This window comes from Burkholderia sp. MBR-1 (genome assembly GCF_013822785.1).
In the GTDB taxonomy this organism is placed as follows: Bacteria; Pseudomonadota; Gammaproteobacteria; order Burkholderiales; family Burkholderiaceae; genus Burkholderia; species Burkholderia vietnamiensis.
The window spans coordinates 1,894,562-2,122,553 of sequence record NZ_CP053610.1 but is presented as its reverse complement, the minus strand read 5'-3'; the positions used below and the strand labels follow the sequence as shown (position 1 = coordinate 2,122,553).

Annotated in this window: 205 protein-coding genes and 4 pseudogenes (1 of these 209 only partly in view); 102 read left to right on the top strand and 107 right to left on the bottom strand. The window is 67.6% G+C overall.

The window, feature by feature from the left end; genetic code table 11:
- On the bottom strand, nt 1–1,057 hold the 5' portion of the coding sequence (locus MBR110_RS24100; protein ID WP_041494256.1) for a DUF3422 family protein. It extends 263 nt beyond the left edge of the window; only the first 1,057 of its 1,320 coding nucleotides appear in the window; it begins with the start codon at nt 1,055–1,057; its stop codon lies off the left edge, out of view.
- A 158-nt stretch (nt 1,058–1,215) separates the two neighbouring features.
- Between MBR110_RS24100 and MBR110_RS24095 the strand changes: the two genes are divergently transcribed.
- Nucleotides 1,216–2,091, top strand: a complete 876-nt coding sequence (locus tag MBR110_RS24095; protein WP_011881275.1) for a LysR family transcriptional regulator — start codon at nt 1,216–1,218, stop codon at nt 2,089–2,091.
- A gap of 30 nt (nt 2,092–2,121) precedes the next feature.
- Here MBR110_RS24095 and MBR110_RS24090 read toward each other — a convergent pair whose 3' ends face one another.
- From MBR110_RS24090 to MBR110_RS24075, 4 genes are all read right to left on the bottom strand, one after another.
- A complete protein-coding gene (locus tag MBR110_RS24090; RefSeq protein ID WP_181709376.1) occupies nt 2,122–2,688 on the bottom strand; it encodes a hypothetical protein in 567 nt (188 codons plus the stop codon).
- Between the two features lie 132 nt (nt 2,689–2,820).
- Nucleotides 2,821–3,174 carry a hypothetical protein gene (locus MBR110_RS24085; RefSeq protein WP_155632553.1) on the bottom strand — a complete coding sequence of 118 codons (354 nt, stop codon included), beginning with the start codon at nt 3,172–3,174 and terminating at the stop codon, nt 2,821–2,823.
- Between the two features lie 437 nt (nt 3,175–3,611).
- Nucleotides 3,612–5,333, bottom strand: a complete 1,722-nt coding sequence (gene poxB / locus MBR110_RS24080) for a ubiquinone-dependent pyruvate dehydrogenase (protein WP_059462838.1) — start codon at nt 5,331–5,333, stop codon at nt 3,612–3,614.
- 366 nt (nt 5,334–5,699) lie between these two features.
- A complete protein-coding gene (locus MBR110_RS24075) occupies nt 5,700–6,200 on the bottom strand; it encodes an Lrp/AsnC family transcriptional regulator (protein WP_011881271.1) in 501 nt (166 codons plus the stop codon).
- Nucleotides 6,201–6,388: 188 nt separating this feature from the next.
- Here MBR110_RS24075 and MBR110_RS24070 point away from each other — a divergent pair, with 188 nt between their 5' ends.
- The gene (locus MBR110_RS24070; RefSeq protein WP_011881270.1) at nt 6,389–7,405 is read left to right on the top strand and encodes a 1-aminocyclopropane-1-carboxylate deaminase; all 1,017 of its coding nucleotides are present in this window, start codon (nt 6,389–6,391) and stop codon (nt 7,403–7,405) included.
- A 54-nt stretch (nt 7,406–7,459) separates the two neighbouring features.
- On the opposite strand, the gene MBR110_RS24065 is transcribed toward MBR110_RS24070, so the two are convergent.
- The 4 genes from MBR110_RS24065 to MBR110_RS24050 all read right to left on the bottom strand — a co-directional run bounded on the left by MBR110_RS24065 (nt 7,460) and on the right by MBR110_RS24050 (nt 15,289).
- Nucleotides 7,460–10,816, bottom strand: coding sequence for an ATP-binding protein (locus MBR110_RS24065; protein WP_014724360.1), 3,357 nt, complete (start codon nt 10,814–10,816; stop codon nt 7,460–7,462).
- Nucleotides 10,817–10,909: 93 nt separating this feature from the next.
- Entirely contained in the window at nt 10,910–11,584 is a 675-nt protein-coding gene (locus tag MBR110_RS24060) for a response regulator (RefSeq protein WP_059460421.1), read from the bottom strand.
- A gap of 334 nt (nt 11,585–11,918) precedes the next feature.
- Entirely contained in the window at nt 11,919–12,107 is a 189-nt protein-coding gene (locus MBR110_RS24055; RefSeq protein ID WP_085954502.1) for a hypothetical protein, read from the bottom strand.
- 116 nt (nt 12,108–12,223) lie between these two features.
- Nucleotides 12,224–15,289 carry an ATP-binding protein gene (locus MBR110_RS24050; protein ID WP_034193695.1) on the bottom strand — a complete coding sequence of 1,022 codons (3,066 nt, stop codon included), beginning with the start codon at nt 15,287–15,289 and terminating at the stop codon, nt 12,224–12,226.
- Nucleotides 15,290–15,927: 638 nt separating this feature from the next.
- Here MBR110_RS24050 and MBR110_RS24045 point away from each other — a divergent pair.
- The 3 genes from MBR110_RS24045 to atsR are packed head-to-tail and all read left to right on the top strand — an operon-like array spanning nt 15,928 to nt 19,176.
- Nucleotides 15,928–16,803 carry a response regulator gene (locus MBR110_RS24045; RefSeq protein ID WP_181709375.1) on the top strand — a complete coding sequence of 292 codons (876 nt, stop codon included), beginning with the start codon at nt 15,928–15,930 and terminating at the stop codon, nt 16,801–16,803.
- 48 nt (nt 16,804–16,851) lie between these two features.
- The gene (locus MBR110_RS24040) at nt 16,852–17,352 is read left to right on the top strand and encodes a molybdopterin-dependent oxidoreductase (RefSeq protein ID WP_045578308.1); all 501 of its coding nucleotides are present in this window, start codon (nt 16,852–16,854) and stop codon (nt 17,350–17,352) included.
- 9 nt (nt 17,353–17,361) lie between these two features.
- Nucleotides 17,362–19,176 (top strand): hybrid sensor histidine kinase/response regulator AtsR, encoded by a 1,815-nt coding sequence (gene atsR, locus MBR110_RS24035; RefSeq protein WP_011881264.1) that lies wholly within the window; start codon nt 17,362–17,364, stop codon nt 19,174–19,176.
- Between the two features lie 17 nt (nt 19,177–19,193).
- Here atsR and MBR110_RS24030 read toward each other — a convergent pair whose 3' ends face one another.
- Nucleotides 19,194–19,613: a secondary thiamine-phosphate synthase enzyme YjbQ gene (locus tag MBR110_RS24030; protein ID WP_011881263.1), complete on the bottom strand. Its 420-nt coding sequence runs from the start codon at nt 19,611–19,613 to the stop codon at nt 19,194–19,196.
- 10 nt (nt 19,614–19,623) lie between these two features.
- The gene (locus tag MBR110_RS24025; RefSeq protein WP_011881262.1) at nt 19,624–19,950 is read right to left on the bottom strand and encodes a thioredoxin family protein; all 327 of its coding nucleotides are present in this window, start codon (nt 19,948–19,950) and stop codon (nt 19,624–19,626) included.
- A 253-nt stretch (nt 19,951–20,203) separates the two neighbouring features.
- Here MBR110_RS24025 and MBR110_RS24020 point away from each other — a divergent pair, with 253 nt between their 5' ends.
- Entirely contained in the window at nt 20,204–20,536 is a 333-nt protein-coding gene (locus tag MBR110_RS24020) for a DUF2322 family protein (RefSeq protein ID WP_011881261.1), read from the top strand.
- Nucleotides 20,537–20,651: 115 nt separating this feature from the next.
- Here the strand turns inward: MBR110_RS24020 and MBR110_RS24015 are convergent, their stop codons facing one another.
- The gene (locus MBR110_RS24015) at nt 20,652–21,221 is read right to left on the bottom strand and encodes a hypothetical protein (protein WP_034193697.1); all 570 of its coding nucleotides are present in this window, start codon (nt 21,219–21,221) and stop codon (nt 20,652–20,654) included.
- 180 nt (nt 21,222–21,401) lie between these two features.
- Nucleotides 21,402–21,860 carry an Lrp/AsnC family transcriptional regulator gene (locus MBR110_RS24010; RefSeq protein WP_009691375.1) on the bottom strand — a complete coding sequence of 153 codons (459 nt, stop codon included), beginning with the start codon at nt 21,858–21,860 and terminating at the stop codon, nt 21,402–21,404.
- A gap of 126 nt (nt 21,861–21,986) precedes the next feature.
- Here MBR110_RS24010 and MBR110_RS24005 point away from each other — a divergent pair, with 126 nt between their 5' ends.
- Nucleotides 21,987–22,724 (top strand): AzlC family ABC transporter permease, encoded by a 738-nt coding sequence (locus MBR110_RS24005; protein WP_011881258.1) that lies wholly within the window; start codon nt 21,987–21,989, stop codon nt 22,722–22,724.
- Nucleotides 22,714–23,016, top strand: coding sequence for an AzlD family protein (locus MBR110_RS24000; RefSeq protein WP_034193698.1), 303 nt, complete (start codon nt 22,714–22,716; stop codon nt 23,014–23,016). The genes MBR110_RS24005 and MBR110_RS24000 overlap by 11 nt, the downstream gene beginning before the upstream one ends.
- A gap of 151 nt (nt 23,017–23,167) precedes the next feature.
- Here MBR110_RS24000 and MBR110_RS23995 read toward each other — a convergent pair whose 3' ends face one another.
- The 4 genes from MBR110_RS23995 to MBR110_RS23980 form a co-directional block, all read right to left on the bottom strand.
- On the bottom strand, nt 23,168–23,995 hold the full coding sequence (locus tag MBR110_RS23995) for an SDR family NAD(P)-dependent oxidoreductase (RefSeq protein ID WP_046426026.1): 828 nt from the start codon (nt 23,993–23,995) through the stop codon (nt 23,168–23,170).
- 69 nt (nt 23,996–24,064) lie between these two features.
- Nucleotides 24,065–24,532: a cupin domain-containing protein gene (locus MBR110_RS23990; RefSeq protein WP_011881255.1), complete on the bottom strand. Its 468-nt coding sequence runs from the start codon at nt 24,530–24,532 to the stop codon at nt 24,065–24,067.
- Between the two features lie 131 nt (nt 24,533–24,663).
- A complete protein-coding gene (locus MBR110_RS23985; RefSeq protein ID WP_059991180.1) occupies nt 24,664–26,016 on the bottom strand; it encodes a pyridoxal phosphate-dependent decarboxylase family protein in 1,353 nt (450 codons plus the stop codon).
- A 19-nt stretch (nt 26,017–26,035) separates the two neighbouring features.
- Entirely contained in the window at nt 26,036–26,335 is a 300-nt protein-coding gene (locus MBR110_RS23980) for an ArsR/SmtB family transcription factor (RefSeq protein ID WP_011881253.1), read from the bottom strand.
- A gap of 255 nt (nt 26,336–26,590) precedes the next feature.
- On the opposite strand from MBR110_RS23980, the gene MBR110_RS23975 reads away from it, so the two are divergent.
- Entirely contained in the window at nt 26,591–27,604 is a 1,014-nt protein-coding gene (locus MBR110_RS23975; protein ID WP_011881252.1) for a hypothetical protein, read from the top strand.
- Nucleotides 27,605–27,836: 232 nt separating this feature from the next.
- The gene (locus MBR110_RS23970; RefSeq protein WP_059561764.1) at nt 27,837–28,646 is read left to right on the top strand and encodes a TlpA family protein disulfide reductase; all 810 of its coding nucleotides are present in this window, start codon (nt 27,837–27,839) and stop codon (nt 28,644–28,646) included.
- Nucleotides 28,647–28,671: 25 nt separating this feature from the next.
- Here the strand turns inward: MBR110_RS23970 and MBR110_RS23965 are convergent, their stop codons facing one another.
- Nucleotides 28,672–29,076, bottom strand: coding sequence for a hypothetical protein (locus tag MBR110_RS23965; RefSeq protein WP_011881250.1), 405 nt, complete (start codon nt 29,074–29,076; stop codon nt 28,672–28,674).
- 294 nt (nt 29,077–29,370) lie between these two features.
- On the opposite strand from MBR110_RS23965, the gene MBR110_RS23960 reads away from it, so the two are divergent.
- A complete protein-coding gene (locus MBR110_RS23960; protein WP_059460417.1) occupies nt 29,371–30,246 on the top strand; it encodes a mechanosensitive ion channel family protein in 876 nt (291 codons plus the stop codon).
- A 171-nt stretch (nt 30,247–30,417) separates the two neighbouring features.
- Here the strand turns inward: MBR110_RS23960 and MBR110_RS23955 are convergent, their stop codons facing one another.
- Nucleotides 30,418–31,455 carry a histone deacetylase family protein gene (locus MBR110_RS23955; RefSeq protein WP_181709374.1) on the bottom strand — a complete coding sequence of 346 codons (1,038 nt, stop codon included), beginning with the start codon at nt 31,453–31,455 and terminating at the stop codon, nt 30,418–30,420.
- A 124-nt stretch (nt 31,456–31,579) separates the two neighbouring features.
- Between MBR110_RS23955 and MBR110_RS23950 the strand changes: the two genes are divergently transcribed.
- The 4 genes from MBR110_RS23950 (at nt 31,580) to dbpA (ending at nt 34,450) form a co-directional block, all read left to right on the top strand.
- Nucleotides 31,580–32,068, top strand: coding sequence for an Lrp/AsnC family transcriptional regulator (locus MBR110_RS23950; protein WP_011881247.1), 489 nt, complete (start codon nt 31,580–31,582; stop codon nt 32,066–32,068).
- A gap of 60 nt (nt 32,069–32,128) precedes the next feature.
- Nucleotides 32,129–32,449, top strand: a complete 321-nt coding sequence (locus MBR110_RS23945) for a hypothetical protein (RefSeq protein WP_060122911.1) — start codon at nt 32,129–32,131, stop codon at nt 32,447–32,449.
- Between the two features lie 409 nt (nt 32,450–32,858).
- On the top strand, nt 32,859–33,056 hold the full coding sequence (locus tag MBR110_RS23940; RefSeq protein ID WP_011881245.1) for a hypothetical protein: 198 nt from the start codon (nt 32,859–32,861) through the stop codon (nt 33,054–33,056).
- Nucleotides 33,053–34,450 carry an ATP-dependent RNA helicase DbpA gene (gene dbpA / locus MBR110_RS23935; RefSeq protein WP_014724345.1) on the top strand — a complete coding sequence of 466 codons (1,398 nt, stop codon included), beginning with the start codon at nt 33,053–33,055 and terminating at the stop codon, nt 34,448–34,450. The genes MBR110_RS23940 and dbpA overlap by 4 nt, the downstream gene beginning before the upstream one ends.
- Before the next feature lie 39 nt (nt 34,451–34,489).
- Here the strand turns inward: dbpA and MBR110_RS23930 are convergent, their stop codons facing one another.
- The gene (locus MBR110_RS23930; RefSeq protein WP_034193706.1) at nt 34,490–35,314 is read right to left on the bottom strand and encodes a phosphate/phosphite/phosphonate ABC transporter substrate-binding protein; all 825 of its coding nucleotides are present in this window, start codon (nt 35,312–35,314) and stop codon (nt 34,490–34,492) included.
- Nucleotides 35,315–35,619: 305 nt separating this feature from the next.
- Between MBR110_RS23930 and MBR110_RS23925 the strand changes: the two genes are divergently transcribed.
- Nucleotides 35,620–36,645, top strand: coding sequence for a fatty acid desaturase (locus tag MBR110_RS23925; protein WP_175898763.1), 1,026 nt, complete (start codon nt 35,620–35,622; stop codon nt 36,643–36,645).
- Here MBR110_RS23925 and MBR110_RS23920 read toward each other — a convergent pair.
- Nucleotides 36,635–36,856 (bottom strand): hypothetical protein, encoded by a 222-nt coding sequence (locus MBR110_RS23920; protein WP_059888851.1) that lies wholly within the window; start codon nt 36,854–36,856, stop codon nt 36,635–36,637. The genes MBR110_RS23925 and MBR110_RS23920 overlap by 11 nt on opposite strands.
- Nucleotides 36,857–36,903: 47 nt before the next feature.
- Between MBR110_RS23920 and MBR110_RS23915 the strand changes: the two genes are divergently transcribed.
- Nucleotides 36,904–38,106, top strand: coding sequence for a benzoate/H(+) symporter BenE family transporter (locus MBR110_RS23915; RefSeq protein ID WP_034193707.1), 1,203 nt, complete (start codon nt 36,904–36,906; stop codon nt 38,104–38,106).
- 32 nt (nt 38,107–38,138) lie between these two features.
- Here the strand turns inward: MBR110_RS23915 and MBR110_RS23910 are convergent, their stop codons facing one another.
- The gene (locus tag MBR110_RS23910; protein ID WP_059668484.1) at nt 38,139–39,026 is read right to left on the bottom strand and encodes an NmrA family NAD(P)-binding protein; all 888 of its coding nucleotides are present in this window, start codon (nt 39,024–39,026) and stop codon (nt 38,139–38,141) included.
- Nucleotides 39,027–39,245: 219 nt separating this feature from the next.
- The gene (locus MBR110_RS23905) at nt 39,246–40,121 is read right to left on the bottom strand and encodes an AraC family transcriptional regulator (RefSeq protein WP_059622455.1); all 876 of its coding nucleotides are present in this window, start codon (nt 40,119–40,121) and stop codon (nt 39,246–39,248) included.
- A 192-nt stretch (nt 40,122–40,313) separates the two neighbouring features.
- Between MBR110_RS23905 and MBR110_RS23900 the strand changes: the two genes are divergently transcribed.
- Complete coding sequence (locus tag MBR110_RS23900; protein WP_172820416.1) at nt 40,314–40,511, top strand: hypothetical protein; 198 nt, start codon at nt 40,314–40,316, stop codon at nt 40,509–40,511.
- A 49-nt stretch (nt 40,512–40,560) separates the two neighbouring features.
- Here MBR110_RS23900 and MBR110_RS23895 read toward each other — a convergent pair whose 3' ends face one another.
- Nucleotides 40,561–41,523: a LysR family transcriptional regulator gene (locus MBR110_RS23895; protein WP_011881237.1), complete on the bottom strand. Its 963-nt coding sequence runs from the start codon at nt 41,521–41,523 to the stop codon at nt 40,561–40,563.
- A gap of 100 nt (nt 41,524–41,623) precedes the next feature.
- Between MBR110_RS23895 and MBR110_RS23890 the strand changes: the two genes are divergently transcribed.
- The 16 genes and pseudogenes from MBR110_RS23890 to MBR110_RS23820 all read left to right on the top strand — a co-directional run bounded on the left by MBR110_RS23890 (nt 41,624) and on the right by MBR110_RS23820 (nt 60,479).
- A complete protein-coding gene (locus MBR110_RS23890; RefSeq protein WP_034193711.1) occupies nt 41,624–42,982 on the top strand; it encodes an NAD(P)/FAD-dependent oxidoreductase in 1,359 nt (452 codons plus the stop codon).
- 317 nt (nt 42,983–43,299) lie between these two features.
- On the top strand, nt 43,300–43,734 hold the full coding sequence (locus tag MBR110_RS23885; RefSeq protein WP_011881235.1) for a hypothetical protein: 435 nt from the start codon (nt 43,300–43,302) through the stop codon (nt 43,732–43,734).
- A 275-nt stretch (nt 43,735–44,009) separates the two neighbouring features.
- Nucleotides 44,010–44,182: pseudogene (locus MBR110_RS32265) on the top strand (histidine-type phosphatase); the annotation flags it as partial.
- 97 nt (nt 44,183–44,279) lie between these two features.
- Nucleotides 44,280–44,570, top strand: a complete 291-nt coding sequence (locus tag MBR110_RS23880) for a hypothetical protein (RefSeq protein ID WP_011881233.1) — start codon at nt 44,280–44,282, stop codon at nt 44,568–44,570.
- 445 nt (nt 44,571–45,015) lie between these two features.
- Entirely contained in the window at nt 45,016–46,662 is a 1,647-nt protein-coding gene (locus tag MBR110_RS23875; RefSeq protein ID WP_080957691.1) for an EAL domain-containing protein, read from the top strand.
- 265 nt (nt 46,663–46,927) lie between these two features.
- Nucleotides 46,928–48,520, top strand: a complete 1,593-nt coding sequence (locus MBR110_RS23870) for a PAS domain-containing hybrid sensor histidine kinase/response regulator (protein WP_181709373.1) — start codon at nt 46,928–46,930, stop codon at nt 48,518–48,520.
- Nucleotides 48,521–48,658: 138 nt separating this feature from the next.
- A complete protein-coding gene (locus MBR110_RS23865) occupies nt 48,659–51,025 on the top strand; it encodes a DNA polymerase II (protein ID WP_181709372.1) in 2,367 nt (788 codons plus the stop codon).
- Between the two features lie 478 nt (nt 51,026–51,503).
- Nucleotides 51,504–53,570 carry an FUSC family protein gene (locus MBR110_RS23860; protein WP_181709371.1) on the top strand — a complete coding sequence of 689 codons (2,067 nt, stop codon included), beginning with the start codon at nt 51,504–51,506 and terminating at the stop codon, nt 53,568–53,570.
- Nucleotides 53,567–53,791: a DUF1656 domain-containing protein gene (locus MBR110_RS23855; RefSeq protein ID WP_011881228.1), complete on the top strand. Its 225-nt coding sequence runs from the start codon at nt 53,567–53,569 to the stop codon at nt 53,789–53,791. Before MBR110_RS23860 ends, MBR110_RS23855 begins: the two co-directional genes overlap by 4 nt.
- 2 nt (nt 53,792–53,793) lie before the next feature.
- The gene (locus tag MBR110_RS23850) at nt 53,794–54,693 is read left to right on the top strand and encodes an efflux RND transporter periplasmic adaptor subunit (RefSeq protein ID WP_011881227.1); all 900 of its coding nucleotides are present in this window, start codon (nt 53,794–53,796) and stop codon (nt 54,691–54,693) included.
- Nucleotides 54,687–56,099: an efflux transporter outer membrane subunit gene (locus MBR110_RS23845; protein ID WP_181709370.1), complete on the top strand. Its 1,413-nt coding sequence runs from the start codon at nt 54,687–54,689 to the stop codon at nt 56,097–56,099. The genes MBR110_RS23850 and MBR110_RS23845 overlap by 7 nt, the downstream gene beginning before the upstream one ends.
- The gene (cynR, locus tag MBR110_RS23840; RefSeq protein ID WP_045578322.1) at nt 56,096–57,133 is read left to right on the top strand and encodes a transcriptional regulator CynR; all 1,038 of its coding nucleotides are present in this window, start codon (nt 56,096–56,098) and stop codon (nt 57,131–57,133) included. The genes MBR110_RS23845 and cynR overlap by 4 nt, the downstream gene beginning before the upstream one ends.
- A gap of 387 nt (nt 57,134–57,520) precedes the next feature.
- The gene (locus MBR110_RS32260; RefSeq protein WP_258569982.1) at nt 57,521–57,835 is read left to right on the top strand and encodes a hypothetical protein; all 315 of its coding nucleotides are present in this window, start codon (nt 57,521–57,523) and stop codon (nt 57,833–57,835) included.
- Between the two features lie 37 nt (nt 57,836–57,872).
- On the top strand, nt 57,873–58,835 hold the full coding sequence (locus tag MBR110_RS23830) for a LysR family transcriptional regulator (RefSeq protein ID WP_258569981.1): 963 nt from the start codon (nt 57,873–57,875) through the stop codon (nt 58,833–58,835).
- Between the two features lie 90 nt (nt 58,836–58,925).
- The gene (locus MBR110_RS23825; protein ID WP_034193719.1) at nt 58,926–59,240 is read left to right on the top strand and encodes a DUF4148 domain-containing protein; all 315 of its coding nucleotides are present in this window, start codon (nt 58,926–58,928) and stop codon (nt 59,238–59,240) included.
- Nucleotides 59,241–59,375: 135 nt separating this feature from the next.
- On the top strand, nt 59,376–60,479 hold the full coding sequence (locus tag MBR110_RS23820; RefSeq protein WP_176314974.1) for a J domain-containing protein: 1,104 nt from the start codon (nt 59,376–59,378) through the stop codon (nt 60,477–60,479).
- Between the two features lie 41 nt (nt 60,480–60,520).
- Here the strand turns inward: MBR110_RS23820 and MBR110_RS23815 are convergent, their stop codons facing one another.
- The 5 genes from MBR110_RS23815 to MBR110_RS23795 form a co-directional block, all read right to left on the bottom strand.
- A complete protein-coding gene (locus tag MBR110_RS23815; protein ID WP_011881221.1) occupies nt 60,521–61,426 on the bottom strand; it encodes a LysR family transcriptional regulator in 906 nt (301 codons plus the stop codon).
- Between the two features lie 100 nt (nt 61,427–61,526).
- On the bottom strand, nt 61,527–62,771 hold the full coding sequence (locus MBR110_RS23810) for an acyl-CoA dehydrogenase family protein (RefSeq protein WP_014724323.1): 1,245 nt from the start codon (nt 62,769–62,771) through the stop codon (nt 61,527–61,529).
- 72 nt (nt 62,772–62,843) lie between these two features.
- Nucleotides 62,844–63,608: an SDR family oxidoreductase gene (locus MBR110_RS23805; RefSeq protein WP_011881219.1), complete on the bottom strand. Its 765-nt coding sequence runs from the start codon at nt 63,606–63,608 to the stop codon at nt 62,844–62,846.
- Between the two features lie 58 nt (nt 63,609–63,666).
- Nucleotides 63,667–64,698 (bottom strand): phosphotransferase, encoded by a 1,032-nt coding sequence (locus MBR110_RS23800; RefSeq protein ID WP_014724321.1) that lies wholly within the window; start codon nt 64,696–64,698, stop codon nt 63,667–63,669.
- Between the two features lie 20 nt (nt 64,699–64,718).
- Nucleotides 64,719–65,393 carry a histidine phosphatase family protein gene (locus MBR110_RS23795; protein WP_059460405.1) on the bottom strand — a complete coding sequence of 225 codons (675 nt, stop codon included), beginning with the start codon at nt 65,391–65,393 and terminating at the stop codon, nt 64,719–64,721.
- A 200-nt stretch (nt 65,394–65,593) separates the two neighbouring features.
- Here MBR110_RS23795 and MBR110_RS23790 point away from each other — a divergent pair, with 200 nt between their 5' ends.
- Nucleotides 65,594–65,749 carry a DUF3309 family protein gene (locus MBR110_RS23790; protein WP_011881216.1) on the top strand — a complete coding sequence of 52 codons (156 nt, stop codon included), beginning with the start codon at nt 65,594–65,596 and terminating at the stop codon, nt 65,747–65,749.
- Nucleotides 65,750–65,877: 128 nt separating this feature from the next.
- On the opposite strand, the gene MBR110_RS23785 is transcribed toward MBR110_RS23790, so the two are convergent.
- The 5 genes from MBR110_RS23785 to MBR110_RS23765 form a co-directional block, all read right to left on the bottom strand.
- Entirely contained in the window at nt 65,878–67,812 is a 1,935-nt protein-coding gene (locus tag MBR110_RS23785) for an SMP-30/gluconolactonase/LRE family protein (protein ID WP_059460404.1), read from the bottom strand.
- Between the two features lie 341 nt (nt 67,813–68,153).
- Nucleotides 68,154–69,359: an MFS transporter gene (locus MBR110_RS23780; RefSeq protein WP_059460403.1), complete on the bottom strand. Its 1,206-nt coding sequence runs from the start codon at nt 69,357–69,359 to the stop codon at nt 68,154–68,156.
- 7 nt (nt 69,360–69,366) lie between these two features.
- A complete protein-coding gene (locus MBR110_RS23775) occupies nt 69,367–69,552 on the bottom strand; it encodes a DUF1289 domain-containing protein (protein ID WP_011881213.1) in 186 nt (61 codons plus the stop codon).
- Between the two features lie 2 nt (nt 69,553–69,554).
- Entirely contained in the window at nt 69,555–70,853 is a 1,299-nt protein-coding gene (gene dmeF, locus MBR110_RS23770; RefSeq protein ID WP_011881212.1) for a CDF family Co(II)/Ni(II) efflux transporter DmeF, read from the bottom strand.
- An 11-nt stretch (nt 70,854–70,864) separates the two neighbouring features.
- Complete coding sequence (locus MBR110_RS23765) at nt 70,865–71,137, bottom strand: metal/formaldehyde-sensitive transcriptional repressor (protein ID WP_011881211.1); 273 nt, start codon at nt 71,135–71,137, stop codon at nt 70,865–70,867.
- Nucleotides 71,138–71,309: 172 nt separating this feature from the next.
- Between MBR110_RS23765 and MBR110_RS23760 the strand changes: the two genes are divergently transcribed.
- Complete coding sequence (locus MBR110_RS23760; RefSeq protein ID WP_059567989.1) at nt 71,310–72,287, top strand: chromate resistance protein ChrB domain-containing protein; 978 nt, start codon at nt 71,310–71,312, stop codon at nt 72,285–72,287.
- Nucleotides 72,284–73,462, top strand: coding sequence for a chromate transporter (locus MBR110_RS23755; protein WP_069263345.1), 1,179 nt, complete (start codon nt 72,284–72,286; stop codon nt 73,460–73,462). The genes MBR110_RS23760 and MBR110_RS23755 overlap by 4 nt, the downstream gene beginning before the upstream one ends.
- A gap of 122 nt (nt 73,463–73,584) precedes the next feature.
- Here MBR110_RS23755 and MBR110_RS23750 read toward each other — a convergent pair whose 3' ends face one another.
- The 3 genes from MBR110_RS23750 to MBR110_RS23740 form a co-directional block, all read right to left on the bottom strand.
- Nucleotides 73,585–73,905, bottom strand: a complete 321-nt coding sequence (locus tag MBR110_RS23750) for a DUF4148 domain-containing protein (RefSeq protein WP_175999849.1) — start codon at nt 73,903–73,905, stop codon at nt 73,585–73,587.
- A gap of 213 nt (nt 73,906–74,118) precedes the next feature.
- Nucleotides 74,119–74,577 carry an MEKHLA domain-containing protein gene (locus MBR110_RS23745; RefSeq protein WP_014724313.1) on the bottom strand — a complete coding sequence of 153 codons (459 nt, stop codon included), beginning with the start codon at nt 74,575–74,577 and terminating at the stop codon, nt 74,119–74,121.
- 218 nt (nt 74,578–74,795) lie between these two features.
- Nucleotides 74,796–75,218, bottom strand: a complete 423-nt coding sequence (locus MBR110_RS23740; protein WP_181709519.1) for a hypothetical protein — start codon at nt 75,216–75,218, stop codon at nt 74,796–74,798.
- Between the two features lie 371 nt (nt 75,219–75,589).
- Here MBR110_RS23740 and MBR110_RS23735 point away from each other — a divergent pair, with 371 nt between their 5' ends.
- The 4 genes from MBR110_RS23735 to MBR110_RS23720 all read left to right on the top strand — a co-directional run bounded on the left by MBR110_RS23735 (nt 75,590) and on the right by MBR110_RS23720 (nt 81,724).
- Complete coding sequence (locus tag MBR110_RS23735) at nt 75,590–77,524, top strand: glycosyl transferase family protein (protein ID WP_011881205.1); 1,935 nt, start codon at nt 75,590–75,592, stop codon at nt 77,522–77,524.
- A 1-nt stretch (nt 77,525) separates the two neighbouring features.
- Complete coding sequence (locus tag MBR110_RS23730; RefSeq protein ID WP_059736067.1) at nt 77,526–79,628, top strand: NfrA family protein; 2,103 nt, start codon at nt 77,526–77,528, stop codon at nt 79,626–79,628.
- Between the two features lie 50 nt (nt 79,629–79,678).
- Nucleotides 79,679–80,899, top strand: a complete 1,221-nt coding sequence (gene wecB / locus MBR110_RS23725; RefSeq protein ID WP_181709369.1) for a non-hydrolyzing UDP-N-acetylglucosamine 2-epimerase — start codon at nt 79,679–79,681, stop codon at nt 80,897–80,899.
- A 207-nt stretch (nt 80,900–81,106) separates the two neighbouring features.
- Nucleotides 81,107–81,724 carry a glycine zipper 2TM domain-containing protein gene (locus MBR110_RS23720; RefSeq protein ID WP_011881202.1) on the top strand — a complete coding sequence of 206 codons (618 nt, stop codon included), beginning with the start codon at nt 81,107–81,109 and terminating at the stop codon, nt 81,722–81,724.
- Nucleotides 81,725–81,875: 151 nt separating this feature from the next.
- Here the strand turns inward: MBR110_RS23720 and MBR110_RS23715 are convergent, their stop codons facing one another.
- Entirely contained in the window at nt 81,876–82,790 is a 915-nt protein-coding gene (locus MBR110_RS23715; protein WP_034193729.1) for a LysR family transcriptional regulator, read from the bottom strand.
- A 254-nt stretch (nt 82,791–83,044) separates the two neighbouring features.
- Between MBR110_RS23715 and MBR110_RS23710 the strand changes: the two genes are divergently transcribed.
- The 7 genes from MBR110_RS23710 to MBR110_RS23680 all read left to right on the top strand — a co-directional run bounded on the left by MBR110_RS23710 (nt 83,045) and on the right by MBR110_RS23680 (nt 89,883).
- Nucleotides 83,045–83,827: a 5-oxoprolinase subunit PxpA gene (locus tag MBR110_RS23710; protein WP_059622432.1), complete on the top strand. Its 783-nt coding sequence runs from the start codon at nt 83,045–83,047 to the stop codon at nt 83,825–83,827.
- 16 nt (nt 83,828–83,843) lie between these two features.
- On the top strand, nt 83,844–84,086 hold the full coding sequence (locus MBR110_RS23705) for an acetyl-CoA carboxylase (protein WP_034193784.1): 243 nt from the start codon (nt 83,844–83,846) through the stop codon (nt 84,084–84,086).
- Between the two features lie 4 nt (nt 84,087–84,090).
- Nucleotides 84,091–85,554, top strand: coding sequence for an acetyl-CoA carboxylase biotin carboxylase subunit (locus MBR110_RS23700; protein WP_181709368.1), 1,464 nt, complete (start codon nt 84,091–84,093; stop codon nt 85,552–85,554).
- On the top strand, nt 85,551–86,426 hold the full coding sequence (locus tag MBR110_RS23695; RefSeq protein WP_059668473.1) for a 5-oxoprolinase subunit B family protein: 876 nt from the start codon (nt 85,551–85,553) through the stop codon (nt 86,424–86,426). The genes MBR110_RS23700 and MBR110_RS23695 overlap by 4 nt, the downstream gene beginning before the upstream one ends.
- Nucleotides 86,416–87,411: a biotin-dependent carboxyltransferase family protein gene (locus MBR110_RS23690; RefSeq protein WP_059462810.1), complete on the top strand. Its 996-nt coding sequence runs from the start codon at nt 86,416–86,418 to the stop codon at nt 87,409–87,411. Before MBR110_RS23695 ends, MBR110_RS23690 begins: the two co-directional genes overlap by 11 nt.
- A 194-nt stretch (nt 87,412–87,605) precedes the next feature.
- Nucleotides 87,606–88,961 carry a purine-cytosine permease family protein gene (locus tag MBR110_RS23685; protein ID WP_176314980.1) on the top strand — a complete coding sequence of 452 codons (1,356 nt, stop codon included), beginning with the start codon at nt 87,606–87,608 and terminating at the stop codon, nt 88,959–88,961.
- Nucleotides 88,962–89,376: 415 nt separating this feature from the next.
- Nucleotides 89,377–89,883 (top strand): GNAT family N-acetyltransferase, encoded by a 507-nt coding sequence (locus MBR110_RS23680; RefSeq protein ID WP_181709367.1) that lies wholly within the window; start codon nt 89,377–89,379, stop codon nt 89,881–89,883.
- 65 nt (nt 89,884–89,948) lie between these two features.
- Here the strand turns inward: MBR110_RS23680 and MBR110_RS23675 are convergent, their stop codons facing one another.
- A complete protein-coding gene (locus tag MBR110_RS23675; protein ID WP_059561692.1) occupies nt 89,949–91,943 on the bottom strand; it encodes a glycoside hydrolase family 28 protein in 1,995 nt (664 codons plus the stop codon).
- A gap of 515 nt (nt 91,944–92,458) precedes the next feature.
- Here MBR110_RS23675 and MBR110_RS23670 point away from each other — a divergent pair.
- Nucleotides 92,459–93,817: an aspartate aminotransferase family protein gene (locus tag MBR110_RS23670; protein ID WP_059991225.1), complete on the top strand. Its 1,359-nt coding sequence runs from the start codon at nt 92,459–92,461 to the stop codon at nt 93,815–93,817.
- Nucleotides 93,818–94,051: 234 nt separating this feature from the next.
- Here MBR110_RS23670 and MBR110_RS23665 read toward each other — a convergent pair whose 3' ends face one another.
- The 5 genes from MBR110_RS23665 to MBR110_RS23645 all read right to left on the bottom strand — a co-directional run bounded on the left by MBR110_RS23665 (nt 94,052) and on the right by MBR110_RS23645 (nt 100,006).
- The gene (locus MBR110_RS23665) at nt 94,052–94,669 is read right to left on the bottom strand and encodes a 3'-5' exonuclease (protein ID WP_011881191.1); all 618 of its coding nucleotides are present in this window, start codon (nt 94,667–94,669) and stop codon (nt 94,052–94,054) included.
- Between the two features lie 213 nt (nt 94,670–94,882).
- Nucleotides 94,883–96,607, bottom strand: coding sequence for a tannase/feruloyl esterase family alpha/beta hydrolase (locus tag MBR110_RS23660; protein WP_181709366.1), 1,725 nt, complete (start codon nt 96,605–96,607; stop codon nt 94,883–94,885).
- A gap of 28 nt (nt 96,608–96,635) precedes the next feature.
- Complete coding sequence (locus MBR110_RS23655) at nt 96,636–97,775, bottom strand: porin (protein ID WP_011881189.1); 1,140 nt, start codon at nt 97,773–97,775, stop codon at nt 96,636–96,638.
- 67 nt (nt 97,776–97,842) lie between these two features.
- Nucleotides 97,843–99,048 carry a 3-(3-hydroxy-phenyl)propionate transporter MhpT gene (gene mhpT, locus MBR110_RS23650; RefSeq protein WP_011881188.1) on the bottom strand — a complete coding sequence of 402 codons (1,206 nt, stop codon included), beginning with the start codon at nt 99,046–99,048 and terminating at the stop codon, nt 97,843–97,845.
- Nucleotides 99,049–99,511: 463 nt separating this feature from the next.
- Nucleotides 99,512–100,006 (bottom strand): MarR family winged helix-turn-helix transcriptional regulator, encoded by a 495-nt coding sequence (locus tag MBR110_RS23645; RefSeq protein ID WP_011881187.1) that lies wholly within the window; start codon nt 100,004–100,006, stop codon nt 99,512–99,514.
- Between the two features lie 71 nt (nt 100,007–100,077).
- On the opposite strand from MBR110_RS23645, the pseudogene MBR110_RS32250 reads away from it, so the two are divergent.
- Nucleotides 100,078–100,233: pseudogene (locus MBR110_RS32250) on the top strand (RNA polymerase subunit sigma-24); the annotation flags it as partial.
- 283 nt (nt 100,234–100,516) lie between these two features.
- On the opposite strand, the gene MBR110_RS23640 reads toward MBR110_RS32250, so the two are convergent.
- From MBR110_RS23640 to MBR110_RS23625, 4 genes are all read right to left on the bottom strand, one after another.
- Complete coding sequence (locus MBR110_RS23640) at nt 100,517–102,277, bottom strand: acyl-CoA dehydrogenase family protein (protein ID WP_060044740.1); 1,761 nt, start codon at nt 102,275–102,277, stop codon at nt 100,517–100,519.
- Nucleotides 102,278–102,287: 10 nt separating this feature from the next.
- A complete protein-coding gene (locus MBR110_RS23635) occupies nt 102,288–104,192 on the bottom strand; it encodes a feruloyl-CoA synthase (RefSeq protein ID WP_011881185.1) in 1,905 nt (634 codons plus the stop codon).
- A gap of 99 nt (nt 104,193–104,291) precedes the next feature.
- On the bottom strand, nt 104,292–105,743 hold the full coding sequence (locus tag MBR110_RS23630; RefSeq protein WP_060044738.1) for an aldehyde dehydrogenase: 1,452 nt from the start codon (nt 105,741–105,743) through the stop codon (nt 104,292–104,294).
- Nucleotides 105,744–105,776: 33 nt separating this feature from the next.
- Nucleotides 105,777–106,604, bottom strand: a complete 828-nt coding sequence (locus tag MBR110_RS23625) for a p-hydroxycinnamoyl CoA hydratase/lyase (RefSeq protein WP_014724288.1) — start codon at nt 106,602–106,604, stop codon at nt 105,777–105,779.
- A 169-nt stretch (nt 106,605–106,773) separates the two neighbouring features.
- Between MBR110_RS23625 and MBR110_RS23620 the strand changes: the two genes are divergently transcribed.
- On the top strand, nt 106,774–107,667 hold the full coding sequence (locus MBR110_RS23620; RefSeq protein ID WP_011881182.1) for a 4-hydroxyphenyl-beta-ketoacyl-CoA hydrolase: 894 nt from the start codon (nt 106,774–106,776) through the stop codon (nt 107,665–107,667).
- Between the two features lie 25 nt (nt 107,668–107,692).
- Here the strand turns inward: MBR110_RS23620 and MBR110_RS23615 are convergent, their stop codons facing one another.
- From MBR110_RS23615 to MBR110_RS23580, 8 genes are all read right to left on the bottom strand, one after another.
- Complete coding sequence (locus MBR110_RS23615; RefSeq protein ID WP_046428258.1) at nt 107,693–108,595, bottom strand: SMP-30/gluconolactonase/LRE family protein; 903 nt, start codon at nt 108,593–108,595, stop codon at nt 107,693–107,695.
- Between the two features lie 51 nt (nt 108,596–108,646).
- A complete protein-coding gene (gene araH, locus MBR110_RS23610) occupies nt 108,647–109,672 on the bottom strand; it encodes an L-arabinose ABC transporter permease AraH (protein ID WP_046428256.1) in 1,026 nt (341 codons plus the stop codon).
- A 93-nt stretch (nt 109,673–109,765) separates the two neighbouring features.
- Nucleotides 109,766–111,328, bottom strand: a complete 1,563-nt coding sequence (gene araG / locus MBR110_RS23605; RefSeq protein WP_059568012.1) for an L-arabinose ABC transporter ATP-binding protein AraG — start codon at nt 111,326–111,328, stop codon at nt 109,766–109,768.
- 20 nt (nt 111,329–111,348) lie between these two features.
- Nucleotides 111,349–112,353, bottom strand: a complete 1,005-nt coding sequence (locus MBR110_RS23600) for an arabinose ABC transporter substrate-binding protein (RefSeq protein WP_046428253.1) — start codon at nt 112,351–112,353, stop codon at nt 111,349–111,351.
- A gap of 80 nt (nt 112,354–112,433) precedes the next feature.
- On the bottom strand, nt 112,434–113,363 hold the full coding sequence (locus MBR110_RS23595; RefSeq protein ID WP_011881177.1) for a Gfo/Idh/MocA family protein: 930 nt from the start codon (nt 113,361–113,363) through the stop codon (nt 112,434–112,436).
- 24 nt (nt 113,364–113,387) lie between these two features.
- A complete protein-coding gene (locus tag MBR110_RS23590) occupies nt 113,388–114,317 on the bottom strand; it encodes a dihydrodipicolinate synthase family protein (RefSeq protein WP_059567976.1) in 930 nt (309 codons plus the stop codon).
- A 50-nt stretch (nt 114,318–114,367) separates the two neighbouring features.
- On the bottom strand, nt 114,368–115,726 hold the full coding sequence (locus MBR110_RS23585) for an MFS transporter (RefSeq protein ID WP_014724282.1): 1,359 nt from the start codon (nt 115,724–115,726) through the stop codon (nt 114,368–114,370).
- Between the two features lie 204 nt (nt 115,727–115,930).
- Entirely contained in the window at nt 115,931–117,682 is a 1,752-nt protein-coding gene (locus MBR110_RS23580; RefSeq protein WP_045578345.1) for an IlvD/Edd family dehydratase, read from the bottom strand.
- A 114-nt stretch (nt 117,683–117,796) separates the two neighbouring features.
- On the opposite strand from MBR110_RS23580, the gene MBR110_RS23575 reads away from it, so the two are divergent.
- Nucleotides 117,797–118,747, top strand: coding sequence for a LysR family transcriptional regulator (locus MBR110_RS23575; RefSeq protein ID WP_014724281.1), 951 nt, complete (start codon nt 117,797–117,799; stop codon nt 118,745–118,747).
- Between the two features lie 92 nt (nt 118,748–118,839).
- On the opposite strand, the gene MBR110_RS23570 is transcribed toward MBR110_RS23575, so the two are convergent.
- The 3 genes from MBR110_RS23570 to MBR110_RS23560 are packed head-to-tail and all read right to left on the bottom strand — an operon-like array spanning nt 118,840 to nt 120,879.
- A complete protein-coding gene (locus MBR110_RS23570) occupies nt 118,840–119,316 on the bottom strand; it encodes an OsmC family protein (protein ID WP_034193745.1) in 477 nt (158 codons plus the stop codon).
- Complete coding sequence (locus tag MBR110_RS23565; protein WP_181709518.1) at nt 119,217–119,822, bottom strand: hypothetical protein; 606 nt, start codon at nt 119,820–119,822, stop codon at nt 119,217–119,219. The genes MBR110_RS23570 and MBR110_RS23565 overlap by 100 nt, the downstream gene beginning before the upstream one ends.
- A 22-nt stretch (nt 119,823–119,844) precedes the next feature.
- On the bottom strand, nt 119,845–120,879 hold the full coding sequence (locus tag MBR110_RS23560; RefSeq protein WP_014724278.1) for a LacI family DNA-binding transcriptional regulator: 1,035 nt from the start codon (nt 120,877–120,879) through the stop codon (nt 119,845–119,847).
- A 190-nt stretch (nt 120,880–121,069) separates the two neighbouring features.
- Here MBR110_RS23560 and MBR110_RS23555 point away from each other — a divergent pair, with 190 nt between their 5' ends.
- The 5 genes from MBR110_RS23555 to MBR110_RS23535 are packed head-to-tail and all read left to right on the top strand — an operon-like array spanning nt 121,070 to nt 127,412.
- Nucleotides 121,070–122,218: an ABC transporter ATP-binding protein gene (locus MBR110_RS23555; RefSeq protein ID WP_011881170.1), complete on the top strand. Its 1,149-nt coding sequence runs from the start codon at nt 121,070–121,072 to the stop codon at nt 122,216–122,218.
- Between the two features lie 9 nt (nt 122,219–122,227).
- Nucleotides 122,228–124,207, top strand: a complete 1,980-nt coding sequence (locus MBR110_RS23550) for a beta-galactosidase (protein WP_059622418.1) — start codon at nt 122,228–122,230, stop codon at nt 124,205–124,207.
- 58 nt (nt 124,208–124,265) lie between these two features.
- Nucleotides 124,266–125,525 carry an ABC transporter substrate-binding protein gene (locus MBR110_RS23545; RefSeq protein WP_014724276.1) on the top strand — a complete coding sequence of 420 codons (1,260 nt, stop codon included), beginning with the start codon at nt 124,266–124,268 and terminating at the stop codon, nt 125,523–125,525.
- 58 nt (nt 125,526–125,583) lie between these two features.
- Entirely contained in the window at nt 125,584–126,540 is a 957-nt protein-coding gene (locus MBR110_RS23540) for a carbohydrate ABC transporter permease (RefSeq protein ID WP_059622416.1), read from the top strand.
- 20 nt (nt 126,541–126,560) lie between these two features.
- Nucleotides 126,561–127,412, top strand: coding sequence for a carbohydrate ABC transporter permease (locus MBR110_RS23535; RefSeq protein ID WP_011881166.1), 852 nt, complete (start codon nt 126,561–126,563; stop codon nt 127,410–127,412).
- 259 nt (nt 127,413–127,671) lie between these two features.
- On the opposite strand, the gene MBR110_RS23530 is transcribed toward MBR110_RS23535, so the two are convergent.
- From MBR110_RS23530 to MBR110_RS23515, 4 genes are all read right to left on the bottom strand, one after another.
- Entirely contained in the window at nt 127,672–128,352 is a 681-nt protein-coding gene (locus tag MBR110_RS23530; protein WP_011881164.1) for a hypothetical protein, read from the bottom strand.
- Between the two features lie 402 nt (nt 128,353–128,754).
- Nucleotides 128,755–128,943: a hypothetical protein gene (locus MBR110_RS23525; RefSeq protein ID WP_014724274.1), complete on the bottom strand. Its 189-nt coding sequence runs from the start codon at nt 128,941–128,943 to the stop codon at nt 128,755–128,757.
- A gap of 177 nt (nt 128,944–129,120) precedes the next feature.
- Nucleotides 129,121–130,590 (bottom strand): DEAD/DEAH box helicase, encoded by a 1,470-nt coding sequence (locus MBR110_RS23520; RefSeq protein WP_181709365.1) that lies wholly within the window; start codon nt 130,588–130,590, stop codon nt 129,121–129,123.
- Nucleotides 130,591–130,659: 69 nt separating this feature from the next.
- Nucleotides 130,660–132,141 (bottom strand): nitronate monooxygenase, encoded by a 1,482-nt coding sequence (locus MBR110_RS23515; RefSeq protein ID WP_176300491.1) that lies wholly within the window; start codon nt 132,139–132,141, stop codon nt 130,660–130,662.
- A 391-nt stretch (nt 132,142–132,532) separates the two neighbouring features.
- Here MBR110_RS23515 and MBR110_RS32625 point away from each other — a divergent pair, with 391 nt between their 5' ends.
- From MBR110_RS32625 to MBR110_RS23490, 5 genes are all read left to right on the top strand, one after another.
- Nucleotides 132,533–132,955, top strand: coding sequence for a heme-binding protein (locus MBR110_RS32625; protein WP_181709364.1), 423 nt, complete (start codon nt 132,533–132,535; stop codon nt 132,953–132,955).
- Nucleotides 132,952–135,126 carry a malate synthase G gene (locus tag MBR110_RS23505; RefSeq protein WP_011881159.1) on the top strand — a complete coding sequence of 725 codons (2,175 nt, stop codon included), beginning with the start codon at nt 132,952–132,954 and terminating at the stop codon, nt 135,124–135,126. Before MBR110_RS32625 ends, MBR110_RS23505 begins: the two co-directional genes overlap by 4 nt.
- Before the next feature lie 444 nt (nt 135,127–135,570).
- Complete coding sequence (locus MBR110_RS23500) at nt 135,571–137,133, top strand: sensor domain-containing diguanylate cyclase (protein WP_181709363.1); 1,563 nt, start codon at nt 135,571–135,573, stop codon at nt 137,131–137,133.
- A 116-nt stretch (nt 137,134–137,249) separates the two neighbouring features.
- The gene (locus tag MBR110_RS23495; RefSeq protein ID WP_060122661.1) at nt 137,250–138,632 is read left to right on the top strand and encodes a cache domain-containing protein; all 1,383 of its coding nucleotides are present in this window, start codon (nt 137,250–137,252) and stop codon (nt 138,630–138,632) included.
- Nucleotides 138,633–138,664: 32 nt separating this feature from the next.
- On the top strand, nt 138,665–139,309 hold the full coding sequence (locus MBR110_RS23490; protein ID WP_011881156.1) for a response regulator: 645 nt from the start codon (nt 138,665–138,667) through the stop codon (nt 139,307–139,309).
- 247 nt (nt 139,310–139,556) lie between these two features.
- On the opposite strand, the gene MBR110_RS23485 is transcribed toward MBR110_RS23490, so the two are convergent.
- The gene (locus tag MBR110_RS23485) at nt 139,557–140,153 is read right to left on the bottom strand and encodes an MlaC/ttg2D family ABC transporter substrate-binding protein (RefSeq protein ID WP_011881155.1); all 597 of its coding nucleotides are present in this window, start codon (nt 140,151–140,153) and stop codon (nt 139,557–139,559) included.
- 328 nt (nt 140,154–140,481) lie between these two features.
- On the opposite strand from MBR110_RS23485, the gene MBR110_RS23480 reads away from it, so the two are divergent.
- Together MBR110_RS23480 and MBR110_RS23475 are read left to right on the top strand one after the other, a co-directional pair.
- Entirely contained in the window at nt 140,482–143,115 is a 2,634-nt protein-coding gene (locus tag MBR110_RS23480; protein WP_059461545.1) for an MMPL family transporter, read from the top strand.
- On the top strand, nt 143,108–144,175 hold the full coding sequence (locus MBR110_RS23475; protein WP_041494040.1) for an MlaA family lipoprotein: 1,068 nt from the start codon (nt 143,108–143,110) through the stop codon (nt 144,173–144,175). The genes MBR110_RS23480 and MBR110_RS23475 overlap by 8 nt, the downstream gene beginning before the upstream one ends.
- A gap of 234 nt (nt 144,176–144,409) precedes the next feature.
- On the opposite strand, the gene MBR110_RS23470 is transcribed toward MBR110_RS23475, so the two are convergent.
- The 6 genes from MBR110_RS23470 to MBR110_RS23445 form a co-directional block, all read right to left on the bottom strand.
- Entirely contained in the window at nt 144,410–145,573 is a 1,164-nt protein-coding gene (locus MBR110_RS23470) for a GGDEF domain-containing protein (protein WP_045578355.1), read from the bottom strand.
- Nucleotides 145,574–145,760: 187 nt separating this feature from the next.
- Nucleotides 145,761–146,468, bottom strand: a complete 708-nt coding sequence (locus MBR110_RS23465; protein ID WP_011881151.1) for a phosphorylase — start codon at nt 146,466–146,468, stop codon at nt 145,761–145,763.
- A gap of 3 nt (nt 146,469–146,471) precedes the next feature.
- The gene (shc, locus tag MBR110_RS23460; RefSeq protein ID WP_014724264.1) at nt 146,472–148,445 is read right to left on the bottom strand and encodes a squalene--hopene cyclase; all 1,974 of its coding nucleotides are present in this window, start codon (nt 148,443–148,445) and stop codon (nt 146,472–146,474) included.
- Nucleotides 148,446–148,460: 15 nt separating this feature from the next.
- Nucleotides 148,461–149,717, bottom strand: a complete 1,257-nt coding sequence (gene hpnE, locus MBR110_RS23455; protein ID WP_181709362.1) for a hydroxysqualene dehydroxylase HpnE — start codon at nt 149,715–149,717, stop codon at nt 148,461–148,463.
- A 4-nt stretch (nt 149,718–149,721) separates the two neighbouring features.
- Nucleotides 149,722–150,570 carry a presqualene diphosphate synthase HpnD gene (gene hpnD / locus MBR110_RS23450; protein WP_014724262.1) on the bottom strand — a complete coding sequence of 283 codons (849 nt, stop codon included), beginning with the start codon at nt 150,568–150,570 and terminating at the stop codon, nt 149,722–149,724.
- A 251-nt stretch (nt 150,571–150,821) separates the two neighbouring features.
- Complete coding sequence (locus MBR110_RS23445) at nt 150,822–151,154, bottom strand: hypothetical protein (RefSeq protein WP_046425783.1); 333 nt, start codon at nt 151,152–151,154, stop codon at nt 150,822–150,824.
- A 211-nt stretch (nt 151,155–151,365) separates the two neighbouring features.
- On the opposite strand from MBR110_RS23445, the gene MBR110_RS23440 reads away from it, so the two are divergent.
- On the top strand, nt 151,366–152,250 hold the full coding sequence (locus MBR110_RS23440) for an alpha/beta fold hydrolase (RefSeq protein WP_034193763.1): 885 nt from the start codon (nt 151,366–151,368) through the stop codon (nt 152,248–152,250).
- Between the two features lie 47 nt (nt 152,251–152,297).
- On the opposite strand, the gene MBR110_RS23435 is transcribed toward MBR110_RS23440, so the two are convergent.
- The 3 genes from MBR110_RS23435 to MBR110_RS23425 are packed head-to-tail and all read right to left on the bottom strand — an operon-like array spanning nt 152,298 to nt 154,223.
- Entirely contained in the window at nt 152,298–153,239 is a 942-nt protein-coding gene (locus MBR110_RS23435) for a GGDEF domain-containing protein (RefSeq protein ID WP_011881145.1), read from the bottom strand.
- On the bottom strand, nt 153,236–153,862 hold the full coding sequence (locus MBR110_RS23430) for a chemotaxis protein CheC (RefSeq protein ID WP_011881144.1): 627 nt from the start codon (nt 153,860–153,862) through the stop codon (nt 153,236–153,238). The genes MBR110_RS23435 and MBR110_RS23430 overlap by 4 nt, the downstream gene beginning before the upstream one ends.
- Nucleotides 153,855–154,223: a response regulator gene (locus MBR110_RS23425; protein WP_011881143.1), complete on the bottom strand. Its 369-nt coding sequence runs from the start codon at nt 154,221–154,223 to the stop codon at nt 153,855–153,857. The genes MBR110_RS23430 and MBR110_RS23425 overlap by 8 nt, the downstream gene beginning before the upstream one ends.
- A gap of 468 nt (nt 154,224–154,691) precedes the next feature.
- Here MBR110_RS23425 and MBR110_RS23420 point away from each other — a divergent pair, with 468 nt between their 5' ends.
- Nucleotides 154,692–156,938, top strand: a complete 2,247-nt coding sequence (locus tag MBR110_RS23420; RefSeq protein WP_011881142.1) for a hybrid sensor histidine kinase/response regulator — start codon at nt 154,692–154,694, stop codon at nt 156,936–156,938.
- A 56-nt stretch (nt 156,939–156,994) separates the two neighbouring features.
- Here MBR110_RS23420 and MBR110_RS23415 read toward each other — a convergent pair whose 3' ends face one another.
- Nucleotides 156,995–157,549: an NADPH-dependent FMN reductase gene (locus MBR110_RS23415; protein ID WP_011881141.1), complete on the bottom strand. Its 555-nt coding sequence runs from the start codon at nt 157,547–157,549 to the stop codon at nt 156,995–156,997.
- Between the two features lie 362 nt (nt 157,550–157,911).
- On the opposite strand from MBR110_RS23415, the gene MBR110_RS23410 reads away from it, so the two are divergent.
- Together MBR110_RS23410 and MBR110_RS23405 are read left to right on the top strand one after the other, a co-directional pair.
- Nucleotides 157,912–158,508, top strand: a complete 597-nt coding sequence (locus tag MBR110_RS23410; protein ID WP_011881140.1) for an RNA polymerase factor sigma-70 — start codon at nt 157,912–157,914, stop codon at nt 158,506–158,508.
- On the top strand, nt 158,489–158,698 hold the full coding sequence (locus tag MBR110_RS23405) for a zf-HC2 domain-containing protein (protein WP_011881139.1): 210 nt from the start codon (nt 158,489–158,491) through the stop codon (nt 158,696–158,698). Before MBR110_RS23410 ends, MBR110_RS23405 begins: the two co-directional genes overlap by 20 nt.
- A 184-nt stretch (nt 158,699–158,882) precedes the next feature.
- Here MBR110_RS23405 and arsC read toward each other — a convergent pair whose 3' ends face one another.
- Entirely contained in the window at nt 158,883–159,239 is a 357-nt protein-coding gene (gene arsC / locus MBR110_RS23400) for an arsenate reductase (glutaredoxin) (RefSeq protein WP_014724258.1), read from the bottom strand.
- Nucleotides 159,240–160,301: 1,062 nt separating this feature from the next.
- Between arsC and parA the strand changes: the two genes are divergently transcribed.
- Both parA and MBR110_RS23390 read left to right on the top strand, forming a co-directional pair.
- Entirely contained in the window at nt 160,302–160,964 is a 663-nt protein-coding gene (gene parA, locus MBR110_RS23395; protein WP_011881137.1) for a ParA family partition ATPase, read from the top strand.
- A gap of 23 nt (nt 160,965–160,987) precedes the next feature.
- A complete protein-coding gene (locus tag MBR110_RS23390) occupies nt 160,988–162,049 on the top strand; it encodes a ParB/RepB/Spo0J family partition protein (protein ID WP_034193767.1) in 1,062 nt (353 codons plus the stop codon).
- A gap of 95 nt (nt 162,050–162,144) precedes the next feature.
- Here the strand turns inward: MBR110_RS23390 and MBR110_RS23385 are convergent, their stop codons facing one another.
- Nucleotides 162,145–163,509: a replication initiation protein gene (locus tag MBR110_RS23385; protein ID WP_011881135.1), complete on the bottom strand. Its 1,365-nt coding sequence runs from the start codon at nt 163,507–163,509 to the stop codon at nt 162,145–162,147.
- Between the two features lie 1,800 nt (nt 163,510–165,309).
- Between MBR110_RS23385 and MBR110_RS23380 the strand changes: the two genes are divergently transcribed.
- Nucleotides 165,310–166,491 (top strand): DNA-binding protein, encoded by a 1,182-nt coding sequence (locus MBR110_RS23380; RefSeq protein WP_045578359.1) that lies wholly within the window; start codon nt 165,310–165,312, stop codon nt 166,489–166,491.
- A gap of 140 nt (nt 166,492–166,631) precedes the next feature.
- Here the strand turns inward: MBR110_RS23380 and MBR110_RS23375 are convergent, their stop codons facing one another.
- From MBR110_RS23375 to MBR110_RS23365, 3 genes are all read right to left on the bottom strand, one after another.
- Nucleotides 166,632–167,645: a tyrosine-type recombinase/integrase gene (locus MBR110_RS23375; RefSeq protein WP_041494038.1), complete on the bottom strand. Its 1,014-nt coding sequence runs from the start codon at nt 167,643–167,645 to the stop codon at nt 166,632–166,634.
- A gap of 100 nt (nt 167,646–167,745) precedes the next feature.
- Nucleotides 167,746–168,123: a DUF2471 family protein gene (locus MBR110_RS23370; RefSeq protein WP_011881132.1), complete on the bottom strand. Its 378-nt coding sequence runs from the start codon at nt 168,121–168,123 to the stop codon at nt 167,746–167,748.
- Between the two features lie 127 nt (nt 168,124–168,250).
- Nucleotides 168,251–168,862, bottom strand: coding sequence for a helix-turn-helix domain-containing protein (locus tag MBR110_RS23365; protein WP_011881131.1), 612 nt, complete (start codon nt 168,860–168,862; stop codon nt 168,251–168,253).
- Between the two features lie 160 nt (nt 168,863–169,022).
- Between MBR110_RS23365 and MBR110_RS23360 the strand changes: the two genes are divergently transcribed.
- From MBR110_RS23360 to MBR110_RS23345, 4 genes are all read left to right on the top strand, one after another.
- The gene (locus MBR110_RS23360) at nt 169,023–170,222 is read left to right on the top strand and encodes a glycine C-acetyltransferase (protein WP_011881130.1); all 1,200 of its coding nucleotides are present in this window, start codon (nt 169,023–169,025) and stop codon (nt 170,220–170,222) included.
- Between the two features lie 13 nt (nt 170,223–170,235).
- On the top strand, nt 170,236–171,264 hold the full coding sequence (gene tdh, locus MBR110_RS23355; RefSeq protein ID WP_011881129.1) for an L-threonine 3-dehydrogenase: 1,029 nt from the start codon (nt 170,236–170,238) through the stop codon (nt 171,262–171,264).
- A gap of 718 nt (nt 171,265–171,982) precedes the next feature.
- Nucleotides 171,983–172,597 (top strand): TetR/AcrR family transcriptional regulator, encoded by a 615-nt coding sequence (locus MBR110_RS23350; protein ID WP_059462441.1) that lies wholly within the window; start codon nt 171,983–171,985, stop codon nt 172,595–172,597.
- Nucleotides 172,598–172,656: 59 nt separating this feature from the next.
- Nucleotides 172,657–173,136 carry a nuclear transport factor 2 family protein gene (locus MBR110_RS23345; RefSeq protein ID WP_011881127.1) on the top strand — a complete coding sequence of 160 codons (480 nt, stop codon included), beginning with the start codon at nt 172,657–172,659 and terminating at the stop codon, nt 173,134–173,136.
- Between the two features lie 292 nt (nt 173,137–173,428).
- Here the strand turns inward: MBR110_RS23345 and MBR110_RS23340 are convergent, their stop codons facing one another.
- Entirely contained in the window at nt 173,429–174,514 is a 1,086-nt protein-coding gene (locus MBR110_RS23340) for a tartrate dehydrogenase (protein WP_011881126.1), read from the bottom strand.
- Nucleotides 174,515–174,632: 118 nt separating this feature from the next.
- On the opposite strand from MBR110_RS23340, the gene MBR110_RS23335 reads away from it, so the two are divergent.
- On the top strand, nt 174,633–175,556 hold the full coding sequence (locus tag MBR110_RS23335) for a LysR substrate-binding domain-containing protein (RefSeq protein WP_011881125.1): 924 nt from the start codon (nt 174,633–174,635) through the stop codon (nt 175,554–175,556).
- 223 nt (nt 175,557–175,779) lie between these two features.
- Here MBR110_RS23335 and argC read toward each other — a convergent pair whose 3' ends face one another.
- Nucleotides 175,780–176,727 carry an N-acetyl-gamma-glutamyl-phosphate reductase gene (gene argC / locus MBR110_RS23330; protein WP_059736094.1) on the bottom strand — a complete coding sequence of 316 codons (948 nt, stop codon included), beginning with the start codon at nt 176,725–176,727 and terminating at the stop codon, nt 175,780–175,782.
- Nucleotides 176,728–176,845: 118 nt separating this feature from the next.
- On the opposite strand from argC, the gene MBR110_RS23325 reads away from it, so the two are divergent.
- Nucleotides 176,846–177,730, top strand: a complete 885-nt coding sequence (locus tag MBR110_RS23325; RefSeq protein WP_011881123.1) for a LysR family transcriptional regulator — start codon at nt 176,846–176,848, stop codon at nt 177,728–177,730.
- A gap of 64 nt (nt 177,731–177,794) precedes the next feature.
- Here MBR110_RS23325 and MBR110_RS23320 read toward each other — a convergent pair whose 3' ends face one another.
- The 4 genes from MBR110_RS23320 to MBR110_RS23305 all read right to left on the bottom strand — a co-directional run bounded on the left by MBR110_RS23320 (nt 177,795) and on the right by MBR110_RS23305 (nt 181,244).
- The gene (locus MBR110_RS23320; protein ID WP_011881122.1) at nt 177,795–178,259 is read right to left on the bottom strand and encodes a hypothetical protein; all 465 of its coding nucleotides are present in this window, start codon (nt 178,257–178,259) and stop codon (nt 177,795–177,797) included.
- 57 nt (nt 178,260–178,316) lie between these two features.
- Nucleotides 178,317–179,534, bottom strand: a complete 1,218-nt coding sequence (locus MBR110_RS23315) for a DUF3734 domain-containing protein (protein ID WP_014724249.1) — start codon at nt 179,532–179,534, stop codon at nt 178,317–178,319.
- A gap of 130 nt (nt 179,535–179,664) precedes the next feature.
- Nucleotides 179,665–180,450, bottom strand: a complete 786-nt coding sequence (locus MBR110_RS23310) for a 3-hydroxybutyrate dehydrogenase (RefSeq protein WP_011881120.1) — start codon at nt 180,448–180,450, stop codon at nt 179,665–179,667.
- Nucleotides 180,451–180,503: 53 nt separating this feature from the next.
- Nucleotides 180,504–181,244, bottom strand: a complete 741-nt coding sequence (locus MBR110_RS23305; protein WP_011881119.1) for an acetoacetate decarboxylase — start codon at nt 181,242–181,244, stop codon at nt 180,504–180,506.
- Nucleotides 181,245–181,681: 437 nt separating this feature from the next.
- On the opposite strand from MBR110_RS23305, the gene MBR110_RS23300 reads away from it, so the two are divergent.
- Entirely contained in the window at nt 181,682–182,263 is a 582-nt protein-coding gene (locus MBR110_RS23300) for an undecaprenyl-diphosphatase (protein WP_014724246.1), read from the top strand.
- Between the two features lie 37 nt (nt 182,264–182,300).
- On the opposite strand, the gene MBR110_RS23295 is transcribed toward MBR110_RS23300, so the two are convergent.
- From MBR110_RS23295 to MBR110_RS23285, 3 genes are all read right to left on the bottom strand, one after another.
- On the bottom strand, nt 182,301–182,525 hold the full coding sequence (locus tag MBR110_RS23295; RefSeq protein WP_014724245.1) for a hypothetical protein: 225 nt from the start codon (nt 182,523–182,525) through the stop codon (nt 182,301–182,303).
- 117 nt (nt 182,526–182,642) lie between these two features.
- Entirely contained in the window at nt 182,643–183,467 is an 825-nt protein-coding gene (locus tag MBR110_RS23290; RefSeq protein WP_181709361.1) for a siderophore-interacting protein, read from the bottom strand.
- Between the two features lie 37 nt (nt 183,468–183,504).
- On the bottom strand, nt 183,505–184,215 hold the full coding sequence (locus MBR110_RS23285) for a PadR family transcriptional regulator (protein WP_041494036.1): 711 nt from the start codon (nt 184,213–184,215) through the stop codon (nt 183,505–183,507).
- A gap of 659 nt (nt 184,216–184,874) precedes the next feature.
- Here MBR110_RS23285 and MBR110_RS23280 point away from each other — a divergent pair.
- The 9 genes from MBR110_RS23280 (at nt 184,875) to MBR110_RS23240 (ending at nt 195,499) form a co-directional block, all read left to right on the top strand.
- Complete coding sequence (locus MBR110_RS23280) at nt 184,875–185,387, top strand: fimbrial protein (protein WP_011881114.1); 513 nt, start codon at nt 184,875–184,877, stop codon at nt 185,385–185,387.
- Nucleotides 185,388–185,451: 64 nt separating this feature from the next.
- A complete protein-coding gene (locus MBR110_RS23275; RefSeq protein ID WP_181709360.1) occupies nt 185,452–187,929 on the top strand; it encodes a fimbria/pilus outer membrane usher protein in 2,478 nt (825 codons plus the stop codon).
- Nucleotides 187,930–188,667: a fimbrial biogenesis chaperone gene (locus MBR110_RS23270; protein ID WP_181709359.1), complete on the top strand. Its 738-nt coding sequence runs from the start codon at nt 187,930–187,932 to the stop codon at nt 188,665–188,667.
- Nucleotides 188,664–189,701, top strand: a complete 1,038-nt coding sequence (locus MBR110_RS23265; RefSeq protein ID WP_011881111.1) for a fimbrial protein — start codon at nt 188,664–188,666, stop codon at nt 189,699–189,701. Before MBR110_RS23270 ends, MBR110_RS23265 begins: the two co-directional genes overlap by 4 nt.
- Nucleotides 189,702–190,115: 414 nt before the next feature.
- A complete protein-coding gene (locus tag MBR110_RS23260) occupies nt 190,116–191,267 on the top strand; it encodes a TDT family transporter (RefSeq protein WP_059603237.1) in 1,152 nt (383 codons plus the stop codon).
- Between the two features lie 104 nt (nt 191,268–191,371).
- Entirely contained in the window at nt 191,372–192,358 is a 987-nt protein-coding gene (locus MBR110_RS23255) for a malate dehydrogenase (RefSeq protein WP_059603234.1), read from the top strand.
- Nucleotides 192,359–192,448: 90 nt separating this feature from the next.
- A complete protein-coding gene (locus MBR110_RS23250; protein ID WP_059989955.1) occupies nt 192,449–193,225 on the top strand; it encodes a substrate-binding domain-containing protein in 777 nt (258 codons plus the stop codon).
- 770 nt (nt 193,226–193,995) lie between these two features.
- On the top strand, nt 193,996–194,946 hold the full coding sequence (locus MBR110_RS23245) for a helix-turn-helix domain-containing protein (protein WP_059989951.1): 951 nt from the start codon (nt 193,996–193,998) through the stop codon (nt 194,944–194,946).
- A 121-nt stretch (nt 194,947–195,067) separates the two neighbouring features.
- Nucleotides 195,068–195,499 carry a DUF3331 domain-containing protein gene (locus tag MBR110_RS23240; RefSeq protein WP_059889689.1) on the top strand — a complete coding sequence of 144 codons (432 nt, stop codon included), beginning with the start codon at nt 195,068–195,070 and terminating at the stop codon, nt 195,497–195,499.
- Nucleotides 195,500–195,618: 119 nt separating this feature from the next.
- Here the strand turns inward: MBR110_RS23240 and MBR110_RS23235 are convergent, their stop codons facing one another.
- The 8 genes from MBR110_RS23235 to MBR110_RS23200 all read right to left on the bottom strand — a co-directional run bounded on the left by MBR110_RS23235 (nt 195,619) and on the right by MBR110_RS23200 (nt 204,573).
- Nucleotides 195,619–196,527: a LysR family transcriptional regulator gene (locus MBR110_RS23235; RefSeq protein WP_011881104.1), complete on the bottom strand. Its 909-nt coding sequence runs from the start codon at nt 196,525–196,527 to the stop codon at nt 195,619–195,621.
- 96 nt (nt 196,528–196,623) lie between these two features.
- On the bottom strand, nt 196,624–196,968 hold the full coding sequence (locus MBR110_RS23230; RefSeq protein WP_011881103.1) for a DUF4148 domain-containing protein: 345 nt from the start codon (nt 196,966–196,968) through the stop codon (nt 196,624–196,626).
- 105 nt (nt 196,969–197,073) lie between these two features.
- Nucleotides 197,074–198,063 carry a cytochrome d ubiquinol oxidase subunit II gene (locus tag MBR110_RS23225; RefSeq protein ID WP_034193452.1) on the bottom strand — a complete coding sequence of 330 codons (990 nt, stop codon included), beginning with the start codon at nt 198,061–198,063 and terminating at the stop codon, nt 197,074–197,076.
- Between the two features lie 54 nt (nt 198,064–198,117).
- Nucleotides 198,118–199,512 carry a cytochrome ubiquinol oxidase subunit I gene (locus MBR110_RS23220; protein WP_045578366.1) on the bottom strand — a complete coding sequence of 465 codons (1,395 nt, stop codon included), beginning with the start codon at nt 199,510–199,512 and terminating at the stop codon, nt 198,118–198,120.
- Nucleotides 199,502–201,850 carry an FdhF/YdeP family oxidoreductase gene (locus tag MBR110_RS23215; RefSeq protein ID WP_069246398.1) on the bottom strand — a complete coding sequence of 783 codons (2,349 nt, stop codon included), beginning with the start codon at nt 201,848–201,850 and terminating at the stop codon, nt 199,502–199,504. The genes MBR110_RS23220 and MBR110_RS23215 overlap by 11 nt, the downstream gene beginning before the upstream one ends.
- Before the next feature lie 136 nt (nt 201,851–201,986).
- Nucleotides 201,987–202,331: a hypothetical protein gene (locus MBR110_RS23210; RefSeq protein ID WP_181709358.1), complete on the bottom strand. Its 345-nt coding sequence runs from the start codon at nt 202,329–202,331 to the stop codon at nt 201,987–201,989.
- 387 nt (nt 202,332–202,718) lie between these two features.
- The gene (locus tag MBR110_RS23205) at nt 202,719–203,663 is read right to left on the bottom strand and encodes an aldo/keto reductase (RefSeq protein WP_059734648.1); all 945 of its coding nucleotides are present in this window, start codon (nt 203,661–203,663) and stop codon (nt 202,719–202,721) included.
- A gap of 292 nt (nt 203,664–203,955) precedes the next feature.
- The gene (locus tag MBR110_RS23200) at nt 203,956–204,573 is read right to left on the bottom strand and encodes a LysE/ArgO family amino acid transporter (protein ID WP_060092059.1); all 618 of its coding nucleotides are present in this window, start codon (nt 204,571–204,573) and stop codon (nt 203,956–203,958) included.
- Between the two features lie 104 nt (nt 204,574–204,677).
- On the opposite strand from MBR110_RS23200, the gene MBR110_RS23195 reads away from it, so the two are divergent.
- The gene (locus tag MBR110_RS23195) at nt 204,678–205,571 is read left to right on the top strand and encodes a LysR family transcriptional regulator ArgP (RefSeq protein WP_176300503.1); all 894 of its coding nucleotides are present in this window, start codon (nt 204,678–204,680) and stop codon (nt 205,569–205,571) included.
- Nucleotides 205,572–205,621: 50 nt separating this feature from the next.
- Here the strand turns inward: MBR110_RS23195 and fnr are convergent, their stop codons facing one another.
- Together fnr and MBR110_RS23185 are read right to left on the bottom strand one after the other, a co-directional pair.
- Nucleotides 205,622–206,368 (bottom strand): fumarate/nitrate reduction transcriptional regulator Fnr, encoded by a 747-nt coding sequence (gene fnr / locus MBR110_RS23190; protein WP_011881094.1) that lies wholly within the window; start codon nt 206,366–206,368, stop codon nt 205,622–205,624.
- Nucleotides 206,369–206,494: 126 nt separating this feature from the next.
- Complete coding sequence (locus MBR110_RS23185; protein ID WP_181709357.1) at nt 206,495–206,962, bottom strand: universal stress protein; 468 nt, start codon at nt 206,960–206,962, stop codon at nt 206,495–206,497.
- A gap of 683 nt (nt 206,963–207,645) precedes the next feature.
- On the opposite strand from MBR110_RS23185, the gene MBR110_RS23180 reads away from it, so the two are divergent.
- Nucleotides 207,646–207,879: a hypothetical protein gene (locus MBR110_RS23180; RefSeq protein ID WP_011659947.1), complete on the top strand. Its 234-nt coding sequence runs from the start codon at nt 207,646–207,648 to the stop codon at nt 207,877–207,879.
- Nucleotides 207,880–208,014: 135 nt separating this feature from the next.
- Nucleotides 208,015–208,935: a serine O-acetyltransferase EpsC gene (gene epsC, locus MBR110_RS23175; protein WP_034193451.1), complete on the top strand. Its 921-nt coding sequence runs from the start codon at nt 208,015–208,017 to the stop codon at nt 208,933–208,935.
- 178 nt (nt 208,936–209,113) lie between these two features.
- Here epsC and MBR110_RS23170 read toward each other — a convergent pair whose 3' ends face one another.
- The 3 genes from MBR110_RS23170 to MBR110_RS23160 all read right to left on the bottom strand — a co-directional run bounded on the left by MBR110_RS23170 (nt 209,114) and on the right by MBR110_RS23160 (nt 211,584).
- Nucleotides 209,114–209,917 (bottom strand): SDR family oxidoreductase, encoded by an 804-nt coding sequence (locus MBR110_RS23170; RefSeq protein ID WP_011881090.1) that lies wholly within the window; start codon nt 209,915–209,917, stop codon nt 209,114–209,116.
- Nucleotides 209,917–210,546, bottom strand: a complete 630-nt coding sequence (gene folE, locus MBR110_RS23165) for a GTP cyclohydrolase I FolE (protein WP_011881089.1) — start codon at nt 210,544–210,546, stop codon at nt 209,917–209,919. Before folE ends, MBR110_RS23170 begins: the two co-directional genes overlap by 1 nt.
- 111 nt (nt 210,547–210,657) lie before the next feature.
- Nucleotides 210,658–211,584, bottom strand: coding sequence for a LysR family transcriptional regulator (locus MBR110_RS23160; RefSeq protein ID WP_041494033.1), 927 nt, complete (start codon nt 211,582–211,584; stop codon nt 210,658–210,660).
- A gap of 116 nt (nt 211,585–211,700) precedes the next feature.
- Between MBR110_RS23160 and pobA the strand changes: the two genes are divergently transcribed.
- From pobA to MBR110_RS23125, 7 genes are all read left to right on the top strand, one after another.
- Nucleotides 211,701–212,933 carry a 4-hydroxybenzoate 3-monooxygenase gene (gene pobA / locus MBR110_RS23155; protein ID WP_014724220.1) on the top strand — a complete coding sequence of 411 codons (1,233 nt, stop codon included), beginning with the start codon at nt 211,701–211,703 and terminating at the stop codon, nt 212,931–212,933.
- A gap of 142 nt (nt 212,934–213,075) precedes the next feature.
- A complete protein-coding gene (locus tag MBR110_RS23150; protein WP_011881086.1) occupies nt 213,076–213,789 on the top strand; it encodes a 3-oxoacid CoA-transferase subunit A in 714 nt (237 codons plus the stop codon).
- Nucleotides 213,790–213,857: 68 nt separating this feature from the next.
- Entirely contained in the window at nt 213,858–214,514 is a 657-nt protein-coding gene (locus MBR110_RS23145) for a CoA transferase subunit B (protein WP_059549795.1), read from the top strand.
- 88 nt (nt 214,515–214,602) lie between these two features.
- Complete coding sequence (locus MBR110_RS23140) at nt 214,603–215,961, top strand: 3-carboxy-cis,cis-muconate cycloisomerase (RefSeq protein ID WP_011881084.1); 1,359 nt, start codon at nt 214,603–214,605, stop codon at nt 215,959–215,961.
- A gap of 16 nt (nt 215,962–215,977) precedes the next feature.
- Nucleotides 215,978–216,763, top strand: coding sequence for a 3-oxoadipate enol-lactonase (gene pcaD, locus MBR110_RS23135; protein ID WP_181709356.1), 786 nt, complete (start codon nt 215,978–215,980; stop codon nt 216,761–216,763).
- Between the two features lie 10 nt (nt 216,764–216,773).
- Entirely contained in the window at nt 216,774–217,160 is a 387-nt protein-coding gene (gene pcaC / locus MBR110_RS23130; RefSeq protein WP_011881082.1) for a 4-carboxymuconolactone decarboxylase, read from the top strand.
- Between the two features lie 237 nt (nt 217,161–217,397).
- Complete coding sequence (locus tag MBR110_RS23125) at nt 217,398–218,756, top strand: MFS transporter (RefSeq protein ID WP_011881081.1); 1,359 nt, start codon at nt 217,398–217,400, stop codon at nt 218,754–218,756.
- A 121-nt stretch (nt 218,757–218,877) separates the two neighbouring features.
- Here the strand turns inward: MBR110_RS23125 and MBR110_RS23120 are convergent, their stop codons facing one another.
- Together MBR110_RS23120 and MBR110_RS23115 are read right to left on the bottom strand one after the other, a co-directional pair.
- Entirely contained in the window at nt 218,878–219,126 is a 249-nt protein-coding gene (locus MBR110_RS23120) for a hypothetical protein (RefSeq protein WP_011881080.1), read from the bottom strand.
- Nucleotides 219,127–219,236: 110 nt separating this feature from the next.
- Nucleotides 219,237–219,854 (bottom strand): LysE family translocator, encoded by a 618-nt coding sequence (locus tag MBR110_RS23115; RefSeq protein ID WP_011881079.1) that lies wholly within the window; start codon nt 219,852–219,854, stop codon nt 219,237–219,239.
- 770 nt (nt 219,855–220,624) lie between these two features.
- On the opposite strand from MBR110_RS23115, the pseudogene MBR110_RS23110 reads away from it, so the two are divergent.
- Nucleotides 220,625–221,146, top strand: a pseudogene (locus MBR110_RS23110) (amidohydrolase family protein); the annotation flags it as partial.
- A gap of 21 nt (nt 221,147–221,167) precedes the next feature.
- Here the strand turns inward: MBR110_RS23110 and MBR110_RS23105 are convergent.
- The 4 genes and pseudogenes from MBR110_RS23105 to MBR110_RS23090 all read right to left on the bottom strand — a co-directional run bounded on the left by MBR110_RS23105 (nt 221,168) and on the right by MBR110_RS23090 (nt 224,191).
- Nucleotides 221,168–222,031, bottom strand: coding sequence for a LysR substrate-binding domain-containing protein (locus MBR110_RS23105; protein ID WP_011881077.1), 864 nt, complete (start codon nt 222,029–222,031; stop codon nt 221,168–221,170).
- A 283-nt stretch (nt 222,032–222,314) separates the two neighbouring features.
- Entirely contained in the window at nt 222,315–223,052 is a 738-nt protein-coding gene (gene hutC / locus MBR110_RS23100) for a histidine utilization repressor (RefSeq protein ID WP_059603195.1), read from the bottom strand.
- A gap of 31 nt (nt 223,053–223,083) precedes the next feature.
- Nucleotides 223,084–223,419, bottom strand: a pseudogene (locus MBR110_RS23095) (cupin domain-containing protein); the annotation flags it as partial.
- Between the two features lie 7 nt (nt 223,420–223,426).
- Entirely contained in the window at nt 223,427–224,191 is a 765-nt protein-coding gene (locus tag MBR110_RS23090; protein WP_181709355.1) for an SDR family oxidoreductase, read from the bottom strand.
- A 723-nt stretch (nt 224,192–224,914) separates the two neighbouring features.
- Between MBR110_RS23090 and MBR110_RS23085 the strand changes: the two genes are divergently transcribed.
- The 4 genes from MBR110_RS23085 to MBR110_RS23070 all read left to right on the top strand — a co-directional run bounded on the left by MBR110_RS23085 (nt 224,915) and on the right by MBR110_RS23070 (nt 227,781).
- Nucleotides 224,915–225,625: a YceH family protein gene (locus MBR110_RS23085; protein WP_059460630.1), complete on the top strand. Its 711-nt coding sequence runs from the start codon at nt 224,915–224,917 to the stop codon at nt 225,623–225,625.
- A gap of 154 nt (nt 225,626–225,779) precedes the next feature.
- On the top strand, nt 225,780–226,910 hold the full coding sequence (locus tag MBR110_RS23080) for a 3-deoxy-7-phosphoheptulonate synthase (protein WP_011881071.1): 1,131 nt from the start codon (nt 225,780–225,782) through the stop codon (nt 226,908–226,910).
- On the top strand, nt 226,907–227,356 hold the full coding sequence (locus tag MBR110_RS32540; RefSeq protein WP_081058946.1) for a hypothetical protein: 450 nt from the start codon (nt 226,907–226,909) through the stop codon (nt 227,354–227,356). Before MBR110_RS23080 ends, MBR110_RS32540 begins: the two co-directional genes overlap by 4 nt.
- Nucleotides 227,353–227,781 carry a PRC-barrel domain-containing protein gene (locus MBR110_RS23070; protein WP_011881069.1) on the top strand — a complete coding sequence of 143 codons (429 nt, stop codon included), beginning with the start codon at nt 227,353–227,355 and terminating at the stop codon, nt 227,779–227,781. Before MBR110_RS32540 ends, MBR110_RS23070 begins: the two co-directional genes overlap by 4 nt.
- The last annotated feature ends 211 nt before the right edge of the window (nt 227,782–227,992 follow it).

Here is a 227,992-nt window from a genome sequence, read left to right as displayed (position 1 = left end):
GGTTGCGCGCGGTGCGCTCCATGCCGACGAGCAGGCGCGTGACGTCCTGTTCCTGCGCCAAGTTCACGCGCGTGCGCAGCAGGTCGACCGCGCGCGCGATGCGCGCCGCGATCTGCTCGTGACGCGCCCACACGCTGCGGCAGGTTTCCATCGCCGGCGCGAAGCGCCGTTCCATGAATTCGGCGATCGTCGGCATCCCTTCGATGCGCTCCTCGCGCAACTCGTGAATGCGCGCCAGCACGAGCTTCTCGTACGCGCGCGACGCGCTGAAGCGCGCGCCCGATCCGGACAGCGCCTCGACCCGCACCGCGAGATGCGTGAGCTTCACGAGCAGCGCGGCGTCGTCGCCGTCGGCGCCACCGGCGTCCATGCGCTGCATCAGCGCATGCAGCGCCGTATGGATGTCATCGAGCTCGCGGCTCATGCGCCGCGCGACCGGCAGCGCGAGCAGCGCCATCATCCGGTACGTCTCGATTTCGTAGAGGCGCTGCAGCAGACGGCCGCCCTGCTCCTCGCGGAAATCCTCGTCGATCACGAGCAGGCGCATGAAGCCGTCGTCGCGCACGTGCCAGTCGCAGAACACCTTGCCGCCGCCGAGCACGCTGCTGCCGACCAGCGCCGGCCCGTCGATCCAGCGGCGCAGCTCGCCGCGCACGAGCCGCGCGGCATCGCCCGACAGCAGCTCCATGCGCACCGCGACGAAGCGGATGCCCGCGAGCCGCGCGAACCATGCAGGCGGAACGCCTTCGATGGCGAGATCGTCGAAATAGCCGGTGTCGCGGCGTGGCGCGACGAACGTGAAGGTCGAGAATTCGGTGTGACGCTCCCACTTCACGTACCAGCCGCACGGCGACTGCACCGCATGGTGGGTCGCACCTTCGTGCGGCGCGTCGAGGCCGGTATCGCGGCACAGCGCGTGCAGCAGCGTTTCGTGGATGTCGGGCTGGCCGTCCGCGTAGATCGCGTAGTGCGTGAGCGACACGGCTTCGGCGATCCGCAGGAACGGCCGCGCATGCAATTCAGCGGCCAGTGCGGCGCGCAACGGATGATCCATCATCGATACACCACTCTGTTCGGTTCGACGCGGCGTGCCGGCAGGCCCGCGATCGCCGCGCCGCATCGGGCGATACGGCCGGCGTGTTTTCACTATGGCAGACACGCTGCGACAATAAAAACGCATAATGCTGATCGTTACGTTCAGCTTTCCTGATACCGATGAAGATGCTCGATCACGAGGTTCTGGCCACGGTCGTCGCCGTTGCGGAAACCGGCAACATGACCCGCGCCGCCGAAGCGGTGAACCGCTCGCAATCGGCCGTGAGCATGCAGATCAAGAGCCTCGAGGAAGCGATCGGCCGGCCGCTGTTCGTGCGCAAGCCGCGCAGCATCGTGCTGACGCGCGAGGGCGAGGTGCTGCTGGGATTCGCGAGGCGCATGCTGGCGTTGCGCGACGAAGCGTGGGCGGCCGTGGTGCGGCCGGAGGTGACGGGCAAGGTCGTGATCGGCGTGCCGGACGACTATGCGTCGTCGCTGCTGCCGTCGGTGCTGAAGAAGTTTTCGGCGACCTATCCGAAGGTCGAGATCCAGGTGATCGGGCTGCCGAGCAGCGCGCTTGCGCCGCTGCTGAAAGACGGCACCGTCGATCTGGTGTGCGGCACGCGCATCAAGGGGCTGTCGGGCGACTTCATCCGCCACGAGCCGATGGCGTGGGCCGCGATGACGAACGGGCCGCGCGTGTGGGAGGAGCGGCCGTTGCCGATCGCGGTGTTCATGCCGGGCAGCGTGGCGCGCGAGAACGCGATCCGCAGCCTCGAACGCGCGAAGCTGCCGTTTCGCACGTCGTACGAAAGCCCGAGCCTGCTCGGGCTGCTCAGTATGGTGGAAGCCGGCCTCGCGGTCGCGCCGCTCGCGCGCTGCGCGATCCCCGCGCAGTTGTCGATGCTCGGCCGCTCGCACGGGCTGCCTGACCTGCCGCCGCTCGAGCTGATACTCGCGCGCAGCACGAAGTCGAAACGGCCGCCGTGCGACTTTCTCGCCGAACAACTGATGGAAGACCTGCAGCGGCAAACCGGCCAGGCCGGCGACGCCTGAACGTCGGTCAGGCGCGCGCCGCGCCGGTCGTCACGACTCGCGCGGGCACGGCTGGCCGGCCACGGCGTGCGCCGCGTTGACGATGCCGGCCACCGCGTCGACGAGCGCTTCCAGCGTGTCGCCGTGCACGTGCCGCGCGGCCGGTGGAACGTATTCGTGGCGTCGGCCGCCCCACTGGGAGCCCGCCGTCACCGACAGCGTCGCGCCGAACCGGTTGCCGTGCCGCCGGCCGAAGATGCCGACGCGCTCGTCACCCAGATACGCCTGCTCCGGAAGAGACAGGCGGATTTCGGCCGCAACCTGCTCGGGATCGTCGGCGCGCGTCTGCGCATCGACCGTCGGCGCGAACACCTTCGCGATCCGGAAGGTCACGTGCGAATCCCACGCGGCCAGCGGGCCGCCGGCCGCGTCGACGCGCTCGAGGTCGACCGACCATTGATGACGATCCGGCAACCGGATCGCCTGACGCAGCAGCACGTCTGCCGCGCGCACCGTCATCAGCAACTGCCGGGCCAGCTGTGTGCCCGACGGCAGCGTCACCGCGCGCACGCGACGGCTTGCCGAGCGCGCGGTGTGCACTTCTTCTGTGAGGTACATGCATCCTCCGTGTCCAGGGCCAGCGCCGCGTACGACGCGACGCACAATCGTCCACCTCGGCCGGCCGTGCAAGGGCACGGCGATCGGCAAAAAGGTGGCGGATCCAACCAGCAATCGGCGTTCCCGGGGCGGCTAGGCTTGTTCCGTGCGGTCCGGGGGGCCCACGCGGTCCACGGGTCGGACGAGCGGACCGATGATCGCGTCGGTCTGCTGCGCCATCAGCATGTGCAGCGTGAAGTCCAGATCTTCCGGCGCGATCTCGAGCTGCACGCGGATCGCGTCGCGCCCGGCGGTCGCGCCGACGACATACGCGCCGAGCGGCGAATGCAGCCGCGCCGCATCGGCGCTCAGCGTGATCGGCAACTGCGCAGGCGCGCGGCGACGTGAACGCCACGGCACTGCAGCAAGCAGTGGATGGCGAACGAAGCTAAACACCGGCGGAGGTGGGACGGGAAGAATGGGGGTCATGGCGCGGGTCGAAGGCATCTCCGTCGATTGAATACGTCTGGAGCTTATAGGCCCGCGCATAAACACCGTGCAAAAAAACGGCACTGCGGTGCAAAAAACGGTACGCCGATGTCGATGGGCGGCGGGCGTCGACGCGCAATCAGTGCGCCGGCCGTAGCGCTTCAACGGAACGCCGACTCACCGGCCGTCAAAATCGCGCCCGAACGCACAGACGAACCGACCGTGCCAGCGCGGCTTGCTCGGCTCGGCTCGGCTCGGCTCGCTTAGCTGGCTTGGCTTGGCTTGGCTTGGCTTGGCTTGGCTTGGCTTGGCTTGGCTTGGCTGGGCTGAGCCGGGCTGGGCCGGGCTGGGCCGGGCTGGGCCGGGCTGACCTGGGCGTGGCGCGCAGCGTCGGCCGCCCGCCGGGCGCGCATCCGTCGCATCTATCGCGCCCCGCCGCGCCCCCGCCCGACCCCTCAGCGCAAATTGGTCCGCGCGAGTTCCACGATCTCGTCGCCGCGACCGCTCAGGATCGCGCGCAGCATGAACAGGCTGAAGCCCTTTGCATGCGCGAGTTCGATCTTCGGCGGCATCGCGAGCTCGTACTTCGACGTGACGACGTCGACGAGCGCCGGCCCGTCGTGCTCGAACGCGCTGCGCAGCGCTTGAGCGACGTTCTCCGAATGCTCGACGCGCACGCTGAAGATGCCCGCGCCTTTCGCGATCGCCGCGAAATCGGTCGCGCTCAGATCGACGTTGGTGTCGAGATAGCCGGCGGCCTTCAACTCCATCGACACGAAGCCGAGCAGGCTGTTGTTGTACACGACGACCTTGATCGGCAGATTGAGCTGGCGCGCGGTCAGCAGATCGCCGAGCAGCATCGACAGCCCGCCATCGCCGGACAGCGACACCACCTGCCGCCCCGGGTGCGCGCCCTGTGCGCCGAGCGCCTGCGGCATCGCGTTGGCCATCGAGCCGTGATTGAACGACCCGTGCAGCTGCCGCTTGCCGTTCATCGTCAGGTAGCGCGCGGCCCATAGCGTCGGCGTGCCGACGTCGGCCGTGAAGATCGCGTCCTCCGCAGCGATTTCGTCGACGAGCTTCGTCAGATACTGCGGATGGATCGCGCGGCCCGGCGGCTCCGGCACGGCGAGATCGTCGAGGCTCTTGCGGGCGGCCGCGTAGTGCTTCAGCGCGTTCTCCAGGAAGTGCCGCTGCGTCTTGCGCGTGAGGCGCGGCAGCAACGCCGCGATCGTCTCCTTCACGGTGCCGACGAGCCCGAGCGCGAGCGGGGCGCGGTGGCCGAGCTGCGAGCCCTTCCAGTCGATCTGCGCAATCTTCGCGTGGGCCGGATAGAACGGCCGATACGGAAAGTCGGTGCCGAGCATCAGCAGCGTGTCGCACGACTCCATCGCGTGATAGCCGGAGCTGAAGCCGATCAGCCCCGTCATCCCGACGTCGAACGGGTTGTCCCATTCGACGAACTGCTTGCCGCGCAGCGCATGCACGACCGGCGCGCCGAGCATGTCGGCGAGCGCGACCACCTCGTCGTGCGCGCCCTGCGTGCCGCTGCCGCAGAGCAGCGTCACCGCGTCCGATTCGTTGAGCAGCGCCGCGAGCCGGTCGAGATCGGCGTCCGCGGGGAGGATCGACGGCGGCGCCGATACGCTCCACGATGGCGGCTCCTGCGGGCCGTCGCCGAGCGCAATGTCGCCCGGCAGCACGATCACCGCGACGCCGCGCTCCTCGATCGCGGTGCGCATCGCGCGCGCGAGCACGCGCGGAAACTGCGACGCGTTGGTTACGAGTTCCGCGAAATGGCTGCACTCGCGGAACAACTCCTGCGGGTGCGTCTCCTGGAAGTAGCCGAGGCCGATCTCGGTCGACGGAATGTGCGCCGCGATCGCGAGCACCGGCTGGTGGTTGCGATGGCAATCGTACAGGCCGTTGATCAGGTGCAGGTTGCCCGGCCCGCAGCTGCCGGCGCACACGGCGAGACGTCCGCTCGACGCGGCGTCCGCGCCGGCCGCGAATGCCGCGCTTTCCTCGTGCCGCGTGTGCATCCAGCGGATCGAGCCCATCTGGGCGAGGCTGAACGACAGCCCGTTCAGGCTGTCGCCCGTCACGCCCCAGATGCGCTCGACGCCCGCTGCCGCCAGCGTCTTCGCCAGGTATTCCGCCATTGTTTGTCCAGCCATGGTGCCCTCGCTCGTTGATGGTCGTCGCACGAATGAATGATCCGGCTCGCGGCGGCACCGGCCGCCGCCGGGTCGAGCATACGCGAACGCCCAATTACGCGTCGTGACGGTGCGTGCGGGCCGCCGGCATGCGGCGGCGGCGTGATGACGGGCCATGCGGCGCTGTCGCGGCGGCCGGGCGCGGACGGCGTTAGCGTTGCGCGGCGGAAGCCACGCCGCGCTATATCGGCAACGCGTGCGTCGACAGGATTTCCTTGAGCACGATGGACGAGCGGTCCTGGCGCACGATGGTCGTTCCGTCGCTGTCGCTGTCGCGGCGGGCGGATGCGGGCGGCATTCGCACCGCGCGGCGAACGTCACGCGCCGCTATATCGGCAGCGCGTGCGTCGACAGAATTTCCTTGAGCACCATGAACGAGCGCACCTGGCGCACGCCGGGCAGATACAGCAGTTGCTCCGCATGCAGCCGATTGAAGCTCTCGTTGTCGCGCGTGCGGACCAGCATGAAGTAGTCGAATTCGCCCGTCACCACGTGACATTCGACGCATCCCGACACCTTCTGCGCAGCCTTCTCGAACGCGGCGAACGCTTCGGGCGTCGAGCGGTCGAGCACGAAACCGATCACGACCAGCATCCCGGCGCCGAGCGGCTTCGGGTCGAGCAACGCAACGATGCCGCGGATCAACCCCATCTCCTTGAGCCGCTCCACGCGCCGCAGGCACGCCGGCGCGCTCAGCTTCACGCGCGCGGCGAGGCGCACGTTCGAGATCGACGCGTCCTGCTGCAGTTGCTTGAGGATCGCGCGGTCGATGCGATCGAGCGCCGGCGCGGCATCGACGGGCGACGCGCGACCACGAGTTAATTTCATTGCGCCTCCTGGCGTTTTTACGAATCAGAATTGCTCCACGCATTGCAGTTTGAACGATAACGTAGGCCAACGCCCATTTACTTCGCAAGCTCATTTCTCGCGCTCTTGCCTATCATTTTTCGATCAGCGCGCGGCACGACACGCATCACGCCTCCGCGCTTCCGCCCACCGTCCTTCGGAGCCCGTCGATGAACCTGCAACGTTTTCCCCGCTACCCGCTCACGTTCGGCCCGACGCCGATCCAGCCGCTCAAGCGCCTGAGCGCGCACCTCGGCGGCAAGGTCGAGCTGTATGCAAAGCGCGAGGACTGCAACAGCGGTCTCGCGTTCGGCGGCAACAAGACGCGCAAGCTCGAATACCTGATCCCCGATGCACTCGCGCAAGGCGCCGACACGCTCGTGTCGATCGGCGGCGTGCAGTCGAATCAAACGCGCCAGGTCGCGGCCGTCGCCGCGCATCTCGGGATGAAGTGCGTGCTCGTGCAGGAGCACTGGGTCAACTACGACGATCCGGTCTACGATCGCGTCGGCAACATCCAGTTGTCGCGCATGATGGGCGCCGACGTGCGGCTCGTCGCCGACGGCTTCGACATCGGCATTCGCCGCAGCTGGGAAGATGCGATGGAAAGCGTCCGGCAGGCCGGCGGCAAGCCCTATCCGATTCCGGCCGGCTGCTCCGAGCATCCGCTCGGCGGGCTCGGCTTCGTCGGCTTCGCAGAGGAGGTGCGCGAACAGGAGGCGCAGCTCGGCTTCCGGTTCGATTACGTCGTGGTGTGCTCGGTGACCGGCAGCACGCAGGCGGGGATGGTGGTCGGCTTCGCGGCCGACGGACGCGCGGATCGCGTGATCGGCATCGACGCATCGGCAACGCCCGAGCGCACGCGCGAGCAGATCACCCGCATCGCGCGGCATACGGCCGAACTGGTCGAACTCGGCCGGCCGATCGCAGACGCGGACGTCGTGCTCGACACGCGCTACGCGGGCCCCGAGTACGGGTTGCCGAACGACGGCACGCTGGAGGCGATCCGGCTGTGCGCGCGTCTGGAAGGCGTGTTGACGGACCCCGTCTACGAAGGCAAATCGATGCACGGGATGATCGACATGGTGCGTCGCGGAGAATTCGAGCCGGGATCGAAGGTGCTGTATGCGCATCTCGGCGGAGTGCCCGCGCTGAGCGCCTACGCGGAGATCTTTCGCGACGGCTGAGCGGTGCGAGGCGCGTCGTGTCGCGAGCCGCCGACACGTCGCGCCCCGCTTGCTTCACGCGGGCTCGCTCCCTGCTCCCGAGCCGGCTGCACGCAGACGTTCGGCCGACCGCTCGATGGCCGCGCGGCACGCCGGCCATGCCGCCCGCAGCGCGGCGGTTCGGCCCTGCGAGAAGATCCGCTCGGCATGCGCGCAAGCGGCGCCAGCGACGATATCGCCGGCCAGCGCGAAACCGCCGCGCATCGAATGCAGCTCCACGCGGATGCGCTCGACGTCTCCGCGCGGCAGCGCGTCGTCGATCAATGCCAGAGACAGCAGCGTCGCGGTCCGCAAATTCTCGCGGATCTCGTCGGTCATCGGCGGTATCGGCCGGTCGCCCGAATCGGCAGAATCGCCCGTAGACGACCGGGCCGCCGCAGCGCGCCTCGCGTGCCGCGTCAGCACCGCGTCGAGCGCATCGATCGACAGCGGCTTGAGCACCACTTCCACCGCACCGGCCTGCGCGCAGCGGCGACGGTCTTCGTCCGTGGCATGCGCGGTCATCGCGATCACCGGCACCTTTGCACCCTGTTCGCGCAGGCAATTCGCGAGCGCGAAGCCGTCGAGTTCGGGCATGCCAAGATCGGTCAGCACCACGTCGAACGGCTGCGCGAAAAACGCGCGCATCGCTTCGATGCCGTTCGATACCAGCGTCGCATCGCAGTGCAGCGCGTCGAGTTGGTCGCGCAGCAAGGCGCGGCTCGCCGGATGATCTTCCGCGACGAGCACGCGCAGCGGCGTTTCGCCGTCGGCGCTGCTCTCTGGTGCCGGGGGCTGCGCGGGTGAGAGCGCCGACGTGGGGGTATGGGTTTCTGTCGGTTTGGGAGTCGCCGCGGGGCGGCTCGTTGCATTCATACGTATGGCAGCGGCCCTCGTTGCGGCCGCCATTGCGTCGGGTCCGGTTCTGTTGGCTTCTGTTCCGCTGGCTCCGGGTGCCTCGGTCCCGGTTGCCTTGGCGTCAGCCGCCTCAGCTTCCGTTCCCGTGGCCCCAGTTCCATCGGCTCCAGTTCCGTCGACCCGAGCCGCGTCGGCTCCCGTTACCTCAGCCTCAGTTACCTCAGCCTCGCCCCTCTTCGCGCCGCCCGCCCTCGCATCGACCGCTGCGCGCCCCCGCAACGGCGCATCGGCCAGCGGCAGCGATGCCGTAAACACGGCGCCCGCCCCCGGCCGGCTTTCGACCGTCACGTCGCCGCCCATCAGCCGTGCGAGACGCCGGCACAGCGGCAACCCGAGCCCCGTGCCGCCGAAGCGCCGGTAAATCGACGCATCGGTCTGCACATAGACGTCGAACAACGTCGGCATGCTGTCCGGCTCGATGCCGATGCCCGTATCGCGCACCACGATTTCCACACCGCGCCGCGGCACGGCTGCCGGCTGCGCTTCGACAGTCACGCTGCCATGCTCGGTGAACTTGATCGCGTTGCTGACGAGATTCGAAACGATTTGCCGCACGCGGGCCGGATCGCCGACGTACCCGTCGCCGAGCCCGGCCGCGATCACGCATTCGAGCCGCAGATGCTTCGCGTCCGCGAGCGCACGAAAAATCGCCGCAACTTCGTGCAGCACCGCGCGCAAATCGAACGGAACGGCTTCGAGTGCCATCTGGTTCGACTCCGCCTTCGACAGGTCGAGTACGTCGTTGATGGTGTGCAGCAACGCATCCGACGACGACATCACCGTCTGCAACCGTCGCCGTTCCGCCAACGGCAATTGCGCGCGCGCCATCAATTCGAGATTGCCGACGATCGCGTTCAGCGGCGTGCGGATCTCGTGGCTCATCGTCGCGAGGAACGTCGATTTCGCCTTGTTCGCATCCTCGGCCGCGGTGCGCGCCTCCTTCAGCTTGTCTTCGGTCAGCTTGCGCGCGGTGACGTCGGTCAGCGTGCACAGCAGCACGTCGACGCCGTGGAACATCGTCCGTACGACCTGCAATGCCAGATAAACCTTGCCGTGGTCCGCTTGCTCGACCGCCAGTTCGTGCTGCATCACGTCGAGCCTGCCGTCGCTGGCCGCCGCGCGCTCAAGGTACGCCTGCCAGATGCGCTTGCCGAGCCGCTGGCCGCCCGCGCCGCCGTCGTACGCGCGCACCGCGTCGTTGTGCACCATCGTCTCGCCGTCCGCCGCCGACAGCAGCAACAAACCCGCGGGCGCATGACGGGCCAGCGTGCGGTTGAACGCCTCGCTCTCGATCAGGCGGATCGCACGCCGATGCGCGGGGCGCAGCGCGCGACGATCGAACAGCACGATCGCCGACCACAGCAGCACGATCCCGAGCAGCGCCGCGCCGAACGTGATGCCCAAGCCGACACGCATCTCCCGCACCATGCTGCGCCACGAGAAGCTCGTCATCATCACGAGGCCTGTGCCCGGCAGGCGATCGTAGACGACGAAGCGCGCGCCGACGCGCCGCACCGCGACGTGATCGCCGAGCGGCGCGCGCGCGTCGTGCAACGCGCGCTCGATCATCGACCGGTCGCGCTCGCGTCCGAACACGATGTCATGGCGCGCGTCGACGATCGCAACGTCTTCGTCGTCGGAACGCGGCGCCATCACGTCGTCGACACGATGCAAGCCGTTGATCACCAGCCAGCCGAACGGCCGGCCGGCCGCATCGTCGAGCCGGCGCGCGAAGCGCATGACGACCCGGCCCGACAGCGGATCGAGGCGTCGATCGAACACGAACGGACGGCTCTGCATCAGCGTCTTCTGCCGTGCGATGCCGGTCGGCATCAGCCCGTCGATCAGCGTGTGCAGGTCGGTGCCGGGCTCGAGCGTGTGCGCGCGCGGCACGAGTTCGGTGCCGAGCACGGCCAGAAACGGCGCATCGAGCCCGATCAGATAGCCACCGAGCGGTTCGCCGCCGGACACGAGCGCCGGCGGCAGCACGTGCCCGGATCGATCGTCCTGCCGCACCAGCCCGAACAGCGCGCCGAGATAGCGCGCATACGATGGTGCGGGACGATCCGGCGTGAGCCGCGCGAGCGCGAGCAGCGTCTCGCTGCCGTCGCCGTTGCTCGCACCCAGCACGCCGCCGGCAGCAGAGAATTGCGCGAGCGCATCGGCAGACGGCCGCGCGCCCTGATTCCACAGCTGCTCGATCCTGCCGCCATAGGTCGCGAGCACCATGTCGGCCATCTCCAGCGTGCGGGAGAATTGCGCCTTGCGATAAAGGAACGTCAAACGGGCCTGCGCGCGATAGTCCTGCACGTCGAGCCGCGTGACGAGCAGCGCGCACATCAGGATGAACAGCGTCACCGCGAAGCCGCCGCCGTACAGCAGCAACTGCTGGTAGCGACGCGCGCGGCCGGGCTCGAACGGCTTGCGCCCCGCATTCGCGACCTGACTCGCGATGCGCTTCAGCTCGGCTGGCATGGGCGCTCCTTTACGCTGAACCGGAAGCCGAAGCCGAAACCACCGGCCGGGATGCGCCGCCGAATCGGCATCGTCGCAGCACGCATGCGGCGACTACGCATCGCTTACGGGTGCATCCGCACCGCCCGCATCCGGAAGCTCGCGTTCGCTCGCATAGCGAATCAGGTCCGCGTCGCGCACGATGCCGAGCTTCTTCATCGCGCTCGACTTCTGCGAGCTGATCGTCTGCTTGCTGCGATGCAGCTGGACGGCAATCTCACCCACCGTCAGCCCGGCCCCGTACAACCGCACGACCTCGATCTCGCGCGCCGTCAGCGTCCGCGCGCCGGTCGGCGCTTCGGTGCAGGTCAGCAATTGCTTGACGACGGGAGACACATAGTTCGCGCCGACGTAAGCCGCATGCACCGCGCCCACCAGATGCGAAATCGCGTCGGACTTGCTGAGGATGCAGCCGACGCCCTGCCGTTGAATCGCATGCAGCACGCTCGGGTTGTCGATCATCGTGATCGTCACGAGATGCAGCGCCGGATAGCGCCGTTGCAGAAACGACAGCAACACGAGCCCATCGCCGTACTTGCCGCCCGGCATCACATAGTCGACGACCAGCACGTCGGCCTGCTGCGCGTCGAGCATTTCCACCAGATCGGTCGAATTCGAGACAGTGCCGAGCAACCGGATCGTGCTGCTCCCAGTGAGCGCCTGGGACATCCCGAGTGCTGACGCCGGATGATCGTCCGCCACCAACACTCGCACAAAAAATTCATCCATCTGCGTTCTTCTCCCGATACAGGCGCTCGACCTGCGATGTCGCACAATGCGTCGCAATTCGAATCGATTCCGCAACACGGTTCGTGTTACGGCCTTCGGCGAACCGAGCGGCGCGCGGTCCAATTCTAAAATAACGGGTGCGCCGCGCTTTGCGCCAACCGCACCTCGCGGCCTGCCGCAGCGAGGATCGCCACACGAACCCGTCGCGAGGCGAGATGACCGCGCAGGGCGTTGCGCCACGATCCGCCGCCGCTCGACGCTCGCGCAAAACCGATCGGCGGCGCCGACGACGCCGTCGATCCAACGTGCTGCGCGACACGATCGCCAGCAGTCGCTAATGTCCGGACACCGGCTCGTCCGGCTGCCCCGCTCGTTCGCCCGCGGCGTGCTGCCACTCGGCAATGACGCGCCGCCGCTGCGCCGGCGACATCATCATGAATTCGTTCAGCCTGGTCAGGAAATCCCGACGGGACTTCTCCGGCAACGTCGCGAACGCAAGCAGCAGCCCGAACACCTTTCCCATATAGCGCACGGCCGTACCCTTCCTTCAGTCGAAATCACACCGCACCCGCACGACGCGGCGTGTCTGCCTTCGATGATCGACGCCGACGGTCTGTGCCGCCGTGACGCGTCGGTTTCTTATCTTCCCGACATATCCGCGGTTGCCCGCGCCTTACCAACCACACAACGCTCGTTCATTGCGCCCACCAGCACACCGATCCCGCGCCGGCGTGCGATCCGCGTCAGACTGCGGCGCAGATCGGCGAGCATCACCGGCTTCGTCAATACGCAGTCCACCTTCACCGCGGCATAAAGCCTGGCGTCGTCGGGGCCCAGATGGGACGCGACGACGATCACGTCGCACGGCAGCGCGCGCGCATGGACGGCTTCCACCAGCTCCCGAGCGAGCATGTCGGGAAGCTCCGCGGCGATCAGCAGCACGTCCCAGTCGCCGCGCGCGAGCATGTCGAGCGCGGCCGCGCCGGACGACACGCAGTCGAACGGACTGCCGAGCACAGCCAGCTGCTCGAGGAAAATCGAGCCGTTGATCGCGGCATCGTCGGCGACCAGCACGCGCGGCAACGACTCCGCTGGCGCCGTCGCAGCCGCGTGCGGATCGGCAATCGGCGCATGCGGCGACTCGCCGCCGGCCCTCAGCGTGCGCTCAAGCGCCATGCGCAGCCCGTTCACCGAGTAGCTCGATACGCGAATCGTGCGACCAGCGACATCCGGTTGCAGCGGGCCATCGGGCGTTGCCAGCACGATCGGCGTGTCGTGCCCGGCCCGGTCCAGTTCGTCGCGCCGCCATCGGTCGGCATCGCCGACGAGCACCAGCGCACGAGCGCGCGCGACGAGCTCGGCCGCGATCCCGACCGGGCTCGCGTGTACCGCGACATCGAAACCCCATGCGCGCAGATGCGCGGACGCGAACTTGCGCCAGGCCTCGTCCTGCGACACGACGAGCACCACGTGGCCGCGGCTCGCGTCGAGCGGGCGTGTCGGCGCGATGTCGGCCTGCAGCGGCAGATGAACGCTGAAGACGCTGCCCACCTGCGGCGTGCTGTCGACCGACAACGTGCCGCCCATCGCCGTCACCAGCCGATCGCACAGCGCCAGCCCGAGCCCCGTGCCGCCGTAGCGGCGCGTGATCGATGCGTCGACCTGCGAGAACGGCTTGAACAAACGCGCGCGTTGCGTGGGCTCGATGCCGATGCCGGTGTCCTCGACGCTCAGTTCGACCTCGGGCACGCCGCGCGCATCGGGCCACACTGCGACGCGCGCGGCGATATGGCCTTCGCTCGTGAACTTGATCGCATTGCTCAGCAGGTTGCCGAGCACTTGGGCGAGCCGCGTCGGGTCGCCGCGCATGCGCTGCTCGACGCTCGCGTCGATCTCGACGAACAGCGGCAGCCCTTTCGCCTTCGCGATCGGCGCGAACGCGGCGAGCTGCTGCTCGATCACCGCGATCAATTCGAACTCGATCGACTCGACCGACATCGCGCCGGCCTCGATCTTCGAAAAATCGAGGATGTCGCTGACGATCGCGAGCAGCCCCTCGGCCGACGCGCGCAGCGTGCGCACGCGGCTCTGCTGCGACGCGTCGAGCGCGGTGCGCTCGAGCAGCTCCAGGTTGCCGAGGATCACGTTCAGCGGCGTGCGGATCTCGTGGCTCGTCGCCGCGAGGAACGACGACTTCGCCGCGTTCGCAGAATCCGCCGCGCGCACCGCTTCCTCCAGTTGCTGCACGAGCCGGCGCTGGGCGGTCGTGTCGGTGAATACGGCAATCAGCACGTCCTCGCCCTGATAGCGCGCCGCGTGCGCGATGATTTCCAGATGCAGCGGCGCATCGCCGTGAGCGTCGACCGCGAGCTCCGTCACCAGCGTGCGGCCGCGCCCGCCGTCGGCGACGAACGCGTCGTATCGCTCGAGCACGCGGGCCGACAGCGCGTGGTGATCGCCGCCGTGCGGCAGCAGCATCTGCACGAGCGCGTCGCTCGCGAGCATCACGCGCCGGTCGGACAACGACACGAGGCCGATGCCGACCGGCGCCATCGCGATCACGCTGCGGCACAGCGCTTCGCTGTCGAATACGCGCGCGGAGCGCGCGTAAACCGGCGCGAGCACGCGCCGGTGAAAGCGTACGAGCAGCAGCCACATCACGGCGATCGTCACGAGCGTCGCCGCGGCGAGCACCGCGGCCTGCACGCCGACGCCCAGGACGACGTCGCCCCACGACAGCACGTACGCGACGGTCCAGCCGGTCGTCGCGAGCCGGCTGCGAAATACGATCGAGCCGCTGCGAAACAGCGGCTCGCCGAGCGACTCGTCGCCGCGGGCGACGTCGAGCGCGAGCAGGCGCGCGTTCAGCGCGCCGGTGTGCTCGACGGCCGGGTCGATCGCGATGAGCCGGTTGTCCGCCGACGCCACGAAGAACCGGCCGGCCAGGCCGCGATCCGGCAGCCACGACAGCAGGTACTCCGGTGCGTATTCGGTGACGAGCACCGCGAACGCGCCGCCGCCCGCGCGGGCCTGGGCGGCGATGCGGATGCGCGAGCGGCCCGTCACGGGGTCGACATAAGGCGGCAGCCAGCGCACGCTCGGCCGGCCATCGCTCTGCGCGGGCATCGGCCCGTCGAAATCGACGTGCAGCGCCGCGAGCAATTGCGCGCGCGTGCGCGCGGTCGCGAGCGCCGGGTGGTCGCGCGCCGGGCGCGGCACGATGCCGAATACGCCGGTACGCGTACTGTAGTGATAGCCCTCGACCGTGCATGCGCGATTGTCCGCACTCGTCGCGCACAGGTGCGGCAGCATGAACGACAGCGCCAGATAGCGCGCGACCTCGTCACGCTGCGCGGTCTGGCCGGGCACGCCGACCACGAGCGATTGATACGGTGTGACCGCGAGTTCCTGGCCGTGTGTGAAAAAAGTGTCGACGACATCGGCAGGCGCCGGCGCCGTCTCGCTCCAGATCAGCTGCGCATTCATCACGTCGTTGACGAATGCGGTTTCGGCGACCTGCAGCTCCTCGGCGGTCTCGTCGACGCCGTTCAGGAAATTGCGCCGCTCGGCGTCCAGATAGCCGTACACGATCGACGAGATGCCGAGCCCGCAGGCGATCAGGATCAGGATCGTGACGACGATGCCGCCGCCGAACATCGAAATGCTCTGATAGCGGCGAATGAACTGGAGCGTGCTGTTTTGCATGGCGCGACGTGACGACGCCCGGGCGGCGGACTCGCGGCGCAACGGCGGCCGCGCCCGGCATGTCGACGGATAGATTCGGATGACGAATGCCGATCATGCCAAATGACGACGCGGAAATCCGTCGCGGATTATCCTTTTAGTACACGTACGACTCGTTCGAACGTTCGTTTTGAACTTGAACGATATTTCGTCGTCAAGTCGCCGGTGGGGCGGATCGGACGGGACCGATCGCGTGGTCGAATCGCGCGCGCACGCGCGTCGCTGCGCGTCACCGTGAACGTCGGCGAAGAATGCGCACTGCGAAGCGCACGCCGGCGCACGAGGCCTGTGGCGCGCGCGCAGCGGGTGTGCGCGCGGCGGGGCGAATACAATTCACCCACGCCGACACGCAGTCCCAGCTTTTCTCAGGCTCTCTCAGGCTCTCTTCGGATTGTTTTGTCACCTGCGCAACGCCGGCTTCGCCGTGTCGATTGGTCGACATTCGGACTCCAAACCTGACGCAACAAACAATAGTGACGCGGTGGGCAATAATAATCGAGATAAATGGCATGTCAAGGCGTATCTCGAATTAAAAGTTTGCATATCACGTCACTTTTGAATATGCTCTCGGTCGCTCAACCGCAGGAGACCCCTTCGAGATGTCCAATAGCGAGCAGGTCAACGTCGATCTCATCACCGCAACCAAGGTGCGCGATCTGCTGACGCGCAACGGTGTTCCGCCGCGCAGCCACAACACGACGATCGCCAACGTGCTGGGCCTCAGCTTCTCGGTCGTCACGCGCAAGATGAAAGGGCTGATCCCGTGGAACCTGTCGCAGCTGCAGGACATCGCGACGCACTTCGGCGTGCCGCCCGCGATCCTGCTCGACGACAAGGGCACGCAGCCGGCCGCCGCCGAGATGGTCGATGCGACGCTCGTGATCGCGTCGCGCCGCTTTCGCTGCCGCGCCGCGATCTCTGCGAAGGCGAGCAGCCAGATCGACACCGATTTCGTCGCGCTGCAATGGCAGGGCGAATGGATCGTCACCGAACGCGAGCACGCGCGCGAAGGCCGCACCTATCCGGTCGACGTCATCGAGCTGCGCTCGAGCCAGCCGAACGTCTATGCGGCGCGCATCGCCGTGGTCGACGATTCGGTGGACGTGGCCGAGACGGTGTGCGAGTACTTCCTCGAAAAGGGCGTCAACGCGATTCCGTACCACGACGGCGCATCGTTTCGCAAAGCGCTGGAAGTCGAGGATTTCGACGCGTACATCCTCGACTGGATGCTCGGCGACCAGACCGCCGCCGAGCTCGTGCGCGGCATTCGCTCGAGCGAGAACGGCGACGCGCCGATCTTCCTGCTGACGGGCAAGATCTCCACCGGCGAAGCGAGCGAGGACGAGATCGCGCACATCGTGTCGCACTACAACGCGCGCTGCGAGGAGAAGCCGGTGCGCCTGCCGATCCTGTTCGCCGAAGTGGCGCGCGAACTGAAGATCACGCTGGCGGCCGCCGCCGCGCCCGCGAACTGACATCCGGCGCAAGCCGGCCCTCACGCGAACCCGCCCCAAGGAACAGCCATGCGAATTTCGACCCTCTGGATGAAGACCCTGCTCACGGCCGGCCTGCTCGGCATGTCCGTCGCGTGCTGGGCCGCGTCGTTTACGTTCACCGTCGACGGCGACATCGGCCGCAGCAACCAGCCCGGCAAGACCACCTACGTGTTCTCCGAGCAGGCGCTGATGGCGCTGCCGCAGTACACGATCGTCACGTCGACGAGCTGGACGCCGAAGGCGTCGTTCACCGGCCCGCGCCTGTCCGACGTGCTGAAGACGGTCGATGCGCACGGCACGCAGATCGAGTTCCGCTGCATCGACGAATACACGTTCACGATTCCCGTGTCGGACGCCGACAAGTACGGCGTGATCCTCGCGCGCACGATGAACGGCAAGGTGCTCGGCAACGACAACTACGGCCCGTTGTGGATCATGTACCCGCGCGACGACTATCCGGACGAGCTCAAGACGCCGCTCGGCGAAGCGAAGTTCGCATGGCAGATCATCGGCCTGACCGTGAAGTAAGCGCACGACATGATGCGCGGGCAATGGAAGAACCGTAAGCTCATCCTGGTCCTCGGATCGCTGTGGCTGCTGGGCTTCGCGGCGTGGGCGTTCCTGTTGTGGGACCTGCTCGCGACGTCGGTCAACGAGGGCGTGCTCGAAGGCCCGCGTGAAGGCGTGTTCTGGACGGCCGCGCAATACCGCAACGCGTATACGCGCTTCGAGCGTCAGCTGATTCTCTACGCGACGCACGAGGACGACGACTTCGATCGCGTGCAGATGCAGCTCGACAGCCTGTCGGTATCGTTCGGCTTCCTGCAGCGGCCGTCCGAAGTGTCCGAATACTGGCTGCGCATTCCGCGCGCGCGCGACGAGATCGCCGAGCTCGGCGCCTTCATGGCGCGCCTCAAGCACGACGTGCCGCTGCTGCGCACGGCGCCCCACGACGACGCACGCCGCATGATCGACGACGTCAATACGTACTGGCCGAAGGTCAATGGCCTCGCGAACTACTTCCGCGCGATCGAGATGGCGCAGCGCGACTTCACGTTCCATCAGCTCAAGGAACGGCAGCGCGCGATTCTCGCGCTCGGCATCATCCTCGGCGTGATCCTGTGCGCGCTGTTCCTGCTGCTGTTCTACACGATGCGCACGCGCGACAACCTGCTCGCGCGGCAGCGCGCGGCGCTCGATGCCGAACGCAAGGCGTCCGAGCGTGCGTTCGAGATGATCGAGGCGAAGAACGCGTTCCTCGGGATGGTCAGCCACGAACTGCGCACGCCGCTGCAGGCGATCTGCGGGTCGATCGAGATCCTGCTCGCGCGGCCGCAGTCCGACGCCAACCTGAAGACGATCCGGCGGCTGCAGAACTCCGCGTCGTCGCTCGAGGCGCTCGTCAAGGACCTGACCGACTACATCAAGCTGCGCTCGACCAAGCGCCTCGCCGAAGCCGAAACCGTCGGCATCGCGTCGTTGCTCGCCGAGGTGCTCGATCCGTTGCGCGCGAAGATCGCGGCGAAGCGGATCGCCGTCACGCAGCGCGTCGAGCCGCACGATCTGGCGATCCGCTCGGATCGGAAGCTGTTGCGGCAGGTGCTGTCGAACCTGATCGAGAACTCGGTGAAGTACACCGTCGGCGGATCGGTCGACGTGTCGGTCACGCTGGTCGACGCGCCGGCCGGGCGGCAATTGAAGCTGGTGGTGCGCGACACCGGCGCGGGCATCGCGCGGCAGCATCTGCCGAAGATCTTCGAGCCGTTCTACCGCGCGAACGACGCGGTCGGCCTGCACGTCGACGGCATCGGGATGGGGCTCGCCGTCGTGCGCGAAATCGTGACGACGCTGCGCGGCCATGTGGACGTGCGCAGCGTCGTCGGCGAAGGCAGCGAGTTCGTCGTGACGCTGCCGGCCGAGACGCCCGACGCCGGCGACGCGGCCGGCGACATGCCCGCGTGGCCCGCCGCCGCCGCGCATCGCAACCGCCGCGCGCTGGTGGTCGACGACAACGACAATGCGCGCGAAACACTCGGCGCGATGCTGTCGGCGCTCGGCATCGACGCCGATCTGTGCGGCACCGGCCACGAAGGCGTCGCGCGCTTCGGCGACGCGCATTACGACCTGGTCGTGCTCGACCTCGAGTTGCCGGACCTGAGCGGCTTCGAAGTCGCGCAGCGCATCCGCGCGGTCGCCCAGCCGGACGACGACGGCAGGCTCGTGTCGATCGTCGGCGTCAGCGCGTACGAGGCGGCGGCGCTGCGCGAGAACCCGCAGGCATTCGATGCGTTTCTGCCGAAGCCCGTGCATCTGCACGAACTCGGCGCGCTCGTCGACACGCTGTCCGGCTGACGGCGGTACGCCCGCGCTTACTCGCCGATCAGATGCAACACGATATCGCGCCGGTGCGCCGCACGGCGATGCTCGAACAGGTAGATGCCCTGCCACGTGCCGAGCACCATGCGGCCATGTTCGACCGGGATCGACAGCTGCACCTGCGTGAGTGCGGTGCGCAGATGCGCGGGCATGTCGTCGGATCCTTCGGTGTCGTGCTCGTAACGCGTGTCGTCCTCGGGCGCGAGCGTCGCGAAGTAGCGTTCGAGATCGCGCTGCACCGACGGATCGGCATTCTCCTGGATCAGCAGCGATGCCGACGTGTGGCGGCAGAACACGGTGAGCAGGCCGGTGCGGATCGCTTGCTGGTCGACGAACGCACGCACCTGCGGCGTGAATTCGACGAGGCCGCGGCCGCGCGCTTCGACGGCGATGTGCATGATGGTCTGTTGCATGTCGACGGCCTCAGGCGAGTGCGGCGAAGCCGTCGGCTTCGATCTGCGTGGCGTCGGCCGGACGCACGACACGCGCGACTTCGACGCCGTCGCGCAGGAACACCAGCGTCGGCCACAGCTTCACGCCGAACGAACGGCCGAGCGGGCGGCCGGGGCCGTCCTCGATCTTGAGATGCCGCACGGCAGGATGCGCGGCGAACGACGCGGCGATCGCGGGCTGCGCGGCCGCGCAGATGCCGCACCAGTTCGCGCCGAATTCGATGACGGTGGCACCGGTCAGTGCGTCGACTTCCGCGCGCGTCGGCGCGTTGGCGGTGTAGCGTTGCTCGGTTTCCATCGAGGCCCTCGTGTGCATTGGCGGAACGGGGCCGCCGCGTGCCGGCGTGCGCGGCACGAGCGGCCGGTGATTTCTTACTGTAGCGGAAAAGCGCGCGGGATGCCGGCGGCGGGCGGGCCGGCGCGCCGGTCGATCCGGATGAGGCGAGACGGGCGATCCGCTGCCGCTACCGCTGACGCGCCCCGTTCTGCGGGATAGCGATCGGATAAGATACGGCCCGATTGGCCCATGACCGAACCGACGGAGTGTTTCAGTGATTCAACCGACCGCAGTATTCAAGGACAACCTCGCGCAACTGCCGGCCATCGACGGCATCGCACGCATCGACCTCGTCGGCGCGAACGGCGAGGTAGTCGCCAGCATCGAGAACCAGCCGGGCAAGCAAGGCTCGCTCGCCGTGTACAACTATCTGCAGCAGGCGTTCGGCACGCTCGACGCGAAAGCGGCCGAACACGGCCTCGCAGTGTTCGGCGAGCATACGGCCGATGCACGCAACCGCCCGGGCGCCCACCCGAACGTCGATCGTCTGCTGGCGATCGTCGCGGGCGGCGAAGCGCTGCGCATCGACGTGATCGCGCAGCACTGAGCGCGCAACGACGTAACGGCGGGTGCGCGAAGCCGGCTTCGGGCACCCGCCGTTACGCAGCCGCACGCCGCCACGCGCGGCGGCATGCGGCAACGGGCGAACCCGCGCGCGATCCTCAGCGATTCGCGCCGAGCGCCACGCGCAGCCGCTCCATCAGCGCCGTGTAGTGACGCAGCACGTCGGCCTTGTCGGTCACGTTCGCGGTCGCGAAGCGCTCGACCCATGCCGGTTTCCATTCGTACGTGCCATGCACGCTGCGGTCGCCATCGGGCGCGTGGATCAGCGAACGAATCCGCGCGTCGCGGCCGGGCCCCGTGTGCATTTCGAACAGCGCGTGGATGAACGTGTGATACGCGTCGTAGACGTCGTCGTCGAACAGATAGCGATAGATGTGGAACGTGCGGTCCAGTTCGCGCTTCGCGCGGATCACGTCGTCCGGCGAGATGTCCTTCCAGTAGCCGATCCACGTGTAGAAGCACAGCAGCGCATTGAGCTGCGGCGCGACCGTGTCGTACAGCGCGAGCCGTTTCTCGATCAGCCGCTGGTTGGTCCACTGCACGAGCTCGAGCCGCTTCAGCCGGCGCGCGACGAGCCAGCCGAGGCACGCGACCGACAGCGGCGTCAGCACGCCGAGCACGAGCTTGACGATTTCCAGCGAATTCCACGGATCGTTGAGTGGCTGCATGACGGCTCGACCAGAAGAACGCACCGCGCGGCGATCGTGCGCGATGACGGTTAGTTGCCGGTGCAGCCGACGCGCGCATCGGCCGCGACGCGGCGAAACGAAACTGCATCGACAGTGTAGCGGGCGATCGTCACCGGCCGATGACGAAACGGCGATGCGGCGCGGCGCGCCCGCCGTGCGCTACGTCGGCAGCGCCGACGTGAGCTTCACCTTCTGCATCGGGATGTCGGTCTTCACGCTGAGGACGCCGGGGATGCGCGTCAGGTACTCCATCTGGAAGCGCCGGTAATCGTCGATGTCCGCCGCCACGACGCGCAGCAGAAAATCGCAGTCGCCGGCCATCAGATGACATTCGACGACCTCCGGCATCTGCTGGACGGCGTCGGCGAAGCGATTCACGGACTCCGCGTCCTGCCCCTTGAGCCACACGCGCGTGAAGATCGTCAGCCCCTTGCCGACCTTCGCCGGGTTCAGCACCGCCACGTACTTCTCGATCACGCCGGCTTCCTCGAGCAAGCGCACGCGCCGCAGGCACGGCGACGGCGACAGCCCGACCTCGTGCGCGAGTTCCACGTTCTGCATGCGGCCGTCGCGCTGCAGAGCGCTGAGGATCCGTCGATCGATCGCATCGAGCTTCATTGGCATCCGATTCCAAAAAAATATCAAAACACGCGTTAAGTGCCAAATTTTCGGAAATATCTAGCTACAACGCAACCCGATTCGAGTCAAAAAAGCAGACAATCCCACTCCCCCGAAGGAGGAGTAATGAGCAGTAGCATTTCCACGTCGTCCGGGCTTCGCGACAAGCCCGCCTATGTCGCCGAGATGGGTCGCGGGCTGCGCGCGGCGCTGCCCGTCATGCTGGGTTTCGTGCCGTTCGCGCTGCTGCTCGGCGCGCAGGCGGCGCAAAAAGGGCTGAGCCCGTTCGAGGTGCCGATGATGACGGGCCTGAACTTCGGCGGCGGCTCCGAATTCGCGGCGATCCATCTGTGGACTTCGCCGCCGCACATCGCGCTGATCGTCGCGATGTCGTTCCTCGTCAATTCGCGCCACATCCTGATGGGTGCGGCGTTGGCACCGTACATCCGGCGTCTGCCGCGGCGCCGCGCGTTCGCCGCGCTGTTCTTCATGTGCGACGAGAGCTGGGCGATGTCGCTCGCCGATGCGCGCGCCCGATCGGCCTCGCACATCAGCGTGCCGTACTACGCGGGCATCTGCGCGGGGCTGTACCTGACGTGGATCTCGATGACGACGTTCGGCGCGGCGGTCGGCCCGACGATCGGCAACGTCGAGCAGTACGGCTTCGACATGGCGTTCACTGCCGTGTTTCTGGTGCTGCTGCGCGGCATGTGGAAGGGCGTGCGTGCGAGCCGCCCGTGGTTAGTGAGCCTCGTCGTCGCGGCCGCCACGCACATCGCGGTGCCGGGCGCGTGGTACGTCGCGGCCGGCGCGTGCGCGGGGCTGCTCGCCGCGCTGCTGTGGGAGCCGCACGATGCTGCCTGACGTCGCGACGGTCGCGACCATCGTGCTGATGGCGTCGACGACCTATCTGTCGCGCGTACTCGGCTATGTGCTGCTGCGCAACCGCACGCTGAGCCCGCGCATGGCGTCGGTGATGGAGAACGTACCCGGTTGCGTGCTGATTTCGGTGATCGCACCGGCGTTCGTGTCGACGCGGCCTGCCGATCTGGTCGCGCTCGCGGTCACGCTGGCCGCGGCGACGCGCCTGTCGATCCTGCCGACCGTCATCGTCGGGGTCGTGTCGGCGGGAGTGCTGCGGCAGTTGCTGGGGTAACGCGGTGCGGGCTGCGGGCTCTGGTCGCTGCTACTCGGCTGCCCCGTTGCTTGTCGAAGCAAACCGAATGGTTGCGATCAGTACGCGCTCAAGGCGACGTCGCCGCGGCCACCGACACCGGTATCAAACGGCCTCGCCGCTCTCGCCCCCATCACGTCAGATTCAATCCCCCGTCGAGCATCACGATCTCGCCCGTCATGTAATCGGACGCGACGAGCATCGCGACGGTCTGCGCGATGTCATCCGGCGACGCGGCGCGACGCATCGGCGCGTGCTCGCGCCAGAGCCGCTGCGCATCGGTCCAGTCGGCCGTGAGCGGTGTGTCGACGAGCCCGGGCGCCACCGCGTTGACGCGGATCGCCGGCGCGAGCGTGCGCGCGAGCAATCGCGTCGTGTGATTGAGCGCGGCCTTCGCGGCCGCATACGGAATCGACGCGCCCTTCGGCCGTACCCCGGCATGCGAGCTGACGTTGACGACGCAACCGGCGCGTCCGCGCGACGCTGCGTCGAGCAGCGCGGGCTGGGCGAGCGCCACGAGCCGGAACGGCGCGATCACGTTGATCTCGTGCATCTCGCGCCACACGTCGGGCGTCGCGGCCGCGAGATCGTCATGTGCGATCACGCGGCTCACGCCAGCGTTGTTCACCAGCACGTCGAGCCGGCCGTGCACCGCGAGCGCATCGCGTATCAGCCGCACGCGCTCGGCATCGTCGGCGAGATCGGCCTGCACGTACGTGCCGCCGAGCTCCCGCGCCATCGCGCGCCCGGCGTCGACCGAACTGCGCGAATGCAGGATCACCGCATGGCCATCCGCCGCGAGGCGGCGCGCGATCGCCGCACCGATGCCCGACGTCGATCCGGTGACGAGCGCGACCGGCCGATGCACGCGCAGCGCGCGCGGCTCGACCGCGGTTTCGATTTCGGGTTCGGTTTCGGTTTCGGAAAGCCGGTCGTTCAACGGCGGAAGCGGCGCGTCCATGGGATGCGATCCTGTCAGTGGCGTTCCCGCATCATAAGCGCGACGGCGGCCGCTGCGGGCACGCGCGGCTTATGGCTGGCCGGGCAGGTCGACGAAATCCTCGAGCGCGCCCGCGACGTGAAGCCGCTTGCCGATTCTCGGATACTCGCACACGTCGTGTTCCAGGCGCTGCCCCATGATCAGCAGTTCGAGCGGCGCGGCGCCGGTGTTCTGCAACGTGTGCGCTTCGCCGCCGCGCGCAAAGCCGAGAAAATCGCCCGGCCCGATTTCGTACGCACGCTCGCCGATCGTGGCCGTGCCCGTGCCCGACAGCACGTACACGCATTCTTCCTCGTACAGATGACGGTGATATTCGGCCGATTCGCGACCGGGCGTCAGCGTCAGCAGGTGCGCGCCGATCTGCGTGAGGCCGGTCGGGTCGCCGAGCTGGCGTTTCAGGCGGACCGCATTGGGGTTCAGCGGATGCACTTCGCGCGCCGGTTCCATCTTCGCGATATCGGCGGCTTTCAACAGTGCCCTGGCAGGCGTCGGGGACATGGCAACCTCGTCGGCAGCAATGCAGCGGTTGAACGGGCTCGCCGAAGCGGCACGGCAAGCATGCGACGGTATTGTCGGACATTTTCGCGCACGCGCGCAGCGGTGCGCGCGGCCGCCCGCGCGGCGGTCGCTCAACGCACGTGCACGCCGCGCAACTGCGTCAGCAATGCGACGAGACGATCGACGTGTTCGTCCTGCGTGCGCCATGACGACACGCTGATGCGCAATGCGGGCCTGCCCTGCCACACGGTCTGTCCGAACCATACGGCGCCCGAATCCTGCGCGGCTCCGATGATGGCGATCGTTTCGTCGTCCGTGCCGGCTCGCACGAGCACCTGATTCAGCACCACGCGGTTCAGCACGTCGTAGCCGGCCGCGCGCAAGCCGTGGGCGATGCGCGCTGCCTGCGCGCAATGCCGCTCGATCATCGTCGCGACGCCCGCGCGGCCGAGCGCGCGCAGCGCTGCCCACACCGGAATGCCGCGCGCGCGCCGCGAGAACTCGAGGTTCAGGTTCTTCTGCGCGTCGTGCGCGCCGCTCAGGTAAACGGCGTCGCTGTTCATTGCGGTTGCGAGCGCCGCCGCGTCGCGGCAGATCACCATCGCGCCGTCGTACGGCGTGTTCAGCCATTTGTGGCCATCGGTCGTCCAGCTGTCGGCGCCGTCGACGCCGTCGGTCAGCGCGCGCTTGGACGACGCCCGCGCCCACAGCCCGAACGCGCCGTCCACATGGACCCACGCACCGGCGGCCCTGGCGCGCGGAATCAGCGCCGCGAACGGATCGAACTCGCCCGTGTTGACCTCGCCCGCCTGCACGCAGAGTATCGTCATGTCGTCGAGCGGCGGCAGCTGCGCGGGATCCATGCGGCCATGCGCGTCGACGGGCGCGACGATCAGGCGCTTCATCCCGAAGCCGAGCACGCGCAGCGCCTTCTTCACCGTGATGTGCGCGAGCTCGGACAGCACCACCTTGACCTCGGGCGCGCCGTTCAGCCCGTCCTCGTCGACGTCCCAGCCGTTGCGCGCGAGCAGCGCGCGCCGCGCGGCCACCAGCGCGACGAGCGTGCATGCCGTCGCGCTCGTGCCGAATCCCACTGCGCTGCCTTCGGGCAGCCCGAGGACGTCGACGATCCAGCGCGCAGCCTGCCGCTCGATCGTCGCGGCCACCGGCGAGTTCACGAACGACGACGCGCACTGATCCCATGCGAGCATCAGCCGTTCGGCCGCCGCCGCGGCCGGCAGCGTCGCGCCGATCACGAAGCCGAAGTAGTTCGGGCCGTTCGACGCAACGGTCGCGGGCGTGCCGCGCTCGTCCAGCAGCCGCAGCACGTCGTCGGCCGCACGACCCGTATCCGGCAGCGGCTCGTCGAACGCGGCGAGGCCGGCGAGCGCCGCCGCGTCGGGGTACGCGCGCCGTTCGGCGGTCGCGGCGAGATACGCGTGCGCACGCCGGTCGGCGTCGGCAAGCAGCGCGAGTTCATCCATGTCGTGGCCTCGATGAAGGTCAGAGTTGCAGCAGATCGCGGCCCAGCCGATGCAGCGCATCGTCGATCCGCTTGTAGTACGTGAACTTGCCGACGCGCGTCGCGCGCACCAGCCCCGCATCCGCGAGGATGCGCATGTGGCGCGTGGTCGTCGCCGGCGCGATGCCGAGCTTGTCGGTGATGTACGTGCAGCACACGCCGAGCTCGTCGAAGTCGCCGTGCGGCTGCGGCGGAAAATGCTTGCGCGGCTGCTTGAGCCAGCGCATCACGGCCAGCCGGCTTTCGTTGGCCAGTGCGCTGATGCGGATGACGTCGTCCATGGGGTCGGCCTCGGTTAACGTTTCGCATATTAGCTAAATGACGAAACGTCTGCAACGGCGCGTCGCGTGATCGGGCTGCGGCAGGCGCAGGTGCGCTGTACCACGTTGCGGGCGATGCGGGACGGTGCGCGAAACCAACGGCACGTCCGCGCCGCTTTCCGTTTCCCGCGCTGACGTTCTACAGTTACGGGACTGACCTGCACCGTTGCCCATCGCCCGCGTGGCGCGATACGCACCCCATTCCGAGGGACATCCATGCCGAGCATCATCGCCGGTTCCGCCGCCCTGCCGCCGAGCACCGTCGCCGCCGAAACGCGCATGGTGCACGACGTCGCCACGCTGCGGCCGTCCGACTACCGGTCGGCCGACGGCACGGCGTGGGTCATCGCGACCATCACGCCGGCCGCCGACAGCGGCGCGCCGGTGACCGGCCCCACCTACTTCGACACCGCGACCCGCCAAACCGTCGCGGTACCCGATGCGCGCAGGCGCTATGCGAACCGCGGCACCTGGCAGGTCGTCGCGACGTCGAGCCCCGCGGTGCCGGCCACCGGCCGCTACGACTGGCTCACGCTCGCGTGGCTGCCGATCAACCGGCGGCCGCTGCCGCAAACGCCCGAGCATCTGTATTCCCCGTTCATCCACGGCGGCACGATCGTCTATCGATGGAATCCGGCCGCGCAAGGCGGCGAGCAGTTCGGCAACGTGCGGATGATCTTTCCAGCGTGGCAGCAGCCAGTGGCAGACGTGCTGCGCAGCGCACCCGACGACGCCGCGCAGTTGACAGCGAGCGCCGCTGCACCGGCGCTCGAGCGCGTGGTGCACGACGACAATCCGATGCTCGCCGTCGTCGACTTCGGCACCGCGCTGCAAGAAGAACCGGCCGAGCGGATCGCCGCGCGTCTGCCGGCATTGTTGCGGGCGCGCGATTTGCACGAAGTGTCGGCGCTCGTGTTCCTGTGCATCGCCGAAGCGCGCGAAGCCGAGCGGCCGCGCCTCGTCGAAGCGATCAACGGGGCGATTTTCTCGATCGACGACGGCCCACGTCTGCTCGCGATCGCCTACGGCGCGTTCGCGGCCGGTCGCGCGAAGCAGCGTCCGTTCAGCGATGCCGCGCAGACCGCGCGCATCGGCGACGTGTTCGCCGCGTTGAAGCAGCGCACCACGGCACTCGGCGTGCCCGTCGGTCACGGCACGCCATGGGATGAGTTCTTCACGGCGTACCGGCTCGGCGGCACGTCGGCCGGCGTGGGCCGCGACATCCGGTAGTCAGGGCTGCGGCGCGATCGCCGCGCGTATCGTCGGGCGCGCCGCCGCACAGCGGCGAACGCGACGTCGTCCTGAACGATCGCATCCGCCATTCGAGCGGCCGCCGCAACGCGGCGCAGGCCGCTCGATCACGACGGGAACCGCAAGCGCCGCGCCGGGTCGAAACGCCGCATCACGCGTCGACCGCGTCGCGTTCACCGGTCGATCCCTCGTTCCCCGAAACTTTGCCTTCATGTTGAGCCTTGGTCCCTTCTCGATCCGCGTCGTCGCGGTAGCCGCCGCGGCATTGCTGGCGTGGCTCGTTGCCCGCCTGATCCAGCGCCGCCCGCGTGACGGCCAGCACAAGAGCGCGTCGAGCCTGATCCTCGACGTGCTGCTGCTGGGGCTCGTCGCCGCCCGTATCGGCTATGTCGCGCAATGGTGGCGCGAATACGCGGCGACGCCGCGCTCGATCGTCGCGCTGGGCGACGGTGGCTTCGACTGGCGGATCGGCCTCGCAACCGCGCTGGTGTTCGCGGTGTGGCGGCTGCGCCGCCTTCCGGCGCTGCGCCGGCCCGTCGCCGCCGGCATCGTCGCCGGGCTGGCCGCATGGGGCATTGCGCTGGGCACGCTCGCGACGCTGCAGCGCAATGCGCCGACGTTCGCCGCAATGCAGTTGCAGGCGCTCGATGGAGCGCCCGTGTTGCCGCAACGCTTTGCCGGCAAGCCGCTCGTCGTGAATCTATGGGCGACGTGGTGCGCGCCCTGCCGGCGCGAAATGCCGATTCTCGAACAGGTGCAGCGCGATCGGCCGGACATCACGGTGTTGATGCTCAATCAGGGAGAAAGCGCATCGGCGGTACGCGCGTTCCTCGCGCAGCAGGGGCTGCGCTTCGACACCGTGCTGCTCGATCCGACGCTGCGCGCGATGCATGCGTACGGATCGCGCGGCCTGCCCACGACGCTGTTCTTCAACGCGAAGGGCGAACTCGTCGAATCGCACATGGGTGAAATCACGGCCGCACGGCTGAAGGACGCCGCGGCGCAGCGCTTCGGCCAGTGATGCGCCCGGCGCCCGGCGGCGACCGTCACGGCCGCGACATCACCATCACGCGCCCCGACACGCGCTGAAGCTTGAGCCAGCCGGTGTCGGCGGTAAAGCGGAGCTGCTGCAACGGGAAGTCGAACGACGCCTTCTGCGCCGCGCTGACCACCGCATCGGCGATCCACCGAATCAGTTCCTTGCCTTCGTCGGTGGTCTGGTGGCCGTTCTGCACGCCGTAGAAATAGCGATTGCCCGCGTTGACTTCGTTCTGCAGTTGCATCCAGTGGCCGGCCAGGCCGGGCAGCGTTCTGAACAGGTCGGCGACGCGTTGCGTCGTCAGGCCGCGCGCCCACAACGCACCGTTCGTCGCCGGGCGCGCCAGGTTGTGTCGGTCTGCTTCCTGGGCCTGCTCCTTGATGTCGCCTCGCAGTGAGTCGGGTTTCGTCATCGCATTTTCCTCGTGAAGGCCCGTCGCGGGCCGGTTGATTGAAAAGCCGCTGAAACGCGCGCGCGCGCTGCCCGCACGATACCGCCAATCCGGAAAATGTTCGCCTGTCAGGTGTATCAGGCCGCGCACGCGCGCGCACGATCGGCGCGACACTGCATGCGTCCCGCCCGGTTGCGTTCGCGCCGCGCACGGGAAGGTTGTACAGTCGAGGGCTGCCGACGTGCGAGCGCAGCGCCGTCCGACGACGAGCCGTGCATCACGTCGCGCCTTTTGTCATCGAACCGGAATCCCGTCATGTTTCTCGATCATCTTCATCCGGAACGCTGGACGTTCCTGTGGAACGCGTTGTCGACGCTTTCGATCAGGCTTTGCGCCGGCCTCGCGTTGCTCGTCGTCGGCTGGTGGCTGTCGAAGCGCATCGGCAACTGGCTGAACCGTCTGCTCGCGAACAAGGAGCGCGTGGACGTCACGCTGCGCCCGATCCTCTGCGACGTCGCCGTGTGGGGCATCCGCATCGTCGCGATCGTCGGCGCGCTGTCGCAGCTCGGCATCGAAACCGCGAGCATCGTCGCGGTGCTCGGCGCGGCCGGCCTCGCGATCGGCCTCGCGCTGCAAGGCACGATGCAGAACATCGCGGCCGGCATCATGCTGTTGCTGCTGCGGCCGTTCAAGGTCGGCGACTACATCGACGGCGGCACCGGCGTCGCGGGCACCGTGGACGAGGTCGGCCTGTTCATGACACGGCTGACCAAACCCGACGGCATCTGCGAATACGTGCCGAACAGCGCGCTGTGGGGCAGCTCGATCCGCAACTACACGCGCAATCCGACGCGCCGTCTCGATCTCGAAGTGGAGGTGTCGGTGCACGACGACATCGATCGTGCACTCGGCGCGCTGCGCGCGCTGGCCGAAGCCGACCCCGACGTGCTGAGCGATCCTGCGCCCGACGTGATGGTGATGCGCTTCGACGACAGCACCGCGATCGCGAACGTGCGCGTGTGGACCCACACCGACAAGTTCTGGGCGACCCGCTGGCGTCTCGCGCGCCAGGTGCGCAAGACGCTCGACGATGCGGACTGCGCACTGCCGATCCGCACCCGCGAGCTGCATATCGTGCACGACGCCGAGCAGCAACGACGCGCCGATCCGCATCGCGTGCAGGTGTCGTGAGGCGGCGCGGCGCATGACCGCGCGTATCGCGCGAGGACACGCCGCGCGATACGCTCCGGCATGCGCGGCGTCGCGTACGTCACGTAGTCCGTACCTCGATCGGTTGCCCGCACGGCCGCGCGGCTGATCGCCGAGGCGGCGGTGTAGCGGTTCAGCAACGCAGCGCAACCTCTACGCCCGCCCTTCGAAACCAAGCAACACGTTCACCGCATTCACGCCGATTTCGTCGACCATATACCCGCCTTCCATCACGAACAGCGTCGGCACGCGCAGCCGCGCGAGCGCCTCGCCGATGCGCAGGTAGTCGGGCGAGCGCAGCTTGAAGTGGCTGATCGGGTCGTGCTCGAACGTGTCGACGCCGAGCGATACGACCAGCAGATCGGGCGCATGCGCGGCGACCGCTGCCGCCGCGTGCTCGAGCGCACGCGCATATGCGTCCCACTGCGTGCCCTTCGGCAACGGCAGATTCAGGTTGAAGCCGTCGCCCGCGCCGCTGCCGCGCTCGTGCGCGTAGCCGGAGAAGTACGGATAGCACACGGCCGGCTCGCCGTGGATCGACGCGAACAGCACGTCCGCGCGATCGTAGAAGATGTCCTGCGTGCCGTTGCCGTGGTGGAAATCGACGTCGACTATCGCAACGCGCGCAGCGCCGCTCGCGATGCCGCGCTGCGCGGCGATCGCCGCGTTGTTCAGATAGCAGTAACCGCCCATGTATTCGCGACCCGCATGATGACCGGGCGGCCGGCACAGCGCGAACGCCGCACGCGCGCAGCCGTTCGACAGCAGGTCCGCTGCGGTGAGCGCGGAATTCGCGCTCGCGCGCACGGCGTCCCACGTGCCGGCATTGATCGGCGCACCGGCGTCCATCGCGAAGAAGCCGAGCTTGCCGTCGATGAAATCGGGCAGCGCCGCCGCCGACGGCATCGCGCGCACCGGCCACACCAGCGGCAGCGCCTGGCAGCTGCGGCCGCTCGCGGCCCACTCGTCCCACGCACCGGCAAGAAACTCGACGTAACGCGCGCTGTGCGCGCCGGCGTAGCAGGCGGGGTCGAACGCGCGCGGCACGAGCACGCCGCCGAGGCCCGCCGCGCGCACCTGCGCGAGCACCGTCTCGGCGCGCAGCGGGTTTTCGAACGAATCGGTGATCGCGCCGTCTTTCAGTTCGACGCCGCGATGCAGATGGTGATCGCTGCTGTAGATCGTGAGCATGGTTGGCCGTTCCAGTGAAACGCGTGACTGAGGCGACAGTCTATCGACGCCCGATGGCGATTGTTTTGCTTTCGACTTCGCCGTTTCCTACAATTTCGAAAAAACCGCCTACGGAGATCACTCAATGAGCAAAAATCGCGCTCCGCTCGAACTGGACGGCGTCGACCGCGCGATGCTGCGCATGCTGCAGGACGACGGCGCGCTATCGAATGCGACGCTCGGCGAGCGCCTGTCGTTGAGCGTCACGCCGTGCTGGCGGCGGCGCAAGCGGCTCGAGGACGAACGGGTGATCACCGGCTATCAGGCCAATCTCGACCGCCGCGCGCTCGGAATGAACGTGTTCGCGTTCGTGCACGTCACGTTCAACATGCATTCGGACCAGGACGCCGATCATTTCGAGGACGTGATGCGCGGTCACGACGAAGTGACGTCGTGCCACAAGATCACCGGCGCGGCCGACTACATTCTTCAGGTGGTCGCGTCCGATCTCGACGCGTATGCCACGTTCGTCGAACGCGTGCTGAGGAAGCAGGCAGGCGTGTCGTCGATTCAGTCGAGCCTCGCGCTGCGCGAGGTGAAGTTCTCGTCGCGCGTGCCGGTGCCCGATGCGTAAGTGTCCGTTCCCGCCCGCGCCGGCATCCGCGTCGATCGTCATCCCATGGAGCACCCCGTCATGAAACCCGTCATGCCTTCCGTCTCGCTCGCCGCCGCATTCGCGCTCGCGCTCGCATTGACCGCCTGCACCACCGAACCGCCGTCGCCGCTTCCACCGGACGTCGCCGGACGGTCCGCGCCGAGCACGCAGACCGCCCAGGCCACGCCGCCCGCGCTCGGCGGCGATCGCGACGCGCACGGCTGCATCGGCTCGGCCGGCTACGCGTGGTGCGCGCACACGCAGCAATGCGAGCGTCCGTGGGAGCTCGCGCACGCGCACGGCTTCGCGAACAGCCCCCAGGCGTACGAGCAGTTCTGCGGGAACGGCATCGCGAAGTGACCTGAGGCAGGCGCGAACGCCGGCCCGCGATGCCGCGCCGCGGCTCGACGATCGGCGGGCGCGCTTCGCGCCGTGCCGCGAGCGCACAGGTCGGGCCGCACGCGTTCGCTTTCCGTCGTTGCGGCCGCGTCCGGGCCGCCGCAACCGGCCGGCCGCGGCATTCGCGCCGCTGCGCGTTGCCGCCGCATCGGCCCGCTCGCCGCGCGCCCGCCCGAATGCCCGACTGCCGGTGCGCCGCATCCGCTAGAATTGCGGGCACGCGCGACGCCGTCGCCGCCCGCTCCACCCATCCGCATCGCCGCGGTCCTCGCGACCGCCGGTGCGGCCCGCGCCCGAGCCGCGCGAGCGCCGCACGCCGTTGCCGCGCCCGCCGGGCGCGCCACCAACCGAATTCAGCTGGAGAAAAACCGTGTTTACCTGCCGAAACCAGAGCTGCGGCACGCAGTGGGAGACGTCCGACGTCGTGATCAAGGACGAAGGCCAGGGGCTGCTGTTCCGCTGCCCGCTATGCGGCGCACGCAACTATCTCGAGCGCTTCGAAGCCGAAGACGGCACGGTCGTCTACGAGCAGATGGCCGGCCGCCCCTACCTCGGAGATGTCGAATGACGCAGCCCGCCGCCACGCCGTTCAGCGCGCTGCCGCTGACGCCCGCGACGCTCGCGAACCTCACTCAGCTCGGCTACGTCGACATGACGCCGATCCAGGCCGCGAGCCTGCCGATCGCGCTGGCCGGGCACGACCTGATCGCGCAGGCGAAGACGGGCAGCGGCAAGACCGCCGCATTCTCGCTCGCGCTGCTGTCGCGCCTCGACGCGCGTCGCTTCGACGTGCAGGCGATGATCCTGTGCCCGACGCGCGAGCTCGCCGACCAGGTCGCGCAGGAAGTGCGCCGCCTCGCGCGCGCCGAGGAGAACGTCAAGGTGCTGACGCTGTGCGGCGGCACGCCGATGCGTCCGCAGGCGCAGAGCCTCGAGCACGGCGCGCACGTCGTCGTCGGCACGCCGGGCCGCATCATGGACCACCTCGAGCGCGGCAACCTGAAGCTCGACGCGCTGAACACGCTCGTGCTCGACGAAGCCGACCGGATGCTCGACATGGGCTTCTTCGACGACATCGTGAAAGTCGCACGGATGTGCCCGGCGACGCGTCAGACGCTGCTGTTTTCCGCGACCTATCCGGACGGCATCGCGAAGCTGAGCCAGCAATTCCTGCGCAACCCGAAGGAAGTGAAGCTCGCGGAGCGCCACGACGACAGCAAGATCCGCCAGCGCTTCTACGAAGTGACGGACACCGAGCGTCTGCATGCGGTCGGCCAGTTGCTGAACCACTACCGGCCGGTCAGCACGATCGCGTTCTGCAACACCAAGCAGCAATGCCGCGACCTGCTCGACGTGCTGCACGCGCAGGGCTTCCATGCGCTCGCGCTGCACGGCGAGCTCGAACAGCGCGAACGCGATCAGGTGCTGATCCAGTTCGCGAACCGCAGCTGCTCGGTGCTCGTCGCGACCGACGTCGCCGCGCGCGGGCTCGACATCGCGCAGCTCGAGGCGGTGATCAACGTCGACGTGACGCCCGACCCGGAAGTGCACGTGCACCGGATCGGCCGCACCGGCCGGGCCGACCAGGAAGGCTGGGCGCTGAGCCTGGCGAGCATGGACGAGATGGGCCGGGTCGGCGCGATCGAGCAGGCGCAGAAGCGCGACGTCGAATGGCATTCGCTCGCGGAACTGAAGCCCGCCGACGAAGGCACGCTGCTGCCGCCGATGGAAACGCTGCAGATCCTCGGCGGACGCAAGGACAAGATCCGCCCGGGCGACGTGCTCGGCGCGCTGACCGGCGATGCCGGCTTCGACGGCAAGCAGATCGGCAAGATCAACGTGACGGAGTTCTCGACCTACGTCGCGATCGAGCGCGGCGTCGCGCGCGACGCGCTGCGCAAGCTCAATGCCGGGAAGATCAAGGGCAAGCGCGTCAAGGTGCGCCTGATGGACGACGAATGACCGCAAGCGGTGCGGCGCTTCGAGCGCCGCGCCGCCGCGTCATGCCAGCACCGGATAGCCGCGCGCCGACGCGCGCTGCGCGAACTGCGCAATCGTGTCGTATGCGTGCGGCGCCACACTCTCGAACCCCTTCAGCCTCAGCACGCGCGCGCGGTCGCGATCGACCGTGACCGCATGCGCGAGCGCATCCCGTAGCGGCTTCACCAGCCCGCCGTCGAGCGCCTTCGACGCAATCAGCGGCAACCCCGGCGCCGGCGCCGTCATGCCGACGATCCGGATCTCGTCCAGCAACGCCGGCAGCGCATCGCCCACGTACGCGAACGTCACGCAGTCGATCGCCGCGCAATCGGCTTGGCCGGCCGCGAGCGCGCGCAGCACGTTCAGGTGCGAGCCGAACGACGCGACCGAAGCGAAGAAACGTCCGTCATGCGCGTGCGGCGCGACTGCATCGCGCAACGCATTCATCCCGCTGTGCGAATCGTCGCCGTTGATGGCCGCGCGTAGGCCGCGACACGCGGCCAGCGTCGTCGCGCCGCGCGCCTGCGCGCGCGCCGACACGACCAGCACGCTGCTGTAGCGTGCGCCGTGGCAGCCGGGCGCATCGAACGCGGGCGTCGCGATCAGATGCACGGTTTCGTTCAGCCCGAGCATCCGGTACGGATAGCCGCAGGTCTGCGACAGCAGCAGGTCGTTGCGGCGCCACAGCGCATTCAGATCGTCGAACGGCTCGCCGGGCAGCGCGACGTCGACCGGCCCGCCGGCACGCGCGAACGCATCGAGCGCGTCACGCAGCAACGCGCGCCACAGCGCGCCGTGGCGCGGCGTCACGTTGTACATCGGCAGTGCGGCGATCCATTGGTTCATGCGCGCATTCTACGCAGCGGCGCTGCACCGCGGGAAGCACGCTCGATCGAACTTCCGCAGGCACCGAAACACGAGCGCGCGAACGATGCTTATGCGCCGCGCGGCGATAAGCAAATGCGAAACGCTTGGTTGGCGCGCCGACGCCGCGCCGTTAGCGTTCAAATGGCGCGGCGCCGTCGGATTCCGCCCAGATGACGGCCGCCACCGGCGAAACACCTGCGGGCACATCGAGCGTGCGCTGCATCGACGCATTCGTCCGCTTGCCGCCTTTCGCGCCGACGGCGCACTTCATCCCGTTTCACACCATGGCCGAATACTTCGACGTCGACCACGCGCGCGCGATCGCCGCGCTCGACGCCCGCTTCACCGCCCGCACCGAGTGGCCGACCTGGCTGCTGATCGTCGCGATCTACGGCGGCTGGCTCGCCGTGCTGCTGCTCGTGCGCGCCGGCCATTTGTCGCTCGCGGCCGCGACGCCGCCGCTGATCCTGCTCGGCGCGTGGCACATGTCGCTGCAGCACGAACTGCTGCACGGGCATCCGACCCGCTGCGCGTTCGTGAACCGGCTGCTGGGCTATCCGCCGCTGACGATCTGGTATCCATACACGCTGTATCGCGACACGCACCTCGACCATCACCGCGACGAGGATCTGACCGTGCCCGGCGTCGACCCGGAATCGAACTACGTGTCGCGCGAGCAGTGGGCGCGGCTGCCGCGCTGGCGACGCGCGCTGACAGCGGCGCGCAACACCTTCGTCGGGCGCCTCGTGTTCGGGCCGCCGACGAGCGTCGCGGCGACGTTCGCCGACGCGCTGCGCAGGTTCCGGCGCGGCGACTTCCACTACCTGCCGATGTGGGCCGCGCACGCCGCGTGCGTGGCCGCACTGCTCGCGTGGCTGCAACGGGCGATCGGCATGCCGTGGTGGTACTACGTACTGGCCGTCGCGTGGCCCGCGCTGTCGGTCGCGATGATCCGGTCGCTGTTCGAGCATCGCGCCGCGCGGCAGCCGAAGGCGCGCATCGCGATCAACGAGGCCGGCTTCGCGATGCGCCTGCTGTATCTGAACAACAACTACCATCTCGTGCATCACGACCTGCCGAAGCTGCCGTGGTACGACCTGCCGCGTGCGTACCGGATGCGCCGCGACGCGTATGCGCAAAAATGCGGCGGCTTCGTGATCCGCGGCGGCTATCGCGAACTGCTCGCGCGCCATGCGTGGACGCCGACCGACGCGCCCGTGCATCCGTTCGAGCGCGGCACCGCATCGCTGTCCACAGGCTGCGGCGCGACGGTCGCCGTGGTCGACGGGTATCTCCGGATCAGTACCTGACGCACGTCAGGCGCGCGAGCGCGTAGGGCGTCGGTCGCGTCGCGAAGCCGCCCGTTGCGGCGGCCGTTGCGCGCAACGGCGCGCCATCCACGCCCCCTGCGCATTCCTTACGAAACGCCGACGCCAGCGCAATGCGGCGCTCTACCGCCGAATTGCCAATTGCGTCGGCAATGGCCAGAATGACGGCTCGTCCGGAGCCGCCCACGATCATTCGCTCCGCCTCCGCCCGCGGCCGCGCGCCGCCCTCTCCGAACGACGATGCAACCCAACTCCTCACCCGGCGCGGTCCGCTCGATCGGCAACGACTGGTCGGTGTCCGCGATCACCGCGGGCTTTCTGGCGGTGCTGATTTCCTATGCGGGTCCGCTCGCGATCCTGTTCCAGGCATCGCAGGCCGCGCACGTATCGAACGAGATGGTCGCGTCGTGGGTCTGGGCGATTTCGATCGGCGCGGGCGTGTCGGGCCTGTTCGCTAGCTGGAAGCTGAAGGTGCCGGTGATCACCGCGTGGTCGGCGCCCGGCACCGCGCTGCTCGTCGGCCTGTTTCCGCAACTGTCGCTGAACCAGGCCGTCGGCGCCTACCTGACGGCCGCGGCGATCATGCTGGCGATCGGCGTGAGCGGCGGTTTCGACCGTCTGGTCCGCCATATTCCGCGCGGCATCGCGTGCGGGATGATGGCCGGCATCCTGCTGCCGTTCGGCATGCATGCGTTCTCGGCCGCGACCGCGCAGCCGGTGCTCGGCTTCGGGATGATCGGCGCGTACGTGATTTTCAGGCGCCTGCTGCCGCGCTACAGCATCGTGCTGGTGCTGCTGACGGGCGCCGCGCTCGCGACGCTGCTGGGGATCGCGCACATCGGCAACGTATCGCCGAGCATCACGCGGCCCGTGTTCATCGCGCCGGAATGGACGCTCGGCACCACGCTCAGCCTCGCGTTGCCGCTGGTCGTCGTCAGTCTCACCGGCCAGTTCCTGCCGGGGATGACGATCCTGCGCGTCTCGGGCTACCACACCAGCGCCCGGCCGATCATCGCCGCGACCGGCGTGATGTCGCTCGTCGTCGCCTGCTTCGGCGGGATCACGATCGTCGTCGCGGCGATCACCGCGGCGCTGTGCACCGGCAAGGATGCGCACGAGGATCCGGACCGCCGCTATGTCGCGGGCATCGCGAACGGGGTGATCTATCTGATCGGCGGGATCTTCGCGGGGACGATCGTCACGCTGTTCTTCGCGCTGCCGAAGGCGTTCGTCGCGATCCTCGCGGGGCTCGCGCTGATCGGTGCGATCGGCGCGAACGTGCACGGGATCTTCGAGGACGACGCGCACCGCGACGCGTCGGTGATCACGTTCCTCGCGACCGCATCGGGGATGACGTGGCTGGGGCTCGGGTCCGCGTTCTGGGGCATCGTGATCGGGTCGGCCGCGTATGCGGCGTCAAGCCGGGTGCGCCGCCACGCGTGACGCGACGCGCGCGCATCGGCGCAGACGTCGGCTCAGCGCGTGTGCTCGCGCAGCAGCGCCGCGATCGCCTGCTCCGGTGACGTTGCGCCGTAGACGCGCTCCGACACGCCGGCCTCGACGTCGATCTGTCCTGCGTTGTGCGCGTCGTAGAGATCGACGATCAGCTTTGCATGAAGTTCGCTGAGACCGGCGCGCAACAGCGTAGCGGTCCATGCGTCGCGCGGCAGCTCCTGCGCGACGATCGCGCGGCCGACACGTTCGGCGAGCGCATGGGCGATGTCGCGCACGTTCACGCGCCGCGGCCCCTCGATGCTGACGATGCGCAACGCCGTACGCGCCGCGGCCGGCTCGGTCAGCAGCCGCGCGGCCGCGATGCCCACGTCTTGCGCCCAGACCGTCGGAAACACCTTGTCGAGCGGATGATGAAAGCTCGGCAGCACGCCGGTGGCCAGCGCGACCGGCAGCACGCGCGCCCAGTTCTGCAGGTGTTCGGCCGAGCGCAGCAGCGTGAGCTGCGTCGGGATCGTCTTGAACGCCGCTTCGAGCCGATGAAAGAGCCGCGCGATGCCCGTGTTGCCGTCACGCTCCGCGCCGTAATCCGACAACGCGAGCAGCGCCGGCGGCGCAGCGGCGACGAGCGCGCCGGTCACGACGTCGATGATCCGCTCCATCGACGCGGCCGGGTCGCGCTCGGCGGCGGGCACCGGACACAGCATCTGCACGGCCTGCGCGCCGTCGAGCGCCGCGGCGACGGCTCGTGCGTCGGCCAGATCGGCGATCGCCACCTCGCAGCCGAGTTGCACGAAGCGCTCGCGCCGGCTTGCGTCGCGCAGGACGGCGCGAACCGGATGGCCTGCGCTGCGCAGGGCCGTGACGGCCGACAAACCGACATTGCCTGTTGCGCCGAAAATCACGAACACGATTCGCTCCTTGGGGGATGACGTTGCGGTGATTGTCGCGGTGCGCGACTCGGATGGCGCGCACCGATGGATGAAGCGAGCAGGAATGGATGACGCGATGGTCGGGGCGCGCGGGTGGACGGCGTGAGCTGCGGCTCGGTGGATGTTATCGGAGGCGCGCTGTCAGGTTGGCGTTGCCATTCACGCTGCCCTTACCGCCATCAACCTCCTAAGCCCGCGTCAGCCCGCCCTTCCCCCCGCGCGCGCAATTTCGGTCGGCGTCGCGCCGAGCACGCGATTCATCCAGTTCGCCATGTGGCTCTGGTGCGCAAAGCCGGCCTCGAGCGCGATCTGGCTGATGCTGAGCCGTCCTTCGAGCAGCAGCGTCTTGGCCCGCTCGACGCGCCGCCGCACGACGTACTGATGCACCGGCATCCCGAGCGTCGCGCGAAACAGCACCTTGAAATGCGGCACGCTGATCGACACGAGCGCCGCGAGTTCGGCGAGCGTCATGCGGCGTTCGAGGTTCGCCTCGACGTAATCGATCACGCGCGACGCCGCCTTCGGCGTCAGCATGGGCGTGCGCTCGCGTAGCGCCGGACGGCTGTCGGCCAGCCGCGCGACGAGCGCCGTGCACAGGCTCTCCGCATAGAGCGGGTCTGATGCGTCCGCCGCGTCGAGTTCGGCGGCCAGCGCCCACGCGATGTGCTGCAGCCGCGGATCGCGCACCTGCAGCCGCCGGCGGATCTGGGCGTGCGCGGGCTTCAGTTCGAGTTGCTCGAACGTGCTCCGCACGAACGTGTCGCTCAACGCGATGTACAGGACCCGGCAATCGGCGCTGTCGGTCCACCGGCCCGGCAGCCCTGCCGGGATCACGTCGACGTCGCCATGCGCCTGGATGCGCGACACGCGCTCGCCGTCGCATACGCAATCCGCGCGCACGGGCGAGCCGACGTGCACGCCGATGCGGTGATGCTCGGCGGCCGGAATCCGGTACGTGCCCGCGCGTATTTCCAGCAGCGATGCGCCGAAGCCGCGCCATCCGAGCCCCCGGCTGGAGCGCAGCGTGATGGGCACGCCTTCGTCGGGCGGCGCGGCGAGAATCGGATCGCTCATGATTTCCCTCCACCGAAGCGGATACAGATCGCGCATTGTGACGCCTTTTCGGCGCGCTTGCCGGGCCTGCGCGGTCACTTCGACGTCGCGTGGGAAAAGATCATCCGTTTCTGCTTGGGCCAATCCTTGCATGCGCGCCAATCGCAGCCGCGCCGCCTACGATGCGCGAATCCGACCCCTACGGAGACCGAGATGCCCCGTTCATGCCCGCTGCATGCGGCGTTTGCCGCCACTTCATCGTCCCGCGCAGTGCGCCTGCGTGCGCCTGGCGCGTCGCGCGACCACAGCCCGACCCTTGCCGAACGCTGCCTGCGCGTGATCGGCTGGCACCGGCTCGAGCGACTGCTCGCGTCGATTCCCGACAGCAACGACGACTTCGGCATCGTCTGACGGCGGCGCCGCACGGCACGGCCCGTATCGGGCCGCTTGCATCACCCGCTCACATCGCCTGCTTCCGCCGCCGATCGTGCGGCGCGACCGTCGCGCCGTCGATCACCGGCGCGCCCTGCTTGATCAGGAAATCGCGGAACAGCCCGGTCACCTGCGAGATGCGGCGATCGGCGAGCGTGACCACGTACCACTCACGCTCGATCGGGTTGCCGGGAAACGGCAATTGCCCGAGCAGCCCCGTGCGCAACTCGAGCGCGCATGCGTGCAGCGACAGGAACGCAATGCCGAGCCCGGCTTCGGCCATCTGCTTGATCGCCTCGTTGCTCGACAGTTCCGAGCCCACGTGGAACCGGTAGCCGGCCGTCTTGAACAGCGTCTCGACGGTCGAGCGCGTGCCCGCGCCGCGTTCACGCACGAGCAGGTGGGCGGATTCGAGATCCTTCAGCGTGACGCGCTTGCGCTGCATCAGCGGATGCGTCGGCGCGGCGACGAACACCATCGGATGCTTCGCGAATTCGACCGCGTGCGTGCGCAGCTCCTTCGGCGCGCTGCCCATCACCGCGAGATCGATTTCATGCGTGGCGAGCATGCGGATGATGTCGTCGCGGTTGCCGACCTTGAAATAGGTCTTCACGTGCGGACGCGTCGCGGTGAATTTGACGAGCAACGGCGGAATCAGATACTCGGCGGTCGTGATCGCGCCGATGCGCAGCGTGCCGCCGAGATCGCCCGTCAGCGCGGCCACCTCGTCGCCGGCCTCGCTCCACAGATGCAGGATCTCGCGCGCGTAGCGCGCGACGATTTCGCCGGCCGCGGTCAGCTGCACGCCGCGCCCCACCCGCTGCAGCAAAGCGGCGCCCACCGCCTCCTCGAGCAGCCGAACCTGCAGCGATACGGCGGGCTGCGTCAGGTTCAGCTCCTCGGCCGCGCGGGACACGCTACCGAGCCGCGCAATCATGTCGAGCGCCTTCAACTGCCGGAACGTTGCGGTCTTTCCTATAAGTGAATACATATGAGTCGCTTATAAACATTAAATTGTTTGCGCAGGTTCGAAACTATATCGTCGGTTCCTGAGGAATGTCATTCGAATCATCATCAAGCGGGAGCCCAACATGAACCACAACACGCACACCGTTGCAACGGACCGCGCACCACCCACGCCGCGCATCGTGATCGTCGGCGGCGGGGCCGGCGGCCTGCAACTCGCGACGCGCCTCGGCGACACGGTCGGGCGCCGCGGGCAGGCCGAAGTCGTGCTCGTCGACCGCTACCCGACGCACTTCTGGAAGCCGCTGCTGCACGAAGCCGCATCCGGCCATCGCGATCCGGCGACGCACACGATCGAATACGTCGCGCAGGCGAAGCGCCACGGCTTCCGGTTCGTGCAGGGCGCGCTGCAGGCGCTCGACCGCGCGACGCGCACGGTGACGATCGCCGCCGTGCACGACGCCGACGGCACCGAGATCCTGCCGCAGCGCGAACTCGGCTACGACGACCTCGTGCTCGCCGTCGGCAGCGTGACGAACTTTTTCAACGTTCCGGGCGCGGCCCGCCACGCGCTGCCGCTCGAAAACCTCGACCAGGCGGAAGATTTTCGGCGCAAGTTCCTCGCCGCATGCACGCGGGCCAACCACGCGGCCGAGCAGCATCCGGCGCGGCGCGCGGCACCGGTCTGCATCAGCGTGATCGGCGCGGGCGCGACGGGCGTCGAACTGGCCGCGGCGCTGCGTCACGCGGTCCAGCAACTGACGACGTATCGCTTCAAGGCGCTGGTGTCCACGCGCGACGTGCACATCCGGCTGATCGAAGGCGGGGCGCGCATCCTGCCGGCGCTCGACGAGCGGCTGTCGGCGCGCATGCATGCGCAGTTGCGCACGCTGAGCGTCGACGTGCTGACGGATACGCGCGTCGCGCAAGTCGATGCCGACGCGGTCACGACCGCGACCGGCGAGCGGCTGGCGAGCGACATCACGATCTGGGCGGCCGGCGTGGCCGGCCCCGCGATCCTGCGGGAGCTCGGCGGTATCGCGCTCAACCGGTCGAACCAGGTGATCGTGACCGACACGCTGCAAACGCCCGACGATGCGCACGTGTATGCGTTCGGCGATTGCGCCGCGTGCCCGTCGGCCGATGCGCTGAGCGTGCTGCCGCCGCGCGCGCAGGTCGCGCACCAGCAGGCCGTGTACCTCGGCGACGCGTTCGCGCGGCGCCTCGCCGGCAAGCCGGTGGCGCGCTTCGCGTTCCGCGATGCGGGCACCGTGGTGTCGCTCGGCCACACCGGCGCCGTCTATCAGGCCGACTTCGGCGCGCGGCCGCGCTCGGTGATCGTCGACGGGCTCGCCGCGATCGGGCTGTACAAGTTCCTGTACCGCAAGCATCTGTTCAGCGTGTACGGACTGAAGCGCGCGCTGTTCCAGTCGCTCGGGCACTGGCTGCAACGCCGCAACCAGCCGTCGATCAAGCTGCACTGAGCGCGGCTTGCACGGTGCCGCAACACCGCGTATCGCGCGCACCACGCGATACGCGGCCCGCTGCGGCGCACGGCCGTGGTGCAGCGATCGGCTGCGCATGTTTGGTGCATCGGGCGAAGGCCGTCGCGCCGATGCCGAACCTGCGTGTCGTGCTGCATCGCGCACTTCCGCACCAGTCATGGCCCGCGATGCCATTCATTAGTTGAATCGTATGGGTCGGATATAAATATTAATTGGTCGCATATTCCGGATCGACGCTAAGGTATCGAGCATTCCCGTCCGCGAACGGATCGTCACGTGTCAGGAGAGGAATCACCGTGGTCATTGAAGCCATCGTCACCCGTCTCGATGCTGCATTCGCGCAGATCGAAGCGACACCCGATTCGCACGAAGCACGCAACCAGCGCGACGCCATCATCCAGTGGCTCGACAGCGCATCCGAGCAAGGCTATCGGCTCGGCCTCGTCACGACGCTGCCGGCCGCCCGCCTCAGCGACATGTTCGAGGGGCAGTTCGGCCGCGCGACCCTCGACCGCTTCGCGGTCGTCGTGACCGACGCCGATCAGCAGGATGCCGCAGCGAACCGCCATCCGTTCGACGTCGCGCTGCAAGCGCTCGGCGTACCGCCCGAATGCGCGGTGGGCGTCGCCAGCAGCGAGCCGGAGCGCCGCGAAGCCGAGATCTTCGGCCTGTCGCGATGCATGCGCGTCACCGATACGATGCACGCGCTCGCATCGGCAAGCGTGCACTGAACCGCGCGCGTTCATACCGATACACTCGGCTGGTCGGGCGCGATGGCGCGCCATGCCGATCATCGTCTGACGACGCGCTGGCATTTTTGCCGTCAAAGTCGGCTGCGACATTCGCCGGCCTGATCGATTTCTTCCCGAGGCGGGACGGTGCGTGCATCGTCTCGCTCGTCGCGCAACGGGCCGGTTCACCGATACACAGAAGGTTGTGACACCAAGACGAAGATCGCTGCGGCGGTCGACGCGGTGAACGGGCGGCGTCATCGGAAAGGCTGAACGTCCGCGACGCGGAGCCTGTCACGTACCGGATGACAAAGCGGCTGCATGACGATTTCTTCAACGCGGTCGATGCAATCGCACGCGGCGGCCCGATACGCGCCGCAACGCTGCGCTCCCATTCGCATCCGTCATGGGCCTGAAGAACGCTTTCATGGCAACGCCGCACGCGCGGCTACGGTCCAACGCGGAACCGCATGCGAACAGCCAGCGGCCGCGCCGAAACTCCGCCGACACCGCGAGGTCGAACGAGCATCGTCGGAGAAAGTGACATGAACCACACCGCCCCGCTCGCCATCCTGCTCGTGCTCGTTGCCGCCAGCTCGCCCGCATACGCCGACGCGAGCGCCAACATCCCCACCGCGCAGGTTCCGCCGCAGCAGAAGAACTGCGTGCCGTCCTCCAGCGTGCGTCAGCCTTCGAATCGGCCGCCGATCCGCGTATGCGTCGGCGATTCCGACACGCAGCTGAACCTGCCGTGGTTCGTCACCGACGTGCTCACCGCCGTGGACACGCGTCAATCGCCTCGCGCCCTGTTGCACCGGATGCGCGACGATTTCTGAATCCCGGCGCGCCGGACGCTTCGGCCTACAGCGCGCCATAACGCGGCGTTCCCGGATTGGCCGCGGTATCACCCAGATAACCGACGTTCATACGAGATAGGCGGCTGATGGCAACGTATGCGCCGTCCCACGAATATTTACGATCACACGTTAATCTACGACACAGCATTCAATTAACAAACTACGATCAACAATTGAGGGATCCATCGTATACTTGCCGCACACCGTCCTCGTGCCAAGAGAAGGTGGGTTCCGCCCGGCCGCATTCGATGCGGCCGGGTTTTTTTACGCGCCATCAATATATATGCATAATCGATGTATGTTATGGAGAGCCGCGTCGAACCCGTGTCCCCGCATCGTTATCGCTTCGCGTGTGTCGCGAGCGTAGAATCGACTGACGTCCCGCTACCGGCGCGGACCGCCGCGCTCCGGCCAGGCACGGCGAATGCTTCGCGCCCATTCATCGACCGGTTCGACGAGCATGCCCATACGGACAACAACGAGCGCGACCCGACGAACGTCCGCGTCCACGCCGGGCGCGAAGCCGGTATTCCATCGCGCCGACGCCGCGCAGCACATCGTGTTGCCGATTGCCCTCCTCGCCTGCATCGTCGTGCTCGTCCTCGCGCTCGTCATGGCCGACCGCATGGCGCGCGACTCGGTCACGCGCCACGAGCGCACGGTCGCGACCGATATCGCGATCTCGATCGACCATATCCTCGACGGCGTGCGCTCACGGCATCCCGGCGAACTCGACGCGCTGATCGGCCGGCCCTGCGCCAGCGTGTCCAGAACGCTCGCCGAAGCGGCCACGCGGCTGCGCTACCTCCGTGCGGTCGGACTGGTCAACGGCGGCCGCGTCACCTGCTCGTCCGCGCTCGGCCCGGTCGATGTTCCGCTCGAGGTTTACACGCGCACGCCGGCGTCGGCCGGCACGACGCTCGCGCTGCTGGAGCAGACGCCGTTTCAGCGCGGCGTGCCGGTGCTCGCGGTCGTGCGGGCGGCAACGCCGGGCTCGGGCGTGCTGTACCTGATCGAAGGCGACTATGTGGCCGACATGCTCGCGTACGGCGCGCGCTTCGGCGCGGCGACGGCCACGCTGTCGGTCGCGGGCTGGGGCGGCCTCGATCAGCGCGGCCGCTTCATGCCGCCGCACCCGGCGGCCGCGCCGGCGGGCAGCGCGATCACGTCGAGCGCGTGGCCGTTCACGGTGTCGGTCGCGGCGTCGCAACCGTACGTCTCGCAGGTGTATCGGCGCTATCGGCTCGTCTGCCTGACGATCGCGCTGCTCGTGAACGGTCTCGTCGCGGCCGCGTACCTGCTGGCGATGGCGCCGCGCCGGCTGCTGCTGAAGGCGGTCCGCCACGCGCTCAAGCGCGGCGAGCTTCACGTCGTCTACCAGCCGATCGTCGACGTCGAGACGCGCCGAACGGTCGGCGTCGAGGCGCTGCTGCGCTGGCAGCATCCCAAATGGGGGGCCATCGGTCCGGCGGCATTCGTCCCCGAGGTCGAGTCGAGCTCGATCCTGCCGAAGATCACCGAATTCGTGCTGCGCACGGCCGTATCGGAATTGGCCGACCTGGCGCCGTCGACGCCGCTGCGCATCGCGATCAACATCGCACCGCAGGACCTCGAACGGCCGCGCTTCGTCGCCCTCGTCGCCGAGGCGATTCGCCGGCTGCCGCCGGGATGCACGCTGGTGCTCGAAGTCACCGAGCGCGTCCTGCTCGAGAAGAATGCACGCACGACGGAGATGTTCGCCGCGCTGCGCGCGACGGGCGCGAAGTTCGCGATCGACGATTTCGGCACGCATCACAGCAATCTCGACCTGCTGTCGCGCTTTCCGTTCGACTACGTGAAGATCGATCGCCAGTTCATCTCGCAGCTGACGACCGGCAACGCCAGGCTGATCGAGGGCATCGCGGCGCTGGCGCGCCATTACGACGTGACCGTCATCGCCGAGGGCGTGGAGACGGAGGAGCAGCATCGCGCGCTACGCGCCGTCGGCGTGCAATATGCGCAGGGCTTTCTGTATCACCGGCCGCAAGACCCGGAGAATTTGAAGCGCGATTTCGCGGCGATGCCGGCCTGAGCGCGCCGCGTCGCGCGCCCGCGTGCGGGCGCCGTCGCGAGGCGGCGCCGACGGGCCGCGGTGCTGGCGCTGGTGCTGGTGCTGGTGCTGGTGCTGGTGCTGGTGCTGGTGCTGGTGCTGGTGCTGGTGCTGCTGCAAACGCCCACGCGAGCATCAACGCCAACGCCGAAGCGAGCACCAATCCCCATCGCGGCCCAGCCAGCGACGAACCCACCGCACCGCGACCGAGCACGCGGCGCAACCGCCACGCAGAACGAGTATCCCGATGACGCCAGACCATCCGCCGCCCATCCCTTCGAACCGCGAGCCGGTCGCGCACGATCAGCCGCTGCTCCACCGCTACGCGGAGTTCCGGTTCCAGACGGTCGTCTCGTCGATCACCGACTATGCGGTGTTCATGCTCGACACGCACGGCAACGTCGCGACGTGGAACGCGGGCGCGGAGCGCATCAAGGGCTACCGCGAGGACGAGATCGTCGGCCGCCATTTCTCGCGCTTCTATCCGCCCGACGCGATCGCCGCCGGCCGCCCGGCTCAGGCGCTCGAAACCGCGGTCGCGTCCGGGCACTTCCAGGACGAAAGCTGGCGCGTCCGCAAGGACGGTTCGCGCTTCTGGGCCAGCGTGACGATCACGGCCGTGCGCGACGAGTCGAACACACTACGCGGCTTCATCAAGATCACGCGCGACATGACCGAGCGCAAGCGCGTCGAGGAACTGGAAACGGCCACGCGGCGGCTCGACGTGTTCATCGCGACACTCGCGCACGAGTTGCGCAACCAGCTCGCACCGCTGCAGCACACGATCGGCATCCTTCACAGCCTGCCGGCGGCCGGGCTCGGCCCCGCGCTCACGCAATGCAAGGACATCGCCGAGCGGCAGATCGGCCAGCTCGTGCGGCTCGTCGACGATCTGCTCGACATCGGCGGCATCAAGACCGACAAGGTGGATCTGCAGCAAGCGCCACTGAACGTGCGCGACATCGTCTATCGCAGCGTGCAGAGCATCCAGCCGAAGGTCGATGCACGCGGACAGCGCATCGTCGTGCGCCTGCCACCCGCGCCGGTGATCGTGCGCGGCGACGACGTGCGGCTCGTGCAGGTGCTGTACAACCTGCTCGACAACGCATCGAAGTATTCGCCGAACGGCGAGCACATCGAAGTCCACGTGCGCACCGAGGCGAGCGTGGTCGCGATCGACGTCGTCGATCGCGGGATCGGCATCGTCCCCGGCGCGCAGGAGTCGATCTTCGAGCTGTTCGAACAGGACAGCAGCGCGGGCCGCCTTGCGGCCGGCGGGCTCGGTCTCGGCCTCGCGATCTGCCGCAAATTCGTCGGCCTGCACGGCGGCAGCATCACCGCCGACAGCGCCGGCATCGGCAAGGGTTCGTCGTTTACCGTGCGGCTGCCGCTCGCGCAGCCGGCCGAACGCGTCGAGCCGGCGCGCGTCGCACCGGCACCGCTCACGACGCGCCCGCTGCGCATCCTGGTCGTCGACGACAATCGCGAAGCGGCCGACACCCTCGCCGTCCTGCTGGAGATCAAGGGCCACACGGCGCGCGTCGCCTACCACGCGCGCGATGCGGTGCCGCTCGCGCGCGACTTCGCACCGCAGCTGATGCTGATCGACCTGAGCATGCCCGACGTCAACGGCTTCGAGCTGCTGCGTGAACTGAACGCGACGCGCATCGCGCCCGATGCATTCCGTGTCGCGCTGTCGGGGCACGTGCGTTCGTCCGATCGCAAGGAAACCGCCGACGCCGGCTTCAACGACCATTTCGCGAAGCCGATTCCGATCGAGGCGCTCGATGCGTTGCTCGCGCGCGTCGACGCCGCTGCGCAGCGCCACGGCCAAGGTTGAGCACGCTGCTCGGTGCGGCACGCGCAACGCGCGGCCCGCCCGCGCCTCCTGACGCCTGATGCCATCGACGCACGCGCGGCGGCCGGCACGCGCAAGCGCTAAAATTCGCCGCCTGGGCATCCACGACGAGCGAGCGTTTTGACGGAGTTCGAGCAGGGTTTCATCCTCACCCGCCACTGGCGGGACACCGCGTCCGGCATCGAGATCGAGTTCTGGCTGGCAACCGAACACGGTCCGCGCCGGGTGCGGTTGCGCCCGCAGGAAGCCGTCGCGTTCGTGCCGGCGCAGCAGCAGGCGCTCGCCGAGCGCGCGCTGGCCGGCGAGCGCGATGCCGAATGGCGTCCGCTCGCGCTGCGCGACTTTCGTCAGCGCCCGGTGGCCGGCCTCTACTGCCGTCGCTACCGCCATCTGAGCGCACTGCAGAAGCGCCTCGCGTCGGCCGGCGTCGACGTGTACGAAGCCGACGTGCAGCCGCCCGACCGCTACACGATGGAGCGCTTCATCACCGCGCCCGTGCTGTTTCGCGGCGCCGTCGCCGCCGACGGCACGCTGACCGACGGCGAACTGAAACCGGCGGCCGATTACCGGCCGACGCTGCGCTGCGTGTCGCTCGACATCGAGACGAGCGTGAACGGCGAGCTGTATTCGATCGCGCTCGAAGGCTGCGGACAGCGACAGATCTACATGCTCGGGCCGCCGAACGGCGACGCGCGGGCCATCGACTTTCGCCTCGACTACTGCGACAGCCGCGCCGAGCTTCTCGCGCGGCTCAACGACTGGTTCGCCGAGCACGATCCCGATGCGGTGATCGGCTGGAACCTCGTGCAATTCGACCTGCGCATCCTGCACGCGCACGCGCAGCAGTACGGCGTCGCGCTGAAACTCGGGCGCGGCGGCAGCCCGCTGGAATGGCGCGCGCACGGCCAGCAGCCCGATCACTTCTTCGCGGGCGCGGCCGGGCGCCTGATCCTCGACGGCATCGACATGCTGAAATCGGCGACGTGGACGTTTCCGTCGTTCAGCCTTGAATACGTGTCGCAGGCGCTGCTCGGCGAAGGCAAGTCGATCGACAACCCATATCAGCGGATGGACGAGATCCAGCGCCGCTTCGACCACGACAAGCCGGCGCTCGCGCACTACAACCTGAAGGACTGCGAGCTCGTCACGCGAATCTTCGCGAAGGCCGACCTGCTGTCGTTCGCGCTCGAGCGCGCGACCGTCACGGGCCTCGCGGCGGACCGCACGGGCGGCTCGGTCGCGGCGTTCACGCATCTGTACCTGCCGCGCATGCACCGGCTCGGCTACGTCGCGCCGAACCTCGGCGACGTGACCGGCCAGAACAGTCCCGGCGGCTTCGTGATGGATTCGCGACCCGGCCTGTACGACTCGGTGCTCGTGTTCGACTACAAGAGCCTCTATCCGTCGATCATCCGCACGTTCCTGATCGATCCGGCCGGCCTGATCGAAGGGCTCACGCATCCGGACGATGCGGCATCGGTGCCCGGCTTTCTCGGCGCGCGCTTCTCGCGCACCGCGCATTGCCTGCCCGACATCGTGCGACGCGTGTCGGAAGGCCGCGACGAAGCGAAACGCCGGCGCAACGCGCCGCTGTCGCAGGCGCTGAAGATCATCATGAATTCGTTCTACGGCGTGCTCGGCTCGACCGGCTGCCGCTTCTTCGATCCGCGGCTCGCGTCGTCGATCACGATGCGCGGCCACGAGATCATGCATCGCACGCGCGAGCTGATCGAGGCACAGGGCTACGAGGTGATCTACGGCGACACCGATTCGACGTTCGTGTGGCTCGGCCGCGCACACGACGACGACGCGGCGGCCGCCACCGGCCGCGCGCTCGTCGCGCAAGTGAACATTTGGTGGCGCACGCATCTGCGCGAACGCTACGGGCTCGACAGCGCGCTCGAGCTGCAATACGAGCGGCACTACCACCGCTTCCTGATGCCGACCGTGCGCGGTGCTGAGGAAGGCAGCAAGAAGCGCTACGCGGGCCTCGCGCGCGCGGCGGACGGCGGCGACGATCTCGTCTTCAAGGGGCTCGAAACGGTGCGCACCGACTGGACGCCGCTCGCGCAGACGTTCCAGCGCGAACTGTACCGGCGCGTGTTCAAGCGCGAGCCGTACCAGGATTTCATCCGCGACTACGTCAGGCGCACGCTCGCCGGCGAATACGATGCGCAGCTGATCTATCGAAAGCGGCTGCGCCGGCCGTTGAGCGAATATCAGCGCAACGTGCCGCCGCACGTGCGCGCCGCGCGGATCGCCGACGAATTCAACCAGGCGCGCGGGCGTCCGCCGCAGTACCAGCGCGGCGGGTGGATCAGCTACGTGATGACGACCGCCGGCCCGGAGCCGCTCGAAACGATGCGCTCGCCGATCGACTACGCGTTCTACGTGAGCCGCCAGCTGCAGCCGGTCGCCGATGCGATCCTGCCGTTCCTGCGCGACGATTTCGAACGCGTGATCTCCGGCCAGGGGCAATTGTTCTGACGTCGCGCGGCTGCGCGAGCGGCCGTTCCTTCATACGGTTGCGCGTGCAACCGCCTCGCCTGTATCCGCCGTGTGCCGATCGGCATTCCGACGGCCGCGTGCATCGAGCGATAAGTAAAACCGATCGACCCGGTCGGAAATCCGACTTGGACGGCGCGCACGCCGCAGCGCACAATTTCGTCCATCGCAATCGAATGAAACCCTGATCCTTCGCAATGCGTTTTCGTGGCGCCCGCGCTGAACGACCGCGTATCGCCACACGCTTGAATAACAAGGAAAAGGCGCGCTCGCCGTGCTTGAAATGCCTCCAACGAACCATCCCTGCGTGCGCCGCCGCGTTCGCGCACGCTCCGTTTCCGTCCGCCGCGACGCATGCAGCCCACCGGTGCCGCACGACATGACGTGCAGCACGCCGCCTCCGGCGCCGTAACGCGCCCGCAGCAAACACTACTCCCCCGTCTCGCCCGAGGAAACCGACGTGTCGCAAGCCACCGTCGCGCCGCTACGGCCGCGCGACCCCTTCTCCATCGATCCGAGAAAGCTGCTGTTCTCGGTCACCACCTTCGTCGCGGCCGCGCTCGTGCTGCTGATCTCGTTCGCCGTCAGCTTTCCGCGCCCGTGGTGGGCGCTGCTCACGGTATACGTGACCGCACAGCCGATGGCCGGCACGTTCCGACCGAAGACCATCTATCGCGTGGCCGGCATCGCGACCGGCGCGATCGTCACCGTTGCGGTCGCACCCAATCTGCAGAACTCGCCGGCGCTGCTGGTGCTGTGCCTCGCGCTGTGGATCGGCTTCTGCATCTATCTCGCGGTGCTCGATCGTACGCCGCGCGCGTTCCTGTTCCAAATGGCGGCGTTCAGCTCGGCCGTGATCTGCTTTCCGTATCTCGACGATCCGACCAACATCTTCATTACCGCCGCGTCGCGCGTCGAGGAAATGTCGGTCGCGATCCTGTGCGTGACGATCGCGCACCGCGTCGTGAAGCCCGCGAACAACCGGCCGGTAATTCACGAACGCGCGCTGTCGTTTCTCGGCGATGCATGCCGCTGGACCGCCGAGGCGTTCGGCACCCGCCACGCGCGCCTCGAACACGCGCATCGCCGCAAGCTCGCCGCCGATGTGACGGAGCTCGGCATCATCGCGACGGCGCTGCCGTTCGATCAGCGCTTCGCGCTCGCGACGCGCGACACCGTCACCGCATTGCAGCACCGCCTTGCCGCGCTGCTGTCGATCGCGTCGGCCGCGGCGAACCGGCTCGACCAGCTGCGCGCGCTGAACGCGGTCGATGCGGACACCGCCACGCTCGTCGACGCGGTGATCGCCGACCTGCACGCGTCACAGGAGGTCGGCGACGCGCTCGACGCCGGCCTCGCCGCGCGCTGCCGCGCCCTTGCCGCCGAGCGGCTGCACGATTCGACGTGGACGTCGCTGCTCGCCGCGAGCCTGTTCGACCGCACCGCCGATTTCATCGACACGCTGCACGCGGCCCGCACGCTGGTGCGCAGCTTCGCCGCAAGCGACGCCGAGCTCGCGCGCCACCTGACGCCCGCGGACGCCACGCGCCGCTTCGCGCTCGCGCGCGATCACGGGCTCGCGCTGCTTGCCGGCGCGGCGACGGCCACCGCGATCGTCATCTACTGCGCGGTGTGGATTCTCCTCGCCTGGCCGAACGGGTCCGCGACCGCCGCCTTCGCCGCGCTCGTCACCTGCTCGTTCGCGGCGCAGGACGATCCGGCGCCGATGATCGGCCGCTACCTCGTGTCGACGCTCGTCACGTTTCCGCTCGCCGCGCTGTACCTGTTCGTGATCCTGCCGCGGGTCGACGGCGCCGGGATGCTGATCCTGACGCTCGCGCCGGCGCTCGTCTGGATGGGCTACATCCAGGCCGATCCCGCACGCACCGCGCGCGCGCTTCCGATGTTCTCCTGCTTCATCGTCGCCATGGGCTTTCTCGATCGTTTCCAGGCCGACTTCGCGCTGTTCCTCAACACGGGGCTCGCGCAGATCGGCGGCATCGCCACGACGCTGGTCGTGAGCAAACTGTTCCGCTCGGCCAGCACGCGCTGGACCGCATACCGGATCGTGCGCCAGAACTGGGCCGATCTCGCGCAGATGGCCGACCCGCGCCGGCCGCTCGATGCGGCCACGTGGACGGCGCGCGCGATCGACCGGCTCGGTCAGGTCGCAACACGCATGGCGTTCGCCGATCCGGACGACGCGTTGCACGCGGTCGACGGGCTGAGCGACCTGCGCATCGGCCGCAACATCATCCAGGCGCGCGAGGGGCTCGATCGAGGCGACGCGAATACGCGCCCGGCAATCGAGGCCGCGCTCGCGCAGGTGTCGAACCTGTATCGCGCGCGCGCCAACGCCCGCCATCCGATTGCAGCCGACGCAACGCTGATGCGCGCGCTGAATCGCGCGATCGCGGCCGTCGCGCGCGACCCCGCCGGCCGCGACGACGCCACGCTGCTCGCGCTGGTCGGCATGCGCTGCAACCTGTTTCCGCATGTTCAACTCGTCGAAGGAACGACGCGATGATCGAAGAGATCCACATTTTCGGCATCTACATGCCATCCGCGCTCGCCTGGGCCGTCGTCGCGCTCGGCGTCACGTTCATGCTGCGCGGGATGCTGGTGCGGCTGCGCCTGCACCTGCTGCTGTGGCAGCCCGCACTGCTCGAACTCGCCGCCTTCTTCGCGCTGTGGTGGGGTATCGCCCGCATTGCCGACGCCTGTCTCCCGCATCGACTCCTCTCCTGAACATGAAGCAAATCATTCCGCTGCTGCGTACCGTGCTGACGGCCGCCATCCTCGCCGGCATCGTCGCCGCGATCTACGGACTATGGGTGCGTTACCAGATCGAGCCGCTCACGCGCGACGGCAAGGTGCGCGCCGACGTGGTGCCGATCGCGCCCGACGTGAGCGGCCTCGTCACCGACGTGCGCGTGCACGACAACCAGAAAGTGACGAAGGGCCAGGTGCTGCTGGTGATCGATCCGTCCCGCTACCGGATCGCGCTCGAACAGGCCGATGCGAACCTCGCGAGCGAGCAGGCCGAACTCGACGAGGCGATCCGCGAAGACCGCCGCAATCGCGCGATGCCCGACGTGGTGGCCGAGGAGTCGGCGCAACAGGGCGCGACGCGCGTCGAGAAGCTGCGCGCGGCGCTCGCGCAGGCGCATTCCGCGCGCGACCTCGCGGCGCTGAACCTCGAACGGACGCTCGTGCGCGCACCGGTCGACGGCACCGTGACCAACGTCGGGCTGCTGCCCGGCGTGTACCTGAGCGCCGGCAAGGGCGCGATGGCGCTGGTCAACGACACGTCGCTGCGCGTGGAAGGCTACTTCGAGGAAACCAAGCTGCCCGCGATTCACGTCGGCGATCCGGCCAGCATCTATCTGATGGGCGTCGCGAGCGAGATTCGCGGCCACGTGCAGAGCGTCGCGGGCGGCGTCGAGGACCGCGAGCGCGCGGGCGGCGACGCGCAGCTCGCGAACGTGAACCCGGCGTTCACGTGGGTGCGGCTCGCGCAGCGCATCCCGGTGCGCATCGCGATCGATTCGGTGCCGCCCGGCGTGCGGCTCGTGCCGGGGCAGACCGCGTCGGTCGAGATTCACGCACGCGCCGGCGACGTCACGGTGCGCCGGAGCCTGCCATGGTGAGCGTGCGCAAAGCGTGGATCGCCGCGCTCGGCCTCGCGCTCGCCGCCTGCGCGGAGGTCGGCCCGGACTATCGCGTGCCGCCTGCCGCGCTCGCGAACGCGCCGGCCGCCAGCGGCGCGTTCGTTGCGGGTGCAACGGCCGCGTCGAATGCGCCGTTGCCCGCTCGCTGGTGGCGGCTGTACGACGATCCGGCGCTCGACGCGCTGATCGAGCGGGCGCTCGCGAGCAACGTCGATCTGCGCGCCGCGCAGGCGAACCTCGAGCGCAGCAGCGCGCTGCTCGCGGCGGCGCGCACGGCGCGCGAGCCGAGCGTGGGCTTCGACGCGTCGACGAACTACACGCAGCAATCCGCCGCAGCGGTGCTGTCGCACGTCGAGCCGCCGCGGCACGAGATCTACAACATCGGCTTCACGATGAGCTACGACCTCGATCTGTTCGGCGGCATCCGGCGCGGAATCGAGGCGGCGTCCGCCGACCACGAGGCCGTCGCCGCCGCGCGCGATCTGGTGCGCGTGAACGTCGCCGCCGAAGTCGCGCGCGCGTATTCGGACCTGTGCAATGCCGGAAACCGGATCGACGTGCTGCAGCGGGCGATCGCGCTGCAGCAGCAGCGCCTCGCGTTGACGCGCCAGTTGATCGCTAATGGCCGCGCGCCGAGCTTCGAAGCGCAGCGCGACAGCGGTGCGATCGACGACAGCCGCGCGGCGCTCGCGCCGCTGCAGGCGCGCCGGCTGAATGCGGCGTTCCGGCTCGCGACGCTGATGGGCGAGCCGCCGGAGAACTACGATCGCGCGCTGCTGTCGTGCCGCAAGCCGCTCGAACTGGCCGCGCCGATTCCGTCCGGCGACGGCCGCGCGCTGCTCGCGCGCCGTCCGGACGTGCGCGCGGCCGAGCGCCGGCTTGCCGCGTCGACCGCACGCATCGGCGTCGAAACCGCGGCGCTGTATCCGGACATCAAGCTCGGCGCGAGCATCGGCTCGACCGGCGGCGCGGCCGCGTTCCTCACGCCGTTGACGAACCGCTTCGCGGTCGGGCCGATGGTGACCTGGGATCTGCATCGCAGCGCGATCCGCGACCGCATCGACGCGGCCCGCGCCGACAGCCGCGCGAGCCTCGCGCATTTCGATGCGACGGTGCTCACGGCGTTGCGCGAAACGGAGACGTCGCTGAACACGTACGCCGCCGCGCTCGAACGCCTGCAACGTCTGCAGGCAGCGCGCGACGCCGCGCGCGACGTGATGGAGCGTACCGACGAACTGCGCCATGGCGGCCGGGTCGGCGGCCTCGTCGCGCTCGATGCGCGGCGCACGTGGCTCGCGGCCGAAACGGCCGTCGCCGCGGCACGGCAGCAGGTGAACGACGACCAGATCGCGACCTTCCTCGCGCTCGGAGGCGGCTGGCAATGAGCACCGTCGACGATCCGATGCTCGCGCGGCCGGCGCATAATGGCGGGATGCCCGCCCCACGCGACTCGCGAATCAATCCGCGCAAGATGAAGTTCACACAACGCAGCCCGCTGCTTCGCAACATCAGTTATTTGCTGGCGATCGACGAGCATCGCAATTTCACGCGCGCCGCCGAAGCGCTGAGCGTGTCGCAGTCGGCGCTGTCGCAGAAGGTGCGCCAGCTCGAGGACGAGCTCGGCGCGCAACTGTTCGATCGCAGCGGCCGCGTGGTACAGCTCACCGACTTCGGCAGCGTGTACCTCGAATACGTGCGCCGCGCGCACAACGATCTGGTCACCGCGCAACGCGCGCTGCACGACGTGCACGACCTGTCGCGCGGGCAACTACGGATCGGCTTCACGCCGACCTTCACCGAATACCTCGTCGCGCCGGTGATCGAGCAGTTCCACGAACGCTATCCGGGCATCGTGATCGAGATCACCGAGATGTCGCTCGATGCGGTCGAGACCGCACTCGGCGACGACCAGGTCGATCTCGCGTTCGGCTTCGTCGATGTGCGCTCCGACGAAATCGAGGCCGAAGCGCTGTTTCCCGAACAGCTGATGCTGGTGGTCGGCCGCACGCATGCGCTGACCGCGCAACGCGAGCCCGTCACGCCGACGCAGCTCGCCGATACGCCGCTCGCACTGCTGACGACGAGCTTCGTGTCGCGCTTCTACGTCGACAGCTATTTCCAGTCGTACGACATGCAGCCCGACGTCGCATTGCAGGCCAATTCGATCAGCGCCGTGCTGAAGATCGTGAGCCGCGGCAAGATCGCGACGATCCTGCCCGGCACGATCGAGTTCGAGCATCGCGATCTGCAATACGTGCCGCTCGACCCGCCGTTCCCGGTGCGCACCGTCGCACTGCTGCGCCGCAAGGGCGCGTATCGCACGGTCGCGTCGACGGCATTCGCGGAGCTGGTGCGCGAGATGCTCGACCATGGCAGCCTGTCATCGCTGCGTACGCTGACGGCGCGCGAGCAGGGCTGACGGCGGCGGCGCCGCCGCAATCTCCACCGCAATCTCCAGATCGATCGTCCGCCGCATCACGGATGCGGCGGTCGTTTCTTGCGTCGTCGTTTCGTTGCGCATGCATCGATCAACGATCGATCCGCCTTATCGACCGCATCGGAAATACGCCTTGGACACGCTCAGGGTTTTCCATCATTCTCCCCTCATCGATTCGATGTGAATCGGTCGCGCCGAATAGCGGCGTCGACGGGCCCGGCGCCCATGTCGCACGATCCTTCCGTAGCACGCCGACACACTCGACAAGAAGAATCTGACACGCTCCCGGCCATCGACGGCCTGCGTCGGCGATGCCCACGTCCCGAATCGAACGCGTGTAAAACCCGTTTGGTCTAATTGGAATCCTGAATGTCCCGGTCCGCTTCCCTTTCCGTTCTCGCCACCTTCATCGCGCTTTGCGGCATCACGGTCACCGCACCCGCATCCGCGCAACAGCAACCGGCGGCGCCCGCCTCGCAGCAGCAATCGAGCAGCATCGCCTCTGTCGTAGCGGTCGCCGCCGCGCATGCAGGCGATGACGCATGCGCACACGGCGCCACCGAAACGAAGGCCGTCGCCGCACCGGTGCGCGTCGCCCCGACCCGCACGCCCGATGCACCGAATGCACCTGAGGCCGGCTGCATCGGCCCGGCGAGCTTCTGCAACGTCTACTTCGGCAGCTGATCCGCCGCCGCCACCGCCCCTTCCAACAGGAATCGTCGTGAATCATCTGTTCAGTGCGATGCGGGTCTTTCTCAAGGTTGCCGACACGCATCACTTCTCCCATGCCGCTCACCAGCTGAACCTGTCGCCGTCGCTCGTGACGCGCTACGTCGGCGATCTCGAATCGCACCTCGGCGTGAAGCTGTTGCAACGCTCGACGCGCAAGACGGTGCTCACCGAAGTCGGCGTCCGCTATGCGCAAGGCTGCCGCTCGCTGCTCGCCGACCTGTCCGAGATCGAGTCGCGCGCGACGCAGGAATCGAGCCGGATCCGCGGCGATCTGAACGTCGTCGTGCTGCACAGCTTGATGTCGCCGGAGCTGGCCGCGCTGTTTGCCGAGTACCAGTCGCGCCATCCCGAGGTGTCGCTGCACATCACGCTGACCGAGTCGGAAGTCGATCTGCTCGGCGGTGGCTTCGACTGCGGGATCGTCGCCGATACGATGATCTCGTCGCTCTCGGTCGTGTCGCGCGCGCTGGCCCATGCGCCGCTCGTCGCGGTCGCATCGCCCGGCTACCTGCTCGCCATGACCGCGCCGCAGCAGCCCGCCGACCTCGCCGCGCACCGGATCGTCGGCGTCGCGACAGGCGCGAAGACGTGCCGGTGGGTTGCCCCGGACGGCACCGTGAACGCGCTCCACGTCGAGCCGCGCGTCACCGTGAACAGCGCGCTGATGCAGCGTCAGCTCGCGCTTGCGGGCGGCGGTATCGCGCTGCTGCCCGAATTCGCGGTGGCGAGCGATCTGCGCAGCGGCGCGCTGAAACGCGTGCTCGCCGATTACCGACTCGTCAGCGACGGCGTCGCCGTGTCGCTCGTGTATCCCGGCCGCGAGTTCCTGCCGGGCAAAGTGCGCGCGTTCGTCGATCTCGCCGCCGAGCGCTTCAGGCTGCCGTCGGTCAGCATGCTGCGCGCGGTGGCAGCGCGACCGGACATGACCGTGGCGACGGCCGCCGCCGCGTGACGTGCGTTGCGTTCCACGCGTATCGATTCGTTTCGTCGCTGCGGCCCGCCGCGTGCGCGACGAACCGCAGCGAAACCCTCCGAGGAAATCATGAAATCCATCATCGTCACCATCGCGACGCTCTGCGCGGCCGCGACCGTCCTGCTCGCCGCACCGCGCGCATCGTATGCGCAGTCGCCGCTCACCCGTGCACAGGTTCGCCAGGAGCTGCTCGACCTCGAATCGGTCGGCTACGATCCATCGGCCGGCGACGCCGACAACTACCCGGAAGGCATCGTCGCCGCGCAGGCGCGCCTCGAGGAGAAGCGCGCCGCCGAACGCCGCAGCGGCGAAGCGGCCTACGGCTCGGGCGGCGCACCGCGCACGTCGTCGGGCGCAGCGGCCGTCGCGGCAGCGAACCGATGAGGTGTGGGGTGCCGATGCGCAGTGCGCGCGTGAAGATCGACGCATGCGCGAGCACACCGCCGCACGGCGGCCTCTCGCGTCCAGCTAAAATACCGGCCTGCCGCGCGTCCCGCCGCGGCCGGAGGACCCCACATCATGACCGCACGCCGCGGTGCCGCGATTGCGATCGCGCCCGGTCACGAGACAGCCCGCCTGTCCGACGCCCAGAAGACCTTCAACACGCTCGTCGAGCGCATCGACAAGCGGCGCGAGCGCCTCGCGGCGTGGGACGCCGTCACGCCGGCGTTCCAGAAGAAGTTCGTCGATGCGCTGCTGCCGCTCGAACGCGAATCGGCGGCGCTGCGCACGCGGCTGATTCATCTGCTCGACGACGCGTTCCTGCGTAGTGGACTCAGCAAGGCCGAGCAGCGCATGCTGTCCGACCTGATCGCGGACATGGCCCGCGACGTGCTCGACGCCGCCGACGACGCGGCGCTGCAGCGCGTCTACGATCGCCATCATGCAAGCGGGCCGGCCGGCAGCGCAGCGGCCGATCCGCAGCCCGCGCCCGGCGCCGACGCGGCAGACGATCTCGATGCCCTGTCACCCGACGAACTGGCGCAACGGCTCCAAGCCGAGCTCGACGCGCAGTTCGAGCGCGACATGGCCGCGCACGCGGCACGCGAGGCGCAGCGCGCGAAGCGCAGGAAGACGCCGAAGCAGACAGCCGCGCAGGCGCGCGCCGAAGCGGAGCAGGCCGAATCGAGCAAGTCGATCCGCGAGATCTACCGCAAGCTGGCCAGCGCGCTGCATCCCGATCGCGCCACCGATCCGCACGACCAGGAACGCAAGACCGCGCTGATGCAGCGGGTCAACCACGCCTATGCGAAGCGCAACCTGCTGCAGCTGCTGGAGCTTCAGCTTGAGATCGAACAGATCGACCGGCATGCGATCGCCGGCCTCGGCGAAGCGCGGCTGACGCGCTACAACGGCATCCTCGACGAGCAGCTGCGCGAGCTCGACCGCGAGATCGAACACGTGGAGAACGATTTCCGCCGAACCTACGGCATCGCGCCGTCCGTGAAGATCGCACCCGACACCGTGGTGCGCCTGCTCGCGCGCGACATCGCCGGCTTGCAGCGCAGCATTCGGGACCTGACCGTCACGCTGCGCGAGTTCGAGGATCCGGACAACGTCCGGCGCTGGCTGAAGGAGATGAAGCGCCGCCCCGCATCGGCGCGCTTCGACGAAGACCGTTAGCAAGCGGCGCGCACATCACTGCGGCACGTCACTGCGATGCATCACTGCAGCTCGCCGATCCCGCCCATCAGCGTCATCAGCTGCTCGCGCAACCATCGGCTGCCCTGATCCTGGTCGGCGCTGCGGTGCCAGTAGCAGAAGTATTCGAGCGCCGGCATCTCGAACGGCAGTTCGAGGATGCGGGCCGGATAGCGCTGCAGCAGCCGGAGCGGCGCGGTCAGCGCGAGATCGCCGCGCATCGCGATCAACGGCGCGACCATGTAGTGCTGCACGCGCATCTGGATGGTGCGGCGCAGCCCGAGGCGCGTCAGCTCCGCGTCGACGTGCCCGCTGCCCTTGCGGCGGCTCGACACGTGGATGTGCCCCATCGACAGGTAGTCGTCCATGGTCAGCGCATCGCGCCGGAACGGATGATCTTCGCGGATCATGCACGCGTAGCGGTCGCGCACGAGCAGCGCCTGGCACAGGTGCGGATCGCCGATCAGCGGCGCGTCGATCGCGATGTCCACGGAGCCGTTCGCGAGCGCGGTCGCCACTTCGCGGCGGTCCAGCGTATAGCTGCGCACGTGCATGCCCGGCGCATGCGTCTGCAGCAGCTCGCCGAGCGCCGGCAGCAGCAACGCCTCGGTCAGGTCGCTCATGCTCAACCGGAACACCCGCTCCGACGACGCGGGATCGAACACGTCGCCCTCGTGCGCGCTCGAGTCGAGCAGCTGCAACGCCTCGCGCACGCGGCCGACGATGTTCTCGGCCATCGGCGTCGGCATCATCCCGGCCGGCGTGCTGACGAACAGCGGATCGTTCAGCGTCTTGCGCAGCCGCGCGAGCGCATTGCTGACGGCCGGCTGCGTGAGGTTCAGCACTTCGGCCGCGCGCGTCAGGTTGCGCTTGTTGTAGATCGCATCGAATACGACGAACAGGTTCAGGTCAATCTTCGAAAGGCGCATTGCCGGATCTCCTTGCCGGCATCTTAATACGGCGCGCGCGTCGGGTTCGGCCACCTCGCGTCCGCTCGCGCGCGCTCGCCGCGACATCGCAGCGACACGTTCAGTCGCGCGGCGGGCGCGTCAGATACGGCTCGGTCGCGCCGCGCACGGCGCCCTTGATCTCCATCCGCGCGATCGACTGCAGATGCACCTCGTCCGGGCCGTCTGCGAAGCGCAGCGCGCGCCCCCAGCTCCACAGATCGGCGAGCGGCGTGTCCGGGCTCAGGCCCATCGCGCCGAACACCTGCATCGCGCGGTCGCACACGTCGGTGTACATGGTCGGCACGAGCGCCTTGATCATCGAGATTTCCTTGCGCGCGGCCTTCGCGCCGACCTTGTCGATCATCCACGCAGCCTTCAGCACGAGCAGCCGCGCTTGGTCGATCTCGATGCGCGAGCGCGCGATCCATTCGCCGACCGTCCCGTGCCGGTTCAGCGGCTTGCCGAACGCCTCGCGCGACTGCGCGCGATCGATCATCAGCTCGAGCGCGAGCTCTGCCGCGCCGATCGAGCGCATGCAATGGTGGATGCGCCCCGGCCCGAGCCGCGCCTGCGCGAGCGCGAAGCCGCTGCCTTCGTCGCCGAGCAGGTTGCGCGCCGGCACGCGCACGTTGTCGAAGGTGATCTCGCAGTGCCCTTCCGGCGCGTAGTGATTGACCACGGTGATGTTGCGCACCACCGTCACGCCCGGCGTGTCGCGCGGCACGAGGATCATGCTCTGCTGCCGGTGCGCTTCCGCCGCCGGGTCGGTCTTGCCCATCACGATGAAGATCTTGCAGTTCGGATGCGCGGCATTCGTGATGAACCACTTGCGGCCGTTGATCACGTACTCGTCGCCGGCGCGCTCGATGCGCGTCGTGATGTTGGTCGCATCCGACGACGCGACGTCGGGCTCCGTCATCGCGAACGCCGAGCGGATCTCGCCGTGCAGCAGCGGCAGCAGCCACTCGTCGCGCTGCGCCGGCGTCGCGAACATGTGCAGCAACTCCATGTTGCCGGTGTCCGGCGCATTGCAGTTGAAAACCTCCGACGCCCACGCGACGCGCCCCATGATCTCCGCGAGCGGCGCGTATTCGAGGTTCGTCAGCGCCGTGCCCGGCTCGTCTTCCTTCAGATGCGGCAGGAACAGATTCCACAGCCCTTCGGCCTTCGCGCGCGCCTTCAATTCCTCCATGAACGACACCGGGTAGCGCCCCGCATGCACTTCGTCGTTCCACTGGCGGATGCGCGGCACGATGTGCGCATCCATGAACGCACGCACGCGCTCACGCAGTTCTTCCACCTTCGGGGTATAGCCAAAATCCATGATCGATTCCTCGCAATTGCGCGTGTTCGTTCGGTTCAAAAGGCCCGCAGGCCGTCGTAGGTCGTCGCGCGCTCAGAGCGTGAGGCCGCCGTCGACGACGATGCATTCGCCATTCGTATAGCTCGCCGCGTCCGACACGAGATACAACACCGTGCCGGCCATCTCGGACGGCTGCGCGTGACGGCGCAGCGGGATCTTCTCCATCCATGCCTGATAGATCTGCTGGTCGGCGAACAACGCGCCCGCGAACTTCGTCTTCGTGAGGCCCGGCAGCAGCGCGTTCACGCGGATGCCGAGCGGCCCGCATTCCTTCGCGAACGCCTTCGTCATGTTCACGACCGCGGCCTTCGTGATCGAATAGATGCCCTGCCGGTCGCCCGGCTGCAGCGCGTTCACGGACGCGGTGTTGACGATCGCGCCGCCGCCTTGCGCCTTCATCAGCTTGCCGGCCTCGACCGACATGAAGAAGTAGCCGCGGATGTTCACGTCGACGGTCTTCTCGTACGCGGCCAGATCGGTGTCGAGGATGTGCCCGAAATACGGATTCGCCGCCGCGTTGTTCACCAGGATGTCGAGCCGGCCGTGCCGGCCGCGGATCGTCTCGAACGTCGCGGCGATGTCCTCCATTCGTCCGACGTGGCAGGCCAGCGCTTCCGCGCGGCCGCCCGCCGCGACGATTGCGTCCGCAACGGCCCGGCAGTCGTCGAGCTTGCGGCTCGACACGATCACGTGCGCGCCCTGCTGCGCGAGCAGCTTCGCGATTTCCTCGCCGATGCCGCGGCTCGCGCCCGTCACCAGCGCGATCTTGCCCGTCAGGTCGAACAGGTTCGTTGCCATGTTGCTGTGCTCCTCCATCGATGTGTTGTCGTGCGGCCGCGCGGCCGTGTTTGCGGCGTCAGCGCTGCGCGCCGATCACGTCGACGGCCAGCTCGGCCAGCCGGCCGGCCATCGCGCCGACGCGCAGCGCCTGTTCGCTCGACGCGTTGCCTTGCAGCGCGCGCGCCTTCACGCCCTGCGCGATCGCGGCGAGCCGGAAGAAGCTGAACGCGAGATAGAAATGCCAGTCGCGGATCGGCTCGATCCCGCGCAGCTCGCAGTAGCGCGCGACGATCGCCGCTTCGTCCGGGATGCCGAGTTCGGCGCGATCCTGGCCCGCGAGCCCGCGCACCTGAGTGCCGGCCGGCAGCCGCAGACACATGCAGAAGTACGCGAGGTCGGCGAGCGGATTGCCGAGCGTCGACAGCTCCCAGTCGAGCACGGCCTGCACGCGGTAGTCGTCGCGCGCGAACATCACGTTGTCGATCCGGAAGTCGCCGTGCACGAGCGCCGGACGCCCCGCGTCGTCGGGGCACGCTTGCGGCAGCCAGTCGATCAGCGTCTCCATCGCGTCGAGGCGCTCCGTCTGCGCCGCACGATACTGCTTCGTCCACACGCCGATCTGGCGCTCGAAGTAGTTGCCGGGGCGACCGTAGTCGGCAAGGCCCACCGCGTCGACGTCGACGTCGTGCAGCGCGGCCATCGTGCGAATCAGCGCGTCGTAGCAGGTCGCGCGGTCGGCCTTCGGCAGCTCCGGCAGCGCCGGATCCCAGAAGATGCGGCCGTCCTCGAAGCTCATCACGTAGAACATGCTGCCGATCACGTCGCGGTCTTCGCACAGGTGATACGGACGCGCGACCGGCACCGCAGTGCCCGACAGCGCGCTCAGCACGCGGAATTCGCGGTCGACCGCATGCGCGGACTTCAGCAGTTCGCCGGGCGGCTGGCGGCGCAGCACGTAGCGGCCGCTTTTCGCGTGCAGCAGGTACGTCGGGTTCGACTGGCCGCCGGCAAACTTCTCCAGGTCGAGCGGGCCTTCGAAGCCCGGCACGTGCGCTTCCAGATAGCGCGTCAGGCGGGCTGCGTCGAGGGGCGGGGCAGGATGGGTCATCGTCGCGATCGTTCGTTGGGTCAGCCGTAGGTGCGCCATGCGTGTCGTTCGGGATCGTCGAGATGCGGGATGCCGTTGAACGACGCCAGATGGAACGCGTCGGCGTTGAAGAAAAACTGCGAAAGACTGCTGTTGCGGATCTGCAGGTTCAGCGCGATCGCGCTCGCGGGCGGCGCGGCGAGCACCTGCTGGACGGTCACCGCGATCGGGCCGCCCGAACTCACCGCGAGCACGCGCTGGCTGCCGCCGTCGCGAATCGCCGCGCGCGCGGCGGCGACGCGCTGCTGGAAATGCGCCCAGCTTTCGGGCGCCGTGTCGCCGAGCCGGTCGTCGGCCCACAGATGCAGCACCTGCCGCAGCGCGCGGAAGTGCTCCTTCATCGAGCCGGCCGCGAGCCGCGCGATCTCCGGATAGTCGTGCGCGGCGGCCGCGAACAGCCCGTGGAAGTCATATTCGTTCAGGCCCGGATGGCGGTCGACCGTCACGCGTTCGCCGCCGATCCCGCGCAGGATCGCGTCGACCGTCTGCGCATGCCGGTTCATCGTCCCGCAGATCACCCGGTCGAAGGTCAGGCCCTGGCGCGCGAAATACTCGCCGAGCCAGACGCCCTGCTGCTCGCCGCGCGCGGACAGCCGGTCGTAGTCGTGCGTCCCGAACGACGCCTGGCCGTGCCGTACCAGAAAGAGTTCAGCCATTGCGTATCCATCGAAGCGGTGCCGAAAGACCAGCATAGCGATCGCGTATGCATTTTTGAAATTTATTTTCTGAATCTATCGGCATTCATGACGTGAATTCCACGTGCACGCACACGCCCCGCGACCGTCACGCCGCTCGTCGCGGCACAGGAATTGCGACGCCAGACATCGTCTTTTCCAACAATCTCAGGAGGGATGCGATGCTCGGTACGATCCTTATCATCGTTCTGATTCTGTTGCTCATCGGCGCGTTTCCGGCATGGCCGCACAGTCGGAGCTGGGGTTACTGGCCGTCCGGTTCGGTTGGCCTGATCGTGGTCATCGTCGTGATACTGGTGCTGCTCGGTCGCATCTGAATGGGAAAGCGCGTGCCGGCCGACCGGCGCGCGCTTTCCCGTTTCCTCGTCATCGCTTCTTTACAAACGCAGGCCATCGCCGGCAACGCCGCGGCGGCGAAGTGAACGCTCGCGGCCGTCGCGCCGCCTCAAGGCGTCCACCGATAGACGGTGATGCTGTTGCCCTTCACGTTGTTCTTCGTCACCACATATTCGCCGTTCGCGCGGCGGTACGCGCGGACGCTGTACATCGCGTCGATCGCGCTGCTGGTATCGACGGTCGCCGGGCTCGCATTGACGAGCGTCGTGTCGAGCCGGCCCGTGTCGAGATTGAACGCGTCGATGTTCGGCCACAGCGGGCCGCTGCTGCTGAACCAGTAACCCACGAACAGATGATTGCCGGCCGCGTCGATCGACTTCGCGCCGCTGTGCGGCAGCGTGATCACCGGGTTCGGCCTCGTCGTGTTGCCCGCGAGCCAGCCGTGATAGACCTCGATGCGCGTGCCGATCGAGGTCCAGTCGGTGCTGCCCACCACACCCTGGGCGAGCACCATCGTGTCGCTGTCGGCGAGATAGACGATGCGCGTGAGCGGCTGGATGCTGGCGGGAATCGGCGTCGGCACGCCCGCGCCCCATGAAGGCTTGCCGCTCGCGTCGAAGCTCGCGAGCGGATAGTGGTAGATCGCGCCGGTGTGGTCGAGGCCGGCCCATACGCCGCCCTTGCCGTCGATGCTGAAGCCGGCCGACACGCGCCGCGTCGTGTCGAATGCCGGGCCCGGGATCGCTCCGTCGGGAATCGCGATGTAGCCGTTGGCCGCATCGAAATGGAAGAAGTAATAGACCGGCGGATTCTGCCCGGCCACGACGAGAATCCGGTTCGCGCCGACCGCCGTGAGCAGCCCGAAGTGCTCGTCGCGCTGCGGGTCGTTCATGTTGATGCGCGGGTCGGCCGGATACGCGAACGGATCGACGGTGTTCGCGACGAACGTGCCGCCCGCGGTGCCGCGGTACACGTGCGTGCCGCTGTAGAACAGCGCGCCGTCGGTGACCGGGTCGGGCGCGGCGATGCCCTCGAAGTTCAGCGACTGCAGCGTCCAGCGCAGGCCGCCGGTGCTGCCGTATGCGTGAAGGTCGGTCGCGCCGTTGCGGCCGAGATCCCAGCTGCCGCCCCACGGGTTGTTCAGCACGTACAGGTTGCCGCCCGTATCCTTGCCGATGCCCGCGATGCGCGTGAAGCGCTGCGCGCCGACCTGCCCCTTGATGCCGGTGGTCGTGTCGAGATAGCCGCCGCGCACGCCGAACGTGCCGACCAGCGCCGGCCGGCCCGTCACCGCATAGCGCTTGATGTTCATGTCGGGGCCTTCGTCGCCGACCATCAGTTGCCCGGCCGCCGCATCGAAATAGAGCGCCGACGGCTGCGACCCGGCCGGCAGCCGGATCGTGTTCAGCAGTGCGCCGGCCGGACTGTATTCGACGATCGTTCCCGCGCGCTTCTGCGCGACCCATACGTTGCCCGCGCCGTCGAGCGCGAGCGCGCCCGGCGCCGCTACGCCGATGTCGCGCTGCCATACGCCGTCGGTCGTGAACACGCGCACGCGGTTGCCGTAGAAATCGCTCGCGTAGAGCAGCGTGCCGGCCGTCGCAAGCCCGGTGACGACGTCGATGCGCGGCTGGTTCGTCGCGGCGGTGACCTGGATCAGCCGGTCGCGGTAATGCGTCGCGCGGTTGTAGCGCCCGACTGCGCCGCTGCCGTATCCGCTGCCCGGCTGCAGCGCGACGAACAGCGACGTCGCGTTGCCGGTGATCGCGCTGCCCTGGAATTCCGCATGCGTGCCGATCGAGCCGATGCTTTTGCCGTTCTGGTAGATCGCGACGCCGCCCTCATACTCGTCCCACATCGATGCGGTGTAGATCACGCCTTCGGGCGCGACCCACATCGCCCGGGCGACGTTGCCGACGTGCGCGGCGAGCGTGCCGTAGGTGTTCGCGAGCCAGTCGGTGGTATTGCCCGCATGGCCGGGCGGCGCGACCGCGGCGATCGACACGGCAAGCAGCACGGCGCGAAGCGATTTTCCGGCAACCATGGCAGACGCTCTCCTGAACGATGGAATCACTCATGTGAAGGGCGCGCCGGACGGTGCGTACCTCGGCGTTGCGTAAATACTTCCGCGGAATCGTCCGGCGCGGTCGGTATTACATCGCGCGTACATCCGATCTTCGACAACGCCGAGAATAGCGGCAGATAAATCGAAAAAAATTGCGGAGGGGGAGTTGCGGGTGGAGCGTGGCTCAACGGGGAGAGCGCGGCTCAATGGCTGGGGATCGATTCGGCAACTGGGGGACAATCGCCGGTCGCGGATGCAGTCGCGGTCGTGTCAGCGCGAGCGCCGCCCGACGCACGCGCAGTGCATCGCCTCACGCCACCTCACGCCGCCGGCGGCGCGACGCGCGGCATGAAGCGGCACAGCGCGAGCGGCACCACGACCAGCGCCGCGCCGGCGACGAACGTGGTCGATGCGCCGAAGTGCGTCCACAGCGCGCCGGCGATGCTGCTGGCGAGCAGCATGCAGATCCCGCTGACCAGATTGAATACGCCGAACGCGGTGCCGCGCAGCGCGGCCGGCGATGTTTCCGACACCATCGCGGCGAGGATGCCCTGCGTGAAGCCCATGTGCAGGCCCCATACGGCCACGCCGGCGAACATCGTCGGCATCGACCCGCCGAGACCGAGCAGCAGGTCGGCCGCGATCAGCAGCACCATGCCCGCCGCCAGCAGCATGCGTCGGTCCATCCGGTCCGACAGCACGCCGACCGGCCACGCGGACAGCGCATACGCGATGCTCATCACGACCATCACGCCCGGAATCCACGCGGCGTCGAGGCCCGTCTGCTGCGCGCGCAGCACGAGGAACGCCTCGCTGAAACGCGCGAGCGTGAACGCCGCGCCGCCCGCGACGACGAACCAGTACGCGCGCGGAAACTCGCGCAACGCGCGCCAGTGCAGCGGCGAACGAAAGCCGCGCTGCGGCGCCGCATGCTCGGGCTCGCGCACGCCGAACACGATCAGCGCGATCGCGACGAACGCGGGCACGACGGCGAACCACATCACGATCCGGATGTGGTCGGCGAACCCCAGCATCAGCACGATCGCGCACATCGGGCCGAGAAACGCGCCGACGGTGTCCATCGACTGACGCAGGCCGAAACATGCACCGCGGATCTCGGGCGGCGCGACGTCGGCCACCAGCGCATCGCGCGGCGCGCCGCGAATTCCCTTGCCGACGCGATCGAGCAGGCGCGCGACGACGACCACGGCCGGCGTGGACGCCAGCGGAAACAGCGGCTTGGTCAGCGCCGCGAGGCCGTAGCCGACGAGCAGCAGCCCCTTGCGGCGCCCGAGCCAGTCGCTGATCGCGCCGGAGAACACCTTGACGATCATCGCGGTCGCTTCGGCGGCGCCTTCGAGCACGCCGAGCGCGACGACGCTCATGCCCATCGTCGTCACCAGATAGATCGGCAACAGCGCATGGATCAGTTCGGACGACAGGTCCATGAACAGGCTCACGAGGCCCAGCGCCCAGACGGTACGCGGGATCGGCTGCTTGCGTCGAATCGGTGCGGGCGTGTTCATCGTGCGATCAATCGGGTGTGTCGCGCGCGAGCCTGGCATGCCGCCGCGCGCGGTCGTTGACGATCTGATGACGCCGGTGATCCGTCATCTTCTTCCAGCCGCGCGCTTCGTCGCGGGTGCGCAGGCACGCGACGCAGTAGCCGGTGCGGCCGTCGAACGAGCATACCTCGACGCACGGCGACTTGACTGCCATCGTCATTGCCCTCGCGGCACGGGCACGACTTCGACCGTCACGTGCGACAGGCTGCCGAAGCGTTGCAGCACGCGGTGGTAGTAGCGCGCATCGCGCTGCGGGTCGTCGGTCAGCACCGAGACGACCGCGCTCATGTGCCCCGGCCCGAGCCGCCACACGTGCAGATCGCGGATCCGGTCGCCGGTGCTTTCGAGCGCGGCGCGCACGCTGTCCGCCAGGCGGCGATCCGGATTCATGTCGAGCAGGATGCTGCCCGTGTCGCGCATCAGCCCGTACGACCAGTTCGCGATCACCAGCGCGCCGACGATGCCGGCGAGCGGATCCATCCACAGCCAGCCGAACGCACGCGCGAGCAGCAAGCCGGCGATCGTCAGCACGGACACCGCCGCGTCGGCGAGCACGTGGATGTAGGCCGAGCGGATGTTGTGATCGCGGGCCGCCGCCGAGGCGCCGTGCTCGTGCTCGCTCTCGGCGAACGTCAGCGCGTGCTCGCGGCCGTTCAGCCGGACGATCGCCGTGAACGCATGCGGCTCGGGGATCGTCTCGATGGACTCCAGATAGCCGTCGCGGCTTTGCATCGCGAACGTATGGCGGCTGCCGTCCGGACGCAGCGTCGTGATCGATACGGCGGCCGCGTCGACGAGCGCCGCGTCGTGCGTCGCCGGCGCGATCCGGAACACGGGCGGCACGCCGTCCTCGAACACCGATACGGCGAATGCGTGCTGCCCGTCGACGATCCGGTGCGCTTCCGCGTCGTGATGGTGGGCGTGCTCATGTTCGTGGCCGTGGTCGTGATGATGTCCGTGCGCATGCCCGTGATGATGGCCATGACCGTGATGATCGCCGCTCAGCAGCCACGCGCTCGCGATGTTCACCACCAGCCCGAGCACGGCGATCGGAATCGCTTCGCCGAAGTGAATCGGCACGGGCGCCAGCATCCGGCTGACCGCCTCGTACGCGATCAGCAGCGCGATCATCGCGAGCACGATCGCGCTCGTGAAGCCGGCGAGATCGCCGAGCTTGCCGGTGCCGAACACGAATCGCGGGTCGCTCGCATGCTTGCGCGCATAGGTATACGCAAAGGCGGCGATCAGCATCGCGCCGGCGTGCGTCGACATGTGCAGCCCGTCCGCGACCAGCGCCAGCGAGCCGAAGATCGACCCGCCGACGATCTCGGCCACCATCATCGCCGCGCACAGCACGATGACGGTCCAGGTCCTGCGCTCGTTCTGCTCGTGCGCAGCGCCGAGAAAAATGTGATCGTGCCCTGCCCCGAAGGCCTCATCGCTGAAACGGCTCATTGCGCCTCCGGTCATTTGAAGTAACTGTGAACGACTTCGATCAGCTGCTCGCTCGCGCTGCCTTCGTCGTCGTGACCTTCCGCGTCGACCAGATGGCTGCGGATGTGATCTTCCAGCACGACGGCGAGCAGGCCGTTCATCGCGCCGCGTCCGCTCGTGATGAGACGCAGGATCTCGTTGCAGCCGCGCTCGTCTTCCAGCGCGCGTTCGATCGCCTCGACCTGCCCCTTGATCCTGCGGACGCGGTTCAGCAGCTTCTGTTTTTCCTGGATGGTGTGGCTCATGGTGGTCCCTTCATATACCGGGGGGGACTATATATCAAATCGCGGGTTCGGATAGTGGGGAGGGGTATCTCGGCCATTGGTCCGACCAAACGATGCGCGCGCCCCGGAGCGTCAGGACGACATCGCAGCGAGAAACTTGTAGAACTTGCGACACAGAAGTAGCATCCCCTACATGAACTCATTCACCACTTGGTCGCTGCTCGTGCTGACGCTCCCGACCCAGAACGCGACGGCCCGCATGCGGTTCTGGCGCGCCCTGAAGGCGAAGGGCTGCGCGGTGCTGCGCGACGGCGTCTACCTGCTGCCGCACTCGGACGAGCAGCACCGAACGCTGGACGAACTGGCGGACGCGATCGCCGACAGCGGCGGCAGCGCGCATCTGCTGCGCGCGCCGAGCGCCGATGCGGCGCAGGAGCAGGCATTTCGCGCGCTGTTCGACCGCAGCGACGACTACACGGCGTTCATGCGGACGCTCGCGGACGCCCGCAAGACGCTCGCCGGCCAGCCGGCTTCGGAACTCGCGCGTCTGCTGCGGCGCGTGCGCAAGGATTTCGACGCGCTGCGGGCGAGCGACTACTTCCCGGGCGACGCGTCGACGCGCGCCGAAGCCGCGCTGCAGGACTTCGTCGCGCTGGTCGACACCGTGCTGTCGCCCGGCGAGCCGCACGCGGCCGAGCGCCCGATCCGCGTGCTTGCGCTCGGCGAATATCAAGGGCGCACGTGGGCCACCCGGCGGCGCATGTGGGTCGATCGCGTCGCGAGCGCGTGGCTGATCCGCCGCTTCATCGACGCCCGCCCGCGCTTCGTGTGGCTCGCCTCGCCGACGGATTGTCCGGCCGACGCACTGGGCTTCGACTTCGACGGCGCGGCGTTCACGCACGTCGGCGAGCGCGTGACGTTCGAGGTGCTGCTGGCCAGCTTCGGCCTCGACGGCGACCGCGCGCTCGCGCGGCTCGGCGCGATCGTGCATGCGCTCGACGTGGGCGGCCCCGCGGCGCCCGAAGCCGCCGGCCTCGAAGCCGTGATGGCCGGCGCCCGCGAGCGCGCGCAGAACGACGAGCAGTTGCTCGAGCAAATGGTCGTCGTGCTCGACGCCTTTTATGCGCATTTCACGTCGACCGGGACGACCGGGACCGGAGCCGGATCATGACCACCGCCAGCGCCGCAACCGAACCGGCCTACTCGCTCGGCGAGCTGGTCGCCTACATGCTTCGACTCGGCACGTTCGGTTTCGGCGGCCCGGTCGCGCTCGCGGGCTACATGCGTCGCGACCTGGTCGAGCGGCGCGGCTGGATCACCGAAGCCGATTACAAGGAAGGACTCACGCTGGCGCAGCTCGCGCCGGGGCCGATGGCGGCCCAGCTCGCGATCTATCTCGGCTTCGTGCACTACCGCGTCGCCGGTGCGACGCTGGTCGGCTGCGCGTTCGTCTTGCCGTCGTTCCTGATGGTGGTCGCGCTCGGCTTCGCGTACGCGCATTTCGGCGGGCTGCCGTGGATGCACGCCGTGTTCTACGGCGTCGGCGCGGCGGTGGTCGGCATCATCGCGATGAGCGCGTACAAGCTCACGACCAAAACCGTTGGCCGCGACAAGCTGCTGTGGGCGATCTTCGCGACGCTTGCCGTCGTGACCTTCGTCACCGAGTCGGAGATCGCGTGGCTGTTCGTCGTCGCGGGCGTGATCGGCTGGCTGTGGCGCGCGCCGCCCCGCTGGTTGCGCGGCGGCGGGCTCGGCGCGGCGGCCGCGGCGAACCTGCCGGCCGCGAGCGGCGCGCTGAGCGGCATCGATCTGCCGCAGCTGCTGCAGCTCGGCGCGTTCTTCATGAAGGCCGGCGCATTCGTGTTCGGCTCGGGGCTGGCGATCGTGCCGTTCCTGTATGGCGGCGTCGTCACCGAACATCACTGGCTCAACGACAAGCAGTTCGTCGATGCCGTCGCGGTCGCGATGATCACGCCGGGGCCGGTCGTCATCACGGTCGGCTTCATCGGCTATCTGGTCGCCGGCCTGCCCGGTGCGATCGTCGCGGCGCTCGGCACGTTCCTGCCGTGCTATCTGTTCACGGTCGTGCCCGCGCCGTACGTGAAGAAGTACGGCCACCTGCCAGGCGTCAAGGCGTTCGTGGACGGCATCACGGCCGCGGCCGTCGGCGCAATCACCGGCTCGGTGCTGGTGATCGCGAAGCGTTCGATCGTCGACGTGCCGACCGCCGCGCTGGCCGTTGCGACCGTCCTGCTGCTATGGCGCTTCAAGAAGCTGCAGGAGCCGGTAGTGGTCGCGGCGGCCGCGTTGATCGGGCTCGTCGCTTACCCGCTGCTCCATCGTTGAGCGCGCGCCGCTACGGCGCGCATCGCGGCCCGCGGCCCATCGGCATGCGGCCGGCCGCGCGGCGTCGAATCGTGCGTTCGCCCGCCGTGCAGCGCATGCCGGCCAAGTCTCGCGAGGTGCGCTCAGTGATGTTCGTACAGGCCCGACGTATCGTTCGACGCGTACGACACCGCCGCGCGTTGCGCGTCGGATTGCGACGCAACGTCGTGCGACTGCGCAGGCGATGCGTCCGGTCGTTGGGCGGCGACCTTCGCTTCGGCCGCCTGGATGTCGCTGGGATAGAACGGGTCGTTGCCGATCGGGCGATACCCTGCCCGTTCGACGCGTGCGAGGTCGGCGCGCACTTCGGCACGCGTGACGGGACCGTTCGTGTTTTGCGCAAAGGCGACGACGGGCGCGCTCAATGCGCATGAGATCAGGACGGCGCGGATCAGATTCTTCATGAGGTTCACCTATTGGAGTGGTATGACCGTATCCGGGAGCGGTTTCGGTTCTTCGCTCTCCACACAGTGCGATGAAGAGTGAGACTCCATTCTCGGTAACGGGCACTTTCGGCAAGGTGAGCCGTCGATTACGAATTCGTTATCTCGCCGGCCGGCGCAGGTTTCGGCATCCGGCCCGACCCGCGTCGCGCACGCGCGACGCACGCAACGGCATCAGCCGATCGGATGGATCTCAGGGATCATCGCCGCTTGACCGCAATGATTGCCGTCCGGGTCCGTGAGTTGCCACACGGTCGCATGCTCGATCCAGAAGCGCGTGCCGGACTTCGTGATGCGGATGCCGCGGTAGCCCGACACGAAGCCGTCCCGCGCCACCTGCTCGAGAAACCGCTGGCGCTCGCTGCGCTCCATCGGCTCCGCCGAGAACCGCGACGGCAACGCCGTCAGTTCGTCCCAGTCGTATCCGAAGATCGCCTGTGCGCGCGCGTTGCCGTAGACGAACACCGGATCCGCCGCGACCCCGTGCGCGAGAATCCCGAACGGCGCGGCTTCGTACAGCCATCGCGCGCCTTCGGCGGCGCTCATCCCCGCGGGCACCAGCGGCTTGCCGAGCAGCCGGCCGTAGCTGTCCGACAGGATGCGGAAGAAGGGAACGTCGATGTTCGGCGACATTGCGGGAAGCTCCATGGAAGGCTTGCGAATCGGAACGGGGCGGCGATTTTGCCGTGCGGGATTATAGGGCTGACAGTGGCCGGGCCGCAGCGTAGCGCAGTGCGTCAGTCGTCGAGGCCGTCGTCGTCCGGCACGCAAGGCCGCCTGCCGACAGGTTCATCTCCTCAGACGAATCAATGGTCTGAGGAGAATCCCCGCCGACTGCATTGCCTTTCGTATCAGCACGCCCGCGTCGCGGATGGAACGCGCGCATGCTGCTTGAGAAACGCCAGCGCAGCGTCGATCGTCATCACGTGCTGCTCGCCGCCCCTCATTCGCAGCGACACTTCGCGGGCCAGTACATTCGATTTCCATTTCGCTAACGGCACGATTTCGATAGCGCCACGAGTTGCCTTCCGATGGCAATCGTCACCCCGCTCGCGCGGCACTCGAACACGCAGAATTACACCTTTCCCGAATGCGGCGCGACGCAACGATTCATCACGTCGCGGCATCCGTGCACGTCGAAGTCCGGCGTGCGCGAGCGGGTCGTCTGCCGGGCCGCAACTCATGTTGTTGCAACGGCCCACAACGTCCGAGATCACGCCATCAGCGCGCCGTATCTCGGCTAACGCGGCGTAACCGCGGCGTCGATCACGCATCGAATTTCTCAGAGGAATTCGTCTGCTCCTCACCCTGCGATTTCCCCACTTCCGGTTGCAAACAAAAACCACATGTGGCGTGGAACACAAAGCGAAGAGAGGTGCGGATACACGGCAAACGATTGCCACGAGCGCCGTTGATCGACATCAATTGCGCAACGAAGCGCGCCCATAGATTCGAATCATTAAAGGAGCGACACGGTCTCGCGAAACCTTGCGGTGACGGCGCGATCGCTTCGAACGGGGAAGGCTATGAACACAAAAAATAACGACGGTGCGACCGAAGTCGCACGGGGTGGAAATTTGCGGGCAGCACGCTGCATGCGTGCGATTCGCCAACCGTCTCGCTTCGGCGGCGGGGGAACCGCACGATGACGTTGGCTCCCGCGCTTCATCCGCTGCAGGCGGCGTACTTCGATGCATTCAATGCGGTGGTCGTGGTCGTATGCACGGTCATCCTCGTGTCGTCGCTCGACGACCTGTACATCGACGCTTTCTATTGGATCCGCGCCGCGTACCGGCGCTTCGTCATCCACCGCCGCTATCCGCGGCTCACCGCTCAGGAATTGCGCGGCGAGGACGAGCGCTGGTTTGCGATCATGGTGCCCGCGTGGAAGGAGTACGCGGTGCTCGCGCAGATGATCGAGCACACCATCGCGACGCTCGAATATCGCAAGTTCGTCATCTTCGTCGGCACCTATCAGAACGATCCCGATACGACGATCGAAGCCGATCGCATGGCGCGCTGCTATCCGAACGTCGTGCGTCGGGCGATCGTCCGCAACGACGGCCCGACGTGCAAGGCCGATTGCCTGAACTGGATCGTCCAGTCGATTCTCGCCTACGAGCAAGAGAACGGCATGCGCTTTGCCGGCGTCGCGATGCACGATTGCGAGGACATCATTCATCCGCTCGAACTGAAACTCTTCAATCACCTGATCGAACGGAAGGAGTTTCTTCAACTGCCGGTGCTGTCGCTCGAACGCGACTGGAAGGACTGGGTGGGCTGCACCTATCTCGACGACTTCAGCGAGTGGCATTCCAAGGATCTGGTCGTGCGCGAAAGCCTGACGGGTTGCATACCGGGCGCGGGCGTCGCGTCGTGCTACAGCCGCCGCATCCTCGATCGCCTGCTCGAAGGCGCGAACAACCAGCCGTTCTGCACCGACAGCCTGACCGAAGACTACGACACGAGCTTCCAGATGAAGCGCATCGGCGCGCGTATGGCCTTCGTCTGGCTGCCGCTCGAATACAAGACGACACGTCGTCACATGTTCGGCGGCCAGCGCCGGCAAATCGACGCGCGCAGCATCATTGCGACCCGCGAACTGTTTCCCGGCACGTTCCGCACCGCGTACCGGCAGCGCGCACGCTGGATCATCGGCATCGCGTTCCAGGGCGCGCAGCGCCTCGGCTGGCACGGCTCGATCGCGACGAAGTACATGTATCTGCGCGACCGGAAGGGCACCGTCACGTCGCTCGTCACCATTCTGGCTTACCTGCTGCTGGTCAATCACCTGCTGCTGCGGTTCGCGATCGCGCGCGGTTGGCTGCCGGCCGGACAGACCTTGCTCGAGGCCTCGCCGAAATGGCTCGAGTACATGATGGCCGCGAATGCGGCGCTGCTCGTGAATCGCGTGCTCCAGCGCGTGTACTTCGTCACGAGGCTGAACGGATTTCATCAGGGGCTGCTGTCGATCCCGCGGCTGGTGGTCAACAACTTCATCAACTTCTTCGCGGTGTGTCGTGCGTGGCGATTGTTCATCGTGTCGACCGTGACCGGAAAACCGATCGGCTGGGACAAGACCAAGCATTCGTATCCGTCGCGCGAGGATCTTCGACTGGTGCACCGCCGTCTGGGAGAGCTGCTGCTCTCGTGGCATGCGATCAGCCAGGAGCAGCTCGACGATGCGCTCGAAATGCAGCGCGCCGACGCCGGCACGCGGCTGGGCGAACTGCTGGTCAACGAAGCCGGGCTCGATCCCGAAACGCTCGCCGACGCCGTTGCATGGCAGGCGGGATTGCCGCGTGTCGAGTTGGCGCGTCGCGACTGGCGGCCGTTCGCCACCCGGTTGCCGGACTTCATCGAAGTGCGGCATCGTGCGATTCCGTTCGGTATCGGCGAAGGATCGGCGCTCAACGTCGCCGTGGCGGCGCCGCTTTCCGATACGGCGCTCGCGCAGTTGCGGGCGGCCGCCGGTGTGGACGTGCAGTGCTTCATTGCCGCCGAGCACGAGATCGTCGCAGCATTGGACGAGTTGCGCGCGTCGGCCGAATCGCACGGCACGCTGTCGGGGGTGGCCTGACATGAAAGTCCATGCACGACCGACCTGCATCGCGATCGCACTCGGTATCGCGGCCGGCAGCGCATGCGCGCAAGGCGAGCCCGACCGGCTGCTCGAGAGCTGCTATGCGCACATTCGCGCCGGAGACGACAAAGGCGCGCTGCAATTGTTCGAGACGAGCTTCGCTCGCCGTCGGGCGACCCCGCGTCAGTACGTCGATGCCGCCTATACGGCGCACCGTCTCGGGCAGAACGACCCGGCCTACGACAAGCAGGCGCTTCGGCTGTTCGAATCGAGCTTCGCGCAGCAGCCGGGTACCGCGCGGCAATATGTCGATGCCGCGTACACGGCGTGCCGTCTCGGCGAGAACGATCCGGCCTACGACCGGCAGGCACTCCAGCTGTTCGAGGCGAGCTTCGCCAGGCACGCAGGCACGGCGCTCGAATACATCGATGCCGCCTATATCGCGCGCCGCCTGGGCGACAGCGATCCCGCTTACGACCGGCAAGCGATGCGGTTCTTCGAAGCGAGCTTCGCGCTGCAGCCCGGCACCGCGTTGCAGTACGTCGACGCCGCGTACACGGCGCGCCGGCTCGGCAAGAACGACCCGGCCTACGACAAACTCGCGCTCCGCTACTTCGACGCCAGCTTCGCGCTGCAGCCGGGCACGGCGTTGCAATACGTCGATGCGGCGTACACCGCACGTCGTCTTGGCGAGAACGATCCGGCCTACGACAAACTCGCGCTCCGCTACTTCGACGCCAGCTTCGCGCTGCAGCCGGGCACGGCGCTGCAATACGTCGATGCAGCGTACACGGCACGCCGTCTCGGCAACAGCGACCCGGCGTACGACAAACTCGCGCTCCGCTACTTCGACGCGAGCTTCGCGCTGCAACCGGGCACGGCGCTGCAATACGTCGATGCAGCGTACACGGCACGTCGTCTCGGCCAGAACGACCCGGCCTACGACGAGCTGGCGCTCCGGTACTTCGAGGCGAGCTTCGCGCTGCAACCCGGCACCGCGCAGCAGTACCTCGACGCCGCCTATACGGCGCGCCGTCTCGGCGAGCGCGACCCGGCCTACGACAAGCTGTCGCTTCGATTATTCGATGCGAGCTTCGCCGTGCAACCCGGCACCGCGCATCAATACCTCGATGCGGCCTACACGGCCCGGCGCGTGGGCCGCGACTACCCGGCGTACGAGAAGGACGCGCTCCGCTATTTTGCGGCGGGCTTCACCCGCCAGCACGAGTCCGCGCTCGAATATGCGGACGCCGCGTACACGGCGCGCGGCCTGGGCGAGAACGAACTTGCCGATCGGTTCTTTCACGACAGCATCGACGCGAACGCGCAGGCGCCGCAATACGACGCCGAACAGGCTTACGCATATCGACGCGCGGTCGACGACGCGGAGCGGCGCGTCGGCGCGATCGTCAACGTCGCGTATCAATCCGGCGGGTTCAGGCCTCAGGAAACCATCGGGATTCTGCAGGGCGGCACCGAGGTCTACTGGCAGCCGCCGAAGATCGGATACGACAACGGGCGCATTTTCCAGGTGTTCGCGCGCCAGTACTCGACGCTGTACGACCGCAGCGGCGGCATCACCGGGTTGCCGACCTTGCAGTGGTCGGTCGGCGCCCGCTACAAGCCGCTTTCGTCGCAAAACCTGGTGTTCACCGCCGAGAAACTGATGACGGGCGGACGTTACGCGTATGACGACTGGCTGTTCCGCGTCGGTTACTCGATCGACGACGGCATCGATCTGCATCCCGTCAAACCCGACTGGACGACATGGCAGTTCTACACGGAGAGCGCGTACTTCGTGAGACAGCAACGGCTCGTTCAACCGGTCGAGCTGCGCTACGGCCATTCATGGCGGATCGATTCGATCAGCAGCCATCTGGTGATGTTCCCGCATGCGGCGATCGCCGGCGACTACGACACCCGCGCCTTGCACAAGCTCGCACTCGGCATCGGCCCCGGCATCGGCATGCGCTACTGGTTCCGCGAAAGCGCGTATCGGGCGCCGGCGAGCTGGATCGACCTCGACGTCCAGTATCGCGTGCGGTTGACCGACGCGGACCGCGCCAAAGGGTTGGTCGTTCGCGCAACGTTGTGGTTCTAGGCGTGTCGCGGACCGACGAGAAGACCGGAAATCAAATAGAGAAAATCGATATGCAACGAGTTTTGACCGTGTTCGGCACACGTCCCGAAGCGATCAAGATGGCGCCGCTCGTGCGCGCGCTGAAGCGGCACCCTGAATTCGACGTCACCGTATGTGTCACCGCCCAGCATCGGCAGATGCTCGATCAGGTGCTGTCGCTGTTCGACATCGTTCCCGACTTCGATCTGGATCTGATGCGCAAGAACCAATCGCTGTCCGAGCTGACCGCGAACATCCTGAACGGCATCGGCCCGGTGTTCGATGCGGCCCGGCCCGACATCGTGCTAGTTCACGGCGATACGACCACCACCTTGGCGGCGAGCCTGGCCGCCTTCTATCGGCACATCCCGATCGGACACGTCGAGGCCGGGCTTCGTACCGGCAATATCTGGTCGCCGTGGCCGGAGGAACTGAACCGGCGTGTGACGGACGCCGTGTCTTCGTGGCACTTCGCGCCTTCGAAGCGCGCGGCGCAGAACCTGTACAGCGAAGGCATGACGCCGGAACAGGTGGTTCTGACGGGTAACACCGTGATCGACGCGCTGCTGCAGACGCGCGAGAAGCTGGCCGCTGACCCGTGGCTCTCGGAGCGCATCGCCGCAGGATTTCCGTTTCTGGATCGGGCACGGCGGCTGATCCTCGTCACCGGTCATCGCCGCGAAAGTTTCGGCGAGCCGCTCGAACATGTGTGCCATGCGCTCCGTGAGCTCGCGACCCGCCACGACGACATCGAGCTGGTCTATCCGATGCATCTGAATCCGAACGTGACGGGACCGGTGAAAGCAATTCTTGGCGACCTCCGCAACGTCACGCTCACCGATCCGCAAGAGTATTTGCCGTTCGTGTATCTGATGTCGAAGGCGCATCTGATCATTACCGATTCGGGCGGAATTCAAGAGGAGGCGCCAGCGCTCGGCGTGCCGGTGCTGGTGACGCGCGATACGACCGAGCGGCCCGAGGCATTGGAAGCCGGTACCGCACGTCTGGTCGGCACCGACCGCGGCCGCATCGTCGCGCAGGTCGAAACGCTGCTCAACGATCGCCACGAGTACGAGCAGATGGCACACGCGGTGAACCCGTACGGCGACGGGCATGCAAGCGAGCGCATCGTCGCCGCGCTCGAAAAGCCGGGTCACTCGCCGTGCGAGCCGCACATGGGTCACGGCGATCCGTACCCGACGTCGACACGGGACGCATTGGCCGCCGCGCCGGCTGCGATACGCGCTACGTGAGTATGGCGGGGCCGATCGGGGGATTGCGGAGCGGTGAGCGATGGAAGGGGCGGAGCGGTCGCGCGCCGCCGATTTCCGCCGCAACAGACTTTACACGTTGTTACCCGGCCGCACCGGACGCGCATCGGCCCTTTCCTTATACTCACGCCGAGTTCGCCACCCGTTCCGGCATTCGTCGGCGAACACGTAGCCGATGCAGGAAACATCATGATGCGCATGCCTTCCACGAAGACCGTTCTGTTCGCCTCGCTCGTCGCCGTGGCGGCGCTCCCGCTGACCGCGTGCGTCGCACCGGGCTACGGCCCCTACGGCGCCCAGCCCTATCAACAGCAGCCGTATGCGACGCCGGGCTACGCGCAGCCCGCCTATGCGCAACCGGGCTACGTGCAGCCGCAGCAGCCGGCTTATCCGGCTCAGGCGCCGCAGTACGATCAATACGGCAATCAGCAGCCGTACGGCGGCCAGTACGGCAACGGCTACGGCACGCAATACGGCACCGTCTCGAACATCCAGCCGGTCAACGGATCGGTCGGCACGTCGGGCGTGGCCGGCACCGTCGTCGGCGCGCTGGTCGGCGGCGTGCTCGGCAACCAGTTCGGCCGCGGCCACGGCCGCGAGGCGGCCACCGTGATCGGCGCGCTCGGCGGCGCCGTCGCCGGCAACCAGATCGGCCAGCAGATGGGCGCCGCGCAGCCGCCGAGCAGCTACCGGATCGACGTGCAGGTCAGCGACGGCTCGATGCGCTCGTTCGACGTGCAGTCGCCCGGCGATCTGCGTCCGGGCGATCGCGTGCAGATCAACGGCAATCAGTTGTCGCGTTATTGAGCGGGCGGCGCGCGCCCGAACGGCTCGGGCGCACTGTCTGGTTGCGTTTACGGCTCCAGGCGTCGCCGGCATGGCTCGTCAGACGGATGGGATGCCCTATCCAGCCAGCACGGCAAAACGGATTCAGGCTTCGCGCAATCAGCCCCACCTACTACTTCCGCTTGGGCGGCCCACCGATTTCCGCTGGTCTGACGAAATAGTCGCGCAGCGCGTGCATCGCGGGGCTCAGCTCGATGTTCTTGCGCCACGCAAGGCCGACGCTCATCGGCGGCACCGGGTCGCGTAACACGATCGTCTCGATGCGCCGCCCCTCGAGCGACCACGGCCGATACACCATGTCGGACAGAATCGCGACGCCGCTGCCGTTCGCGACCATGCTGCGCACGGCCTCCACGGACGACGTGCGCAGGATCACGTTGGGCCGATACGGCGTCTCGCTCCAGTAGCGCAGCGCGGTCTGGCCGGCCTCGTCCACCGTCAACATCACGAACGGTTCGTTCGCCACCTCCGCGAACGTGACGCTCTCGCGCTTGAGCAGCGGATGATGCGCGCCGACCCACAACCGACGCACCGAATGGATCACGGGCTCCAGCACGAGTTCGGGATTCGACACGTTCGACGTCAGCAGCACGGCCATGTCGTAGCGGCCCGCGATCAGCCCCTCTTCGATCGACTCGCGGTTCAGTTCGTGCAGGTTGATCGTCAGCCGCGGATAAAGTGTGCTCAGGCGCAGCACATGTTGCGGCAGAAAATAGCCGAGCACGGTGTAGCTCGCGGCGATCGCGAGCGTGCCCGTCACCGTGCTTGCGAGGTTCGGAACCCGCATCGCCTCGTCGACCGACGACAGGATGGCATACGCGTGATTGAGAAAGCGCCAGCCGGTGTCGGTGAGCGTCACGCCCGCGGACGTGCGCAGAAACAGTTGCGTGCCGAGGCTTTCCTCCAGCTCCTTGATCGCGCTCGTCACGGCCGACTGCGAGATCGTGAGCTGGATCGCGGCCTGCGAGATCTGGCCAAGCTCGGCCGTGGCGACGAAGTATTTGAGCTGTCTGAGGGTCAGGGCCATGGCCGACGGGAAGCGGAGCGGTGCGCAATAAATATCATATCGATCGCGCGACCGCCACCGGCGGGGCTCGATGAAAGCCCCGAAGTCCAGCCGGGGCCGGCCTCGCGCCCGTTCTCGTCGATATCGAAAAAATCGATACGTCGCATACAAAAATAGAACTATTTTGACGTCCCGTGCGCGGCTAACCTCCTTTCGACACTGCTTCGGCTCGCGCAGCAGCGCGCATCGACCGAGAACCTGGAGGATCCCCAAGCATGAGCAAGCAAAGCGTCGACCTGAATTCGGACATGGGCGAAGGCTTCGGCCCGTGGACGATCGGCGACGGCGTCGACGAACAAATCATGTCGCTGATCAGCTCGGCCAACATCGCCACCGGCTTTCATGCCGGCGACCCGAACATCATGGCGCGCACGGTGCAGCTGGCGCGCGCCGCCGGCGTCGGCATCGGCGCGCATCCGGGCTTTCGCGATCTGGTCGGCTTCGGCCGCCGCGCGATCACCGAAACGCCGCAGGCGCTCGTCAACGACATCGTCTACCAGCTCGGCGCGCTGCGCGAGTTCGCGCGGCTCCACGGCGTGCGCCTTCAGCATCTGAAGCCGCACGGCGCGCTTTACATGCACGCGGCGGCCGACGAGGCGTTCTCGCGGCTGCTGATCGAGACGCTGCAGCGCGTCGATCCCGGCCTGTGGCTGTACTGCATGGAAGCGTCGGTGACGTACCGCGTCGCCGCCGAATACGGTCAGCCGGTGGTGCGCGAGTTCTACGCCGATCGCGACTACGACCGCAGCGGCTCGATCGTGTTCGCGCGCCGCGTCGGACGCCTGGATCCCGGCCAGGTCGCCGACAAGGTGCTGCGCGCCTGCATCGACGGCAAGGTGCATACGATCGAAGGAAACGACATCGACATCGATTTCGACTCCGTCTGCATCCATAGCGACACGCCGGGCGCGCTCGAACTCGTGCGCAGAACGCGCGACGCGCTGGTTCGCGAAGGCATTCGCACCGCCGCCCCGCTACCGCTCGCCGCACATCACTGATTCAAGGAGACGCATGATGGCATTGCACGATATCGTCAGCCCGCTGCCGGGCACCTTTTACCGCCGTCCGTCGCCCGACGCGGACTACTACGTCGCCGTCGACGCGCCCGTGATGGCGGGTGCGGTCGTCGGCCTCGTCGAAGTGATGAAGCAGTTCACCGAGATCGAAGCCGACGTGTCGGGGCGTGTTGCCGAGCTGCTCGTCGAAGACGGCGAGCCGGTGGACGCAGGCCAGGTGCTGATGCGGATCGAGGAGTGACGCGATGAGCCTCGCAACTTCCTCCGGCACGTTCTATCGCCCGTCGCGGATCCGGACCGTGCTGGTCGCGAACCGCGGCGAGATCGCGGTGCGCATCATCCGCGCCGCACACGAGCTCGGCATGCGCGCGATCGCCGTGGTCAGCGACGCCGACCGCGACAGCCTCGCCGCGCGCATGGCCGACGAAGCGATCCACATCGGCCCGTCGCATGCGGCGAAAAGCTATCTGAATCCCGCGGCCATCCTCGATGCCGCGCGCCGGTGCGGCGCGGACGCCATTCATCCCGGCTACGGCTTTCTGTCCGAAAACGCGGCCTTCGCCGCGCAGGTCGAGGCGGCCGGCCTGATCTTCGTCGGCCCCGACGCGCACGTGATCGCGACGATGGGCGACAAGGCCCGCGCACGCGAAACCGCGCAGCGCGCCAGCGTGCCGACCGTGCCCGGCAGCGACGGCGTCGTGCACTCGCTCGAAGAAGCGCAGGCAGTCGCTGCGCGTATCGGCTATCCGCTGATGATCAAGGCGGCCGCGGGCGGCGGCGGGCGCGGCATCCGCGTTTCGCACGACGCCGCGCAACTGGAGGCCGAGCTGCCGCTCGCGCAGCGCGAGGCGCAGGCCGCGTTCGGCAACGGCGGCGTCTATCTCGAACGCTTCATCGCACGCGCACGGCACATCGAGGTGCAGGTGCTGGGCGACGGCCGCAACGTCGTGCACCTGTTCGAGCGCGAATGTTCGCTGCAACGGCGACGCCAGAAGATTCTCGAGGAGGCGCCGTCGCCTTCGCTTACGCCGGCGCAGCGCGACGCGCTGTGCGAGTCGGCGACGCGTCTCGCGCGACAGGTCGGCTACTGCAGCGCGGGCACGCTCGAATATCTCTACGACGACGCCCGCGGCGAGTTCTACTTCATCGAGATGAACACCCGCATCCAGGTCGAGCATCCGGTGACCGAGGCGATCACGGGCATCGATCTCGTGCGCGAGACGCTGCGCATCGCCGACGGCGAGCCGCTGCGTTTCGCGCAGCAAGACATCGCGATGCGCGGCGCGGCGATCGAATGCCGGATCAACGCGGAAGATCCGTTGCAGGATTTCCGTCCGAACCCTGGACGCATCGATACGCTCGTGTGGCCGACCGGCCCCGGCACGCGCATCGACTCGCTGCTCTATCCGGGCTACGTCGTGCCGCCGTTCTACGACTCCCTGCTCGCCAAGCTGATCGTGCACGACGAGAGCCGCGCGGCCGCGCTGCAACGCCTCGCGCGCGCGCTGGGCGAGCTGCACGTCGGCGGCGTGAAGACCACCGCACCGTTGCACCTCGCGCTGCTCGCGGACGACGACGTGCGGGCCGGCCGCTACCACACCAATTTTCTCGAAGCGTGGATGCCGCAATGGCGCGAGGCCGTGACGGCCCGCGCCCGGCAACACGCGGATACGGAAGCAGACGCCACGCGCGTCGGGGAGGCACAGTGACGGCCCGTTATACCTTCGGCGGCGACGAGTTCGTGTTCGTCGAGATCAGCGAATCGATGTCGCTCGACGCCTTCTTCAAGGGCACGGCGATCACGCGCGAACTGCAGCGCCGCGCGGTGCCAGGCATCACTGAAATCTGTCCGGCGAACGCGTCCTACCAGGTGCGCTACGACCCCGACGTGATCGAGCCCGACGCACTCGTCGCGCTGCTCCAGACGATCGAGACGGAAGCAGGCGATGCGCCGCTCGAACTCGACACGCGGATCGTCGAGGTGCCCGTGCTCTACAACGACCCGTGGACGCACGAGACGATGATGCGGTTTCGCGAGCGTCATCAGGATCCGGCGTCGACCGATCTCGAGTACGCCGCGCGCATCAACGGCAAGCGCGACGTCGACGAATTCATCGCCGCGCACGCCGGTTCGCCGTGGTTCGTGTCGATGGTCGGCTTCGTCGCGGGGCTGCCGTTCATGTATCAGATGGTCGAACGCGCGCGCCAGCTCGAAGTGCCGAAGTACCTGCGGCCGCGCACCGACACGCCGAAGCTCACGGTCGGCCACGGCGGCTGCTTCGGCTGCATCTACTCGGTGCGCGGCGCGGGCGGCTACCAGATGTTCGGCGTGACGCCGGCGCCGATCTTCGATCCCGCGCAGCGGCTCGACTATCTGCACGACTTCATGGTGTTCTTCCGGCCCGGCGACATCGTGAAGTTCCAGCCGATCGATCGCGCTGCGTACGACGCAGCAGTGGCGGCCGTCGACGCCGGAACCTTCTCGCTGCGCGTGCGCCCCGTGAAGTTCTCGCTCGACGCGTTCCGGCGCGATCCCGATGCGTATAACCGTTCTCTCGTCGAGGTGCTGCATGCCGACTGATCCGCACGATCTGATCGAGGTTCTGAAACCGGGCCTCGCCACCTCCGTCCAGGATATGGGCCGGCAAGGCTGCTATCACGTCGGCATTCCGCCGTCGGGCTCGCTCGACCAGTACGCGTCGCGCGCGGCGAACCTGCTGGTCGGCAATCCCGAAGAGGCGGCCGTGCTCGAATGCACGCTGCTCGGCCCCGAACTGCTGTTCCATATGGACGCGCTCATCGCCGTCACCGGCGCCGAGATGACGCCGAAGATCGACGGCATCGCGCACAGCTGCGACGTCGCGCTCCGGATTCGCGCGGGCAGCGTGCTGTCGTTCCAGTACGTGAAGGCCGGCGCGCGTGCGTATCTGGCCGTCGCGGGCGGCATCGACGTGCCGGTCGTACTCGGCAGCCGTTCGACCTATACGCTCGGCGCGATCGGCGGCCTTGCGGGCCGGCGCCTGCAGAAAGGCGATCGGCTGCCGGTCGGCGCCGCGCACGGCGCGCCGCGCGAAGGGCGCGAACTGCCGGCATCGATGCGCCGGCCGCTCGACAGCCAGGTCGCGCTGCGCGTGCTGACGGGCCTGTACCACCACCGGCTGACCGACGCGTCGGCGCAGACGTTCTTCGACGACGAGTGGACCGTCGCGCCCGAGGCGGACCGCATCGGCTACCGCTACAAGAACGGGCGGCCGCTGCAGTTCCGGCCGCGCGAACAGCCGTTCGGCGCGGGCGCCGATCCGTCGAACATCGTCGACGCGTGCTATCCGGTCGGCTCGATCCAGGTGCCGGCCGGGCTCGAGCCGATCATCCTGCATCGCGATGCGGTCTCCGGCGGCGGCTACGCGACCATCGGCACGGTCATCAGCGCCGACATGGACCTGATCGGACAGATGCAGCCGAACCATCGCGCGCGCTTCGTGCCCGTGACGATGGCCGACGCGCTCGCGGCACGCCGCGCGTACCGCCAGCGCCTGGCGTTGCTGCGCGCCGCGCTTCAGGGCTAGACGCCGCGCGGCCCGGCGCCGCCGGCACCTTTTCTCGCTCCGCATTCATTCCCGCGCGACCGCGTGCCGCGCGGCGGACGCGTGCGCGCCGTTTCAGCCGGACCGGTTGCCCATCCGACGTCGGGGCAACCCTGCGGAAGCAGTTGCCGCGGCCAGGACGTCGTTCGCAGCTTTGCTCATCGAGGAGCACCACCATGGCCAACCTGGCTCATGCCGACGCCGACGAGGATCTCGACCTGTCGACGCTCGCCATTCCCGATCACGCGCGCATGCCGCCCTTCTCGCTGACGATGGCGTGGTGGGCCGTGTGCAGCGCGGTGTTCTACATCGTCGTCGGCGCGACGCTCGCGCTCAGCTACGGCGCCCGCAACGCACTGATCGGCATGGCGCTGTCGGTCGTGTCGTACGGCGTGGTCAATTCGATCATCAGCCGCTACGCGATTCGCACGGGCCTGTCGGTCGCGCTGTTCTCACGCGTGCTGTTCGGCAGTGCCGGCGCGGCGCTCGCCACCCTGATCTTCTTCGCGACGGCAATCTACTACGCGGTGTTCGAGGGTTCGGTGATCGCGGTCGCCGCGCATCACCAGTTCCCCGCGCTCGACTACAAGTGGGTCGCGCTGATCGTGGTGTGCTACAGCGTGCCGCTCGTGTTCGGCAGCGTGCAGCATTGGCTCGACAAGTTCAACGGCACGCTGCTGCCGTTTTACCTGATCGGCCTGTGTGCCGCGGTCGGACTCACGACGGCGGAGTACGGCTACAACGCCGCCTGGCTCGATTTCGGACCGGCAGGCGGCGCGCCGGCCGGCGGCTGGTGGCAGTGCTTCGTCTACTACATGGGCGTGTGGGTGCTGATGATGTTCACGTTCGACTACGCGCGCTTCGGCCGCAAGGAGGACGCCAGCTATCACGGCCGCTTCAACTTCGGCATGCCGTTCTATCTCGTGACGTTCCTGTTGAACGGCGCGGTGGGCATCTACGTCGTCAGCACGACGCCGGGGCTCGGCACGCTGTCCGAAGTATCGGTCGTGCTCGCGCTGCTGAAGCTGATGGGCGTGTGGGGGCTGCTGTTCGTGTGGGTCACGCAGTCGCGCATCAACACCGCGAACTACTATCTCGCGACGGTCAACATGCAGGCGTTCTTTCAGAAAGTGGCCGGCGTGCGCGCACCGAAGTTCGTGTGGGCGGTCGTGGTGGGCGCGGTGGTGTACGGCTTGATGATGGCCGACGTCTTTTCCCGGATTCTGCAGGCGCTCGCGTATCAGGGCATCTTCGTCGTCGCGTGGGTCGCGGTCGCGCTCGCGCACATTCTCTCGGACCGTTACGGACAACTCGTGGGCGACGACATCGAATGCCGCGACGCGCACGTGCCGACCTTCAATCCGGGCGGGCTGATTGCGTGGTTCGCGGGCGCGTTCGCCGGGCTCGCGCTGAATCAGGCGTCGGGATTCGCCGCGTCGCTATCGGCGCCGGCGACCTTCGTGGTGTCGTGGCTCGCGTATCGCGCGCTGCTGGGCGCGGCGAAGCGGACGTGGTTCGTGCGGAACGTGTAAGAGCGCGCATTGGCTGGTGTCGGGCGAGCGCTGTTTCAGCCGGTTTCGTTCTTCCGAAGGTGGATTGAACAGGCTGCTCGGTTCACTTTGCCCGCCGCCGACGTGACCCGACGCGGCGCGGAAATGCGGCTCGTCTCGCCTGGAAAGGACGAGCCGCGGAAAGCAAGGAGCGACCTGAACGGCACCGCTGGGTCGCCGAACGCACGCATGCCTGCTTTGCCGGCAGTTTCGGTAGACTATGCATTCGTTTCGAGCGTCATCTCGACGTTCTTGCTGCATTGCTCTCGCCGGCTACTGCCGTCATCTACTGACGCTTCGTCGATGACCTGTGTCGGCCGGCCTGGGCATCGCAATGCGCTGCTGCGCGTCGCGCGCCGCAGCTACCCGTTCCGCAAACCAGCGACGACCCCGACCGATGATCACGATCCGCCTGCTCGACGCCGCCGACGCGGCGCAATTCAAATCCGTCCGCCTTCGCGCGATCGACACGTCGCCAACTTCGTTCCTGCCTACCCACGCCGAAGAAGTCGTGGTGCCGCTCGAAGCATTCGCAGCGCGCATCGCACCCACGCATGAGCGCGCGGTGTTCGGCGCATTCGACGGCGAGTCGCTCATCGGCACCACCGGCGTGTACCGCGATGCACGCGCGAAGGTCGCGCACAAGGCGACGATCTGGGGCGTGTTCGTCGATGCCGCCTATCGCGGGCGCGGCGTCGCGCAAACGCTGCTCGACAGCGCGTCCGCGCATGCGTCGCAGGCATGGCAATGCACGCAGCTGATGCTGTGCGTCAACGAGATCAACGGCGGTGCGCAGCGGTTGTACGAGTCGCTGGGATTCGTGCGGTTCGGCACGGAACCGCGCTCGCTGTGCGTCGACGGCCGCTTCTACGACGAACACCATATGGTCAAGATCCTCGCGTGATGCGATCGCGCGCGCACTGGCCGACGGCGCAATGCAGTGCGCGCGAGCACCGCTCATCGAACGTATCAGCGCCGATCCGTGATCGACGTGTCGACGACCTGCCCCGCGATCGTCACGTTCGCGAGCGTCATCGCGCTCACGTTGAACGCGTAGATCGGACCGGGCGACGTGACCGTCGCCGCTCCCGACGCGACCGGCGTGCCGAAGTCGCAGTTGCTGATCGTCACGCCGGAGATCGGCTGCACGGCCGGCGTCGGCGGCGCGCCGTTGTAGTCGAACGCGACGGGCCCCTGCGCGACGATCGCCTGGAAGCACGACGCGCTCACGCCGTTCAACGTCACGTTGCTCGCCTTCACGTCGGAGATCGTCACGTTCTGCACGACGGGCGGCCGCGTGCGCACCGCGTCGTTGGCCGGCTGATAGTCGCAGTCGAACGTGACGATGCCGCCCTGTGCGGCCGACGGATTGCCGGCCGCCGCCGTGACGACGCCGAGCGCGACGCTCGCGTTGATCGGGCTGCCGGCGAGCAGCGCGCTGCCGTAGCCGCCGCCCTTCAGGTTCACGCCGTTCGGCAGCACGACGCCTTTCACGTGGAAGTCCTTCACGTAACCGCCGCGGTTCATGTTGGTCTTCACGCGAATCGCGATGTTCAGCGGATTGGTCTGCCAGTTCGCGTTCAGCATCGACAGGTTGGTCGCATAGATCTGCTCGACGCCGCCGCCCATTTCGCTGCCGAGCGTAATCCCGCCGTGGCCGCTGTTCATCGTGCAGTCGCGAATCAGGTGTCGCTTCGCGGGCCCGTATTCGGTGTCCCGATCCTTGCCCGACTTGATCGCGATGCAATCGTCGCCGGTGTTGAACGTGCAGCGCTCGCACAGCACGTCGGTGCACGCGTCGGGATCGAAGCCGTCGTTGTTCGGACCGATGCTGTTGGTCGTCACGCCGCGGATCACGACGTTGCGGCTCGCGGTCGGATGATGCTGCCAGAACGGTGTGTTCTGCGTCTGGTAGTTCTCCATCAACACGTTCGTGCAGCCGATGAATTCGACCATGCACGGCCGCAGATAGTGGCCGAGCCCGAAGATGCGCCGCTCGACCGGCACGCCGGCTTCGGACAGTGCGGGCAGGTAGTTCTGGTCCTGCTGCCACGGCGTGACCGGCGAGGTGAGCAGCGCGTAGAGCGCGTCCGGAATCGCCGGTGCGACGAGCCGCAGATCCACGTTGTTCGGATTCGCGAACGCCTGGCTCGGCACGGACGCGTTCCCGCCATACGCGCCCGACGAGCCCTTGTAGGTCCACCAGCAGACGCTGCCGGCTCCGCTACCCGCGAAGGGCGTCATCGCCTGCCCGTTCAGCACCGACGTCGCGCCTTCGCCGGTCAGCGCGATGTTGGTCGCATTGCGCGCGTAGACTGGCGCGCCGTAGTTCAGACAGTCGTTCGCCTGCCAACGGCTGTAGTACAGCCGGCCGTTCGCGCCGCAGTCGACCGGGCCGTCCTTCGCGTAATCGGCCGGGTTCGGACTGAAGTAGATCGTGCAGTTCACGCTCAGATGGAAATTCACGTTGCTCTGCAGCACGATCGGCCCCGCGCAGTACCAGTTGCCGGCCGGCACGATCACACGGCCACCGCCTTCACGCGCGCATGCGTCGATCGCCGCGAGAAATGCCGGGCGCGAGTCGAACGCGCCGGGCGCGGTCGTCAGTTCGGCGCCGGGGCTCACCGGCGATTTGGCCGACGGGTACGGCGACGTCTGCGCGACGGTCGCGCACGAGCGCGCGCCATAGTGCGTCACGTCGAATTCGCGGTGGCGGAACGCGCGCCGCGACACATGCGCGAGCGATGCGGCGATACGCGCGGCCGCGCCGTGCTCGCCCCAGATCGCGTCGGGCGCAATATCGGCTGCGGCGACGTGGGCGAACGCACAGGTGGCCGCGAGTGGACCGCCGAACACTGCCCCGCCGGCGAGCGCGCCGGTCCAGCCGATGAAGTCGCGGCGCGTCAGCCGCTTCGAAGAAGGCGAACGGGCGGGCAAAGACGAACGGCGACGGCTTGCGGCCATGGGCATTTCTCCGGAAGGGGGTATCGGGTCGTGTGCGACGCGACCATATTCGTACGTCGTCGTATCACATGGGCAAGTCTAGGCGCGTTCGTGGTCGGGCATGTATTTGTCGTTTACCCTCGATTCTCGCTGCACAAATTCGGATGTGTGCGCGCACTCACGTGAGATCCGTGAGCGTCTGTGAGATATGTCGTCGTATGTTTATGCGCACAAATTGCTGCCTGCGCCCCCATCGCGTTCGATGAATCGGGACGGTTCTCGGGCACCTTCCTCATGCGAGCCGGCTTGTGAAAGACTCGAGCGCCACGTATGAACACCTTCACCGCGCCAACGGCTTCGCGTACGTCCGACATCTGGCGGTGTCGCCATGTCGCCGTGTCGCCAATCGGCCATAACTCTGCAACACCTACGCGCAGCGCCGTCCGAATCGCCTACCTGCCTCCGTGATTCCGCCTCTGTTCAACGCCCCGCCCGGCGCGCTATCGTTGCTCCACCTTCACCACCAGGAGCTGCCTTTGCCTTCCCGCCACGGAGTCGACCTGACCCGCGCCCGCGCACTGTTCGATCGCGAGCGCCATGCATTCACCGAAGCCATGCCGGTTTCCCGCGCGCTGTCCGCGGAAGCGTCCGAGCATCTGCTGTTCGGCGTGCCGTTGCACTGGATGCAGGACTGGTCGACACCGTTCTCGCTGGTCGTGAAGGAAGCGCGCGGCGCGACCTTCACCGACGTCGACGGGCATCGCTACGCAGACTTTTGCCTCGGCGACACCGGCGCGATGTTCGGCCATGCGCCCGAACCCGTCGCGCGGGCGCTCGCCGAACAGGCGACGCGCGGCTACACGACGATGCTGCCGAGCGAAGACGCCGCGTGGGTGTCGCGCGAACTCGCGCGCCGCTTCCGGCTGCCGGTCTGGCAGTTCGCGCTGAGCGCGAGCGACGCGAACCGCTTCGTGCTGCGCTGGGCGCGCGCCGCCACCGGCCGCAACACGATCGTCGTGTTCAACGGCTGCTATCACGGCACGGTCGACGACGTGTTCGTCGACCTCGTCGACGGGCGCCCGGTGCAGCGCGACAGCCTGCTCGGGCAGTCCTACGACCTGCTCGCGAACACGCGCGTGGTCGAGTTCAACGATCTGCACGCGCTCGAAGCCGCGCTAAAGGACGGCGACGTCGCCTGCGTGCTCGCCGAACCGGCGATGACGAACATCGGGATGGTGTTGCCGGAGCCGGGCTTCTGGGACGCCGCGCGCGCCCTGACGCGCCGTTACGGCACGCTGCTCGTGATCGACGAGACGCACACGATCAGCAGCGGGCCGGGCGGCTACGCGGCCGCGCACGGGCTCGAACCCGACGCGCTGGTGGTCGGCAAGCCGATCGCCGGCGGCGTGCCGTGCGCGGTGTACGGCTTCAGCGCCGAATTCGCGGAGCGCGCGAAGCAGGCGAAGCTGAACGCGCCGCCCGGCCATTCGGGGATCGGCACGACGCTCACCGCCAACATGCTCGCGATGCACGCGATGCGCGCGACGCTCGCGGAGGTCGCGACCGAAGCCGCGTACGCGCACATGTTCGAACTGGCCGCGCGACTCGCGACCGGGCTCGAGCAGACCATCGCGAAGCACGGGCTGCCGTGGTGCGTGACGCGCATCGGCGCGCGCACCGAATTCCAGTTCACGCCGGTGCCGCCGCGCAACGGCACGCTGGCGGGCGAACAGCTCGACAGCGAACTCGAGCACATCGTCCATCTGTACCTGCTGAACCGCGGCGTGCTGATCACGCCGTTCCACAACATGATGCTGGTGTGCCCGCAGACGACTGCCGACGACGTCGACAAGCTGGTCGCGCAGTTCGACGCGTGCCTGGGCGAACTCGTGTGATGCGGTGACGCGCGCTCGACGTCGCGGGAAGGTGCCGGCCGCGTCGAAGCGGCCGCACGTCGCGAAACGCGCGTGCGGCGTTCGGTGAGATCGACGAAGTCATGCGCTCAGTAGCGCGATGGACGTGACGCACGAGAATGCGCGCGAGAATGCGCATGAACGTTCGGCTGGCGGCGCTGGCGAGCCAACGTGAGCGAAGCCAATCCACCGCGCTCCCCCCACCCGCAAGCAGAATCACCGCCCCGCCGCCGACAACGAACCGAAGAACGTCGCGACCTTCGCCTTGCTCGTCGTCTGCAGCCGCGACATGAGCCCGTGATCGACGTGTCGCAGCCCGTAAGTCTCGCCGATGTCGCGCTGCATCCGGCACCACAGATGGCTCGCGATCTCCGCGTCGACCATCGCGCGGTGCGCGCGGCCGGCCTGCGGCAAGCGCAGCAGGTCGGCGAGGCTCGACAGCCGGTGGCTGCGCGCATGCGGGTAGAGGCGCCGCGCCACCAGCATCGTGCATGCAAACGGATGGTCGGCCGCGACGCCGAGCGAGCCGAGTTCGGCCTGCCAGAATCGCTTGTCGAACCCCGCGTTGTGCGCGACGACCGGATGGCTGCCGACGAACGCGGCGGCTTCCTTCATCACCTTCGACACCGGCGGCGCCGTGGCGATCATCTCGTTGGTGATCCCGGTGAGCGCGACGACGTCGGACGGAATGCGGCGTCCCGCGTTCATCAGGCTCTGATAGCGGTCGACGATCTCGCCGTCGCGCAGCAGGATCACGGCGATCTCGGTCGCCCTGTCGCCCAGGTTCGGGGAAAGCCCGGTTGTTTCGAAGTCGAGTACCGCTACGGTTTGCATGCGCGAATCAACGGAAAGATACGTGGCGTGTCGGTCGCGACGCGTCGCGCCGACGGAAAGGCGCCATAGTATCCCGGGACACGACCACCGGCCGCAACTGCCGCGCGCATACGCAGGCGCGGAGCCGCCGCCGTCGCCAGCGCGCACCCACAAGCAACCGCGGCGATGCGCACGCCCATCGACCCGAGCACCGCATCGCCGCTCGCCGCTGCGTCAACGACAACTGAAGCTCGCCGCCGAATTCACGTCGCCCGAACCGTTGTAGCGCGCGACCTGCGGATACGGACACAACGGACGCGTGCGGCCCGCGCCCCACGACGTCGGCACCTCCGCATTCGGCAGCACATTGCTCGCGTCGCGCGCAGTCGCGACGATCGCGGCCGGCGCCTGCCCCTGCTCGACCCACGCAACGAGCGGCGTCAGCATGTCGAACTGGTCGGCGGCCGGCCCGCCCGAGCAGTGATTCATCCCCGGCACCGGATAGAAGCGCGCGAAGCCCGACGCGTCGCCGCCGTTCGCCTGCGCGAGCCGCGCGTACCAGTCGCTCGTGTCGTTGAACGAGAACACCGGGTCGCCCGTGCCGTGATAGACGAGCAGCTTCGCGCCGCGCGACTTCAGCGCCGCCAGGTTCGTCTCGTCGGGCGGCGTCATGAACGCCCACGACGACTGCGTGTACACGCCGTTCGACGCGAAAATCGCCGGCGCGTCGCGGTCCATGTCGAAGCCGAGCGCGAAGCCGGCGAGGTTCGCGAGCGTCGCGGCGGTCTGCGGCGGCGTCATGAACGTGAACGCCATCGCGGCCGGGTCGAGCACCACCGAATTCGACTGCTTCCACGCGGCCCATCCGCCGCCCGCGATGCCCGGATCGTACGGGAAGCTCGCGTAGAGCGCCGCCCCGGCGCTGTTCCGCGCGCCCGCGAACACGTTCCCGACTGCACGCTTCTGCGCGCTCGTCAGGCACGCGCCGGTGCGCGTGTCGTTCGCGCAGGTCGGGACGTCCGTGTCGATGCTGAAATGCGCCTGGCACGCGGCGACGTCCTGCACCATCCCGTCGGCCGCGCCGTCGAGCGCGTCGCACTTGTCGAGAATCTTCTGGCCGACGAGCCGGCGCTCCGCGTCGGTGAAGCCGCTGCGGATATCGGGCAAGCCATTCGTGCCGGTCGCCGACGCGATCTGCGCGAACTGCTGCGCGCCGTACATCTCGCCGATCGCCGCCTTCGGCAGATGGAAGCCCGGATCGCCGGCGATGATCCCGTCGTAGTCGCCTGCGTTGCGCACGGCGGTGACCATCGCGTGCCGCCCGCCGTTCGAGCAGCCGCCGAAATAGCTGCGATCGGGCGTCTTGCCGTACGCGAGCCGGATCACCTGCTTGGCCATCGGCGTGAGCGCGTCGACCGCGCCGTAGCCGTAGTCGAGCCGCGCCTGCGGATCGAGCCCGAACAGCGGGTTCTGCGCGGCGCTGTGCCCCGAATCGGAGCTGATCACCGCGAAGCCCTGGTTCAGCGCATTGGTCAGCGGCCCGCCGCCGCCCACCTCGCCCGTCGCGGTCACGACGTTGCCGTCGAGCCCGCCGTTCGCCTGGTAGAAGAAGCGGCCGTTCCACGCCTTCGGCAAGCGCATCTCGAAGCCGATCGCATAGGTTTTGCCGTCCACCGCGCTCACGCGCTCGTTCATCTTCCCTTCGATCACGCAATGCTCGGCGATCGGCTTGCCGGCCACGGCGAGCGCGCCGGCGGCCGCGGTCGTCACCGACGTGAACGACGTGTTCGCATACGACAGCTTCGCGGCGAGCGCGTCGCAGGTCTGCGTCATCGCGGCCGGCGTCGCGGCGCTCAGGTGCGCCGGCGCGGCGTTGACGGAATCGTCGCCGCCGCAGCCGGCGAGCAGGGCCGCTGCGGACAGCGGCGCAATGCACAACAGTGCAGATTTGCTGTTCAAGATGGCTCCCATTCGTCAGGATCGCTGATCAGAACATGTGGCGCACGCCGACCATCGCGCCGAGCTGCCCCATCCCCGCGCCGGGCGTCGTGCCGGCGCCGCCGCCGCTGACCGCGTAGCGCGCATGCGCGCTGTTCCACAGATACGACGATTGCGCATAGACGGCCGTGCGCTTGCTCAGCAGATAGGTCGCGCGCAGCGTGGCCATCGTCGCGCGCGTGTCGTGCGCGCTGTTGACGATCCGGTAGCCCTCGCCGTCGACGATGAACGCCGGCTTCACCGCATACGACGCGCCGACGAAGAACAGGTCCGAATGCGCACCCGGCGCCGCCGGCGAACCGGTCGACACGCGCCGCCCGATCCAGCCCGCGCCGAGCCGCGCGCCGGCCGCCTGCGCATAGGCGCTCACGTGCGTGCGCGCATCCTTGCCGCCGCTGCTCGTGAACGGCACCGGCGCGACGCCGTCGAAGAAGTTCGCGGCCGCGCCCGTGCCGCCGCGCTGCTCCTCGTACGACGCCGCCGCGCCGAAATACGCGCTGTCGTACTTGAGCATCACCGACCAGTTGCGGCACTGGACGGCGTCGCCCGGCACCTGTCCCGCGCACGTGCCCTGCCCCGGCGAGTTGCCGGTGCCGGCGCCGTCGCGCCCGAACGAGTAGGCGGCGCCGAGCGTCACGCCGCGATACGTGCCGACGTAGGTCACGGCGTTGTCCGCGCGGCCGTTCGGCACGTAGGCGTCGAACGAGCCGAGCCCGTAGATGTCGGGGCCGATGATGTCGGCGCCCTGCAGCGCGAGATAGGTCATCGTGTACTGGCGGCCGAAGGCCAGCGTGCCGAAGCCGCTCTTCAGCCCGACGAACGCCTGACGCCCGAACAGCCGGCCGCCCTGGCCGAGATCGCCGCCGCGCACGTTGAAGCCGCTTTCCAGCGTGAACACCGCCTGATAGCCGCCGCCGAGATCCTCCGTGCCGCGCAGCCCCCAGCGCGACGGCAGTTCGCCGGTCACGCCCGGCATGCGCACGACGTGATCGCCGGCCGCGTTCGCGTGCGACACGAACTCGACGCCCGTATCGATGATTCCGTACAGCGTCACGCTCGACTGCGCGTGGGCGCCGGACGCGGCGAGCGCGCATGCGCCGGCCGCCAGCAAGGCTTTGGTGTGCTTCATGTCGATTGTCTCCATACCTGCGTCGAATTCGCGCTCTGACGGCGCTCGTGGTTGAAAGTGGAAAGCCTCAGTCCTGCGCGGCCGGGCGCCGGATCAGCACCAGCGCGGCGATGGCGGCCACCAGCGTGACCGGGATGCTCGCGCCGATCACGACCGACGCGCTGCGGCCCATCGCGAGCAGCTGGGCGGCGGCGAGCGGCCCGACGACCGAACCGAGCCGCCCGACGGCCACCGCGGAGCCGACGCCGGTGCCGCGCATCGCGGTCGGGTAGTAGATCGCGGCGAGCGCATAGAGCACCGACTGGCCGCCGACGACGAACATCCCGGCCGCGAACGCGGCCACGGACAGCCACAGCAGCCCCGGCGCGATCGCCAGCGCCGCGAGCGACAGCACGATTCCCGCATACATGCCGCCGACCACGCGCGACGGGCGCAGCCGATCCATCGACATGCCGATGCCGAGCACGCCGAGGCCGCTGCCGATGTTGAAGAAGATCTGCACGATGCCGGCCTGACTGCGCGCGAGGCCCTTCGCGGCCATCAGCGACGGCAGCCAGTTCAGCAGGAAATACAGCACGATCAGCGTGCAGAAGTAGCTGAGCCACAGCGCGAGCGTCGTGCCGGTGCGCGCGCCGCCGAACAGCGTGTGCCCGACCGTCGGACGCGCGGCGCCCGAGGCGCTGACGTCGAGGAACGCGCGCGATTCCGGCAGCAGCGCGATCAGCACCGGCGCGAGCAGCAGCGGCCCGACGCCGCCGACGTAGAAGATGTGCCGCCATTCGGCGTCGCCGGCGAGCAGCACGCCGATCAGCGACGCGATCACGCCGCCGAACGGAATCCCGCAGTACATCACGGCGACCGCGCTGCTGCGCGAGCGCGGCTCGACCGATTCGGACGACAAAGCGATCAGGTTCGGCATCGCGCCGCCGAGGCCGAGGCCCGTGAGCGCACGCACCGCGACCAGCATCGCGAAGCCCGACACCTGCGCGGTCGCGATCGACAGCAGCCCGAACAGGCACACCGACGCGATCAGCACCTGCTTGCGGCCGATGCGGTCGGCGAGCCAGCCGCCGAGCATCGCGCCCGGCAGCAGGCCGAACGTGCCCGCGCTGAACGCGAGCCCCATCTGCGAAACCGACAACCCGAATTCGTGGGCCATGCGCGGCGCGGCGACGCCGACCGACTGCAGGTCGAGCCCTTCGAGCAACGCGATCGCGAAACACAGGCCGAGCGTCGTCGCGACGGCCGGCCTTGCGGCAACGGAAGTGTCCATGTCGTCTCCAAACCGCGCGGCATGCCGGAAGGCAGCCGCGGCGTCCTTGCTTGTTATGGTGGTCGGGCCGCGCCAATTTATCAGGTAGCCTGATTAACAGCCCGAAATAAAATCCCGTCTGGGACGCGATGATTTAATAACAGGTAACCTGATATTTCAAGTGCAGCGAGCGCGGTGTTAACCCGCAACGCAGCGGGAATCAAAGCCGCGTTGCATCGTGTTGCGGTGCGATGTGGGCAGCGGTGGGGTTGCGGGACGGGAAACTGCGAGGGGCAGGGGTAACGCGAGGGCGAGGGCGAGGGCGAGGGCGAGGGCGAGCGCGAGGGAAGCGGAAGCGGAGGCGGAGGCGGAGGCGGAGGCGATAGCGGTAGCGGTAGCGGTAGCGGTAGCGGTAGCGGTAAGAACAAGCGCCACGACGCGGCAACGGCTACGGCGGCCACGGCCGCCGTAGCCGCCGCGATACTCAGTCGCGCAAATTACGCACGAACAGTTCGAGCGTGCGCTGCACCTGCGCGACGTCGTCGCTGCTCACGTCGTCGCCGAGCATCCGGCGTTCGAGCGGCCGCAGCACCTGTTCGCATTCGCGCAGGATCGCCGAGCCGGCGTCGGTGAGGCGCAGCAGGATCACGCGACCATGGCTCGGATCGGCCTCGCGCGTCACGAAGCCGCGCGCGGCCATCGCGACCATCACCTCGTTCGCGGATTGCGGCGTGATGAACGAGCGCACCGCGAGCTGCGCATTGGACAGCGCGCCGCGCACCTCCAGCACCGACAACGCCGTGTACTGCGCGAGCGTCACGCCGAGCGGCGCGAGTGCATCGCTCATCTGGCGGCGCAGCAGCCGGTCGAGATTGCCGATCAGATAGGTGAGCCGCTGCTGCGCACGCATGCGCGGCCTGGCTTCGGTGGCGCGGGCCGTGCGCTTCGCGCCGGCCGGTTTGACGGGTGTCGAACTCATGAACGTGTCGGTAGGAGAATCGCGGGCCATCTTACCTCACCGGGGCGGCGTGACGGTCCGAGGATGCGCGGCTCGTCGATGCGCTGCGCGACGACCCGGCGCTCGCACGCTATCACTGGCTGCCGACGGTACGCGGCGACCTGCGCGCGAAGCTCGGCCGCGCCGCGGAGGCGACGCGCAACGCGCGCGAAAGGGCATTGCCGCTCGGACGCGTGGCCGATGCATGACCTGCGGTGGCGGATGCGGCACGTCGCGCGCGCGGGCCGCCTGCGCATGGCTGCGGCCAGCGGGCAACAGTCCGTGACAGGTGAAGCAGCGCGCCAGATTCAGACGCTCCACCCGGGACGTCCGAACGCGACGGCAACGACAACGGCGACTGCACCATGCCGCTGCGTGCGCCGTGCGGATGGCCCCGAAGCTCACCCACGAATCCCCCGCGCACCGACCCACAGGCACCCCGTCCCCGCCGCCGCCTCGCTCACCTTGGGCACACGGCAACGCAACGAGCCCCTACCCCGCCATAGCCGCCACACGCGGCAGCCCCGCGCGCAAGCCGGCATCGACCAACGCGAGCCGGTGCGTGAATGCCGCGAGCGGATAGTCGAAGAAGTACCCACCGACCTCGCGCTTGTCCGCACGAAACGGATCGTCCGCCGCCCCCACACCGACGATGCGCAGCGTGCGCGCCCACGCGAACGCGAGCAGCAGCCAGCCGAGCAGCGCGAGATAGTCGTCCGCGACGCGGTACGGCAGCTCGGGATCGCCGTCGCTCGCGTCGAGCAGCGCCGCGCTCACGCGCTCGACCTCCGTGCACAACGCGGCCACCCGCGTTCCGGCGGCGCGCGTGAGCGGGTCCGCCCGCGCGTCGCCGCACGCGGCCGCTTCCGCGCGAATTCGCGCCAGCAACGCGCCGAGCGCGTCGCCGCGATCGCCGAGCACCTTGCGCACCAGCAGATCGATCGCCTGGATCTCGTTGGTGCCCTCATACAGCATCGACACGCGGCAATCGCGCAGCGTTTGCTCGATCCCGTATTCGTGCACGTAGCCGTAGCCGCCGAACACCTGCAGCGCATTCGACGCGGTCGCGAAGCCGTTCGCCGTGAAGAACGCCTTCGCGACCGGCGTGAGCAACGACGCGAGCTTCGTCGCCGCGTCTCGCGCCGACGCGTCCGGGTCGTGCGCGGCGACGTCGAGCCAGTGCGCGATCCAGTAGCCGATCGCACGCTCGCCTTCGACCGTCGCACGCGCATCGAGCAGGATGCGGCGGATCGCCGGGTGTTGCGCGATCGACGCCGCGCGGCCCTGCACGCGTTCGCCCGCATACGCGGACGCAGCCTGCCACGCGCTGTGCGCGTGCCCGACGCCCTGCATCGCGACCTGCAGGCGCGCCGCGTTCATCATCACGAACATCGCGGCCAGCCCGCGATGCGCGTCGCCGACGAGCCAGCCGAGCGCCGCGTCGAAGCGCATCGTGCAGGTCGGGCTCGCCTTCAGCCCCATCTTGTGCTCGATGCCGTCGCACCAGATGCCGTTGCGCACGCGCCCGCCCGCCGCGTCGAGCCACTTCGGCACGACGAACAGCGACAGCCCCTTCGTGCCGGCCGGCGCATCGGGCAGCCGCGCGAGCACCAGATGCACGATGTTCTCGGTCAGATCGTGGTCGCCGCCGGTGATGAACAGCTTGCTGCCGCTGATGCGGTAGCCGTCGCCGGTCGGGTCCGGCGCCGCGCGCGTGCGCAGCAGCCCGAGATCGCTGCCCGCCTGAGGCTCGGTGATGCACATCGTCGTCAGCCATGCGCCGCTGGCGATCTTCGGCAGGATGTCGCGCTTCACGCGCGCGCAGCCGTGCGCGCTCACGCAGGCCACCGCGCCGTGCGTGAGCCCCGGCGACATCAGCCACGCGTGGTTCGCGCCCGCGAGCATCTCCTGCACCGCGACGTCGAGCAGATGCGGCAGCCCCTGGCCGCCGCACGCCGGGTCGAGCGCGAGCGTCGGCCAGCCGGCCGCGACGTAGTCGCGATACGCGTCGCGAAAGCCGGCCGGCATCGTCACGTCGGCCCCGTCGAAACGGCAGCCTTCGACGTCGCCGCTCGCATCGAGCGGCGCGATCCGCTCGGCGACGAAGCGCGCGGCTTCGTCGAGCACCTGCTCGGCGACGCTTACGTCGAGATCGGCCCAGTCCGGCACGCGGCGCCACAGCGCCGGCGCATCGAGCCATTCGCCGATCACGAACAGCATGTCGCGCAGCGGCGCGCGATAGGTGGCGCTCATCGTGCGCCCCTCATGCGCGGCGCGGCGCGCTGGCGACGATCACGCCCGCGTCGGCCGCATCCGGCCCGTACATCGCGTCGACCACCGCCGCGCGATGCGCGAGCACCGCGCGCTGGTTGATCGAACCCTTGTCGGTGATCTCGCCGAGATCGAGCGACGGCGGCGTGTCGAGCACGCACAGCCGCGTGACGAAGCTCGCGCTGCCGGTCGCATCGCGGTTCAGCCGCGCGAGCAAGTCCGCGAAGAACGCGCGCACCGCGCTCGCCTGCAGCACGGTGCGAATGTCCGCGTCCGCCGCCGCGCCGGCCAGGCGACGGCAATCGTCGATGCGCGGGAAGATCATCACGCCGACGTCGTCGCGGTTCATTCCGGTGATCACCGCGTCCTGCACGTACGGCGCGCCGTTCGACACGATGCGCGCGCGCATCGGCCCGACGCTCACGAACGTGCCCGACGACAGCTTGAAGTCCTCCGCGATGCGCCCGTCGAACATCAGGCCGATCTCCGGGCGCGCGGGATCGACGAAGCGGACCGCGTCGCCGCTGCGGTAATAGCCTTCGTCGTCGAACACTTCGCGCGCGTCGTCGCCGCTCGCGCGCCAGTAGCCGGCCATCACGTTCGGCCCGCGAAAGCGCGCTTCGAGCTTGCCGTCGACCGGCACCAGCTTCGCGTCGCAGCCGGGCGCGGGCAAGCCGATGTAGCCGGCGCCCGACATCGGCCCGGTCGTGAACATGCACGACGGTGCGGCTTCGGTCATCCCGAGGCCGGCCATGATGCGGATACGCTCGCCGCAGTGCGCGAGCGTCACGCGCTCGAGCCGGTCCCACGCCGCCTGCGACAGCCCCGCGCCCGCGAAGAAGTACATCCGGACGCGCGAGAAGAACGTGTCGCGCAGCGCGGCGTCGGTCTCGAGCGCGGCCGCGAGCTCCTCCCAGCCTTTCGGCACGTTGAAGTACACGGTCGGCGCGATCTCGCGCAGGTTGCGCAGCGTCTCGGCGAACTTGCCGGCGACCGGCTTGCCGTCGTCGATGTACAGCGTGCCGCCGTTGTACAGCGCGATGCCGACGTTGTGGCTGCCGCCGAACGTGTGATTCCACGGCAGCCAGTCGACCAGCACCGGCGGCTCCAGCCCGAATTGCGGGAAGGTTTCGAGCAGCATCTGCTGGTTGCTGCACAGCATCCGGTGCGTGGTGGGCACCGCCTTCGGCAGCCGCGTCGATCCCGACGTGAAGAGGAATTTCGCGATCGTGTCGCCGGTGACCGCGTCGTGTGCGGCATCGACGCCCGCCGGCCGCGTGTCGAGCAGCGTCGAGAACCGCGTGACGCCGTCCATTCCGTCGGGCGCCGTCACGACCACGCGCTCGACGTCGCTCGGCACCGCGGCGTCGAGCGCGGCGCGGAACGCGGCGCCGTCCGACGCGAACACGAGCCCCGGCGTCAGCAGCGCGAGCGCATGGCGCAGCTTGCCGTAATCGCTCGACACGAGCGAATACGCGGGCGACAGCGGCGCATGCGGAATGCCGGCCCACATTGCGCCGAACGCGAGCTGCAGATGCTCGAGGTCGTTGCCGGACAGGATCGCGATCGGCCGCTCGGCCGACAGCCCGCGATCGAGCAGCGCCTGGCCGATCGCGCGGGCGCGCTCGAGCATCTGCGCATAGCTGATGCCGATCCACGCGCCGTCGGGGCCGCGCCGCGCGACCAGCCAGCGGTCCGGGTGCGCCTGCGCGCCGCTGACGAGCCGGTCGGTGAGCCGGCGCGGATACGCGCCGAGCGCGCTCGCCGCGCGCAAGGTCCAGCAGCCGTCGCGTTGCGCGATCTCCGGCGGCGCCGTGCCGATCGCCACGGGGCGATAGCCGGCGGGGACGGGCTGCACGACGGCCGCGTCGCGCAGTTGGGGTCGTTCCGCATCCACGTTCTGTCTCCGTTCGACTCCGCCCGGCGCGCTCGCGCATGCGGGCGGAGACTTCGTTGTGTCGTTATAGAGTGGCGGCGCCGCGGCGCCGGGTGCTGCTCAAATCGGGTAATGGCGCGGCGTGGTCTGGACGGTGATCCAGCGCAGGTCGGTGAACTCGGCGATCGACGCCTTGCTGCCGAACCGGCCGTAGCCGCTCGCCTTCACGCCGCCGAACGGCATCTGCGCCTCGTCGTGCACGGTCGGCCCGTTGATGTGGCAGATGCCCGATTCGATCCGCTTCGCGAGCTGCATCGCGCGCGCGATGTCGCGGCTGAACACCGCGGCCGACAAACCGTATTCGCTGTCGTTGGCGGCCGCGAGCGCCGCTTCGTCGCCGTCGACGCGCTGCACGGTCACCACCGGCCCGAACGATTCGTCGGCGTAGAGCTGCATCTCGCGCGTGACGCCGTCGACGATGGTCGGCTGCATCACCGCGCCGTCGACCTCGCAGCCGAGCGGCAGCGCGGCGCCGTGCGCGTGCGCATCGGCGACCATCGCGGCGATCCGCTGCGCGGCCGCCGCGCTTTCCAGCGTGCCGAGCACGACGCCCGGCGCGGCCGGGTTGCCGGCCTTCAGCGTGCGCGCCTTGGCGACCAGCCGTGCGACGAACGCATCGGCGACCTTGCGATCGACGATCACGCACTCGGTCGACATGCAGATCTGCCCCTGGTTGAAGAACGCGCCGAACGCGACCGCATCGACCGCCGCGTCGAGATCGGCGTCGTCGAGCACGAGCACGGGCGCCTTGCCGCCGAGTTCGAGCAGCGCCGGCTTCAGGTGCTGCGCGGCGAGCGTCGCGACGATCCGGCCCACGCGCGTCGAGCCAGTGAAGTTCACGCGCCGCACGGCCGGGTTCGCGATCAGCCGCTCGACGATCGCCGGCGCATCCTGCGGCGCGTGCGTGATCACGTTGACGACGCCGTCGCCGAGCCCCGCGTCGTGCAGCACGCTGCCGATCAGCCGGTGCACGCCCGGACATCCTTCGGAGGCCTTCAGCACGACCGTATTGCCGCACGCGAGCGGCATCGCGAGAGCACGCGTCGCGAGGATCACCGGCGCATTCCACGGCGCGATCCCGAGCACCACGCCGCACGGCTGGCGCACGGCCATCGCGATGCTGCCCGGCACGTCGGACGGAATCACCGCGCCGTCGATCTGCGTCGTCATCGCGGCGGCCTCGCGCAGCATGTTGGCGGCGAGCATCACGTTGAAGCCGTACCAGTTCGCCATCGCGCCGGTTTCCGCGCGGCCGGTCTCGATGAATTCGCCGGCGCGCGCGTCCATCCGGTCGGCCGCCGCCAGCAGCCGGCGGCGGCGCTCGGTCGGCGCCAGTGCCGCCCACGCGGGGAACGCGCGCGCGGCGGCCGCGACCGCGGCATCCGCATCGGCGAGCGTCGCCGCGGCCGCGCGCGACGCGACCTGCCCGGTCGCCGGGTCGATCCGGTCGAACGTCCCGCCGTCCGACGCGCCGCGCGACACGCCGTCGATCAACAAACTCACTTCGTGCATTTCGGTGTCTCCTCTCAGGTCTGGCCGCGCGCGTCAGCGCTTGTACGCCTGCAGGCCCGGCTTGATGCTCTTGTCGTCGAGGAACTGCTTGAGGCCCTGCTCGCGCCCGCCTTCCGGGTCGCGATAGTTGGCCTGGTCGAGCTTCGCGTACAGGTAGTCCTCGTTCTGCTCCCAGGTCAGCTCGCGGCAGCGCTTGAAGCCGTGCTTCGCGTTGCGGATCACGACCGGATTCTTGTCGAGCAGCTTCGCCGCGAGCGCGAGCACTTCGTCACGCAGCTGCGCGCGCGGCACGCTCTTGTTGACGAGCCCCATCCGCGCGGCCTGCTGGCCGGTGAACGTATCGCCGGTCATGATGTAGTAGAGCGCCTCGCGATGCCCGACGGTGTCCGCCATCGCCTTGCTGACGAGGTTGCCCGGCGGGATGCCCCAGTTGATTTCCGACAGCCCGAACACCGCCTCGTCGGCCGCGATCGCGAGGTCGCAGGCGACCAGCGGCGAGAATCCGCCGCCGAAGCACCAGCCGTTGACCATCGCGATCGTCGGCTTCGCGTACATGCGCAGCAATTGCCACTGCCAGCGGCTCGCGTCGCGGCGAATCTTCTCCTGCAGGATTTCCGGGCCCGCGTCGATCTCGCGGAAGTACTCCTTCAGGTCCATCCCGGCCGTCCATGCATCGCCTTCGCCGGTCAGCACCAGCACCTGCGCGTCGGCGTCGAGCTCGATCGCCTCGAGCACGTCGATCATCTCCGTGTTCAGCGTCGGGCTCATCGCGTTGCGCTTTTCCGGACGGTTCAGCGTCACCCATGCGATGCCGCCCGCGACCTCGACCTTCACCGTTTTCCAGCGCCCTTCGTAACCCATCTTCGTTCTCCAATGACAGTGCCGCCCCGTGCGACTCGCAACCAATTTACTATCAGGTAACCTGATATGTAAAGTAGAATGGAAGCGGCTCGGGACAAACCCCTAAACGGGCGCGCAAGGCAGTTTTGGCGCGGCGCCGGCCGGCCGCTCACGACATGAGGAGACACGCTTGGACATCGACAACCTGATCGCCATCGACACGCACGTGCACGCCGAAGTGTCGTGCTGCCAGCCGCCGGACCTGTTCGCGAAGGCGTTCGACGACGCGGCCGACAAGTATTTCGGCACGGTGCTGAAGCAGGGCCGCCGGCCGACGATTCCGGAGACGATCGCGTATTACCGCGAGCGCCGGATCGGCTTCGTGATGTTCACCGTCGATTGCGAGAGCAACATCGGGCGGCGGCGCATTCCGAACGAGGAGATCGCGCAATTCGCGCAGGACAACGCGGACGTGATGATCGCGTTCGCGAGCATCGACCCGCACAAGGGCCGCCTCGGCGCGCGCGAGGCGCGCCGGCTGATCGAGGAACACGGCGTGCGCGGCTTCAAGTTCCATCCGACGATGCAGGGATGCTTTCCGAACGACCGGCTCGCGTATCCGGTCTACGAGGTGATCGCCGAATACGGGCTGCCGGCCGTGTTCCACAGCGGGCATTCGGGAATGGGGTCGGGGATGCGCGGCGGCGGCGGGCTGCGTCTGAAGTATTCCGAACCGATCCATCTCGACGACGTCGCCGCCGACTTCCCCGACATGAAGATCGTGATCGCGCACCCGTCGTGGCCGTGGCAGGAACAGGCGCTGTCGATCGCGCTGCACAAGCCGAACGTGTACATCGACCTGTCCGGCTGGTCGCCGAAGTATTTCTCGCCGGAACTCGTCAAATACGCGAACACGTTGCTCAGGCACAAGGTGCTGTTCGCGTCCGATTTCCCGCTGATCCGGCCGGACCGCTGGCTGGAAGACTTTCACGGCGCCGGGTTCCGGCCCGACGTGCATCCGCTGATCCTGAAGGACAACGCGGTCGCGCTGCTGGCGCTGCGTCAGGAAGCGGCGCAGGCGTGACGCGGCACGCCGCGCCCGGCCGCGCTCAGCGCGCGCGCTTGCCCGCGAAGCGCGCGGTCGGCAGCCCCGCGTAGCGGGTCACGGCGACGAACACGCCGCCGGCTGCGGCATCGTCGGCGAGCGCCGCGTCGTCGAGCCCGACGCGCGCGCTGGTCACGTACAGCCGGCCTTCGCCGTCGAGCGCCGCACAGCTCGGCTGCGCGGTCGGCACGGCGACGCGGTCGGTCTCGACGCCGTCCGGCCCGTAGCGCACCACGCGCCTGCCGCCCCACTGCGCGTTCCACAGCCCGCCGTCGCGGTCGACCGTCGAGCCGTCAGGATCGCCGTGCGCATCGGTCAGCCGCGCGAACCCGCGCACGTTGGCCACGTCGCCGCCCGCGCGGTAATCGCAGACGAAGATCTCGCGCACCAGCGAATCGCAGAAGTACATCTTCGCGCCGTCCGGCGAGAACGCGATGCTGTTCGCGATCGCCGCGGGCGGCAACGCGAGCCGCTCAAGCGTGAGATCGGCATCGAGCCGGTAGAACCCGCCGAGCGCGCGCGGCGGCTCGCCGCCCTCGTCCTTCATGCCGAACACGAACGCACCGAACGGATCGCAGCGGCCGTCGTTCAGCCGCGTCGGCAGATCGGGCTCGACGTCGACGATCCGCGTGAACGTGCCGCTGCGCAGATCGAAGAACGCGAGATGGGTCGCGAGCCCGACCAGCAGCACGTCGGACTCCTGCGTGAGCGCGAAGCACGCGAGCCGTTCGGGCATCGGCCACTGCGCGAGTTCGGAGCCGTCCGCGCGGCAGCGCCACAGCCGCGCGCCTTCGATGTCCGTCCAGTACAGCGTGTGCGTCGCGTCGCACCACGTCGCGCCTTCGCCGAGCGTATTGCGGCTGTCCACCAGCAGCTGGGCCGCCGCGCCCGGATGAGTCTGTTGCATGCCGTCTCCCGATATCTGTCTCGTTCGCAGGCGGCCGCGCGTTCGCGTCGGTCACATCTTCATCGCGCGCCGCTGGTTGCGACGATACTGGTCGAACAGCACCGCGAGCAACAGAATTCCGCCGCGTATCAGATATTGGTAAAAGGTCGGCACGTTCAGCAGGCTCATCGCGTCCTGCACCGAGCCCATGATCAGCACGCCGACCAGCACGCCGGAGATCGTCGCGACGCCGCCCGTCAGCGACACGCCGCCGAGCACGCACGCGGAGATCACGCCCAGTTCGAGGCCGACCGACGTTTTCGGGTCGCCGAGGCTCATCCGCGACGCGAGCATCACGCCGGCGAAGCCGGTCACGAGCCCCTGCAGCACGAACACCATGATCTTGATGCGCATCACCGGCAGCCCGGCGAGCAGCGCGGCCTCGCCGTTGCCGCCGACGGCCAGCACGTTCTTGCCGAACACCGTCTTGCGCAGCAGGAAGCCGAACGCGACGAAGCCGACGATGTTGCTCCAGATCGGATACGAGATGCCGAGGAACGAGCCGCCGCCGAGATCGAAGAAGCGCTCCTCGGAGATCATCACCGCATCGCCGTTCGACGTGATGAACGCGAGGCCGCGCACGACCTCCATCATCGCGAGCGTGACGATCAGCGAGTTGATGCGCCAGCGCGCGATCAGCACGCCGTTGACGAGCCCGACCGCGCCGCCTGCGAGCACGCCGGCCACGACGCCGAGCACGACGCTGTGCGTCGCGGTGATGAGCGTCGAGGCGACGACGCCCGAGAACGCGACGATCGACGCGACCGACAGGTCGACTTCGCCGAGCGCGAGCACGAACATCATCGTCACCGCGATCGAGCCGATCAGCGTGACCGACAGCAGCAGGCCCTGGATGTTGCGCGGCGTGAGGAAGTCCGGTACGGTCGCGGACAGCACCGCGAACAGCACGATGAACACCATCACGATGCCGGAGCGGTTGATCAATTGCCACGCGCCGCCGCGCGCGCGCGGCGGTACGGCCGCGGCCGCGGAATCGGGGGACGGAGAACTACGTTGGGGTTGCATTGCCTGGCTCATATCGATTGCTTCCGGTTGACTGCGGGCTAGGGCCTGTTCACGCCAATAACGGGCTTGCGCCGGCCCCACGACCGAATTTTTTCCAAACAGGCCCTAGCGCGGCAGCGCGAGCTTGATCAGCGTGTCGGGCGTCGCCTGCGCCTTCGCGACCTCGCCCGCGATCCGCCCTTCCTTCATCACGATGATGCGGTCCGCCACGCCGATCACTTCGGCGAGATCGCTCGACACGATGATCACGGTGCGGCCCGCTTCCGCGAGTTCGTAAAACAGGTTGTAGATTTCGGCGCGCGCGCCGACGTCGATGCCGCGTGTCGGCTCGTCCATCAGGAACACGTCGATGCGCTCGGCCAGCCAGCGCGCGAGCACGACCTTCTGCTGGTTGCCGCCCGACAGCGCGCCGATCGGCGTGTCGCCGTCGCGCGTCTTGATCGCGAGCCGCTCGATGTACTTCTGCGCGAGCTCGCGCTCGCGCCGCCCGTCGAGCAGCATGCGCGCCGGGCTGAAGTGGCGGCGCGCGCTGATGTTCAGGTTGTCGGCCACCGACGCGATCGCGATGATGCCCTCGTGCTTGCGGTCCTCGGGGCACAGCGCGATGCCGGCGCGCACCGCGTCGCGCGGGCTCCTGAACGCGACGCGCGCGCCGCCCAGCTCGACGTGCCCGCCGGTCGGACGCGCGGCGCCGTACAGCAGCTTCATCAGCTCCGAGCGGCCGGCGCCGACCAGCCCGAAGAAGCCGACGATCTCGCCGCGCCGCGCGGCGAACGACACCGGCTCGGACAGGCCGGGGCCGGTCAAGGCCTTCGCCTCGATCATCACGTCGCCGGCCGCGCGCGGCCGGTAGCCGTAGACGTCCTCGATCGAGCGGCCGACCATGCAGCCGATCAGCCGGTCGCGGTCGAGATCGGCGACCGACTCGAACGTCTCGATCCGCCGGCCGTCGCGGAACACCGTCACGCGATCGCACAGCGCGTCGACCTCCTCCATCCGGTGCGTCACGTAGATGATCGCGCGGCCCTGCTCGCGCAGCGAGCGGATGATGCGGAACAGCTGCGTCGTCTCGCGCGCCGACAGCGAGCTGGTCGGTTCGTCGAATGCGATCACGCGCGCGTCGCGCATCAGCGCCTTGCCGATCTCGATCATCTGGCGCTGGCCGATCGACAGGTACTTCACCGCGATGTCGGGATCGATGTGCTCGCCGAGCCGCTCCAGCGCGTCGAGCGCGCGCACGGCGAGCGCGCGTTCGTCGACCACGCCGAGCCGGCTCGGCAGCTGGCCGAGCATCAGGTTTTCCGCGACCGTCAGCTCCGGCACCAGGTGCAGTTCCTGATAGATGATCGCGATGCCGGCCTCGAGCGCCGCGCGCGTCGACGCGAAACGCTGCTCGGTGCCGTTCAGCGTCAACGTGCCGGCCTGCGGCTGGTTCACGCCGGACAGCACCTTCAGCAGCGTCGACTTGCCGGCGCCGTTCTCGCCCATCAGCCCGTGCACCTCGCCCGCGCGCACCGCCAGCGACACGCCGTCGAGCGCGCGCACGCCCGGGAACGTCACCGTGATGCCGTCGAGCGCGAGCAGCGCGCCGCCGGCGGGCGGCGTCGCGGCGCCGGGCGTGGCCGCGGCGCCGTTGCCGGGCGCGGCCGTGATCGTCTGCATCGTCATCGCGTCGTCGCCCCGCACGCTCAGATGCCCAGCTCGGCGCGCACGGCCTGCCAGTTCGCGCGCGTCATCAGCTTGCCGCTCGTCTGCGTATCGGCCGGCGGCATCCTGCCGTTGCGGATCCAGTCGACGAGGTTCTGCGTGCTGTCCTTGCCGTGGTTCGTCGAGCTGACCGCGATCGTCCCGTAGAAGCCGGTCGGCTCCTTCTTCTGGAACTCGGCGAACGCCTCGCCCGCACCGTTGATGCCGACGCCGATCACGTCCGCGGCCGGGATGTGCAGCTGTTCGGTCGCGCGCACCGCGCCGAGCACGGTCTCCTCGTTGAGCGCGTAGACGACCCATTTCTTCACGTTCGGATGGCGCGCGAGCACCGGCGCGGCCGCGCTGAAGCCGCCTTCGTCGTCGGTCGTCTTCTGCGGCGCGTCGAAAATGTTCTCCTTGCGGAAGCCGTTCGCGAGCAGCGCCTGCGTCGCGCCGTCGGTGCGCAGCTTGGCAGTCGGCAGCTCGTAGTTGGTGATGCGCAGCGCGCCGACTTCCTCGGGCTTCCAGCCGCGCCGCTTCATCTCGTCGGCGATCGCCTGGCCGACCTGGTTGCCGATCTTGGTCGCCGACATGCCGAGGTGCGGCACGTTCGGCAGCGGCTTGCCGGTCGAGTCGACGAGCTGGTCGTCGACCGTCACGAACTTCATGTTGTAGCGCTTCGCGCGCGCGGCGATCGCCGGCCCGAGGCGCACGTCCGGCGCGCAGATCACGAAGCCCTGCGCGCCCTGCGAGCCGAGGTTGTCGATCGCGGCGAGTACCTTCTCGCCGTCCGGCGTGCCGATCTTCACGACCGAGAAGTTCTCCTTCTGGCCGAGCGCGGCGGCCGCGTTCTGCTCGTTGATGAACCATGCCTGCTCGGGCATCTTCACCAGGAAGCCGATCTTCAACGGCGCGTCGGCGTGGGCGGCGCCCTGCATCCCGAGCGGCGCGATGCAAAGCGCGGCGAGCAGCGCGCGCAGGGTGTGTCGGCGAATCGTGCGGTTCATGCGTGTCTCCTTGTATTGGCTTGGGTCTTCAAGTTGCTTCGTGCGCGGCCGCGCGCAGGATGGCGCGCGCCGGCAGGGGTTCAGCGGCCGAACGCGTCGGTGCCGACGCGTCGCCCGAACAGGAACGCGTCGGCGACGAGCCGCAACGGCCGCGCGTCGACGTCGCTTGCACCGCGCGCGATCAGCGCGTGGAACTGCGCATACAGCGCCGCATATTCACGCTGCGGCCCGAGCTCGACCGGCTCGCCGGCGATCGACAGTTGCGCGCCGCCGCGGCTGATCGCGAGCACGCCGTCGGACGTGTCGACCGCGATCTCCCACTGCTCGACGGGGCCGTGCCGCCAGTCGAATTCGGCGTGGACGGGCACGCCGTCCGTATCGGCGCAATCGAGTTCGGCCGCGATCGGCATCTGCGCGTCGCTCGGCACGTACAGCGTCGCCTCGCGTAGCACCAGCTCGCGCGGCAGGATCCGCGTGACGATCGACAGCGCATTGATGCCGGGGTCGAACACGCCGAGGCCGCCCGGCTCCCAGATCCATTGCTGGCCCGGATGCCAGCGCCGCACGTCCTCCTTCCAGCGCACCTGCACCGCGCGGATCGTGCGCGTCGCGAGCCACGCGCGCGCCGGTTCGACGGCGCTCGCGCAGCGCGAGTGCCAGGTCGCGAACAGCGTGAGGCCGCGCTCGCGCGCGAGCGCGTCGAGTGCGGCCACTTCGCCGAGCGTCGCGCCCGGCGGCTTCTCGAGCATCACGTGCTTGCCGGCTTCGAGCGCCGCGCGCGCCTGCCCGTAGCGCACCTGCGGCGGCGCGCACAGCGACACCGCGTCGAGTTCCGGCTCGGCGGCCAGCAACGCGGGCAGGTCCTGATAGTTGCGCACGCCGTTGACTTCCGCATGACGGCTCGCGCACGCGGTCAGCGCGAACCCCGGCTCGGCGGCGATCGCCGGCAGATGCTGGTCGCGTGCGATCTTGCCGATCCCGACGACGCCCAGCGAAATCACCTTGCTCATCTGCGCTTCTCCTTTGCGGTTCGGTCAGTGCGCCCAGCGCAGCACGAGCGGATCGAGCCGGCGCGCGATCGCGATCAGTTCCGCGCGGGTGTCCGGATGCAGCTCGGGCATCGGATGCCGCGGCCGCTCGCATGCGATCACGCCGCCTTCCTTCATCAGCGCCTTGGCGGTCAGGATTCCGGACTGGCGGTTCTCGTGGTTGATCAGCGGCAGCCACGTCTGGTAATGCGCGAACGCGTCGTCGTGGCGGCCTGCGCGGAACGCTTCGAGGATCGGCCGGATGCCGTCCGGAAAGCCGCCGCCGGTCATCGCGCCGGTCGCGCCCGCGTGCAGGTCGGCGAGCAGCGTGATCGCCTCCTCGCCGTCCCACGGCCCTTCGATCGCGTCGCCGCCGAGCCGGATCAGTTCGCGCAGCTTGTTCGCGGCGCCCGGCGTTTCGATCTTGAAGTACGCGACCTGCTCGATCTCGCGCGCCATCCGCGCGAGCAACGGCGCGGACAGCACGGTGCCGCTCGCGGGGGCGTCCTGGATCATGATCGGGATGTCGATCGCATCGGACACGCGCGCGTAGAAGTCGAAGATCTGCGCTTCGGGCACGCGAAACGTCGCGCCGTGATACGGCGGCATCGCCATCACCATCGCCGCGCCGAGCTGCTGCGCGCGCAGGCTGCGCGCCGCACAGACCTGCGTGCCGTAGTGCGACGTCGTGACGATCACCGGCACGCGGCCGGCCACGTGTTCGAGGATGGTGCGCGTGAGCACGTCGCGCTCGTCGTCGGTGATCGCGAACTGCTCGGAGAAGTTCGCGAGGATGCACAGCCCGTCCGAGCCGGCGTCGATCATGAAATCGACCGCGCGCTTCTGGCTCGCGAGGTCGAGTTCGCCGGTGTCGGTAAACGTCGTCGGGACGACGGGGAAAATGCCGCGATAGCGCGGCGTGCTGCTCGATGTCATGGTTCGGTCCTGCGTCGGTCGAAGCGGCGGTCAGCCGCAAAACAATCCATTCATGATTCGCGGGCGAAGGCGCGCGCGGCCGGTTCGGGCGTGCGCAGCGCCGCGCGCACGACGAACGTCATCAGCACCGCGAACAGCAGCGTCGCCGCGAGAAAGTACAGGCCGGCCGCGAGGCTGCCGGTCGCCGCCTTGATCAGGCCGATGCCGTACGGCCCCGCGTAGCCGCCGAGATTCGCGAGCGAGTTGATCGCGGCGATACCGACCGCCGCGCTGGTGCCGCTCAGGAATTCGCCGGGCAACGCCCACACGACCGCCTGGATCGAGTAGAGCGAGAACGCGGTCAGGCAGATGAACGCCAGCTGCAGCGCGGGCTGCCGCACCCATGCGCTCGCAGCCATCGTCAGCGCGGCCGCCGCCGATACGACGACGATGTGTCCGTAGCGCTCGCGCTTGCGGTCGGAATGGCGCGGCACGATCAGCAGGCCGAGCACCGCGAACAGGTACGGCACCGCGGACAGCAGCCCGGTGGCGGCATCGCCGGCGCCGAATGCGTGGATGATCGTCGGCAGCCACAGCGACAGCCCGTAGATGCACAGCGGAAACGGCAGGAACAGCGCGGCGAGCAGCAGCACGCGGCGATCGCGCAATGCGGCGAGCGGGTTGCGGTGCGAATCGGGGCGATACGTGTCGCGGTCGGCGGCGAGCTGGTTCGCGATCCAGCGGCGCTCGACGTCGTTCAGCCAGCGCGCGTGCGCGGGCGACTCCGGCAGCAGCCGCAGCGTCGGCCACGTGAGCAGCACGGCCGGCAGGCCGCTGACGACGAACAGCGTCTGCCAGTCGGACAGGCCGAACAGCCCGTGCGTCGACAGCAGCCAGCCGGCCAGCGGGCCCGTGACGATGCCGGCGAGCGGCTGCGCGAGGACGAGCAGGCCGATCACGCGCGCCCGGTCGCGCATCGGGAACCATTGCGTGAGGAAGTACAGGATGCCGGGATAGAGGCCGGCTTCGGCTGCGCCGAGCAGGAAGCGCAGCACGTAGAAGCTGGTGGGGCCTTGCACGAGCGCCATCGCCATCGTGATCACGCCCCACGTCGCGAGGATGCGCGCGAACCACACGCGTGCGCCGAAGCGGCCGAGTGCGAGGTTGCTCGGCACTTCGCAGAGGAAGTAGCCGATGAAGAAGAGTCCGGCGCCGAGGCCGTACGCGGCGTCGCCGATGCCGACCGCCGCGTTCATGTGCAGCTTCGCGAAGCCGACGACCGTACGGTCGACGTACGCGACCACGTAGATCAGCGCGAGGAACGGCACCAGCTTGCGCGTGAGCAGGCGGGTCAGCTGCCGCTCGTCGACGGCTGCCGGCGAATCGGACTGTTCCGCCGCGGGGTGCGCGGGCGTGTACTGCGTCGTCATCTTGTCTCCTGTCGGTCCACGTTGGCGCTTCAGCGCCTACGTGGACCCCATGCTTCGCGGTCGACGTGCGTTAGCGCTTTAGCGCTTACGCACGTCCCATGCTTCGCGGTCGGTCCGCATTGGCGCTTTTGCTCGCACCCGGCGCATATCCCGATCTCCACCCGACCGCACCGCGCTCCTCATCCCTACGCCGCCACCCGCCGTTCAATGCGAATGGCTCGGCACGTCCGCGCCGCGCGTGCCGACCAGGAAGTCGAGGTCGCAGCCCTCGTCGGCCTGCATCACGTGATCGATGTAAAGCCGCGCATACCCGCCCTTGCCGAGCTGCGCGGATACACCGGGCGCCGCGGTCGGATCGACGTCGGACAGCCGCCGCTGCAGTTCGTCATCCGTAATGTCCAGATGCAGCGTGCCGGCCTCGCAGTCGAGCTCGATCCAGTCGCCGTTGCGCACCGCCGCCAGCGGGCCGCCGGCCGCCGCTTCCGGCGCGACGTGCAGCACGACCGTGCCGTACGCGGTGCCGCTCATCCGCGCGTCCGAGATCCGCACCATGTCCTTCACGCCCTGGCGCAGCAGCTTCGGCGGCAGGCCCATGTTGCCGACCTCGGCCATCCCCGGATACCCGCGCGGCCCGCAGTTCTTCAGCACCATCACGGAGCTGGCGTCCACGTCGAGCGATTCGTCGTTGATCGTCGCCTTGTAGTGCTCGAGGTTCTCGAACACCACCGCGCGACCGCGATGCTTGAGCAGCTCGGGGCTCGCCGCCGACGGCTTCAGCACCGCGCCGCGCGGCGCGAGATTGCCGCGCAGGATGCAGATGCCGCCGTCCGCGATCAGCGGCCGGTCGAGCGGACGGATCACCTCATCGTCGTAGTTCGGCGCTTCGCGCACGTTGTCCCACAGCGACTTGCCGTTGACCGTCAGCGCGTCCGGATGCGGCAGCAGCCCGCCTTCGCCGAGCCGGCGCAGCACGGCCGGCAGGCCGCCCGCGTAATAGAACTCCTCCATCAGGAAGCGCCCGGACGGCATCAGGTCGACGATCGTCGGCGTGTCGCGGCCGATGCGCATCCAGTCCTCGAGCTCCAGCGGCACGCCGATGCGGCCCGCGATCGCCTTCAGGTGGATCACCGCATTGGTCGAGCCGCCGATCGCCGCGTTGGCGCGGATCGCGTTCTCGAACGCGGCGCGCGTCAGCACCTTCGACAGCACGAGCCCTTCGAGCGCCATCTCGACGATGCGGATGCCCGACATGTGCGCGAGCACGTAGCGGCGCGAATCGACGGCCGGAATCGCCGCGTTGTGCGGCAGCGCGACGCCGAGCGCCTCGGCCATGCACGCCATCGTCGACGCGGTGCCCATCGTGTTGCAGGTGCCGGCCGAGCGCGACATCCCGGCTTCGGCCGACAGGAAGTGATGGAGGTCGATCTCGCCGGCCTTCAGCGCTTCGTGCAGTTGCCACACGGCCGTGCCCGAGCCGATGTTCTTGCCTTCCAGCTTGCCGTTCAGCATCGGGCCGCCCGACACGACGATCGCCGGCACGTCGCAGCTCGCCGCGCCCATCAGGAGCGCCGGCGTGGTCTTGTCGCAGCCGGCGAGCAGCACGACCGCGTCGATCGGGTTGCCGCGGATGGCCTCTTCGACGTCCATCGATGCAAGATTGCGCGTGAGCATCGCGGACGGCCGCAGGTTCGATTCGCCGTTCGAGAACACCGGGAACTCGACCGGAAAGCCGCCCGCTTCGAATACGCCGCGCTTCACGTGCTCGGCCAGCTTGCGGAAATGGGCGTTGCAGGGCGTCAGTTCGGACCACGTATTGCAGATGCCGATGATCGGCCGGCCGTCGAACTCGTGATCGGGGATGCCCTGGTTCTTCATCCAGCTTCGATACATGAAGCCGTTCTTGTCATTGGTGCCGAACCATTCGGTGGAGCGCAGCCTGGGTTTTGTTGCCGACATCGTCAGTCCTGTGGTGACGGGATACCGGCGCAGTCTAGGCAGAATTTTGATAACTCGCTAATGACGTTTTAGGCGATTACGATATCGATTCCGATATCGATATAAACCCGTACGATGACCGAAGCCAGCCCGTGGGGAAACCGCAATCGCCTGAAGACGCGCCAGTTGCTGCTGGTCGTCGCGCTCGCCGACGAAGGCAGCATTCACCGCGCGGCGGCCGCGCTGAGCATGACGCAGCCGGCCGCGTCGAAGCTGCTGCGCGAGCTCGAGGAGTCGATCGGCGCGGTGCTGTTCGAGCGGCTGCCGCGCGGGATGCGGCCGACGCTGTACGGCGACGCGCTGATCCGCCACGCGCGCGCCGCGCTCGGCAGCCTCGATCAGGCGCGCGAGGAGCTGGCCGCGCTGAAGGCCGGGCATCTCGGGCATGTCGCGGTGGGCGCGATCACGTCGCCGGGCCTGCGGCTGGTGCCGCCGGCCGTCGCGGCCGTGAAGGGCACGCACGCGAACGTGCGCGTGTCGGTCGCGATCGACACCAGCAACGCGCTGCTCGAGCACCTCGCGCAGGACAAGCTGGACATCGTGCTGGGCCGGCTGTCGGCCGAGCACGACAAGCTGCATCTGCGGTACGAGCCGCTGACCGGCGAGCCCGTCGCCGCGGTCGTGCGGCCGGGCCATCCGCTGCTCGCGCAGGCGCCGCTGTCGCTCGCCGACGTGCAGCGCGCCGCGTGGGTCATGCCGCCGGCCGGCAGCGTGCTGCGCCATCGCTTCGAACTGGTGTTCCAGCGCGCGAGCCTCGCGCCGCCCGTGAACGTGGTCGAGACGGCCGCACTGCTGTTCATCACGCAGCTGATCGAGCAGAGCGACATGATCGCGGTGCTCGCCGAGGATGTCGCCACGTACTACGCGCGCCACGGGATCGTGTCGGTGCTGCCGCTGCAGATGGATTGCCGGATGGACGATTTCGGGATCATCACGCGCACCGACCGGCTGCCTTCGCCGGCCGTCGAGGTGATGGCCGATGCGCTTCGGGCAGCGGCGCGCGACGTGTATGGTGTCGCGCTCTGAGGTGGGGGAGCGGGTTGGCGGGGATGGCGGGTGGGTCGGCGGGCACGGGTGGCAGGCTTGCCGTGTCGCGCGCCGCCGTTACGCGTTACGCGTTACGCGGCCGCGGACTCGATCACCGGTTCGCAGCGGATCGGAAAGTCGACCGAGTTCGCGATATAGCACTTCGCATGCGCATCGTGATGCAGACGCGCCGCCAGCTCGCGATCGTCGCCCGCGCGGATCGTCACATGCGGATGCAGCACGATTTCGCTGAAACAACCGTGATCGGGGCCGTCGAGCATCGTTCCGTGCGCGTCGTCGAGATACGCGAGCACGCGGACGCCGGCCTCCGCGCAGAGATGCAGATACCAGAGCTTGTGGCACGCCGACGCCGACGCCACCAGCAGATCCTCGGGGTTCCAGCGCTGCGCGTCGCCGCGGAACGCAGGATCGGACGAGCCCGGAATGTCGGGCTTCGAACCAGCGCGAATCACGTGATCGCGGCCGTATTCGCGATACCCGGACGTGCCGCTGCCGCGGTTGCCGGTCCACTCCACAGCCACGCGGTACTTGTGTTCGCCATGCGCCATTTCGATCTCCTCGGTGACGGAACGTGAGGCCGCCATTGTGACACCGGAAGGCGGGTGATTCGGCGGGCGGGTGCGCGATTGGTCACGCGGTCGGTCACGACGGCGGGTTTAGGCTTCGTGAGCAGCCATAGCGCGAGCGGGCCGATGGCGTGCGCGGTCTGGCCGTCTGGCCCGTTTCCCGAAGCGCCCGAAGCGCGGGCATACCGCGGCACTCGTGCGTCGCGCGTCGCGCGTTGCGCGTTGCGCGTTGAGCATTGAGCGCCGGACTTCGGACTTCGGCCATGGGCTTCGGCTTCGGCATCGGCTTCGGCATCGGCTTCGGCATCGGCTTCGGCTTCGGCTTCGGCTTCGGCATCGGCATCGGCTTCGGCTTCGGCTTCGGCTTCGGCTTCGGCTTCGGCTTCGGCTTCGGCTTCGGCATCGGCTTCGGCATCGGCTTCGGCTTCGGCTTCGGCTTCGGCTTCGGCTTCGGCTTCGGCTTCGGCTTCGGCTTCAGCGTTGGCCATCGACTTCACCCATCCACCACCACTACCCATCCCCCCACATCCCCGGCACCGCACCGGTCGTCCCGCGCACGACCAACCGCGGCGCCGACGCGATCCGCACGCGCGACCCGTCGTCGATCCGGCCGCCCGCCTCGCGCAACGTATTGAGCAACTCGACCGCGAGCGCCGCCGCCTCGGCGGTCGGAATCGCGACCGTCGTCAGCGTCGGCCGCGTGTCGCGCGCCAGGTGGATGTCGGTGATGCCGACGATCGACAGGTCGTCGGGCACGCGCCTGCCGCGATCGGCCGCCGCGTGCAGCGCGCCGATCGCGGGCAGATCGTTGGTCGCGACCAGCGCGGTCAACTCGGGATGCGCATCGAGCAGCCGGCCGGCCGCGCGCACGCCGCCTTCGATCGAATCGGGCTCGGCCGCGACGATCGACGCGTCGAGCCCCGCTTCGCGCATCACGTCGACGAAACCGTCGTAGCGCGCCGCCTGCACGCCGCTCGCCGAGCCGCCGACGATCACGCCGATCGCCCGATGCCCGAGCTCGACCAGATGCCGCGTCGCGATCCGCCCCGCCTCGCGGAAATCCACCGCCACGCACGGCAACCCGTCGGGCGGCGCATCGGGCCGCTCCCACAGACACAGCACGACCGGCACGCCGCGGCGCGCGACGTCGGCGAGGTCGGGCAGATGCAGGTTCGCGTTCGTCACCAGAATGCCCTCCGAAATCGTGCCGGCGATCTGGTCGAGATACGCGCGCCCCTGCAACGGATCTTCATTCGTGTTGCAGACGATCAGGAACTGCCCGTTGCGCCGCACCGCGCGCTCGACCGCCAGCGCGAACTCCGGATAGAACGGGTTCGCGATGCTCGACACCATCAGCGCGACCGTCGGAGCGCGCCCTTCGGCCAGCGCGCGCGCCGCCAGATGCGGCCGGTAGCCGAGCGCCTGCACGGCCTCGAGCACCCGCGCGCGCGTCGCTTCGCCGACCCGCCCGCGATCGCGCAGCACGTTCGACACCGTCGCGGCCGTCACGCCGGCGCGACGCGCCACTTCGTCGAGTGTCGCCATGATTTGCCCACTATATGAGAGGTGAATCCAGTATTTGCTTCGCTACCCGAAGCAGCGCACTATCGCCGCACACCCTGCCGCTCGACCGACGAGCGCGACTCGGCCGCGATCGCAATCGCCTATTTTTTTGATCGCGATGATTAAGCGCTTAAGCATCGATCGAAGCGCATTAAAACATGGAGCGGAGACAATGGCGAGCATCTCGATGCGTCGCGTGCAGAAGGCTTATGGCGAGCACGCGCCGGTCATACGCGACGTCGATCTGGACATCGGCGCGCACGAGTTCTGCGTGTTCCTGGGCCCGTCGGGCTGCGGCAAGTCGACGTTGCTGCGGATGATCGCGGGCCTCGAGGATCTGAGCGACGGCGAGCTGTCGATCGACGGCCGCCGCGTCGACGACGTGCCGGCCGCCGAGCGCGGCGTCGCGATGGTGTTCCAGAGCTACGCGCTGTTTCCGCACATGACCGTCTACGAGAACATGGCGTTCGGCCTGAAGCTCGCGCGCGTGCCGAAGGCCGAGATCGACCGCAAGGTGCGCGACGCCGCGCGGATCCTGCAGCTCGACACGCTGCTGGAGCGCAAGCCGAAGGCGCTGTCCGGCGGACAGCGGCAGCGCGTCGCGATCGGCCGCGCGATCGTGCGCGAGCCCGGGGTGTTCCTGTTCGACGAACCGCTGTCGAACCTCGACGCGGCATTGCGCGGCCAGACGCGCATCGAGATCGCGAAGCTGCATCGCCAGTTCGAGCGCGCGAGCGTCGTCTACGTGACGCACGACCAGACCGAGGCGATGACGCTCGCCGACAAGATCGTGCTGCTGCACACGGGCGCCGACACCGCGCGGCACGGCAGCATCGCGCAGGTCGGCGCGCCGCTCGACCTCTATCACCATCCGGCCAGCCGCTTCGTCGCCGGCTTCATCGGCTCGCCGCGGATGAACTTCCTGCCGGCCGTCGTCGTCGCCTGCGACGCGCGGCGCACGAACGTCACGCTCGTGGCGTCCGGCGAATCGTTCACGCTGCCGCGCGACGGCTCCGCGCTCGCGCCGGGCGCAGCCGTCACGCTCGGCATCCGCCCCGAACATCTGACGCTCGGCGCCGCGCCCGACGCGACGACGCTCGCGCGCGACGTCGCGCTGGTCGAGCGTCTCGGCGAGCAGACCTACGTGCATCTCGATCAGCCCGGCGGCGCGCCGCTGATCGCGAAAGTGCCCGGCGACGCGGCCGTGCACGCCGGCGAGCGCGTGCACGTGCACGCAGCGGCCGCCGCGTGTCATCTGTTCAACGAAGACGGCCGCGCGGTGCCCGCGTGCGCCGACCTTCCCGTCCACCATTACGCATAAGGATCGGGCATGCGCCTCGGAGTCTGTTACTACCCGGAACACTGGCCGGAATCGATGTGGGCCGACGACGCCCGCCGCATGAAGGCGCTCGGCATCGTGCAGGTGCGGATCGGCGAGTTCGCATGGAGCCGCATCGAGCCGTCGCCGGGAGAATACGCGTGGGGCTGGCTCGACCGCGCGATCGACGCGCTCGGCGCGGCCGGCCTCGAGATCGTGATGTGCACGCCGACGGCGACGCCGCCGAAATGGCTCGTCGATCGTCATCCCGACATCCTCGCTATCGGCGCCGACGGCCTGCCGCGCAAGTTCGGCTCGCGCCGCCATTACGACTTCTCGTCGCCGACCTATCTGGAAGCGTCGCGCCGCATCTGCACCGCGGTGGCCGAACGCTACGGCCGCCATCCGGCCGTGCGCTACTGGCAGACCGACAACGAGCTCGGCTGCCACCAGACCGTCGTCAGCTATTCGCCGGCGGCGCTCCTGAGCTTTCGCGCCTGGCTGAAGGCGCGCTACGGCACGATCGACGCGCTGAACCGCGCGTGGGGCACCGTGTTCTGGAGCATGGAGTACCGGCATTTCGACGAGGTCGATGCGCCGGTGGGCACCGTGACCGAAGCGCATCCGTCGCATCGCCTCGACTACCGCCGCTTCGCGTCCGACGAGCTGGCGCGCTATCACCGGATGCAGGTCGACGTGATCCGCGCGCATTCGCCGGGCCGCCCCGTCGCGCACAACTTCATGCAGCTGTTCACCGAGTTCGACCACTATGCGGTCGCGCGCGACCTCGACGTCGCGACCTGGGACAGCTATCCGCTCGGCGCGCTGGAGGAGCTGTGGTTCGCGCCCGACGTGAAGGCGCGCTGGCTGCGCACCGGCCACCCGGACTTCGCGTCGTTCAATCACGACCTGTATCGCGGCATGTCGAAGCAGCCGTTCTGGGTGATGGAGCAGCAGCCGGGCCCGGTGAACTGGGCGCACTGGAACCCGGCGCCGCTGCCGGGGATGGTGCGTCTCTGGAGCTGGGAAGCGTTCGCGCACGGCGCCGGCTGCGTGTCGTATTTCCGCTGGCGCCAGGCGCCGTTCGCGCAGGAGCAGATGCACGCGGGCCTGCACACGCCCGACGATCGGCTCGACGAAGGCGGCCGCGAAGCGCAGCGGGTCGCGGGCGAAATCGCCGCCGTGCTCGACGCCGATGCCGACGGCGCGGTGCGCGCCCCCGTCGCGCTCGTGTTCGACTACGAAGCGAAGTGGCTGCTCGAAGTCCAGCCGCAGGGCGCCGATTTCCACTACCCGCGCTTCGCGTTCGAGTATTACTCGGCGCTGCGCGCGCTCGGCCTCGACGTCGACATCGTCTCGGCGCACGCGCCGCTCGACGGCTACCGGCTCGTCGTCGTGCCGCCGCTGCCCGTCGTGCCGGACGACTTCGCGGCGCGGCTCGCCGCCTCGGGCGCGCATGCCGTGTTCGGCCCGCGCACCGGATCGAAGACCGTCGACCTGCAGATTCCGCCGGCGCTGCCGCCCGGCCCGCTCGCGTCGCTCCTGCCGTTGCGCGTGTGGCGCGTCGAATCGCTGCGCCCGAACGTGACCGAGCGCATCGACGGCGCGCTGCGCGACGGCTCGCCGCTGAGCGGCGACGCGCGCCACTGGCGCGACCTCGTCGAGCTGCACGACGACGCGCGCAGCGTCGTGCACGCGCGCTTCGCCGACGGCCATCCCGCGTGGGTGTCGCACGGCGCGTTTCACTATTGGGCCGCGCTGTTCGACGATGCGACCACGTTGCGCGGGTTCGCCGACGTCGCGGCCGAAGCGGGCCTCACGCCGACGCCGCTTGGCGACGACGTGCGCGTGAGCCGGCGCGGCGGCCTGACCTACGTGTTCAACTACGGCAGCACACCGCACACGATCGATGCGGTGGCGCCGTCCGCGTTCGTGGTCGGCGCCGCGCAGGTCGAGCCGCAAGGCGTCGCCGTGTATCGAAGCCGTCCGTAGCATCGCCCCCGGCGCACGCGCCGGTCACGCACAACGACATACAGGAATGGAGACAGACATGACACATCGCCCCCTTCGCGTCGCCGCCCGGCTGGCGAGCGCCGCCGCCATCGCGTTCGCCTCGCTCGGCGCCGCGGCGCCCGCCGACGCCGGCACGCTGACGATCAACATCGCGTTCAAGGGCGCGAGCCAGCGCGCGGTCTGGCAGTCGACCATCGACGCGTTCCACAAGGCGCATCCGGACATCGACGTGAAGCCCACCTACGTCGACGAGGAAGCGTACAAGGTGCAGCTTCCCGCATGGCTCACCACCGTCGCGCCCGACGTCGTCAATTGGCACGCAGGCGAACGGATGGCGTACTACGCGCGGCGCGGGCTGTTCGAGGACCTGAGCGGCGACTGGAAGAAGAACGGCTGGGATGCGATGTACGCGTCGACGCGCAGCGCATCGTCGTACAACGGCAAGCAGTACGCGGCGCCGACCGTCTACTACTCGTGGGGCCTCTTTTATCGCAAGGACCTGTTCGGCAAGGTCGGCATCGCCGACGAGCCGAAGACCTGGGACCAGTTTCTCGATGCGTGCAAGAAGCTGAAGGCGGCCGGCATCACGCCGATCGCGGTGGGCGGCCGCGACGCATGGACGCTCGCCGGCTGGTTCGACTATCTGGACCTGCGCCTGAACGGCAACGCGTTCCACCAGCAGCTGATGGCCGGCGACGTGCCGTACACCGACGCGCGCGTGAAGAAGGTCTACACGACGTGGAAGTCGCTGATCGACGCGGGCTACTTCATCGACAACGCGCTGTCCTACGATCTCGACGGCGCGCAGCCGTTCCTGTTCCAGGGCAAGGCCGCGATGATGCTGATGGGCACCTTCATCGCGGCGGGCTTTCCGCCGAACGTGAAGCAGGAGATGGGCTATTACCGCTTCCCCATCATCGACCCGAAGGTGCCGACCGCCGAGGACGGCCCGGTCGAATCGCTGCACATCCCGACCAAGGCGAAGAACAAGGCCGATGCGCATACGTTCCTCGCGTTCGTCGAGACGCCGGAGATGGGCGCGAAGCTCGCGGAAGGGCTCGGCTCGCTGTCGGCGAACAGCAAGTCGCCGGAGCCGGCCGATCCGATCTCGCGGATCGGCTTCCGCATCCTCGCCGACACCAAGGGCGGCGTCGCGCAGTTCTACGATCGCGACATGACGAAGGAAATGGCCGACGAAGGGATGAAGGCGATGCAGCAGTTCGTCTCGAATCCCGCGCAGCTCGACAGCGTGCTCGCGCAGCTCGAGCAGACCCGCAAGCGGATCTACAAGAAGTAACCGTGCGACCCGTGCGGCGGCCCCGCGCCGCCGCATCCGTTGTTTCAGGAGGCTTGCCGTGTCCAGTCCGACCACGTCCCGATCCGTTCGAACGCCTGCCGGCGCTGCCGCCGCACCGCCGGCGCGCGGGCCGAGCGCCGCGCTGCCCGCGCGCCGCCCGTCGCCTGCCGCGCGGCGGCAGCGGCGCGCCGCCTGGCTGTTTCTCGCGCCGGCCTGCGCGATGGTGGCCGTCTATGTGATCTGGCCGATCCTGTCGACGCTGTGGTTGAGCCTGTGCAACTGGGACGGGATGACCGAGCGCACCTTCGTCGGCCTCGCGAACTACGCCGAGCTGCTGCACGCGCCGACGTTCTACACCGCGCTGCGCAACAACGTGATCTGGCTCGCGATGTTCATGCTCGCGCCGCCGCTCGGCCTCGCGCTGGCGCTGTACCTGAATCAGGCCGTGGCCGGCATCCGGCTCGTGAAGTCGCTGTTCTTCGCGCCGTTCGTGCTGTCGGGCGTGGTCGTCGGGCTGATCTTCTCGTGGTTCTACGATCCGACCTTCGGGCTGCTCGCGCTGATCGCCGGGCACGGCATTCCGGTGCTCGGCGATGCGCGCTACGCGACGTTCGGCATCGTGCTCGCCGCACTGTGGCCGCAGACCGCGTACTGCATGATCCTGTACCTCACCGGCCTCACGTCGGTGAACCCCGAGCAGATCGAAGCGGCGCGCATGGAAGGCGCGCGTGGCTTCGCGCTGCTGTGGCACGTCGTGCTGCCGCAGTTGCGGCCGACCACGTTCATGGCGATCGTCGTCACGGTGATCGGCGCGCTGCGCAGCTTCGACCTGATCTCGGTGATGACGGGCGGCGGCCCGTTCGAGAGTTCGACCGTGCTCGCGTATTACATGTACGACCAGGCGATCAAGTACTACCGGCTCGGCTATTCCGCGTCGATCGCGGTCGTGCTGTTCGCGATCATGCTCGTCTACATCGTGTTCCAGTTGCGCCGCATGCTGCGCAACGAGCAGTGACTTTCGGGAGTTCACTCATCATGTTTCCGACACCCGTTGCCCAGTGGAAGCCGGTATCGCGCCGGCTGTACAAGCTGTCGCTGCCCGTCGCGCTCGTGATCTGGCTGCTGCCGATGATCGCCGTGTTCGTCACGTCGGTGCGCTCGACCGAGGAGCTGGTCGAAGGCCACTACTGGGGCTGGCCGCGGCATTTCTCGATGATCGAGAACTATCGCGATGCGCTGACCACGTCGCCGATGCTGCATTACTTCTGGAACAGCGTGCAGATCACGGTGCCGTCGGTGCTCGGTTCGATCGCGCTCGCGGCGATGGCCGGCTTCGCGCTCGCGACGTATCGGTTTCGCGGCAATACCGCATTGTTCGGCACGTTCGTCGCGGGAAATTTCGTGCCGGTGCAGGTGCTGATGATTCCGGTGCGCGATCTGTCGCTGCGGCTCGGGGTGTTCAATACGGTCGAGGCGCTGATCCTGTTTCACGTCGCGTTTCAGACGGGCTTTTGCACGCTGTTTCTGCGCAACTTCATCAAGCAGCTGCCGTTCGAGCTGATCGAGGCAGCGCGCATCGAAGGCGCGGGCGAGTGGACGGTGTTCTGGCGGATCGTTTTGCCGTTGATCCGGCCAGCGTTGGCTGCGCTCGCGATTCTGGTGTTCACGTTCGTGTGGAACGACTACTTCTGGGCGCTGTGCCTCACGCAAGGCGACGAGGCCGCGCCGATCACGGCGGGCGTCGCGGCGCTGAAGGGGCAATGGACGACGTCGTGGAACCTCGTGTCGGCCGGGTCGATCCTCGCGGCGTTGCCGTCGGTCGCGATGTTCTTCGCGATGCAGAAGCACTTCGTCGCGGGGCTGACGTTCGGGGCGACGAAGGGGTGAGGGTGGCGCGGTGCGCGGTGGCGGTGGCGGTGCGCGGTGGCGGTGGCGGTCGCAGATCAGGAGTTCGTCCTCTTCATCGAGAGGTTGCCCGCTTCGGCGGGCTTTTTTCTGGCGATCCGGGGAACGTTATCGATTTTCGACCGAGGACACCAGAGTAACTGTTGAGCGCTATCACGAAGCCACGCTAGCCAATTGCTACTCATGTCTGCGGCCGACCGTACACACATTCTTGAAATTGTCCGTACATCCCGATGCTACGTCAGTAATGGAAGCCATGACTTCTTACACCATCGGAGTCCCCTCTCATTCCACGATAAAAATCCGATAATCCCAGCAATTTCATGATTTTTTTCGCCCTCAAAACTCCGAACAATTCATCCCTTAAGGTCGCAAGAAAAAACAGTGTGCTGATGGAAATAGTCGCCACAAACAACATGCAGATCACCAAACGCAGTTCATTCCACGAATTTATCGCGAATGAAAATAATATCAACGCGCCAAAAAATAGTATCGTATTCACTATCAAAAACATGTAGAAAACCATCTTGCCAAAGCCATTTTTCAACACTTCGGGCAGGCCCGGCGCGAACACGATAACCCGCTGCTCGGGATTATTTACTGCGACCAGATGGCCCTCGCCTTTAAAGACAACTGCAACTTTATCCCCATCCTTGAAGGGAACCGTCTCAAACCATCCACGCATTAGCTTCCCGGCCATCTCCATCTCGATCCAATACCCTTCAGGCAACTTCGGGCGTGCCCTATCGGAATCATTTGCTATCGCACTGTTTAGCGCCATCGCATCATCGCCGATCGCCGCAAGCATCAAAGGCGCGACTTCCCTAGCCACATCTTCGAAATCACCAAATTTAGATCGTTGATAGTGGGCGCGCGTTGAGCGCAGGTTCGATACAACGCCACCAAGCGAATGAAAAATCATTGTTCCTCCCAGCGATGGCGGCGACTTATTTTACTGTTGCAGCGCAGCTTGAAGAGCGATGCACGCATACGGACCAAGTTAATGCGGCGGTGCCACCAGTCGAGGACGGCGGGAGGTATCAGCATCCCCGACGGCGCGACACGCCTCTGCGATACACCTCGGCGCAGCTACGGAAACGCGCCGCGCGTGACTCGACTGCGATGGCATAGCGCATCGCAATTCGCTGGGTACATGCTTGTCCGCGCGCTGGGTGGCGGCTGGAATGTCCCGGCATGAATTTGGCGTCCGCATCGGTAGCATCCCGGGGCACTCGACGGCCTGCGCTAGCGGGCATCACCGTGGCCCGCCCAAACAACACCACACCGCACCGCCGTCACCGGCCGCTCACCATCGACATCCGCATCAGCGACGCGTCATATCGACGGACAGGATTTCGAACCCCGGTTCGGCGTGTTCGTTCGCCGCCGCGAGTGCTTCGTCGTAGGACAAAAAGGACATGGCGTCCTCGATCACGGGCGCGAGGCCGATGTCGCCGTCCTCGCCGGTGCAGAGGAATTGCTCGCCGGTTTTAACCACGTAGATGTTCGCCATGTGGCCCTCGATGGTTTGCATGGGGGGAACTTCCAGTCTAGCTGTCATGGTCCGGTTCGCAACTTCGACGGCAGGCCGGCCAGCCGGCTTGCCGCCGCTGCCTGGAAGAACCTTGCGCCCGTATGTGCCCGCCGCAACGCGTACGAGCCTTCGCCCGAGCGAGGATCAGCAACAGGCTCAGCCTTTGCCGCGCCCACCCGTCGCTTTGCCCGCCGAGCCCGAACCACCGCCCGGCTTGCCGCCCGATTTACCGCGCGGCTTCTGCACGCTGAACGGGCTGCCGCTGATCACGCTTTTCGCGCTTTTCGCGCTTTTCGCGCCTTTCCCGCTTGCCGCACCCGCGCCGCCCGCGCGCTTCGCCCCCGGCTTGCCGCTCCCTTCCCCACTCCGCGGCCGCGCCTGCTTGCCCGGCATCGGCTTGGCGGCCGGCGCGGCCTGCAACACTTTCGGCTTCTTCGGCTTTTTCGGTTTCTTGATGAGCTGGCCCGTCGCGCTGGTTTCCGGCACGCGATGCTCGGCTTCGAATCCAGGCTCTTCCTCGCGGCGCAACGTCTTGCCGATCAGCGCCTCGATCGCAGCCAATTGCGGCGCTTCGTCCGCGCACACGAGCGACACCGCGACGCCGCTCGCGCCCGCGCGCCCAGTCCGGCCGATGCGGTGCACATAGTCCTGCGCGACGATCGGCAGATCGACGTTGATCACCATCGGCAGATCGTCGATGTCGAGGCCGCGCGCCGCCACATCGGTGGCGACGAGCATCTGCACGTCGCGCGCCTTGAAGCGCTCGAGCGCGCGCAGACGCGCCGGCTGCGGCTTATCGCCGTGAATGGTGTCGACCGCATAGCCGGCCTCGTCGAGCATGGCCGCCAGGTAATCGACGCCCGCGCGCGTCTTGACGAACACCAGCGCGTGCTCCCACTTGTTCTCCGCCACCAGATGCATGAACAGTTCCGGCTTGTTGCGCTTGTCCACCGGCACCACCCACTGCTTGATCCGGCTGGCCGTCGTGTTCGGCGGGCTCACGCTGATGTTGACGGGGTTGCGCAGAATGGTCGCCGCCATCGCGCGGATGTCGTCGGTGAACGTCGCGGAGAACAGCAAGGTCTGACGCCGGGCCGGCAATGCGGCGAACACGGCGTTGAGCTCGCGGGCAAAGCCGAGGTCGAGCATGCGGTCGGCTTCGTCGAGCACCAGCGTTTCCACCTGATCGAACTGCACCGCGTTCTGGCGGTTCAGGTCCAGCAGACGGCCCGGCGTGGCGACCAGCACGTCCACGCCTTTGCGCAGCTTCATCATCTGCGGGTTGATGCTGACGCCGCCGTACGCGGCCAGAAAGCGCAGGTCCAGGCCCTTGCCGTATTCGACGAAGCTCTGCAGCACCTGCTCGGCCAGCTCGCGCGTCGGCACGAGGACCAGCACGCGCGCGCGGTTGCTCGACACCGCCGGGCCATGCTGCACCAGCCGCTGCAGCAACGGCAGCGCAAAGCCGGCAGTTTTTCCGGTGCCGGTTTGTGCCGCGGCCATCACGTCCTTGCCGCCGAGCACCGCAGGAATCGCGTTGGCCTGCACCGGCGTCGGTGTCTGGTAGTTGAGATCCTGCAGAGTGCGCAGCAGAGGATCGATCAGGCCAAGCGAGGCGAAGGACATGGACGTATTCCGGGCTAAAACCGCAATTCTAGCGGTTGCCGCGCCGCCGGCCCGCGGCTGCGCGCATTCCTACGCGCGGCCCGCGCCCGTCTTCCGCAGCCGCATGTCGACCGCGCCGACGTTCTTCTCGTGCGCGACCAGCATCAGCGACAACGCGTGATGGAGATCCGGGTTCGCGAGCGTGGGCAGCAGCGCCTGCAGCCTGCGCACGACCCAGCGCTGCCCGCGGTTCAGGAACGCCATGCGCTCGCCCAGATCGTCGATCGCCATCGCCTTTTGGTAGAACGCGCCGGTCGCACGCGTCGGCGTGGCGCCGAGCGTGCGGATCGCGTCCACCAGCACGCTGCACCAGTGCGCTTCGTCCTGACGAATATGCGCGATCAGCCGATGCAGGTCGGGATCGTCGTCGATCTCGGCCGCCGTCTCCGACGCGACGCGTGCGCCCGCGCGCTCGGCCTCCAGCAGTTCGTCGAGCGCGGCCAGCAACGCGCTGCGGTCGGCGTCCGCGTCGGCCGGGCGCGCCGCGCCGGTGCCTTGGCCGAGGCGCGCCGCCGCATCGCGCGCGATCCGGCGCAGCACGTCGCCGGCCGGCTCGATCGTCCGGACGCGGCCGACGCCCGTGCCCGCATACAGCGCCATCGCCTCGAAATCGCCGGTCATCGTGCGCAGCGGAGAATCGGTGCTGAACAGATAGATCGGCCGCCCTTCCTCGTCGCCGATCACCACGCGCGCGTCGCCGAACGGATCGCCGCGCTCGCCGCGCGTGACGCTCGACGGCAACACGCGCACGCGCGCGCCGCGCGGCCAGTTGATGTGAAAGACGTCGGTCAGCAGCGTGTCGCCGTCGCGTGCGTCGACGATCCGCTGCTGGTGATATGGATGCGCGAACGACTCGTGCGTCGCGATGAACGCGGTGCCGATCACCGCGCCCTGCGCGCCGAGCGCCATGGCGGCGGCCACGTCGGCGCCGTCGGCGATCCCGCCCGCGGCCAGCACCGGCAAGCGCGTCGCGCGCACCACCTGCGGCAACAGCTCGGCGAGCGGCCGATCGCCGCGCACATGCCCGCCGGCCTCGTGCCCCTGGACGATCAGCGCGTGCGCGCCGGCCGCGTCGGCCGCCTGCGCGTCGTCGAGCGAGCCGACCTGATGAACCACGCGCACGCCCGCATCGCGCAGGCGCCGCACGACGTCCGGCATCACGTCCCAGAACAGCGCGACGACCGGCACCCGCAATTCGATGCATGCATCGAGCTGCGCGTCGAGCAGTTCGCGCGGCGTCGACGCCGGAATCAGGTTCACGCCGAACGGTTGCGCGGTGGCCGCGCGAACACGCTCGACCTCGCGCCGGATCAACGCGACCGGCTCACGCACCATCCCGAGAAAACCGAACCCGCCGGCGGCGCTCACCGCACTCGCCAGCTCGGCCCGCGCGACACCGCCCATGCCCGCGAGCACGATCGGCCAGGCACAGCCGAGCAGGTCGCACACGGGGCGATGCAGAATCTCTACGGCGCGGGCGTCGAGCCCGTCGCCACGCGTCGGAATCGACATGCAGCGTCCTCCTTTCTGGATCGGCGGCGCACCACGACCGACCGCCCGCGGCGCGCATTGCGCGACAGCGAAACGGAGCGTGGCGAACCGCACATCGAATTGCTCACATTGTGACATATCCGACCGTTCGGCCGCGGCGGCAACCGGTATTGCCCGATATTCGTCGCTACAGCGGCGGCGGCGCATCGGCCCGCTCGATGCGAGTCATGTCGATCACGACAGCGGCAACTGTCGACCGCATCACACACTGCGATTCGTCGCGCTCACAGGTGCAGCCAACGCACACTCGGACATGCTCGCGCAGCAGCGCTGCCGGCCCTGACCGAAGGGATGCGCCGTCACCGCATTGTAGAACCGCGCACGCCAGAGATCGTTCCGCCTCCACAGCCGCATGCGGCGACGAAGCGCGCTGATGTCGCAATGGCTCGCCCGAAGGCCGCAACGCCCCCGGTCTGCGCACCGGCGAAGGCAAGCGCGGCACCGACCGGCAGCACGATCGACGACAGTAGCACGCCCGCGCATACCGGATCTTGACGCGCCGCCGGGCACGATCGCGCCGGGGCTTGACGCCGCCCGGGGCGCTACGCGCGCGTATGGGGATATGATCCACAGTGGCCGCACCGCGTTTCCGGGCGCGCCGCGCGCGGGCTTGCCCGAAGGCGGCGCGCCGGTCACGGCGGGCGGCCGTATTGCGGGCGCGATCGGTGTGTCCGGCGTAGAGTCCGGACCGGATGCACGGCTCGCCCGCGCGGCATACAAAGCGTCGCGGCCTGATCCGCGCGCGTTTTCCATTCCCCGGGAGGAATCACGATGATCGACCAAGCAGGACTGCAAGTCGCGCCAGCGCTGAGCCAGTTCATTGAAGACGAAGCACTGCCGGGCACCGGCATCGACAAGGCCGCATTCTGGAGCGGTTTTTCGGCGCTGGTGCACGAGTTCGCGCCGCGCAACCGCGAATTGCTCGCGGAGCGCGAGCGCCTGCAGCACGAACTGGACGCGTGGCACCGCGCGCACCCCGGCCCGGTACGCGACCATGCCGCGTACCGCGCATTCCTCGAACGAATCGGCTACCTCGTGCCGGTCCCGTCGAACGTCGCGGCAGCCACCGCGAACGTCGACAGCGAGATCGCGACGCAGGCCGGCCCGCAGCTCGTCGTGCCGCTGTCGAACGCGCGCTACGCGCTGAACGCCGCGAACGCGCGCTGGGGCAGCCTGTACGACGCGCTGTACGGCACCGATGCGCTGCCCGAAGACGGCGGCGCCGAGCGCACCACGGCCTACAACCCGACGCGCGGACAGCGCGTGATCGACTACGCGCGCAACGTGCTCGACAACGCGGCGCCGCTCGCGAGCGGTTCGCATCGCGACGCGCTGCGCTACCGCGTGGAGGACGGCCAGCTCGCCGTCGAAACCGCCAGCGGCGTCGTGCACCTTGCGCAGCCTGCGCAGTTCGTCGGCTACCAGGGCGCAGCCGGCGCGCCGTCCGCGATCCTGCTGAAGCACAACGGCCTGCACGTCGAGATCCAGATCGATGCGTCCACACCGATCGGCCGCGCGGACCTCGCAAACGTGAAGGACGTCGTGCTCGAAGCGGCGGTCAGCACGATCATCGACTGCGAGGATTCGGTCGCGGCGGTCGACGCCGACGACAAGGTCCAGCTGTACCGCAACTGGCTCGGGCTGATGCAGGGCACGCTGGTCGAGGAAGTCGCGAAGGGCGGCAAGACCTTCACGCGCCGCCTGAACGCCGACCGCGAATACACGACGCCGGCCGGCGGCACGCTGACGCTGCACGGCCGCTCGCTGCTGTTCGTGCGCAACGTCGGCCATCTGATGACCAACGGCGCGGTGCTCGATCGCGACGGCAACGAGATTCCGGAAGGGATCCTCGACGGCGTCGTCACGACGCTGTGCGCGCTGCACGACCGGAAGGCCAAGCGCAACTCGCGCACCGGCTCGATCTACATCGTGAAGCCGAAGATGCACGGCCCGGTCGAGGTCGCGTTCGCCGACACGCTGTTCGCGCGCATCGAGGATCTGTACGGGCTGCCGCGCAACACGCTGAAGATGGGCATCATGGACGAGGAGCGCCGCACCAGCGTGAACCTCGCCGCCTGCATCGCGGCGGCGGCCGGGCGCGTCGCGTTCATCAACACCGGCTTCCTCGACCGCACCGGCGACGAAATGCACACCGCGATGGAAGCCGGCCCGATGATCCGCAAGGGCGACATGAAGTCGTCGGCGTGGATCGCCGCCTACGAGCGCAACAACGTGCTCGCGGGCCTGTCGGCCGGCCTGCGCGGCCGTGCGCAGATCGGCAAGGGCATGTGGGCGATGCCCGACCTGATGCACGCGATGCTCGAGCAGAAGATCGCGCATCCGCGCGCCGGCGCGAACACCGCGTGGGTGCCGTCGCCGACCGCGGCGACGCTGCACGCGCTGCATTACCACCTCGTCGACGTGCAGGCCGTCCAGCAGGCGCTCGAAAAGACGCCGTACGCGAGCGAGCGCGACGCGCTGCTCGAAGGGCTGCTGACGGTCCCGGTGGTCGAACGCGCCGAGTGGAGCGACAGCGAGATCCTGAGCGAAGTCGAGAACAATGCGCAGGGCATCCTCGGCTACGTCGTGCGCTGGGTCGAACAAGGGGTCGGGTGCTCGAAGGTGCCGGACATCCACGACGTCGGCCTGATGGAAGACCGCGCGACGCTGCGCATCTCGAGCCAGCACATCGCGAACTGGCTGCGCCACGGCGTGATCACCGAGGCGTTCGTACTGGACGTGTTCAAGCGGATGGCGCGCGTCGTCGACCAGCAGAACGCGGGCGATCCGAACTACCGGCCGATGGCGCCCGACTACGAGCAGTCCACCGCGTTCGCCGCGGCATGCGCGCTCGCGCTGCAGGGCACGTCGCAGCCGAGCGGCTATACCGAGCCGCTGCTGCATCGGTTCCGGCTCGCGTTCAAGGCGCAACAGCAAAGCGCGTAAGCAGCCGCACGCGGGATTTCCCGCATGCGTTTTGACGAGACGGGTGGCCGATTTCGGCCGCCCGTTTTTCAATATGAATATCGCGGCGCGCGTCCGCGCAATCGGTCGCCCAATTGCCTTCCGCGCGCAATTTGCAAGTAGAGGTTAAAACCCCAATTTGATCCGAATCAACGGTGCGCGACATATTCAGCGCCACTTGATGCGCGCGTTATACTCGGACCCATCTGCGGCACGATTCGTACGACCTTCGATTCACGAATAAACCCATCCGCGAACGCGATCTGATCGGTTCGCCCGGATGCGATTGCCGACGATCGGCATTCGTCTTTCGATGGTCCGTCAGCGCGGGCGCCCCGGGGGCGCGTATCGGACCGCCAGCTACGTGTCACACGAATAATCGCATCGGCTCGCCGTCCGGCCGCGATGCCCATCGTTCCATGCGCCATGGCTGAAACCGACTACGCAGTGCCCCGCGAATCCCGCCGGACCGGCCGCGTCGTCGCTCGCGTGCGCCGTGCGCTGCTGCCGCACCTGATCTTCTACTCGGGGCTGTTGATCGGTCTGCTGCTGTTGCTGCTGTGCGCGATCGTGCTGTACGAAGGTCGCATCGACGCGCGCGACCGCGCCCGCACCACGCAGCAGAACGTCGCGCTGATGGCGTCGTGGGACATCGAGCGCAACATCGAAATCTACTCGCTGTCGCTACAGGCGGTGGTCGACGGCGCGAACGACCCAGCAGTCGCCAATCTGCCGATGCCGCTGCGGCGCCAGGTGCTGTTCGACCGCGCGACGACGGCCAAGTACCTGGGCGGCATCTACGTGCTCGACGCGAACGGCGACATCGCGGTCGACTGCAAGACCGACGTTCCGCGCAAGGCCAATTTCGCCAACGAAGCGTATTTCGCCGTCCATCGCGATCATCCGGACGTCGGGCTGTACGTGAGCGACCCTTACCATTCGCGCCTGCGCGACGGCTCCCTGAGCATCGCGCTCAGCCGACGGATCACGCGGCCCGACGGCTCGTTCGGCGGCGTCGCGGTGATGTCGATCCGGCTCGAATATTTCCAGAACCTGTTCGCGCGGCTGGCGCTCGGCGATCGCGGCTCGGTCGCGCTGATCAAGACCAACGGCCGGATGGTCGCGCGTCAACCGTACGATCCGTCGATCGTCGGCCGCGACATCAGCCATGCGAGCACGTTCCGCCATTTCATGACGGCAAGCGAGGGCAGTTTCACCGACACCGCGACGATCGACGGCGTGCGCCGCCTGTACGTGTTCCGCCACCTCGAGAACCTGCCGCTGATCCTGATGGTCGCGCGCTCCGAAGCCGACACCTACGCCGCGTGGTACGACCGCGCGATCCCGATCGGCTCGGCGATGGTCGCGCTCGCGATCGGCTTCATCGGGCTGTCGCTGCTGCTCGACGTGCAGTTGCGCAAGCGCCAGCGCGCGGAAGCCGAGCTGCAGGCGCTGGCGCGCACCGACGGCCTCACCGGGCTCGACAACCGCCGCATGCTCGACGTCACGCTCGCGCGCGAATGGCGGCGCGCCGCGCGCTCGCAGCACGCGCTGTCGCTGCTGTTCGTCGACGTCGATCATTTCAAGCGCTACAACGACACACAGGGCCATCAGGCCGGCGACGATGCGCTCGCCGCGGTCGGCCGCTGCATCGCCGGCTGCCTGCGCCGGCCGGCCGATTACGCGGCCCGCTACGGCGGCGAGGAATTCGTCGTCGTGCTGCCCGACGTCGACACGGACGGCGCCGTCGCGATCGCCGAGACGATCCGCACCGGCATCCTCGATCTCGGCATCCGCCACGACGCGGGCATGTGCGGCCGCGTGACCGCGAGCATCGGCGTGACGACCTGCTATCCGGAACGCGGCGACACCATCCAGGCCGCGCTGAAACTCGCCGACGACGCGCTGTATCGCGCGAAGGCGAGCGGGCGCAACCAGGTCGTCGTGCACACGGCGGCCGACGGCGACCGCGCACCGCGCCGCGCCTGAGCGGCGGCCGGCCGGCACCGGCCGTCGCCGCGCACCGCAAAATCGCCGACAATGTCGGCTCGCCGCGCCGCCGCGCGCGGCACGCGTGCGCACCGCCGCGCCCGCTTCGGACCACCATGAGACTCAAGGCGAAGATATTCCTCCTGGCCATCGTGCCGTTCCTGCTCGCGATCGCCGGGATCGGCTTCGGCGTGCGCCAGCAGGCGACCTCGCTCGCTCGCACGCAGCACGCGACGATCGAGGCGGCGTATCTGGCGAGCAAGGAAGGCGAGCTCAAGCATTACGTCGAGCTCGCGACCAGCGCGATCATGCCGCTGTACGAAGCGAGCGGCCGCAACGGCCGCGACGACGCGATGCTGCGCACGCAGGCGCTCGCGATGCTGCAGAAAATGGACTTCGGCCCGGACGGCTATTTCTTCGTATACGACCTGCACGGCAATTCGCTGATGCATCCGCGCGAGCCCGAGCGGGTCGGCCACAACTTCTGGTCGATGCGCGACCCGCAAGGCGCGCTGACGATGCAGCAGCTGATCGGCGCCGCGTCGCACGGCGGCGGCTACGTGCGCTACGCGTGGCAGCGGCCGTCCACCGGCAGGATCGCGCCGAAACTCGGCTACGTCGTCGCGCTCGATCGCTGGGGCTGGATGCTCGGCACCGGCATCTATCTCGACGACGTCGACACCGCGCTGCAGCGCATCGACGCGCGCGCGTCGGCGAACATCGAGCGCACGATGAGCTGGCTCACCGCGATCGCGCTGACCGGCGCCGCGGCGATCGCCGTGTGCGCGCTGGTGCTCAACGTCAGCGAGTCGCGCAGCGCCGACGCAAAGCTCAAGCAGCTCGCGCAGCGCGTCGTCGAATCGCAGGAACAGGAGCGCGAGCGCTTGTCGCGCGAACTGCATGACGGGATCAGCCAGATGATGGTGTCGGCGAAGCTGATGCTCGAATCCGCGCTCGCGCGCTTCGAGCGCGGCGCGACGCGCATGCCCGCAGCCGAGCAGGCGCTCGCGTCCGGCATCGGCCGGCTCGGCGACACGCTGCGCGAGGTGCGGCGCATCTCCCATGCGCTGCGCCCGGCGATGCTCGACGATCTCGGCCTCGCGGCCGCGCTCGAGCAGCTCGTGCGCGAGCTCGGCGAGCAAAGCGGCATCGACATCGGCTACACGCAGGTCGCGCACAGCGGCGCGCGGCCGTTGCCGGCGCCCGTCAACACGGCGCTGTTCCGGATCGCACAGGAAGCGCTCAGCAACATCGTGCATCATGCGCATGCGTCGCGCGCGGCCGTCACGCTCGACGTCGGCGCACATGCGGTCACGCTGAGCATCGCCGACAACGGCTGCGGCTTCGATGCCGAGCGTACGCAAACCGACGCGCGCCGCGGGATCGGGCTGCGCAACATGCGCGAGCGCCTCGACGCGCTCGGCGGCACGCTGACGATCGCGTCGCAGGTCGGCCATACCGTCGTGGCCGCGCGCGTGCCGCTGCGCGCCGTCGCGTGACGGCGCGCCACCATAACCGGAGACCTTTGCCGATGAGCCCACCCGACACCGCCCGGCCCGCCGCCCGACTGCTGCTCGTCGACGATCACCCGCTGGTGCGCGACGGGCTGCGGATGCGGCTCGAGGCCGCCGACCTGTCCGTGGTCGGCGAAGCCGGCAACGCGGACGAGGCGCTCGCGCTCGCCGCGTCGCTCGAGCCCGATCTCGCGCTGATGGACGTCGGCATGAACGGGATGAACGGCATCACGCTTGCCGGCGTCTTCCACGAGCGCTTTCCGGCGATTCGCGTGCTGATGCTGTCGATGCACGACAACCTCGAATACGTGACGCAAGCGGTGCGCGCCGGCGCGAGCGGTTATCTGCTGAAGGATTCGCCGGCGAGCGAGATCGTGCGCGCGATCGGCGCGGTGCTGGCCGGGCAGACGTTTTTCAGCGAAGGGCTGGCCGCGCGCATGATCCACGCGAGCGCGACCGCGTCGCCGCTCGACCGGCTGACGCCGCGCGAACGCGACATCCTCGACGCGCTGGCCGAGGGGCTGTCGAGCAAGCAGATCGCGCAGCAGACGGGGCTGTCGGTGCGCACGGTCGAGACGCACCGGCTCAATCTGAAACGCAAGCTCGACATCGAAGGGCAGGCGGAGTTGATCAAGTTCGCGGTCGAGCATCGGCGGCGGTAGCGGGGCGGGCAGGGCGCGCGTGCGTCGCGTGGCAGTTCCACCGTCGCGCAGTCGCCATGCGCGGCGGCGGCGGCAAAAGAAGGCCGTCGCCTGCCGAGCGGATGGCCCGCCACGGCATCGCCCCGTTCACGCGACGTGTGCTACCCCGTCGACCGCTTGCGCACGCCCGCTGGATTTCGGCCGCACGCCAATGAAAAAGGGCGCCCTGGAGCGCCCTTGATTCATACGGACCGACCGAGCGCGTCGCTCAGTTCGTGCGCGCGTTGTGCTTCTGCAGATACGCGATCAAGCCGTCGATGCCGCCCGACGCGAGCTGGCTCTTGAACTGGCCCTGATAGACCTGGATCAGCCATGCGCCCGACATGTCGATGTCGTAGATCTTCCAGTCGTTGCCGACCTTGCCGAGCCGGTAGCCGACCGACTGGCTGTCGCCGGGCGTCGTCACCGTCGATTGCACCAGCGCATCGGCGCCCGATGCACCGCCGGCCTTGAACGAGAACTTCGCGTCCTGGCTGCCGAGCTGCGCGAGCGACGCCGCATAGGTGCGCGTCATCAGCAGCTTGAACTGCTTGTACAGCTCCTGCTGCTGTTGCGGGTTCGCCTGCTTCCAGGCGTCGCCGACCGCGATGCGCGTCGTGCGCTCGAAGTTCGTCGCGGGCAGGAAGCGCTGCTCGACGACTTGCGTGACCTTCGCCATGTTGCCGCTGCGCGCGACCGGATCGGCCTTCATCGCATTGACGGTGCCTTCGACCGCATTGCGGACGACGTCGACCGGCGCGCTCTGCGCGAAAGCGGAAACCGACACGGCGGCCGCCGCGACGAAAGCAAACAGATGACGTTTCATACGGATATTCGCACTCGATGAGAAAAAACGGCCGGCGCATTGCACCGATTGCAGCGGCCGGTGGGTCGAAGTATAGCGGCCCGCACGCGCGCCTGCCGTGCCGTGACCGACTGTTACCTTTCAGCCCCCTTTGTCACAGCCGCTGCATAGCGCGGCGAGGCGTGCCGATTATTAAGCACACGCTTACCAATTGCCGGTGCGCGGGGCCGATTCCCGCTATGCGGAGCAAATATCCTTCCCGCCCCTTTACGAGCCATCGTCACGACCGAGCGCACGTTGCGCCGGTATACTCGTTGCTTTGCCCTTGCCAGCCGCTCCCCACCGCCAAATGGTGACATCTCTCATCATCCGACTCGTTGCATGGTCGGTACGCCGCCCCGTCCTGGTCGTCGTGCTGTCGCTCGTCATTGCCGCATGCAGCGGCGTGTACGTGGCACAGCACTTCAAGATCAACACGGACATCAGCAAGCTCGTCGATGCCGAGCCGCAATGGGCCGCGCTGGGTCAGGCGGTCGACAACGCGTTCCCGCAACGTAACGGCACGATCCTCGCGGTCGTCGAGGCGCCCGCGCCCGAGTTCGCGACGGCCGCCGCGCACGCGCTCACGGGCGCGCTGCAAAAGCAGTCCGACGCGGGCCGCATCGGCCAGGTCGCCGAGCCCGGCGGCGGGCCGTTCTTCGAGCACAACGGCCTGTTGTTCCTGTCGCCGCAGGAAGTGTCGGACACGACGACGCAACTCGCGAGCGCGCGGCCGCTCGTCAACGAGCTCGCGAAGAACCCGAGCCTGACGGGCCTCGCGACGACGCTGTCCACGCTGCTCGGCCAGCCGCTGCTGACCGGCCAGGTAAAGCTGCCCGAGATGGCCAAGCTGCTCGCGCGCAGCGCCGCGACGGTCGACGACGTGCTGGCCGGCAAGCCGGCCGCGTTCTCGTGGCGCGGGCTGGTCGACGCCGACGCCGCACGGCAGCCGGCGCGCGCGTTCGTCACGGTGCAGCCGGTCGTGAACTACGGCGCGCTGAAGGCCGGCGCCCAAACCACGCAGGTGATCCGCGACACCGCGAAGGCGCTCGACCTCACGCAACGCTATGGCGCGGTCGTGCGCATCACCGGCGAGCAGCCGCTCGCCGACGACGAATTCGCCTCGGTCGAAGACGGCGCCGCGCTCAACGGCGTGCTCACGCTGCTCGCGGTGCTCGTGATCCTGTGGCTCGCGCTGCGCTCCAAGCGGATGATCGGCTCGGTGCTGGTCACGCTGTTCGTCGGCCTCGTCGTGACGGCCGCGCTCGGCCTCGCGATGGTCGGTTCGCTGAACATGATCTCGGTCGCGTTCATGGTGCTGTTCGTCGGCCTCGGCGTCGATTTCTCGATCCAGTACGGCGTGAAGTACCGCGAGGAACGCTTCCGCGACCCGCGCATCGATCACGCGCTGATCGGCGCCGCGCACTCGATGGGCATGCCGCTCGCGCTCGCGACCACGGCGGTCGCGGCGAGCTTCTTCTCGTTCATTCCGACCGCCTATCGCGGCGTGTCCGAGCTCGGCCTGATCGCGGGCGTCGGGATGTTCATCGCGCTGCTGAGCACGCTCACGCTGCTGCCGGCGCTGCTGCGCCTGTTCGCGCCGCCGGGCGAATCGAAGACGCCGGGCTTCCCGTGGCTCGCGCCGGTCGACGATTTCCTCGATCGCCATCGCAAGCCGATCCTGATCGGCACGCTCGGCGTCGTGATCGGCGCGCTGCCGCTGCTGCTGTTCCTGCGCTTCGACTTCAACCCGCTGCACCTGAAGGATCCGCACAGCGAATCGATGGCGACGCTGCTCGCGCTGAAGGATTCGCCCGAAGCGGCCGTCAACGACGTCACGCTGCTCGCGCCGTCGCTGGCCGCGGCCGACGCGGCCGCCAAGCGCCTCGACGCGCTGCCGGAAGTGGGGCGCACGACGACGCTGTCGACGTTCATTCCGACCGACCAGCCGGAGAAGCGCGCGGCGATCGCCGCGGCCGCGAGCGATCTGCTGCCCGCGCTCACGCAGCCGGCCGCGCCGCCCGCCACCGACGCGCAGCGCGTCGCCGCGCTCAAGCGCGTGTCGGACCTATTGAGCTACGCGGCGGAAGATCATCCGGGCCCGGGCGCGGCCGCCGCGCAGCACCTGTCGGCATCGCTCGCGAAGCTCGCCGCAGCCGACGCCGCGACGCGCGATCGCGCCGAACACGCGTTCTCCGACACGCTGCGTATCGCGCTCGAGCAGCTCGCGACGCTGCTGCAACCGCAGGACGTGACGCGCGAATCGTTGCCGCCGCAACTGGTGCGCGACTGGGTCGCGCCGGACGGCCACGCGCTCGTGCAGATTTCGCCGAAGGTGCCGAAGGGCGTCGACCCGAACGACGACACGATGCTGCGCCGCTTCGCGAAGGCCGTGAAGGCGGCCGAACCGGGCGCGATCGGCGGCCCGATCTCGATCCTGCATTCCGCGGAGACGATCATCAAGGCGTTCCAGCACGCGGCGCTGTGGTCGATCATCTCGATCACGATCCTGTTGTGGATCACGCTGCGCCGCTTCGGCGACGTGCTGCGCACGCTGGTGCCGCTGCTCGTGTCAGGGCTCGTGACGCTCGAGATGTGCGTCGTGCTCGGCATGTCGCTGAACTTCGCGAACATCATCGCGCTGCCGCTGATGCTCGGCGTCGGCGTCGCGTTCAAGGTGTACTTCGTGATGGCGTGGCGCGCCGGGCAGACGGGGCTGCTGCATTCGAGCCTCACGCACGCGGTGCTGTTCAGCGCCGCGACGACGGCGACCGCGTTCGGCAGCCTGTGGCTATCGCACCATCCGGGCACGTCGAGCATGGGCAAGCTGCTCGCGCTCGCGTTGACCTGCACGCTGATCGGCGCCGTGGTATTTCAGCCCGTTCTGATGGGCAAACCGCGCGTGAAGCGCGTCAAGAACCAATCGCAAGGAAACAATGAATAAGGTGCGAATCATGACGGTGACCGTCGCCGCCGGCGCTCTGCTGAGCGGCTGCGCGACGGGCCCGAACCGCAACCCCAACGACCCGTTCGAGCCGGTGAATCGAGCGGTGTACACGTTCAACGACACGGTCGACACGCACATCGCCCAGCCGATCGCGAAGGGCTATCAGAAGATCACGCCGACGCCGCTGCGTACCGCGATCAGCAACTTCTTCTCGAACCTCGGCGACCTCGGCAACATCGCGAACAACCTGTTGCAGCTGCGCATTACCGACGCGACGCAGGATCTGATGCGCGTCGCGATGAACTCGGTATTCGGCGTCGGCGGCCTGATCGACATCGCGACGCCCGCAGGGCTGCCGAAGCATCACCAGGACTTCGGGCTGACGATGGCGCGCTGGGGCATGCCGGCCGGTCCGTACCTGGTGCTGCCGGTGTTCGGGCCGAGCACGATCCGCGACGGCGTCGGCCGCGCGGTCGACGTGCGCTTCAACCTGCTCAACTACATCGAGCCGGCCGTGCGCAATCCGATGTACATCGCGCAGTTCGTCAGCGCGCGTTCGGACCTGCTCGGCGCGACCGATCTGCTGAAGCAGGCGGCGCTCGATCCGTACTCGTTCGTCCGCGATGCGTATCTGCAGCAGCGCAAGTCGCTCACGTTCCACGGCGAATCGGCGTCGGCCGAAGCGCCGAACTACGCGCAGCCCGATGAATCGGGCGCGGCGCCGGCGGCCGCGCCGTCCGCGCCGGGGCTGCCGAATTACGAAGATCCGGGCGACGCGGGCGGCGCAGCGGGTGCAGCGCCGAACAATGCGCCGGCCGCGGCCGGCTTGCCGCAGTACGACGATCCGGGCGCGGACAGTGCGATGCCTGCGAGCGCGGCGGCGGCTTCTGCCGTGCCTGCCGCGTCCGCCGTGCCTGCTGTGTCTGCAGCACCCGCTGCGGCGCCGGCAACGCCTGCATCGGCGTCGACCGGCGCAACGACTGCGCCGGCCGCCAACGGCGCACCGATCGCGCCGGCAATGCCGACGCTCCCCGCGAGCGCGCCTGCCGCGCAGTAACGCGGCACCGCGCCGGCCGCAATGCCGGCGAGCGCTGCATCATGCAGCGCTCGAACCGTCGACGAACCCCATGTTTCTCGGAACATGGGGTTTTGTTTCTTGGGCGGCAGCATGGTTGACGCGGTATGGCGCGATCCGTTCGAGCAAGCCCGCGAGATCGCTACCAGGTCGCCGTCACGAAGCCGTGTAGAAGCCCCCGCACGCGTGCCCGACGCGCAGCGCAACCGCTCGCCGTTACACGATGGCGAGGTCCCCGTGAAGGCACACCCGGTTGCGTCCCGAGCGCTTCGCCTCGTAGAGGGCTGCGTCCGCTCTCGCGCTCAGGTGGTCCAGGGTTTCGCCCGCTCGCCAGCCGGCCACGCCGCAACTGATGCTGTATCGACACGGCCCGGCGGCGGTCGTCATGGGCTGGGCGGCGACTGCATGGCGCAGTCGCTCCGCGATGGCCCGCGCGTCGTCCAGCGCCGTTGCCGGCAGCAGCACGGCAAATTCTTCGCCGCCCATGCGGCCAAGCACGTCGCCACGCCTCAGTTGCATCTGCGTCACGCGGACGAATTCGCGCAGCACGGCGTCCCCGCCAGCATGGCCGAGCGTATCGTTGATCGCCTTGAAATGATCGAGATCGACGATCAGCAGCGCGGTCGGCGAACCCTGCCTGCCCGCTTCCGCCAACTGGACGTGTGCAACGGCTTCAAAGCCCTTGCGCGAAAGCGCGCCGGTGAGGAAGTCGCGGTTCGCGGCCTCGCGCGCGTCGGCGAGCAGTACGTCGTGCACCATCATCATCGAGGACATCGATAGCGTCGGCATGATCGCCGCGGCCGCGACCAGCAAGATCACGTTGCCGGTGGAGGCGAACATCAGCGGGCTCGACGCTTCGTCCAGCGTCATGAAATAGATCCCGCGCGCGATCTGGCATAACGCGAAGAGGAATGCCATCGCGGCGGTCACGCGATAGGAATAGGCCGATCGTCCGGACGGGCGGTGCCGGAGCACCAGAAGCGCGACCGCGATGCAAACCGCAGCAGTGAACAGCGTGGTGACGAGTACACGAAGCGGAATGCTGTCGACCGCATAGCGCCAGTAGACGAGCGCGATTCCCAGCGGCAGAAGGGAGACCATCAGCACCGGCCAGTGGGCCGGACGCCCCAGAAAACGGGCACAGCCGGCATAGTAGGCGACGGCCGCCCATGCCATCAGCATGTTTGCAGCAACGACGGACAGGGTATCCGGAATCCTGAACCGCATCAGGAACAGCGGCAGAGCGATGACGGTCGCGACATTGGCGGCGAACCATTCGAGCACGCCCGGTATCCCCGATCGGAGCAGCGAACCGAGCAGCACCAACAGCACCGCGCTCATGAGTGCGGATGTGGCGATCGCCATGGCAGGATCGAGCATGTCAGTCGTAGACCAAATCGGGATTCGCCAGATTACCGCGGAACGCGGCGCGAATCTCGACGACGGTGTATCGATCATCGCGGCAGCCGCAATCCCGACGCTCGATTTTCCGCGAACGACGCTCGTGTGCGCGTGCGCGAAATCAGGCAATGCAGCGGCACGAGAAACGAAACGCGGCGCGCGCCGCTCAGACCATCCGCATCGCGCCCGCACGCTCGAACGCGTGCCGCGCCTGGATCAATGTCGTGCGCGCCGCGCGCGCGTCGGCGGCCACCTGCAGCAGCGGGCCGAGCTGCGACGGCTGCTTCAGCAGTTCGCGCAGGATCGGCAGGATGGCCGTGCTGCCGTCGTCGCGCAGCCCGGCCGTCGCCGCGCGCGGCAGCGTGCGCCAGGCGGGATCGACGATCGCGCGGCACACCGCGAACGGCACGCCGCGCGACGCCGCGAACGCGGCTGCGATATGCGATTCCATGTCGACCGCGAGCGCGCCCTTGGCGCGATGCAGCGACGTCTTTTCCTGCTCGCTGACCACCGGTGCGCCGACGGCCGCCATCGTGCCGCGCGTGACGCGCGACCACACCGGCGTGTCGTGCAACGCGGCGACGAGCCGCGTGCTCCAGGCCGGATCGGTCTGCACGCGGCCGAACGGCCCGTCGATCGCGTCCGCGATCACGAGCGCGCCCGGCGCCAGATCGGGCGCGAGCCCGCCCGCCGTGCCGAAGCTCACGATGCCCGCACAACCGCGCGCGGTCGCCTCGGCGAGCGCGCGCTCGAGCCGGTCGGCGCGCGCGGCGAATACGGCCTCGACGCCGTGACCGCGCGCGATGCGCGCCTCGAACGCCATCCCCGTGACGGCGATGACGGGCAACGTGCCGGTGTGCAGCGTCGCAGCCACGCGTCAGATCCCGACCGTCACGCGCGTCGCGTTGGCGCGCTTCAGGTTGCGATAGCGCGCGAGCGCCCACAGCGGGAAGAACTTGCGATAGCCGTGGTAGCGCAGATAGAACACGCGCGGGAAGCCGGTCGCCGTGAAGCGCGTCTCGTCCCACAGGCCTTCGTCGTTCTGCTGCGCGATCAGGTAGCCGATCCCGCGCTCGACGGCCGGGTGGTTCACTTCACCGGCGGCCATCAGGCCGAGCAGCGCCCACGCGGTCTGCGACGCCGTGCTCGGCGCCGGTTCGAAGCCGCGGTAGTTGAGCTTGTAGCTGTCGCCGTCCTCGCCCCAGCCGCCGTCCTTGTTCTGGATCGACAGCAGCCACTGTGCGGCGCGCTTCACGCGCGGATCTTCCGGCCCGAGGCCGGCCGCGTTCAGCGAGCACAGGGCCGTCCACGTGCCGTACACGTAGTTCATCCCCCAGCGCCCGTACCAGCTGCCGTCCGGCTCCTGCTCCTTGAGCATGTAGTCGAGCGCGCGGCGGGCCGGCTCGCTGCTCAGCGCGCTTTCGCCGAGCTGCGCCAGCATCGACAGGCAACGGCCCGACACGTCGGCCGTCGGCGGATCGAGCAGCGCGCCATGATCGGAGAACGGGATGTTGTTCAGGTAGTACTGCGTGTTTTCCGGCTCGAACGCGCCCCAGCCGCCGTCGCTGCTCTGCATGCCGACGACCCATTCGCGCGCGCGCGCGATCGATTCGCGATACGTGTCCGTGTTCTGCAGCTTCTGCGCGCGATCCATCGCCATCACGACCACGGCCGTGTCGTCGACGTCGGGGTAGTGCGCGTTCGCGTACTGGAACGCCCAGCCGCCGGGGCGCACGTTCGGACGGCGCGAGATCCAGTCGCCGCGCACGTCGAGGATCTGCAGCGGACGCAGCCAGTCGAGGCCGCGCAGCACAGCTTGCTCCGCACGCGCGTCGCCGGTTTCGAGCAGCGCATGCGCGACGAGCGACGTGTCCCACACCGGCGACAGGCACGGCTGGCAATACGCTTCGTCGTCGTGCACGACGAGCAGCTTCTCGATCGACTTGCGCGCGATCGCCCGATTCGGATGATCTTCGGGATAGCCGAGCACGTCGTACATCATCACGGCGTTGGCCATCGCCGGATAGATCGCGCCGAGCCCGTCCTCGCCGTTCAGGCGCTCGTCGACGAACGACACGGCCTGGCGGATCGCGCGTTCGCGCGTGTAGCTCGGGAACAGGCCGTCCGCCGCGCGCAGCGCATGGTCGACCACGCGGAAGAAGGCGAACCAGCCGGGGCTCTGGTGGCCCTGACGCGGCAGCAGCCCGGCGTTGACCGGCGGGTCGATGAACAGCTCGTCGATCCGCACGCCGCGCGGGTTCTTCGCGAGCGGACGCTTCGCGTTCAGCACCAGCAGCGGCACGATCACGGTGCGCGCCCAGTACGACACCTTCGACAGGTGGAACGGGAACCACTGCGGCAGCAGCATGATCTCGACCGGCATCATCGGCACCGCGCGCCACGGAATCGCGCCGAACAGCGCGAGCTGGATGCGCGTGAACACGTTCGACATCTCGGCGCCGCCCATCGCGTGGATCGCGCGCCGCGCGCGCTGCATGTGCTCGGCATTCTCGTCGTCGCCGATCACCTTCAGCGCGAAATACGCCTTCACGCTCGCGCTGACGTTCGGCGCGCCGTCGGTGAACAGCGGCCAGCCGCCGTCGGCCTGCTGGATGCGGCGCAGATAGCGGCCGATCTTCTGTTCGAGCTCGAGATTCGGCGTCTCGCCGAGAAAGTGGACGAGCAGCACGTATTCGGCGGGAATCGTCGAATCGGCTTCGAGTTCGTAGACCCAGTGTCCGTCCGCGTTCTGTGCGGCCAGCAGCGCGTCGGTCGCGCGGGCGACGGACGCGTCGAGTCCGGCCGGCACGGTGCCGGCGGACAGGTTAGCCATATCGGTGAGATCGTTCATCGGTCCCTCTGTTGCTTACTGTGTCTGGAGCACGTCCGCGGCCAGCTGGCCGGAACGGATCGCGCCCTCGATCGTGGCGGGCAAACCGGTGGCAATCCAGTCGCCCGCCAGCACGAGATTGGTCCAGCGCGTGCGCACGGCCGGACGTTTCATTTCCTGCGACGGCACCGCCGCAAAGCCCGCGCGCGGCTCGACCACGAGCTGCCACGCGGGAAGCGGTTCCGGACGCGCGCCGCTCACGCGCGCGACATCTTCCCAGATGCGCCGCGCGAGCGCATCGCGCGGCATGTCGAGCCAGCGGCCCGCATCGCGGATCGTCGCGGCGAGCGCGCCGGCGCCGCTGCGCACCGCGTCGACGACGCCGTTGATCACCGTCGTCTGCAGCGCGCTGCCTGCCGCCGGCGTGTCGTGCGCGAAATACGCGGTCACGACCGCGCTGAACGCATCGGGCGCGGTGAGCTCGGGCACGAGCGGCTGCGCGACCTCGGGCGGCACGGCCAGCACGACCGCATCGCCCGGCGCGAGATCGATGCGCTCGCCGCCGATCGCGACCGCGTCGAGCGCATTGCCGTGCGCGCCGAATTCGAGTGCATCGAGCCGCGAGTTCAGCCGGATCTGCGCGCCGCCGTGCTGCAGCATCCGCAGCGCCGGCTCGACGAACGCGCTGCCGAGCCCGTGGCGCGCGACGAGCGGCCGGCAGCCCGCGCCGCCCGCGGCAAACATCCCGCACAGCACCGCAAGCGCGAGCTCCGCGCTCGCGTGGCGCGGCTCGACATTCAGCGCCGCGAGGAAATACGGCCGCAGCCAGCGGTCCCACAGCACGCCGTCGCATCGCATCGTCTGCGCGAGCGAGCGGCCCGGGCGCGCGAACGCGAGCGCAGCGAGCGCCGCGTAGTCGAGCGGCGTGGTGCCCGGTGCGCGCGAAGCGGCGTCGAACAGCCAGGCCGGCCAGTGTCCGGTGCCGAAGCGCAGCGTCCAGCGCTGCTGCGACGCGACGTCGACCACCGGGTATTCGGCGAGCGCCGGCCCCGTCAGCTGGTCGGCCGCGCCGATCCCGCGCAGATAGCGCTGCGTCGCCGTCTGTCCCGCGAACACCTGATGCAGCCCGCTGTCGAGCGTCGTGTTCAGCATCCCGTCGAACCACGAGCGGCAACGGCCGCCCGCCTGCGCATGCGCGTCGTGCAGCACGATGCGCCGCCCGCGGCGTTGCAGCTCGACGGCGGCCGACAGGCCGGCGAGTCCTGCACCGATCACGTGGACGGTTCTGGGCATCGGCTCAGAACAGCGCGTAGCGCGCGGCGATCATCAGCATGCGCGCCTTCGGCTTGCGCAGCGGCGCGCGCGGATACGCGAAACCGCGCGCGATCGCGGCTTCCAGAATGCAGCGATACGCGCCCGACATGATGCGCGGCGCCTTCACCTGCGCGCGCGTGCAGGTGTCCATCACCGCATCGGCGGCGCGGAAGTGCGCGAGCGCGCGTTCGACGAGCGTCGCGCACACGCGCGGCAGCGCCGGGTCGCGCACGATCGTCGCGGGATCGGCGATCGCGATGCCCTCGCGCGCGAGCAGCTCGCGCGGCAGGTAGCAGCGGTTGATCGCCGCGTCGTCGTCGATGTCGCGCAGGATGTTCGTCAGCTGCAACGCGCGGCCGAGATGGTGCGACAGCTCGATGCCTTCCGCTTCGGGGATCCCGAAAATCCTCACCGACAAGCGGCCGGCCGCGCTGGCGACGCGATCGCAGAACAGGTCGAGCGTCGGCTCGTCGGGCGCGCAGATATCCTCGGCGGCGTCCATCGCCATGCCGTCGATCATGGCGTGAAAGTCTTCGCGGCGCAGGTCGAACGCGCGGATCTCGCGCTCGAGCGCAACCAGATGGCGCGGCGGCTGGCCGGCGAAGCACGCGTCGATGTCCGCGCGCCAGCGGTCGAGGCCCGCGTTGCGCTCGGCGCGCGGCAGGTCGCTGTCGGCGATGTCGTCGACGGCGCGACAGAACGCGTAGACCTGGAACATCGCGTCGCGCTGCGCGGCCGGCAGGATGCGCATCGCCAGATAGAAGGAGCTGCCCGATGTGACGGCAGCGGCGTCGGTTTCTTGTTCGTCCACGACGAGATTGGAAACGGCCAAGACGAGCTCCACGGAGACACCCACGCGGGGCGATTGAAGAGGCCAGGCCCGGCTGGGTTGGTCAGGGCGTCGGATGCGTGCGAGATATGCGAACGATCGACGCAGACAGGCATAAATTACCGGCCGGAAGCCGGAATTGGGCGAAAGTATAGCAATCTTTGAAGTTCGATGGCGGAGACTCTCCGCGCGTCGCGGGCCGCCGCGCGGGGCCTGCGCGGCGGGCGCCCGCGTGCAATGGCATCGGGGCGGCCTCAGCCGTAAACGATGTCGCGCTGCAGGTCGAGCGCGATGAGGCCCATTTCCCGCGTGAGTTGCAGCATCGCGCGACGGTCGAGCCGCGAACCCATGAAGCTCGTCACGCGGCCGTCGGGCTCCGCGGTGAACTGGAACGACGACGCGCCGGTGCCGAACCACGCGCCGGGCACGTCGGGCGATTCGTGCCAGTCGATCTCGTCGAACACGCGCATGATGCCAGCACGCACGGCGTCTGTCGGGCCGATCGGCGGCGCGACGTCACCGAGATCGTCGAGGGAATAGGGGCCGGGCTTGTCCGGCTTGCGGTAGAAGAGATAGTCGACGTTCATGGGGCGCAATCGGAACGAAAGCGCCAAATTGGCGCGCTTCGTGACACATTGAAATCAGATCACTATGAAATGTGATCTGTACGACACAAAATAGCGCCATTTCGCGCGCAACGCAACGGCGGGGCGGGCGCGTGCCGCGATGTGCGTCCGCATGCTTGCACGCGCGCCGCATCGTCTAAGATGGACACCTCTCTCGAACAAGACGAACGCCATGGAGACGAACGTAACCGCCGCCCAGCAGTCCGACCATCCCGTTTTCGTGCTCGTGCACGGTGCGTGGCACGGCGCATGGTCCTATGCGCCGGTCGCGGCCGCGCTGGCCGCGCGCGGCTATCTGTCGATCGCGCGCGACCTGCCCGCGCACGGCATCAATGCCCGCTTTCCCGCGTCGTATCTCGCACGACCGCTCGACAAGGACGCGTTCGGCGCGGAGCCGTCGCCGGTCGCGAACACCACGCTCGACGACTACGCGACGCAGGTGCTGCAGGCCGTCGACGACGCGTATGCGCTCGGCCGCGGCAAGGTCGTTCTGGTCGGGCACAGCATGGGCGGCCTCGCGATCACGGCCGCCGCGGAACGCGCGCCGGAGAAGATCGCGAAGCTCGTCTATCTCGCGGCGTTCATGCCCGCGTCGGGCGTGCCCGGCCTCGACTACGTGCGTGCGCCGGAGAACCACGGCGACATGCTCGGCGCGCTGATGCTGGCGAGCCCGCGCGTGACCGGCGCGCTGCGGATCGATCCGCGCAGCGGCGATGCGGCCTATCGCGCGCAGTTGAAACAGGCGCTGTACGACGACGTGCCGCAAGCCGATTTCGACGCAGTCGCGAACCTGATGACCTGCGACGTGCCGGCCGCGCCGTTCGCCACCGCGATCCCGACCAGCGCCGCGCGCTGGGGCGCGATCGATCGCCATTACATCAAGTGCCTGGCCGACCGCGTGCTGCTGCCCGCGTTGCAACAACGCTTCATCGACGAAGCCGATGCATTCGCGCCCGACAATCCGACCCACGTACACCAGCTCGACAGCAGCCATTCGCCGTTCATGTCGCAGCCGGCCGTGCTCGCCGGCGTGCTGGCGGATATCGCGAAAAGCTGAGCCGCGCGCCTCGCGCGATGCGAGTGCTGCGCGCCGCGCCGCCGCGCTCAGCCGAACGCGACCGAGCGGTCGCGTCCGAGCCGCTTCGCACGATACAGCGCGGTGTCGGCCCCGTTGACGAGCACGTCGCACGATGCGAGACCCGGCGTCGCATACGCGGCGCCGACGCTCGCGGTCACCGCCACGCTGACGCCTTCCGCCTCGACCGGCGTGCTGCCGATCGCGTCGCGCACCTTGTCGGCGACGAGCAGCGCCTCGTCGAGATTCGTGCAGGGCAGCAGCAGCGCGAATTCCTCGCCGCCGAAGCGGCCGAACGTGTCCTGGGCGCGCACGATCGACGCCACGCGGCGCGCGGTCTCGCGCAGCACCGCGTCGCCGACGGCATGCCCGAAGCGGTCGTTGATCGTCTTGAAGTGATCGAGATCGAACAGCAGCACCGACAGGTCGCCGCCGTAGCGCTGCCAGCGCGCGAATTCGTCGCCGAGCCGCGCTTCGAAGTAGCGCCGGTTCGCAATGCCGGTCAGGCCATCGACGTTCGCGTGTTCGCGCAGCTTCGCGACCGCCTCCTCGCGCTCGCGCTGCATCACGCTCACGTGCGTGACATCCGAGATCGTCACGCACACGGCCTCGACGTCGCGGCCGCGCGTGAGCGGCATGAACGTGCAGTCCTGCTGCATGTAGTCGACGCCGCCGGTGATCGGCCGGTCGTGCTCGAAGCGAAACAGGTAGGGCCGCTGCTCCCACGAGCTGAACGCGAAGCTGCCGAGCTGGAACACGCTCTGGAGCTTGCGCTCGAGCCACGCGCGCGGCAGATCCGGAAAGCAGTCGAACAGGTTGCGGCCGATCACGTCGGCGGCCACCGTGCCGCTGTGGTCCTGCATGAAGCGGTTCCACATCAGCACGTTCATCGCGCGATCCAGCACGAACAGGCCGAAACCGACCCGCTCGATCACGAGATCGCTCAACGACGGCGTGCCGGCGGTATTCATAGCGCGGACAGCAACGCGTCGAGCGCGTCGCCCATCAGCCGGATCGAATCCTCGGCCATCAGCATCACGAAGTGCGCGCGGAACCCGTGATCCTCGAGGCCGAAGTTCACTTCCAGCAGCAACGCGACGCTCCATGCGAGCGCGTTCGGCTGGAATACGTCCTCGAACGACACGTTCGCGCCCAGCAGCCCGGGCGGGAAGAACACCGGCTTGCGGCCGAGTTCGTCGAGAATCGACGCGACGCACGCGCTCATCAGCACGTTGGCGACGTCGAACACGAGTTCGTCCTGCGTCGCCATGCCGGCATACACGCCGTCGCCGAACGTGCGCTCCATCAGCGACATGAGCCGCGCGACGCCGGCGGTGCGGCACAGCACGATCGCCTCGCCCTTGATGTCGGAACGGAAGCCCTGGCGTACGGCCGTCACGTTCTCGTGAATCCCCGTCATCTCGCGCAGCGCGGCGCCGGCTTCCGACGCCCCGACGACCCGCACGCGCGGGACCGACAGCTCGATGAAGTGGCCGAGCAGCAGCGCGAGCCGTGCAGCGGCACGACCCATCGCGAGGTTGGCGATTTCCTGCAACGCGTCGCGTTGCTCCGCCGTGAACACCGATTCAGGCATACAACCCATACTCCTTGAGAATGGGCAGCAATGCCTCCGACGTCACGGGCTTGGCTACGAATGCGATCGCGCCGAGTTCGCGCACGCGGGCTCGCGCCTGCGGCTGAATATCGGCGGATACCACGATCACGAACGTGTTCAGATCTTCGTGGCGCAGTGTCTCGAGGACCTGATAGCCAGTCATGTCGGGCATCGTCAGGTCCAGAAACATTACGGAAGCTTTGCCGTCACGATAGAGCGCCAGGGCCTCATGACCATTCGCCGCATATGCTACGTCAACGTCCCAGTCTCCCGGCAACGCCTTGGTCAAAAGCTTGCGGGCGAGCAAGGAGTCGTCGGCGATCACGATCGGCAAAGGCATGGCAGCGAAGCGGTGTACGGAATGGTCTCTCTCGCGTTAACGACCGCTCGGCGCCGTTCTTGAGGCGCCGTGCAATCAAACGCTGGCACCGCCTTGCAATCGCACGCGGGCGGCGCGGCACGAAGCACGCGACACACCGCGCCGCAATCGCCGGCGGGCGCATGTATCTGTCATAGGGAAAGCAAGGGGCGATTCTCGGAGTAAACCGGAGGCGGTGCAACTCGCCATTTTCACCATTTCGAACAGAATCGGTCCGATCTCCGCGCGTTGTCGAAACAGGCTCGATCATTTTCGAGATAAGCACGCAAAATTTTTCCTTGTGTACGTTTGCGCTGCCGGATTCATAGCGTTTTCATTCTTTCAATGCAGCCCTGTCGGATTCGACAGGTTTGCGGGTGCGTCCGGGCGAGACGGTGGGCGTGCACAACTCGTTTATGATGGGGCACTCCAGCCTCGTCGCCCTGTTCAATGACGTCCGAACGTCCCGCCGATTCCCGCCCTCCCGCCGCCACACCCGCCGACGACTGGCAGGACGACGGCGCCTACGCGTCCGGCGCGCCCGAGCACGATTTTGCGGTCCGGCGCGTGACGCTGATCGTGCTGCTGGTGGCGGCGATCGTGCTGCCGTGCATTTACGTGTCGGTGATGGCGTACAACGACCTGAAGGCGCGCGAAGCGGCAGCGAGCGACGTGACGATGCGCACCGTGCGCGTGGCGGAAGAACATGCGCTTAAAGTGTTCGATCTGACCGAGACGCTCGATGCGCGCATCGTCGATCTCGTGCAGGACATGGACGACGCGACCGTGCGCCGCCAGGAATCCGACATCCACGAGGCGTTGAACACGATCGGCGGCGGCTATCCGCAGGTGGCGGCCGTGTCGATCTTCGGCGCGAGCGGCATGCTGCTCGCGAACAGTCTCTACTATCCGGCGCCGTACGCGTCGATCGCGAACCGCGACGATTTCGTCGGCATCCGCGACGGCAAGGTCATCGAACACATCTCGCGGCTGATGATGGGCCCGCTCAAGCTCGAGAACATCCCCGTGTTCAACACGGGCGTCGCACGCCGACACAGCGACGGCTCGTTCGCCGGCATGGTGTCGATCGCGCTGAAGTCGTCGTATTTCAATGCGTTCTACCGCAACCTGCTCGGCGGCTCGGCCACCCCGATGACGATGGCGCTCGCGCGTTCCGACGGCGCCGTGATCGCCTCGTATCCGCCGCCGCCGTCGCTCGCGCACACCGATCGCACGGCCACCTTCGGCAACCCGCACAACGATCCGCGCGCGGGCGTCGTGCGGGTCGGGCACGACGACGCCGGCAGCGAGATCGTCGCGTACCGGCAGGTCGGCAGCTATCCGGTGTACGTCACCTGCGCGTATCGGACCTCGGCGATCTGGCACGAGTGGTACGAGCATCTGAGCGTGCTGTTCATCTCGATGTTCGCGCCGTCGATCGCGCTGTGGTGGGTGATCTGGCTGTCGCTGAAGCGCCTGAAGGCCGAAGAGCAGGCGTGGGACCGCTGGCAGGCCGAGGCGTCGATGCGGCGCTCGATCGAATCGGCGTACCGGCAGTCGCGCAAGATGCAGGCGCTCGGCAACCTGGTCGGCAGCGTCGCGCACGACTTCAACAACCTGTTGATGATCATCTCGAGCAACGTGCAGATCGTGCGGCGGCGCGGCGTCGCGCAGCTCGACAAGGAACTCGCCGCAATCGAGCGCGCGTTGAAGAACGGCCAGTCGCTCACGCGCCAGCTGCTCGGCGTCGCGCGCAAGCAGCCGCTGCACAACGAGACGATCGACGTCGGCCAGTGGCTCGGCACGTGCCGTGAACTGCTGAAGACGTCGCTCGGCTCGAAGTCGTCGCTGGTCGTCGCGATCGAGCCGGGCGTGTGGCCCGTGCGCATCGACGTCGCGGAGCTCGAGCTTGCCGTCATCAACCTCGCCGTCAACGCGCGCGACGCGATGCCGGCTGGCGGCCGCTTCACGGTCGGCGCACGCAACGTGACGCTGCGCCGCGAGGACGGCTTTCCGCTGACCGGCGACTTCGTGCAGATCTCGCTCGACGATACGGGCATCGGCATGGCGCCCGACGTGCTGGCGCGCGCGTTCGAGCCGCTGTTCACGACGAAGGGGCAGGGAATGGGCACCGGCCTCGGGCTGCCGCAGGTATTCGCGTTCTGCGAGCGCTCCGGCGGCCTCGCGACGATCGACAGCGCGGTCGGCGCCGGCACGTCGGTGCGTCTCTATCTTCCGCGTGCGCGCGCCGAGGACATCGTCGTGCGGCCGCCGGCCGCGGTACACGACGGCGGCGCGCTCACGGGCCTGCACGTGCTGCTGGTGGAAGACAATGGCGAGGTCGCGGCCGGCACCGAGGCCCTGCTCACGCTGCTCGGACATCGCGTGACCTATGCACCCACCGCCGACGACGCGTTGCGCCTGATCGAGGGCGTCGCCGCGAACGACGCATTCGATCTGGTGATTTCGGATATCCACATGCCGGGCCGCCTGAACGGCATCGACCTCGCCGAGGCGGTCGGCAAACGCCCGGACAAGCTGCCCGTGATCCTGGTGACCGGTTACGCCGAGGAGCTCGACCGCACGCGCACCGTCAATGTACGCGTACTGTCGAAGCCGTTCGACATTGCGCTGCTCGACGAGATTCTGCTGGGCATTCGCGAAGCGCGCGACGATGCGCGGCACGACGGCCGCTGACCTGCGCGCGAGGAGCGAGCCGCGCATGGGCGCCGCTCGCGGGACGGGCAATGCGGTCAGGCGGCCTTGAGCGTGCGCACCCAATCGGCGTAGCGGTCGACGAAGCCTTGCAGGAACGTACGCGTGTCGTCACTGACGATGCGGCCTTCGTCGTCGATACGGGACGGATCGTGCTTGATGAACATTTCCGGTTGCGTGAGCATCTTCACGTCGAGATACGCGAGCACGTTGCGCAGGTGCTGCTGCGCGAGCGCCGTGCCGACCGCGCCCGGCGACGTGCCGAGCACCGCGCCCGGCTTGCCCGACCACGAGTTGTGCCCCCACGGGCGCGAGCCCCAGTCGAGCGCGTTCTTCAGCACGCCGGGAATCGAGCGGTTGTATTCGGGCGTGACGAACAGCAGCGCGTCGGCCGCTTCGATCGACTGTTTGAAACGCTTCGCGACTTCCGGAAAATCCGCGTCGTAATCCTGACTATAGAGCGGCAACTCGCCGATCTCGACGAACTCGAACGAGAAATCGGCGGGCGCGAGCGAAATCACGGCGTGCGCCAGTGCGCGATTCCACGAACCGCGACGCAGACTGCCGACGACGACCGCAATGCGATGAGACATGGCTTTCTCCTTCCGATGGGTAGGGAAATCCGCTCGATTGCTTCCGAGCAGGCGACAAAGGTCTGTTTATAGGCAAGCCAGCCCGTGAGCCATCCCACGGGGCCGGGCGGCCGGCTTTCCACAAGGTTTTCCACAGAAATTGTGGATAACTTCGGCGTTAAGGTCTGATGTTACCCACCGCTCGCCGCCCGAATGCGCGGCACGCTGCGCGGGTTAGGGCAAGCATAGCGTAGTGGGCCGAGACGGATCACGAGTGCGCGACGGAAGATTGCCGCGCGGTGCCGCGCCCAGTAAGCTGCTGGCACCGCGATGCGCCGGGCCGGCCGGATGCAATCGGTACGAGAGACTTTCGACCCGCCGCCATGCCGTCCACGTACGACGATCCCGTTTATCTCGCCCAACTGCGGCGCGACCTGTTGCGCTTCGCGCGGCTGCAACTGCGCGACGCCGATGCGTCCGAGGATGCCGTGCAGGAGGCGCTGGCCGCCGCATGGTCGCATGCGGGTGACTTTGCGGGACGGTCCGCGCACAAGACCTGGGTGTTCGGGATCCTGCGCAACAAGCTGGTCGACATCCTGCGCGCGCGGCAGCGGACGGTGAGCCTCACCGCGCTCGATGCGGAGCTCGACGGCGAATCCGTGCTCGATCGCGAGTTGTTCCAGGACAACGGACACTGGGCCGCGCATACGAAGCCGCGGCCATGGCCTCGCCCCGAGACACTGCTGCAGCAACGGCAGTTCTGGACGCTGTTCCAGGCGTGTCTCGACCATCTGCCGGAAAACATCGGCCGCGTATTCATGATGCGTGAATTCCTCGATGTCGAGATCGACGACATCTGCAGCGAACTCACATTGACCGCCAATCATTGCAGCGTGCTGCTGTATCGGGCGCGCACGCGCCTGCGCACGTGCCTCAGCGAAAAAGGACTGACGACCGAAGATGCTGCCGGGGAAATGTAAGGACGTGACGCGCCTGCTGTCGGATGCGCTCGACCGTCCGTTGACGCTTCATGAGCGTATGCGCGTGCGCATGCATCTGCCGGGCTGCAGCGGATGCAGGGCCTATCGCGGGCAGATCGCGGTGCTGCGGGTGGCCGCGCGTGCGGCGGCGGGGGGCGAGGGCGGCGCGCCGGGTGGCGGAGAAGGGTGACGGGCCGTGTCGTCGTTTTTGTCGACAAGCGCACGTGGCGGTGGGTTTGGGGCTGTTGTGGCCGCCGTTGTTGAAGGCGTCGCGGCCGTGCCGTGCCCCAGCAGGTGGAGTCGGTGCATGCTGCACATCAACCGGGTGTCTATGCGCCTGGTTGATGTGATATGTCAAATATGCGTTATAGAAATTATTCGAAAAGCGCGCGCACCAACTCGGGCGGACGACCAATGGCGGCCTTGCCTCCATATACGACGATCGGCCGCTGCAGCAACACCGGATGCGCGGCGATGGCTTCATAAGCCTCCGCGTCCGTCAGGTTTGCGCGACCCAGGTCCAACGTCTTGTACGGCTCCTCGCCGTCGCGGAGCATGTCGCGCACGGCGCAGCCGAGCTGGCGATGCAGGGCTTCCAGTTCTTCGACCGTAGGCGGCGTTTTCAGATATTCGATGACGTTCAGTGGCATGCCAGCGGCATTCAACGACTCGACGAGCGCGAGCGTTTCGCGGGATTTTGAGCAGCGTGGGTTGTGGTAGATCGTGATCATCGTTCAGAAGGGCTGCGGGAGAGGGAGGGGCGTATTGTAGCTAGTCTCGGTGCAAGCGCTTCAGGCAGGCTGTAGGGGATGGGAGGCCACGTTTCGCGTGGCGAGACGTCTGCCTGGAGAGATGGGGGCGCTTGTGCGATGGGTTTATGCGCATAAAGCGGAAAGCGGGGGCGCTGTCCGCGGGTGTCTCACCTAGTCGTTGCGACCAATGTGGCGAACGTTGCGCGCAATTGCTACGAGCCTCGATGATTGCGCGAGTGCCAACGATGACGCGCCAGCGCGCCGTACGCCGGCCTTATGCGCATCGAGCGCCCCTACGCCGAGGTGTGGCGCTTCGCCGGATACGTCATCCAAGCCATTGGGTGACGCGCAACCGCCTAGCGTGTCCTCCCGGCGACCGGAGTGCCGTACGCGACGGCCGATTTATATATCGCGCCGGGAAACGACCGCTAACGGCAAGCACGCTCGCCGGTTTATGCGCATAAACGCCCGGAAGCGTATGCGGTTTGGCGAGCCGTGAGAGCGATCCAAAACATTGCCGTCGTCGTTCCGCTGCCGCCGCCGTGGGCGGCCCAACGACTTGCCAGGGCATTGCCTACTTCGAGCCGAAGGCGCGTCGTCGGCCGTCGCCAGGAGCCGCGGAAGTTTATGCGCACAAACCCACGCATTCGCGCGCGGCGCCGGACGCAACCTGGCAGTTACGGAAACACCGTACCGATGGCGGCAATCGGCCCCCCTCCATTCGGGCAGCAACACGCTACCCCGCAGCACCTGCAGCATTCGCTCGCATCGCTGGCGCGCGAACATCCTCCTTGGCGACCCATCCGTCGCCCCGGCCCGTTTATGCGCATAAACCCGCCTCCCAAATGCGCTCCGGCGACCCCACGATTCGCGTGAATCGTTGACCCAAACCTCCGTTCTTGGCTACCCGCCCGTCGCCTCAGCCGTTTATGCGCATAAACCTACCTGCCAAATGGCTAACCCGCATCTTCGGAACCACAATTTCATTGAAATATAAATATCGTGCGGTAGAATTCCAACGACCAAAAACAGGAGTGAAAATTGGCCGCGGAAATCATTGCAGTCACTCAACAAAAAGGCGGTGTCGGGAAGAGCACGATTGCCATGCATCTCGGCGCGGCATTCCATGAAAAGGGCAAGCGGGTTCTCGTCATCGACGCAGACGGTCAAAACACCCTGGTTCACTGGTCGAGTGCCTCCGGCGACAGCGACGCAGGCATCCCGTTCCCCGTCGTCAATCTTGCAGAAGCCGGCGGCCAGATCCATCGCGAGATCAAGAAGTTCATCAACGATTACGACATCATCGTCGTCGACTGCCCTCCGTCGATCACGGAAAAGGTTTCCGGTGTCGTGCTCCTCGCGGCCTCCATCGCCGTGATTCCGACGTCGTCGTCGCCTGCCGACTATTGGTCGAGCGTCGGGCTCGTCAAGCTGATCCAGCAGGCGCAGGTGATGAACGAAGACCTGCGCGCAGTGTTCCTGCTCAACAAGACGGAAGAGAAGCGCATGCTGACCCGCGAACTCAAGCGGGCTCTCGAGGAACTCGGCTTCCCGCTGTTGAAGACGCAAATCCCCACCCGCGAGGCATACAAGCAGGCGATGGCGCTTGGCCAGACCGTGCTGCAGATGAACGATCGCGGCGCGCGGCTGGCCGCCGCGGAAATCCGCGCATGCGCCGACGAAATCGTCGCCATGCTGCCCTGACTTTATGCGCATAAAGGATTCACATGAAACCCTCCCAATTTGCAAAGGGCTTCCAGGCGCGCCCGGACATCACGACGAGTGAGAAGCGCACGGCGCTTGATCGACTGAATGCCATCGACGGTATCGTCAAGTCCGAGACGGCTACGCCGGCTGCAACGAAATCCGCTCGAAAAGAGACGCCGCAGGCTGCGGCTCCCGAGTTCCTGCTCGACGCGTCCACCGACGAGTCGCCGCAATATCGGGCGTGGCGCCTCGAGCACCGCTATGCGCCGGGCCAAGTGATCGAACTGCCGCTGAAGGCAATCAAACATAGTCCGTTCAACCCGCGACATTTCTATTTGAAGTCGTCGATCGCCGAACTCGCAGTGAACCTCGCGAAGCAGGGTCAGCAGCAGGCGATTCACGTGATTCCCGACTACGACAATCCGGGCTCGTATTTCGTCAGCGACGGCGGCCGCCGCGTGCGCGCGCTGAAGGAAGCGAACAAGGAATCGGTCAAGGCGATCGTGATCGACGTGCCTATCGGGATCCAGAGCTACAAGCTCGGCTACGATCTGAACGTGCAGCGCGATTCGCAGACGGTGTTCGACAATGCCGTCGTGTGGCGACGCTTCCTCGACGACAAACATTTCCAGAGCCAGAAGGAACTGTCCGAACATCTCGGCCTCGATGAATCGACGGTCGCGGTTGCGCTGTCGATCGGCAAACTGCCGGAGTCGGTCATGCAGGAAATGGTCGCGCGTCCGGATCGCTTCGGCTCGAACATGGCGTATCAGGTCGGCCGCTATCACAATGCACGCGGCACCGAGGCGACGCTACGGCTGATCAACAAGATCGTGTCCGACGATCTCAGCACGCGTCAGGTATCGGACATCGTCAAAGGTCGCGTCGCGGCGCAGGAAACGCCGAAGCCGGCGGGCCGCCAGCGCTATGCGCAGCGCTTAGAGATCAAGCTCGGCGGCAAATCGGTGGGCGACCTCAAATCGTACGGCGACGACCGCATCGAACTGCGCCTGCGCGGCCTGCCGAAGGAGAAGCGCGACGCTATCCTCGAGCAACTCGAGCGGATGCTGTTGTCGGATTGACCGAGCCGGCCGGCAGGGCCTCGAGTCGCGCGGCCCGCTCGCCGCTGGACATGAGGCCGCCGGCCACGGTCAGTCGGAGACGCTGCAGGCGGGCCTCAGGCGGCCCGCGATTGATTCAGGGTAAAGGACAGCAGGTCGCCGTCCGTCGGCTCGCCCCAGGTCTTCTGGGCCAGCCAGTCGAAAAACGCCGTCTCGGCCAGCTTGGAATCGAGGCCGCGCTTGCGCCAGTCGTCACGCAGGTGCGAGCCCATCGTCGGCAACACTTCCGCCTCGAACGACTCACGCGCCACTTCGCGCTCCGCGTCGCCCTGCTCCTCGTACAGCACCTTCGCTTCCTTGCGGCGGAACGCGGCGAATTCGCTCAGCAGGCGGGCCTTCAGATCGTCGGGCTGCGCACTAACGGCCTTCATGGACGGCGTGCCGGCCGGTAGCGTGTCGACCGACTCGACCGGCGGCGCATACCCCTTCTTCAACGCGTCCTTGAACAAGGCCGGCGCACTGCGCACCGGCGGCAGCGTCGTGCTGCGCATCCGCTGCTCGGTCATCTGCAGCGCCGCGCGAATCCGGTTTTCCTCGCTGTCGGCGTAGAGCGTCTGCGCTTCCTTGAGCGGGATGCCGAGCTTCACCATACGGTCGACCAGCGTGCTGTCGAACACGTTCGGATGCTCGTCGAGCGCGAGCATCGGCTGCTTGCGCTCGGTCACACGGAACTGGATCTCGGCAACTCGCCGGCCTTCGCGATGCTCGATCAGCTCGACGAAGATGTTGGTGACCGCATTGACTTCGGCGATCGCCGGACGCAGATAGTCGCGCTTGAAATATTTGTACTCGCGCTTCGCCTCGTCGCCGGCTTCCGTGTCCGGCGTGCCGGACAGGATCGGGCGCCACCACTCCCACGGCTCGCGCATCGTCAGGTGGCTCGGGTTCGTCAGATAGCGTACGCAGATTTCATACAGCGCCAGGCCGGCGCTGCTGCGCAACTGGCTCTGAAACTGCAGGCTCAGACGCGCGTACTGCACCGGATCCAGCAGCTTCTTCTTGATCTTCGGCGCGAACGAGAACTCGACCCATACGCGGCGCGTCGACGGATCCTCGAGGATTTCCGCATCGGCGATCAGCGTCGAGATCCCCCACTTGCGGCCGGGCTTCTGGCTCGACGTGCCGGTGCTCCACTCGACCTGGACCGACACCATGCGACGCAGGTGTTCCTTCACCAGAGCGGTGTCGTTCGAGTCGAAGGCGGAATTGGCGACGATGTCCGACAACAGCGCGCGATAGGTATCGCCCGAGTCGTCGGCCTGCTGCGCGACGGCGAGCAGCACATTGAACAGCTTGCGGGTCAGGAGGGTGATCTTGCCGCTCTTCGGCTGAATCGCGATCGCCTCGACGGCCTTCCGCAATTCGGCTGAACTGGCACTCACCACATCCACATCGGTTTTCTTGGCGCGCTTCGTGGCCATGCGTCGGGTCGGAGGAGAAGTTTCACGGAAGGATAGCGCCTGTGGTGATGTGCGTCCAGAACGACATGCTCACCATACGCGGTGATGCGGACGTGTCACGCCGCACTCACCCCAACCGACTCCCGAAAACCCTCACCAGTCCGGATTTACGGCGTTTCGGGCCAATCCAGATGTGTCGCGGGATGCGCTAACTTCACAGATTTTCGCCTGTGCCGGACACGTGCGCAACTTGCTCCCGTATCGGCTCACCTTTCGATTTGTCGTAATTTTACGACTCAGCGGGACCCGTGCCTCACCGGGACGTCAGCGGATGCTTCTGTGGATCCTGTATGCATGTACAGCGACGCAAACCGCACCCGCGAAGTCCGTCCGACGTAACGGCGATACCAGCCGAGGACCGCTCCCACAAGCCTGCCGAGATCGTTTCGCAACCGCGGGCGCGCATTGTACAGCGCCTGGAAACCGGATGTTCCCGAAAACGCTCACCTTATGGACTCCACAGACTGTGCGCGAGGAGCCGGGGCATCCCCGACACATCTAGGCTCAGGTATTCGCTCCTCCCGAAAACGCTCACCTTTTCGACGAATTCGACGTCGGAACTGCCACCAACGTCACTCCCGAAAAACCTCACCGTAACCGTCGCAGTATCAAAAATGTCAATCGCGCCCGGTACTTACGAGATCCTCTGGCTCACAAGTTCGGCGACACACCCTCCCGCAAAACCTCACCTGTAGCACCTATGAATCGGCACGGTGCCCCGATGGCCGCTCCCGAAAAATCTCACCTTTGCCAAAAAGAGGCACAGCAAAAAACCGATTTTCGCCGCCTCCCGTGGGCTTTCCGGCGAATCAAGACCCTCCTGGGTCCCGAAAAAGCTCACCTCTGATGCCTTTTTGTGCAACTGACACTCCTGAAAAGGCTCACCTTTGAAGTGCTCCTCCGGCCTGTGACTCGTCCCCCGAAAAACCTCACCTCAACGGAATCCCGCCCGGAAACCCCGCACTTCGCTCCCGAAAAGACTCACCTTTCCCCGGCCACAGGCGCTCGAGCGCACTTTTTCTGTGCAAAAACACCGTAGACTCCCGAAAAACCTCACAGTAAAAACCTGTGACGTCCCGTGAAACCTCACCTTTTGTCGGAATTGCCTAAAAGATGGGCAAAAACAGGGCGGGAAACGGAACCCGCAAGTTCTCACCCATCGCTGCACAGGCAGACAACTGTGTATGCAGGCGCCATGAGGGTTCTGGGGATGCGAGCTCCCGAAAAGCCTCACCTTGGCCAAATTTAATGTTTTACTGTGATCCCGAATCCGCTCACGACCTTTCCCGCATCGGCTCACGCAGCTCCCCGAACCCCATCACTTCAGCTCCCGCAGAAGATCACCTTGGCTCCCGTAAAACTTCACCTTGTCGCCTCGAAAGCCTTGCTGCATAAGGATCTGCGGTGGCGTTAACGTTTTTAACTAAGGGTTCAAGGGTGTTTACTTCTAATACTCTCAAGACTCAGCTCACCGAGTTTTCCACAGAGACGCTACTCGCCGAACACCGACCGTAGCCCGGATGCGCCAGCATGTGAAACATATCGGTGTTTTGGATGGCTTCCGATATATCCCGATGAAACAAGGACTTGGCGGTCAATCTTCGCTTTGTTTCACGATATGTACGCTCTCTATCAACGAAAACGACGCACAGCCACGCCTGCCATACAAATTGACGTAAATTCGCTACGGCCAACCAAATAAGGTATCAAAGAACACGTATTTCGTTATGATCGCAACATCGAACACCGACGAACTCCATCATGACGCTGGATGAAATACGTGAAGCTATCCGACGAGAGCTGGAATCGCTGCGCGCAAGCGGTGCACGGCGCCAGGAACTCTCGCTACACGCGTGCAAGCGCTTGTTCTTCGATCTTGGTATTCGGCCGTCGGCCGCGAACGTTCGCGACCTGACGCAAACCGGCAGCGCGAGCGACATCCCGAAGGACATCGACCATTTCTGGGAACGGATTCGCGCCGCGTCGAAGATCAAGCTCGACGGCGCAGCGATTCCCAAAGCAGTCGAAGAGAAAGCCGGGGCTTTGCTCTCAGCGCTCTATGACGAGGCGCTGAAGGCAGCGAAGGAGAGTCTCGATGGCGATCGCGAGCAGATCCGCTCGAGCATGGTCGACGCGGAACAAAGGTTACGCGACGCCGCCGTCCGCCAGGAGACGCTAGAAGCCGCACTGGCACGCAGCGAAAACCGCAACGATCAGTTGCAGGCGCGCCTGACCGAACTGGAAGTACAGCTGGCGTCGCAGTCGACGCACGGCTCGGCGAACGAAGCCACGCTCCTCGCCACCATCGCACGGCTCGAAAAAGAACTGGCCGCGACGACGGGCCGAGTCGATGCCGAGCAGACGCAAAACGCTGCGCTGCGCGACCGAATCGACGCGCTGCAAGCCGAGTTGCAGCAACGCACCGAGCATTACGCGCAGCAAATCAAGGATGCGGTAGCCGAAGCCGAACGCCGGGTCAAACCGATGCTGGTGGAGCTGGACTCGCTACGCAGCATGGCGTCGACCTATCAGAGCGGCTTGCGCGATGTGCAGCGCAAGGAGTTCGATTTCCTCCAGCAGCTGAGCGCGGCGAAGGCGCGCGCCGATCGCCTCGAGGAACAGTTACGCAGCCAGAGCGACGAGCTCGAGCGCGCAACGCGTGACGCGAACACGTTACGCGCGAGCCGCGGGATGAGCCCCGAGATTTCGGCGCTGATGCGGCGTCTGGCTGATGCGGGTCAACTGGACGCCGACGCGTTTTCCGCAATTGGGACGTCGCTGGATCACGAGGTGCCTGTACCGAGCCGGTGCCCGCGTTGCGATGGCGAGCCGGAGTTGTCGCATGGCGACAACGGGTTCGAAGTGTCGTGCCCCGAATGCGACCATGCATCGGGATTCTGGCCATCCCGTTTCGAAGCCGCTACGCGGTTTGCACGCGACTGACACCGCGAAGCCGCACAGCCGTCGCGCAAGGTGAGGTAATTCGGGATCATCAAGGTGAGATTATTCGGGAGCTGTGTAACGGTGAGGCCCAGTGGATCAAGGCTGCTCACGGATCACTTCCGTGAGCAGCCGGCCGCCCTTCAGTGAGTTTCGTCCCGATCCGCCTCATCACCGTTGAGGAGTTCCTCTCGCCAGTTCTTCCACGCACGGTGCAGCCGGTTCGATGAAATGGGCCGCACGAAGCCGAGCCATTTGCCGACACGTTCCGGCGGTACATCGTGCTCGAACAGCTCCGCGGCATACGTGTTGCGGAGCGTCTGCGGACTCGCGCGCGCAGTGCGCGACGATGCGAGGCCCGCTGATTCCACGATCGCGTCGATCGCACGCAACATCGTCGCCTTGTGCATCGGTCGCCCGGCGTGTGATGCGGGGAACACGAGATCGCCGGCGATGTTTTGGTGCTTGCGCTCGACGAGCCAGGCTTCGAGCAGCGCGATCGCAAATGACGCGAGGTGGGTTTCACGTGCGAAATCCGGATGCGTCGACGGGATGTGCAGCGATGTCCCACTCGTGTTTATGCAACTAATAGTAAGAACCCGTGCTTCGCCGGTTTTCACGCCGGCGCCGAGAAACGCAGCGACGAGCGCGCGGTCGCGACGTTCCTTCCAGTACGCGGAGCCCGACACGCCGATGGGCGAAAACAGGTAGGCCAGCAACTTCGCGCGTTCGGCTGGCGTCAGGAAACCGGTCGGCTCGTTGTCGCGCGCGTGGCGCCACGTCGCTTCGCCATCCTGAGCGATGAAGCGGGCCGGGTTGGTCGAGGCCAGTTCGGTTTGCCGGATGTGATCGAGCACGCGTTCGATCAACCGCAAATAGCGCATGCGCTGCGTTTTTCGGATCGGTAGTTCGCCGACGAAATTTGCAATCGACGCGGTATCGACGGTGGCGAGGTTTTTCTGATTGGCGCGCAGCCAGGCCAGAAAGGCCCCCCATTGTGCGCGATAGACGTCGGCCGATGAGCGGCGGTATTCCTGCATGGCAAGCCACGCGTCGAATGCGGTGTCGGGCGAGACGATCCAGTCGGATGCGCCGCGGTCGAACAAGTCCTTTTCCTCAGGGCGTGCCGGGGTGTCGGGGCATGTGGGGAGAGACATTTGATTTATTCCGTTAGTTGCGTGCATGGTAGCCCTTTGCGCAACATCGCGGGCAGTAGCCTGGGCGAGCGCCGGCAGTCCGCGCTTCTCATGGCGAATATCAGTCGCCCCACGCCTTCGACGGACGGTGGACGCGCTCGCGGGCTGCATGGTTCTGCGCTTTGTCCGCTGCCTCGTACGCTAGCACCGCGAACGAGAACACCGCGGGCAGGGCGTTGGAACGGCCGAAGTCAATCGGATCGTCCGTCTCGGGAAAGGTCATGTCCGACGGTCTTTCGAACAGCTGCCGCATGCCGGCATCGTGCCGGCTCGCAAAGCCGAGATCGGCCAGCGCCTCGGCTTCGATGGCGTGCAGCAGGCGCCACGACAGCGGTACACCGTGGCGGATATAGCGCTCGGCTATGTGCCGAACGATCAGTTCGAGGTCGTGCGCGGCAGCCTTGAAGCTGAGCGCGGCCAAATCTTGTTCTTCTGTCATCGCAGGCTCCTGTCGACCGGAACGGGCGCCTCGGTGCGCCAACCCCGGCCATGCGTGGCGGAATGTTCGTACTGTACAAACATACAGTATTTTCCGCAACTGGCCAGTTGGCCGACTATCGGCAGCGTCAGCGATGGATCACGATCAGAAGTGCGCGCGCTTCGGCCTTGCCTGGATTGCGGATCGCGTGCGGTGTGTCGGCCGGGTAGCGGGCGGTGTCACCGGCTTTCAGGCGTCGGGTGGCCGCGGCGGCTTCGATTTCCATCGCACCCTGCAACACGGTCAGGTGTTCGCGGGTACCGGGCTCGTGTGCGTTCGATACGAGCGCGCCGCCGCTCGGTAGCGTCAGCTCGTACCACTCGAACTTGCCGGCGAGGTCGATCGGGCCCCATACGCGCAGCTGGTAGCGGCCGTCGTGGCCTGCGAGCGTCGGGATGTCGTGCGGGCCGTCCACGCGGATCGTCTCCGGCGCCTTGGGTTGCGAGAACAGCTCGTCGAGCGTAATGCCGAGCGCGTTCGTGAGCCGCCATGCAACGGCGATGGTCGGATTGGCCTTGTCACGCTCGATCTCGGAAAGCATCGATTTCGATACGCCGGCCGCGCGTGACAGATCGTCGAGGGTCAGCTTGCGCTCGTTGCGCAGGCGCTGGATCTGCTCGCCGACGCGGGGCGGCGTCGCGGCCGGCGGCTGCGGTGCGGCGCCGGCGGGTGTGCGTCGCGGCGCGGAGGAACTTGCCATTTGTTTTCCGTTCGCTTAGAGTTGTTCGATATTCCGAATTTAAGTTCGGAATATCGGATAAATGCGGTCAACCGAACGACCGACTATAACAGTAGCAGCCCGTCGCGCTGCCGCCACGAGTGGCGTGCGACGGCTTGCGAACCCTGTCAGGAGCTTTGCGATGCGTGATGCCTTTCTCGCCCAGGTGCGCGGGACGCTCGATCAGATCCGCGCGGACGGTTTTTACAAGACCGAGCGCGAGATCGCGAGCCCTCAAGCTGCCGCGGTGCGGCTGGCCGGCGGTGCCGGTGTGCTCAATTTCTGCGCGAACAACTATCTGGGTCTGGCGAACGATCCGCGCCTGATCGCCGCCGCGAAGGACGGCCTCGACCAGGACGGCTTCGGCATGGCATCGGTGCGTTTCATCTGCGGCACGCAGACCGTGCACAAGCAGCTCGAAAGCGCACTCGCATCGTTTCTCGGCACTGAGGACAGCATTCTCTATTCGAGCTGCTTCGACGCGAACGGCGGCCTGTTCGAGACGTTGCTCGACGAGAACGACGCCGTCATCAGCGACGAGCTGAATCACGCAAGCATCATCGACGGCATTCGCCTCTGCAAGGCGAAGCGTTTTCGCTACAAGAACAACGATCTCGCCGATCTCGAGGCCAAGCTGAAGGAAGCCGACGCGGCCGGTGCGCGTCACAAGCTGATCGCGACCGACGGCGTGTTCTCGATGGACGGCATCATCGCCGACCTCAAAGGCATTTGCGATCTCGCCGACCGATACGGCGCGCTGGTGATGGTCGACGATTCGCACGCGGTCGGCTTCATCGGCGCTCATGGCCGCGGCACGCCCGAGCACTGCGGCGTCGACGGGCGCGTCGACATCATTACCGGCACACTCGGCAAGGCGCTGGGCGGCGCATCGGGCGGCTACGTCGCCGCGCGCCGCGAGATCGTCGAGCTGCTGCGCCAGCGTTCGCGCCCGTACCTGTTTTCGAACACGCTCACGCCGAGCATTGCCGCGGCGTCGTTGAAGGTGCTCGAACTGCTCGGCAGCGATGAAGGCGCGAAGCTGCGCGAGCGCGTCCGCGAAAACGGCGTGCGCTTCCGCGAGCAGATGACGGCTGCAGGCTTCACGCTCGTGCCCGGCGCGCATCCGATCATCCCGGTGATGCTCGGCGATGCGCAGCTCGCCACCAACATGGCCGACAAGCTGCTCGCCGAAGGGGTGTACGTGATCGGCTTTTCGTTCCCGGTCGTGCCGCGCGGGCGCGCACGGATCCGCACGCAGATGAGCGCCGCACATACCGCCGAACAGATCGACCAGACCGTGGCCGCGTTCGTGCGCGTCGGCAAGTCGCTCGGCATCGTCTGACGGAGGTGCGACCATGAAAGCACTGGCAAAGCTCGAACGCGCTCCGGGTCTCACGTTGACGCGCGTGAAGCGTCCCGAGGTCGGACACAACGACGTGCTGATCAAGATCCGCCGCACGGCGATCTGCGGCACCGACATCCATATCTGGAAGTGGGACGACTGGGCGCAGAAGACGATCCCCGTGCCGATGCATGTCGGCCACGAATACGTCGGCGAGATCGTCGAGATGGGGCAGGAAGTGCGCGGCTTCGCGATCGGTGACCGCGTGTCCGGCGAAGGGCACATCACCTGCGGTTTCTGCCGTAACTGTCGTGCGGGGCGTCGGCATCTGTGCCGCAATACCGTCGGCGTCGGCGTGAACCGCGAGGGCGCGTTCGCCGAATATCTGGCGATTCCCGCATTCAACGCGTTCAAGATTCCGCCGGAGATCTCCGACGATCTCGCGTCGATCTTCGATCCGTTCGGCAACGCGACGCATACGGCGCTGTCGTTCAACCTCGTCGGCGAGGACGTGTTGATCACCGGCGCGGGGCCGATCGGCATCATGGCCGTCGCAATCGCGAAGCATGTCGGCGCGCGCAATGTCGTGATCACCGACATCAACGACTATCGGCTGGAGCTTGCGCGCAAGATGGGCGCGACGCGCGCTGTCAACGTCGCGCGCGAGTCGCTGCGCGACGTGATGGCCGAGCTGCGCATGACCGAAGGCTTCGATGTCGGGCTCGAGATGTCGGGCGTGCCGAGCGCATTCACGAGCCTGCTCGAAGCGATGAATCACGGCGGCAAGGTCGCGCTGCTCGGCATTCCGCCCGCGCAGACGGCAATCGACTGGAATCAGGTGATCTTCAAGGGGCTCGAGATCAAGGGCATCTACGGCCGCGAAATGTTCGAGACCTGGTACAAGATGGTCGCGATGCTCCAGAGTGGGCTCGACCTGTCGCCGATCGTCACGCATCGCTTTGCCGTCGACGATTACGAGAAAGGCTTCGCCGCGATGCTGTCCGGTGAAAGCGGCAAGGTGATTCTCGACTGGACCGCGTGAGCGCCTGCGGCGTGGAGCGGCCCGTTTGACGGCCGCCGCGCCGTTTCGTCTCGAGCGTTTGTCGAAGCCTGCCGCGCCGACAGACGCTTGAGGTGAGGATATTCGGGAGCCGCAATGGCATCTCGTATGACGCTGTAATCACCGTGCGCGTGCGTCATGTACGAGTGGTTGATCCGTGGCCGTGATGCATGCGTCACGGCTAGGCGGCGACGCTTCGCGCGCCGCCGCGCTTACGCGTCACTCCTCTATTCAACTTGCGGTGCTCGAAGGGCGCATGCTTTCCGCGTCATCACGCCGGCATGCCGTCGATTCGCCACGCCACGTCGAGCGCGAGCAGAGCGACCGTATGCGAGCTCACCATAAGGCACGCCGGCCCGCATCGAACGGCGAGCGGTGAGCCGGCTGCGATTCGGTCCACTCACCGCTCAACCCCCTCGGTTCCAGCGACAGGCTCGGCACGACGAGCCAGCGTTTCGGGCATCGCAGAGTGCGATGTCCGGTCGTTCACTATCCACGCCGGATATACGTCGAAGAGTCCCCGTCGCATCGCATGCCGATACGCAAGCGATGCCTCTGCCTCGAGCCGGAAACCGACCACTACAAAAATACGCTCGCGCGTATCCGCTCCTCATCCCACGACCGAAGCAACGCCCTGCCAGCCGCAGGGGTACTCGCTCCCGAGCTTGACGAGGTAGAACGATCGTTCTACCGTAAACGCATGAACACGCCCCAAGACCTCACCCCAGAACCACCCGTGCGCGACCGCCTGCTCGACGCCGCCGAGGCGCTGATCTACTCGGGCGGCATTCATGCCACGGGCGTCGACGCGATCGTGAAGCGCTCCGGTGCCGCGCGCAAGAGCTTCTATTCGAACTTCGAATCGAAGGAAGCGTTGGTCGTGGCCGCGCTCGAGCGCCGCGACGCGCGCTGGATGACCTGGTTCGTCGACGCGACGCTGGCGCGCGGCAAGTCGCCGCGTGCGCAGTTGCTCGGCATGTTCGACGTGCTGCGCGAATGGTTTGCGCAACCTGAATTCCACGGTTGTGCGTTCCTCAACGCGTCCGGCGAGATTGCGGACCCGGACGATCCGGTGCGAGTCGTCGCGCGGATGCACAAGGCGCGGCTGCTCGCGTTCGTGCGCGAGCGGCTCGACGCGTATGCCGATGAAGCGGCGATCGAGCGCCGCGGGCTCGCGCGCCTCGCGCGTCAGTGGCTCGTGCTGATCGACGGTGCGATCGGCGTGGCGCTCGTCAACGGTGATCCGACCGCCGCGCGTGACGCACGCGCAACCGCCGAACTGTTGCTCGACACGGTGTCGCGAGCAGCGAATTAGCGTTTCCCGACCGGCTGCGCGCGACCGCATGCAGCCTGAACCCTCCACAGGAGCATCCCATGTCCGTTTCCCCCGAAGTCCGTCCGCCCGTACCGCCGTTCACGCTCGAGACGGCGCGCCAGAAAGTGCGCGCCGCCGAGGATGCGTGGAACACGCGTGATCCGCAACGCGTGTCGCTCGCATACACGCCGCAGAGCCGGTGGCGCAATCGCGCCGAATTCGTGACGGGCCGCGACGAGATCGTCGGCCTGCTGCAACGGAAATGGGTGCGCGAGCTCGACTATCGTCTGATCAAGGAGCTGTGGGCATTCGACGGCAATCGCATCGCGGTGCGGTTCGCGTACGAATGGCATGACGACGCGGGCAACTGGTTCCGCTCATACGGGAACGAAAACTGGGAATTCGACGAAAACGGACTGATGGCGCATCGCCATGCGAGCATCAACGATCTGCCGATTCGCGAAGCGGACCGGCTGTATCACTGGCCGCTGGGCCGCCGCCCGGACGATCATCCGGGGCTGTCCGATCTCGGGTTGTAACGCAACACGCAGGAAGACGCGCGGCGTTCGTGTTCAACGGTGAGGGAATACGGGAGCCGCGCTGAGGTGAGCGTTTTCGGGAGAACATGGCTTTAGCGCGCGACGGTGTGACGACTCGAGCGCGGCGACTCACCGATCGATCTTCGCAGCCAACGGTGCGAGTGCGCGGACGCGCAAAGCACGCCTATTGACCAGACATCGACACCGTGCCTTCCGCCAAAGGTGCGCGACGACCGATCGTGCATCTCACCGCCGACGATCTTGCGCGCCGCGCGCCTTCCACGGAGTCCGATCAGCCGGCGATCCGCGCGGCGATCGCCTCGCCGACTTCCTGCGTTGCCGCCTGGCCGCCGAGATCGCGCGTGCGCGGCCCGTTGCGCAGTACGTCCTCGATCGCCGCGACGATCGCATCGTGCGCTTCGCGTTCGCGGCCCGCGCCGTTGCCGAGGAAGTCGAGCATCATCGCCGCCGACCAGATCATCGCGATCGGGTTCGCGATGTACTGGCCCGCGATGTCCGGTGCGGAGCCGTGCACCGGTTCGAACAGCGACGGAAACGTGCGGTCCGGGTTCAGGTTCGCCGACGGCGCGATGCCGATCGTGCCGGTGCAGGCCGGCCCGAGGTCGGACAGGATGTCGCCGAACAGATTCGACGCGACCACGACGTCGAAACGATCCGGCTGCAACACGAAGCGCGCACACAGGATGTCGATGTGCTGCTTGTCGACGGCGATATCGGGATAGCGCTCGGCCATTTCGGCAGCGCGTGCGTCCCACCACGGCATGCTGATCGCGATGCCGTTGCTCTTGGTCGCGACGGTGAGCCGCTTTGCGCGGCGCTGCGCGAGCTCGAACGCGAACTTCAGCACGCGCTCGGTGCCGTGGCGCGTGAAGATCGACTGCTGCATCACGACTTCGCGCTCGGTGCCTTCGAACATCGTGCCGCCGACCGACGAATATTCGCCCTCGGTGTTCTCGCGCACGATCATGAAGTCGATGTCGCCCGCCTTGCGGCCGGCGAGCGGCGACGGCACGCCGTCGAACAGGCGCGCGGGCCGCAAATTGATGTACTGGTCGAATTCGCGCCGGAATTTCAGCAGCGAGCCCCACAGCGAGATATGGTCGGGCACCGTCGCGGGCCAGCCGACCGCGCCGAACAGGATCGCGTCCACGTCCGACAACTGCGCCTTCCAGTCGTCCGGCATCATCTTGCCGTGCTGCGCGTAGTAGTCGCAGCTCGCCCAGTCGATCTGCTCGAACTCGAACCGGATGCCGAAGCGCGCGGTCACGGCTGCCAGCGCGCGCAGGCCCTCGGGCATCACTTCCCGGCCGATGCCGTCACCGGGAATGACGGCGATTCTGTAGGTGCTGTCGGACATGCAAGTCTCCTTTACTGATGAGGGGCGCCCGCGGCGTGCGCAGCGGGACATGCGGCCATTCTATTTATTTCCATTCAGATTAAAATCGCTCGAAAGGTTAATCCACTTTCCACGAATCGTGAACAAATCACCGAACCTCGACGACCTGCGCGTGTTCAGCCTGGTCGTGCGCCTGACGAGCTTCAGCGCGGCCGCCGAGCAGCTCGCGGTGTCGCCCGCGTACGTGAGCAAGCGGATCGCGCTGCTCGAGGCGCAGCTCGGCACGCGCCTGCTGCATCGTTCGACACGCCGCGTGACGGTCACGGACGCCGGTGAACGCGTGTTCGCGCGCGCCGAGAAGATTCTCGACGACGTCGATCATCTCGTCGAAGACGTGTCGACCACGCGCACGGTGCCGCGCGGCACGCTGCGCATCTCGAGCAGCTTCGGGTTCGGGCGGCATGTCGTCGCGCCGGCGCTGCTGGATTTTTCCGCGCGCTATCCGCAGCTGAACGTGCGGCTCGATCTGTTCGACCGGCTCGTCGATGTCGTGGGCGAAGGCTACGACGTCGACGTGCGCATCGGCGACGAGATCGCCGATCACCTGATCGCGCGCCGTCTCGCGGCGAACTATCGCGTGCTGTGCGCGTCGCCCGAGTACCTCGCGCGGCGCGGCACGCCGCGCACGCTCGCCGATCTCGCGTCGCACGACTGTCTCGCCATCAAGGAGCGCGACCATCCGCTCGGCGTGTGGCGGCTGAACGTGCGCGGCGAAACGGCGACGGTGAAGGTCGGCGGCGCGTTGTCGACGAACCACGGCGAGGTGGCCGTGCAATGGGCGCTCGCCGGACGCGGGATCGTGCTGCGTTCGATCTGGGAAGCGGGTCCGTTGATCGAGCGCGGCGAGTTGCGTCGCGTGCTGCCGGACGCAATTCAGCCGGCGAACATCTGGGCGGTGTATCCGGAGCGTGTGGCGGCTTCCGCGAAGGTGCGCGTGTGCGTCGACTTTCTGGCGGATGCGCTCGCCGGGTTGAATGCCGCGGCGGGCAACGATGCGGGCTGAAATCGGCGAAAGGTGAGCTTTTACGGGGGCATGAGTGCCATCGGCGAATCATGCTCGCCTGCCGACTTGCCACCACGTACAGGTGCGACGGCCTGCGGCCTGCGGCGGGCGCCGACGCGCGATCAGCGGCGAAGCACCCTGCAGGCTGACGATTGTGCCTGCCCTCAACCCAACGCCGAAGGCTCAAGCGCAGGACACCGGGTTCAAAGCCCAAACCTAAAGCTCACGTCCCCTGCGCCACACTCATCGCCCCGAGCATCAGATCGAGATTCTGCACGGCCGCGCCGGACGCTCCTTTGCCGAGATTGTCGAACACCGCGGACAGCAGCACCTGGCCGTGCTCCTCGTTGACGAACACACCGAGCCGCAGGTCGTTCGTCCCGTTCAGCGCTTGCGGATCGAGATGCGCGATCGCGCGGGTATCCGCGAGCGGCATGACGTCGACGTGGCGCGCGCCGGCGTAATGGTGCGCAAGACAGGCTTGCAGCGTCTCACCGGTCACGCCGGCGGACAGAAGACGCAACTCGATCGGCACGGTGAGGACGATGCCCTGTCGATAGGCACCGTAGGCCGGCACGAACAGCGGTCGGTGCGCGAGGCCGGCATGTTGCTGGATTTCGGGCACATGCTTGTGCGCGAGCGTGAGGCCGTAGATCTGCAGCGGTTTCGCGCGGGCAGCGTCGTTCGATTCGAACGCGTCGACGGCAGCCCGGCCGCCGCCCGAGTAACCCGACACCGCATGGATGCTCACCGGATAGTCGCGTGGCAGCAGTCCGGCCTGCTGCAGCGGCCGCAGCAGGCCGATCGCGCCGGTCGGATAGCAGCCGGGGTTGGTCACGCGCCGCGCGCCGGCGATGGTCCGAGCGTGTCCGGCGGCCATCTCGGGAAAGCCGTAGACCCACTCCGGGTCGGTGCGATGGGCTGAACTCGCATCGATCACGCGTACGGCCGGATTGCGGATGAAGCCGACCGCTTCACGCGCGGCCGCGTCGGGCAGGCAGAGAATCGTGAAGTCCGATGCGTTGATCGCTTCGGCGCGCCGCGTGGGATTCTTGCGCTCGGCATCGGGCAGCGTGACGAGCCGCAGGTCGGTGCGATCGCGCAGGCGCTCGTGGATCTGCAAACCGGTCGTGCCTTGGTCGCCGTCGATGTAGACAGTGGCGTGATTCATGATCGTCGTGTTCCGCGTTTCGGGCCTCGGGAAAGCCGTATCGTCCACTGAACGCCTAGAATTGGAAAAGTTGAATTTTCTGACCACAGGATTCAGAGTTCCTGAACGAGAGGTGGGAATGCGGGAGATCAGTCTGGACCGGCTGCGCACGCTCGTCGCGATCGCCGACCAGGGTTCCTTCGTCGCCGCTGCGCAACTGCTGCATCTTGCGCCGCCGACGGTCAGCCTTCATGTCGCCGAACTCGAAAGCAGGATCGGCGCGCCATTGCTGTCGCGCACGCGCGGCAACGTGCGGCCGTCGGCCATCGGCGCGGTGTTGGTCGAGCGCGCGCGCCGCCTGCTGGCCGACGTCGAAGCGACGCTCGACGACGTTGAGCGGCAAGTGCAGGGATTGACCGGGCGCGTGCGGCTCGGCGCATCGACCGGCGCGATCGCGCATCTGTTGCCGCAGGCGGTGGCGCGGCTGCGCGAGCACCATCCGGACATCGACGTGCAGATCGCCGTGCTCACGTCGCAAGACACGCTCGCGCGTCTTGCGCAGGGCACGCTCGACGTCGGGCTCGTCGCGTTGCCGCAGCCGGCGGTCGCGGGGTTGTCGATTCGCGCGTGGCGGCGCGATCCGGTGCTCGCGTTTCTGCCCGCCGACTGGCAAGCGCCGGCGCGGGCGACGCCGGCGTATCTGGCCGCGCGTCCGTTGATTCTCAACGATGCGACCACCCGCTTGTCGCGGCTCACGACGGAATGGTTCGCGCTCGGCGGCCACCGGCCCGAGCCGCGCATCGAACTGAACTACAACGATGCGATCAAGAGTCTGGTCGCCGCGGGTTACGGCGCGACGCTGTTGCCGCACGAGGCCGGCGCGCCGCTGCCCGATGCGCGTATCGTCATGCGGCCGCTACGCCCGGCGTTGCGGCGCGAGCTCGGGATCGCCCATCGTGCCGGCCCGGTCGAGCGGTCGACGCAGCACGTGCTCGACGCGTTGTGGGCGCTCGGCGCGCGATAGCAAGTCGCGGGGGGTAAGCCTCCACTCCAAAGCAACGCATCGAGAGCGCCGCCGTGGCCGGCCATTACAGCCGATGCTCCTTCGCGAGCATCAACACACGCGCCCAGCGCTGCGCATCGCGCCGGTCCATCATCGGCAACTTCCACTCGCTTCGCACTCCGTCGCGCACGCGCACGAGCAGATACCAGCGGCCGTCACTCGGCTCGGCGTCGCAGCCGTCGAGCTGCGACAGCGTATAGCGGCCGTCCGCGCCGTCGTGCGACAGCCACAGCAGCCCTTGCGTCGCGGACACGCGCAATTCGCCCCATCCGCGCTGTTCGATATGGGTCCAGCCCGGCTCCCGCGTATTCGGTGCGATGTCGCGACGGCGCTTGAGCCACCACGCAATCAGCGCGATCACGGCGACGGCGGCGAGCACCGCGGCCGCGATCGCGACCGGCTGGCCGAACTGTGCGGCGATCACGTGAAACAGATGAACGGCCCCCCATCCGAGGGCGATGAGGGCAAACAGCGCAAGAAAAATCGGCATGTCGAATCGGAAATGAGAACGGGCCGGCGCAGCGCGCGCGGCCCGTTGCAGACGGCATCACCGGTGGCGGTGAATGTCGTGCGTGACGAAGCCTGCGTCGTTGACGGGCAGCGCGAGACCGTCCTTGACCGCGAGCGTCTTGCGGATGTCGTCGAGACCCGCGGACCAGTGGTCGCGCATCGTCGACAGACCGAACTGGTAGTCCTTGTAGTGATGCTCGTAAGCCTTCTGCTGATAGATCAGATGCTGAACGTTGTACTTCTTGCCGCTCGACATCGCTTCGGCTTCGACGCACCACGGATCGTTCTTGCGCTGCGCTTCGGGCACCTGTTCGAGCACGTGCCGCAGCACGTTGCGAAAGCGCTGTTCGCGTTGCAGCGTATCGGTGACCAGACGCGTGCGGCTCGAATACTGCACGTCCTTCGTGCGTTCCGCGACGTCGGCCATGGTGCGCGGCAGCGGCCCGCGAGCGCTCCACAGATCGACCTGGAACGCGAGCGTGTCGCGGCGCGGATGCGCGCGCAGCACCTCCATCAGCGGCGTGTTCGACACGATGCCGCCGTCCCAGTAGTACTCGCCGTCGATCTCGACCGGCGGGAACGCCGGCGGCAATGCGCCGGACGCCATGAAGTGCTCGGGCTCGAGCCGGATGCGCGCGTTGTCGAAGTACACGAAGTTGCCGGTGCCGACGTTGACCGCGCCGACCGACACGCGCGTCTCGCCCGAGTTGATTCGGTCGAAGTCGCACAGCTTGAGCAGCGTCGCGCGCAGCGCGGACGTGTCGTACCAGCTGATCTTCTCCGGATGATCGGACACGCCGGGCAGCGGCGGCGGAAAGCGCGGCACGAAGAAGCCCTGCTGGCCCTGCATCATCGCGCTGGCGGCCTGCGATGCAGTGAAGAACGTGCGGATCTGGTCGATGCTGTTGAACAGCGCGAATTCGAATGCGGCCGGCATCGCGGGAAAGTACGCGGGCTGGCAGATCGTCTCCCAGAATTCGCGCAGCCGTTCGACGCGATGTTCGGGCGCGTTGCCCGCGATCAGCGCGGTATTGAGTGCGCCGATCGAGATGCCGGCGATCCAGTCGAGCGGAATGCCGGCCTCGTGCAGCCCTTCGAATACGCCGGCCTGGTAAGCGCCGAGCGCGCCGCCGCCCTGCAGGACGAGCGCGATCGTTTCGTATGGCAGCGACCGCGCCGTTGCCGGTGCACCGGCCTCGTGTCGCAGGTCCGTCGCATCGACGGCCTGCTTTTCTGTACGCGCGTGCGGTTTCATCAGTTGCTCCGGGAAATCCGCCGTCGACGGCGGGGATGAGCGGAGCGACGTCCACCGACGCGCTCCGTTGCGAGAATAAGCCGTGGTTCGCGATGCGCCTCCGTTCCGGAGGCGCGCAAGGCGCGCGACGTTATTGCATGAACCAGCCGTGGCTGACGACGAACGACTGGCCGGTGAGCGCGGCGCTCGGGAACGCCGACAGGAACAGCACCGTCTGCGCGACGTCCTGCACCGTCGTGAACACGCCGTCCACCGTGTTGCCGAGCATCACCTTCTTCACCACTTCTTCCTCGCTGATGCCGAGCTCCTTCGCCTGCTCCGGAATCTGCTTGTCGACCAGCGGCGTGCGCACGAAGCCCGGACACACCACATGCGAGCGCACGTTGTGCTTCGCGCCTTCCTTGGCCAGCACGCGCGCGAGCCCCAGCAGCCCATGCTTGGCCGTCACGTACGCCGACTTCAGCGGCGACGCCTCGTGCGAGTGCACCGAGCCCATGTAGATCACGACGCCGCCGCGGTCGTCCTTGTACATGTGCTTGAGCGCAGCCTTGGTCGTGAGGAACGCGCCGTCGACGTGAATCGCCTGCATCTTCTTCCAGTCTGCGAACGAGTAGTTCTCGATCGGGTTGACGATCTGGATGCCCGCGTTCGACACCAGGATGTCGACCGAGCCGAACGTCTCGGCGACCTTGTCGATGCCGCTGTTCACCGCGTCCTCGCTGGTGACGTCCATCGCGACGCCGATCGCCTTGCCGCCGGCCTTGTTGATCTCGTCGGCCACCGCGTTCGCGCCGTCCTGGTTCAGGTCGGCGATCGCGACGGCCGCGCCGGCCTTCGCCAGCTCCAGCGCGATTTCCTTGCCGATGCCGCTCGCGGCGCCCGTGACGACTGCGGTCTTGCCATTCAGGTTGCTCATTTCGAATTTCCCGTGGTGAAGGATGGACAGGGGAGGCCCCTGGGACGTGCTGGTTACTGAGCCAGATAATCGTAGACGACTTCGCCGAGCCCGAGCGTCAGATCGGCGACGATGTGGCGGGCCTCGACGATCTCGAGCACCGGCAGGTCGGCCACCGGCGCCAGCGCGTGCGGCGCCAGCTCGAGCGACGCGGGGCCGGTCCACGCGCCTTTCATCTTGATGTCCTGCAGGTAGTAGCGCACCAGTTCGCACACGCGCGCGGAGCCGTCGACGTGCGGGATGATCTTCAGCAGGAAGTTCGGGCCGGCGAGACGCTTCATCTGCTCGTCGAGGTCGAGTTCCTTGTGCTTGTAGCCCATCGTGCCGGTCGCGACGCGCACCTTGCCGTAGTCGAGCGTGCCCAGGATGTGATCGGTGTTCACGTGCAGCGTCGGCGACGCGAGTTTCTTCGGAAAGCCCCACAGTTCGCGGCCGCCGGCGATCGGCGGATGATCGTCGAGATACATCGCGAGCGTGTAGCCGCCGGCCTGCCCGTTGTATTCGACCGGAATCACCTGGCCGCTTTCGGTGTAGTCGCCGAAGCCGGTTGAATCGGCCATGCGGATGAATTCGTAATGCACGAGCGGCTCGGCAATCTGTAGCGGCTCCGGGACGACCGCGCGCAAGCGCTCGGGATCGGTGCGGTACGTGATGATCACGAACTCACGGTCGACGAAACGATACGGGCCCATCGGAAAGGCCGGGCTGGTCAACGGCATCGCAAACGCTTTGGATCGGACATCGCTGGGCTTCATGCGGACTCCTTGTTGTCGAGCGCTACGGGGGTGAGTGGGTCTAAATCGTATGCCTGTGCGTTGCCGTTGTGCGATGCCGCATCGGGAATTAATTGTTGCCGATTTCGGATCCGTTGCGGCGTAAATGTTGAGATGAGTGAGTTGAACCACGGCGATCGCCCGCGATGGCCGCATTTCCGGGGCACGCAGCGATGCCGCGATATGAAAAAGGTGAGTATTTACGGGAAGGTAGGTGAGCCTTCGCGGGCGAAGGTGGCGCGGGAATATGTCAATTGTGTGAACTCTTGCTGCGGTGCACGTTCTAAGTGCGTTCGCGCGCGGGCCGCTTCGGCTGCCGTCGTCGCGCGTTAACGATCACATAAGCGAGTGAGCACTAGCATCGTTCGCATCCGACCGGCGCGCCCGGTCTCCCCATCGGCCCACACCTGACCGGATTCATGCAGAACCTCAATCTCACCCTGTTCGACGCCGTCAATGCCGGCGCCGCGCCGCACCCCGCGGTGGCCCGCGTCGCCTTTTTCGCCGCCGACTGGCTCGTCTACGCACTGCCTGCGATGCTGCTGCTGACGTGGATCTTCGGCGAACGCCCGACGCGGCGGCAGGCCATCGAAGCCGGCGCCGGCGCGTGCGTGGCGCTGGCGCTCGCGCAGGTGGTCGGGCATTTCTGGTTTTCGCCGCGGCCGTTCATGGTCGGCGTCGGTACGCAACTGATTCCGCATGCGCCGGACAGCTCCTTTCCGAGCGATCACATGACGTTTGCATGGAGCCTCGCGACCGGCATGCTGCTGGCCGGTACGACGCGGCTCACCGGATTCGTGATGGCCGCGATGGCCGTCGCGATCGCGTGGGGGCGTGTGTACGTGGGCGTTCACTGGCCGTACGACATGGTCGGCGGCGTGCTGGTCGGCACGGCCGGTGCGCTGGCTGCGCACCTGTACGGTTACCGGGCCGTCGATCTGCTCGAACGCATCGGCGACGCGGTGCACGCGGTCATGATGGGGCGCGAGCGCACGCCGTGAGCGGGCTGCGGCGCGCGTGAAGCGCCGGTTGCCGACGTCAACCGGCTGTCTTGGCCGCGTCGGCCGACGCCGACGTGCCGCCGCCCGCTTCGTGCAGTTCGGGCGTTTCGCCCGTATGCCGGGCGGCGTCGCGTTCGAGCGAACTTTCCTTGAGGATCGCGCACATCGCGACGAACAGCGCGAGCGCAACGGCCGCCAGGCCGCAATAGCCGGCGATCTTCAGGTGGCGAAGGAAAGGCGAAGCGGGGTTTGCTTTTGTCATGACCGGGCGCTCCTGGGCGGACTGCGGCGGCTGTCGCGCGACAGCGGCGTCGCAGACATACATATATACCAGCCGCGGCGCCGATGCCAAGCCCGCCGCGCGAAAGCGCCCGTTGCGTCAGTCTTCCAGCGTTTCATGCACGGCCGCTGCGCCGCGCTTCCAGTATGCGGCCGCGCGGATGCGCGACTTGTCGATCCCGCGCTCGCCGCTCAGGTGCTGACGCACCGCGCGCATCGATTGCGCTTCGCCTGCGGCCCACACGTATCCGTCGCCGGAGGACGGCAGCGGCAGCTCGCGCACCGCATTCAGCAGCGCATCGCCGTCGCTTGTGTCGGCTTCGGCGCGAAAGCGCCAGATTTCGTGCACGTCGGCACGCGTGTCGAACGCGATTTGCGCGGTGCGATCAACCACTTCCAGCACCACCGCCACGCGCGCGCCGGCCGGCAACTCCTCGAGGCGGCGTGCGACGGCCGGCAGCGCCGTGTCGTCGCCGATCAGCAGATGCCAGTCGAAGTCGGTCGGCACGACGAACGAGCCGCGCGGCCCGCCGATACCGAGCCACTGGCCGACGCGTGCCTGCGCTGCCCATTGCGATGCGGGGCCTGGATGGTTCAGCACGAACTCCAGGTCGAGTTCGCAGGCGGCGCGGTCGAAGCGGCGCGGCGTGAAATCGCGCGCGACCGGTTTCGGCTCGCCTGCCGGGAATTCCGGGCCGTTCGCGCCGAGCGTCGGCAGCGCCGGTCGCTCCGCGCCGGGCGGCGGGAAAAACACCTTCACGTGGTCGTCGAACGACGACGATTCGAAATCCGCGAGGTCGGCGCCGCCGAGCGTGACGCGCAGCAGGTGCGGCGTGATCGCACGCACGCGCACGACTTGCAGCAAGCGGAATTTGAGCGGATGGCGCACGCGGGTCACGGTGCGCTCCGGTGTGTTCTGTATCAATCCGTGCTCCTGATGGTTTGTGGTGGTGCGGCGTGGGTTACGCGCCGCTGCCGCCTTCGATTTCGGCCGTCGCGCGGCGCATGATCGCTGCGATGCGACGCTGCTCGTCGGCGTCGGCGGCGCTCTTGTGGAGCAGCGCGCGCTTCAGTGCCAAGCGAGCCGCGACGAATTCCGGCAGCCAGCCGGCTTGTGCATCGTCCGCTGCTTCGCTGCCCGCCGATTCGCCGGCGAACGCACGCCGCATGAATTCCATCTTGCGGGCGAGGTGCGTGAGACGCGCGAACAACGTGTCGACGCGTTCGCGCTGGGCATCGAGATGCGCGCGGCCGGCGTCCGTCAGCGCGTAGCGTTTGCGGTTGCCTTCTGCTTGCGAGACGACGAAGCCGACTTCCTCGAGATAGGTCAGCGCCGGATAGACCATGCCGGGGCTCGGGCTGTAGAAGCCGCTCGAGCGCGTGTCGAGCGCCTTGATGAGTTCGTAGCCGTGGCTCGGTTGTTCGGCGACCAGCGCGAGCAACAGCAGTTGAAGGTCGTCGGAGCTGAACTGGCGGCCGCGCGGCATGCCGTCGTCACCGAAATCGCCAAAGCCGCCGCGTCCGCCACGGCCGCCGAACGGGCCGCCGCCGAAGGGATCGTGGCCGCGGCGATGACGGCCGATCGCGTGCCGCAGGCTGGCGAACCACTCGAGGCCGGGATGATGGCCGTGGCCGCCGCAGCGGGCGTCGCCATCGAAAGGGCTGTGTCGCATGATCGTGTCCTATATGTCGGAAAACATATCTAAAGATATATATCGAAAGATAGGGTGTCAAGGGCGAGATTTGGGGTGGGATGGGGTTGAAGGGTGGGGCTCCACGAATGGGGCTGCTCCTCGCCTATTGATGTAAGGAATTGCAGCGCCGCGGCGCGCGACTTTACGCGTGCCGGTTGTACTCGCATTCGTGCCGAGTGCAGGGAGGTCGCTTGCCGTGTCGCTCGCGTGCTGGCCGATCGCGATTGCGCATCGTCCGGACGCGATCGCGCCGAAGCCGATCGGCCGCGACCGTGGCGTTCGCATTGACCGCCGTACTGCCATACCGATGGTTGTCGATAATTCGCCGACTGCCGTCGCCAACTGTTCGGCGCATCCGATACTCATCCCGTCTGACCCATACGAATCCATGCGATGAACACGAGTGCGGCTCTCTCGGCCGCGATGTGATCGACCAAATTCGATGTCTCGTTGGCCACGGTCCAAAACGCGGCCAAACGCAGCCCTCAGCGCACGCATTTCGCGAGCACCAGACCGTTCGCGATACCTCCCATCGCATTTCTCACTACTAAGATTCCGCCGCCGATCCGTGGTCGAGACAATCCGCTCCGTACGCAATTTTGCGTGCATTCAATTCGACAAAAGTTACGGATAGGAAAATGAAAAAGATTTTGGCAGCAGCGGCGCTCGCCGCAGTTTCGGCATCGACGTTTGCGGCGGCGACCCCGGGCACGATCCGGTTCCAGGGCGAGATCGTCGCCGGCGCATGCGGCATCAGCCAGGAAACGCTGGACCAGACCGTGTCGCTCGGTCAGGTTCCGTCGCACGTGTTCAAGAAGGTCGGCGATCGTTCGGAGGCGAAGAATTTCAACATCGTGCTCACCGACTGCGATACGTCGACGCAGACCAACGCGTTCTTCACGTTCACGGGCGCGTCCGACGCCACCAACGCAGACCTGATCGCCACGACCGGCAGCGCGAGCAACGTCGGCATTCGCCTGCAGGCGGGCGCGAACGATTACCTGAAGAACGGCACCGAGCAGTCGTCCCCGGTTGTGCTGTCGAAGAGCGGCAACACCGTGACGTTCGGCGCGATGTATGAGGCGACGGCCGCAGCGGTCACGCCGGGTATCGCGAACGCGGTCGCCAACTTCACCGTGCGCTACCAGTAATCGCCGGGAGCTCCTGGGGGGAGCTCGGCTCCCCCCGTTCCACGCATTCGTCCGGCTGATCAATGTGAACACCCCCCGTCGCCTTCTCGGCATCCTCGTCACCTGCCTGCTGACCGCCAAAACCGCGCACGCCACCGAATTCAACGCCGACTTTCTGGATGTCGACGGTGCGAAGGACGTCGACCTCGCGCAGTTCACGCACGCCGACTACACGGTGCCCGGCACCTATTTGCTGGACGTGGTCGTCAACGGCAGGCTGCTGGCGGCGCGTGCCATCGACTATGTCCAGGGCAACCAGCCCGGCACCAGCGTCGCTTGCGTGCCGGCCGACCTCGTCGCGCAGATCGGCCTCAAGCAGACGTTGCTCGCCACGCTGCCGCGCACGTACGACGGCCGCTGCATCGACCTGCTCGCGATCGACGGCGCATCGGTGCGGCACGACCGCGCATCCGCGCGCCTGCGGATCGCGATTCCGCAGATTGCGTTCGAATACAGCGACCCCGACTACATACCGCCCGCCGCATGGAGCGACGGGATCCCCGGCGCGTTGCTCGACTATCGCGTGATCGGCAACACGTCGCACGGTCACGGCACGCATTCGAGCACGGTGCAAAGCTATGGAACGATCGGCGCCAATGCCGGCGCATGGCGCTTGCGCGGCGACTATCAAGCGCAGCTCGCGTCCGGCGGCAACGCAAACTTCGGCGGCAGCTCCAAGACGTTCCAGTTCAACCGGCTATACGCGTTCCGGGCGTTTCCGCAGATTCGCTCGACGGTATCGCTCGGACAGAGCTATCTGAATTCCGACATCTTCGACACGTTCGCGCTCGACGGCGCGACGCTGCAGAGCGACGACCGCATGCTGCCGCCCGGCATGCGCGGCTATGCGCCGCTGATCACGGGTGTCGCGCATTCCAACGCGACGGTGACGGTGTCGCAGCAGGGGCGCGTGCTGTATGCGACCCGCGTGCCGGCCGGTGCGTTCGCGTTGCAGGACTTTTCCGCGAGCGTGCAGGGCACGCTCGACGTGACCGTGCAGGAAGAAGACGGCAGCGAGCAGCGCTTCACGGTGCAGAGCGCGGCCGTGCCGTTCCTCGCGCGCGCAGGTGAATTGCGTTACCGCACGGCGGTCGGCAAGCCGCGGCTGTTCGGCGGCGCGGGTATCGATCCCGCATTCGGTTTCGTGGAAGCCGCATATGGCTTGCCGCACGAGATCACGATCTACGGCGGGGCGCTCGGTGCGTCGGGTTATGCGGCGCTCGCGTTCGGCGTCGGCAAGAATCTCGGCGCGTTCGGCGCGGTGTCGGCCGACGTGACGGCGGTGCGCGCCCGGCTGTGGTGGAGCGGTGAAACGCGCGTCGGCCGCTCGTATCGCTTCAACTATTCGAAGCACTTCGATTCGATCGATTCGGATGTGCGCTTTTTCGGCTATCGGTTCTCCGATCGCACCTACACGTCGTTTCCGCAGTATTTCGGCGATCCGACTGCCGCTGGCCTCGCGCCCGGCAAGCAGCGCTACTCGATCAGCCTCGCGAAGCGCGTGATGGACGTGTCGACGTTCGTGTCCTACGACCATACGAGCTACTGGAATCGCCCGTCGGACGAGCGGATCGGCGTGACGGCCGCGACGGCCGTGCGGATCGGTTCGCTGCGCAACGTCTCGCTGAACCTGTCGGCGTACCGCACGCGCGGTGGCGGCGGCAGCGGCAACCAGCTGTTCGTGTCGGCGACGATTCCGTTCGGTTCGCGCCAGACGGTGACGACCAGCGTCGCATCGACCAGCGGCGGCGGCACGAACGTGACGGCCGGCTATCTCGGCGGCACCGACAAGGGGCTCTCCTATTCGCTGTACGCGGGGACGACCAACGGCGCCGCATCGGCGAGCGGCAATCTGCGCAAGCAGTTCAGCTCGATCATCGCGAACGTGCAGGCGGCAGCCGATACGCGCTCGAACACGTCCGCGTCGATCGAACTCGATGGCTCGTTCGTCGCGACGCAGCACGGCGTGACCGCGCATGCGAACAGCTACAACGGCGATACGCGCCTGCTGCTGTCCACCGACGGCGTGCCGGACGTGCCGTTCTCGGGCACGCAGGCGAGCTCCGACGCGCGCGGCTACGCGGTGATCGGCGCGGTATCGCCGTTCAGCACGTTCGACGCGCGGGTCAACACCAATCGCGCGTCGTTGCAGACGACCGTGTCGAACCCGGTGCAGCGCGTCGTCCTGACCGACGGCGCGATCGGCTACGTGCATTTCGATACGACGCACGGCCGGAACGCGCTCGTCGTGCTGCGCTTGCCGTCAGGCAAGGACGCGCCGTTCGGCGCATCGGTGGTCGACCGTCGCACCGGCAAGGAAGTCGGCATCGTCGGCGAACACGGCGTGACCTATCTGACCGGTGTACGCAAGGACGCCGAGCTGGTGGTGCGCGTGGTCGACCGCGACATCTGCCGGCTTCCCGTCCTTCCTGAATCGATGACGCTCGGCGCCGATCCGGTTCCACTCGATTGCGCCGAGCCCGACACACTTTCCCGGAGATAAATGATGAATTCGAACCCGTTGACGCGGCTCGCGGCCGCCGTCGGCGTGACGATGCTGATCGCGGCTGCGACCGTGCATGCGGCCGTCGTGCCCGACCGTACGCGCGTGATCTACGACGGCGATGCGCAGTGGCAGAGCGTGACCGTGGCAAACAAGAGCGAGAAGTACCCGTACGTCGTCCAGTCGTGGATCGAGGACGAGCACGGCAAGAAGATCACGTCGCCGTTCATGGTGCTGCCGCCGCTGCAGCGGATCGAGCCGACGGAGCGCAACGTGCTGCGAATCGTCCGGTTGCCGGGCGATGCATTGCCGACGGATCGCGAATCGGTGTTCTATCTGAACATCCGCGAGATTCCGCCGAAAACGGATGCGGTCAATGCGCTGCAGATCGCGCTGCATTCGAAGCTGAAGCTGTTCTATCGCCCGAAGGGGCTGCAGCCGGCGGCCGACGAAGATCCGACGCTGCCGATGACGGTGCGTCTCGATCCGTCGACGCACAGGCTCGTGCTGGACAACCCCACGCCGTATCACGTCACGGTGGTCAAGCTGTTCGCCGGGGAGAGCAAGACACCGCTGAAGTTCGGTGGCCTGATGGTGGCGCCGATGTCGGCCGCGACCACCGACGTGGCAGGCCCGCTGCCGGCAACGCTGTCGGTCGTGCACATCAACGACTCCGGCGGCGAAACCGCCGTCAGGTACGCGTGCGATGCATCCGCTTGCCGGAGCCAACCGAAATGAGCGCGGCGATTTCGCGCCGCGGCGTGCGTGCCCGTCTCATCGGGCTGTTCTCGCGCGCAATGTTGCTGCTCGGCTGCCTGGTCGTCGCGCAATCCGCGTGGGCCGTCCGGTGCGTGACGAGCGACGGAGTCGACCGGTTCGTCCAGCCGATCGGCTCCGTGCAGACCTATCCGATCAACGCACCCGACGGCTATGTGATCTGGATCTCGCCGACGCGCACGACCACCGGCTACTGTTACAAGGATCTTGGTGGCGAGTCGCTGACGTTCGACGATCCGATTTCGTTCTACGCGAACCCGAACGGCGAGAGCCCGCTGGCGTGGGGGCTCGAGATTGGCATCCGCTATCGCGGCGTCGACTATTTCGGGGCGGGCAACCAGCCGGGCACGGGGGTGCCGACCGGAATCGTCGTGCCGCCCTGTAGCCGTCGGGATTTTAATAAGTTGGGGGGATGCCCGAGGATTCCGGTCAGCATCACGTATCAGGTCGTCATCAGGAAGGCGGGGACGTGGGTGGGGATTCCGCAGGACAGCTATGCGGCGTTCCAGTTCGACGGCGTGAAGGGGATCAATGCGCGCAACACGAGCTTCCGGTACACCCTGAGCGGAATGCAAAACCTGAAGCCGTCACCCTGCGTCGTCGACGTGACCGTGACGCCCGAGCCGGGCCTCGTCGATTTCGGGAAAGTGAAGGCGACCCCGACGGGTTTTTCTCCGGAGACGCCGACTCAACCGTTCTCGCTTGCGCTGGACAAGCGGCAATGCGACACGCCCGTGAAGATTCAGGGGTACTTCGACACGCCGAATCCGGTGCAGGGCAACGTCGTCCTGCCGTCAGCCGACAGCGGCTTCGGCGTCGAGATTCTCGACCGCAACGGGCGCCAGGTGCCGCTGCGCGAGCCGTTCGATCTTGCGAACTTCTCGGCGACACAAGCGCGTATCGACGTGCCGATGAGCGCGGTGCTGAGGTCGTTGGGGACACCGAAGATCGGTCCGTTCACCGTGACGGCGACGGTGCAGATTCTCTACGATTGAGGTCGCCGGACACCGCGGAACGCGTCGCTCGCGCTGCGGGTTGTGAAGACGACGAAAGCGGTCTCTTCGTTATCCGCAGCGCGAGCGCCGGCTTGTCTTCCACGTCGGCGACGCGCTTGCGCACGTGGCAACTGAGGACGGTACGCGCGTCCATCGTGTTCCCGACGTTCCGACGCCGGCTTTCTTTCGACTACGTCGACGTCTACCGCAGCCAATCCCAGTCGCTGCCCGGCTACCGGCTGCCCGGCAGCCAATCAAAACTCTGCCGATACACATCGGGCCGCCCCAGCCCATTTCGCCCAGCCCGCCGCGATCCATAAATAAAAAGCATGCCAAGCATGCGAAGCATGTATTTTCCCTATGCTTCGCAGGCACCTACATTGTCGATATTCGATCCCTTTCGAGAGAACAGCGATGAATCCGACAAGGCCTGGCACGACGGCGGCCCATAGCCGACAAAATCTCGCCGACAAGATTCGGCAGTTCACCCCGAACTGGTTCGCGATGACGATGGGCAACGGAATCGTATTCCTCGTTCTTGCCGGATTGCCGTGGCACTTCGCAGGGCAGATGGCGTTGGCCCACACGCTGTGGGTGGCCGACAGCGCGCTCTACATGGTGTTTGCCGGCATGCTGTTGGCACGCTGGATCTTCTATCCGGAAACGATCCGCCCGATGCTGCATCACCCGCTGCAGTCGATGTTCCTCGGCGCCGTGCCGATGGGGCTCGCGCCGATCATCAACGGACTGGTCATGTTCGCCGGCTCGCATGCGGGCGAAGCGGCGAGCCAACTGGCCTACGGCTTGTGGTGCGTCGATGCGGTACTGGCGCTCGCCGTCGCAGTCGGCGTGCCGTACATGATGTTCACCGCGCAGGACCATGCGTTCGAGCGGATCACGGCCGTGTTGTTGCTGCCGATCGTCGCGCCTGAAGTGGCGGCGTCGAGCGCCGCCGTCCTCGCGCCGCATGTCGATGCACACACCGCGCGCTTCCTGGTGGCCGCCGGTTACGTGCTGTGGGCCGTGTCGGTGCCGCTCGCGTTTTCCGTGCTGACGGTCGTGTTCTTCCGGCTGGTGATCCACAAGCTGCCGCATCGCGATCTCGGTCCGTCGAGCTGGCTGACGCTCGGGCCGATCGGAACGGGCGCGCTGGGCCTGCTCGCTCTCGGCCACGTCGCGCCCGACGCGTTCGCCGGCACGGCATTCGAGGCGACCGCGCTCGTCGCGCGCGAGATCGGCGTGATCGGCGGCTTGCTGCTCTGGGGCGCCGGCCTGTGGTGGCTCGCCACGGCGATGCTGTTCACGCTGCGGTATTCCCGCGACGGGCTGCCGTTCAATCTCGGATGGTGGGGCTTCACGTTCCCGCTCGGCGTCTACACCGTCGTGACGTTCAGTCTCTATCGGACCACGGGCTTTGCCGCGTTCGCCGTGCTCGGGATGGCGCTGGCGGCGCTGCTCGGCGGCCTCTGGTTGATCGTGCTGTCCCGCACGCTGCGCGGCCTCGCCCGCGGCGAACTGTTTCACGCCCCGTGTCTTGTCGTCCGCGCGCAGCCCGCGCTCGGTTGAACCCGTCGTCGAACCGCTGCCGCCGGCGGCACGTGCAACACGCGGCCGGCCGCAGCGCAGCTTTCCATCCGCGTCACCGAACCCAACCTCGAAGGAGATCCAGCATGTCCAAACCTGCCCGCCGTGTCGCCGTGACCGGAGCCGCCGGTCAAATCGCCTACTCATTGCTGTTTCGAATCGCCCGCGGCGATCTGCTCGGCGACGATCAGCCCGTCATCCTTCAGCTCCTGGAATTGCCGCACGCGCTGGACGCGCTGCGCGGCGTGGTGATGGAACTGGAAGACTGCGCCTTCCCGCTGCTGCAGTCGGTCGAAATCAGCGACGATCCGCGCGTCGCGTTCCGCGATGCCGATTACGCGATGCTCGTCGGATCGCGCCCGCGTGGCAAAGGGATGGAACGGCGCGATCTGCTGGCCGCGAACGCCGCCATCTTCCGCTCCCAGGGCGAGGCGCTCAACGAAGTGGCGAACCGGCAGGTGAAGGTGCTCGTCGTCGGCAACCCGGCCAATACCAACGCGTGGGTGGCCCGCCACTACGCGCCCGACCTGCCGGCGGATGCGATTACCGCGATGATCCGTCTCGACCACAATCGCGCCGTGTCGAAGCTGGCCGCCCGATGCGGCGTAACGGTCGATGCCGTCAGCCGCATGGCGGTGTGGGGCAATCATTCGCCGACCATGTTCCCCGACTACCGTCACGCGCTGATCGACCAGCAGCCCGCGCCGATGCGTGTCGGCGACGAGCGCTGGTATTTCGACACGTTCATCCCCGAAGTCGCGCGCCGCGGCACGGCGATCATCGAAGCGCGCGGCGCCTCGTCGGCGGCGTCGGCCGCCAATGCGGCGATCGACCAGATGCGCGACTGGATTCGCGGCAGCGGCGGGCGCTGGGTGTCGATGAGCATCGTGTCCGGCGGCGAGTATGGCATTCCGCGCGGCCTGATGTTCGGGATGCCGACGATCTGCAGCGAAGGCCGCTATCGCGTCGTCCCGGATCTCGAGATCGACGCGCTGGCGCGCGCGCGCATCGATGCGTCGGTTGCGGAACTCGTGGACGAGATGCAGGCCGTGCGAGCGATTCTGGCGCTGTAGCGCGATCCGAAGCGCATCGAAGCCGACTACCGCTCGAACGACCCCCTAAAGGAATCCATCGTGCTGAACGCATTGAAAAAGAACATGGCCATGTCATTGGCGTTACTGCTGTTCGCGTGCGGTGCGTCCGCCCACGAAACGGCCGATCCGACGATACGGCGCGATGCGCGCGACGGCGTCGTGCGCCTGTACGGCGCAGGCGGCCCCGATACCGCATTCGCGAAAGTCGCGAAGGTCTTCACCGACGAAACGGGCATCAAGGTGGCAGTGACCGGCGGACCGGAGCCCACGTGGAGCCGCAAGGCGCAGGCCGATGCCGACATTCTGTGGGGCACCTCCGAAGAGGATATGGCCGGGCTGCTCGAAACCTACACGGTGTTTCGATGGGGCGACGTGACGCCGATCTATGTCCGCCCGGCCGTCATCGCCGTGAAGAAGGGCAATCCGAAACACATCCGCGGCTTCGACGATCTGCTCGCGGACGGCATGCGCATCGTCGTCACCGAAGGCGCGGGCGTGGCGAATACGTCCGGCACCGGCACGTGGGAGGACATCGCCGGCCGCATGGGACGTCTCGACGACGTCAGGCGGTTCCGGCGGAACATCGTCGGATTCGGCAAGGGCAGCGGGCCGAGCTTCAGGATGTTCGTCGACAAGGACGCGGATGCCTGGATCACCTGGCCGGACTGGCCGATCACGCATCCCGACCAAGCCGATTACGTGAGCTTGTCCGCGAACCGGGCGATCTGGCGAGACGTCAACGTTGCGCTCGCCCCTGATGCCGATCCTGAAGCGAAGCAATTCCTCGATTTCCTGAACAGCGATCGCGGCGCCGCCATCATGAAGACCGAGGGCTGGGTGCGTTGAGCGGATGACGGAGCGCGACGGCGGAACGTGCGTTCCCAGGCGAACGGCCCGCGACACGTATGTCTTGCCGCAGTCGATATGCATGGCGGCCGCGCAGCCACTGCCCGTTTTCAACACACGCGATGACTACCTCACCTCATCTCGGGACGGTTACGTACGCACCATCGCACGCCGGGATACGCCGGTAGCCGACAAGCAGCCCCGGTTCATCCGCGCGTGTGGCTGCGGCGCAGATTTCAGTTTTGTCATCCGCGTGTTCGACTGAGGTCAAGTCGGATCATCACAATGGGAACACTGAACAACGACCGTATCCGGCGACGTGCCTCGTGATCGCCAAGGATGCGCACCTCACCGCTTATGCAAGGTGTCAGCGATGAACGACCTGATCCACGAACCAACGGCCACGCTACGGCGCGCGGAATCATCCGGCGATGGAGCGAGGAGCGCACCGGCTTCGCGCGCTTGCCGATACGTCCGCACGGCTCGGGCCGCCGGTTCGTGGCGCGACGACGCGCGAGCGATGCCGTTGCCGCGCTCGGCAGGTGTCTCCCGTGACGGGAGATCGGCCGCCGGCGTTCCGGCCGCGAACGCGATGGCGTTCGTTTGCAGCCGCGCCGCATCGTGAATTGAACGTCGATATGACCGGCCTCATCCATCGATGAGGTTCGAGCAACCCTTCGTATAACTGGTGCAACGCGTGTCGTTTCGATACCGTGGATTCACTGCACCGCTCGTGCGTAACGCTCCATGTTCCCGTCAGGTAGCCAGCCATGATTCTTTCGTCGTCGAGTCCTTGCAAGACAGCCGCCGGTTTCAACGTGCTTGCCGGTGCGCGCGCGTCCAGCCCTATTGCTGCGGAGCACGCGTGGCGCGAGCCGGGCGTCGGCCGCGATATCGATATCGCCCTTTCGCGCTGGACACGCAATGGCGCGCAGACGCTCGAAGTGGCGAACGACTGCGGCGAGAACTGGCACTGCATCGGCATCAACCTCAAATGCACGTCGCTGACTTTTTCGCACGCGGGCCGCACGCTCGTCGACGGCCGGTTGACGGCCGGTACCGCGCAGATAACGGCGCCCGGCGTCGCATGTTGCGCCGTGTTCGGCGCGCCGAGCGACGTGCTGCACTTGTTCGCCTCCCAGACGGTATTGGCCGAGTGCTACGCCGACCTCTTCGGTCGCCCCCATGCGGGCGACATCGTCATCGACGATCCGCGGCTGATCCGCGATCCGGCGCTCGAGCGGCTCGGTCAGGCGCTTGCCGTGTCGCACACGGAGCACGCGGCATTGGGCAAGGTGTTCGCCGACAGCATCAGCCTCGCGATCGTGTCGCGCGTGGTCCTTCGCCACTTCTCGACCAACCGGAGCGAGGTGCGCGGTGCGGCTGCGCTGCCGTCGTGGCGCATGCGTCGCGTGGTCGAGTTCGTCGAAGCGAACCTCGCGGAGCCGATCGGCCTTGCCGACATGGCCGAGAGTGTCGGGCTGACGCGGATGCACTTTGCCGCCCAGTTTCGTCGAGCCACCGGGTTGCGGCCGCACGAGTATCTGATGCGGCGGCGCATCGAGCGCGCGCAGCAGCTGCTGCTCGAATCACGCGACGGGCTGCTCGACGTCGCACTGGGCTGCGGCTTCCGCTCGCAAGCCCATTTCACGACGGTGTTCAAACGCTTCGTCGGAGAGACGCCGTTTTGCTGGAGGGCGAAGACGAATGTCGATCAATGAACGGGTCACGGCCTTCCTGGCCGTCAGCGATGGATTTCTTCGCGGCGCATCGAGCGACGCCCGCGCGATCGCGCAGCACGCTCGCCGCAACGGTTCAACCCATGACGCAATGAGGACGACGATGAACGTCTCGACCGATGTGATCGCGCTGGATCCGTGGCAGCAAACGCTGAGTCTGCTGTCCCAACTGTGCCGTGACGATCTGCGATTGCGCGCGCCGGCGCGCGAGCCGCTGCGCGCGCGCGGGATGGCGCATCGTGCAAACGTGCGAGCGAGCGATGCCGAGCGCCGAGCCGTTTCGGTGAGTTTCGTCGATCGTGTCAGCTCGACCGCGGTCACGATCGCATGGCGCGATTCGACGCACTGCTCGTATGGCGACCAGACCTGGCACGTGACACGCGCCCGCGCCAGCGGAGTGTGTGCGCTCAGCGGCGAACCCGTTCGCATCGGCGACGCCGTCTATCAACCGCGTGCGCGCCCGAAGCCGCTCAATGCCGGGGCGATGATTCTGGAGTCGGTGCTGCACGAAGCCGAAGCCGAAACCGATCGCTGACGTCGGCGGCGACGCGGCAAGCACCCGATAAACGCAACACTCGCGCGCCCGCTCGCCGCGCGCAACGCCGTGCGAGCCCCGCGCGGCGCTGAACGCGCAACGCGGCGGCACGCAGCAGGCTACTCAGCGCCCGCTGCGATCGCGGTGTTCAGCGTGCCGCTCGCCACGAGGTCGAACAATGCCTGGCCGCTGGGGGACAGCGAGCGCCCTTTCGCCCAGACCATGTGCAGCGGCCTGACGATCTTCATGTCGTCGACTTCGATGACGGTCAGCTCGCCGCGTCGCAATTCGTCCGTTACGCTGAGCGTCGAAATGTAGCCGAGCGCGTGCTGCGACAGCAGCATCCGCTTGATCGCCTCCGTATGGCTCACCGACATCAGCGGCTCGATTTCGAGGCCGGCGCGACGATACGATTCTTCGACGATCGCGCGCGTGCCGGACCCCGGCTCGCGCATGATGACGGCGCGTTCCGCCAGATCGCGCGCCCGTACTTTCTTGCCCGCAAGCGGGTGACCAGCCGCTGCGATGACGGCAATTTCGTCGGAGCCGATACGGCGGGCATGGAGAATGGACTCGTCGAACGGTCCTTCGATGAAACCGATCGTGAAGGTCAGGTCGTGCAGGCCCGCTTCCACGCGTTCGGTGTTCGTGACCGTCAGATCGATCGCGACACGGGGATGCAGCGCATTGAACCGCGCAATCGCTTCGGGGACGAAGAACACGCCGAGCGTGCCGCTGGCACCGATCTTCATGTGGCCCGACCCGAGGCCCGCCAGCTCCGCGAGCTCTTTCTCGGCCGTATCGGCGAGCGTGAAGATGCGGCTCGCATACTCGTAGAGCAGCTTGCCGCCTTCGGTCAGCGCGACGCCGCGCGGCAACCGGTCGAACAGCACGACGCCGATGCGATCCTCGAGTTCGCGGACCTCGCGGGTGACAGCCGGCTGACTGACGTGCAGTCGTTCCGCACCTGCGCTGATACTGCCGGCGCGCGCGACTTCGTAAAAGGCGAGAAGGTGAGTGAAGTTCATAGAGTGCGGGACAGAGGCCGGCTGCCCCGCACGCCACGCATCCGGGCCGGGCTGCCCGGCGGGCGGCCTCGGCTGGACGGTGTACGGCACGTGCGGTCAGCTGCCGAAATAGGAATTGCAGAAGCTCGCCGGGCCGACGCACGACGCGCCTGCGCGCGTAGCCGCGTGAATGCGCTTGCCGCTTGCCGAGGTGCCGTCCGCCGGCGCGCTGCCGAAGCCGCTCGCCGCCTGCTGCTGCGCGGCGACCGTCGCTTCGGCTGCCTGGATGTCCGACGGATACCGAGGATCGTTTCCGGGTGCCGGATTATAGCCAGCGCGTTCGACGCGGACCAGATCGGCGCGGACTTGTGCGCGCGTGAGCGGCGTGTTGCTTTGCGCGAAGCCCGACGCAGGAGCGGCGAGGGTGCCGAGGACGAGCGCGATGCATGCGAGCGTTTTCATGATGAGACTCCTTCGGTTGAGTTGAGTACACCGCAACGATCCCCGCCTCCCCGCGTGGGGCGACGTCGAGACCCGCCGAACGATCGTCGTGCCGCGCGGAGCGGGTCAGTCGCCCGCTCGGGCCGTCCCCGTCACCTTGCCGCGAAAGACCGAGTACTGATAAAGGTTGTAGCCGATCATCACCGGAAAGATGAAGCCGATGCCGATCAGCATGAACACCAGCGTCGCCGTATCGGACGAAGCCGCGAGAATGGCGAGCCTGCCGGGCACGAAGTCGGGATAGACGCTGACCGCGAGCCCCGTGAACGAGACCACGAAGAGCGCCACGGCGGCGCGAAACGGCACGCGCACGCTGCCCAGATAGAGCGACGCGACCAGCCACGCGAACGACAGTGCGGCGCACAGGGCCAGTGCCGCGAGCACCGGGAACACGCCGGGCTCGAGCCACCGCTCGCGTCCCACCGCGCTGCCGGCCCAGGTGGCCGCCGTCAGCACGGCCGCCGCCGCCACGGTGAGCACGGCGCACAGCAACGCGATACGACGAGCCCACTGTTCGAGCGCGCCCACCGTCTTCTTCGCGACGTAGGTGGCGCCGAGCAACGCATAACCCGTCACCACGCCGAGCGCCGCGACGCCGGAAAACGCGACGCCGAACGCGCCGGGCGCGAGCCCCGTGACGATGCGGCCGAGCATGACGCCCTGCGAAATCGCGGCCACCAGGCTGCCCGCGCCGAATACCGTATCCCACGCCGGCCCGTGCCGGTCGCCGTGACGAAATTCGATCGCCGCGCCGCGCATGATGAGTCCGGCGATCATCGTCATCACGGGCACGTAGAGGCTCTGCATCAACAGCGCGTAGGCGGCCGGAAAGGCGCCGAACAGTGCGCCGCCCACCACGACGAGCCAGGTCTCGTTCGCATCCCACACGTGGCCGATCGTCTCGACCATCACGTCGCGTTCGTCGCGCGTACGTTTGAGCAACGTGAGCATGCCGACGCCGAGATCGAAGCCGTCGGTGACGACATAGAAGACGAGCATCAGGCCGATCAGCGCGAACCACGTGAAGGCCAGCATCGAATGAGCGGAAGTGTTCATCGTCGTTTCGCCCGCAGGGGCGCGCAAAGAGGTCGATAAGAGGTCGATAAGAAATCAATAGGTCACGGCGCTCGCCTGCTCGCGGACCGCGACGGCGCCGGGCAGCGGCGCGGCGAGGTCGGGGCCGCGCTTCAACCAGCGCCGCGCGAGCGCGAAGAACGTGACGATCAGCACCACGTAGAACGCGGCGAACATCGCGAGGCTGCCCGCCACCGGGGCGGCCGCCACGGCCGACGCGGCGTCGCTCGTGCGCAGCAGCCCGTAGATCACCCACGGTTGCCGCCCCACCTCGCGCACGATCCAGCCGGCTTCCACGGCGACGTACGGCAGCGGAATGCAGAGCACCCACGCGATGAGGAGCCTGCGCCTCGCGAGCAGCCGGGCCAGGTCGCCGCGCGCCTGATACACCGCGTACGCCGTCCACCCGGCGAGCAGCGCCAGCACGAAGCCGATGCCGGCCATCGCGCGGAACGCGTAGTAGATCAGCGGGATCATCGGCGGCTGGTCGGCGCGCGGGAAGTCGGCGAGGCCTTTCACCTGCCCGTGCAGCGAATGCGTGCCGATGACGCTCAACAGCCCCGGGATTTCGATCGACCAGTCGTTGCGCTGTCGCTGCTGATCGGGCCACGCCAGCAGCGACCACGGCGCGCCGGTGCCGGGTGCGTTGGTGGTCCAGTGGCCCTCGATGGCCGCGCCTTTCGCCGGTTGCGTCGCGAATACGCTGACGCCGCTCGAATCGCCGAGCCAGATCTGCAGCGGTGCCACCACGGCGAGCATGACGAGCGCGAGCTTGAACGAGCGCGCAAAGAACGCGGGTTCGCGGCGGCGAAGCATCTGCCATGCGGAGATGCCGGCGATCACGACCATCCCCGTCTCGATCGCGGCCACCCACATGTGCGACACGCCCCATGCCATGTCCGGATTGAAGATGGCGGCCACGTAGTCCGTCACCACCAGCTTGCCGTCCACCAGCTTCACGCCCGCGGGGGTTTGCATCCACGAATTCGCCACCATGATCCAGAACGCGGAGAGCGTGGACCCCAGCGCGACCATCGACGTGGCGAACAGGTGGACCTTCGGCGACACGCGGTTCCAGCCGAGCATCATCACGCCGACGAACCCTGCTTCGAGCATGAACGCCATCGCGCCTTCGAAGCCGAGGATGTTGCCGAAGAACGACCCGCTGAACTGCGCGAACCCGGCCCAGTTGGTGCCGAACTGGAACTCCATCGGAATGCCGCTCACCACGCCCACGGCGAAGTTCAGCACGAGCAGGCGGCTCCAGAAGCGCGCGTGGCGGTAATACAGCGCGTCGCCGGTGCGAATCCACAGCGCTTCGACCAGCAGCAGAAACGCCGAGAGGCTGATGGTCAGGATCGGCCACAGGATGTGGAAGATCGCGGTCATGGCGAACTGCGCCCGCGACAGGCTGACGACGTCACTGAGCATGATCGTGCTCCCCGGCGTTGAGCGCCACGGCGAACGCGGCGGAGTCCGGCCCGACCGCGGCCGCGCGCACCACTTTGACCGGCACCGACTTGTACGACGGCGTGCGGCTTTGCGGATCGAAGGCGTCGAGCGGCACGAGCGGGTTCGCTTCCGGATAGTAGGCGCCGCAGCAGCCGTCGGGCAGCGAGTATTCGACCACCTTGAAGCCGCGCACGATGCGTTCGATGCCGTCGGCCGCGAGCGCCACGATATCCACTCGTTCGCCGGGATGCAGGTTGCGTCTGCCGAGCTCGCGCGGATTCATGAACACCACGTCGCGCTGCCCGAACACGCCGCGATAGCGGTCCGAATGCGAGTAGAGCGTGGTGTTGTACTGGTCGTGGCTGCGCATGGTCGTGAGCCGCAGCGCATCGGGATCGTCGTGATGAAGGTCTTCATCGAGGCCGCTGAACACGAAGAAATTCGCGCGTCCGCTCGGCGTGGCCCACACGCGCTCGCGCGCCGTGGAAGCCAGATGGAAACCGCCCGGCACGCGAATGCGTTCGTTGTAGGCCTGGAAGATCGGCAACACGGTTTCGATGGCGTCGCGAATGCGGTCGTAGTTCGCGACCAGCTGCTCCCAGGGCACGCGCGACGCATGACCGAGCGTCGCGCGGGCGATGCCGGCGACGATCGCCGGCTCGCTGCGGAGGTGGGCCGAGGCCGGCGCATTGCGCCCGGCGGACGCGTGGACCATCGACATCGAATCCTCGACGGTGATCGATTGCGGCCCGTCGGCCTGCAGGTCGATTTCGGTGCGGCCGAGACACGGCAGGATCAGCGCGTCCTTGCCGTGCACGAGATGGCTGCGGTTGAGCTTGGTCGCCACGTGCACGGTCAGGTCGAGCGTGCGCATCGCGGCCTGCACGCGGACCCAGTCGGGCACGGCCGCCGCGAAGTTGCCGCCCAGCGCGATGAAGACGCGCGCGTAGCCGCGCATCATCGAATCGATGGCGGCCAGCACGTCGTGGCCGTGCGCGGCGGGCGGGCGAAAGCCGAAGGCGCGCTCGATGCCGTCCATCAGCGCGGGCGTGGGCTTTTCGGTGATGCCGACCGTGCGGTTGCCCTGCACGTTCGAGTGGCCGCGAACCGGGCAGATGCCCGCGCCCGGACGGCCGATATTGCCGCGCAACAGCGCCAGATTCGCGATCTGCTGCACGTTCTCCGTGCCGCGCCGATGCTGCGTGAGCCCCATGCCGTAGACCAGAATCACGTTGCGCGCCTGCATGTAGACCTGCGCGGCGTTCGCGATGTCGGCGTGCGAGAGCCCGGCGTGGCGTTCTATCGCGTCCCACGACGTGGCGCGCAGGTCGGCCAGCAACGCGTCGATGCCGACGGTGTGGCCGGCGATGAAGGTGGTGTCGAGGATGCGCGGCGCGCCTGCGGCGAGCGCGGCATCGTCCGCTTCGACGAGCGCTTTCATCATGCCCTTGAGCACGGCCACGTCGCCGCCCACGCGCACCTGATAGAGGAACGTGCTGATGGGCGTGGAGCCGAGCGTCGCCATTTCGAGCGGGTCTTGCGGCGCGGCGAAGCGTTCCAGCGCGCGCTCGCGGAACGGATTGAACGAGACGATCTTCGCGCCGCGCCGCGACGCCGCATGCAGGTCGCTCATCATGCGCGGGCTGTTCGTGCCGGGGTTTTGTCCGAAGATGAAGATGGCGTCCGCGTGCTCGAAGTCTTCGAGCAGCACGGTGCCTTTGCCGACGCCGATCGACTGCGGCAGCCCGACGCTCGTGGCCTCGTGGCACATGTTCGAGCAATCGGGAAAATTGTTCGTGCCGAATTCGCGCACGAACAGCTGATAGAGGAATGCCGCTTCGTTGGAAGCGCGGCCCGACGTGTAGAAGTCGGCCTGGTCGGGATGGTCGAGCGCATTCAGGTGCTTGCCGATCAGCGCGAACGCCGCGTCCCACTCGATGGGCACGTAGCGGTCCGATGCGCGCTCGTAGACCATCGGGTGCGTGAGGCGCCCGGCCATTTCGAGGTCGTAGTCGTCCCAGGTTTCGAGTTCCGCCACGCTGTGCGCGGCGAAGAACGCCGGCGTGCAGCGCTTCGCCGTGGCTTCCCAGGCCACGGCCTTGGCGCCGTTCTCGCAAAACTCGAACGACGACGTGTGCTTCGGGTCGGGCCACGCGCAGCCGGGGCAGTCGAACCCTTCGGGCTGGTTCATCTGCAGCAGCGTCTTCGCGCCCGACACGGCGATGCCCTGCACCGCGAGCGCTTCGCCGGTTGCCTTGAGCGCACCCCATCCGCCGGCGGGTTCGCTGTAGATGCGTACGACTTTGTTGCGAGCCATGTCAGATTCCTCGTTTCGGTAGCTTCGATCGTCGTCGCTTCGCGTTCGGCGCGATTGAGTCGTTGCCTTGCGCGTTGCGGATTCGCACGTTGCGGTGCGTGTCGGCGTGCGTCGGCGTGCGTCGTGCGGTGCGGGTTCAGATCCAGTTTTTCGAAGCGCCGGCCGCGGGCCGGTCGGCCGGCGCGGAATGCGACGCGCGATGTGTCGCGCGCGGGGGCAGCGCATCGCTCGAACCGGTCAACTGCGTCGCATGCGTCGCGGCGGCGCGCGCTGCGGGGCGATACGCTGCGCTTTCGGCCGGGGCGGATGCGTCCGGCGCATCGCTTGCGATGCGTTCCAGCGGCAACTGCATGTCGGCGCCGACGGAAAGCACGGCGTCGTCGAACGTCGGCAATCCGGCGACGTGCGTGAGCGCCGCGGCCATGGCCGCCAGCGCGACCGCGCGCCAAGGCTTCATGGACCTGATGTCGATCGGCTTCATGTCAACTCTCCGGGCAGAACGGACGCCGATGCGAGCCGACATGGGCGAGCGGTGAATTCATGAGCCGATATTGCCGGTTCGCGTGCGCGAGGGCTTTCGAATTCGCCCGGCGTGCGGTCGATTTGCACGATGGCGGGCGAGGCGAGGGCGCGAAGCCGCGCAACCGGCGCGGGTGGCGACCGAGCCGAGCGGAAAAATGCAGGCTTGCGACGAAAAGGCGGCGGCCGGTTCGATACCGATGCGGTGCGTGACAGGAGCGGCGTCGAACGCCGCTCGCAGTTTGTGGAGGATGTGGCCGCGCCGTTTTACGGATTCAGGCGGGGCGGCGCGCGCCTGCCGCGGCGCATGGCCGATGCGTTCCGGTACGGGGGCATGCGGCGCGCGATATCAAACCGCGCTGGCCTCGTCGATCTTGCGGATATCGTCGTCGTCGAGCGTCACGCGCATCGCTTCGCCGAGCAGCGCGAGTTGCGCGAGCGAGGTGGCGCTCGCGATCGGCGCGGTGATCGTCGGGCGCGCGATCTGCCATGCGAGCGCGATCGCGGCCGGCTCGGTGCTGTGCTTCGCCGACACCTCGTCGAGCGCCGCGAGGATGCGCAGGCCGCGCGCATCGAGATAACCGGCGACGCGATCGCCGCGCACGCTCTTCTTCAGATCCGCCTCGCTGCGATACTTGCCGGACAGGAAGCCGCTCGCGAGCGCGTAGTAGTTCACGACGCCGAGTTTCAGCTCGCGCACCACCGGCTCGAGATCGCGCTCGTATTCGGCGCGGTCGACGATGTTGTATTCCGGCTGGATCACCTGATATGCGGGGAGCCTGTGGCGCGTGCTGATGTCGGCGGCTTCGCGCAGCCGCGCGCCGCTGTAGTTCGACGCGCCGATGATGCGCACCTTGCCCGCGTCGATCAGCGTCTGATACGCGCCGAGCGTTTCTTCGAGGGGCGTGTCGGCCAGATCGCGGTGCGAGAAATACAGGTCGATGTAGTCGGTCTGCAGGCGGCGCAGCGAATCGTCGGCGGCCTTCAGGATATTGTCCCGGCTCAGTCCCTCGCGCCCCTTGAGCATGCCGACCTTGGTCGCGATCACGACGCGCTCGCGCTTGCCCGAGCGCTTGAGCCACTTGCCGATGATGGTCTCCGACTCGCCGCCGCGGTTGCCGGGCGCCCAGGCCGAATAGACGTCGGCGGTGTCGATGAAGGTGATGCCGGTGTCGGCGAGTGCATCGAGCAGCGCAAACGATGCGTTCTCGTCGACGGTCCAGCCGAATACGTTGCCGCCGAAGGCGAGCGGGGAAACCTGAATGTCAGACGTGCCGAGGGTGCGTAGTGCCATGCTGTTCTCCGGAATCTGCGGGATGGGCCCGGACCGAATCCGACGCGATGGCGAACGATCGAACTGCCTGCGTCGGTGTCGCGGGGCGCACGAACATTCTCGCTGATCGGCTCGGAACGTGCAGCGCGTGCAGCGCCGTCGACACGGAGAAATGGCGGTGAATGGCGGAGGATCCGTCCACGATGGACGCAATACTTGCTGCTGCGGCAGATACGCCAGCCGCCGCGCCCGGCCGAGGCGGTATGAAAACCGGCAAGCCGCCACTCGCGCGCAGCGGCTGATCGTGCACTCGCTATCGAAGTTGCACGGCCGCCAGAAACAGCACCATGCTGCCGATCGCGCCATCCAGCACGCGCCACGCGACGGCCTTGCGGAACCATGGCGCGAGCAGTCGCGCGCCGTATCCGAGCGCCACGAACCAGACGATGCTCACCGACATCGCGCCGATCGCGAAGGCGAATCGCGCGCCTTCCGGTTCCCGCGCGCCGGCCGTGCCGATCAGCAGGAACGTGTCGAGATAGACGTGCGGGTTGAGCCACGTGAACGCCAGCGTCATCAGCACGATCGACACCGCGCGTTGCGGCGGCGCGACGGCGTCGCCGCGCACGTCGAGCGTGTCGTGCCCCGGCTTGAGCGCACGGCGCAGCGCATTGACGCCGAACCACGCGAGATAGGCGAGGCCCACGTACAGCACCACGTGGACGAAGGTCGGATAGCGCTCGACGAGCACCGACGCACCGCCGACGCCCGCACCGATCAGGATCATGTCGGACAGCGCGCACAGCAGCACGATCTTGCCGACATGCGAGCGCATGATGCCTTGCCGGAGCACGAACGCGTTCTGTGCGCCGATGGTGACGATGAGCGACCCGCACAGCGCGGCGCCGTGGGAAAAGGCAATCCAGTTCATGATGGGGAATCGAGGCGGTAGACGGGTGAATCGGTTGGCGCTAGTCTGCAGGCAGCGTCCAGATAAGAGAAGCTAATTCACCTAATGCGGATTAAGGAAATCTAATGCTCGACTACGCGTTGCTCGACGCCCTCGCGGCCGTGATCCGGCACGGTTCGTTCGAACGGGCGGCGAAGGAGCTGAACGTCACGCCATCGGCCGTATCGCAGCGCGTGAAGCTGCTGGAGGAGCGCGTCGGCAGCGTGCTGGTCAAGCGCGGCCAGCCGTGCGTCGCGACGACGTCCGGCGCGCTGCTGTGCCGGCACACCGAGCGCGTGCAACTGCTCGAAGCCGAGCTGGGCGGCCGGATGCCGGCGTTGCCGGGCCAGAGTGCGGGCGCATGGCCGACGTTGCGCGTGGCCGTCAACGATGACAGCGTCGCGACGTGGTTCATCGATGCGGTCGGGCCGTTCTGCACCGAGCGCGAGACGCTGCTCGATCTGGTGATCGACGACCAGGACTACACGGCCGCGCGCATTCGCGACGGCAGCGTGCAGGGTGCGGTGACGGCGCAGGCCGAACCGATCCAGGGATGCAGGTCGATCCGGCTCGGACGCATCCGTTATCGCGCGGTATGCTCGCCGGCGTTCCACGACCGCTACTTCGGCGCGGGCATCACGCGCGATGCGCTGCGCCGCGCGCCGTGCGTGATGTTCAATTCGAAGGATGGGCTGCAGGCGCGTTTCATCCGGCGCGTGACGCGCGCGGACCTCGATCCGCCGCAACACTGGATACCGCACGTCGCGGGCTATCTGCGCGCATGCGAAACGGGGCTGGGATGGGGCATGTGCCCGGACCGGATGGTCGATCGCCAGCTCGCGGCGGGCGAACTGGTCGACATGTCACGCGGACGGACCGTCGATATCGAGCTGTACTGGCAGAGCTGGCGCCTGTCGATCGGCTGGCTCGACGATTTCAGTGCGGCGCTGAAGGCGCGCGCCGCTCTGTTTCTCGACTGAGCGGCGCGGCAAGGCTGCGGGCGGCGCGCGTGTCGTGCGCCGCCGCGAGATCAGACGTGATGCAGGCCGTCGAAGTCGACGATTTGCACGAGGCGGCCGCGCATTTCGATCAGGCCGCGCTTCTGGAATTTCGACAGCGTGCGGCTGACCGTTTCGAGCGTCATGCCGAGGTAGCTGCCGATGTCTTCGCGCGTCATCCGCAGGTTGAACTCCGACGGCGAGTAGCCGCGCTTCAGGTAGCGCGACGACACGTCGAGCAGGAACGCGGCGACGCGCTCCTCGGCGTTCAGCGAGCCGAGCAGCATCGTCTGCGTCGTTTCGCGCACGATCTGCTCGCTCATCAGCTTGTGCATGCGCAACTGCACCGAACCGGCTTCCGAGCACAGCGACTTCAGCGCGCTGTACGGAATCACGCAGACGGAGCTGTCTTCCAGCGCGACCGCGGTACGCGGGTGCGTGTCGTCGCAGATGCCGTCGAGGCCGAGCGCTTCGCCGGCCAGATGCAGGCCGGTGACCTGCTCGCGGCCGTCGTGGCGCGTGGCGACGGTTTTCAGCGAACCGGAGCGCACGGCGAACAGGTTGTCGAAGTTGTCGCCCTCGCGGAACAGCGCTTCGCCGCGCTTGACCGGACGGGATGCGCAGATCACCGACTCGAGACGGCTGAGCACTTCGGGCGCCAGGCCCTGCGGCATGCACAGGTGCCGCATCGCGCACGACGAGCAGTGCGGTGCCTGACGGGGAGCCCAGTTGGCCGCAGCAGACGTGGCGGCGGGACGCGTGGCGACGGGCGTCAACATGATCGTTTACTCCGGCATTGAATTGATGAAATCATTGTCCCACCGCAAGCTCGGGCTGTCGGGTGACAAAACGTCGCGATGGCGCGCACCTGCCACGGACGCCGCTACGCGGTGGGCGCACATCGTTCAGCTGTGCTGTTCGTCCGCGTGCGCGGCGGCCGGGATCAGCAGCACGGGCAGCGTCGCATGGCGCACGCACTGTTCGGCGATGCTGCCGAGCACCAGCCGGCGGAACCCGCGGCGCCCGTGCGTGCCGAGCACCAGCAGATCGGCGCCGAACGCCTTCGCACCGTCGAGGATCAGCGCCGACACGTCGTTCAGCGACGATGCCTCGTTGATCCGCGTGGCGCCCTTCACGCCGGCCGCCTCCATCTGCTTCGAGAACTCCGCCGCGAGCGAGTTGCCCTGGGCGAGCAACTGGTCGCGCAGCACGGACGGATCGTAGCCAGGCACGTTGTAATAGATCGCGGCGTTTTCGACGACGTAGAACGGTTGCAGTTCGGCGCCGTGTTCCTTCGCGAGCGCGAGGGCTGCATCGAACGCGTGGCGGGACGTGTCGCTGCCGTCGATGGCAACGAGGATGCGCTTGTACATGGTGTCTCCGAGTGGCGGGTTGAACGACGAAAGCCGGCCGGATGGCCGAGCCGACCGTGCACGGCTGCGGGGCAGCGTAAACCAACGGCCGTGATTCTGCAGCGTCGTGCCGGGCGGCGCGCGCCCATGAGTACGCAGCGTTCATTGAATCGCAATAATCTCGCGCGGATATGACGTCGATCAATTCCGGTGCATCGAAACCGGCGCGGGCGGGGTGTCCTTCACGGACGATGCCGATATTGCCGGATGTGTCGGCACGGCGCTGGATGGGCGTGTGTGGCGTGTGCGGCGACAGGCAGCGTTTCGAACGTTCGATTGAAACGCGAGGGGCTTGCCGATGGCGCCGCCGGGCGTGTCGACGTCGTTGAATTCGATGCTGGACGGGTGCGGGAGAGGCGCTCGCGCCGACGCTTTCCTCGCGGCGAAGCGTGTCGAATCGAAGCAAATCCCGTTCCGGACACGACGGGAAAACGGTGGGCGGGCGGTCGCCACAGTCGTGCGGCGTACGCTGATTTGTCCTGATTTATTTCAGCTAGAACCCGCGTTTCCTACAGAGTATGATTCCTTTCCTGCGAAGCGGCGACAGGGGACGCAGTCTCGCCGCCTCTGCCCGCACCGGGGCGCCGCAACACCCTTAACGACGGGCAGCGAACAACAAACAAGGGACTAGAGGTGGCGGATTCATGCAAGCGACTACTGCCTTCACGCACCGCGGTTATTTGTTGAATTGCGCGCCCGCGCGCGCGAGCGACGGTTCATTCAAGCCCTACGTCGTGATCTCCCGATCGAGCGACGGAGAGCTCGTCGCGAACCGTTTCTTTCCGACCGAGCTCCAGTTCAACGACGAAGGCGACGCGATCGCGCACGCGCGCGACTGGGCCGTGCGCTGGATCGACGCGAGCAGCATCACGATCTGACGTCGCAGGGCGGCAATCGCGTCGGCCATCCGGCCGATACCCTGGCGTGCCGCCGCCGATCGAAAACGCGGTAATCTTGCGGAACCCGTTACTTCATGAGCGGCCGCGCCGATGCGCGGCCGCCTGCATTGGCATATGTCGACATCACCCGCCCGTCAGTGGGGCCTCGAAGAAATCGTTGCCGGCTTGCGCGAATCGCGCGAGGAACTGCATCGCACCCGCCATCCGCGCGGCATCCGTGAACTGCCGTCGCGCGACGCGATCTGCAAGATCGTGACCGGCCTGCGCGCGTCGATGTTTCCGACGCATTACGGCGCGCCGGATCTCACCGACGAAAGCGTCGACTATTACGTGGGTCATACGCTCGAGAGCACGCTGCGGATCCTCTCCGAACAAATTCGCCGTGCGTTGCCGTTCCTGCCCGAGCACGCGGACACGCCGTTCGTGGCACTCGACGAACGCGCGTTCGAGATCGCACGCGAGTTCGGGCGGCAGCTGCCGTCGATTCGCGCGCTGCTGGTGAGCGACATCCAGGCGGCGTACGCGGGCGATCCGGCCGCGCAGCACATCACCGAGATCCTGCTCTGCTATCCCGGCGTGCTCGCGATGATGCACCACCGGCTCGCCCATGCGCTGCACCAGCTCGGTGTGCCGCTGCTCGCGCGCTTCATCAACGAGATCGCGCATTCGGCCACCGGCATCGACATCCACCCCGGTGCGCAGATCGGCCCGAGCTTCTTCATCGACCACGGCACCGGCGTCGTGATCGGCGAAACCGCGATCATCGGCGAGCGCGTGCGCGTGTACCAGGCCGTCACGCTCGGCGCGAAGAGCTTCCCGGCCGACGGCGACGGCGCGCTGGTGAAGGGCAACGCACGCCATCCGATCGTCGAGGACGACGTGGTGATCTACGCGGGTGCGACGATTCTCGGCCGCGTGACGATCGGGCGCGGCTCGGTGATCGGCGGCAACGTGTGGCTCACGCACAGCGTGCCGCCCGGCACGAGCGTCGCGCAGGGCAAGGTCCGCGAGGGCGGCAGCGCCGAGAAGCCGTAACGCGGCGGGCGAGCGGGGCCGCGCGCGGTCGCGCGACATCCGACGCAGCGGCCGGCGCGGCGGCCGACGACCGGCCTCGCGGTCAGCGAGGCGACATGCGTTTCATCCCGGATACCGGATACTGGATACCGGTTGCCAGCGGCTGCAGGCAGCGCGCTGCGCCGCCGCTTATCCGGCGTCAATGCTTGCCGGCCGGCGATCGGTGCTTGTACAGCACGTCCTGATCGACGCGGATCAGGTTCTGCCCCGCATCGACGACGAAATCCACGCCGTTGTAGGCGCTGCCGGTGAGCAGCAGGATCGCGCTCGCCACGTCGTCGGGGCCGGCGATGCGCGCGAGCGGTGTCGACGCGCGGCTCGCGTGTTCGAAGTCGGCCTGCGTTTGATCGTCGCTTGGCAGCATCAGCCCCGGGAACACCGCGTTCACGCGCAGCACCGGCGCCGACGAAAGCGCGAGCATCTGCGTGAGGTTGCCGAGCGCCGCCTTCGCGACCGTGTAGCTGAAGTGGTCGCGGTGGAAGTTCTCCTTGATCTTCTGATCGACCACGTTGACCACGACGCCCTGCGCGCCGGCCGCGCGCGCCCGCTCGTAGAACGCACGCGTGAGGAGGATCGGCGCGCGGCAGTTCACGGCCCACGCCTGATCGAACGCCGCGAGTTCGAAGCTCGGAAAATGGTCCTGCCAGAACACCGACGCATTGTTGACCAGCACGTCGAGGCGGCCGAAGCGCGCATACACCTGATCGATCAGCGCGCTGATCTGCGCGGCATCCGACAGGTCGGCCTGCAGCGCGACTGAATCGTGCCCGCGTTCGGCGATCGCGCGGGCAGCCGTATGGGCGGCGTCGGCCGAGCGATCGTAGTGGATCGCGGTGCGGTAGCCGTGATCGGCGAAATACTCGGCGAATGCGCGCCCGGCCCGGCGCGCGGCGCCGGTCACGAGCACGACGGGCGTGTTCGCCGCTTGCTTCAGGGGCTGCATTACGTGTTGGTGAGGTTGACTGAAGAAGGGTTCGCGACGATCGACAGGAATTCGCGCCGCGTCGACGGATCGGTGCGGAACGTGCCGAGCATGCGCGACGTGACCATTTCCACGCCGGGCTTGTGCACGCCGCGCGTCGAGATGCACTGGTGCGCGGCTTCGAGGATCACGCCGACGCCCTTCGGCTGCAGCACGTCGAACAGCGTATCGGCGATCTGCACGGTCATCTTTTCCTGGATCTGCAGGCGCTTGGCGAAGGCATCGACGAGGCGCGCGAGCTTCGAGATGCCGACGACGCGATGGTTCGGCAGATAGGCCACGTGCGCACGGCCGATGATCGGCACCATGTGATGCTCGCAGTAGCTCTCGAAGCGGATGTCCTTCAGCACGATCATTTCGTCGTAGCCGTCGACTTCGCTGAAGGTGCGCGCGAGGATGTCGCGCGGCTCCAGCGCATAGCCGGCGAAGAACTGCTCGTATGCGCGCACGACCCGCGCCGGGGTGTCGAGCAGGCCTTCGCGGGCCGGATCGTCGCCGGCCCAGCGCAGCAGCACGCGAACGGCATCCTCGGCTTCTTCCCGGGTCGGCCGGGAGGCGGCCGGTTCGGGCCGCGTGGTTTTCTTACCCATCTTCTGATCGCTCCATCGAATGCAGCCGCCAGCGGCGGCGCGGATATCCGGACATTGTTTCATGCTTTGGCCGCCCGTGCGTACGTGCGTACCGCCTGCCGCGCGCCTCCGCTACTTCGGCCATTCGTCCTGCTCGTCGTTGAACAGCGACGCGACGACGCCGCGCAGCCACGCGGTGCGCGGATCGTTGTGGAACTTGCGATGCCAGTGCTGCTTCAGGTCGAAGCGCGGCAGCGGCAGCGGCGGCTCGACCGGCACGATGAACGCGTGCTCGGCCGCATACGCGTAGCCGATCGCATGCGGCACGGTCGCGATCAGGTCGGTGCGGCTCAGGATGAACGGCAGGCTCATGAAGTGCGGCGTCTCGAGCACCGCGCGGCGCTGCATGCGCTGCTTCGCGAGGTGTTTCTCGAGCACTTCCTGGCTGCGGCCTTCGGCGCGCACCACCGCATGTCCGCAGCCGAGGAACTGCTCGATCGTCAGCGGGCGCGCGTGTTCGAGCGGATGGCCGCGCCGCATCAGGCAGACGAACCGGTGCGTGAACAGCCGCTGCTGGAAGAAGTTGTTGCCGTCGAGATCGGGGAAATAGCCGACCGCCAGATCGATCGAGCCGGCTTCGAGCCCGCGGCCCACTTCGTCGTGCGACAGCGATACCGAACGCAGGTTCGCGTGCGGCGCCAGGCTCGCGAAGGCCTGCAGCAGCTTCGGCAGGAACACGATCTCGCCGACGTCCGACAGCGCGATCGAGAACGTATGCATGCTCGCTGCCGGATCGAAGTCGTGCGGCGCGACCAGGCCGCGCTCGATCTGCGCGAGCGCGTCGCGCGCGGCCGGCAGCAATGCCAGCGCGCGCGGCGTCGGCTCCATCCCGCGCGACGTGCGCACGAACAGCGGATCGCCGAAGTAGGCGCGCAGCCGGCCGAGCGCCGTGCTCACGCGCGGCTGGCTCACGCCGAGCAGGTCGCCGGCGCGGCTCACGTTGCGCGTGTCGTCGAGCGCGACGAGATAGGGAATCAGGTTCAGATCGAGCGCGTCCATCGCCGGGCCAATATCTTGAAAATGAATAGAACATATCCGCTGAATCGCGTTGCCGGATAGTCGGGAAAGCGCTGAAATGTGTTCCACGATTCGAATTAATGTTCAGGAGACGAACAATGCGCACCCAGGTCGCCATCATCGGCGCCGGTCCTTCCGGCCTTTTGCTTTCCCATCTGCTGCGCCTGCAAGGCGTCGATTCCATCCTCGTCGAAGCCCGCTCGCGGGAATACTGCGAGAACCGCATTCGCGCCGGCGTGCTCGAGCAGGGAACGGTCGACACGCTGAACGAAGCCGGCCTCGGCGACCGGATGCGGCGCGAGGGGCTCGAACATCACGGCATCGAGCTTCTGTTCTCCGGCCAGCGTCACCGGATCGACCTGAGCGGGCTGACCGGCGGCCGCGCGATCACCGTCTACAGCCAGCACGAGGTCGTGCGCGACCTGATCGCGGTCGGCGATACGCACGGCCATCAGATGCACTTCGACGTCTCGGACGTGGCGCTGCACGACGTGGAGAGCGACCGTCCGTTCGTCACGTTCACCCACGCGGACGGCCGCGCCGAGCGCATCGACTGCGACTACATCGCCGGCTGCGACGGCTTTCACGGCATCGCGCGGCAGACGGTCCCCGCCGAGAAGCTGAACACGTTCGAACGCGTCTATCCGTTCGCGTGGCTCGGCATCCTCGCGGATGCGGCGCCGTCGCTCGACGAGCTCGTGTACGCGCATCACGACAACGGCTTCGCGCTGTTCTCGATGCGCTCGCCGACGGTCACGCGCCTCTATCTGCAATGCCGGCCCAACGAAGACCTCGCCGAATGGTCCGACGCGCGCATCTGGGACGAACTGCACACGCGTTTCTCGAACGACACCGGCTGGACGCCGACCGAAGGCCCGATCACGCAGAAGAGCGTGACGCCGATGCGCAGCTTCGTGTCGGAGACCATGCAGCACGGCCGGCTGTTCCTCGCCGGCGACGCCGCGCACATCGTGCCGCCGACCGGCGCCAAGGGGATGAACCTCGCGGTCGCCGACGTGCGCGTGCTGTCCCGCGCGCTCGGCGCGCGCTACCGCGATGGCGACGCCGCGCCGCTCGAGCGCTACTCGGCGACCTGCCTCGAACGCATCTGGCGCGCCGAGCATTTCTCCTACTTCATGACGAACATGCTGCATTCGTCGCCCGACGATTCGCCGTTCGTCAATCGCCTGAAGTTCGCCGAGCTGAAGTACGTGACGCGCTCGCGGGCCGCCGCGCAGTCGCTCGCCGAAAACTACGTCGGCCTGCCGTTCGACGACCAGCTCGCCTCCGATGCAACCCGCCTTGACAACGCGCTGTGCGCGACTCTATGATCGGCAATCGTTCGCTAATCGAATCAAGGTTCGATAGGCGAACAAAAGCCGAGGGTCGACGACGGCCTGCGGCGCGGCACGCGCTCCGCGTGTCACTTCGACAGGCCGCGCATCGTGCCGCGGGTTCGTATCAGGAAGAGACATGGTCAACAAGATTTTCGAATCGCTTCAAGCGGCGGTGGCGGACGTTCACGACGGCGCGACCATCATGATCGGCGGCTTCGGTACGGCGGGCATGCCGTCCGAGCTGATCGACGCGCTGATCGAGCAGGGCGCGCGCGGCCTGACGATCGTCAACAACAACGCGGGCAACGGCGAGACGGGGCTGGCGGCGCTGCTGAAAGCCAAGCGCGTTCGCAAGATCATCTGCTCGTTTCCGCGCCAGAGCGATTCGCAGGTGTTCGATGGGCTGTACCGTGCGGGCGAGATCGAGCTGGAGCTCGTGCCGCAGGGCAACCTCGCCGAGCGGATCCGCGCGGCCGGCGCCGGCATCGGCGGCTTCTTCACGCCGACGGGTTTCGGCACGAAGCTCGCCGAAGGCAAGGAAACGCGCGTGATCGACGGCAAGTCGTACGTGTTCGAAACGCCGATCCATGCGGACTTCGCGCTGGTGAAGGCGTACAAGGGCGACCGCTGGGGCAATCTCGTCTATCGCAAGACGGCGCGCAACTTCGGGCCGATCATGGCCAGCGCGGCGAAGGTCGCGATCGTACAGGTGTCGGAAGTCGTGCCGCTCGGCGCGCTGAACCCGGAACACATCGTGACGCCGGGCATTTTCGTGCAGCGCGTCGTCGAAGTGCCGCAGGCCGCGCATGCGGCCGAGCTGGCTGCCGAACGCGCCTCGCAAGCCGCCTGACGGCCCGAACCTCGTATGGGACCGGCGTTCGCGCGGCAGCGCCCGCGCCGGTCGACAGGAGAACCGAAATGAAACGACTGACCCGCGATGAAATGGCCAAGCGCGTCGCCCAGGACATCCCCGAAGGCGCGTACGTGAACCTCGGCATCGGCGTGCCGACGCTGGTGGCGAACCACCTCGATCCGAGCAAGGAGATCTTCCTGCACAGCGAGAACGGCCTGCTCGGGATGGGCCCGGCGCCCGCGCCCGGCGACGAGGACGACGAACTGATCAACGCCGGCAAGCAGCACGTGACGCTGCTCACCGGCGGCGCGTATTTCCACCACGCGGATTCGTTCGCGATGATGCGCGGCGGCCATCTCGACTACTGCGTGCTCGGCGCGTTCCAGGTGTCGGCGGACGGCGACCTCGCGAACTGGCATACCGGCGCGCCCGACGCGATTCCGGCCGTCGGCGGCGCGATGGATCTCGCGATCGGCGCGAAGCAGGTGTTCGTGATGATGGAGCACCTGACGAAGCAGGGCGAGAGCAAGATCGTCGCGCAGTGCTCGTATCCGGTGACGGGCGTGCAGTGCGTGAGCCGCATCTATACGGATCTTGCGGTGCTCGACGTGACGGCCGACGGTCTCGCGGTGAGCGAGATCTTCACCGACCTGTCGTTCGACGAACTGCGCAAGCTGACCGGCGTGCCGCTGATCGACGCGACGCGCAAGGCGGCGGCCTGAACGGCAAGCGGGCCGGCGTGCGCGTTCGATCGCACGCCGGCCCGCTTCGGTAGACAATAGCCGCACGCCGTTTTTCCACTCTGACGCCATGCTCGAAGACAGCGCCCGCCTCACTTCCCTCATCTGCGGCACCGAGCCGCTCAACCGGATCTGGTCGCCGCGTGCGACGATCCAGCGGATGCTCGACGTCGAGGCGGCGCTCGCCCGTGCGCTCGCCGCGCAGCAGGTGATTCCCGCGGCGGCGGTCGCGCCGATCGAACGCGCCTGCGACGCCGGCCGGCTCGACGGCGACGCGCTCGCACAGGGCGCCGCGCTCGGCGGCAATCTGGCGATTCCGCTCGTCAAGCAGCTCACCGCGCTGGTGAAGGCCGACGACCCGGAAGCCGCCAAGTTCGTGCACTGGGGCGCGACCAGCCAGGACATCATCGACACCGCGACCGTGCTGCAGCTGCGCGACACGCTCGACGTGCTCGAGCCGCTGCTCGACGAAGCGTGCGCGTCGCTCGCGACGCTCGCTCGCGCGCATCGCGCGACGCCGATGATCGGCCGCACATGGCTGCAGCAGGCGCTCCCCATCACGCTCGGCCTCAAGTTCGCGCAATGGCTCGATGCGCTGCTGCGTCATCGCACGCGCTTCGCCGAATTGCGCGAACGTGCGCTGGTGCTGCAGTTCGGCGGGGCGGCCGGCACGCTCGCGAGCCTGCGGGAACACGCGGCCGGCGTGAGCGCCGCGCTCGCGGCCGATTTGAAGCTCGCGCTGCCGGCCGTGCCGTGGCATACGCAGCGCGATCGCATCGCGGAAGCCGCGTCGTGTTTCGGGATGCTCGTCGGCACGCTCGGCAAGATCGCGCGCGACGTGTCGCTGCAGATGCAGACCGAAGTGGGCGAGCTCGGCGAACCGGCCGCGGCCGGCAAAGGCGGCTCGTCGACGATGCCGCACAAGCGCAACCCGGTCGGCTGCGCGGCGGTGCTCACCGCCGCGACGCGCGCGCCGAACCTCGTGGCGACCGTGTTCGCGGCGATGGTGCAGGAGCATGAGCGCGCGCTCGGCGGCTGGCAGGCCGAATGGGACGCGCTGCCCGACCTCGCGCGCCTGACCGGCGGCGCGCTCGCGCAGATCGCGCAGATCGCCGCGGGCCTCGACGTCAACACCGAGCGCCTCGCCGCGAACCTCGACGTCACGCACGGGCTGATCCTCGGCGAAGCCGTGATGCTCGCGCTCGGCGACCGGATCGGCCGGCTCGATGCGCACCATGTCGTCGAGCATGCGTCGAAGCAGGCCGTGCGCACCGGCGCGACGCTGTTCGACGTGCTCGCGGCGGATCCGGCCGTATCCGCCCACCTGTCGCGCGACGCGCTCGCGCAGCTGCTCGATCCCGCTCATTACGTCGGCGAGGCGCACGCCTACGTCGACGCCGTGCTCGCGCTGCACGCGGGCGCGCAATAACCAGGAGAACCAAGAGATGCCTTTCGCCACTGTCAACGGCGTGAAACTGCATTACCGGATCGACCGTGCCGCGCGCGCCGACGCGCCGTGGCTCGTCTTCTCGAACTCGCTCGGCGCGGATCTGCAGATGTGGGCGCCGCAGATTCGCCCGCTCACGCAGCACTTCAACGTGCTGCGCTACGACACCCGCGGCCACGGCCATTCCGAAGCGCCGGCCGGTTCGTACACGATCGATCAGCTCGCAGGCGACGTGATCGGTCTGCTCGACCATGTCGGCATCGAGCGCGCGTGTTTCTGCGGGATCTCGATGGGCGGCTTGACCGGCGCCGCGCTCGCCGCGCGCTTTCCGGCGCGTGTCGTGCGCGCCGTGCTCGCCAACACGTCCGCAAAGATCGGTTCGCCGGAAGTGTGGGCGCCGCGTGCGCAGAAGGCGCGCGCCGAAGGGATGGCCGCGCTCGCCGATGCGGTGCTGCCGCGCTGGTTCACCGACGCGTTCGTCGAACGCGAGCCGCGCCTGTTCGACGCGATCCGCGACACCTTCGTGCATACCGACAAGGACGGCTATGCGGCGAACTGCGACGCGCTGAATGCAGCCGACCTGCGCGACGAAGTGAAGGGCATTGCGCTGCCGGTGCTCGTCGTGACCGGCGCGAAGGACATGTCGACGCCGCCCGACCAGGGCCGTGCGCTGGCCGCCGCGATTCCCGGCGCGCGTCACGTCGAATTCGACGGCGCGCACATTTCCAACATCGAGTGCGCCGACGGTTTCAATCGCGCGCTGCTCAACTTCCTGACCGCGTGAGGCGCCGACGATGGACGACCAGCAACGCTACGAAGCGGGGATGAAGGTGCGTCGCGCGGTGCTCGGCGACGCGCACGTCGATCGCTCGCTCGAAAACCGCACCGAAGTGACCGAGGAATTCCAGAACCTGATCACGCGCTACGCATGGGGCGAGATCTGGACGCGCGACGGCCTGCCGCGCCATACGCGCAGCCTGCTGACCATCGCGATGATGGTCGCGCTGAACCGCGGCGAGGAGCTTGCGCTGCACCTGCGCGCGGCGCGCAACAACGGCGTGACGCGCGACGAAATCAAGGAAGTGCTGCTGCAGACTGCGATCTACTGCGGCGTGCCGGCCGCGAACTCGGCGTTTCATCTCGCCGACAAGATCTTCAAGGAGCAGGACGCCGCCGCATAGGCGAGGCCGGCGCGCGCGCCGGCACCGCTTCGCTCGCGCGCCGCGCCGAGGCCGGCGCAGCGTGACGAGCACAACAAGTACGATAAGCACGACGAGCAATGAACGCGCCGGCAGCGTACCGGTGCGCGAGCGAAGGAAAGGCGCGGTCGGAAGGCCGCGCGAGTTGCATCCATATCAATGCAGGAGCGGACCGAAGCGAGCGCCGAAGCGCAGCGTCGGCCGACAAGGAGACTAGCGATGAATCGCACCCCCGTGGTCGATGTTCAGACCTTCATCAACGAGCAGCCGTTCGGCGGTTTTCAGTGGCTCGTGTTCCTCATGTGTTTCGTGATCGTGCTGCTCGACGGCTTCGATACGGCCGCGATCGGCTTCATTGCGCCGTCGCTGCTCGGCGAATGGAACCTCAGCAAGCCCGATCTCGCGCCGGTGCTGAGCGCCGCGCTGTTCGGCCTCGCGTGCGGCGCGCTCGTGTCCGGTCCGCTGTCCGACCGCCTCGGGCGGCGTTCGCTGCTGCTCGGGTCGGTGTTCCTGTTCGGCGTCGCGTGCTTCGCTTCCGCCTTCTCGACCACCATCGGGCACCTGACGGTGCTGCGGTTCATCACCGGCGTCGGCCTTGGCGCCGCGATGCCGAACGCCGTCACGATGATGGGCGAGTTCTGCCCGGACAAGCGCCGCGCGACCGTGATCAATCTGATGTTCTGCGGTTTTCCGCTCGGCGCCGCGTTCGGCGGTTTTCTCGCGGCGTGGATGATTCCGCATTTCGGCTGGCGCAGCGTGCTGCTGCTCGGCGGCGTGACGCCGTTGCTGCTCGGCGTGCTGTTGCTGCTGAAGATGCCCGAGTCGGTGCGCTTCATGGTCGCGCACGGCCGCAGCGTCGAGCGCATTCGCGCGACGCTCGCGCGCATCTCGCGCGATGCGCTGAATGCCGGCTCGTTCGCGCTGACCGAAACGGCGCCGCAGACGGGCGGCAAGGGGCTCGGCGTCGTGATGTCGCGCGCGTACCTCGCCGGCTCGGTGATGCTGTGGGTTGCGTACTTCATGGGGCTCGTCATCTTCTACGCGTCGATCAACTGGATGCCGATTCTGCTGAAGGATGCCGGCCTCGCGCCGAAGAGCGCGACGCTGATTTCCGCGCTGTTCCCGCTCGGCGGCGTCGGCGCGGTGCTGTGCGGCGTGCTGATGGACCGCTTCAACGCGAACCGCGTGATCGCCGTCTGCTACGCGCTGACCGCGATCAGCGTGTACGCGATCGGACAGGCCGCCGGCAATGTGGGGCTGCTGGTGTTGGTCGTGTTCGTCGCGGGCGTGCTGATGAACACCGCGCAGTCGTCGATGCCGGCGCTTGCCGCCGCGTTCTACCCGACCGAAGGGCGCGGCACGGGCGTCGCATGGATGCTGGGCGTGGGACGCTTCGGCGGGATTGCCGGGTCGTTCCTCGTCGCGGAACTGACGCGCCGGCATTTCTCGTTCGCGTCGGTGTTCGCGACGATCGCGGTGGCCGGCCTGCTCGCATGCGTCGCGCTGCTCATCAAGCAGATGGCGCGGCCGCACGGCGCCGCGCAACCGGCCGGGAAGGTCGAGTCGCTCGGGCATTGACCGCGAGCGTGGCGGGCGACGCACCGGGTTCGTTGGTGCGGCGCGGGCCGGCGCGGTGAGCGACGGCCGACGACGGATCGGGCCGCTTCGGCGGCCCGTCGCTATTGCGGCCGGTGCGCCGCTATTCCTCGGCGTCGTGTTCCTTGACGAAATTTCGCAGATACGCGCGCAGCGCCGCCTCCTGGCTGCGATGATCGATGTGGCTGGCGGCGCCTATTTCGGCTTCGTCGCCGAACAGTGTCGGCGGCGCGCAGTACGTGCCCACTTCGACGTTTTCGCGCAGCACGCGGATGTCGTGCGTGAGCGGGCGATATTCGGCGACCCAGTGCATGCCTTCGATATGCTCGCCGGCCTTCAGCAGTGGCTTCATCGACAACCTCCGTGCAGAGCAGCGGTGCAGCCGCTTAAGCGGCTGCACGCGTCCGTACGCGAAGGGTACGCCTGCGCCGCACGAAGCTCAACGGGCGCACTTGTGAGTGCTTACTGCGGTAGCAAGTGGATGACGAGCGGATACAGCGACAGGACCAGCAGCGCGGCCATCGTGACGTTGAAGATGCGCAGCGCGCGGCGGTTCGACAGGAAGCGGCGCAGGCCCTGGCCGAAGGCGGCCCACAGGCTGATGCACGGAAAGCCGATCATGACGAACACGACGGCCATCCACGCGGCGTTCATGCCGTAGTCGGCTGACAGGCGGATCGTCGTCGCGGCGGTCAGCACCATCATCCACGCTTTCGGGTTCACCCACTGGAACGCGGCGGCTTCGACGAACGTCATCGGCCGCGGCTTCGCGCCGTGCGCCTTTACCTCCCCGGACGTGCCGATTCGCCATGCGAGATACAGCAGATAGGCGACGCTCGCGACTTCGAGAATCGTATACAGGAACGGCACGCGGCGGAACGCTTCGCCGAGGCCGAAGCCGACGCAGAGCATCAGGATCGCAACGCCGCTGCTGATGCCGAACAGGTGCGGCATCGTGCGGCGGAAACCGAAGTTGACGCCGGACGCGAGCAGCATCGTGTTATTCGGGCCTGGCGTGATCGACGTGACGAGCGCGAACAGCATGCCGGCCGGCAATGCGCTGAGGGTGAGGAATTCCATCGCGAAGTTCTCCATTCGTGTTCGAGGCTGGGATGGAGTCAGTGTAGCGACGGGTTTATGTACAGTACCGGTACAGTTGGATTGACGATTGCCGGTACGGAGGGGTGGTTGTTGTCGTCGGCCGATGGGCTGGTGTTGTCTCTCAGAAAAGATGTCCGCAGTCTCAATAAGTTGTCTTTGAATAATTGGCTACCTGCCACGTGCAAGGGATGTGATCCATATCGGTGGGCAGAAAATGATCGGAGAATATTTGGCGATGGTGGTATATGACGCAATGTTTGATCGACGTTGTCACATCGGAGGCGCTCATCCGCCATTCAACGTGCGATTTCGCCCGCGCACAAAGCATCGTCGATCGCAACCGTCAAGCAGCGCATGGCAGCGATCTGTCACATGTTCGACGGGCTCGTCACCGGCCAAGATGGACCGTACATTCCGCCGCGCCGGTGAAGGGCCCGACCTACACCACAAAGCAGGGCAAGATGCCAGTGCTCGACGCGACTGAAGCGGAGTAACTGCTCGACAGTATCGATGTGAGGATGCCGGTCGGGCTGCGTGACCGCGCACGGATCGCGTTGATGGTGTTTTCGTTCACGCAGATCGGCGCAGCGCTCACGATGCGGGTCGACGACGTCTATGTGCAACAGCGCTGGCTGTAGGTGCATCTGTACGAAAAACGCGGCAAGGCGCTCACGATGTCGTGTCATCACACGCTCGAAGCGTACATGCATGCATACCTCGAGGGCATTGGCCTGGCTGCTGAGCCGAAGCTCGACCTGATCCTGCAACGCACGGCCGCGCTCGGCATGCGCGGCAAGGTCACGATCAGCCACGGCTTCTGCCTCGGCGACCTCGCCGAACGCGAGCGCGACGCGCTGCTCGCGCGGATGGCCGAGCTGCGCGTCGCGATCGTCACGACCGCGCCGGCCGCGGTGCCGATGCCGTCGGTCGCCGCGTGCCGCGCGGCGGGCGTGACGGTCATCGGCGGCAACGACGGCGTGCGCGATACGTGGACGCCGTTCGGTTCGCCCGACATGCTGGAGCGCGCGATGCTGATCGCGATGCGCGACGATTTCCGACGCGACGACGCGCTCGAAGTCGCGCTCGACTGCGTGACCCACGGCGGCGCGCGCGGCTGCGGCTTCGTCGACTACGGCCTGGAGGCCGGCAAGCGCGCCGACGTCGTGCTCGTCGATGTGGCGACGTTCGCGGAAGCCGTAGTCGCGCGGCCGCTGCGGCGGCTCGTCGTGTCGTCGGGGAAGATCGTTGCGCGCGACGGCGTGCTGCTCTGAGCGCAATGCCGCCGCACGCGCTTAGTGCTGCTCGTGCTCGAGCATCGTCGCCAGCGCTTTCGTCAGTTCATTGACCACCGGATCGGCGGTCGGCCGGTGCAGGATCGCGATGTCCATGTTCTCGATCGGCGCGAAGCCCTGCGTCGCGGTCAACACGACGTGCTCGTCGGTGACCGCGCGCGCGGGCAGCACGCTGATGCCGAGGCCGTCCGCGACGGCCGCCTGGATGCCGCTCAGGCTCGACGTCGTGAACGCGATGCGCCAGCGCCGGCCGCGCGCCTCGATCGCCTCGATCATGTCGTCGCGATAAAGCCCGCGCGGCGGAAACGCGACGATCGGCAACGGATCGAGATCGATCGACGGATGCCGCGCGCTGTCGATCCAGCGCAGCTTCTCGGGCCAGCGCACGACCGCCTCGCGGCTGCCGCGCCGCTGCTTGATCAGCACCAGGTCGAGTTCGCCGCGATCGTACGCGGCGCTGACGTCGCGGCTCAGCCCGCACGTGACTTCCAGCTTCACCTGCGGATGATCGCGCTTGAACGCCGCGAGCGCGTGCGTCGTGCGGCCCGCCGCGAAATCGTCGGGCACGCCGAGCCGGATCGTCAGCGCGACGGTGGCGCCCGTCAGCGCTTCGAGCATCTCGTCGTTCAACGCGAGCATGCGGCGCGCGTAGCTCAGCACGGTCACGCCCGCGTCGGTCGGCCGGACGTCGCGCGTGCCGCGGTCGAGCAGCCGGTGTCCGGCGATCTCCTCGAGCCGCCGCACCTTCTGGCTGACGGTCGACTGCGTCGAATGCAGCCGTGCGGAGGCCGTCGTGAAACTGCCGCAATCCGCGACCATCACGAGCGCGCGCAGCAGGTCGAGGTCGAACAGGGGTCTATTCATTTCCGCACTTGTTTGGATCGCCGCATTTCATTTTCAACTATCGGTGGGCGATTTTTAACATGGCCGGTGCGCGTCGGCAACCGCGATTGATGTGGAGGCTGCACGCCATTACGCACTTCAACGCAGCGCTGGCGCGTGCGCTGGATGGGCGCGCTCGGCGGCCGCCTCTGGCGGAAGCGCGCGGTGCGTCGATGTAGCGGGATACGACGGATCGGTCGACACTGAACGCCCCGGAAACCGCGCGTTAGCGGCCAGGCATAAGTTGCTCGGCGCGGTGACCGCTTCAGGTCTGGTGTCGGCCGGCGCCCGGCTTGAAGCGCGAGCCGAGCCGGTAACGATTGCCCGGATGCACGAAGTGCACGAACGTGACGGGTAAGCCGTTCGTCCAGGTGCGACGCGTGAGCGTCAGGCACGGCTCGTCGGCGGGCATGTCGAGCAGCCGTGCCTGCTCGCCGGTCGGCAGCGACGCGTCGACGACGTGCTCGATTTCGAGTTCGTGGTGCGACACGTTGTTGAACAGGTATTCGGACGGCGGCTCGACTTCGAAATCCTGATCGATGAAACCGGGCGCGGCGGCCGGATTGACGTAGCGGTCCTCGAGCTGGATCGGGCGGCCGTTCTCCTCGTGCACGCACACCACGTGAAAGACCGGCGTGTTGACGTCGAGCCCGAACGCGGCGGCCACGTCGAACGACGCGGGCTCGCGCGCGCGGCTCAGTACGCGACAGCGGTATTCGTGGCCGCGCGCGCGAATCTCGTCGCGGATGTGCGCGATCATCAGCAGGTTCGACTGCGGCTTCGCTTCGGCGACGAAGGTGCCGACGCCGGAGATCCGCTCGAGCACGCCTTCCTCGGTCAGCTCGCGCAGCGCGCGATTGACCGTCATGCGCGCGACGCCGAAGCGCGCGGCGAGATCGAGCTCGGATGGAATGCGCTCGCCCGTGCGCCATTCGCCCGACGCGACGTTCCGGCGAACGAGCGTCTTGATCTGCCGGAACGGTGCGGTGGCCTTCGTGACCATCGGTGGATCCTCGCGCGTAGAAGTGACGACGCTAGCCGTCGTGACTGACGATGACCAGGATCTCCGCCTGCGGGGTGCCGACGCTGCGCGTGCGGTGCGGGATCAGTGCGTTGAAATAGACTGAATCGCCGGTCGCGAGTTGCACCGTCTCGTTGGGAAATTCGATCTCGACGCGCCCCTTGTGGACGAACGGGAATTCCCTGCATTCGTGCTCGCGAAACGTCGACGCCACGAATTCGTGCAGCGGCGGTACGACGAACGGCAGCGTCTTCTTCGGCGCGAGGCCGGCGGCGATGCTTTTGGGGCGATGCGCGTCGTGGCCGGCGGCCGCTCCCATTGCCGTGCGCTCGCCGGCACGCGTGACGGTGTGCGGCTCAGCCGGCCGGCAGGTTGCGGACGTCGGCCGTCGGCTCGGCGCCGAACGCGTCGCTGAGCGCGTAGCGGATCAGATGCCGCGCGGCCTCGTCGGGCGTCGACAGCGCGCCGCTCGCTTTCAGCGCGTCGAATTTTTCTCGCATCGGGAAGTTGGCTTCGCTGGTCGAGCGGATCGTTGCCTGCATGCCGGTGTCGACGACACCCGGCGCGACGCTGCAGATCCGCAGCGCGCGGTTCGCGTCGAGCGCGACGGCGCGCGCGTGGTGATCGAGCGCGGCCTTCGTCGCGCAGTAGACGCTCCAGCCCGCGTATGCGTTGCGGGCGGCGCCGCTCGACACGTGCAGCACGCGGCATTCGGTCGGCGCCGATGCGGCTTGCACGAGCGCGGCCGACAGCATCAGCGGGGCGGCGACGTTCAGCGCGACCGCGCGCGCGACCAGCGCCGGGTCTTGCGCGGCCAGCGGGCCGATCGGATCGACGACGCCTGCGTTATTGAACAGCAGGACGAGCGATGCGCCGTCGACGAAGCTGCGCAGCGCGCCGCCGGCGAGCCAGGCCGCCACGGCCGCGGTGTCGGACAGGTCGAGCTCGGTCTCGACAAGGCGATCGCCGGCTGTTGCGGCGAGCGACGGATGCCGGCTGCGCGATACGCCGAGCACGGCGATGTCCTGCTGCAGCAATTGTTCGGCGAGCGATGCGCCGAGGCCGCGCGTATGTCCGGTGACGATGGCGCGCACGCTGGGTGCGCAAGCGGTTGCATTCATGGGGGTGAGCGAGTGTGCGGATGAGGGAGCGAACGTGCGGAGCGGAGGCGCGGCGGCACGGCAGGCGATGCGCCGATGCGCCGGCGCGAATGCGCGAGCGGATCGCGCAGCGTCGCGACGCGTGACGCGTATCGTAGCGCCGGCGTGCGCGACGCGCAAACGGGCAAACGGGCAAACGCACCGACGCACGAACGCACGAACGCGCCAATGCGCCAATGCGCCAATGCGCCAACGCCGACGCCGACGCCAACGCCAACGCCAACGCCAACGCCAACGCCAACGCCAACGCGCAAAGGCGCAAGGCGCAAGGCGCAAGGCGCAAAGGCGCAAAGGCGCAAGGGCGCAAGGGCGCAAGGGCGCAAGGGCGCAAGGGCGCAAGGGCGCAAGGGCGCAAGGGCGCAAGGGCGCAAGGGCGAATACGCCGGAGTGCAGAGACGCAGCGACGCCAGGGCACAAGGGCACAAGGGCACAAGGGCACAAGGGCACAAGGGCACAAGGGCACAAGGCCACGGCGCCGCCCGCAGCCAGAATCCACAGCAACGAACATCCCACCATCCCCCACCCGCCATACCGCCCTCCCGCCCCCGCTGCGGCAAGTCGGCGCGCCGTGCCCCGCACGCGCGCCGCGCGTCACCGCGCGAGCTATCATATGGCTCGCCCGTCCGCGCCGCCGGACCGGCGAGCCACCGATTCCCTTCACCCGCTGCACGTTGCGACGCCATCATGAACACCACGCCGGACCTGCCCACGCCCCGCGCCCTGCGCGAACTCACGCCTCTCGAGGCCCGCATTCTCGGGGTGCTCGTGGAGAAGCAGCACACGGTGCCGGACACCTATCCGCTGTCGCTGAACGCGCTGACCGCCGGCTGCAACCAGAAAACCGCGCGCTCGCCGGTGATGAGCGTCAGCGAGGACGAGGTCACGGCCGCGCTCGACGGGCTCAAGCACCTGAGCCTCGTGATGGAGGGCAGCAGCAGCCGCGTGCCGCGTTTCGAGCACAATATGAACCGCGTGCTCGGGATCCCGAGCCAGGCGATCGCGCTGCTGACGATCCTGCTGCTGCGCGGTCCGCAGACGGCCGCCGAGCTGCGCCTGAACAGCGCGCGCCTGCACGGCTTCGCCGACATCTCGTCGGTCGAGGCATTCCTCGACGAGCTCGTGGCGCGCGCACAGCCGCTCGTCGTGCGGCTGCCGCGCGCGCCCGGTGCGCGCGAGAACCGCTGGATGCACCTGATGTGCGGCGACGTGAACCTCGCCGACTTCGCCGGTTCGGACGCGGGCGGCGGCGCGGATTCCGTTCCGCCGTCCGAGTTCGAGGCGCTGAAGGCCGAGCAGAAGCGGCTCGTCGATGAAGTGGCGCGCTTGAATGCGCTGGTTCAGCGCATGGCGACCGAGCTCGGCATCGACGTCGACGCGCCGGGCGACGCCGGCTGACCATCACGCGTCGGCCGCGCGCGCAGCCGCGTCAACCGCCGGCGTCGCGCATCGCGCACGCGTCGCCGAGGCTGGGCGGCAACGCATAGACGGCCGCGCGCGAATGCCATAATCGCGCTTGCCCATCATTTCGGATGTACCGCGGAGAATTTCCATGCATAACCTCGACAATCCCTCCCACGATCGCGAGGTAGGCAGCGCCGACGCGACGCAAGACACGACCCGCATCGACGACGTCCGCATCGGCGCCGTGCGCCCGCTGATCTCGCCCGCGCTGCTGCAGGACGAGCTGCCGGTGCCGGCCGGCACGCAGACGCTCGTCGAGGACACGCGGCGCGCGATCGGCGACATCCTGCACGGCCGCGACGACCGGCTGCTGGTCGTCGTCGGCCCGTGCTCGATCCACGACCACGACCAGGCGCTCGAGTACGCGCGCCGCCTGAAGGCCGCCGCCGACGCGCTGCAGGACGATCTGCTGATCACGATGCGCGTGTACTTCGAGAAGCCGCGCACGACGGTCGGCTGGAAGGGCTACATCAACGATCCGCGTCTGGACGGCAGCTTCCGCATCAACGAAGGGCTGCGCGCGGCACGACAGCTGCTGCTCGACATCAACGCGCTCGGCCTGCCGGCGTCGACCGAATTCCTCGACCTGCTGAGCCCGCAGTACATCGCGGATCTGATCGCGTGGGGCGCCATCGGCGCGCGCACCACCGAGAGCCAGAGCCATCGTCAGCTCGCATCGGGCCTGAGCTGCCCGATCGGCTTCAAGAACGGCACCGACGGCGGCGTGCAGGTCGCGGCCGATGCGATCGTCGCCGCGCGCGCGAGCCACGCGTTCATGGGAATGACGAAGATGGGCATGGCCGCGATCTTCGAGACGCGCGGCAACGACGACGCGCACGTGATCCTGCGCGGCGGCAAGAATGGTCCGAACTACGACGCCGAGCACGTCGAAGCGAGCTGCGCGGTGCTGCGCAAGAGCGGGTTGCGCGAGCAGGTGATGGTCGATTGCTCGCATGCGAACTCGAACAAGTCGCACGAGCGGCAGATCGACGTCGCGCAGGATCTCGCGCGCCAGCTGTCGCAGGGCGAGCAGCGCATCATCGGCGTGATGGTGGAGAGCCATCTCGAGGCCGGCCGTCAGGATCTGAAGCCGGGCGTGCCGCTGAAGTACGGCGTGTCGATCACCGATGCATGTCTGAGCTGGTCGCAGACGGAGCCGGTGCTCGACGTGCTCGCGCAAGCCGTGCGGCAGCGCCGCGGCGCGTCGCGCAACGCGTGACCTGTCCGTATCGGACCGCGGCGAAGTTCTGCCGCAGCCCGAGGACGTCCAGCGCGCACGAGGAATCGGCGTTTCGCAAGCCCGGCGTCCGCAGCGACGCCGAGCCGTTCGCATCGCGGCAAGCGCATCGACGAAGGCCGCGTCGCGCAAATTCGACGCTGCAGCAGCGATTCCGCCACGCCGCCGCGCGCGATCTTTTGATCTTCATCGAGCGCGATGCGCATCGGCGTCGCACGCTCAACGCACGATCGGGCGAATGCCGCTACCATGAACGCGTGTTGCACGCTGCGGGCCGGTCATGCCGGCTCGTCATGCACACCCGCGGCGGCGGCGAGTGTGGCCGTCACGCGTCCGACGAAGCGCGCGGTACTCACCGATCGGCCGTTATCCCGCGTCGCTTTGCTCCCGGAATCAACAACAACCGAACCGGAGTGCAATACGCATGAAGTTCTATAAAACCCTCATCGCAGCAACCGTCCTCGCGTCCAGCGTCAGCGCGCACGCGCAGATCGCCGGCTCGCAGCCGCTCAGCGTCACCGTCGAGCAATCGCAGGCGCTGCTCGAAGGCTGGAGCGTGAAGAAAAGCGTGCTCGGCAAGACCGTGTACAACGACGCGAACCAGAAGGTCGGCACGGTGCGCGACCTGATCGTCGCACCGGACGGCTCGGTGTCTGCGGCAATCGTGTCGGCCGGCGGCTTCCTCGGCGTTGCCGCGCATGACGTCGCGGTGCCGATCGCATCGCTCGACGTGCGCAACGGCAACATCTATCTGCCGGGCGCGACGAAGGCCGCGCTGAAGGCCACGCCGGCATTCCAGTACACGAAGGTGCCGTCGCCGCCGAAGCCGCGCAAGGTCGACGAGAAGCACTAACCCTCCGCGCCCGGTACGCAACGTGCTGGGCCGGGCCGAGCGCGCGCGATGTCGCCGCGCGCGTCGGCCCAGCGCCCATCCGCTGGCATCTACGTAATTCTACGTAGCGCTGCATACGTAGTTGTGCGCTTGTACGCCTCCCCCTTGCACGGAATACTACCGACCACCGCCGCACAACAGTGCGCGGCGACGCATCGACGTCACGCGGGTT

Coding starts and splice junctions, on each gene's coding strand:
- MBR110_RS23790 (WP_011881216.1), top strand. CDS start 65,594: ATGCTCGGTACGATCCTTATCATCGTTCTGATTCTGTTGCTCATCGGC.
- MBR110_RS23250 (WP_059989955.1), top strand. CDS start 192,449: ATGTCATTGGCGTTACTGCTGTTCGCGTGCGGTGCGTCCGCCCACGAA.
- wecB (WP_181709369.1), top strand. CDS start 79,679: ATGCAACGAGTTTTGACCGTGTTCGGCACACGTCCCGAAGCGATCAAG.
- MBR110_RS23850 (WP_011881227.1), top strand. CDS start 53,794: ATGAAGCAAATCATTCCGCTGCTGCGTACCGTGCTGACGGCCGCCATC.
- MBR110_RS23755 (WP_069263345.1), top strand. CDS start 72,284: ATGACCACCGCCAGCGCCGCAACCGAACCGGCCTACTCGCTCGGCGAG.
- MBR110_RS23555 (WP_011881170.1), top strand. CDS start 121,070: ATGGCGAGCATCTCGATGCGTCGCGTGCAGAAGGCTTATGGCGAGCAC.
- MBR110_RS23615 (WP_046428258.1), bottom strand. CDS start 108,595: ATGCAACAGACTCATCCGGGCGCGGCGGCCCAGCTGCTGGTGGACAGC.
- MBR110_RS23975 (WP_011881252.1), top strand. CDS start 26,591: ATGCCGAGCATCATCGCCGGTTCCGCCGCCCTGCCGCCGAGCACCGTC.
- arsC (WP_014724258.1), bottom strand. CDS start 159,239: ATGATCACGATCTACCACAACCCACGCTGCTCAAAATCCCGCGAAACG.
- MBR110_RS23315 (WP_014724249.1), bottom strand. CDS start 179,534: ATGAAACCGCACGCGCGTACAGAAAAGCAGGCCGTCGATGCGACGGAC.
- MBR110_RS23795 (WP_059460405.1), bottom strand. CDS start 65,393: ATGGCTGAACTCTTTCTGGTACGGCACGGCCAGGCGTCGTTCGGGACG.
- MBR110_RS23720 (WP_011881202.1), top strand. CDS start 81,107: ATGATGCGCATGCCTTCCACGAAGACCGTTCTGTTCGCCTCGCTCGTC.
- MBR110_RS24090 (WP_181709376.1), bottom strand. CDS start 2,688: ATGTACCTCACAGAAGAAGTGCACACCGCGCGCTCGGCAAGCCGTCGC.
- MBR110_RS23680 (WP_181709367.1), top strand. CDS start 89,377: ATGATCACGATCCGCCTGCTCGACGCCGCCGACGCGGCGCAATTCAAA.
- MBR110_RS23625 (WP_014724288.1), bottom strand. CDS start 106,604: ATGGGTTACGAAGGGCGCTGGAAAACGGTGAAGGTCGAGGTCGCGGGC.
- MBR110_RS23800 (WP_014724321.1), bottom strand. CDS start 64,698: ATGACCCATCCTGCCCCGCCCCTCGACGCAGCCCGCCTGACGCGCTAT.
- MBR110_RS23240 (WP_059889689.1), top strand. CDS start 195,068: ATGAACGTCTCGACCGATGTGATCGCGCTGGATCCGTGGCAGCAAACG.
- MBR110_RS23560 (WP_014724278.1), bottom strand. CDS start 120,879: ATGGCGACACTCGACGAAGTGGCGCGTCGCGCCGGCGTGACGGCCGCG.
- MBR110_RS23750 (WP_175999849.1), bottom strand. CDS start 73,905: ATGAAGAATCTGATCCGCGCCGTCCTGATCTCATGCGCATTGAGCGCG.
- tdh (WP_011881129.1), top strand. CDS start 170,236: ATGAAAGCACTGGCAAAGCTCGAACGCGCTCCGGGTCTCACGTTGACG.
- MBR110_RS23735 (WP_011881205.1), top strand. CDS start 75,590: ATGACGTTGGCTCCCGCGCTTCATCCGCTGCAGGCGGCGTACTTCGAT.
- MBR110_RS24025 (WP_011881262.1), bottom strand. CDS start 19,950: ATGGAAACCGAGCAACGCTACACCGCCAACGCGCCGACGCGCGCGGAA.
- MBR110_RS23260 (WP_059603237.1), top strand. CDS start 190,116: ATGAATCCGACAAGGCCTGGCACGACGGCGGCCCATAGCCGACAAAAT.
- MBR110_RS23705 (WP_034193784.1), top strand. CDS start 83,844: ATGGCATTGCACGATATCGTCAGCCCGCTGCCGGGCACCTTTTACCGC.
- MBR110_RS23310 (WP_011881120.1), bottom strand. CDS start 180,450: ATGAGCAACCTGAATGGCAAGACCGCAGTCGTCACGGGCGCCGCGAGC.
- epsC (WP_034193451.1), top strand. CDS start 208,015: ATGTCGACATCACCCGCCCGTCAGTGGGGCCTCGAAGAAATCGTTGCC.
- MBR110_RS24060 (WP_059460421.1), bottom strand. CDS start 11,584: ATGGATGAATTTTTTGTGCGAGTGTTGGTGGCGGACGATCATCCGGCG.
- MBR110_RS23150 (WP_011881086.1), top strand. CDS start 213,076: ATGGTCAACAAGATTTTCGAATCGCTTCAAGCGGCGGTGGCGGACGTT.
- MBR110_RS23525 (WP_014724274.1), bottom strand. CDS start 128,943: ATGGCGAACATCTACGTGGTTAAAACCGGCGAGCAATTCCTCTGCACC.
- MBR110_RS23515 (WP_176300491.1), bottom strand. CDS start 132,141: ATGTCGATTCCGACGCGTGGCGACGGGCTCGACGCCCGCGCCGTAGAG.
- MBR110_RS23140 (WP_011881084.1), top strand. CDS start 214,603: ATGCTCGAAGACAGCGCCCGCCTCACTTCCCTCATCTGCGGCACCGAG.
- MBR110_RS23125 (WP_011881081.1), top strand. CDS start 217,398: ATGAATCGCACCCCCGTGGTCGATGTTCAGACCTTCATCAACGAGCAG.
- MBR110_RS23640 (WP_060044740.1), bottom strand. CDS start 102,277: ATGAGCGCCACCTATCGCGCGCCGCTGCGCGACATGCTGTTCGTGATC.
- MBR110_RS23430 (WP_011881144.1), bottom strand. CDS start 153,862: ATGCCTGAATCGGTGTTCACGGCGGAGCAACGCGACGCGTTGCAGGAA.
- MBR110_RS23895 (WP_011881237.1), bottom strand. CDS start 41,523: ATGTATTCACTTATAGGAAAGACCGCAACGTTCCGGCAGTTGAAGGCG.
- MBR110_RS24030 (WP_011881263.1), bottom strand. CDS start 19,613: ATGCAACAGACCATCATGCACATCGCCGTCGAAGCGCGCGGCCGCGGC.
- MBR110_RS24070 (WP_011881270.1), top strand. CDS start 6,389: ATGAACCTGCAACGTTTTCCCCGCTACCCGCTCACGTTCGGCCCGACG.
- MBR110_RS23815 (WP_011881221.1), bottom strand. CDS start 61,426: ATGCGCCTTTCGAAGATTGACCTGAACCTGTTCGTCGTATTCGATGCG.
- MBR110_RS23090 (WP_181709355.1), bottom strand. CDS start 224,191: ATGAATGCAACCGCTTGCGCACCCAGCGTGCGCGCCATCGTCACCGGA.
- MBR110_RS23600 (WP_046428253.1), bottom strand. CDS start 112,353: ATGAACCGCACGATTCGCCGACACACCCTGCGCGCGCTGCTCGCCGCG.
- MBR110_RS23580 (WP_045578345.1), bottom strand. CDS start 117,682: ATGTCGGCAACAAAACCCAGGCTGCGCTCCACCGAATGGTTCGGCACC.
- MBR110_RS23890 (WP_034193711.1), top strand. CDS start 41,624: ATGAACCACAACACGCACACCGTTGCAACGGACCGCGCACCACCCACG.
- MBR110_RS23320 (WP_011881122.1), bottom strand. CDS start 178,259: ATGCCGATTTTTCTTGCGCTGTTTGCCCTCATCGCCCTCGGATGGGGG.
- MBR110_RS23985 (WP_059991180.1), bottom strand. CDS start 26,016: ATGGATGAACTCGCGCTGCTTGCCGACGCCGACCGGCGTGCGCACGCG.
- MBR110_RS23630 (WP_060044738.1), bottom strand. CDS start 105,743: ATGCACGAAGTGAGTTTGTTGATCGACGGCGTGTCGCGCGGCGCGTCG.
- pcaD (WP_181709356.1), top strand. CDS start 215,978: ATGCCTTTCGCCACTGTCAACGGCGTGAAACTGCATTACCGGATCGAC.
- MBR110_RS23360 (WP_011881130.1), top strand. CDS start 169,023: ATGCGTGATGCCTTTCTCGCCCAGGTGCGCGGGACGCTCGATCAGATC.
- MBR110_RS23425 (WP_011881143.1), bottom strand. CDS start 154,223: ATGCCTTTGCCGATCGTGATCGCCGACGACTCCTTGCTCGCCCGCAAG.
- MBR110_RS23445 (WP_046425783.1), bottom strand. CDS start 151,154: ATGAACGTCGACTATCTCTTCTACCGCAAGCCGGACAAGCCCGGCCCC.
- MBR110_RS23420 (WP_011881142.1), top strand. CDS start 154,692: ATGACGTCCGAACGTCCCGCCGATTCCCGCCCTCCCGCCGCCACACCC.
- MBR110_RS23745 (WP_014724313.1), bottom strand. CDS start 74,577: ATGTCGCCGAACATCGACGTTCCCTTCTTCCGCATCCTGTCGGACAGC.
- MBR110_RS23370 (WP_011881132.1), bottom strand. CDS start 168,123: ATGACAGAAGAACAAGATTTGGCCGCGCTCAGCTTCAAGGCTGCCGCG.
- MBR110_RS23950 (WP_011881247.1), top strand. CDS start 31,580: ATGAGCAAAAATCGCGCTCCGCTCGAACTGGACGGCGTCGACCGCGCG.
- MBR110_RS23765 (WP_011881211.1), bottom strand. CDS start 71,137: ATGAGCCACACCATCCAGGAAAAACAGAAGCTGCTGAACCGCGTCCGC.
- MBR110_RS23690 (WP_059462810.1), top strand. CDS start 86,416: ATGCCGACTGATCCGCACGATCTGATCGAGGTTCTGAAACCGGGCCTC.
- MBR110_RS23385 (WP_011881135.1), bottom strand. CDS start 163,509: ATGGCCACGAAGCGCGCCAAGAAAACCGATGTGGATGTGGTGAGTGCC.
- MBR110_RS23265 (WP_011881111.1), top strand. CDS start 188,664: ATGAGCGCGGCGATTTCGCGCCGCGGCGTGCGTGCCCGTCTCATCGGG.
- MBR110_RS23920 (WP_059888851.1), bottom strand. CDS start 36,856: ATGATCGTGGGCGGCTCCGGACGAGCCGTCATTCTGGCCATTGCCGAC.
- MBR110_RS23780 (WP_059460403.1), bottom strand. CDS start 69,359: ATGAACACGCCCGCACCGATTCGACGCAAGCAGCCGATCCCGCGTACC.
- MBR110_RS23505 (WP_011881159.1), top strand. CDS start 132,952: ATGATCGACCAAGCAGGACTGCAAGTCGCGCCAGCGCTGAGCCAGTTC.
- MBR110_RS23870 (WP_181709373.1), top strand. CDS start 46,928: ATGACGCCAGACCATCCGCCGCCCATCCCTTCGAACCGCGAGCCGGTC.
- MBR110_RS24095 (WP_011881275.1), top strand. CDS start 1,216: ATGAAGATGCTCGATCACGAGGTTCTGGCCACGGTCGTCGCCGTTGCG.
- MBR110_RS23520 (WP_181709365.1), bottom strand. CDS start 130,590: ATGTCCTTCGCCTCGCTTGGCCTGATCGATCCTCTGCTGCGCACTCTG.
- MBR110_RS23945 (WP_060122911.1), top strand. CDS start 32,129: ATGAAACCCGTCATGCCTTCCGTCTCGCTCGCCGCCGCATTCGCGCTC.
- MBR110_RS23875 (WP_080957691.1), top strand. CDS start 45,016: ATGCTTCGCGCCCATTCATCGACCGGTTCGACGAGCATGCCCATACGG.
- MBR110_RS32625 (WP_181709364.1), top strand. CDS start 132,533: ATGCGGCGACGAAGCGCGCTGATGTCGCAATGGCTCGCCCGAAGGCCG.
- MBR110_RS23825 (WP_034193719.1), top strand. CDS start 58,926: ATGAAATCCATCATCGTCACCATCGCGACGCTCTGCGCGGCCGCGACC.
- MBR110_RS23495 (WP_060122661.1), top strand. CDS start 137,250: ATGAGACTCAAGGCGAAGATATTCCTCCTGGCCATCGTGCCGTTCCTG.
- MBR110_RS23205 (WP_059734648.1), bottom strand. CDS start 203,663: ATGGCACTACGCACCCTCGGCACGTCTGACATTCAGGTTTCCCCGCTC.
- MBR110_RS23645 (WP_011881187.1), bottom strand. CDS start 100,006: ATGAGTTCGACACCCGTCAAACCGGCCGGCGCGAAGCGCACGGCCCGC.
- MBR110_RS23955 (WP_181709374.1), bottom strand. CDS start 31,455: ATGCTCACGATCTACAGCAGCGATCACCATCTGCATCGCGGCGTCGAA.
- MBR110_RS23285 (WP_041494036.1), bottom strand. CDS start 184,215: ATGCGACACAGCCCTTTCGATGGCGACGCCCGCTGCGGCGGCCACGGC.
- MBR110_RS23235 (WP_011881104.1), bottom strand. CDS start 196,527: ATGAACTTCACTCACCTTCTCGCCTTTTACGAAGTCGCGCGCGCCGGC.
- MBR110_RS23410 (WP_011881140.1), top strand. CDS start 157,912: ATGCCGTCCACGTACGACGATCCCGTTTATCTCGCCCAACTGCGGCGC.
- MBR110_RS23585 (WP_014724282.1), bottom strand. CDS start 115,726: ATGACGACGCAGTACACGCCCGCGCACCCCGCGGCGGAACAGTCCGAT.
- MBR110_RS23960 (WP_059460417.1), top strand. CDS start 29,371: ATGTTTCTCGATCATCTTCATCCGGAACGCTGGACGTTCCTGTGGAAC.
- MBR110_RS23435 (WP_011881145.1), bottom strand. CDS start 153,239: ATGAATACCGCCGGCACGCCGTCGTTGAGCGATCTCGTGATCGAGCGG.
- MBR110_RS23970 (WP_059561764.1), top strand. CDS start 27,837: ATGTTGAGCCTTGGTCCCTTCTCGATCCGCGTCGTCGCGGTAGCCGCC.
- MBR110_RS23785 (WP_059460404.1), bottom strand. CDS start 67,812: ATGGTTGCCGGAAAATCGCTTCGCGCCGTGCTGCTTGCCGTGTCGATC.
- MBR110_RS23195 (WP_176300503.1), top strand. CDS start 204,678: ATGCTCGACTACGCGTTGCTCGACGCCCTCGCGGCCGTGATCCGGCAC.
- MBR110_RS23170 (WP_011881090.1), bottom strand. CDS start 209,917: ATGCAGCCCCTGAAGCAAGCGGCGAACACGCCCGTCGTGCTCGTGACC.
- MBR110_RS23595 (WP_011881177.1), bottom strand. CDS start 113,363: ATGAGCAAGGTGATTTCGCTGGGCGTCGTCGGGATCGGCAAGATCGCA.
- MBR110_RS24015 (WP_034193697.1), bottom strand. CDS start 21,221: ATGCAGCCACTCAACGATCCGTGGAATTCGCTGGAAATCGTCAAGCTC.
- MBR110_RS23490 (WP_011881156.1), top strand. CDS start 138,665: ATGAGCCCACCCGACACCGCCCGGCCCGCCGCCCGACTGCTGCTCGTC.
- MBR110_RS23775 (WP_011881213.1), bottom strand. CDS start 69,552: ATGGCAGTCAAGTCGCCGTGCGTCGAGGTATGCTCGTTCGACGGCCGC.
- MBR110_RS24040 (WP_045578308.1), top strand. CDS start 16,852: ATGCGAATTTCGACCCTCTGGATGAAGACCCTGCTCACGGCCGGCCTG.
- MBR110_RS23325 (WP_011881123.1), top strand. CDS start 176,846: ATGCGGGAGATCAGTCTGGACCGGCTGCGCACGCTCGTCGCGATCGCC.
- MBR110_RS23530 (WP_011881164.1), bottom strand. CDS start 128,352: ATGATTTTTCATTCGCTTGGTGGCGTTGTATCGAACCTGCGCTCAACG.
- dmeF (WP_011881212.1), bottom strand. CDS start 70,853: ATGAGCCGTTTCAGCGATGAGGCCTTCGGGGCAGGGCACGATCACATT.
- MBR110_RS23345 (WP_011881127.1), top strand. CDS start 172,657: ATGTCCGTTTCCCCCGAAGTCCGTCCGCCCGTACCGCCGTTCACGCTC.
- MBR110_RS23925 (WP_175898763.1), top strand. CDS start 35,620: ATGGCCGAATACTTCGACGTCGACCACGCGCGCGCGATCGCCGCGCTC.
- MBR110_RS23990 (WP_011881255.1), bottom strand. CDS start 24,532: ATGTCCCCGACGCCTGCCAGGGCACTGTTGAAAGCCGCCGATATCGCG.
- MBR110_RS23080 (WP_011881071.1), top strand. CDS start 225,780: ATGCATAACCTCGACAATCCCTCCCACGATCGCGAGGTAGGCAGCGCC.
- MBR110_RS23915 (WP_034193707.1), top strand. CDS start 36,904: ATGCAACCCAACTCCTCACCCGGCGCGGTCCGCTCGATCGGCAACGAC.
- pobA (WP_014724220.1), top strand. CDS start 211,701: ATGCGCACCCAGGTCGCCATCATCGGCGCCGGTCCTTCCGGCCTTTTG.
- MBR110_RS23700 (WP_181709368.1), top strand. CDS start 84,091: ATGAGCCTCGCAACTTCCTCCGGCACGTTCTATCGCCCGTCGCGGATC.
- MBR110_RS23535 (WP_011881166.1), top strand. CDS start 126,561: ATGTTTCCGACACCCGTTGCCCAGTGGAAGCCGGTATCGCGCCGGCTG.
- MBR110_RS23590 (WP_059567976.1), bottom strand. CDS start 114,317: ATGACATCGAGCAGCACGCCGCGCTATCGCGGCATTTTCCCCGTCGTC.
- MBR110_RS23295 (WP_014724245.1), bottom strand. CDS start 182,525: ATGACAAAAGCAAACCCCGCTTCGCCTTTCCTTCGCCACCTGAAGATC.
- MBR110_RS23305 (WP_011881119.1), bottom strand. CDS start 181,244: ATGAAGCCCAGCGATGTCCGATCCAAAGCGTTTGCGATGCCGTTGACC.
- cynR (WP_045578322.1), top strand. CDS start 56,096: ATGAGCACCGTCGACGATCCGATGCTCGCGCGGCCGGCGCATAATGGC.
- MBR110_RS23440 (WP_034193763.1), top strand. CDS start 151,366: ATGGAGACGAACGTAACCGCCGCCCAGCAGTCCGACCATCCCGTTTTC.
- MBR110_RS23375 (WP_041494038.1), bottom strand. CDS start 167,645: ATGTCTCTCCCCACATGCCCCGACACCCCGGCACGCCCTGAGGAAAAG.
- MBR110_RS23230 (WP_011881103.1), bottom strand. CDS start 196,968: ATGAAAACGCTCGCATGCATCGCGCTCGTCCTCGGCACCCTCGCCGCT.
- MBR110_RS23145 (WP_059549795.1), top strand. CDS start 213,858: ATGAAACGACTGACCCGCGATGAAATGGCCAAGCGCGTCGCCCAGGAC.
- hutC (WP_059603195.1), bottom strand. CDS start 223,052: ATGGTCACGAAGGCCACCGCACCGTTCCGGCAGATCAAGACGCTCGTT.
- MBR110_RS23200 (WP_060092059.1), bottom strand. CDS start 204,573: ATGAACTGGATTGCCTTTTCCCACGGCGCCGCGCTGTGCGGGTCGCTC.
- MBR110_RS23550 (WP_059622418.1), top strand. CDS start 122,228: ATGCGCCTCGGAGTCTGTTACTACCCGGAACACTGGCCGGAATCGATG.
- atsR (WP_011881264.1), top strand. CDS start 17,362: ATGATGCGCGGGCAATGGAAGAACCGTAAGCTCATCCTGGTCCTCGGA.
- MBR110_RS23880 (WP_011881233.1), top strand. CDS start 44,280: ATGAACCACACCGCCCCGCTCGCCATCCTGCTCGTGCTCGTTGCCGCC.
- MBR110_RS23220 (WP_045578366.1), bottom strand. CDS start 199,512: ATGCTCAGTGACGTCGTCAGCCTGTCGCGGGCGCAGTTCGCCATGACC.
- MBR110_RS23475 (WP_041494040.1), top strand. CDS start 143,108: ATGAATAAGGTGCGAATCATGACGGTGACCGTCGCCGCCGGCGCTCTG.
- MBR110_RS23105 (WP_011881077.1), bottom strand. CDS start 222,031: ATGAATAGACCCCTGTTCGACCTCGACCTGCTGCGCGCGCTCGTGATG.
- MBR110_RS24075 (WP_011881271.1), bottom strand. CDS start 6,200: ATGAAATTAACTCGTGGTCGCGCGTCGCCCGTCGATGCCGCGCCGGCG.
- MBR110_RS23070 (WP_011881069.1), top strand. CDS start 227,353: ATGAAGTTCTATAAAACCCTCATCGCAGCAACCGTCCTCGCGTCCAGC.
- MBR110_RS23270 (WP_181709359.1), top strand. CDS start 187,930: ATGATGAATTCGAACCCGTTGACGCGGCTCGCGGCCGCCGTCGGCGTG.
- MBR110_RS23980 (WP_011881253.1), bottom strand. CDS start 26,335: ATGGACGACGTCATCCGCATCAGCGCACTGGCCAACGAAAGCCGGCTG.
- MBR110_RS23905 (WP_059622455.1), bottom strand. CDS start 40,121: ATGAGCGATCCGATTCTCGCCGCGCCGCCCGACGAAGGCGTGCCCATC.
- MBR110_RS23665 (WP_011881191.1), bottom strand. CDS start 94,669: ATGCAAACCGTAGCGGTACTCGACTTCGAAACAACCGGGCTTTCCCCG.
- MBR110_RS23365 (WP_011881131.1), bottom strand. CDS start 168,862: ATGGCAAGTTCCTCCGCGCCGCGACGCACACCCGCCGGCGCCGCACCG.
- MBR110_RS23760 (WP_059567989.1), top strand. CDS start 71,310: ATGAACTCATTCACCACTTGGTCGCTGCTCGTGCTGACGCTCCCGACC.
- MBR110_RS23805 (WP_011881219.1), bottom strand. CDS start 63,608: ATGGCAACGAACCTGTTCGACCTGACGGGCAAGATCGCGCTGGTGACG.
- MBR110_RS23350 (WP_059462441.1), top strand. CDS start 171,983: ATGAACACGCCCCAAGACCTCACCCCAGAACCACCCGTGCGCGACCGC.
- MBR110_RS23855 (WP_011881228.1), top strand. CDS start 53,567: ATGATCGAAGAGATCCACATTTTCGGCATCTACATGCCATCCGCGCTC.
- MBR110_RS23740 (WP_181709519.1), bottom strand. CDS start 75,218: ATGCGTGATCGACGCCGCGGTTACGCCGCGTTAGCCGAGATACGGCGC.
- MBR110_RS23120 (WP_011881080.1), bottom strand. CDS start 219,126: ATGAAGCCACTGCTGAAGGCCGGCGAGCATATCGAAGGCATGCACTGG.
- MBR110_RS23245 (WP_059989951.1), top strand. CDS start 193,996: ATGATTCTTTCGTCGTCGAGTCCTTGCAAGACAGCCGCCGGTTTCAAC.
- MBR110_RS23225 (WP_034193452.1), bottom strand. CDS start 198,063: ATGAACACTTCCGCTCATTCGATGCTGGCCTTCACGTGGTTCGCGCTG.
- MBR110_RS24010 (WP_009691375.1), bottom strand. CDS start 21,860: ATGAAGCTCGATGCGATCGATCGACGGATCCTCAGCGCTCTGCAGCGC.
- MBR110_RS23820 (WP_176314974.1), top strand. CDS start 59,376: ATGACCGCACGCCGCGGTGCCGCGATTGCGATCGCGCCCGGTCACGAG.
- MBR110_RS23185 (WP_181709357.1), bottom strand. CDS start 206,962: ATGTACAAGCGCATCCTCGTTGCCATCGACGGCAGCGACACGTCCCGC.
- MBR110_RS24055 (WP_085954502.1), bottom strand. CDS start 12,107: ATGGGAAAGGTGTTCGGGCTGCTGCTTGCGTTCGCGACGTTGCCGGAG.
- MBR110_RS23405 (WP_011881139.1), top strand. CDS start 158,489: ATGCTGCCGGGGAAATGTAAGGACGTGACGCGCCTGCTGTCGGATGCG.
- MBR110_RS23485 (WP_011881155.1), bottom strand. CDS start 140,153: ATGAAACGTCATCTGTTTGCTTTCGTCGCGGCGGCCGCCGTGTCGGTT.
- fnr (WP_011881094.1), bottom strand. CDS start 206,368: ATGTTGACGCCCGTCGCCACGCGTCCCGCCGCCACGTCTGCTGCGGCC.
- MBR110_RS23810 (WP_014724323.1), bottom strand. CDS start 62,771: ATGGATTTTGGCTATACCCCGAAGGTGGAAGAACTGCGTGAGCGCGTG.
- MBR110_RS23340 (WP_011881126.1), bottom strand. CDS start 174,514: ATGTCCGACAGCACCTACAGAATCGCCGTCATTCCCGGTGACGGCATC.
- MBR110_RS23730 (WP_059736067.1), top strand. CDS start 77,526: ATGAAAGTCCATGCACGACCGACCTGCATCGCGATCGCACTCGGTATC.
- MBR110_RS23480 (WP_059461545.1), top strand. CDS start 140,482: ATGGTGACATCTCTCATCATCCGACTCGTTGCATGGTCGGTACGCCGC.
- MBR110_RS23685 (WP_176314980.1), top strand. CDS start 87,606: ATGGCCAACCTGGCTCATGCCGACGCCGACGAGGATCTCGACCTGTCG.
- MBR110_RS24065 (WP_014724360.1), bottom strand. CDS start 10,816: ATGCCAGCCGAGCTGAAGCGCATCGCGAGTCAGGTCGCGAATGCGGGG.
- hpnE (WP_181709362.1), bottom strand. CDS start 149,717: ATGCCCAGAACCGTCCACGTGATCGGTGCAGGACTCGCCGGCCTGTCG.
- pcaC (WP_011881082.1), top strand. CDS start 216,774: ATGGACGACCAGCAACGCTACGAAGCGGGGATGAAGGTGCGTCGCGCG.
- MBR110_RS23415 (WP_011881141.1), bottom strand. CDS start 157,549: ATGTCTCATCGCATTGCGGTCGTCGTCGGCAGTCTGCGTCGCGGTTCG.
- MBR110_RS23710 (WP_059622432.1), top strand. CDS start 83,045: ATGAGCAAGCAAAGCGTCGACCTGAATTCGGACATGGGCGAAGGCTTC.
- MBR110_RS23930 (WP_034193706.1), bottom strand. CDS start 35,314: ATGAACCAATGGATCGCCGCACTGCCGATGTACAACGTGACGCCGCGC.
- MBR110_RS23470 (WP_045578355.1), bottom strand. CDS start 145,573: ATGCTCGATCCTGCCATGGCGATCGCCACATCCGCACTCATGAGCGCG.
- MBR110_RS23965 (WP_011881250.1), bottom strand. CDS start 29,076: ATGACGAAACCCGACTCACTGCGAGGCGACATCAAGGAGCAGGCCCAG.
- MBR110_RS23545 (WP_014724276.1), top strand. CDS start 124,266: ATGACACATCGCCCCCTTCGCGTCGCCGCCCGGCTGGCGAGCGCCGCC.
- MBR110_RS23675 (WP_059561692.1), bottom strand. CDS start 91,943: ATGGCCGCAAGCCGTCGCCGTTCGTCTTTGCCCGCCCGTTCGCCTTCT.
- MBR110_RS23655 (WP_011881189.1), bottom strand. CDS start 97,775: ATGAAGCACACCAAAGCCTTGCTGGCGGCCGGCGCATGCGCGCTCGCC.
- MBR110_RS23085 (WP_059460630.1), top strand. CDS start 224,915: ATGAACACCACGCCGGACCTGCCCACGCCCCGCGCCCTGCGCGAACTC.
- MBR110_RS23210 (WP_181709358.1), bottom strand. CDS start 202,331: ATGAAGCCGATCGACATCAGGTCCATGAAGCCTTGGCGCGCGGTCGCG.
- MBR110_RS23500 (WP_181709363.1), top strand. CDS start 135,571: ATGGCTGAAACCGACTACGCAGTGCCCCGCGAATCCCGCCGGACCGGC.
- MBR110_RS23575 (WP_014724281.1), top strand. CDS start 117,797: ATGACCGAAGCCAGCCCGTGGGGAAACCGCAATCGCCTGAAGACGCGC.
- MBR110_RS24085 (WP_155632553.1), bottom strand. CDS start 3,174: ATGCCTTCGACCCGCGCCATGACCCCCATTCTTCCCGTCCCACCTCCG.
- MBR110_RS23115 (WP_011881079.1), bottom strand. CDS start 219,854: ATGGAATTCCTCACCCTCAGCGCATTGCCGGCCGGCATGCTGTTCGCG.
- argC (WP_059736094.1), bottom strand. CDS start 176,727: ATGAATCACGCCACTGTCTACATCGACGGCGACCAAGGCACGACCGGT.
- MBR110_RS24050 (WP_034193695.1), bottom strand. CDS start 15,289: ATGCAAAACAGCACGCTCCAGTTCATTCGCCGCTATCAGAGCATTTCG.
- dbpA (WP_014724345.1), top strand. CDS start 33,053: ATGACGCAGCCCGCCGCCACGCCGTTCAGCGCGCTGCCGCTGACGCCC.
- folE (WP_011881089.1), bottom strand. CDS start 210,546: ATGGGTAAGAAAACCACGCGGCCCGAACCGGCCGCCTCCCGGCCGACC.
- MBR110_RS24045 (WP_181709375.1), top strand. CDS start 15,928: ATGTCCAATAGCGAGCAGGTCAACGTCGATCTCATCACCGCAACCAAG.
- MBR110_RS23160 (WP_041494033.1), bottom strand. CDS start 211,584: ATGGACGCGCTCGATCTGAACCTGATTCCCTATCTCGTCGCGCTCGAC.
- MBR110_RS23715 (WP_034193729.1), bottom strand. CDS start 82,790: ATGGCCCTGACCCTCAGACAGCTCAAATACTTCGTCGCCACGGCCGAG.
- MBR110_RS23280 (WP_011881114.1), top strand. CDS start 184,875: ATGAAAAAGATTTTGGCAGCAGCGGCGCTCGCCGCAGTTTCGGCATCG.
- MBR110_RS23380 (WP_045578359.1), top strand. CDS start 165,310: ATGACGCTGGATGAAATACGTGAAGCTATCCGACGAGAGCTGGAATCG.
- MBR110_RS23565 (WP_181709518.1), bottom strand. CDS start 119,822: ATGGCCAACGCTGAAGCCGAAGCCGAAGCCGAAGCCGAAGCCGAAGCC.
- poxB (WP_059462838.1), bottom strand. CDS start 5,333: ATGGCTGGACAAACAATGGCGGAATACCTGGCGAAGACGCTGGCGGCA.
- mhpT (WP_011881188.1), bottom strand. CDS start 99,048: ATGGACACTTCCGTTGCCGCAAGGCCGGCCGTCGCGACGACGCTCGGC.
- MBR110_RS23215 (WP_069246398.1), bottom strand. CDS start 201,850: ATGGCTCGCAACAAAGTCGTACGCATCTACAGCGAACCCGCCGGCGGA.
- MBR110_RS24000 (WP_034193698.1), top strand. CDS start 22,714: ATGCTGCCTGACGTCGCGACGGTCGCGACCATCGTGCTGATGGCGTCG.
- MBR110_RS23255 (WP_059603234.1), top strand. CDS start 191,372: ATGTCCAAACCTGCCCGCCGTGTCGCCGTGACCGGAGCCGCCGGTCAA.
- MBR110_RS23995 (WP_046426026.1), bottom strand. CDS start 23,995: ATGGACGCGCCGCTTCCGCCGTTGAACGACCGGCTTTCCGAAACCGAA.
- araG (WP_059568012.1), bottom strand. CDS start 111,328: ATGACGATGCAGACGATCACGGCCGCGCCCGGCAACGGCGCCGCGGCC.
- MBR110_RS23900 (WP_172820416.1), top strand. CDS start 40,314: ATGCCCCGTTCATGCCCGCTGCATGCGGCGTTTGCCGCCACTTCATCG.
- MBR110_RS23180 (WP_011659947.1), top strand. CDS start 207,646: ATGCAAGCGACTACTGCCTTCACGCACCGCGGTTATTTGTTGAATTGC.
- MBR110_RS32260 (WP_258569982.1), top strand. CDS start 57,521: ATGTCCCGGTCCGCTTCCCTTTCCGTTCTCGCCACCTTCATCGCGCTT.
- MBR110_RS23300 (WP_014724246.1), top strand. CDS start 181,682: ATGCAGAACCTCAATCTCACCCTGTTCGACGCCGTCAATGCCGGCGCC.
- MBR110_RS23570 (WP_034193745.1), bottom strand. CDS start 119,316: ATGGCGCATGGCGAACACAAGTACCGCGTGGCTGTGGAGTGGACCGGC.
- araH (WP_046428256.1), bottom strand. CDS start 109,672: ATGAGCCAGGCAATGCAACCCCAACGTAGTTCTCCGTCCCCCGATTCC.
- MBR110_RS23845 (WP_181709370.1), top strand. CDS start 54,687: ATGGTGAGCGTGCGCAAAGCGTGGATCGCCGCGCTCGGCCTCGCGCTC.
- MBR110_RS24005 (WP_011881258.1), top strand. CDS start 21,987: ATGAGCAGTAGCATTTCCACGTCGTCCGGGCTTCGCGACAAGCCCGCC.
- MBR110_RS23390 (WP_034193767.1), top strand. CDS start 160,988: ATGAAACCCTCCCAATTTGCAAAGGGCTTCCAGGCGCGCCCGGACATC.
- shc (WP_014724264.1), bottom strand. CDS start 148,445: ATGAACGATCTCACCGATATGGCTAACCTGTCCGCCGGCACCGTGCCG.